The organism is Nocardioides sp. SLBN-35 (assembly GCF_006715725.1).
Classification (GTDB): domain Bacteria; phylum Actinomycetota; class Actinomycetes; order Propionibacteriales; family Nocardioidaceae; genus Nocardioides.
On record NZ_VFNU01000001.1, the window covers coordinates 1,627,096 to 1,853,050 of the forward strand.

General features: G+C 71.9%; 214 protein-coding genes and 1 other RNA gene (1 of these 215 cut by a window edge). 130 read left to right on the forward strand and 85 right to left on the reverse strand.

What is annotated here, in order from left to right:
* Both FBY23_RS07970 and FBY23_RS07975 read right to left on the reverse strand, forming a co-directional pair.
* On the reverse strand, window positions 1-1,299 hold the 5' portion of the coding sequence (locus FBY23_RS07970; protein ID WP_141797655.1) for a fibronectin type III domain-containing protein. 39 nt of this gene lie to the left of the window's left edge; only the first 1,299 of its 1,338 coding nucleotides appear in the window; its start codon is at window positions 1,297-1,299; its stop codon lies off the left edge, out of view.
* Between the two features lie 120 nt (window positions 1,300-1,419).
* A complete protein-coding gene (locus FBY23_RS07975) occupies window positions 1,420-2,460 on the reverse strand; it encodes a hypothetical protein (protein ID WP_141797656.1) in 1,041 nt (346 codons plus the stop codon).
* A gap of 771 nt (window positions 2,461-3,231) precedes the next feature.
* Between FBY23_RS07975 and FBY23_RS07980 the strand changes: the two genes are divergently transcribed.
* Complete coding sequence (locus tag FBY23_RS07980) at window positions 3,232-4,545, forward strand: HNH endonuclease signature motif containing protein (RefSeq protein ID WP_141797657.1); 1,314 nt, start codon at window positions 3,232-3,234, stop codon at window positions 4,543-4,545.
* 73 nt (window positions 4,546-4,618) lie between these two features.
* The gene (locus FBY23_RS07985; RefSeq protein ID WP_141797658.1) at window positions 4,619-4,915 is read left to right on the forward strand and encodes a hypothetical protein; all 297 of its coding nucleotides are present in this window, start codon (window positions 4,619-4,621) and stop codon (window positions 4,913-4,915) included.
* 3 nt (window positions 4,916-4,918) lie between these two features.
* On the opposite strand, the gene FBY23_RS07990 is transcribed toward FBY23_RS07985, so the two are convergent.
* Window positions 4,919-5,902, reverse strand: a complete 984-nt coding sequence (locus FBY23_RS07990) for a hypothetical protein (RefSeq protein ID WP_141797659.1) — start codon at window positions 5,900-5,902, stop codon at window positions 4,919-4,921.
* A gap of 25 nt (window positions 5,903-5,927) precedes the next feature.
* Here FBY23_RS07990 and mshB point away from each other — a divergent pair, with 25 nt between their 5' ends.
* The 6 genes from mshB (at window position 5,928) to FBY23_RS08020 (ending at window position 11,353) form a co-directional block, all read left to right on the forward strand.
* Window positions 5,928-6,851 carry an N-acetyl-1-D-myo-inositol-2-amino-2-deoxy-alpha-D-glucopyranoside deacetylase gene (gene mshB / locus FBY23_RS07995; protein ID WP_141797660.1) on the forward strand — a complete coding sequence of 308 codons (924 nt, stop codon included), beginning with the start codon at window positions 5,928-5,930 and terminating at the stop codon, window positions 6,849-6,851.
* Window positions 6,852-6,855: 4 nt separating this feature from the next.
* On the forward strand, window positions 6,856-7,194 hold the full coding sequence (locus FBY23_RS08000) for a hypothetical protein (RefSeq protein ID WP_141797661.1): 339 nt from the start codon (window positions 6,856-6,858) through the stop codon (window positions 7,192-7,194).
* Between the two features lie 24 nt (window positions 7,195-7,218).
* The gene (locus FBY23_RS08005; RefSeq protein WP_141797662.1) at window positions 7,219-9,012 is read left to right on the forward strand and encodes a VanW family protein; all 1,794 of its coding nucleotides are present in this window, start codon (window positions 7,219-7,221) and stop codon (window positions 9,010-9,012) included.
* 69 nt (window positions 9,013-9,081) lie between these two features.
* Window positions 9,082-9,678 (forward strand): hypothetical protein, encoded by a 597-nt coding sequence (locus FBY23_RS08010; RefSeq protein WP_141797663.1) that lies wholly within the window; start codon window positions 9,082-9,084, stop codon window positions 9,676-9,678.
* A 50-nt stretch (window positions 9,679-9,728) separates the two neighbouring features.
* The gene (locus FBY23_RS08015) at window positions 9,729-10,172 is read left to right on the forward strand and encodes a Zn-ribbon domain-containing OB-fold protein (protein ID WP_141797664.1); all 444 of its coding nucleotides are present in this window, start codon (window positions 9,729-9,731) and stop codon (window positions 10,170-10,172) included.
* On the forward strand, window positions 10,169-11,353 hold the full coding sequence (locus FBY23_RS08020) for a lipid-transfer protein (protein WP_141797665.1): 1,185 nt from the start codon (window positions 10,169-10,171) through the stop codon (window positions 11,351-11,353). The genes FBY23_RS08015 and FBY23_RS08020 overlap by 4 nt, the downstream gene beginning before the upstream one ends.
* A 6-nt stretch (window positions 11,354-11,359) precedes the next feature.
* On the opposite strand, the gene FBY23_RS08025 is transcribed toward FBY23_RS08020, so the two are convergent.
* On the reverse strand, window positions 11,360-12,196 hold the full coding sequence (locus tag FBY23_RS08025; protein WP_141797666.1) for an adenylate/guanylate cyclase domain-containing protein: 837 nt from the start codon (window positions 12,194-12,196) through the stop codon (window positions 11,360-11,362).
* 53 nt (window positions 12,197-12,249) lie between these two features.
* Between FBY23_RS08025 and FBY23_RS08030 the strand changes: the two genes are divergently transcribed.
* The 9 genes from FBY23_RS08030 (at window position 12,250) to FBY23_RS08070 (ending at window position 20,714) form a co-directional block, all read left to right on the forward strand.
* Window positions 12,250-13,674, forward strand: coding sequence for an AAA family ATPase (locus tag FBY23_RS08030; protein ID WP_141797667.1), 1,425 nt, complete (start codon window positions 12,250-12,252; stop codon window positions 13,672-13,674).
* Window positions 13,667-14,062 carry an OsmC family peroxiredoxin gene (locus FBY23_RS08035; protein WP_141797668.1) on the forward strand — a complete coding sequence of 132 codons (396 nt, stop codon included), beginning with the start codon at window positions 13,667-13,669 and terminating at the stop codon, window positions 14,060-14,062. The genes FBY23_RS08030 and FBY23_RS08035 overlap by 8 nt, the downstream gene beginning before the upstream one ends.
* Window positions 14,059-16,083, forward strand: coding sequence for a VWA domain-containing protein (locus tag FBY23_RS08040; protein ID WP_141797669.1), 2,025 nt, complete (start codon window positions 14,059-14,061; stop codon window positions 16,081-16,083). The genes FBY23_RS08035 and FBY23_RS08040 overlap by 4 nt, the downstream gene beginning before the upstream one ends.
* Before the next feature lie 90 nt (window positions 16,084-16,173).
* Entirely contained in the window at window positions 16,174-16,509 is a 336-nt protein-coding gene (locus FBY23_RS08045; protein WP_141797670.1) for a hypothetical protein, read from the forward strand.
* Window positions 16,506-18,293: an alpha/beta hydrolase gene (locus FBY23_RS08050; RefSeq protein ID WP_141797671.1), complete on the forward strand. Its 1,788-nt coding sequence runs from the start codon at window positions 16,506-16,508 to the stop codon at window positions 18,291-18,293. Before FBY23_RS08045 ends, FBY23_RS08050 begins: the two co-directional genes overlap by 4 nt.
* A gap of 2 nt (window positions 18,294-18,295) precedes the next feature.
* Window positions 18,296-18,805, forward strand: a complete 510-nt coding sequence (locus FBY23_RS08055) for a hypothetical protein (protein ID WP_141797672.1) — start codon at window positions 18,296-18,298, stop codon at window positions 18,803-18,805.
* A 10-nt stretch (window positions 18,806-18,815) separates the two neighbouring features.
* Window positions 18,816-19,595 (forward strand): TSUP family transporter, encoded by a 780-nt coding sequence (locus FBY23_RS08060; protein ID WP_141797673.1) that lies wholly within the window; start codon window positions 18,816-18,818, stop codon window positions 19,593-19,595.
* Between the two features lie 16 nt (window positions 19,596-19,611).
* Complete coding sequence (locus FBY23_RS08065; protein WP_141797674.1) at window positions 19,612-19,989, forward strand: pyridoxamine 5'-phosphate oxidase family protein; 378 nt, start codon at window positions 19,612-19,614, stop codon at window positions 19,987-19,989.
* Window positions 19,986-20,714: a VOC family protein gene (locus FBY23_RS08070; protein WP_141797675.1), complete on the forward strand. Its 729-nt coding sequence runs from the start codon at window positions 19,986-19,988 to the stop codon at window positions 20,712-20,714. The genes FBY23_RS08065 and FBY23_RS08070 overlap by 4 nt, the downstream gene beginning before the upstream one ends.
* On the opposite strand, the gene FBY23_RS08075 is transcribed toward FBY23_RS08070, so the two are convergent.
* The 5 genes from FBY23_RS08075 to FBY23_RS08095 form a co-directional block, all read right to left on the reverse strand.
* Window positions 20,711-22,045: an AarF/ABC1/UbiB kinase family protein gene (locus FBY23_RS08075; protein ID WP_141797676.1), complete on the reverse strand. Its 1,335-nt coding sequence runs from the start codon at window positions 22,043-22,045 to the stop codon at window positions 20,711-20,713. The two genes, FBY23_RS08070 and FBY23_RS08075, sit on opposite strands and share 4 nt — an antisense overlap.
* A gap of 31 nt (window positions 22,046-22,076) precedes the next feature.
* Window positions 22,077-22,304, reverse strand: a complete 228-nt coding sequence (locus tag FBY23_RS08080) for a YiaA/YiaB family inner membrane protein (RefSeq protein ID WP_141797677.1) — start codon at window positions 22,302-22,304, stop codon at window positions 22,077-22,079.
* 101 nt (window positions 22,305-22,405) lie between these two features.
* On the reverse strand, window positions 22,406-22,744 hold the full coding sequence (locus FBY23_RS08085) for a cupin domain-containing protein (RefSeq protein ID WP_141797678.1): 339 nt from the start codon (window positions 22,742-22,744) through the stop codon (window positions 22,406-22,408).
* Between the two features lie 48 nt (window positions 22,745-22,792).
* The gene (gene msrA, locus FBY23_RS08090) at window positions 22,793-23,437 is read right to left on the reverse strand and encodes a peptide-methionine (S)-S-oxide reductase MsrA (RefSeq protein WP_141797679.1); all 645 of its coding nucleotides are present in this window, start codon (window positions 23,435-23,437) and stop codon (window positions 22,793-22,795) included.
* Window positions 23,438-23,467: 30 nt separating this feature from the next.
* Window positions 23,468-24,409, reverse strand: coding sequence for a DUF5995 family protein (locus tag FBY23_RS08095; RefSeq protein WP_141797680.1), 942 nt, complete (start codon window positions 24,407-24,409; stop codon window positions 23,468-23,470).
* Window positions 24,410-24,536: 127 nt separating this feature from the next.
* On the opposite strand from FBY23_RS08095, the gene FBY23_RS08100 reads away from it, so the two are divergent.
* Genes FBY23_RS08100 through FBY23_RS08115 form a run of 4 tightly spaced genes read left to right on the forward strand, consistent with a single transcriptional unit; the run spans window position 24,537 to window position 27,649 of the window.
* A complete protein-coding gene (locus tag FBY23_RS08100; RefSeq protein WP_141797681.1) occupies window positions 24,537-24,743 on the forward strand; it encodes a ribbon-helix-helix protein, CopG family in 207 nt (68 codons plus the stop codon).
* Window positions 24,743-25,117, forward strand: coding sequence for a type II toxin-antitoxin system death-on-curing family toxin (locus FBY23_RS08105; protein ID WP_141797682.1), 375 nt, complete (start codon window positions 24,743-24,745; stop codon window positions 25,115-25,117). The genes FBY23_RS08100 and FBY23_RS08105 overlap by 1 nt, the downstream gene beginning before the upstream one ends.
* Before the next feature lie 9 nt (window positions 25,118-25,126).
* Window positions 25,127-26,308 carry a cystathionine gamma-synthase gene (locus FBY23_RS08110; RefSeq protein ID WP_141797683.1) on the forward strand — a complete coding sequence of 394 codons (1,182 nt, stop codon included), beginning with the start codon at window positions 25,127-25,129 and terminating at the stop codon, window positions 26,306-26,308.
* A gap of 9 nt (window positions 26,309-26,317) precedes the next feature.
* Window positions 26,318-27,649 carry an AI-2E family transporter gene (locus FBY23_RS08115; RefSeq protein WP_141797684.1) on the forward strand — a complete coding sequence of 444 codons (1,332 nt, stop codon included), beginning with the start codon at window positions 26,318-26,320 and terminating at the stop codon, window positions 27,647-27,649.
* 5 nt (window positions 27,650-27,654) lie between these two features.
* Here the strand turns inward: FBY23_RS08115 and greA are convergent, their stop codons facing one another.
* Both greA and FBY23_RS08125 read right to left on the reverse strand, forming a co-directional pair.
* A complete protein-coding gene (gene greA, locus FBY23_RS08120) occupies window positions 27,655-28,161 on the reverse strand; it encodes a transcription elongation factor GreA (protein ID WP_141797685.1) in 507 nt (168 codons plus the stop codon).
* Window positions 28,162-28,217: 56 nt separating this feature from the next.
* Window positions 28,218-28,637, reverse strand: coding sequence for a DUF4307 domain-containing protein (locus FBY23_RS08125; protein ID WP_141797686.1), 420 nt, complete (start codon window positions 28,635-28,637; stop codon window positions 28,218-28,220).
* 32 nt (window positions 28,638-28,669) lie between these two features.
* Between FBY23_RS08125 and mca the strand changes: the two genes are divergently transcribed.
* Genes mca through FBY23_RS08140 form a run of 3 tightly spaced genes read left to right on the forward strand, consistent with a single transcriptional unit; the run spans window position 28,670 to window position 30,497 of the window.
* Window positions 28,670-29,578: a mycothiol conjugate amidase Mca gene (gene mca, locus FBY23_RS08130; RefSeq protein WP_222117769.1), complete on the forward strand. Its 909-nt coding sequence runs from the start codon at window positions 28,670-28,672 to the stop codon at window positions 29,576-29,578.
* Window positions 29,579-29,590: 12 nt separating this feature from the next.
* Entirely contained in the window at window positions 29,591-29,845 is a 255-nt protein-coding gene (locus tag FBY23_RS08135) for a hypothetical protein (RefSeq protein WP_141797688.1), read from the forward strand.
* A 4-nt stretch (window positions 29,846-29,849) separates the two neighbouring features.
* The gene (locus FBY23_RS08140) at window positions 29,850-30,497 is read left to right on the forward strand and encodes a LysE family translocator (protein ID WP_141797689.1); all 648 of its coding nucleotides are present in this window, start codon (window positions 29,850-29,852) and stop codon (window positions 30,495-30,497) included.
* Between the two features lie 3 nt (window positions 30,498-30,500).
* Here the strand turns inward: FBY23_RS08140 and FBY23_RS08145 are convergent, their stop codons facing one another.
* Window positions 30,501-31,094: a TetR/AcrR family transcriptional regulator gene (locus FBY23_RS08145; RefSeq protein ID WP_222117770.1), complete on the reverse strand. Its 594-nt coding sequence runs from the start codon at window positions 31,092-31,094 to the stop codon at window positions 30,501-30,503.
* A gap of 17 nt (window positions 31,095-31,111) precedes the next feature.
* Window positions 31,112-32,062 carry a diguanylate cyclase gene (locus FBY23_RS08150; RefSeq protein ID WP_186348223.1) on the reverse strand — a complete coding sequence of 317 codons (951 nt, stop codon included), beginning with the start codon at window positions 32,060-32,062 and terminating at the stop codon, window positions 31,112-31,114.
* Between the two features lie 59 nt (window positions 32,063-32,121).
* Between FBY23_RS08150 and FBY23_RS08155 the strand changes: the two genes are divergently transcribed.
* Window positions 32,122-33,393 (forward strand): oxygenase MpaB family protein, encoded by a 1,272-nt coding sequence (locus FBY23_RS08155; protein ID WP_141797690.1) that lies wholly within the window; start codon window positions 32,122-32,124, stop codon window positions 33,391-33,393.
* A gap of 141 nt (window positions 33,394-33,534) precedes the next feature.
* Window positions 33,535-34,527 (forward strand): hypothetical protein, encoded by a 993-nt coding sequence (locus tag FBY23_RS08160; RefSeq protein ID WP_141797691.1) that lies wholly within the window; start codon window positions 33,535-33,537, stop codon window positions 34,525-34,527.
* Window positions 34,528-34,553: 26 nt separating this feature from the next.
* On the opposite strand, the gene FBY23_RS08165 is transcribed toward FBY23_RS08160, so the two are convergent.
* Together FBY23_RS08165 and FBY23_RS08170 are read right to left on the reverse strand one after the other, a co-directional pair.
* A complete protein-coding gene (locus FBY23_RS08165) occupies window positions 34,554-35,063 on the reverse strand; it encodes a hypothetical protein (protein WP_141797692.1) in 510 nt (169 codons plus the stop codon).
* Complete coding sequence (locus tag FBY23_RS08170; protein WP_141797693.1) at window positions 35,060-35,266, reverse strand: hypothetical protein; 207 nt, start codon at window positions 35,264-35,266, stop codon at window positions 35,060-35,062. Before FBY23_RS08170 ends, FBY23_RS08165 begins: the two co-directional genes overlap by 4 nt.
* Window positions 35,267-35,361: 95 nt before the next feature.
* On the opposite strand from FBY23_RS08170, the gene FBY23_RS08175 reads away from it, so the two are divergent.
* Window positions 35,362-35,745 (forward strand): MmcQ/YjbR family DNA-binding protein, encoded by a 384-nt coding sequence (locus FBY23_RS08175; RefSeq protein WP_141797694.1) that lies wholly within the window; start codon window positions 35,362-35,364, stop codon window positions 35,743-35,745.
* Here FBY23_RS08175 and FBY23_RS08180 read toward each other — a convergent pair.
* Both FBY23_RS08180 and FBY23_RS08185 read right to left on the reverse strand, forming a co-directional pair.
* On the reverse strand, window positions 35,678-36,427 hold the full coding sequence (locus FBY23_RS08180) for a DUF4386 family protein (RefSeq protein ID WP_141797695.1): 750 nt from the start codon (window positions 36,425-36,427) through the stop codon (window positions 35,678-35,680). The genes FBY23_RS08175 and FBY23_RS08180 overlap by 68 nt on opposite strands.
* A 142-nt stretch (window positions 36,428-36,569) precedes the next feature.
* Window positions 36,570-37,241 (reverse strand): PaaI family thioesterase, encoded by a 672-nt coding sequence (locus tag FBY23_RS08185; protein ID WP_222117771.1) that lies wholly within the window; start codon window positions 37,239-37,241, stop codon window positions 36,570-36,572.
* A gap of 16 nt (window positions 37,242-37,257) precedes the next feature.
* Here FBY23_RS08185 and FBY23_RS08190 point away from each other — a divergent pair, with 16 nt between their 5' ends.
* A complete protein-coding gene (locus tag FBY23_RS08190) occupies window positions 37,258-38,034 on the forward strand; it encodes an enoyl-CoA hydratase-related protein (protein ID WP_141797697.1) in 777 nt (258 codons plus the stop codon).
* Here the strand turns inward: FBY23_RS08190 and FBY23_RS08195 are convergent.
* The 5 genes from FBY23_RS08195 to FBY23_RS08215 form a co-directional block, all read right to left on the reverse strand.
* Window positions 38,031-38,924, reverse strand: coding sequence for an alpha/beta hydrolase (locus FBY23_RS08195; RefSeq protein ID WP_141797698.1), 894 nt, complete (start codon window positions 38,922-38,924; stop codon window positions 38,031-38,033). The two genes, FBY23_RS08190 and FBY23_RS08195, sit on opposite strands and share 4 nt — an antisense overlap.
* Window positions 38,925-38,991: 67 nt before the next feature.
* Window positions 38,992-40,635 carry an indolepyruvate oxidoreductase subunit beta family protein gene (locus tag FBY23_RS08200; protein ID WP_141797699.1) on the reverse strand — a complete coding sequence of 548 codons (1,644 nt, stop codon included), beginning with the start codon at window positions 40,633-40,635 and terminating at the stop codon, window positions 38,992-38,994.
* On the reverse strand, window positions 40,635-42,815 hold the full coding sequence (locus tag FBY23_RS08205) for an indolepyruvate ferredoxin oxidoreductase subunit alpha (RefSeq protein WP_141797700.1): 2,181 nt from the start codon (window positions 42,813-42,815) through the stop codon (window positions 40,635-40,637). The genes FBY23_RS08200 and FBY23_RS08205 overlap by 1 nt, the downstream gene beginning before the upstream one ends.
* A 27-nt stretch (window positions 42,816-42,842) precedes the next feature.
* Window positions 42,843-43,613, reverse strand: a complete 771-nt coding sequence (locus tag FBY23_RS08210; protein WP_141797701.1) for a cyclase family protein — start codon at window positions 43,611-43,613, stop codon at window positions 42,843-42,845.
* A gap of 142 nt (window positions 43,614-43,755) precedes the next feature.
* Complete coding sequence (locus tag FBY23_RS08215; RefSeq protein WP_141797702.1) at window positions 43,756-44,724, reverse strand: AraC family transcriptional regulator; 969 nt, start codon at window positions 44,722-44,724, stop codon at window positions 43,756-43,758.
* A 154-nt stretch (window positions 44,725-44,878) separates the two neighbouring features.
* On the opposite strand from FBY23_RS08215, the gene FBY23_RS08220 reads away from it, so the two are divergent.
* Together FBY23_RS08220 and FBY23_RS08225 are read left to right on the forward strand one after the other, a co-directional pair.
* The gene (locus FBY23_RS08220; RefSeq protein WP_160158191.1) at window positions 44,879-45,334 is read left to right on the forward strand and encodes a flavin reductase family protein; all 456 of its coding nucleotides are present in this window, start codon (window positions 44,879-44,881) and stop codon (window positions 45,332-45,334) included.
* Window positions 45,335-45,360: 26 nt separating this feature from the next.
* Window positions 45,361-46,461, forward strand: coding sequence for an LLM class flavin-dependent oxidoreductase (locus FBY23_RS08225; protein ID WP_141797704.1), 1,101 nt, complete (start codon window positions 45,361-45,363; stop codon window positions 46,459-46,461).
* Between the two features lie 34 nt (window positions 46,462-46,495).
* Here the strand turns inward: FBY23_RS08225 and FBY23_RS08230 are convergent, their stop codons facing one another.
* Genes FBY23_RS08230 through FBY23_RS08255 form a run of 6 tightly spaced genes read right to left on the reverse strand, consistent with a single transcriptional unit; the run spans window position 46,496 to window position 53,567 of the window.
* Window positions 46,496-47,311: a PaaX family transcriptional regulator C-terminal domain-containing protein gene (locus FBY23_RS08230; RefSeq protein WP_260805821.1), complete on the reverse strand. Its 816-nt coding sequence runs from the start codon at window positions 47,309-47,311 to the stop codon at window positions 46,496-46,498.
* 16 nt (window positions 47,312-47,327) lie between these two features.
* Window positions 47,328-47,780, reverse strand: a complete 453-nt coding sequence (locus tag FBY23_RS08235; RefSeq protein WP_174245191.1) for a thioesterase family protein — start codon at window positions 47,778-47,780, stop codon at window positions 47,328-47,330.
* A 20-nt stretch (window positions 47,781-47,800) separates the two neighbouring features.
* On the reverse strand, window positions 47,801-50,176 hold the full coding sequence (locus FBY23_RS08240; protein WP_141797706.1) for a bifunctional salicylyl-CoA 5-hydroxylase/oxidoreductase: 2,376 nt from the start codon (window positions 50,174-50,176) through the stop codon (window positions 47,801-47,803).
* A complete protein-coding gene (locus FBY23_RS08245; RefSeq protein WP_174245192.1) occupies window positions 50,173-51,825 on the reverse strand; it encodes an AMP-binding protein in 1,653 nt (550 codons plus the stop codon). The genes FBY23_RS08240 and FBY23_RS08245 overlap by 4 nt, the downstream gene beginning before the upstream one ends.
* Entirely contained in the window at window positions 51,822-52,739 is a 918-nt protein-coding gene (locus FBY23_RS08250; RefSeq protein ID WP_141797707.1) for an acyl-CoA thioesterase II, read from the reverse strand. The genes FBY23_RS08245 and FBY23_RS08250 overlap by 4 nt, the downstream gene beginning before the upstream one ends.
* Before the next feature lie 27 nt (window positions 52,740-52,766).
* Window positions 52,767-53,567, reverse strand: a complete 801-nt coding sequence (locus tag FBY23_RS08255; RefSeq protein WP_260805823.1) for a fumarylacetoacetate hydrolase family protein — start codon at window positions 53,565-53,567, stop codon at window positions 52,767-52,769.
* Between the two features lie 64 nt (window positions 53,568-53,631).
* Here FBY23_RS08255 and FBY23_RS08260 point away from each other — a divergent pair, with 64 nt between their 5' ends.
* The 3 genes from FBY23_RS08260 to FBY23_RS08270 are packed head-to-tail and all read left to right on the forward strand — an operon-like array spanning window position 53,632 to window position 55,091.
* A complete protein-coding gene (locus FBY23_RS08260; RefSeq protein WP_141797709.1) occupies window positions 53,632-54,087 on the forward strand; it encodes a RidA family protein in 456 nt (151 codons plus the stop codon).
* 31 nt (window positions 54,088-54,118) lie between these two features.
* Window positions 54,119-54,520 (forward strand): cupin domain-containing protein, encoded by a 402-nt coding sequence (locus FBY23_RS08265; RefSeq protein ID WP_141797710.1) that lies wholly within the window; start codon window positions 54,119-54,121, stop codon window positions 54,518-54,520.
* A gap of 1 nt (window position 54,521) precedes the next feature.
* A complete protein-coding gene (locus FBY23_RS08270) occupies window positions 54,522-55,091 on the forward strand; it encodes an Rv2993c-like domain-containing protein (RefSeq protein ID WP_141797711.1) in 570 nt (189 codons plus the stop codon).
* Here FBY23_RS08270 and FBY23_RS08275 read toward each other — a convergent pair.
* The 3 genes from FBY23_RS08275 to FBY23_RS08285 are packed head-to-tail and all read right to left on the reverse strand — an operon-like array spanning window position 55,051 to window position 58,912.
* Window positions 55,051-56,646, reverse strand: coding sequence for an NAD(P)/FAD-dependent oxidoreductase (locus tag FBY23_RS08275; RefSeq protein WP_141797712.1), 1,596 nt, complete (start codon window positions 56,644-56,646; stop codon window positions 55,051-55,053). The two genes, FBY23_RS08270 and FBY23_RS08275, sit on opposite strands and share 41 nt — an antisense overlap.
* The gene (locus FBY23_RS08280; RefSeq protein WP_141797713.1) at window positions 56,643-58,115 is read right to left on the reverse strand and encodes an NAD(P)/FAD-dependent oxidoreductase; all 1,473 of its coding nucleotides are present in this window, start codon (window positions 58,113-58,115) and stop codon (window positions 56,643-56,645) included. Before FBY23_RS08280 ends, FBY23_RS08275 begins: the two co-directional genes overlap by 4 nt.
* An 11-nt stretch (window positions 58,116-58,126) precedes the next feature.
* On the reverse strand, window positions 58,127-58,912 hold the full coding sequence (locus FBY23_RS08285; protein ID WP_141797714.1) for an SDR family oxidoreductase: 786 nt from the start codon (window positions 58,910-58,912) through the stop codon (window positions 58,127-58,129).
* 237 nt (window positions 58,913-59,149) lie between these two features.
* On the opposite strand from FBY23_RS08285, the gene FBY23_RS08290 reads away from it, so the two are divergent.
* Window positions 59,150-60,112 carry an AraC family transcriptional regulator gene (locus FBY23_RS08290; RefSeq protein WP_141800931.1) on the forward strand — a complete coding sequence of 321 codons (963 nt, stop codon included), beginning with the start codon at window positions 59,150-59,152 and terminating at the stop codon, window positions 60,110-60,112.
* Window positions 60,113-60,336: 224 nt separating this feature from the next.
* Entirely contained in the window at window positions 60,337-60,849 is a 513-nt protein-coding gene (locus tag FBY23_RS08295; RefSeq protein WP_222117772.1) for a nuclease-related domain-containing protein, read from the forward strand.
* Window positions 60,850-60,995: 146 nt separating this feature from the next.
* On the opposite strand, the gene FBY23_RS08300 is transcribed toward FBY23_RS08295, so the two are convergent.
* The 4 genes from FBY23_RS08300 to FBY23_RS08315 form a co-directional block, all read right to left on the reverse strand.
* Entirely contained in the window at window positions 60,996-62,678 is a 1,683-nt protein-coding gene (locus tag FBY23_RS08300; protein ID WP_141797716.1) for a UvrD-helicase domain-containing protein, read from the reverse strand.
* Between the two features lies 1 nt (window position 62,679).
* Window positions 62,680-64,293, reverse strand: a complete 1,614-nt coding sequence (locus FBY23_RS08305; RefSeq protein ID WP_141797717.1) for an ATP-dependent endonuclease — start codon at window positions 64,291-64,293, stop codon at window positions 62,680-62,682.
* Window positions 64,294-64,777: 484 nt separating this feature from the next.
* Window positions 64,778-65,254, reverse strand: a complete 477-nt coding sequence (locus FBY23_RS08310; RefSeq protein ID WP_141797718.1) for a hypothetical protein — start codon at window positions 65,252-65,254, stop codon at window positions 64,778-64,780.
* 378 nt (window positions 65,255-65,632) lie between these two features.
* Window positions 65,633-66,814: a hypothetical protein gene (locus tag FBY23_RS08315; protein WP_141797719.1), complete on the reverse strand. Its 1,182-nt coding sequence runs from the start codon at window positions 66,812-66,814 to the stop codon at window positions 65,633-65,635.
* A 337-nt stretch (window positions 66,815-67,151) separates the two neighbouring features.
* Between FBY23_RS08315 and FBY23_RS08320 the strand changes: the two genes are divergently transcribed.
* From FBY23_RS08320 to FBY23_RS08355, 8 genes are all read left to right on the forward strand, one after another.
* Window positions 67,152-67,661 (forward strand): hypothetical protein, encoded by a 510-nt coding sequence (locus FBY23_RS08320; RefSeq protein ID WP_141797720.1) that lies wholly within the window; start codon window positions 67,152-67,154, stop codon window positions 67,659-67,661.
* A gap of 253 nt (window positions 67,662-67,914) precedes the next feature.
* A complete protein-coding gene (locus FBY23_RS08325) occupies window positions 67,915-68,472 on the forward strand; it encodes a hypothetical protein (protein WP_141797721.1) in 558 nt (185 codons plus the stop codon).
* Window positions 68,473-68,593: 121 nt separating this feature from the next.
* Window positions 68,594-69,394: a GIY-YIG nuclease family protein gene (locus tag FBY23_RS08330; RefSeq protein WP_141797722.1), complete on the forward strand. Its 801-nt coding sequence runs from the start codon at window positions 68,594-68,596 to the stop codon at window positions 69,392-69,394.
* 476 nt (window positions 69,395-69,870) lie between these two features.
* Window positions 69,871-70,410, forward strand: a complete 540-nt coding sequence (locus FBY23_RS08335; protein WP_141797723.1) for a YaeQ family protein — start codon at window positions 69,871-69,873, stop codon at window positions 70,408-70,410.
* 140 nt (window positions 70,411-70,550) lie between these two features.
* Entirely contained in the window at window positions 70,551-72,536 is a 1,986-nt protein-coding gene (locus tag FBY23_RS08340; protein ID WP_141797724.1) for a thioredoxin domain-containing protein, read from the forward strand.
* Window positions 72,537-72,543: 7 nt separating this feature from the next.
* Window positions 72,544-73,215 (forward strand): matrixin family metalloprotease, encoded by a 672-nt coding sequence (locus FBY23_RS08345; protein ID WP_141797725.1) that lies wholly within the window; start codon window positions 72,544-72,546, stop codon window positions 73,213-73,215.
* The gene (locus FBY23_RS08350; protein ID WP_141797726.1) at window positions 73,206-74,099 is read left to right on the forward strand and encodes a DUF1353 domain-containing protein; all 894 of its coding nucleotides are present in this window, start codon (window positions 73,206-73,208) and stop codon (window positions 74,097-74,099) included. Before FBY23_RS08345 ends, FBY23_RS08350 begins: the two co-directional genes overlap by 10 nt.
* Window positions 74,100-74,119: 20 nt before the next feature.
* Window positions 74,120-75,595: an aldehyde dehydrogenase family protein gene (locus tag FBY23_RS08355; protein WP_141797727.1), complete on the forward strand. Its 1,476-nt coding sequence runs from the start codon at window positions 74,120-74,122 to the stop codon at window positions 75,593-75,595.
* Here FBY23_RS08355 and FBY23_RS08360 read toward each other — a convergent pair.
* Window positions 75,552-76,487: a DMT family transporter gene (locus FBY23_RS08360; RefSeq protein WP_141797728.1), complete on the reverse strand. Its 936-nt coding sequence runs from the start codon at window positions 76,485-76,487 to the stop codon at window positions 75,552-75,554. The genes FBY23_RS08355 and FBY23_RS08360 overlap by 44 nt on opposite strands.
* Between FBY23_RS08360 and FBY23_RS08365 the strand changes: the two genes are divergently transcribed.
* Window positions 76,486-77,898, forward strand: a complete 1,413-nt coding sequence (locus FBY23_RS08365) for a PLP-dependent aminotransferase family protein (protein WP_141797729.1) — start codon at window positions 76,486-76,488, stop codon at window positions 77,896-77,898. The two genes, FBY23_RS08360 and FBY23_RS08365, sit on opposite strands and share 2 nt — an antisense overlap.
* Window positions 77,899-77,916: 18 nt before the next feature.
* On the forward strand, window positions 77,917-78,561 hold the full coding sequence (locus FBY23_RS08370; protein ID WP_141797730.1) for a UdgX family uracil-DNA binding protein: 645 nt from the start codon (window positions 77,917-77,919) through the stop codon (window positions 78,559-78,561).
* Here FBY23_RS08370 and FBY23_RS08375 read toward each other — a convergent pair.
* From FBY23_RS08375 to FBY23_RS08385, 3 genes are read right to left on the reverse strand one after another with little or no spacing between them, the layout of a single operon-like run.
* The gene (locus FBY23_RS08375) at window positions 78,546-79,466 is read right to left on the reverse strand and encodes a pseudouridine-5'-phosphate glycosidase (protein WP_141797731.1); all 921 of its coding nucleotides are present in this window, start codon (window positions 79,464-79,466) and stop codon (window positions 78,546-78,548) included. The two genes, FBY23_RS08370 and FBY23_RS08375, sit on opposite strands and share 16 nt — an antisense overlap.
* Complete coding sequence (locus FBY23_RS08380) at window positions 79,463-80,578, reverse strand: PfkB family carbohydrate kinase (protein WP_141797732.1); 1,116 nt, start codon at window positions 80,576-80,578, stop codon at window positions 79,463-79,465. The genes FBY23_RS08375 and FBY23_RS08380 overlap by 4 nt, the downstream gene beginning before the upstream one ends.
* A 29-nt stretch (window positions 80,579-80,607) precedes the next feature.
* Window positions 80,608-81,339: a hypothetical protein gene (locus tag FBY23_RS08385; RefSeq protein WP_141797733.1), complete on the reverse strand. Its 732-nt coding sequence runs from the start codon at window positions 81,337-81,339 to the stop codon at window positions 80,608-80,610.
* A 65-nt stretch (window positions 81,340-81,404) separates the two neighbouring features.
* On the opposite strand from FBY23_RS08385, the gene FBY23_RS08390 reads away from it, so the two are divergent.
* The 3 genes from FBY23_RS08390 to rlmC are packed head-to-tail and all read left to right on the forward strand — an operon-like array spanning window position 81,405 to window position 83,933.
* The gene (locus FBY23_RS08390) at window positions 81,405-81,752 is read left to right on the forward strand and encodes a PadR family transcriptional regulator (RefSeq protein WP_141797734.1); all 348 of its coding nucleotides are present in this window, start codon (window positions 81,405-81,407) and stop codon (window positions 81,750-81,752) included.
* Window positions 81,745-82,746, forward strand: coding sequence for a hypothetical protein (locus FBY23_RS08395; RefSeq protein ID WP_141797735.1), 1,002 nt, complete (start codon window positions 81,745-81,747; stop codon window positions 82,744-82,746). The genes FBY23_RS08390 and FBY23_RS08395 overlap by 8 nt, the downstream gene beginning before the upstream one ends.
* Before the next feature lie 20 nt (window positions 82,747-82,766).
* Window positions 82,767-83,933, forward strand: coding sequence for a 23S rRNA (uracil(747)-C(5))-methyltransferase RlmC (rlmC, locus tag FBY23_RS08400; RefSeq protein ID WP_141797736.1), 1,167 nt, complete (start codon window positions 82,767-82,769; stop codon window positions 83,931-83,933).
* On the opposite strand, the gene FBY23_RS08405 is transcribed toward rlmC, so the two are convergent.
* Both FBY23_RS08405 and FBY23_RS26630 read right to left on the reverse strand, forming a co-directional pair.
* Window positions 83,918-84,658, reverse strand: coding sequence for a hemolysin III family protein (locus tag FBY23_RS08405; protein ID WP_141797737.1), 741 nt, complete (start codon window positions 84,656-84,658; stop codon window positions 83,918-83,920). The genes rlmC and FBY23_RS08405 overlap by 16 nt on opposite strands.
* Window positions 84,659-84,751: 93 nt before the next feature.
* Entirely contained in the window at window positions 84,752-85,945 is a 1,194-nt protein-coding gene (locus FBY23_RS26630) for an AIM24 family protein (RefSeq protein ID WP_141797738.1), read from the reverse strand.
* 81 nt (window positions 85,946-86,026) lie between these two features.
* Between FBY23_RS26630 and FBY23_RS08415 the strand changes: the two genes are divergently transcribed.
* The 4 genes from FBY23_RS08415 (at window position 86,027) to FBY23_RS08430 (ending at window position 89,012) form a co-directional block, all read left to right on the forward strand.
* Entirely contained in the window at window positions 86,027-86,800 is a 774-nt protein-coding gene (locus FBY23_RS08415; RefSeq protein WP_141797739.1) for an isoprenyl transferase, read from the forward strand.
* A gap of 24 nt (window positions 86,801-86,824) precedes the next feature.
* Window positions 86,825-87,589 carry a siderophore-interacting protein gene (locus tag FBY23_RS08420; protein ID WP_141797740.1) on the forward strand — a complete coding sequence of 255 codons (765 nt, stop codon included), beginning with the start codon at window positions 86,825-86,827 and terminating at the stop codon, window positions 87,587-87,589.
* Window positions 87,586-88,035 carry a DUF3817 domain-containing protein gene (locus FBY23_RS08425; protein ID WP_141797741.1) on the forward strand — a complete coding sequence of 150 codons (450 nt, stop codon included), beginning with the start codon at window positions 87,586-87,588 and terminating at the stop codon, window positions 88,033-88,035. The genes FBY23_RS08420 and FBY23_RS08425 overlap by 4 nt, the downstream gene beginning before the upstream one ends.
* Window positions 88,036-88,130: 95 nt before the next feature.
* Window positions 88,131-89,012: a TIGR03619 family F420-dependent LLM class oxidoreductase gene (locus tag FBY23_RS08430; RefSeq protein ID WP_141797742.1), complete on the forward strand. Its 882-nt coding sequence runs from the start codon at window positions 88,131-88,133 to the stop codon at window positions 89,010-89,012.
* Window positions 89,013-89,085: 73 nt separating this feature from the next.
* Here FBY23_RS08430 and FBY23_RS08435 read toward each other — a convergent pair whose 3' ends face one another.
* From FBY23_RS08435 to FBY23_RS08445, 3 genes are read right to left on the reverse strand one after another with little or no spacing between them, the layout of a single operon-like run.
* A complete protein-coding gene (locus FBY23_RS08435) occupies window positions 89,086-91,797 on the reverse strand; it encodes a branched-chain amino acid ABC transporter permease/ATP-binding protein (RefSeq protein WP_141797743.1) in 2,712 nt (903 codons plus the stop codon).
* Entirely contained in the window at window positions 91,794-92,537 is a 744-nt protein-coding gene (locus FBY23_RS08440; protein ID WP_141797744.1) for an ABC transporter ATP-binding protein, read from the reverse strand. The genes FBY23_RS08435 and FBY23_RS08440 overlap by 4 nt, the downstream gene beginning before the upstream one ends.
* Window positions 92,534-93,775 (reverse strand): ABC transporter substrate-binding protein, encoded by a 1,242-nt coding sequence (locus FBY23_RS08445; RefSeq protein ID WP_141797745.1) that lies wholly within the window; start codon window positions 93,773-93,775, stop codon window positions 92,534-92,536. Before FBY23_RS08445 ends, FBY23_RS08440 begins: the two co-directional genes overlap by 4 nt.
* Before the next feature lie 505 nt (window positions 93,776-94,280).
* On the opposite strand from FBY23_RS08445, the gene pstC reads away from it, so the two are divergent.
* The 11 genes from pstC to FBY23_RS08500 all read left to right on the forward strand — a co-directional run bounded on the left by pstC (window position 94,281) and on the right by FBY23_RS08500 (window position 110,896).
* Window positions 94,281-95,294, forward strand: coding sequence for a phosphate ABC transporter permease subunit PstC (pstC, locus tag FBY23_RS08450; RefSeq protein WP_141797746.1), 1,014 nt, complete (start codon window positions 94,281-94,283; stop codon window positions 95,292-95,294).
* A 1-nt stretch (window position 95,295) separates the two neighbouring features.
* Window positions 95,296-96,471, forward strand: coding sequence for a phosphate ABC transporter permease PstA (gene pstA / locus FBY23_RS08455; RefSeq protein WP_141797747.1), 1,176 nt, complete (start codon window positions 95,296-95,298; stop codon window positions 96,469-96,471).
* Window positions 96,468-98,060 (forward strand): substrate-binding domain-containing protein, encoded by a 1,593-nt coding sequence (locus FBY23_RS08460; RefSeq protein WP_260805826.1) that lies wholly within the window; start codon window positions 96,468-96,470, stop codon window positions 98,058-98,060. The genes pstA and FBY23_RS08460 overlap by 4 nt, the downstream gene beginning before the upstream one ends.
* A complete protein-coding gene (locus FBY23_RS08465; protein WP_141797748.1) occupies window positions 98,057-100,636 on the forward strand; it encodes a hypothetical protein in 2,580 nt (859 codons plus the stop codon). The genes FBY23_RS08460 and FBY23_RS08465 overlap by 4 nt, the downstream gene beginning before the upstream one ends.
* Entirely contained in the window at window positions 100,633-101,598 is a 966-nt protein-coding gene (locus tag FBY23_RS08470) for a sortase (RefSeq protein ID WP_141797749.1), read from the forward strand. Before FBY23_RS08465 ends, FBY23_RS08470 begins: the two co-directional genes overlap by 4 nt.
* Window positions 101,599-101,674: 76 nt before the next feature.
* Complete coding sequence (locus FBY23_RS08475) at window positions 101,675-103,174, forward strand: substrate-binding domain-containing protein (RefSeq protein WP_141797750.1); 1,500 nt, start codon at window positions 101,675-101,677, stop codon at window positions 103,172-103,174.
* Window positions 103,175-103,273: 99 nt separating this feature from the next.
* Window positions 103,274-104,149, forward strand: coding sequence for a phosphate ABC transporter ATP-binding protein (locus tag FBY23_RS08480; RefSeq protein WP_141797751.1), 876 nt, complete (start codon window positions 103,274-103,276; stop codon window positions 104,147-104,149).
* Window positions 104,150-104,250: 101 nt separating this feature from the next.
* Window positions 104,251-107,763, forward strand: coding sequence for a transcription-repair coupling factor (gene mfd / locus FBY23_RS08485; protein ID WP_141797752.1), 3,513 nt, complete (start codon window positions 104,251-104,253; stop codon window positions 107,761-107,763).
* A 2-nt stretch (window positions 107,764-107,765) separates the two neighbouring features.
* A complete protein-coding gene (locus tag FBY23_RS08490) occupies window positions 107,766-108,485 on the forward strand; it encodes a hypothetical protein (RefSeq protein WP_141797753.1) in 720 nt (239 codons plus the stop codon).
* 3 nt (window positions 108,486-108,488) lie between these two features.
* Entirely contained in the window at window positions 108,489-109,088 is a 600-nt protein-coding gene (locus FBY23_RS08495; protein ID WP_260805827.1) for a MazG family protein, read from the forward strand.
* Window positions 109,085-110,896, forward strand: a complete 1,812-nt coding sequence (locus FBY23_RS08500; RefSeq protein WP_260805828.1) for a neutral/alkaline ceramidase — start codon at window positions 109,085-109,087, stop codon at window positions 110,894-110,896. The genes FBY23_RS08495 and FBY23_RS08500 overlap by 4 nt, the downstream gene beginning before the upstream one ends.
* Here the strand turns inward: FBY23_RS08500 and FBY23_RS08505 are convergent.
* The 3 genes from FBY23_RS08505 to FBY23_RS08515 form a co-directional block, all read right to left on the reverse strand.
* Window positions 110,889-111,920: a serine hydrolase domain-containing protein gene (locus FBY23_RS08505; RefSeq protein WP_141797754.1), complete on the reverse strand. Its 1,032-nt coding sequence runs from the start codon at window positions 111,918-111,920 to the stop codon at window positions 110,889-110,891. The two genes, FBY23_RS08500 and FBY23_RS08505, sit on opposite strands and share 8 nt — an antisense overlap.
* A gap of 77 nt (window positions 111,921-111,997) precedes the next feature.
* Window positions 111,998-113,143 (reverse strand): P1 family peptidase, encoded by a 1,146-nt coding sequence (locus FBY23_RS08510; RefSeq protein WP_141797755.1) that lies wholly within the window; start codon window positions 113,141-113,143, stop codon window positions 111,998-112,000.
* Entirely contained in the window at window positions 113,133-113,765 is a 633-nt protein-coding gene (locus tag FBY23_RS08515) for a TetR/AcrR family transcriptional regulator (protein WP_141797756.1), read from the reverse strand. Before FBY23_RS08515 ends, FBY23_RS08510 begins: the two co-directional genes overlap by 11 nt.
* A 116-nt stretch (window positions 113,766-113,881) precedes the next feature.
* On the opposite strand from FBY23_RS08515, the gene FBY23_RS08520 reads away from it, so the two are divergent.
* A complete protein-coding gene (locus tag FBY23_RS08520; RefSeq protein ID WP_141797757.1) occupies window positions 113,882-115,303 on the forward strand; it encodes an APC family permease in 1,422 nt (473 codons plus the stop codon).
* Between the two features lie 90 nt (window positions 115,304-115,393).
* Window positions 115,394-115,609 (forward strand): cold-shock protein, encoded by a 216-nt coding sequence (locus FBY23_RS08525; protein ID WP_141797758.1) that lies wholly within the window; start codon window positions 115,394-115,396, stop codon window positions 115,607-115,609.
* 78 nt (window positions 115,610-115,687) lie between these two features.
* Here FBY23_RS08525 and FBY23_RS08530 read toward each other — a convergent pair whose 3' ends face one another.
* Window positions 115,688-116,122, reverse strand: coding sequence for a hypothetical protein (locus FBY23_RS08530; RefSeq protein ID WP_222117773.1), 435 nt, complete (start codon window positions 116,120-116,122; stop codon window positions 115,688-115,690).
* 92 nt (window positions 116,123-116,214) lie between these two features.
* Between FBY23_RS08530 and FBY23_RS08535 the strand changes: the two genes are divergently transcribed.
* Complete coding sequence (locus FBY23_RS08535; RefSeq protein ID WP_141797760.1) at window positions 116,215-117,627, forward strand: HNH endonuclease signature motif containing protein; 1,413 nt, start codon at window positions 116,215-116,217, stop codon at window positions 117,625-117,627.
* 164 nt (window positions 117,628-117,791) lie between these two features.
* Here FBY23_RS08535 and FBY23_RS08540 read toward each other — a convergent pair whose 3' ends face one another.
* The 8 genes from FBY23_RS08540 to FBY23_RS08575 all read right to left on the reverse strand — a co-directional run bounded on the left by FBY23_RS08540 (window position 117,792) and on the right by FBY23_RS08575 (window position 125,385).
* Window positions 117,792-117,971, reverse strand: a complete 180-nt coding sequence (locus FBY23_RS08540) for a hypothetical protein (protein WP_141797761.1) — start codon at window positions 117,969-117,971, stop codon at window positions 117,792-117,794.
* Window positions 117,961-118,725 (reverse strand): class I SAM-dependent methyltransferase, encoded by a 765-nt coding sequence (locus FBY23_RS08545; protein ID WP_141797762.1) that lies wholly within the window; start codon window positions 118,723-118,725, stop codon window positions 117,961-117,963. The genes FBY23_RS08540 and FBY23_RS08545 overlap by 11 nt, the downstream gene beginning before the upstream one ends.
* Window positions 118,726-118,732: 7 nt before the next feature.
* The gene (locus tag FBY23_RS08550) at window positions 118,733-119,431 is read right to left on the reverse strand and encodes a metalloregulator ArsR/SmtB family transcription factor (protein WP_141797763.1); all 699 of its coding nucleotides are present in this window, start codon (window positions 119,429-119,431) and stop codon (window positions 118,733-118,735) included.
* Between the two features lie 39 nt (window positions 119,432-119,470).
* On the reverse strand, window positions 119,471-120,475 hold the full coding sequence (locus FBY23_RS08555) for an ABC transporter permease (RefSeq protein ID WP_141797764.1): 1,005 nt from the start codon (window positions 120,473-120,475) through the stop codon (window positions 119,471-119,473).
* Window positions 120,472-121,989 (reverse strand): sugar ABC transporter ATP-binding protein, encoded by a 1,518-nt coding sequence (locus FBY23_RS08560; protein ID WP_141797765.1) that lies wholly within the window; start codon window positions 121,987-121,989, stop codon window positions 120,472-120,474. Before FBY23_RS08560 ends, FBY23_RS08555 begins: the two co-directional genes overlap by 4 nt.
* 24 nt (window positions 121,990-122,013) lie before the next feature.
* Window positions 122,014-123,036, reverse strand: a complete 1,023-nt coding sequence (locus FBY23_RS08565; protein WP_141797766.1) for a sugar ABC transporter substrate-binding protein — start codon at window positions 123,034-123,036, stop codon at window positions 122,014-122,016.
* A gap of 26 nt (window positions 123,037-123,062) precedes the next feature.
* Window positions 123,063-124,196 (reverse strand): class II histone deacetylase, encoded by a 1,134-nt coding sequence (locus FBY23_RS08570; protein WP_141797767.1) that lies wholly within the window; start codon window positions 124,194-124,196, stop codon window positions 123,063-123,065.
* Between the two features lie 106 nt (window positions 124,197-124,302).
* The gene (locus FBY23_RS08575) at window positions 124,303-125,385 is read right to left on the reverse strand and encodes a LuxR C-terminal-related transcriptional regulator (protein WP_141797768.1); all 1,083 of its coding nucleotides are present in this window, start codon (window positions 125,383-125,385) and stop codon (window positions 124,303-124,305) included.
* 203 nt (window positions 125,386-125,588) lie between these two features.
* Between FBY23_RS08575 and FBY23_RS08580 the strand changes: the two genes are divergently transcribed.
* Both FBY23_RS08580 and FBY23_RS08585 read left to right on the forward strand, forming a co-directional pair.
* A complete protein-coding gene (locus tag FBY23_RS08580) occupies window positions 125,589-127,214 on the forward strand; it encodes an amidase (protein WP_141797769.1) in 1,626 nt (541 codons plus the stop codon).
* Window positions 127,211-127,942 (forward strand): gamma-glutamyl-gamma-aminobutyrate hydrolase family protein, encoded by a 732-nt coding sequence (locus FBY23_RS08585; RefSeq protein WP_141797770.1) that lies wholly within the window; start codon window positions 127,211-127,213, stop codon window positions 127,940-127,942. Before FBY23_RS08580 ends, FBY23_RS08585 begins: the two co-directional genes overlap by 4 nt.
* On the opposite strand, the gene FBY23_RS08590 is transcribed toward FBY23_RS08585, so the two are convergent.
* Window positions 127,939-128,445 (reverse strand): MarR family winged helix-turn-helix transcriptional regulator, encoded by a 507-nt coding sequence (locus tag FBY23_RS08590; RefSeq protein ID WP_141797771.1) that lies wholly within the window; start codon window positions 128,443-128,445, stop codon window positions 127,939-127,941. The two genes, FBY23_RS08585 and FBY23_RS08590, sit on opposite strands and share 4 nt — an antisense overlap.
* Before the next feature lie 185 nt (window positions 128,446-128,630).
* Here FBY23_RS08590 and FBY23_RS08595 point away from each other — a divergent pair, with 185 nt between their 5' ends.
* From FBY23_RS08595 to FBY23_RS08610, 4 genes are read left to right on the forward strand one after another with little or no spacing between them, the layout of a single operon-like run.
* Window positions 128,631-130,091, forward strand: coding sequence for an APC family permease (locus FBY23_RS08595; RefSeq protein WP_141797772.1), 1,461 nt, complete (start codon window positions 128,631-128,633; stop codon window positions 130,089-130,091).
* A 34-nt stretch (window positions 130,092-130,125) separates the two neighbouring features.
* On the forward strand, window positions 130,126-131,478 hold the full coding sequence (locus tag FBY23_RS08600) for a glutamine synthetase family protein (RefSeq protein ID WP_141797773.1): 1,353 nt from the start codon (window positions 130,126-130,128) through the stop codon (window positions 131,476-131,478).
* A 28-nt stretch (window positions 131,479-131,506) separates the two neighbouring features.
* Entirely contained in the window at window positions 131,507-132,475 is a 969-nt protein-coding gene (locus tag FBY23_RS08605; protein ID WP_222117774.1) for a PDR/VanB family oxidoreductase, read from the forward strand.
* Between the two features lie 12 nt (window positions 132,476-132,487).
* Complete coding sequence (locus FBY23_RS08610) at window positions 132,488-133,507, forward strand: aromatic ring-hydroxylating dioxygenase subunit alpha (protein WP_141797774.1); 1,020 nt, start codon at window positions 132,488-132,490, stop codon at window positions 133,505-133,507.
* A 515-nt stretch (window positions 133,508-134,022) separates the two neighbouring features.
* Here FBY23_RS08610 and FBY23_RS08615 read toward each other — a convergent pair.
* Entirely contained in the window at window positions 134,023-135,291 is a 1,269-nt protein-coding gene (locus FBY23_RS08615; RefSeq protein WP_260805830.1) for a cytochrome P450, read from the reverse strand.
* Window positions 135,292-135,437: 146 nt separating this feature from the next.
* Between FBY23_RS08615 and FBY23_RS08620 the strand changes: the two genes are divergently transcribed.
* The 8 genes from FBY23_RS08620 to FBY23_RS08655 are packed head-to-tail and all read left to right on the forward strand — an operon-like array spanning window position 135,438 to window position 143,476.
* The gene (locus FBY23_RS08620) at window positions 135,438-136,259 is read left to right on the forward strand and encodes an acetoacetate decarboxylase family protein (RefSeq protein ID WP_141797776.1); all 822 of its coding nucleotides are present in this window, start codon (window positions 135,438-135,440) and stop codon (window positions 136,257-136,259) included.
* Window positions 136,256-137,794 carry an aldehyde dehydrogenase gene (locus FBY23_RS08625; RefSeq protein ID WP_141797777.1) on the forward strand — a complete coding sequence of 513 codons (1,539 nt, stop codon included), beginning with the start codon at window positions 136,256-136,258 and terminating at the stop codon, window positions 137,792-137,794. The genes FBY23_RS08620 and FBY23_RS08625 overlap by 4 nt, the downstream gene beginning before the upstream one ends.
* Window positions 137,794-138,753, forward strand: coding sequence for a catechol 1,2-dioxygenase (locus FBY23_RS08630; RefSeq protein WP_141797778.1), 960 nt, complete (start codon window positions 137,794-137,796; stop codon window positions 138,751-138,753). Before FBY23_RS08625 ends, FBY23_RS08630 begins: the two co-directional genes overlap by 1 nt.
* A gap of 22 nt (window positions 138,754-138,775) precedes the next feature.
* Window positions 138,776-139,636, forward strand: coding sequence for a fumarylacetoacetate hydrolase family protein (locus FBY23_RS08635; protein WP_141797779.1), 861 nt, complete (start codon window positions 138,776-138,778; stop codon window positions 139,634-139,636).
* A gap of 27 nt (window positions 139,637-139,663) precedes the next feature.
* Window positions 139,664-140,596 (forward strand): TIGR03619 family F420-dependent LLM class oxidoreductase, encoded by a 933-nt coding sequence (locus FBY23_RS08640; RefSeq protein ID WP_260805831.1) that lies wholly within the window; start codon window positions 139,664-139,666, stop codon window positions 140,594-140,596.
* Window positions 140,593-141,291 (forward strand): type 1 glutamine amidotransferase, encoded by a 699-nt coding sequence (locus FBY23_RS08645; protein WP_141797780.1) that lies wholly within the window; start codon window positions 140,593-140,595, stop codon window positions 141,289-141,291. The genes FBY23_RS08640 and FBY23_RS08645 overlap by 4 nt, the downstream gene beginning before the upstream one ends.
* Entirely contained in the window at window positions 141,291-142,133 is an 843-nt protein-coding gene (locus FBY23_RS08650) for an SDR family NAD(P)-dependent oxidoreductase (RefSeq protein WP_141797781.1), read from the forward strand. The genes FBY23_RS08645 and FBY23_RS08650 overlap by 1 nt, the downstream gene beginning before the upstream one ends.
* On the forward strand, window positions 142,133-143,476 hold the full coding sequence (locus FBY23_RS08655) for an aldehyde dehydrogenase family protein (RefSeq protein WP_141797782.1): 1,344 nt from the start codon (window positions 142,133-142,135) through the stop codon (window positions 143,474-143,476). Before FBY23_RS08650 ends, FBY23_RS08655 begins: the two co-directional genes overlap by 1 nt.
* Before the next feature lie 9 nt (window positions 143,477-143,485).
* On the opposite strand, the gene FBY23_RS08660 is transcribed toward FBY23_RS08655, so the two are convergent.
* Window positions 143,486-144,094 carry a TetR/AcrR family transcriptional regulator gene (locus FBY23_RS08660; protein ID WP_141797783.1) on the reverse strand — a complete coding sequence of 203 codons (609 nt, stop codon included), beginning with the start codon at window positions 144,092-144,094 and terminating at the stop codon, window positions 143,486-143,488.
* A 96-nt stretch (window positions 144,095-144,190) separates the two neighbouring features.
* On the opposite strand from FBY23_RS08660, the gene FBY23_RS08665 reads away from it, so the two are divergent.
* The 3 genes from FBY23_RS08665 to FBY23_RS08675 are packed head-to-tail and all read left to right on the forward strand — an operon-like array spanning window position 144,191 to window position 147,221.
* The gene (locus FBY23_RS08665) at window positions 144,191-144,949 is read left to right on the forward strand and encodes an SDR family oxidoreductase (RefSeq protein WP_141797784.1); all 759 of its coding nucleotides are present in this window, start codon (window positions 144,191-144,193) and stop codon (window positions 144,947-144,949) included.
* Window positions 144,946-145,980, forward strand: coding sequence for a phosphotransferase family protein (locus tag FBY23_RS08670; protein WP_141797785.1), 1,035 nt, complete (start codon window positions 144,946-144,948; stop codon window positions 145,978-145,980). The genes FBY23_RS08665 and FBY23_RS08670 overlap by 4 nt, the downstream gene beginning before the upstream one ends.
* Window positions 145,980-147,221: an acyl-CoA dehydrogenase family protein gene (locus FBY23_RS08675; protein ID WP_141797786.1), complete on the forward strand. Its 1,242-nt coding sequence runs from the start codon at window positions 145,980-145,982 to the stop codon at window positions 147,219-147,221. Before FBY23_RS08670 ends, FBY23_RS08675 begins: the two co-directional genes overlap by 1 nt.
* Here the strand turns inward: FBY23_RS08675 and FBY23_RS08680 are convergent.
* From FBY23_RS08680 to FBY23_RS08695, 4 genes are read right to left on the reverse strand one after another with little or no spacing between them, the layout of a single operon-like run.
* Entirely contained in the window at window positions 147,218-150,502 is a 3,285-nt protein-coding gene (locus tag FBY23_RS08680; protein WP_141797787.1) for a hypothetical protein, read from the reverse strand. The two genes, FBY23_RS08675 and FBY23_RS08680, sit on opposite strands and share 4 nt — an antisense overlap.
* Complete coding sequence (locus FBY23_RS26160; RefSeq protein ID WP_174245193.1) at window positions 150,499-153,741, reverse strand: hypothetical protein; 3,243 nt, start codon at window positions 153,739-153,741, stop codon at window positions 150,499-150,501. Before FBY23_RS26160 ends, FBY23_RS08680 begins: the two co-directional genes overlap by 4 nt.
* Window positions 153,742-153,746: 5 nt before the next feature.
* Window positions 153,747-155,024 carry a hemopexin repeat-containing protein gene (locus FBY23_RS08690; RefSeq protein ID WP_141797788.1) on the reverse strand — a complete coding sequence of 426 codons (1,278 nt, stop codon included), beginning with the start codon at window positions 155,022-155,024 and terminating at the stop codon, window positions 153,747-153,749.
* Window positions 155,025-155,035: 11 nt separating this feature from the next.
* Window positions 155,036-156,433, reverse strand: a complete 1,398-nt coding sequence (locus FBY23_RS08695; protein ID WP_141797789.1) for a hemopexin repeat-containing protein — start codon at window positions 156,431-156,433, stop codon at window positions 155,036-155,038.
* Window positions 156,434-156,674: 241 nt separating this feature from the next.
* Between FBY23_RS08695 and FBY23_RS08700 the strand changes: the two genes are divergently transcribed.
* The 8 genes from FBY23_RS08700 to FBY23_RS08735 all read left to right on the forward strand — a co-directional run bounded on the left by FBY23_RS08700 (window position 156,675) and on the right by FBY23_RS08735 (window position 163,996).
* Window positions 156,675-157,955, forward strand: a complete 1,281-nt coding sequence (locus FBY23_RS08700; protein WP_141797790.1) for a CpaF family protein — start codon at window positions 156,675-156,677, stop codon at window positions 157,953-157,955.
* Between the two features lie 3 nt (window positions 157,956-157,958).
* Window positions 157,959-158,810: a type II secretion system F family protein gene (locus FBY23_RS08705; protein ID WP_141797791.1), complete on the forward strand. Its 852-nt coding sequence runs from the start codon at window positions 157,959-157,961 to the stop codon at window positions 158,808-158,810.
* Window positions 158,807-159,733, forward strand: a complete 927-nt coding sequence (locus tag FBY23_RS08710; RefSeq protein WP_141797792.1) for a type II secretion system F family protein — start codon at window positions 158,807-158,809, stop codon at window positions 159,731-159,733. The genes FBY23_RS08705 and FBY23_RS08710 overlap by 4 nt, the downstream gene beginning before the upstream one ends.
* Before the next feature lie 28 nt (window positions 159,734-159,761).
* Entirely contained in the window at window positions 159,762-159,920 is a 159-nt protein-coding gene (locus tag FBY23_RS08715) for a hypothetical protein (RefSeq protein ID WP_260805832.1), read from the forward strand.
* Window positions 159,917-160,306, forward strand: coding sequence for a TadE family protein (locus tag FBY23_RS08720; protein WP_141797794.1), 390 nt, complete (start codon window positions 159,917-159,919; stop codon window positions 160,304-160,306). The genes FBY23_RS08715 and FBY23_RS08720 overlap by 4 nt, the downstream gene beginning before the upstream one ends.
* Complete coding sequence (locus tag FBY23_RS08725) at window positions 160,303-160,746, forward strand: hypothetical protein (RefSeq protein ID WP_260805833.1); 444 nt, start codon at window positions 160,303-160,305, stop codon at window positions 160,744-160,746. Before FBY23_RS08720 ends, FBY23_RS08725 begins: the two co-directional genes overlap by 4 nt.
* A complete protein-coding gene (locus tag FBY23_RS08730; protein ID WP_141797795.1) occupies window positions 160,743-161,189 on the forward strand; it encodes a pilus assembly protein TadG-related protein in 447 nt (148 codons plus the stop codon). Before FBY23_RS08725 ends, FBY23_RS08730 begins: the two co-directional genes overlap by 4 nt.
* A gap of 107 nt (window positions 161,190-161,296) precedes the next feature.
* Window positions 161,297-163,996, forward strand: a complete 2,700-nt coding sequence (locus FBY23_RS08735; protein WP_141797796.1) for a hypothetical protein — start codon at window positions 161,297-161,299, stop codon at window positions 163,994-163,996.
* Between the two features lie 72 nt (window positions 163,997-164,068).
* Here the strand turns inward: FBY23_RS08735 and FBY23_RS08740 are convergent, their stop codons facing one another.
* Both FBY23_RS08740 and FBY23_RS08745 read right to left on the reverse strand, forming a co-directional pair.
* Window positions 164,069-165,277 carry a hypothetical protein gene (locus FBY23_RS08740; RefSeq protein WP_141797797.1) on the reverse strand — a complete coding sequence of 403 codons (1,209 nt, stop codon included), beginning with the start codon at window positions 165,275-165,277 and terminating at the stop codon, window positions 164,069-164,071.
* On the reverse strand, window positions 165,277-165,720 hold the full coding sequence (locus FBY23_RS08745; RefSeq protein WP_141797798.1) for a hypothetical protein: 444 nt from the start codon (window positions 165,718-165,720) through the stop codon (window positions 165,277-165,279). Before FBY23_RS08745 ends, FBY23_RS08740 begins: the two co-directional genes overlap by 1 nt.
* Window positions 165,721-165,835: 115 nt before the next feature.
* On the opposite strand from FBY23_RS08745, the gene FBY23_RS08750 reads away from it, so the two are divergent.
* On the forward strand, window positions 165,836-166,453 hold the full coding sequence (locus FBY23_RS08750; protein ID WP_141797799.1) for a DUF1795 domain-containing protein: 618 nt from the start codon (window positions 165,836-165,838) through the stop codon (window positions 166,451-166,453).
* A gap of 69 nt (window positions 166,454-166,522) precedes the next feature.
* On the opposite strand, the gene FBY23_RS08755 is transcribed toward FBY23_RS08750, so the two are convergent.
* Both FBY23_RS08755 and FBY23_RS08760 read right to left on the reverse strand, forming a co-directional pair.
* Window positions 166,523-169,885 carry an Ig-like domain-containing protein gene (locus tag FBY23_RS08755; protein ID WP_160158192.1) on the reverse strand — a complete coding sequence of 1,121 codons (3,363 nt, stop codon included), beginning with the start codon at window positions 169,883-169,885 and terminating at the stop codon, window positions 166,523-166,525.
* A 35-nt stretch (window positions 169,886-169,920) separates the two neighbouring features.
* The gene (locus FBY23_RS08760) at window positions 169,921-173,793 is read right to left on the reverse strand and encodes an S-layer family protein (RefSeq protein ID WP_141797801.1); all 3,873 of its coding nucleotides are present in this window, start codon (window positions 173,791-173,793) and stop codon (window positions 169,921-169,923) included.
* Between the two features lie 206 nt (window positions 173,794-173,999).
* On the opposite strand from FBY23_RS08760, the gene prfB reads away from it, so the two are divergent.
* Entirely contained in the window at window positions 174,000-175,112 is a 1,113-nt protein-coding gene (gene prfB / locus FBY23_RS08765) for a peptide chain release factor 2 (RefSeq protein ID WP_141797802.1), read from the forward strand.
* A 383-nt stretch (window positions 175,113-175,495) separates the two neighbouring features.
* Here the strand turns inward: prfB and FBY23_RS08770 are convergent, their stop codons facing one another.
* Together FBY23_RS08770 and FBY23_RS08775 are read right to left on the reverse strand one after the other, a co-directional pair.
* Window positions 175,496-177,274 (reverse strand): zinc-dependent metalloprotease family protein, encoded by a 1,779-nt coding sequence (locus FBY23_RS08770; RefSeq protein WP_141797803.1) that lies wholly within the window; start codon window positions 177,272-177,274, stop codon window positions 175,496-175,498.
* Window positions 177,275-177,359: 85 nt separating this feature from the next.
* A complete protein-coding gene (locus FBY23_RS08775) occupies window positions 177,360-178,025 on the reverse strand; it encodes a hypothetical protein (RefSeq protein WP_141797804.1) in 666 nt (221 codons plus the stop codon).
* A 170-nt stretch (window positions 178,026-178,195) separates the two neighbouring features.
* Here FBY23_RS08775 and FBY23_RS08780 point away from each other — a divergent pair, with 170 nt between their 5' ends.
* From FBY23_RS08780 to FBY23_RS08810, 7 genes are all read left to right on the forward strand, one after another.
* A complete protein-coding gene (locus tag FBY23_RS08780; protein ID WP_160158193.1) occupies window positions 178,196-182,026 on the forward strand; it encodes a carboxypeptidase regulatory-like domain-containing protein in 3,831 nt (1,276 codons plus the stop codon).
* A 64-nt stretch (window positions 182,027-182,090) separates the two neighbouring features.
* Entirely contained in the window at window positions 182,091-182,780 is a 690-nt protein-coding gene (ftsE, locus tag FBY23_RS08785) for a cell division ATP-binding protein FtsE (protein ID WP_141797806.1), read from the forward strand.
* Between the two features lie 38 nt (window positions 182,781-182,818).
* Window positions 182,819-183,754 (forward strand): permease-like cell division protein FtsX, encoded by a 936-nt coding sequence (gene ftsX, locus FBY23_RS08790; protein ID WP_141797807.1) that lies wholly within the window; start codon window positions 182,819-182,821, stop codon window positions 183,752-183,754.
* A gap of 94 nt (window positions 183,755-183,848) precedes the next feature.
* Window positions 183,849-185,120 carry a M23 family metallopeptidase gene (locus FBY23_RS08795; RefSeq protein ID WP_141797808.1) on the forward strand — a complete coding sequence of 424 codons (1,272 nt, stop codon included), beginning with the start codon at window positions 183,849-183,851 and terminating at the stop codon, window positions 185,118-185,120.
* 86 nt (window positions 185,121-185,206) lie between these two features.
* Entirely contained in the window at window positions 185,207-185,710 is a 504-nt protein-coding gene (gene smpB / locus FBY23_RS08800) for an SsrA-binding protein SmpB (RefSeq protein WP_141797809.1), read from the forward strand.
* A complete protein-coding gene (locus tag FBY23_RS08805; RefSeq protein ID WP_222117775.1) occupies window positions 185,703-186,599 on the forward strand; it encodes an amidohydrolase family protein in 897 nt (298 codons plus the stop codon). Before smpB ends, FBY23_RS08805 begins: the two co-directional genes overlap by 8 nt.
* A gap of 72 nt (window positions 186,600-186,671) precedes the next feature.
* Window positions 186,672-187,511, forward strand: coding sequence for a trypsin-like serine protease (locus FBY23_RS08810; protein ID WP_141797810.1), 840 nt, complete (start codon window positions 186,672-186,674; stop codon window positions 187,509-187,511).
* Between the two features lie 76 nt (window positions 187,512-187,587).
* Here the strand turns inward: FBY23_RS08810 and ssrA are convergent.
* Window positions 187,588-187,957: a transfer-messenger RNA gene (gene ssrA / locus FBY23_RS08815) on the reverse strand.
* 170 nt (window positions 187,958-188,127) lie between these two features.
* Between ssrA and FBY23_RS26165 the strand changes: the two genes are divergently transcribed.
* The gene (locus FBY23_RS26165; RefSeq protein WP_174245194.1) at window positions 188,128-188,289 is read left to right on the forward strand and encodes a GPGG-motif small membrane protein; all 162 of its coding nucleotides are present in this window, start codon (window positions 188,128-188,130) and stop codon (window positions 188,287-188,289) included.
* A gap of 28 nt (window positions 188,290-188,317) precedes the next feature.
* Here FBY23_RS26165 and FBY23_RS08820 read toward each other — a convergent pair whose 3' ends face one another.
* Both FBY23_RS08820 and FBY23_RS08825 read right to left on the reverse strand, forming a co-directional pair.
* Window positions 188,318-188,977: an SDR family oxidoreductase gene (locus tag FBY23_RS08820; RefSeq protein ID WP_141797811.1), complete on the reverse strand. Its 660-nt coding sequence runs from the start codon at window positions 188,975-188,977 to the stop codon at window positions 188,318-188,320.
* 10 nt (window positions 188,978-188,987) lie between these two features.
* Window positions 188,988-189,755, reverse strand: a complete 768-nt coding sequence (locus tag FBY23_RS08825) for a thioesterase family protein (protein ID WP_141797812.1) — start codon at window positions 189,753-189,755, stop codon at window positions 188,988-188,990.
* A gap of 64 nt (window positions 189,756-189,819) precedes the next feature.
* Here FBY23_RS08825 and FBY23_RS08830 point away from each other — a divergent pair, with 64 nt between their 5' ends.
* From FBY23_RS08830 to FBY23_RS08845, 4 genes are read left to right on the forward strand one after another with little or no spacing between them, the layout of a single operon-like run.
* Window positions 189,820-190,254, forward strand: a complete 435-nt coding sequence (locus tag FBY23_RS08830) for a hypothetical protein (protein WP_141797813.1) — start codon at window positions 189,820-189,822, stop codon at window positions 190,252-190,254.
* 52 nt (window positions 190,255-190,306) lie between these two features.
* Window positions 190,307-191,452: a glycerophosphodiester phosphodiesterase gene (locus FBY23_RS08835; protein ID WP_260805834.1), complete on the forward strand. Its 1,146-nt coding sequence runs from the start codon at window positions 190,307-190,309 to the stop codon at window positions 191,450-191,452.
* Between the two features lie 30 nt (window positions 191,453-191,482).
* Window positions 191,483-191,896 carry an HIT family protein gene (locus tag FBY23_RS08840; protein WP_141797814.1) on the forward strand — a complete coding sequence of 138 codons (414 nt, stop codon included), beginning with the start codon at window positions 191,483-191,485 and terminating at the stop codon, window positions 191,894-191,896.
* A 40-nt stretch (window positions 191,897-191,936) separates the two neighbouring features.
* Window positions 191,937-192,707 carry an SDR family NAD(P)-dependent oxidoreductase gene (locus tag FBY23_RS08845; RefSeq protein WP_141797815.1) on the forward strand — a complete coding sequence of 257 codons (771 nt, stop codon included), beginning with the start codon at window positions 191,937-191,939 and terminating at the stop codon, window positions 192,705-192,707.
* Window positions 192,708-192,887: 180 nt separating this feature from the next.
* On the opposite strand, the gene FBY23_RS08850 is transcribed toward FBY23_RS08845, so the two are convergent.
* Together FBY23_RS08850 and FBY23_RS08855 are read right to left on the reverse strand one after the other, a co-directional pair.
* Window positions 192,888-193,697 (reverse strand): hypothetical protein, encoded by an 810-nt coding sequence (locus FBY23_RS08850; RefSeq protein ID WP_141797816.1) that lies wholly within the window; start codon window positions 193,695-193,697, stop codon window positions 192,888-192,890.
* Window positions 193,694-194,182, reverse strand: a complete 489-nt coding sequence (locus FBY23_RS08855) for a SigE family RNA polymerase sigma factor (RefSeq protein ID WP_313901092.1) — start codon at window positions 194,180-194,182, stop codon at window positions 193,694-193,696. Before FBY23_RS08855 ends, FBY23_RS08850 begins: the two co-directional genes overlap by 4 nt.
* A 129-nt stretch (window positions 194,183-194,311) precedes the next feature.
* Here FBY23_RS08855 and FBY23_RS08860 point away from each other — a divergent pair, with 129 nt between their 5' ends.
* Entirely contained in the window at window positions 194,312-195,355 is a 1,044-nt protein-coding gene (locus FBY23_RS08860; protein WP_160158194.1) for a DUF3048 domain-containing protein, read from the forward strand.
* 7 nt (window positions 195,356-195,362) lie between these two features.
* On the opposite strand, the gene FBY23_RS08865 is transcribed toward FBY23_RS08860, so the two are convergent.
* A complete protein-coding gene (locus FBY23_RS08865) occupies window positions 195,363-196,079 on the reverse strand; it encodes a TetR/AcrR family transcriptional regulator (protein WP_141797819.1) in 717 nt (238 codons plus the stop codon).
* Between the two features lie 170 nt (window positions 196,080-196,249).
* Here FBY23_RS08865 and FBY23_RS08870 point away from each other — a divergent pair, with 170 nt between their 5' ends.
* The 9 genes from FBY23_RS08870 to FBY23_RS08910 all read left to right on the forward strand — a co-directional run bounded on the left by FBY23_RS08870 (window position 196,250) and on the right by FBY23_RS08910 (window position 205,721).
* Entirely contained in the window at window positions 196,250-196,795 is a 546-nt protein-coding gene (locus FBY23_RS08870) for a hypothetical protein (RefSeq protein WP_141797820.1), read from the forward strand.
* A gap of 111 nt (window positions 196,796-196,906) precedes the next feature.
* Entirely contained in the window at window positions 196,907-197,467 is a 561-nt protein-coding gene (locus FBY23_RS08875) for a YqgE/AlgH family protein (protein WP_141797821.1), read from the forward strand.
* 66 nt (window positions 197,468-197,533) lie between these two features.
* Complete coding sequence (locus FBY23_RS08880) at window positions 197,534-198,094, forward strand: TetR/AcrR family transcriptional regulator (RefSeq protein WP_141797822.1); 561 nt, start codon at window positions 197,534-197,536, stop codon at window positions 198,092-198,094.
* On the forward strand, window positions 198,091-199,575 hold the full coding sequence (locus FBY23_RS08885; RefSeq protein ID WP_141797823.1) for an MFS transporter: 1,485 nt from the start codon (window positions 198,091-198,093) through the stop codon (window positions 199,573-199,575). Before FBY23_RS08880 ends, FBY23_RS08885 begins: the two co-directional genes overlap by 4 nt.
* 28 nt (window positions 199,576-199,603) lie before the next feature.
* Complete coding sequence (locus tag FBY23_RS08890) at window positions 199,604-199,882, forward strand: DUF3039 domain-containing protein (RefSeq protein WP_141800939.1); 279 nt, start codon at window positions 199,604-199,606, stop codon at window positions 199,880-199,882.
* Window positions 199,879-201,657: a DEAD/DEAH box helicase gene (locus tag FBY23_RS08895; RefSeq protein ID WP_141797824.1), complete on the forward strand. Its 1,779-nt coding sequence runs from the start codon at window positions 199,879-199,881 to the stop codon at window positions 201,655-201,657. The genes FBY23_RS08890 and FBY23_RS08895 overlap by 4 nt, the downstream gene beginning before the upstream one ends.
* Before the next feature lie 55 nt (window positions 201,658-201,712).
* A complete protein-coding gene (locus FBY23_RS08900) occupies window positions 201,713-202,513 on the forward strand; it encodes an ABC transporter ATP-binding protein (protein WP_141797825.1) in 801 nt (266 codons plus the stop codon).
* Between the two features lie 34 nt (window positions 202,514-202,547).
* Window positions 202,548-203,576, forward strand: a complete 1,029-nt coding sequence (locus FBY23_RS08905; RefSeq protein WP_141797826.1) for an iron-siderophore ABC transporter substrate-binding protein — start codon at window positions 202,548-202,550, stop codon at window positions 203,574-203,576.
* Window positions 203,577-203,591: 15 nt separating this feature from the next.
* Window positions 203,592-205,721 (forward strand): iron ABC transporter permease, encoded by a 2,130-nt coding sequence (locus tag FBY23_RS08910; RefSeq protein WP_141797827.1) that lies wholly within the window; start codon window positions 203,592-203,594, stop codon window positions 205,719-205,721.
* On the opposite strand, the gene FBY23_RS08915 is transcribed toward FBY23_RS08910, so the two are convergent.
* On the reverse strand, window positions 205,694-206,200 hold the full coding sequence (locus tag FBY23_RS08915) for a helix-turn-helix domain-containing protein (RefSeq protein WP_141797828.1): 507 nt from the start codon (window positions 206,198-206,200) through the stop codon (window positions 205,694-205,696). The two genes, FBY23_RS08910 and FBY23_RS08915, sit on opposite strands and share 28 nt — an antisense overlap.
* Window positions 206,201-206,264: 64 nt before the next feature.
* Between FBY23_RS08915 and FBY23_RS08920 the strand changes: the two genes are divergently transcribed.
* On the forward strand, window positions 206,265-206,729 hold the full coding sequence (locus FBY23_RS08920) for a PaaI family thioesterase (RefSeq protein WP_141797829.1): 465 nt from the start codon (window positions 206,265-206,267) through the stop codon (window positions 206,727-206,729).
* Between the two features lie 138 nt (window positions 206,730-206,867).
* Here the strand turns inward: FBY23_RS08920 and FBY23_RS08925 are convergent, their stop codons facing one another.
* On the reverse strand, window positions 206,868-208,124 hold the full coding sequence (locus FBY23_RS08925) for an MFS transporter (RefSeq protein ID WP_260805835.1): 1,257 nt from the start codon (window positions 208,122-208,124) through the stop codon (window positions 206,868-206,870).
* Window positions 208,121-208,567 carry a MarR family winged helix-turn-helix transcriptional regulator gene (locus FBY23_RS08930; protein WP_141797830.1) on the reverse strand — a complete coding sequence of 149 codons (447 nt, stop codon included), beginning with the start codon at window positions 208,565-208,567 and terminating at the stop codon, window positions 208,121-208,123. Before FBY23_RS08930 ends, FBY23_RS08925 begins: the two co-directional genes overlap by 4 nt.
* 66 nt (window positions 208,568-208,633) lie before the next feature.
* Between FBY23_RS08930 and FBY23_RS08935 the strand changes: the two genes are divergently transcribed.
* The 3 genes from FBY23_RS08935 to FBY23_RS08945 are packed head-to-tail and all read left to right on the forward strand — an operon-like array spanning window position 208,634 to window position 210,107.
* Window positions 208,634-209,176: a DUF1697 domain-containing protein gene (locus FBY23_RS08935; RefSeq protein WP_141797831.1), complete on the forward strand. Its 543-nt coding sequence runs from the start codon at window positions 208,634-208,636 to the stop codon at window positions 209,174-209,176.
* A gap of 31 nt (window positions 209,177-209,207) precedes the next feature.
* Window positions 209,208-209,516, forward strand: coding sequence for an ATP-dependent Clp protease adapter ClpS (gene clpS / locus FBY23_RS08940; protein ID WP_141797832.1), 309 nt, complete (start codon window positions 209,208-209,210; stop codon window positions 209,514-209,516).
* 6 nt (window positions 209,517-209,522) lie between these two features.
* Window positions 209,523-210,107, forward strand: a complete 585-nt coding sequence (locus FBY23_RS08945; RefSeq protein ID WP_141797833.1) for a DUF2017 domain-containing protein — start codon at window positions 209,523-209,525, stop codon at window positions 210,105-210,107.
* A gap of 6 nt (window positions 210,108-210,113) precedes the next feature.
* Here the strand turns inward: FBY23_RS08945 and FBY23_RS08950 are convergent, their stop codons facing one another.
* The 4 genes from FBY23_RS08950 to FBY23_RS08965 are packed head-to-tail and all read right to left on the reverse strand — an operon-like array spanning window position 210,114 to window position 213,503.
* Window positions 210,114-210,506: a universal stress protein gene (locus FBY23_RS08950; protein ID WP_141797834.1), complete on the reverse strand. Its 393-nt coding sequence runs from the start codon at window positions 210,504-210,506 to the stop codon at window positions 210,114-210,116.
* Window positions 210,503-212,011, reverse strand: a complete 1,509-nt coding sequence (locus tag FBY23_RS08955; RefSeq protein ID WP_141797835.1) for a tripartite tricarboxylate transporter permease — start codon at window positions 212,009-212,011, stop codon at window positions 210,503-210,505. Before FBY23_RS08955 ends, FBY23_RS08950 begins: the two co-directional genes overlap by 4 nt.
* Window positions 212,011-212,520: a tripartite tricarboxylate transporter TctB family protein gene (locus tag FBY23_RS08960; RefSeq protein WP_141797836.1), complete on the reverse strand. Its 510-nt coding sequence runs from the start codon at window positions 212,518-212,520 to the stop codon at window positions 212,011-212,013. Before FBY23_RS08960 ends, FBY23_RS08955 begins: the two co-directional genes overlap by 1 nt.
* On the reverse strand, window positions 212,517-213,503 hold the full coding sequence (locus tag FBY23_RS08965; RefSeq protein ID WP_141797837.1) for a tripartite tricarboxylate transporter substrate binding protein: 987 nt from the start codon (window positions 213,501-213,503) through the stop codon (window positions 212,517-212,519). Before FBY23_RS08965 ends, FBY23_RS08960 begins: the two co-directional genes overlap by 4 nt.
* Window positions 213,504-213,625: 122 nt before the next feature.
* On the opposite strand from FBY23_RS08965, the gene FBY23_RS08970 reads away from it, so the two are divergent.
* Genes FBY23_RS08970 through FBY23_RS09000 form a run of 7 tightly spaced genes read left to right on the forward strand, consistent with a single transcriptional unit; the run spans window position 213,626 to window position 219,352 of the window.
* On the forward strand, window positions 213,626-215,305 hold the full coding sequence (locus tag FBY23_RS08970; RefSeq protein ID WP_141797838.1) for an ATP-binding protein: 1,680 nt from the start codon (window positions 213,626-213,628) through the stop codon (window positions 215,303-215,305).
* A complete protein-coding gene (locus FBY23_RS26830) occupies window positions 215,302-216,012 on the forward strand; it encodes a response regulator (protein ID WP_313901093.1) in 711 nt (236 codons plus the stop codon). The genes FBY23_RS08970 and FBY23_RS26830 overlap by 4 nt, the downstream gene beginning before the upstream one ends.
* A 9-nt stretch (window positions 216,013-216,021) precedes the next feature.
* Entirely contained in the window at window positions 216,022-216,963 is a 942-nt protein-coding gene (locus FBY23_RS08980) for a fatty acid desaturase (RefSeq protein ID WP_260805838.1), read from the forward strand.
* Window positions 216,964-217,006: 43 nt separating this feature from the next.
* Window positions 217,007-217,453: a Mov34/MPN/PAD-1 family protein gene (locus tag FBY23_RS08985; RefSeq protein WP_141797839.1), complete on the forward strand. Its 447-nt coding sequence runs from the start codon at window positions 217,007-217,009 to the stop codon at window positions 217,451-217,453.
* A 1-nt stretch (window position 217,454) separates the two neighbouring features.
* Complete coding sequence (locus FBY23_RS08990; RefSeq protein ID WP_141797840.1) at window positions 217,455-217,745, forward strand: MoaD/ThiS family protein; 291 nt, start codon at window positions 217,455-217,457, stop codon at window positions 217,743-217,745.
* Between the two features lie 10 nt (window positions 217,746-217,755).
* Window positions 217,756-218,733: a PLP-dependent cysteine synthase family protein gene (locus FBY23_RS08995; protein WP_222117776.1), complete on the forward strand. Its 978-nt coding sequence runs from the start codon at window positions 217,756-217,758 to the stop codon at window positions 218,731-218,733.
* 16 nt (window positions 218,734-218,749) lie between these two features.
* A complete protein-coding gene (locus FBY23_RS09000; protein WP_141797841.1) occupies window positions 218,750-219,352 on the forward strand; it encodes a DUF3152 domain-containing protein in 603 nt (200 codons plus the stop codon).
* On the opposite strand, the gene FBY23_RS09005 is transcribed toward FBY23_RS09000, so the two are convergent.
* Window positions 219,353-220,378: an alkaline phosphatase family protein gene (locus FBY23_RS09005; protein ID WP_141797842.1), complete on the reverse strand. Its 1,026-nt coding sequence runs from the start codon at window positions 220,376-220,378 to the stop codon at window positions 219,353-219,355. It lies immediately after the preceding gene.
* A 99-nt stretch (window positions 220,379-220,477) separates the two neighbouring features.
* On the opposite strand from FBY23_RS09005, the gene murI reads away from it, so the two are divergent.
* Window positions 220,478-221,308, forward strand: a complete 831-nt coding sequence (gene murI / locus FBY23_RS09010; RefSeq protein WP_260805840.1) for a glutamate racemase — start codon at window positions 220,478-220,480, stop codon at window positions 221,306-221,308.
* Window positions 221,308-222,138 carry an MBL fold metallo-hydrolase gene (locus FBY23_RS09015; protein WP_260805841.1) on the forward strand — a complete coding sequence of 277 codons (831 nt, stop codon included), beginning with the start codon at window positions 221,308-221,310 and terminating at the stop codon, window positions 222,136-222,138. The genes murI and FBY23_RS09015 overlap by 1 nt, the downstream gene beginning before the upstream one ends.
* A 2-nt stretch (window positions 222,139-222,140) precedes the next feature.
* On the opposite strand, the gene FBY23_RS09020 is transcribed toward FBY23_RS09015, so the two are convergent.
* Window positions 222,141-222,851 (reverse strand): response regulator transcription factor, encoded by a 711-nt coding sequence (locus FBY23_RS09020; RefSeq protein WP_141797843.1) that lies wholly within the window; start codon window positions 222,849-222,851, stop codon window positions 222,141-222,143.
* The gene (locus FBY23_RS09025; RefSeq protein ID WP_141797844.1) at window positions 222,803-224,017 is read right to left on the reverse strand and encodes a sensor histidine kinase; all 1,215 of its coding nucleotides are present in this window, start codon (window positions 224,015-224,017) and stop codon (window positions 222,803-222,805) included. The genes FBY23_RS09020 and FBY23_RS09025 overlap by 49 nt, the downstream gene beginning before the upstream one ends.
* Window positions 224,018-224,146: 129 nt before the next feature.
* Here FBY23_RS09025 and FBY23_RS09030 point away from each other — a divergent pair, with 129 nt between their 5' ends.
* Together FBY23_RS09030 and FBY23_RS09035 are read left to right on the forward strand one after the other, a co-directional pair.
* Complete coding sequence (locus FBY23_RS09030) at window positions 224,147-225,085, forward strand: ABC transporter ATP-binding protein (RefSeq protein ID WP_141797845.1); 939 nt, start codon at window positions 224,147-224,149, stop codon at window positions 225,083-225,085.
* Window positions 225,082-225,879, forward strand: a complete 798-nt coding sequence (locus tag FBY23_RS09035; protein WP_141797846.1) for an ABC transporter permease — start codon at window positions 225,082-225,084, stop codon at window positions 225,877-225,879. The genes FBY23_RS09030 and FBY23_RS09035 overlap by 4 nt, the downstream gene beginning before the upstream one ends.
* The last annotated feature ends 76 nt before the right edge of the window (window positions 225,880-225,955 follow it).

Consider the following 225,955-nt stretch of genomic DNA (forward strand, 5'->3'; position numbering starts at 1 on the left):
GGCCAGGGTCGTCGCCGTCGCGGCCGCCACGACGCGGTAGCGGAGCCTGCCGACCTTGCGCTCCTTGAGCCGGAACCGGAAGCCGGACTGGGCGATCGAGGCGCGGAGGGTCGTCCAGGACCCGTGTCGCCAGACCTGGAGGCTGACGGGTACGCCGTTGGTCGCCGGGCTGATCGTGCCGGACAGGGTGACCTTGCGGCCGCGCGTCACCGCGTGCGGCGTCGCGGTCAGGGTGAGTCTGGTGGCGGGCGCCGGGCCGCCCGGTGGGATGCCGGGAGCGGAGCCCGGGACGACGGGAGCCGAGGGGGCGGAGAAGTCACCCACCGCGCCGCCGTTGTCGTGGGCCTGGACCCGGAAGCGGTACGCGACGCCGTTGGCCAGGTTCGTCACGGTGAAGGACGGCGATGCGCTCCCGGTGCTGTCGAGGTGGCCCGGCCAGGTGACGCCGTCGAGCGACCACTCGATGGTGTAGAAGCTGATCTGCGCGCCGCCGCTGGCGGTCGATGCGGTCCAGGTGAGGTGCACCGCCGTGTTGTCGGGGATGCCGACGACGTTGGTCGGTGCCGTCGGCGGCACGATGACCGGCTCCGCCGGCACGAGGACCGGTGCTGAGGCGACCGAGTACGTCCCGACCACGCCGCCGTCGGTCTTCGCCGCCACCCGGAAGAGGTAGGTCGCCCCCTTGGGCAGTTGCGTCACGAGGAAGGCGGCGCCCGCCGAGCCGGTGGGGACGGGCGCGGACCAGCTGCCTCCACCGTTGCTCGACCACTGGACGAGGAAGCTCGCCAGCGTCCGGCCGCTGGGAGCCGGGGAGGGCGTCCAGGTCACGAACACCTCGCCGTCCGGACCAGGCCAGACCGCGCCGGAGACGTCGGTGGGCGGCGCCGGCAGCGGCGACGGGATGAAGGGTGCGGACGCGGCGGACTCGGGTCCGGTGCCGACGGCGTTGACCGCGGCGATGCGCACCAGGTAGCTGACGTTGTTCATGACGCCTGAGGAGTGCGCCGTCGTGCTCGCGTCGCCCGTCGTGCCGATGGTCGCCCAGTGGGCGCCACCGTCGGTCGACACGTCGACCCGGTAGCCCGTGATGGCCGAGCCTCCATCGGAGGCCGGTGCGGTCCACGACAGGTCGACCACGCCGTCCCCGGGGGTGACGACCAAGCCGGTCGGAGCGCCCGGCACCGTCGCGGCCACCGCTGGGCTGGTGACGACGAGGCAGGCGAGCAATGCGGCCCCGAGCGACAGCAGCACCGCGACCAGCCGGCCGCCTCCCGGCCCGTCGAGCGAACGTCCCTGCATGGCGAAACCTCCGGTCGTCCCGTCGGGGCCGCCTGGACGTCGACCCTCGCGAGGAGGATGACGGGCCGGTCTTCGGAAAACCTTCGGATGAGGTTTCGGGCGCCCTGCCGAGCCGCGCGGTCAGGCCGGCAGATCCTCCCGGCGCATCCCGAACACCCACCGCTTGCGCGGGTGCTCGCTGACCGACCACAGGCAGCCGGTCTCCGGCCACCAGACCAGGTCCTCCGGACCCGGCGGGGTCGCCCACCGGTGCTCGCGGAACGCACCGGGCCGGCCGACGTACACCGATCCCGGCTTGCGCCGACCGCGCGACCGGCTCACGTAGTAGGTGCCGTCGATCGCGGCCACGCCCTGCATCCGCGGCACGCCGCGGTCGTCGACCTCGGGGACCGAGCGGCCGTCGACCTCGTGCCGCGGCAGCCCGCTGTCGGGGTCGATCGCGAACCGCGCCACCCGCCGCGTCTGCGCGGCCGAGCCGTACTCGCCGACGACGAGGGCCGGCTCGTCGTGGCTGCGGTCGAGGGTGAGGAACGAGTAGCGCAGCCGCTCCACGCCCTCGTCGTGCCCGCTCTCCTGGGTGAACCGGACGGGGAGCACGTAGCGGTGCCCGAAGGTGTTGTACGACGACCCGGCCGGCACCCGCAGCACGTCGGCCACGTGTGCGCTGTGGATCCCCGCGCCGGTCGCCGCGACGTGGAGGAAGTCGCCGTGCCACACGATGCCGCCGGCATGCACCTTCAGCGGCCGGAAGCCGGCCTTGCCGTCGTCGACAGTGGGGACCACCAGCAGCACGTGGCCGTAGCGGCGGCGCTCGAGGTCGACCACGCTGATCCGCGACCCACCGGCCTTGCGGGCGTACCACGACGTCACCAGCACGTCGTGCCCGTGCGCCTCCCGGAAGCCGGTGTGCACCGAGGTGGTGATGCCCTGCGGGTACCAGTTCGGGTCCCGACGGTCCGCGGCCTCCCAGGTCCACGCGCTGCTCACCTTGAGACCGAGCATCCGGGGGAGCGGAGCGAAGGTCCGGCGCATCCGGTACGGCAGGTCGGGCGCCATCGCCGCGATCCCCACGCGGCCGCCGCCATCGGCGCTCAGGGCCGCGGCGAGCGCGTCGATCTCGTCGCTGTTCTCGGCGGTGCGGGTCAGGTGAAGTCCGGACACGGCCGCCACGGTAGCCGAGCCTTCGTCGTCCGCGGTGGCGCAGCGTTCCGGGTGGTCGAGGAGGTCGCGCAGCGACCCCGGTGGTCGAGGAGGTCGCGCAGGGTCCCCGGTGGTCGAGGAGGTCGCGCAGCGACCGTCACGAGACCCCTGACCGTGCTGCCGGAACTCTGCGCGGGCTTCGGCTCCGTAGCCGGTCTCGTTCCGAATGGGCAGCGACGAGGAAGGCGTCGAGGTGGCTGGGTCTGGCGGTCGGGCTACGGTCCGCATCCCCCGGTGGTCGAGGAGGTCGCGCAGCGTCCCCGGTGGTCGAGGAGGTCGCGCAGCGTCCCCGGTGGTCGAGGAGGTCGCGCAGCGACCGTCACGAGACCCCTGGCCGTGCTGCCGGAACTCTGCTCGGGCTTCGGCTGCGTAGTGGTTGCGTTCTGAGAGGCGCTGGCGAGCAAGGCGTCGAGGTGGCCCGGGTTCGGCGGTCGGGCTACGGTCCGCATCCCCCGGTGGTCGAGGAGGTCGCGCAGCGACCGTCTCGAGACCCCTGACCGTGCTGCCGGAACTGTCCGCGGGCTTCGGCTCCGTAGCCGGTTTCGTTCCGAATGGGCAGCGACGAGGAAGGCGTCGAGGTGGCTGGGTCTGGCGGTCGGGCTACTGTCCGCGACGCCACTTCAGTGGCAGCTGGTGACGTCGGTTCTCCACACCCCACGGATCGAGTTTCCCCTGTCCACAGGCGGGTTTCCGACGCGTGATTGTGTCGCAGGTGGGTGGGAGAATCCAGTCATGGATCTCGGAACCCAGCCCCGCACGACAGCAGCCCTGCTGTCCGGGCTGCGCGCCGAGGTCGAAGGACGCCAGGCCTCCCTGGTCCGCGAATGGACCGCGATCGTGGAGTGGGCGAGCGACCACGTCGTCACCTCACCTGAGGGGGCGGCCACGATCACCGAGGGCTACCTCGACACCGGTGTCCCGATCGCAGGTGCGGGTGCACCCCTGGTCAGCGAGTTCGCGTTGATGGAGCTGGTCGCGGTCCTCGGCAGGTCCCCTGATGGTGGGAGGGCGTATGTCGGGCGCGTCGTCGAGTGTGCCTGGCGGCTGCCCAACGTCTACGCCGCCGTGATCGCGGGCCGGTTGGCGCCGTGGCGGGCCGAGCGGATCGCCGACCTCACCCACGGCTTGTGTGCTGAGGCGGCTGGGTTCGTGGACCGGCAGTTGTGGAACGCCTCCGGAGTCGGCTGGGCCCAGCTCGAACGCCTCGTCACCGAAGCCATGCTCCGGTTCGACCCCGAACGCGTCGAGGCCGAACGGAAGGCCGCCGCCGACCATCGGCATTTCGACATCAGCGAGGTCGACGAGCACGGGATGGTCCACCTCGACGGGCTGCTGGACGCCGCCGATGGCCACGACCTCGACCAGGCCGTCGCCCGACGAGCGGAGGTCCTGGGTCGGCTCGGTGACGACTCGACGCTCGACGTGCGCCGGTCCAAGGCTGCCGCGGAGCTCGCCCGCCAGGACCTGGCCCTGGACTTGTTGATCCCCGACCCGGACACCGGCGAGGTCGTCGCGACTGTCCCGGGCCGCACGGTGATCCTGAACGTGCACGTCACCGACACCAGCCTCCTCGAGGGCAACCCGCTGACGAATCCGGTCGGCCGCTGGGACGAGGGACGCTGCCCGATCACCACCGCGCAGATCCGCGAATGGCTGCGCTCGAAGGGCACCACGATCATCGTGCGGCCGGTGATCGACCTGGCCGACCACGTGCCTGTGACGGCGTACGAGATCCCCGAGCGTCACAAGGCCCGCGTCATGCTGCGGGACCACACCTGCCGGTTTCCCCACTGCTCCCGCCCCGCGACCCGGTGCGACCTCGACCACGCCCGCCCCTACGGCCAGGGTGGTCCGACCTGCCCCTGCAACCTGGTGCCCCTCTGTCGGCGCCATCACCGCGCGAAGACCCACTCACTGTGGCGCTACGAGACACCGATGCCGGCGACCTACCTGTGGACCAGCCCCAGCGGGTTCCGGTTCCGCGTCGACCACCGCGGCACCCACCCCCTCCACGCCACCGGCGACACCGGCCCGCCCGACCAGTAGCCACCCCGCCCCGAACCCCGCGAACCATCGGTCGCGGGGGCACCGGCGTGTCCGGGTCTGGGAGGATGAGCGCATGCGCGGAATCTTCTTCGACGAGGACGACGCCCGGGCGGCCGCTCTGGTGCTGGTCCGTGGCGGCTTCGCCGCCGAGGTCGTCCGCGAGCGTCTCGCCGGCGAGGACGACGACGAGGACCACCCGTGGGCCGTCGTGACCGACGCTCCGGAGATCCAGCTCGAGATGCTGGTGGAGACCTACGACGGCTGGCTGGACCACGACGACGAGGACCCGGGCCCGGTGGAGCCGCCCACCAAGGCGGGGTTCGTCCTGCCGCTCCCGGACGCGCCGAAGCGGATCAAGCGCCCGGAGTAGGCGCTACTTCCCCAGCGGGCAGGCGAAGGGGCCGTCCGCCCGCAACCACGCCTGCGCCATGACCTGCCGGGCTTCGGGACCGGCCGTGGCCAGCACCGCCCGACCGTCGCGAGCCACGTCGAGGTCGGCGTCGAAGCCGGTGGCGTCGGCCTCCTCGTCGAGGTAGGACGTCAGGCCCTCGGCATCCGCCGTCGCGTCCTTCTCGTCCGCGAACAGCCGGACGCCGAAGAGCTGGCCGCCGGTGGCGAACAGCGCCATGCCGGCGTCGGGACGGAGCAGGCCCTCGTACTGCTGGGCGGCCTGCTCGGGGCTGAGCCGCCCGGACCCGCCGCACGACGGCTCGACGGTCAAGGCGGCGTACTCCAGGGCGTCCTGGTCGTCGGCGGTGTCGAGCAGGTCGCCGAAGCTGCCTGCGTCGGCGAGCGAGTCGGCGTCGTCGGTGACGACGTCCAGCAACGCAAGGACGTCGGAGCCCGAGACGATCAGCTCCTCGTCGGGGACGAGCGCGAGCGTCAGCAGCGGGGCCGCCGGATAGCGGCCGCCGATCAGGCCGGTCGCGTCGGCGTCGGCGAGGTCGGCCTCGAACACCGGGCGTTCGGAGGACCCGGACCGCTCGAACCCGGCGTCGGCGAGGTCGGCCGCGACGGCGTCGAAGTCGAGGTCGTCGGACATCTTCCACACCCGGCCGATCCCCTCGCCGTTCGCGACGGCCTCCCACTCGATGTCGGAGTCGTCGAAGGCGGCGTCGTCCATGACCGCGGACCAGCGCGACAGCTCGGTGCCGTACGCCGTCTCCGGCGACCCGTCGCCGACCCGGTCGGCGATCGCAGCGCGGTCGACGAAGGAGACGGTGGTGGCGTCGGCGGGGAGGTACTCCAGTGCCTCCTCGAGCCGCGAGCTCCCGTCGAGCAGGGCGCAGCCGGACAGCGAGGTGCCGGCGAGGGCCGCAGCGACGGCGAGGAGAGCGAGGCGCCGGGGGTTCCGCATGGGCCCCATCATTACGCTCGTCCTCATGACCGCAACTGCCGCCCACCGGCTGCTCCTCGTGCACGCCCACCCCGACGACGAGTCGATCGGCCAGGGCGCCACCATGGCGAAGTACGTCGCGGAGGGCCGCGGCGTCACGCTGGTCACCTGCACCGCGGGCGAGATGGGGGAGATCCTGGTCCCCGAGCTCGAGCACCTCGCTGCCGACAAGGAGGACGGCCTCGGCGAGCACCGCCGCGGCGAGCTGGACGCCGCGATGAAGGCGCTCGGTGTCACCGACCACCGCTTCCTCGGCGGGTTCGGCACCTACCGCGACTCCGGCATGAAGTGGCACGAGGACGGCCACGCCGTCGCGGCCGACGACATCCACGCCAACGCGTTCTGGCACGCCGACCTCACCGAGGCCGCCACCCACCTGGTCGCGGTCATCCGCGAGGTGCGCCCCCAGGTGTTGGTGACCTACGACGAGTTCGGCGGCTACGGCCATCCCGACCACATCCAGGCCCACCGGGTCGCGATGTACGCCGCCCAGCTGGCCGCGGCGCCGTCGTACCGCCGCGACCTGGGGGAGGCCTGGGCGATCACCAAGATCTACTGGGGTGCGATCTCGGAGAGCCGGATCCGCGAGGGCCTGCGCCGCCTGCGCGAGGCCGGCGACACCACGACCTTCGAGGGGATGGACCCCGACGGCGACCTGCCGCCGATGTTCCGCCCCGACGAGGACATCACCTGCGAGGTCGACGCCGGCGACCACGTCGAGCAGAAGCTCGACGCGCTGCGTGCCCACGCCACCCAGATCACGACCGACGGACCGTTCTTCGCGCTCTCCAACAACGTCGGCGCGCAGGCGTTCGGTCGCGAGCAGTTCCGGCTGGTGCAGGGCACCCCCGGGCCGCTCGACGCCGAGACCGGCTGGGAGACCGATCTGTTCGCCGGCATCTCCGAGTAGCCGCGTGCGCGTCCTGGTCGCGCTCGGCTGCCTCGTCCTCGGCGCGGCGGTCGGACTCGGCACCGTCGCGCTGCACGGCTACGGCTGGGGCCTCGGGCTCGGCATCGCCGCGACCGCGGCGAGCCTGGTCGCCCTGCCCGGCGGCTGGTGGCGCCGGCTGCCGTTCGCCCTCGGCTGGACCGCGGCGCTCGGCGTGGCGAGCGTGCCGCGACCCGAAGGCGACTACCTGATCGCCAGTGACGCGTCCGGCTACCTGCTTCTCGCGACCGGTGCAGCGGTCCTCGGGGCGGGCTTCGTGGGCCTGGTCCCGCGTGGTGCGCCGCGCGGCAATGCGGAAGGGTGAGCAAGGCCTCCTTAGGATGTCGCGGTGACCTTCTGGGAGTCCGACACCGATGGCAAGGCCGAGCGCCCCGGCGGCAGGATCGTCGTCGTCGTCATCGTGCTGCTCGTCCTGCTCGCGGGTGGCGGGTACGCCGCCGCGCACGCCGTCGCGGGTGACAAGGTCCCGAGCGGCACGACCATCTCCGGGGTCGAGGTCGGCGGCCTGACGCGCTCCGCGGCCATCGACAAGCTCGAGAGGACCTTCGGCTCGCGTGCCGACACGCCGATCACGGTGAGCGTCGGGCACCAGGGCGCGACCGGCAAGGTCAACGACGCGAAGGTGCAGCCCGGCGACATCGGGCTGGCCATCGACTACGCCGCGTCCGTCGACGCGGCCGGCGCCGGCGACTCCTGGAGCCCGGCGCGCCAGTGGGACTATTTCACCGGCGGCGGCAAGGTCGATGCCGTGGTCGACGTCGACGAGGACCTGCTCGACGACAAGCTGAGCGAGCTCTCCGAGGGGCTCGGCACGCCGCCCGAGGACGGCACGGTCACCTTCTCCGCCGAGGGCGTGCAGTCCACGCAGCCGCAGGCCGGCCAGGCCGTCGACCGCGACCAGGCCCGCACTGCCATCACCGACGCCTTCCTGGCCGGCGAGAAGTCGGTGGAGCTCGAGGTCGCGCCCGCCCAACCCGAGATCGACGCCGCCGACGTCGCCGAGGCGCTCGACTCCTTCGCCAACCCGGCGATGGCCAACGCCGTGACGCTCCAGTTCGGCGAGAACGACGTGAAGCTGACCCCGGCCAAGTTCGCCGGCGTGCTCTCCATGAAGCCCGAGAACGGCAAGCTCGTCCCCGTCGTCGACGACGCTGCGCTGACCGAGCTGGTCAAGGGCGCGACGTCCAACGGCGCCCCGGTCGACGCCACCGTGAAGATCTCGAAGAAGGGCAAGCCGAAGATCGTCCCCGCCAAGCCCGGCGTCACCTTCGACTCCGGCGAGGCCGCCCAGGTCTTCCTCGGCCTGCTCACCGCGCCCGAGGGCTCCCGCAGCGGCCCGGTCACCGCGCAGGTCACCGACGCCGCCTTCACGACCAAGGACGCCGAGAACCTCAAGATCGTCGACAAGGTCTCCGAGTTCTCGACGTACTACCCGCACGCCGACTACCGCAACATCAACATCGGTCGTGCCGCCGAGCTCATCGACGGCACCCTCCTCAAGCCAGGCGAGGAGTTCTCACTCAACGGCATCGTCGGCGAGCGCACCGCCGAGAACGGCTTCACCGAGGGCTACATCATCAGCAACGGCATCCTCAAGAAGGACCTCGGCGGCGGCGTCTCGCAGATGGCGACGACGACCTTCAACGCCATGTTCTTCGCCGGCCTCAAGGACATCCAGCACAAGCCGCACTCGTTCTACATCGACCGCTACCCGGTCGGCCGCGAGGCCACCGTCGCCTGGCCGACGGTCGACCTGCGCTTCCAGAACGACACCGAGTACGGCGTGCTCATCCACGCCTGGGTCGTCCCCAGCACCTGGTCGCGCCAGGGCAAGGTCACCGTCCAGATGTGGTCCACCAAGAAGTGGGACATCGACTCGAAGACGTCGAACCGCTATGCGCAGGTCCCGCCGAAGGTGCGCACCCTCACCACGCCCGACTGCGAGCCGAACAACGGCTGGTCCGGCTTCCAGGTCGACGTCACCCGGATCTTCCACAAGCACGGCGACAGCGCGGTCGACCACACCGAGAAGTTCCACACGGTCTACACGCCCGCCGACACGGTGAGGTGTGAGAAGCCGCCGGCCCCGACGCCCGGCGGCACGCCCGACCCGGGGCAGTAGCCACTTTCCTGCGCGGTTCGCCTCGACCACGCCCCCTGCCCGCCGATGAGGTCCGGCGGAGGGTGCCCCATGATGCTGCGTGCTGCGTTCGTCCCGCCGACCGAGGCGGTGGAGCGGTTGCGCGCGCTCGGCGGCCGGCTGGCCCAGCTGCCGGGCGTGCTCCCGGTCGAGACGAGCCGGGTCGACGTACCGATCGCGGCGCTGGGCAATGTCGTCGAGCACGACGCCGGCCGGTTCGCCGGCGTGCTCGCCGAGTGTCTCTCGGACCTGCCGCCGGTCGTGGTGCGCCCGGTCGGGGTCGAGGTCACGGGCGGTGACGTGACGGTGTTCCTCGACGGCGACCTGGCGACCCTGGCCACCGTGGCCCGTGCGGTCGGGACCGCGGCGGAGCGGGTCCACGTGTACGTCGACCGGCGCGGCTTCCGGCCCGCGGTCGTGATCGCCTCGATCGCCGCGGTGCGGCCCGGCTCGCCGCTGGACCGGATGCTGTCCGGGCCGGACGTGCTCGGCGAGCTCGCGGACGCGGACTGGCCGGTCGCGCAGGTCGACCTGATTCGCACCCGCTGGTTCGGGGGCGAGGCGCGGGCCGAGACGGCGTACCGGATCCCGTTCGGTGCCGAAGCCGGCGCCGACGGTTTCGGTGGCCGGGACTTCCGCACCGGCTGAGGGCCGACTCCCGGTAGAATAGGAACACGTTCTACTTTCAGGGAGCTTCCATGACCGCGACCCCCGTCATCGAGGGCTGGTTCACCACCGGCGACGAGCCCCGGCTCCTCGCCTCGCGCTGCACGACGTGCAGCAACGTCGTCTTCCCGCCGGTCTCCGGCGACGCCGGCGCCGCTGCCTTCTACTGCCGCAACCCCGCGTGCGACGGCACCGAGCACGACACCGTCGAGCTCTCGCGGCGCGGCCGGGTGTGGTCCTACACCGACGCGCAGTACCAGCCCCCCGCGCCGTACGTCGCGCCCACCGACCCGTTCCAGCCGTTCGCGCTGGCCGCGGTCGAGCTCCCCGAGGGGATCGTCGTGCTCGGCCAGGTGGCCGACGGCTTCGGCGTCGGTGACATGAAGGTCGGCACCGAGGTCGACCTGGTCGTCGAGACGCTCAACGTCGACGAGACCGGTGAGCGCACCATCTACCGCTGGAGGCCTGTCGCATGAGCGTCGTGATCGCGGGTGCGGGGATGCACCCCTGGGGCAAGTGGGGCCGCAACTTCACGGAGTACGGCGTGCACGCCGCCCGTGAGGCCCTCAAGGACTCCGGCATCGCGTGGGCCGACGTCGACCTCGTCGTCGGCGGCGAGACCGTGCGCAACGGGTACGCCGGGTACGTCGCCGGCTCGACCTTCGCCCAGGCGCTGGGCTGGAACGGCGCCCGGATCGCGACGTCGTACGCCGCCTGCGCGACCGGCGCCCAGGCCATCGACACCGCCCGGGCCCGGATCCTGGCCGGCATGAGCGAGGTCGCGCTGGTCGTCGGCGCCGACACCACGCCCAAGGGCTTCCTGGCTCCCAACGCAGGTGAGCGCTGGAACGACCCCGACTGGCTGCGCTTCCGGCTGCTCGGCATGACCAACCCGGCGTACTTCGCCCTCTACGCGCGGCGCCGGATGGACCTCTACGGCGCCACCGCCGAGGACTTCGCCCAGGTCAAGGTCAAGAACGCCAAGCACGGACTGGAGAACCCCAACGCCCGCTTCCGCAAGGAGTCGTCGGTCGAGGAGGTCCTCGCCTCGCCGATGGTCTCCGACCCGCTGCACCTGCTCGACATCTGCGCGACCTCCGACGGTGCCGCCGCGGTGGTGCTGACCAGCGCGGAGTACGCCAAGAGGCACGGCATCGCCTCCCCGGTCACCGTCTCCGCCGTCTCGACGGTCACCCCGACCTTCCCGAACACGGTCATCGACATGCCGCTGCTCTCGACCGACTCGTCGGCCCTGACCGGCGTGCCCGAGCGGACGTTCAAGGAGTCGATCGGCCAGGCGGCCTACGAGGAGGCCGGCATCGACCCCTCCGACGTCGACGTGGCCGAGGTCTACGACCTCTCGACGGCGCTCGAGCTGGACTGGATCGAGGACCTCCAGCTGTGCAAGCGCGGCGAGGCCGAGGCGCTGCTCCGCGCGGGCGACACCACCCTGGGCGGCCGGATCCCGGTCAACCCGTCCGGTGGCCTGGCCTGCTTCGGCGAGGCCGTCCCCGCCCAGGCGATCGCGCAGGTCTGCGAGCTCACCTGGCAGCTCCAGGGCCGCGCCGAGGGCCGGCAGGTCGAGGGCGCCAAGGTCGGCATCACCGCCAACCAGGGCCTGTTCGGCCACGGCTCGTCGGTGATCCTCTCGGTCTGAGGGGAATCAGCTCGCCGGCGGGAGGATCTCCCAGACCACGTGCTCGCCGGCGAGCCCCTTGAGCTCCACCGCGTCCCGCTCCACGAGGGTGAGCGCCGCGTCGTCATCGAGCGCGACCCGCACCGCGTCGCTGGCCAGGATCTCGCCACCGTGGGCGAGGTTGGCGACGCGAGCAGCCATGGCGACGTTGCGGCCGAAGTAGTCGCCGTCGCGAGCGACCACCTGGCCGGTGTGGATCCCGATCCGCACCAGGATCGGCCCGTAACGGCGCAGGGTCACGTCGCGGGGCAGGTCGCGCTGGATCCCCAGCGCGGCGCGGCAGGCGGCCTCGCTGTCGCGGAAGGCCACCATGAACCCGTCGCCCGCGGTCTTCACGACCTGGCCGCGGTACTTCTCGATCTGCGTGCGCAGCACCCGGTCGTGCGCGGCCAGCACCTTCACCCAGGTCGCGTCGCCGAGCCGGTCGTTGAGCGGCGTCGACTCCTCGATGTCGGAGAAGAACAGGGTGACCGTGCCGTCGGACGCGGCCATGTTGAGGATGTCGGCGCGCTCGTCGTCGCTGGCCCAGGTCTGCAGGTCCTCGACGGTGCTCTGGATCAGTCCGGTGATGCCGTGGGACCGGACCCTCGAGGCGGTCCGGATCACCCGTCGTACGGCGCGCTCGGCGGAGTTGCTCGGCGGCGGGGGACGCAATGCGGCGTCGAGGTCCGACTCGAGCTGGGCGACGTGCGCCTGGGTGTCGGCGAGCTGGCGCTGCAGCTGCCCGCGGTCGCGGGCGAAGGCCAGGACGAGGCCGAGCAGGCCGACCACCAGCACGCACAGGAGCCCGACGACGATCGCCACGATCGACAGACTAGGGCCAGCAAACCCCTTGCGGGCCGCAGTAGCGTGAGACGGTGACCACTACGGCTCCGACGATCTCCACCCTCGGCGAGCTGCGCGCCTCCGGCCACCAGCACAAGCACCTGAGGGCCGAGCTGCGCGACAACCTGTTGGCCCGGCTGGCCGCGGGGGAGGACCCCTGGCCCGGCCTGCACGGCTTCGAGGACACCGTCGTCCCGCAGCTCGAGCGCGCGATCATCGCCGGCCACGACGTCGTCCTCCTCGGCGAGCGCGGCCAGGGCAAGACCCGCCTGCTGCGCACCCTGGTCGGCCTGCTCGACGAGTGGACCCCGGTGATCTCGGGCTCCGAGCTGGGCGAGCACCCCTACGACCCGGTCACCGTGACGTCGAAGGCCGCCGTGGCGTCGTACGGCGACGACCTGCGGATCTCGTGGCGCCACCGCGAGGAGCGGTACGCCGAGAAGCTGGCCACGCCCGACACCAGCGTCGCCGACCTGATCGGCGACGTCGACCCGATGAAGGTCGCCGAGGGCCGCTCGCTCGGCGACCCGGAGACCATCCACTTCGGCCTGATCCCCCGCTCCCACCGGGGCATCGTCGCGATCAACGAGCTGCCCGACCTCGCCGAGCGGATCCAGGTCGCGATGCTCAACGTGATGGAGGAGCGCGACATCCAGATCCGCGGCTACGTCCTGCGGCTGCCGCTCGACGTGTTCGTCGTCGCCTCCGCCAACCCGGAGGACTACACCAACCGCGGCCGGATCATCACGCCCCTCAAGGACCGCTTCGGTGCCGAGATCCGCACCCACTACCCGAAGGCACTCGACGCCGAGATCGCCGTGATCCGGCAGGAGGCCGACCTGCTCCCCGACCGGGTCGACGTCCCCGACTTCCTGGTCGAGATCCTGGCCCGCTTCACCCGCAACCTGCGTGAGTCCAGCGCCGTCGACCAGCGCTCCGGCGTCTCCGCACGGTTCGCGATCGCCGGTGCCGAGACGATCGCTGCCGCCGCGCTGCGCCGAGCCACGATCCAGGGCGAGGACCGCGCCGTCGCCCGGGTCGTCGACCTCGAGACCGCGGTCGACGTCCTCGGCGGCAAGATCGAGTTCGAGTCCGGCGAGGAGGGCCGGGAGGCCGAGATCCTCTCCCACCTGCTGCGTACGGCGACCGCCGAGACCGTCCGCGAGAAGCTCCGCGGTCTCGACTTCGCCCTGCTCGTCGAGGCCATCGAGGAGGGCGCCACCGTCGTGACCGGCGGGCAGGTCACCGCCCGCGACGTGCTGGCCGGCCTGCCGGTGCTCGGCGAGTCCGACCTCTACGACCAGGTCTGCGAACGGGTGAACGGTGAGGGCGGCGGCCGCACCGACGGCGAGCGCGCCGCGGCGATCGAGCTCGCGCTCGAGGGCCTGTTCCTGGCCCGCAAGATCGGCAAGGACGAGCAGATCGGCGAGGCCGGCGTGGAGACCGTCTATGGCTGATCCTTCTCCGTTCGGCGTCCGGGTCTCCTCCGGCACCCTCCGCGCAGGCGAGGGCGTCGTGCTTCCGCACGCCTGGACCGAGGAGGGCGTGCTCGCCGGGCCGGCGACCAACGGCGCCCAGGTGCTCCACCTCGCCGTGGCGCTGTGCGTGCTCAACGACACCTACCGCGAGGCCCGGCGGCTCGACGTACCTGTCCTCGGGGTCGCGGTCACCGCCGACGGTGGCTTCGACGACGTGTGGACCTCGACCGGGATCGGCTACGACATCGCGCTCGACACCACGGCCCCCTCCGAGACGGTCCAGCTGCTGCTCGAGGTGGTCGACGAGGTGGCCGAGATCCCGCGCGCGCTGCGTGCCGGCGCCGACGTACGAAGGGTGCTGACGTGAGCCGCTACCGCAGGTACGACGGCGGCGACCCGCTCGCCCCGCCGGTCGACATCGCCGAGGCGCTCGACGCCATCGGCCAGGACGTGATGGCCGGCTACAGCCCCGAGCGGGCGATGCGCGAGTTCCTGCGGCGCGGCGGACAGGACCAGTCCGGGCTCGACGACCTCGCCCGCCGGGTGGCCGAGCGGCGTCGCGACCTGCTGCAGCGGCACAACCTCGACGGCACGCTCGAGGAGGTGCGCGAGCTGCTGGACAAGGCGGTCCTCGAGGAGCGCAAGCAGCTGGCCCGCGACGCGATGATGGACGACGGCGACCGCGCGTTCCGCGAGCTGCGGCTGCAGAACCTGCCCGACTCGCCCGCCGCCGCCGTGACCGAGCTCGGCGACTACGACTGGCAGTCCCGCGAGGCCCGCGAGGCCTTCGAGCAGATCAAGGACCTGCTCGGCCGCGAGCTCCTCGACCAGCGCTTCGCGGGCATGAAGCAGGCCCTCGAGAACGCCACCGACGAGGACCGGCAGGCGATCAACGAGATGCTCGGCGACCTCAACGAGCTGCTCGAGAAGCACGCGCGCGGCGAGGACACCCCCGAGGACTTCGACGAGTTCATGGCCAAGCACGGCCAGCACTTCCCCGAGAACCCGCAGGACATCGACGAGCTGCTCGACGCCCTCGCCCAGCGCTCGGCCGCCGCGCAGCGGATGCTCAACTCGATGAGCGCCGAGCAGCGCGCCGAGCTGATGCAGCTCTCCGCCCAGGCGTTCGGGTCGCCGGCGCTGATGGAGCAGCTCGACCGGCTCGATGCGAACCTGATGTCGCTGCGCCCCGGCGAGGACTGGGGCGGCTCCGAGCAGTTCGGCGACGGCGACCCCTCGACAACCGGCCTGGGCCTCGGCGACGGCACCGGCGTCCTGCAGGACCTCGCCGACCTGGACGCGCTGGCCGACCAGCTGTCCCAGGGGTACGGCGGCGCCCGCCTCGACGACGTCGACCTCGACAAGCTGGCCCGACAGCTCGGCTCCGAGGCCGCCGTCGACGCCCGCAAGCTGCAGGAGCTCGAGAAGGCGCTGCGCGAGTCGGGCGCGATGGAGCGCGGCTTCGACGGCGAGCTGCGGCTCACGCCGAAGGCGATGTGCCAGCTCGGCAGGGCGCTGCTGCGCGACGTGGCCCAGCGGATGTCCGGCCGTCAGGGCCAGCGCGACGTACGCCAGGCCGGCGCCGCCGGCGACCTGTCCGGCGCGACCCGCGCGTGGGAGTTCGGCGACACCGAGCCGTGGGACCTGCCCCGCACCATGCTCAACGGCGTCCTGCGCCGCGCCGGCGATCCCGGCGGCCGGCTGCTCTCGATCGACGACGTCGAGGTCGCCGAGACCGAGGCGCGCACCCAGGCCGCGGTCGCGCTCTGCGTCGACACCAGCTTCTCGATGGCGATGGACGGCCGTTGGGTGCCGATGAAGCAGACCGCGCTCGCGCTGCACACCCTGATCGGATCCCGCTTCCGCGGCGACAGCCTGGAGCTGATCGGCTTCGGCCGGCACGCCCAGACCATGCGGATCGAGGAGCTCACCGCCCTCGACGCCCGCTGGGCCAAGGGCACCAACCTCCACCACGCACTCCTGCTGGCCAACCGCCACTTCCGCAAGCACCCCAACGCCCAGCCGGTGCTGCTCATCGTCACCGACGGCGAGCCGACCTCGCACCTGGAGTCGAGCGGCGACGTGTTCTTCTCCTACCCGCCGCACCCGACGACCATCGCGCTCGCCGTACGCGAGCTCGACAACGCCCGGCGGCTCGGCGCGCAGACCACCTTCTTCCGGCTCGGCGACGATCCCGGCCTGGCCCGGTTCATCGAGTCGATGGCCCGCCGCGTCGAGGGCTCCGTGATCGCCCCCGAGTCCGACGACCTGGGCGCCGCGGTCGTCGGCTCCTACCTCGGCTCGCGCCGCGGCGGCGCGGACGGACGCGGCTCCGGCCCGGGGACCTACGGCGACTGGTTCGGTTCGCGCGGCTTCTGGGTCGGCTGATCCGCTCCGTCTGAGCGGGGATCCCGGGGTCCCTGTGGACAACCGGAACCCGTCGTTTCCCGCTCGGACCGGTCGGGCAGCCGGACGTGCATGACGATCACCCTCGATGTCCCGTACGCCGTCCTCAAGGCCGCCCGCGAGCGCTGGGACGAGGCCGCCGACGAGCTCGACGGCGCCTGGCACCGCCTCGCCAAGGTCTCGACCTCCGACCTCTCTGACGTCGTCGCCGGGTCGGTCGCCGCCTTCGCCGACCCCTGGGTCGACGAGGTCAAGGCCGTCGCCCGACGGGCGCAGGGGTACGCCGAGGAGTTCGTCTTCTTCAGACGAATGCTCGTCCTCGTCGACCAGGCCCAGGCCGAACGCCTGCGTGCGCTGCTCCCGTGGGCCGAGCGCGAGGCCGCAGTGAGGGAGGTGAGCTGGCCGTGACCCTCGTCTACCTCCCGGCGCAGGTGCCGCCCTGCCCCCAGTTGACCTCGACGCCGACCGGCGCCCAGGACCTCGCCACCGACCTGCGCGCGGCCGCGATCGCCGTCAAGAACGTCCAGGGCCGGGCCGCCTCCGTCGCAGCGCCGGCGTGGGAGGGTGACACCGCACAGGCCCACGACCACGCCGCGACCCAGGTGGCCGTCCGCCTCGACGGCGTCGAGGCCGCGCTCGACGAGGCGGTCACGGCGGCCGACCGGTTCGCCGCCCGCCTGAGCCGGCTGTTCGTCCGACGTGCCCGGATCAACGCCGACCGGGCAGAGGTCAACGAGCTGATCGGGGCGCTGGTCGCCGAGGTGGCTGCCGCGGCCGACGACAGCCGGCTGGCCGAGTTCCGGCAGCGCGCCGACGTCCTCCACCGCCGGGCGGCCGCGTTGCGGGGCCGGATCGACGCCTGGGTCCTGGCCCGCGCGGAGGCCGAGGTCGACCTCGTCGCCGCCTTCCAGGGGGTCGACAGCGTCGCCGAGGGGGTCGCCGCGGCCGCCGATCCGGCCCGGCACCGCACCGGCGACCTCACCCGCCAGCTGCGCCGTCTCCGCGGCGACCCGGCCGCGCTGGCCGCCTGGTGGCGCGGGTTGCGCCGCGCCGAGCAGCAGGCGCTCACGACCGAGCACCCCGGGTTGGTCGGCAACACCGGCGGGGTGTCGATGGCCGAGCGCGACGAGGCCAACCGCGGGGAGCTCGCCCGCGACCTCGACTACTACCGGGAGCGGGAGAAGGACGACCAGCTCACCAGCAAGGAGGAACGGGTGCTCGACAACGCGAGGTCCGTGGACCGTGCTCTCGACGAGCACGCCGGCCCGACCGACGACGCCGGGGCCCACCTCACCAAGCTGCTCGCCTACGCGCCGGGCCTGCACTCCGGCGACGGCGGGGTGGCGGTGGGCTTCGGCGACCCGGACACCGCCGACCACGTCTCGGTCAACGTGCCCGGCCTGACGACCGACACCTCCAGCATCGGGGGCAGTCTCGACAAGACCTTCGTCCTGCACGAAGCGGCGGTCGGCGAGGAGAGGGGCAGCGTCGCGACCGTCTACTGGGCCGACTACGACGCCCCGAGCGGCAACCCGCTCAACCCGCTGGACCCGCTCGGGCAGGTCGACTTCGACGGCGTCGCCCTCACCGACAAGGCCGAGGCGGGCGGCGAGCGGTTCGGCGACTTCGTCGACGGCGTCCGCGGCTCCGACCAGGGTCCGCCCGCCCACCTGACCGCGATCGGCCACAGCTACGGCTCGACCGCCGTCGGGCACGCCCTGGCCGAGGGACTACCCGTCGACGACGTCGTCCTGCTGGGCAGCCCCGGCGTCCCGGCCGACACCGCCGGCGAGCTCACCGACGCCCAGGTCTGGGTCGGCAGCAAGGACCACGACCCGGTGTCCCTGCTCGGCGATGGCGACCGCGGCGGTGTCGGCGCCCTCGGCCACGACCCGGCTGACACCGCCTTCGGCGGCACCCGGTTCGAGACCGGGGACGGCGACCTGCGGGCCGAGGAGCTGCTCCACAACCACACGTCGTACTTCACCGGGACCTCGCTGGCCAACCTGGCCCACGTCGTGGCCGGTGCCGACGACGAGGTCAGCGAGCAACCGCCACGCGGCGCGCCCGGCGGCGGGCACCTCACCCTGCCCGAGCTCCTGGTCGCCGCCAGCGGCGCGAGTGCCGGAGAGGGACTCGCCGACGGCGGGAGGTGGCTGTGGGAGCACTCGAAGTTCGGTGGGAGGCTGTGAGCATGCGCCTTCTCGGGATCGCAGCGGCACCGCCCCTTGCCCTCCTTCTCGCCGTGGGACTGACCGGCTGCGACGACGACGCGGACCGCACGGCGGTCGACGAGGCCGTCACGTCGGCGGACGACGCCCGCGCCGGTGTCCTGCACGACATCGCGGACGCGCTCGTGCTGAGCGGCGCCGACGGCAGCCGGTCCTTCAGCATCTGCGGCGACGACCTCGCCCCGGGTGGCGTCGTGCTGAACGACTTCGTGCGCTTCGGCTCCTCCGGCGAGCTGACCCAGGAGAAGGCGGTGGCCACCGCGGTAGGCCTGCTCGAGGCCGACGGCTGGACGGTCGAGGATCCGGACAGACGGGCGTCGCTCAGCGCCACCAAGGGCGAGCTGGTGCTGAACCTCCGGATCGATCCCGCCCAGGTCCAGGCGCACCTGCGGGCGGAGTGCGTCAAGACGTCGCGCAAGGTCGCCGAGGAGTACGACGACCGTCCCGAGGCCGGCCTCATCTGGTCCTCGTAGAGTCACGGCCGTGGGGGACCTCAGCCTGACTGTCATCGCCCTGCTCGCGCTGGCGGCGCTCACGGCCGGCTTCGTGGACGCGGTGGTCGGCGGCGGGGGACTGGTCCAGCTCCCCGCGTTGCTGCTCGGGCTGCCGGGAGCGAGCCCGGTGCAGGTCCTCGCCACCAACAAGATCGCCTCGGTGTGCGGCACGGCGGCCAGCTCGCTCACCTACTACCGCCGGATCGGCCCGGACCTGCGCACCGCGCTGCCGCTGATGGCCCTCGCCCTGACCGGCGCGTTCTCCGGCGCCCTGCTGGCCTCGCACATCCCCCGCGACGCGTTCGAGCCGATCGTGCTGGCGGCGCTGGTCGTGGTCGGCGGCTACGTCCTGCTCCGCCCCGAGCTCGGCGAGCAGACGGCGCTCCGCTTCGCCGGACACCGCCACCTGGTCGCCGCGATGGGCGTCGGGTTCGTGATCGGCTTCTACGACGGCATCCTCGGCCCCGGCACGGGCAGCTTCTTCGTGTTCGCCCTCGTCGGCCTGCTCGGCTACGACTTCCTCCAGGCCTCGGCGAAGGCCAAGCTCGCGAACTTCGCGACCAACGTGGGCGCGCTGCTGCTGTTCGTCCCGCACGGCGCCGTGCTGTGGGACGTCGGGCTGATGATGGGCGCCTGCAACCTGGTCGGCGGCTACCTCGGGGCACGGACCGCGGTCGCGCGCGGCTCCCGGTTCGTGCGGCTGTTCTTCATCGCCGTGGTGAGCGCCTTCGTCGTCCGCATCGGCGGCGGTGTGCTCGGTCTGTGGTGAGCCGTAACCTGACGACATGAGCATCCCGGTGGATCCCGCGGACCTGCGCCAGGCACTGGCGGACTTCGACAGCGGCTACCTGCTGACCACCTCCTCCCCGCAGGTGAAGGTCGTCACGGTCGACCCGGTCGCCGGCGACGACGGCACGCTGCGGATCGCGGGGCCGGGCAGGGGCACGCTGCGCAACCTGGCCGAGAACCCCGCGGTGACCGTGGTCTTCCCGCCGCGGGAGCGCCACGGCTACACCCTCCTCGTCGACGGCACGGCCACGACGGAGGGCGAGGACGTCGTCGTCACCGCCACCGCCGCGGTCCTGCACCGGCCCGCCGCCCACGCCGACGGCCCGCTCCCGCCCGACGGCTGCGGCCAGGACTGCGCCCCGGTGGGCGGATGAGCCCGTACTGGATCACCGCCTTCCTCGACAGCGCCCCGGCGCACCACCAGGAGACGGTCGGGTTCTGGCAGGAGGCGAGCGGGTACGCCGTCTCCCCGCCCCGGGGCGCCCACGACGAGTTCGCCTCGCTGCTGCCGCCCGACGGCGACCCCTACCTCAAGGTGCAGCGACGCCACGCCGGCGCCGACCGGATCCACCTCGACCTCCACGTCGCCGACCCGCTCGCCGCGGCCGATGCCGCGCGGGTCGCGGGCGCCTCGATCGTCGCGGACCGCGGGTATGTCGTGATGGCCTCGCCCGCGGGGTTCGTGTTCTGCTTCGTCGACCACGCCGCCTCCGGGGTGCCGGCGGCCACGGTGCACGCCCACGGATCCGCGTCGCGGGTGCGCCAGGTCGCGATCGACGTGCCGCGGGCGTCGTACGACAGGGAGCTGGGGTTCTGGACCGCTGTCACGCACGGGACACCGCGTCAGTCGGTGGTCGCCGAGGAGTTCTACGTGCTCGACGCGCCGCCCGGACAGCCGCTCGGCCTGCTGATCCAGCGCCTCGGCGCCGACGACACCGGCGAGGTCCGTGCCCACCTCGACTGGGGGACCACCGATCGCGCCGCGGAGACCGAGCGCCACCTCGGCCTCGGGGCGCGGGTGCTCGCCCAGCATCAGCACTGGACGGTGCTCACCGACCCGGTGGGCCGGGTCTACTGCCTCACGGACGCCGCACCCTAGGCCGGTGTGAAGCCCGGCAGGAACTCCTGCATGATCGCGCGGAACGGCGCCTCGGCCTCGAGCTGGCTGAGGACGCCGACGCCGCCGAGCCAGGTGCGGTGAATGAGGACGTACGACGGCGGCAGGTTCAGCTTGATGCTCACCGTGTAGGCCGGGTCCTTCGGGTTGTTGATCCGCTGGAACTGCTCGCGCATCCACTCGCGGCTGAACCGGAACCGTTCGACCAGGGTCGGGTCGACGAACGGCGCGAGGTAGTCCATGAGCAGCTCGGGCTCGATCCGGATCCGGTCCTTGAGGAAGCCCTCCGCGCGCAGCTCGGCGATGAGCGCGTCGCCGTCACCGGCCGCGCAGTGGCTGATCAGTCGGCCCATAGGCGCCGGCAGGCCGCGCTGGGGGAGCCGGGCCACGGCGCCGTAGTCGAGCACCCCGATCCGCCCGGGCGTCCCGTCGTCGTCGGGGATGACCCGGAAGTTCCCGGGGTGCGGGTCGGCGTGGAGGAGTCCGGTGCGCGCGGGTCCGGAGAACAGGAAGCGCGTGAAGATCTCGCCGTAGTGGTCGCGCTCCTCCGGCGTGCCGTCGGCGATGATCGACGCCAGCGAGCCCGCGGAGTCGAGCCACTCGGTGACCAGGACGCGGGGGCCGACGGCGACGACGTCGGGGACGACGATGTGCGCGTCGTCGCGGAACGCCTGGGCGAACTCACGCTGCGCCTCGGCCTCGAGGTCGTAGTCGAGCTCCTCGCGGGCCCGGGCCTGGACCTCCTCGACGAGCGGCTTCATGTCGACGCCGGGGATGAGCGGCCCGATCGCCCGCGCCGCGCGGGCCAGGGTGCGCAGGTCGGCCATCAGCGCCTCGCCAGCGTTGGGGTACTGGACCTTCACCGCGACCCGGCGGCCGTCGTACCACCGGCCCTCGTGGACCTGCCCGATGCTCGCGGCCGCGGTCGGCGCCCCGTCGAGCCACACCAGGCGCTCCTTCCAGTCCGCGCCGAGGTCCTCGGCGAGCATGTTGCGCACGGTCTGGGTGGGCATCGGTGGCGCGGAGTCCTGGAGGCGGGTGAGCTGTTCGCGGTACGGCGCCGCCATCTCCTCGGGCAGCGCCGACTCGAGCACGCTGAGCGCCTGACCGAACTTCATCGCGCCACCCTTGAGCTCGCCCAGCGTCTTGAACAGCTGTTCGGCCGTCCGCTGCTGGATCTCGCTCATCACCGCCTCGGCGGGCGCCCCGCCCAGCCGCTTGCCGAAGCCGAGGGCGGTGCGGCCGGCGTACCCGAGGGGGAGCGCCGCGAGCCGCGCGGTGCGCGCCGCGGCCTTCCGGGGAAGGTCAGCCATGCCCCCATTGTCGGGCATGGGGCAACCGGGTTCAGCGGTAGGCGTCGACCCGGATCTCGGCGGCCCGTGCTTCCTGCTGGTCACGCACGCACTTCGCGAGCGCGAACGAGGAGTTCACGAGGAACAGTGCGCCCAGGCAGAGGAAGGCGCGGATCCAGCCGTCGACCGGCAGGAAGTAGATGCCGCCCACCATGAACACGAGCGCGGCGGCGAAGGAGATGGCGGACTGGAGGTAGAAGGCGTACGTCGTCTTGGTCATGTCTTGAGGGTCCCGGCCGGTGAGAGCGCCGGGCGTGAGTACGCCTGCTCAACGGCCATGGCCCGTTGGTGTGCCGGGCCGGGCGAGGTCGGTTCGCGAGGTCAGTCCGCGGGGCCGAGGTTGCCGTCGCCGGTCCCCGCGGCCGGCTCCTTGAGCTCCACGAACAGCACGTGCGTCGGGGTGTCCCCGATGTTCTCCCCGTGGTGCTCCTGCGCCGGCAGCCACCCCACCGTCCCCGCGGTCATCTCCACCTCGCGCTGCTGGTCGCCCGCGACCAGGCGCCGGCGGAACGACGACAGCGTGTACATCACGCTGTCCGGATGGGCGTGCGGCGTGGTCCGCGCGCCCGGCTCGTCGCGATACTCCAGCACCCGCACGCGGTCGTTCTCGAAGACCACCGCGTAGTGGTCCGGGTTGCTCGTCACCGGGTCCTCGGCCATCCACCGACGATCGCACCCGGTGCGCGTCGTGGCCATGGCCCGAACGGGTCAGACGGTCTCCGGGAACGCGATGCCGGTGTTGGCGTGGCACCGATAGCCGTTGGGCACCTTGTGCAGGTACTGCTGGTGGTGCGGCTCGGCGTAGTAGTACGCACCGGCGGGCTCGATCTCGGTGGTGATGTCGCCGTAGCCGCGGCGGGCGATCTCGTCGCCGTACACCTTGGTCAGCTCGCGGGCGGTCTGCTCCTGCTCGGGGGTCGTGTAGTAGATCGCCGAGCGGTACTGGGTGCCGACGTCGTTGCCCTGGCGCATGCCCTGGGTGGGGTCGTGGACGACGAAGAACTGCTTGACCAGGTCGGCGTAGGAGACCTGGTCGGGGTCGAAGACGATCCGCACGGCCTCGGTGTGGCCGGTGCGCCCGCTGCAGACCTCCTCGTACGTCGGGTTCGGGCTGACCCCGCCGGCGTATCCGACCGACGTGGACCAGACGCCGGGGACCTGCCAGTAGATCTCCTCGGCGCCCCAGAAGCAGCCGAGACCGAAGATCGCGACCTCGAGGCCGTCGGGGACCTCGTCGGTGACGAGGGGGGCGTCGAGGACCTCGTGCCGTGCGGGGAGGGGGAACGCCGGGGTGCTGCGGCCGGGCAGTGCCTCGGCGGGGTCGACCAGCTCGGTCTTGCGGCGGGAGAACATGGCTCCATTGTCTCCCGCCGCGCAAGGGGGTCAGGCGGCGCCGTGCGTGGCGCACCACGCGTCCCGCTTCGCCGGCTTCGCGACGAAGAAGGTACGGATCAGCTGCGCCTGGAGCGCGGAGTAGAGCTCGATCTCCTTCTCGACCAGCTTGCGGGCGGCCGGGGTCTTCGCGAGGACCAGGGCCTCGGCGTTGCGCCACACCATCTCCCGCCAGCCGCGCATGATCACGCCCGCGACCGCCTCCTCGGCGGTGCCCGCGTCTATGTCGTCGAAGGTCGGGTCGAAGCGGGCGGCCTCCTCGGCGAAGACCGGGGCGTAGAGGCTGTCGAGGCGGTTGTTGTAGCGGTTGTGGTCCACCTTGTGGCTCCCGTCCGGCCCGCTCAGGCCGACCGCCGCGAGGACGTGGGGGAAGTCGCTGTTGATGTGGGCGTTCATGGCGAGCAGGAAGTTGCCGAGGCCGCTCATCGCCCGGTCGTCCTCGGCCTGCAGCGCGATGCGCCACGCCGCGGGGATGCCGGTCCGGTCGCCGGAGGCCCACCTGCTCGTCGTGTCGAAGTACATCTGCGCGAACACCGCGTCGACCCGGTTCAGCCAGGCCCGGTCGTCGAAGTAGCCGCTGCGCACCGCATCGCGGACGTTCTCGGTCACCCGCAGGTACGCCAGCGAGAAGACCGCGCTGTGCGAGCACCTGCTCGCGAGCCCGCCGAGCCGGGCCTGCATCCGCGCGACCACGTCGTCGATGCAGGCGTCGGCGCCGTCGACGCAGACGTCCCCGGTGTACGGCGTCGCCGGCACCGGGATCGGCGCCAGCAGCCCGACCACGGCGTCCAGCGGTGGCAGGAGCAGGCCACGCAGCGGGTCCGGGTCGTCGTCGTACCCGGCGGCGGAGGCGGGCGCTGGGGCGGCGACGGCGGTGAGGGCGAGCAGGCAGGGCAGGACGACGGCGGCCAGGAGCCGGGTGAGGGCGGTCACACCCGGGAAACGAGCAGTTGCTCGCTTTGGTCACGATCGGTGGCTGTGGAAACTCCTTCGACAGTGTCGGAGGCAGCGCGCATGGTGGTGGTACCACTTCGATACCGAAAGGACTACCATGACGGCTATGGCCTTCACCCTGCGGACCGACGCCGAGCTCGAGGCTGCTCTTGCGGAGCTCGCGGCCACGCAGGGCCTGTCCAAGCAGGAGGTCGTGCGTCGCGCGGTGCTCGACCTCCACCAGCGGACACAGCACAAGAGCCGGGTGGCCGCGGCATCAGCCGCGTCCCGTGAGCGCTGGGGTGAGGTGCTCGACCGACTTGGTTCCGTCTGATGGTCGAGTACCTCGACCTGGAGGACCTTCTCGCGCTCACCGAGGACCTCGGGGCAGGACCGCTGCGCGACGCCGGATTGCTCGAGGCTGCCGTCGCCCGGCCGCGTACGACGGTCTTCGGTGACGATGCCTACCCGACCCTGCTCGACAAGGCTGCCGCGTTGTTGCACTCGATCGGCAGGAACCAGGGACTGGTCGACGGCAACAAGCGCCTGGCCTGGTTGGCCACGGACGTCTTCCTACGGATCAACGGCCTTGTGCTGGTGATGCCCGATGACGCTGCCTTCGATCTCGTGATGGCGGTCGCCGACGGCTCCATCGATGTCCCGGAGATCGCCGCGGCGCTCGACCGAGCCCTCCCGAAGCTTGAGTAGGCTCGAACGGTGAGCGACAACCACATCGACGAGCACCTCGACGGCGCCGGCTTCGAGACCCGGGCCATCCACGCCGGCTACGCACCCGACCCGACGACCGGCGCGGTGATCCCGCCCATCTACGCGACCTCGACCTACGCCCAGGACGGTGTGGGCGGGCTGCGGAGCGGCTACGAGTACAGCCGCTCGGCCAACCCCACGCGCACCGCGCTGGAGTCGACCCTGGCGGCGCTCGAGGGCGGCGCACACGGGTACGCCTTCGCCTCCGGGCTCGCGGCCGAGGACACCCTGATCCGGGCGCTGTGCAAGCCGGGCGACCACGTGGTGCTCCCCAACGACGCGTACGGCGGCACCTTCCGTCTCTTCGACAAGGTCGCCACGGTCTGGGGTGTCGAGCACAGCCCGGCGCCGGTGACCGACGTCGACGCCGTGCGGGCGGCGATCAGGCCGGGCGTGACCCGGATGGTCTGGGTGGAGACGCCGACCAACCCGCTGCTGTCGATCGGCGACATCGAGGCACTGGCCGCGGTGGCCCACGACGCCGGGGCGCTGCTCGTCGTCGACAACACCTTCGCGTCGTCGTACCTCCAGCAGCCGCTGGCCCTCGGCGCCGACGTGGTCGTGCACTCGACGACGAAGTACGCCGGCGGCCACTCCGACGTCGTCGGCGGTGCCCTCGTGGTCGACGACGACGCGCTGGCCGAGCGCATCGGGTTCCACCAGAACTCCATCGGCGGCGTCGCCGGCCCGTTCGACTCGTGGCTGGTGCTGCGCGGCCTCAAGACCCTCGCGCTGCGCATGGAGCGCCACAGCGACAACGCCGAGAAGGTCGCCGACTTCCTGAGCAGGCACCCGGCCGTCAGCCAGGTGATCTACCCCGGCCTCGCGGACCACCCGGGCCACGCCGTCGCGAGCCGGCAGATGAGGCGGTACGGCGGCATGGTCTCCTTCCGCGTCAAGGGCGGCGAGGAACAGGCGCTCGCGATCTGCGCGGCCACCAAGGTCTTCACCCTGGGGGAGTCGCTGGGAGGCGTCGAGTCGCTGATCGAGCACCCGGGCCGGATGACGCACGCCAGCGTCGCGGGCACCGACCTCGAGGTGCCGGCCGACCTGGTCCGGCTCAGCGTCGGCATCGAGACGTCCGAGGACCAGCTCGCCGACCTGGCCCGCGCACTGGAGACCACCGTCTAGCCTGACCGGGTGACCAGCGACGGCGCGACCGAGCCCGAGGACCCGACGACCGCGGAGGCGGAGGAGAACGCGGTCGAGGAGGCGGAGGAGGACGAGCCGCCCCTGGGCCCCGACGAGGGCGAGCGGGAGGAGCGGCTGTTCCGTCGCTTCGCCCACCAGTGGGCGCTGCTGCGCGAGGAGCGGGACGAGCGGCGGCACGAACCGCCGTCGTTCAGCACCGGTCCGTCCAACCTGCGCCGAGCCGAGGTGCCCTACGGCCTGGACCTCGCGGCCGGCTGGGCCTGGCGGCTGCTGCTGATCGCGGGCGCGGGCTACCTGCTGCTGTGGCTGGTCGGCTACTTCGCGGTGGTCACCGTGCCGCTCGCGGTGGCCCTGCTGATCAGCGCGCTGGCGGCGCCGTTCGCGCAAGGGGTGAACCGGGCCGGGCTGCCGCGCGGCCTGTCCGCCCTGCTCGTGGTGATCACCGGGTTCGCCGTGGTCGGCATGCTGCTGACCTTCGCCGGACAGCAGGTGGCCGCCGGTGCCAACGACCTCGCGGACTCCACCGTGCAGGGCCTGCAGGAGATCCGCGACTGGCTGCGCGACGGCCCCCTGCACGCCAGCGACTCGCAGATCAACGACTACATCAAGAGTGCGCAGGACCTGATCACCGAGCGGTCCAAGGACGGCGGGGTCATCACCCAGGTCACCGAGGTCGGTGCGGCGCTCGGCCACGTCGTGGCGGGCTTCTTCATCGCGCTGTTCGCGACCTACTTCTTCCTCGCCGACGGCGACCGGATCTGGTCGTGGGTGGTCCGGATCGCGCCGCGCGCCGCCCGCGAGCGGGTCGACAGCTCGGGCCGGGTGGCCTGGCTGTCGCTGGTGCAGTTCGTCCGCGCCACCGTCGTGGTCGCGCTCGTCGACGCTGTCGGCATCGCGATCGGTGCCGCGATCCTCAAGGTGCCGTTCGTGCTGGCGATCGGCGTGCTGGTCTTCCTCGGCGCCTTCGTGCCGATGATCGGTGCCACCATCGCCGGCAGCGTCGCGATCCTGGTCGCGCTCGTCGACCAGGGCCCGGTCACCGCGCTGCTCATGCTCGCCGTCGTGATCGGCGTGCAGCAGCTCGAGGGCCACGTCCTGCAGCCGTTCCTGCTCGGGCGCTGGGTCTCGCTGCACCCGCTCGGCGTGATCCTCGCGATCGCCTGCGGCGTTCTGGTCGCCGGCATCGCGGGCGCGCTGGTCGCCGTACCGCTGGCCGCGGCCGCGAACGCGGTGGTCCTGCACCTGGCCGAAATGGCCGAACCGCCGGCCTCCGAGGAGGAGACCGGCGGTCCGGAGGAGTCAGCAGGTCAGCCTGCGTAGGCCCATCAACCGGTGAAGGGCCGTGCGTCGAGGATGACCACGGTCTGGGTCTTGCCGTTGACCTCGTAGGACACCGTGTCGCCCTTGCTGCGGCCGTTGATGGCCTGGCCCAGCGGCGACTGCGGCGAGTAGACCGTCAGGCCCTCGGGGTCGATCTCGCGCGCGCCGAGGAGGAAGGACTCCGCCTCGTCGTCGTCATCGCCCTCGAACTTGTAGGTCACGACCATGCCCGGCTCGACGACGCCGTCGTCGGGAGGGGTCTCGCCGACCTCGGCGCGACGGAGCATGTCCTTGAGCTGGATGATGCGGGCCTCGTTCTTGCCCTGCTCCTCGCGGGCGGCGTGGTAGCCGCCGTTCTCCTTCAGGTCACCCTCGTCGCGCGCAGCACTGATCTCGGCAACGATCTCGGCGCGGCGGGGCCCTTGGAGGTGCTCCAGCTCGGCCTGCAGCTTGTCGTAGGCGTCCTGGGTCAGCCAGATCGTGTTCTGGCCGCTCTGGTCGGTCTGCGTCATGGGTGCTCCTGCACATGCTCGTTCGCGTACCCGTCCGGGTACATGAACGATCGAGTCTACCGGTAGCGGGTCTGTCCCGAGGTCTTGCAGCCGATCCACTCGACCGTGGTGGCCCGGCGCTCGGTGCGCACGGTCACCTCCTGCACGGCTTCGTCGTCGCGGCCGGGCGTGAAGCTCTGCTCGCCGACCACCGCCTTGTCGTGGGAGATCGCGCGGGCCACGCAGGTCGCGTCGACCGGGCCGTCGCCGTACGTCACCCGGACCCGGATCGTCGCGGTGTGGTCGTCGACCACCTCGTGCCCGATCTCCTCGGAGGAGACCGCCGGGTTGGCGTGGAAGAGCATCGCCCACAGCAGCCAGCCGAGGAAGACGACCACGACCGCGCCGGCACCCACCACGACCGCCGTGCGACGACCGCGGGACGGAGCGCCGTAGCGCTGGGCCAGGGTGCCGGGATCGTCGGGGGAGGTGCTCACCGATCCATGGTCCCATGAGGGGAATCCCTACGATGGTGCGCATGCCCTCCTCGCACGCGCCTGCCACCGACCGCTCCGGGCTGCGGTTGATGCACGTCCACGCCCACCCCGACGACGAGTCGAGCAAGGGCGCCGCGTCGACCGCGATGTACGCCGCCCAGGGCGCCGACGTCCGGGTCGTCACCTGCACGGGCGGCGAGCGCGGTTCGATCCTCAACCCGAAGATGGACCGCCCCGAGATCCTCGAGAACATCACCGAGGTGCGCCGCCAGGAGATGGAGCGGGCCCGCGACATCCTCGGGATCTCCCAGTCCTGGCTGGGATTCGTCGACTCGGGGTGGCCCGACGGCGACCCGAAGCCGCCGCTGCCCGAGGGCTGCTTCGGCCTGGTGCCGCTCGAGGAGGCGGCCGAGCGGCTGGTCCGGCAGATCCGTGAGTTCCGGCCCCACGTCGTGACGACGTACGACGAGCGCGGCGGCTACCCGCACCCCGACCACATCCGCTGCCACGAGGTGAGCGTCGCGGCCTTCGAGGCGGCCGGCGACCCCGAGCGGTTCCCCGACGCGGGGGAGCCGTGGCAGCCGTCGAAGCTCTACTACCACCACTCGTTCAACCGCCCGCGGATGCAGGCGCTGCACGACGCGATGCTCGCCCACGGGCTGGAGTCACCGTGGGAGGAGCGCCTCAAGGAGTGGAAGCCCGAGCCCGAGTGGGACGCCCGGATCACCACCCGGGTGCCGTGCGCCGACTACTTCGGCGTGCGCGACCAGGCGCTGCTCGCCCACGCCACGCAGATCGACCCCGACGGCTTCTGGTTCGCGATCCCGCGCGAGCTGCAGCAGGACGTCTGGCCGACCGAGGACTTCGAGCTCGTGGTGAGCCACGTCGCGTCGCCGACGCCGGAGGACGACCTCTTCGCAGGCGTCACTGGGGATGCCTGAGACACTGATCCCATGCATGCCGTCGTCGCCACCGTCGTCTCCGCCGTGGCCGCCAAGGACAAGCCGGTCGACCAGGACACCAACATCGTGGCCGGCTGGACGGCGTTCTGGATCTTCCTGCTGCTGATCGCCGCCGTCGTGGTGATCGGCTTCGCGCTGACCCGGAGCCTGCGGACCGCGGCCCGCGCCAAGGACGCCGGCGTCTACGGCGACGAGCCGGTCGTCGACGACTCCGACGACGCCGGCCCGGAGTCCCCGAGGGAGTGAACCGGTGATCGGCCTGGACCAGCTCCTCGGCTTCGGCCTCGCTGCGCTGATCCTGATCGTCATCCCCGGTCCGAGCGTGGTGTTCGTGGTCGGCCGGGCCGTTTCCTACGGCCAGCGGGTCGCCCTGGCCAGCGTCCTCGGCAACACGGTCGGGGTGCTGGTCGTCATGGTGCTGGTGTGCCTGGGGCTGGGCGCGGTGGTGGCCGAGTCCCAGCTGGTCTTCACCGGGATCAAGCTGGCCGGCGCGGCCTTCCTGGTCTGGCTGGGCGTCCAGGCCCTGCGCCATCGCCGCGAGATGCGGATGGGCGCGGACGAGGAGCGGGCGCCGGTGTCGCCGGGCCGAGCGCTGCGCCAGGGCGTCATGGTCGGCGTCAGCAACCCCAAGACCTTCATGATGTTCGCTGCGCTGCTGCCGCCGTTCGTCGACAGGTCGGGCGAGGGGGCGTCGGTGCCGGCGCAGATGCTGCTCCTCGGCTGCTTCGCGGTCGCGATCGGCCTGCTCTGCGACTCGGCCTGGGCCGTGGCCGCCGGCCGGGCCCGCGACTGGTTCGTCGCGTCGGAGAGGCGCGGCCGCGCGCTGGGTGCGATCGGCGGTACGTCGATGATCGGGCTCGGCGTGGGCATGGCGCTCACCGGTCACGGCGACAGGTAGCGCTCACGCCATCAGGTAGCCGCCCACCAGTGCCAGCACCTCGTCGAGCAGCTGCTCGCGGGTGACCGCGTCCGGCTGGTCCAGCACCCAGCGCATGGCGAGGTTCTCGATCGCGAGCACCACGACCCAGGCGGTGACCGCGGGGTTCGGCCGGGTGGTGGTGCCCGGCCGGGCGGCGAGGTACGTCGTGACGAGCTCGCGCACGCGGCGCTCCAGCGCGGCCCGGCGCTCCCTGTTGCGTTGCACGGGCAGCTCCTCGGCCACCACGCGCAGCAGCTCCCGGTCGGCCTCCAGCGCGGTCAGCAGCGCGTCCGCGGTGTCGCGGACCATCGCCGGCCCGAACTCGCCGATCCGGTCGGCCAGCGAGGCGGCGACGCGGTCGGCGACCTCCTCCCAGTACCGGTCGATGACGACCTGCAGGATCGCGGCCTTGTCCGGGAAGTACTGGTAGAGCGAGCCGGGGCTCACGCCCGCGACGGTCGCGACCCGGTTGGTGCTGAAGGCGTCGTACCCGCGCTCGACGAGGACCGTCCGCCCGGCAGCGACGATCCGCTCGACCATCTCCCGGGACCGGGCCTGCTGGGGGGCCTTGCGCACGGGACGAGCGTAGGGCGTCAGGCGCTGCGGCTGGTGAGCAGGCGGCGCTTGGCGGCGTACATCTGGGCGTCGGCCTCCAGCAGCGCGTCCGGCAGCAGCCCGATGTCGGTGACCGCGGCTGTGCCGACGCTGGCGCGGCGACCGACCGCGGCGGCGAGCCGGGCGTGCAGGTCGTCGGGGGAGAGGCCGGGGGCGAGGACGGCGAACTCGTCGCCGCCGAGCCGGGCCACGACGTCGGTCTCGCGCAGGGCGGTGGACAGGGTGTTGGCGAGGCGGCGGATGAGCGCGTCGCCAGCGCTGTGGCCGTCGGAGTCGTTGACGACCTTGAGGCCGTCGAGGTCGACGAAGCCCACGGCGGCCTCGGTGCCGGGTGTCCAGCGGACCCGGGACTGCTCGAAGAAGCCGCGCCGGTTCCACAGCCCGGTGAGCTCGTCGGTGGAGGCGAGGTGGTGGGTGGCCTCGCGCAGGGCGACGGCGGAGGCGAGCTGGTCGTGGACCGCGAGCTTGTCGAGGGCGACGGACGTGGCGTTGGCCAGGCCCTGGAGCAGCGTGATCTCGGTGTCGGTGGCGGTGCGGTCCTCGGCCCAGTAGGCGCCGATCGCGGCGATCGGGTCCAGGGAGCGCACCGGCATCATCACCAGGCTCCGGACGAACGTCGGCCGGTAGGCCTCGTGCGGGATCCGGTCGTCGAGGTAGATGTCGGGGATCACGACGTGCTGCTTGTTGAGCATGGCCCAGCCGCTGATGCAGGCCTCCAGCGGGAACCGGTGGCCCTTCCACAGCGGGGCGATCGCGTCCTCGTCGGCATAGAAGCACTGCCCGCCGTCGCGCAGCACGAAGGTCGCGCCGTCGCAGTCGGCGAGCTCACGGGCGGCGGTCCGCACGACCTGCTGGACCCCCGGCAGGTCGGGGGCCATCGACAGCTCCTGTACGGCGAGCAGCAGGCGGTCCAGCTGGGCGGGCTCCATGGCGTCATCCTTCCATTCGCGAGTTGAATGCGAGCAAACACTCGCGTCAGGATGGAGGCATGAGCACCGACGTGGCCCCGGCGGCCGAGGACTCCCTCCCACAGCCCTTCCCGTCCCGCTTCCGCGCCGGCGGCGAGCGCAACCGGCGCCTGGGCCGCCCGCTCAAGGTGGTCGGGCGGGTGCGCGGGGTGGACGAGGCGCTGCTCGACCGGATCGGCCGGGCCATGTTCGAGCGCGACGAGCTCGGCGCGGCCCTCGCGGACGCGATCCGGTTGCGAGGGGACGCTCCCGGACGGGTGCGGATGGACCAGTTCCGCCGGGCGCTCGAGGGCGGCCTGGCCGCCGTACCCGATGCGCCGCCGGCGCTCGTCGACTTCCTCTCCGAGCTCGAGCGCGACCCGGAGTGGCTCGACCGCGACCTCGTTGAGGAGGGCGCCCGGGTCTTCCGGCGGCTCGGGCAGAACGCCCAGGACGTGCTGCTCCAGCTCTCCCTCGTCGGTGGCTACCGGTTCGGCGGCCCCACCGACCTCCTCGTCGCCACCGGCGGGCTGACCGGCGAGCAGACCCTGCGCCGCCTCGCCGAGACCCAGAAGTGGGGTGCGAGCCTCACCGACCCGCTGTCCCTCCTCCCACCGCGCGACGGGCAGGCGCCCGGCGAGGGCTGGCGGCTGACCGTCCACGTCCGGCTGATGCACGCCCTGGTCAACCACGCCTTCGAGGACAGCTGGGACACCTCGCAGTGGGGGCTCCCGATCAACCAGGCCGACCAGGCCTCGACCCTCGGGCTGTTCGACGGGGTGCTGATCATCGGGTCCCGGGCGCTCGGCGTACCGATCTCGTCGTCGGAGTCCCGGGCGCTGATGCACCTGTGGAAGTACGTCGGCTGGCTGATGGGCGTGCACCCCGACTTCCTCGTCGACGACGAGTGGGAGCGGCACCGGATCGACTACCACGTGCTGCTCGCCCAGGGGCCGCTCACCGAGGCCGGGCCGCAGCTCGCGCAGGCCGTGGTCGAGGCGCAGGTGCTGCGTCGCTATCCCGGGTGGCCGGCGGTGCTGCAGGGCGCGCGTGCCCGCTACGAACGAGAGCGCCTGCTCTCGATGCTGACCGTCTTCCTCGGCCCCGAGAGCATGCGCGAGCTCGGCCTGCCGATGCGGCCGCCGTGGGCGCACGCGTACCTCGTCGCGCTCAACACCGCGCGCTACCGGGTGCTCAAGCGGCTGCCCGGCGGACCGGACCGCCTTGCCCGGTGGGGTGGGCGGCGGGCGCAGTGGCTGCTCGACAGCTACTTCCAGGGGGATGCGGAGGACGTCGGCGAGCTCAGGGCGTGATCGCGGCCGGGTCGCCTCGTCGTCATCCTCGACGTCCGGATTCGCTTGCGCGACCGGCGGTGACGGGCGAGGCTGAGCGGTCTGGGGGTGACATCGGTCGCGGTCCGCCGCGATGCTCCCTCCAACCCTCAGGACGTCCCCATGAAACTCCGCTCCCTGCGGACGGCGGCCGCCGGCCTCGCCGTCCTCGTCGTCTCTGCCCTGCTCGGCGCCGCGCCCGCTACGGCTGCCGGCGAGGGCACACTCGTCGTCAACGTCGTCGACCAGTACGGCCGGCCCACCGTCGGGGTCCTGATGGTCCGCGGCGTCGACGGCGCTCAGTACTACGACGGCCCGGGCGGCAGCGGGTTCGCCGCCACGAGCTCTCACACACTGTCCGTCCCGGCGGGTGACTTCGCGTTCCAGCACGTCGCACCCTGGGCCGGTCTCGACTGTCGGGGGATGTCGCCGTGCTCGCTGCTGACCCCGCCGGTGACCTACGAGGCCGCGACGACCGTCAGTGCGAGTGCGACCACGACCTACACCCTGCACGTCGAGGTCCCGACCGTCGTCGGCACCGGGAACAACGGGGCCACGCTCTCAGTCCAGCCGTCAGAAGGGTTCGCGGCCCTGCAGGCGGCTCTTGCCTACTCGCCCTTCGGGAGCGGTCTCGCGACCTACCAGTGGACACGGGGCGGCGCGGACATCCAGGGAGCGACCGCGTCGTCCTACACGACCGGACCCGCGGACGGGGGTCAATCCGTGGCGGCGCGCCTGATCCCCTCGCAGGGTCAGATCCTGTTGTTGTCCTCGTTGGGCGGACAGGTCGTTCCTCTCCTCACGAACTCCATCGTGGTCGACCGGATCGTGCCCGGTGCCACGACCACGAAGGTCAAGGTGCCGAAGAGGTTCGGTGCCGACGAGAAGGTCAGCCTGAAGGCGGAGGTGCGAGCCGCCGCGGGGGTCCCCGACGGCTACGTCCGGATCAGGATCGGCCGGTTCAAGACCCAGAAGGCGCTGATCGGCGGAAAGGTGCTGGTGACCCTGCCCCGCTTGAAGGCGGGCATCTACCGTCTGCGGGTCACCTACCTGGGGTCGACCTACTTCTCCGGATCCAGGGTGAAGAAGACCAAGGTCGTCGTCCGCCGCTCGTAGTGCGCCAGAGCGGACGGGGCGGTCGGTCAGCCGTTGGCGGCCGGCTCGCCGGTGTCGCGGACCAGGTAGACCCAGGGGAAGGCGCGGCAGCCGACCTGCCAGCCGTCCTTCTCGTAGCGCCCCAGGCCGCCGGTCCACACGACCCGCTTGTGCTCCCACTGCGTCGCGGTGCGGACCATGTGGTGCCGCAGCAGGCCGGCACCGGTGGTGCGCCAGCCGAGGCGGCCGGCGAGCTCGAGCTCCTGCATCTCGTCGAAGGCGGTGACCGGGCCGAGCCAGCGCTCCTCGGGGTCGTCGGCCCCGGGAGCGGCGGGCTCGCGGCCGAAGCGCTGCTGCGCGGCCTGCCGGGTCAGGCCGAGGGTGCCGCCGATGGCCGACCAGCTGTGCCCGCCCGCGCGGGCGGCGTTGACCGCCTGCTGGAGGAGGTCGGCGGTGACCAGGTCCGCGTCCGCCGTACGACGGACCAGGGCGAGCTGGTCCTGCGCGTCGGCGCCGTTCAGGATCGCGTGGCCGATCGCCTCGGCGAGGTCGCTCACCGCTGGTCCTCGTCGCGGCTGGGCAGCCACATGCCGTCGTCGCCCTTCCGCTTGCGCAGGCGCGCGGAGAGCGTGAGGACGCCGAGGAGGATGAGCGCGACGCCGGCTCCCTGGCAGAACCCGCGCGGCAGCCCGTCGAGGGGGAGGGCGGCCATGGTCAGCGCGATGCCGAGCACGATCCGGACGAGAGACTTGTCGGGCATGTGTCAACAATCTCTTGACATCGGTGGAATGTCAACCTTGCGTTGACGTCCGTGGTGGGGTGCCGGGTGTCGGCGCCGTGTGGGAGATTCCTGTCGTGGCTCGCCCGACCCGTCCCGACGTCCCCGGTGCCTACGTCGCCCGGCTCCGTGCGATCTTCGCGCGGCTGCCGCAGTGCCGCGAGGAGGACGCCTGGGTGGGCGTGCGCTGGCGCGTCGAGGGGACCACGGCGACGGTCGCGCACGTGTTCGGCGGGGAGGACCAGCTGTTCCGGGTCATGTTCCGCGCCGAGCCGGAGGAGGTGATGGCCTTCCAGCACCTCGGGGCGCCGTACTTCAAGGCGGACTGGGGCGGCAACGTCGTCGGCCTGCTCGTCGACGACGACACCGACTGGGTCGAGCTCGGCGAGCTGCTCACCGACTCGTTCTGCCTGCAGGCGCCCCAGCGCCTGGTCGACCAGGTCGACCGGCCCGGGGCCTAGCCGTGTCGCGTGTGCGCACCAGCCGCAGGCCGGTCGCGAGCAGCCACACGATCCAGGCGAGATAGCCGGGCATCCCCACGAACAGGAGGGGCGAGCCGTCCGCGATGGCGAGGCTGGCCGACCCGGCGACGAGCAGCAGGCCCCCGCCGGCGATGCCGAGCAGGCGCTGCCACGACGGCGTCAGCCCGCTCGCGTGCGCCGCCAGCGCGGCGCCGAGGAGGGTGGTGCCGAGCGCCGGAAGCGCCAGCGCGAACGCCGCAGCGTGGAGCTGCCAGGCGAGCTCGAACAGCGGGCTCGGCTCGCCGAGCCCGCCCGCGGAGAGCACGACGCCGTTCCACAGGACGGCGTAGAGCGCGAGGACCGCCGTGAGGGTCGCGCCGGCGGCCACGGCGAGGCGCGACCAGTCCGCGCCCGCACCCCCGCGGCGCTGGACGAGCCCGTGGAGCCCGGTCACGAATCCCAACAGCAGTGGCAGGTTCAGCGCCTCCAGGCCGACCGCGAACGCGACCGTGCCCCGGTGCTCCGCGTGGAAGGCGAGGACGTCCTCGATCGGGTCCCCGTAGCCCGGTGCCCCGACCCAGACCAGCACGACGTTCTGGACCACCAACGACGCTGCCAACGCGATCGCTGTCGCGGCGACGACCCGCTCTCGGGGTCCTCCGTGCGGGGTAGGCCTCGTCATCGGTCGCTCCTTCGTCGCGGTCGGATCATCTGCGACTCCACCATCGGTGACGCCGACGCCGGGCGGATCAGCCTCGTGGCCCGCACTCGACCGGCCGAAGGAACGGTCCTCGGCTCGTGCTTTCGGCTGATCGGCGAGCTGTTCAGCCCTCGGCCGAGCGGGACCAGCCCTCCTCGGTCTCGTCGATCGGCGCCCAGCTCGGGATGAGGAACAGGCCGGTGGCCTCGACCGCGGCGTCCTGGCCGGGTACGGCGATCTGTGCCTCGACGGTGATCTTGCGGCCCTCCTCGTGGGCGATCCGGGCCTCCATCCGGACCGGGCCGAGCGGCAGCGGGCGCCGGTAGCGCAGGGTCAGCGTGCCGGTCATCGTGAGCCGCCGGAACCCGCTCGCCGTCTCACCCATGATCTGGTCGAGCATCAGCGCGGACATGCCGCCGTGCACCATCCCCGGAGGCCCCTCGTACGCCGCCCCCAGGGTCATCTCGGCGTGGGCGTTGCCGAAGCCGTCGTGGACGATGTCGACCGGCGGTGCGACCGCGTTGCCGCGCCCGACGACGGCGTTGCCCCAGTTCCAGCTGCGCCCCGCGGAGTTGTAGCGGACCCCCGCGGAGCCGGGCAGCTGCTGGCGGCGCAGGCGGGCGGCGAGGGCCGCGACCTCGGCCTGCACCGCGGCCAGCTCGTCGTCGGCGACGGTGCTGCGGATGGTCGCGTCGACCAGGTCGCGCACCGCGTCGGCGAGACCGGAGACGGCCTTCTCGCGACGGTCGACCTCGTCGGTCGGGATCTCGTCGTGGATGAACATCTCCATGGTCATCCCTAGATTGTCGTGCATGAGTGACCGCGCTCCCGATGCCGCCCCCGCCGTCCAGACCATCCGCGTCGAGCGCACCCTGGTGATCGGGCTCGACCGGCCGGCCAAGCGCAACGCCATCAACGGCGCGGTGACCCGCGGGCTCGACGAGGCGCTGAACCTGCTCGAGGACGACGACGACCTGTGGTGCGGCGTACTCACCGGCGGGCCGTCGGTGTTCTCGGCCGGCGCCGACCTCGCCGAGGGACCCGGCGAGCCGACCGAGCGCGGCGGCATCGCCGGGATCATGTCGCGCACGCGCCCCAAGCCGCTGGTGGCCGCGGTCGAGGGGTACGCGCTCGGCGGCGGCCTCGAGCTGGTGCTGTGCTGCGACCTGGTCGTGGCCTCGCGTACGGCGAGCTTCGGCTTCCCCGAGGTCAAGCGCGGCCTGATGCCCGACTTCGGCGGCGTCTTCCGTGCTCCCCGCGTGCTGCCGGCCAATGTCGCCCGGGAGATGCTGCTGACCGGCGAGCCGATCGGTGCCGAGCGCGCGGAGCGGCTCGGGTTCGTCAACCGCCTGGTCGAGCCCGGTACGACGCTCGACGTCGCCCTCGGTCTCGCCGCCACCATCAGCGGCAACGCCCCGCTCGCCGTCCGCGCCGCCCTGGCGCTGGCGCACGACGAGATCAACGGCGACGAGACGGCCAGCTGGGACGCGAGCCACGCCGCGCACGCCCGGCTGCTGGCGTCCGCGGACGTCGCCGAGGGGATCGGCGCCTTCTTCGAGCGGCGCGAGCCGCGCTGGACCGGGCGTTAGGGAAGCGCGCTCCGCAGCCAGCCGCCCAGCTCGCGGACGACCTCGGTCGCCTCGCGGACCATGCCGGCGTACAGGTGCGTGACGTGCCAGTGCCCCTCGAGCCGGTGGTAGGTGACCTCGGCGCCCGCCGCCCGCGCGGCCGCTACGAACCGCTCGACGTCGTCCACGAACAGTTCGTCGCTCGCGGCCTGCACGAACAGGGGCGGCAGGGCCGCCAGGTCCGCGGGATCCGCGAGGAGGGGCGAGACCTCGGGGTGCTCACGGTGGCGGCCGGCGTACGACCTCGCGCCGAGCTCCAGCCAGTCGCGGGTGAGCAGCGGGTCGTCGATGTGCTCGGCGAGGCCGTCGAGGCGGGCGTCGACCCACGGTGAGATGAGGCCGAGCGCCGCGGGGAGGGGTACGCCGACCGAGCGCGCCCGCAGCGCGAGGGCCAGCGCGAGCCCGCCGCCGGCCGAGTCGCCGGCGACCACGACCCGCTCCGACGGCAGGCCGCGCTCGAGCAGGGCGCAGTAGGCGGCGAGGGCGTCGTCGACGGCCGCCGGGTAGGGGTGCTCGGGCGCGAGCCGGTAGTCGAGGACGTGCGCGACCGCACCGGTGGCGTCGGCCAGGTGGGCGGCCGCGGCGCGGTGGGTGGTCGGGGAGCCGACGACGTACGCGCCGCCGTGCAGGTAGAGCAGCGCGTGGTCGGGGTTGCTCGCCGCGGTCTCGATCCGGTCGGCCGGGACGCCGCCGAGGGTGGTGCGCACGGTCGTCGTACCTGTGGGCAGGAGCGGGAACCTCATCAGGGCGTCGATCACCTGCCGCTGCCGCGCGGGGGCCAGGCGGGTGCCGAGAACCGGACGGACGATGTGGCGGGTGAGCAGCCGGGCGGCTCGGATCGGGACCTGCATGCCCGCATCCAAGCAGCACCTGGTGGCGGCGCCGGGACGACCCCGTGACGGCGCCGCCGCCGCACCGTCACGAGATGGCCGCGACCGGCTCCTGCTCGGCGGTGACTGTGAGGAGAGCCTGCTCCAGAGCGGTGCCGTCCTCGTCGGCCAGCGCCGCCGAGCGGAGCCGGACGAGCGTGGCCGCGGCGTCGGTCCGGCCGACCAGGCCGTCGGCGGCCGCCATCAGGCGGTCGAAGCTCTCGAGGCTGTGGTGGTGCGTCTCGCCGTACCCCTTGAGCACGCGTTGGCACTCGACGATCTCGCAGGCCAGGTCGTAGTCGATCGGCGCGACCGCGAGGGCGCGGTCGAGCCAGGCCTCGATCGCGGCCTGCTCGCGGGCGAAGCGCAGCGAGCGCGGACGGATCGGACGGAGCATGGCCATCGCCCACAGCAGGGTGAAGCCGATGATGCCGGTCGTGTTGACGACCATCCCGTTGCGGGTCAGCCGGCCGACGACGGTGCCGAACCACCTCGAGCGCGCGACCCACCGCCCGAGCCGGGTCGGCAGCGTGTCGGCGATCTCCTCGACCTGCGGGTGGAGGTACTCCCGCACGTTCATCAGCTGCCCCGCAGCGGCCTTGGCCTCCGCGCGGACGCCCTCGATCCGGCGGCGGCGGATCTTCTGCTGCGCGACCTGGATGGTGTCCTGGTAGCACATCCACAGGGCGACGTGGCGTGCTCCCTCGGTCGTCAGGCGGGCGCCGTCGCCGGTCTCCACGTCGGCGAGCCGGGCGACGCGGTCGAGATACCGGTCCGTGTAGGCGGTGTTCTGGAAGACCGCCGTCCGGACGGCGCCGTGCAGGAGCATCGACCGGGCCGGCGCCGGGAACTGGGCGGCGATCCGTTCCGCCTGGGCCTGCAGGCGTGGCCCGACGAGCGAGGCCGGGGCCGCCGCCGCGACCTCCTCGCGGCGCCGTTCGGCCGCGGCGGCCGCCTCCTCCGCGGGGTCGACCGGCCGCTTGCCGATCGTGATCGCGACCGGACCGCTGCCCGCGGGAGCCGCGGTGATCGGCTGCGGCGCCGGGCGCTGCGCGGCCTCCTCCCCGAGCGCGAAGGCGGCCAGCGACGCGTCCACGCCCTTGCCCGCCGCGCGGATGGCGTCCTCGAAGGTCTCGCGGGCGAAGGGCAGTGCGCCCGAGCCGGCCAGCGCGCCGAACAGCGCGGCGCTGATGACGCTGTGCGCGTCCAGCGCGAGCTGCATGAAGTCCGCGCCGATGAACCTCCGGGCCCCTGCGTGTGCGGCCTCGAGCAGGGCGTTGCTGTCGACGCGGCCGTCGCCGAGGGCGAGCTTCTCGTCCATCGAGTAGACGCGGTTGGTGGACGCGATCAGCGTCGTGCGGTCAGGGGTGCAGAACCCGCGCTGGATCGAGCGCCCGGCCTCCATCAGCTCGGAGGCGATGACGACGTCGACCTCTCCGGGGGTGGGGAAGAGGGAGAGCACCGGCTCGCGCCGTACGTCGTCCTCGTGCGGCTCCCCGCCCGGGAACATCTCGACGTAGTAGACCGTCGCCCCGGTGCGCTGCGCGACTCCGGCGACGGAGGTGGTCTGGGCGTGGTAGCCCGACCTCTCGCCGACGTCGACGATCCAGTCGGCGAGCACGCCGCCGCCCTCACCGCCCATGGCCAGGATCGCGATCGTGAGGGGCCTGCGGCCCTCGTTCCAGCTGGACATCAGATCACCTCGAGGACTTCGTAGCGGGCTGCCCGGCGCTCCACTCCGGCGGAGAGGAGGCCGATCCAGCCCTTGCGCAGCAGGGCGAGCGCCCTGTCGCGCCGGTTCGGGTTGTGGACCAGGTCGCTGCGGTAGAAGGACGGGCACAGCGACGCGGCGTGGGCATTGGCGCCGCACACGCCGCAGCCGACGCAGGAGTCGAGGACCGTCGCGACCGGGTCGGTGCGCATCGGGTCGGGGTTCGCCTTGATGCTGAGCGACGGGCAGCCGGAGACCCGGATGCACGCGTGGTCGCCCGTGCACGTGTCCGCATCGACACCGAAGCGCTCCTTGACGACCCGCTTGCCCTCCTTCATCGCCTTCGCGCGCACCGGCTTCTCGCGGCGCTGCTTGTTGAGCATGCACTCGCTCTGCGCGACCACGACCTTCGGCCCGGCGGTCCGGGTGGTCAGCGCTTTGACGAAGAGGTCGCGCAGCTTGCCGATCTGGTAGGTGTCGCTCACCGTGCGTGCCCAGGTGACGCCGACGCCACGCACGGCCTTCTCGATCGGGTGCTTCGTCGAGCGGAGCACGTTGTCGGCCTTCGACGACAAGACGTCCTGGCCGCCGGTCGCCGCACTGTAGGCGTTGTCGACGACCAGCAGCAACTGGTCGCTCTGGTTGAACACCGCGTTGCCGACGCCGCTGGTCAGTCCGTTGTGCCAGAAGCCACCGTCGCCCATGACGGCGACCGTGCGGCGGTCGGCGTCCTTCGAGTTGAGCGCGGCCGCGCCGGCGGACCCGAGGCCGTAGCCCATCGTGGTGGCGCCGAGGTTGAACGGCTCGTTGATGGCGAAGAGGTGACAGCCGATGTCGGCGCTGACGTGGTGCTTCTTCCCCGTCTCCTTCTCCGCGAGCTTGAGTGCGGAGAAGATCGGCCGCTCGGGGCAGCCGGTGCACAGGCCGGGCGGGCGCGTGCGGACCACGGACTTGTCGACCCGCGGGGCGAACGGGCTGCTCGGGTCGGACTCGGGCAGGAGCAGGGACGGGCTGCCCTGGGCGGCGCCCGGCGCGTACCGGCTCAGGAACGCGTGCACCCCCCGGGTGACCGCGGTGGCGGTGTACTCCCCGCCGACCGGCAGCAGGTCCTTGCCGTGCAGTGCCACCGAGGACCCGGCGCGCCGCAGGATCGCGTTGAGGTTCTGCTCGATGTAGTCCGGTTGGCCCTCCTCGACCAGGAGCACGGCCCGCTTGCCCTGGCAGAACTCGAGGATCTCGCTGTCGACGACCGGGTAGGTCACGTTCATGACGTACGTCGGTACCTGCGTGTTGCCGAAGGTGTCCGAGCAGCCGAGCAGCTCCATCGCTCGGTTCAGCGTGTTGTAGACACCGCCCTGCACGATGATGCCGATGTCGTCGTTCGGGCCGCCCTCGCCGAGGACCTCGTTGAGGCCGCGGCTGCGGATGTAGTCGACGGCGGCCGGCCAACGGTCCTCGAGCTTCTCCTTCTCGTGCAGGAAGCTCGCCGGGGGCAGCACGATCCGGTCGAGCTGCCGGGAGGGATTCTCGACGGCGTCCTTGACGGTCATGGGGGGACGGACGTTGTCCTTGGCCGTGAAGCTGCCGTAGAGGTGGCACGAGCGCAGCCGCAGCTGCAGCATCACCGGGGTGTTGCTGGCCTCGGAGAGCTCGAAGCCGGCCTCGACGGCGTTGACGATCGCCTCGATGTTGGGCCGCGGGTCGAGCAGCCACATCTGGGACTTCATGGCGAAGGCGTGCGAGCGCTCCTGCATGATGCTGGAGCCCTCGCCGTAGTCCTCGCCGACGATGATCAGCGCGCCCCCGCGTACGCCGCCGCTGGCCAGGTTGGCCAGCGCGTCGGACGCGACGTTGGTGCCGACGGTGGACTTGAAGGTGATCGCACCGCGCAGGGGGTAGTTGACCGACGCGGCGAGCATCGCGGCGGCGGTGGCCTCGGAGGCGCTGTTCTCGAAGTAGACGTCGAGCTCGTCGAGGATCTCGTGCGCGTCCCCGAGCACGTCCATCAAGTGGGAGATGGGCGCACCCTGGTAGCCGCCGACGTAGGCGACGCCGGACTGGAGGAGGGCCTTGGTCACCGCGAGGATGCCCTCGCCGGAGAACCGGCTGCCCTCTCCCATGCGCAGCTTCTTCACCTCGTGGGCGAACGACCGCTCGGCCATGGTGGTCCTTCCTGCGGGTCGGGATGGTCAGGCGGGGACGATCGCGAGGACGCGGGCCGGCGAGCCGGTGCCTCCGACGATCGGCAACGGCGAGGCGATGATGACGGCGCCGCTCGCCGGCAGCCGGTCGAGGTTCTGCAGCTGGGTGAGCCCGAACTTGTTGGCGCCGAGCAGGAAGTGGTGCACCGGGAACGGCGGCTCCATGCCGCCGGCCTGCCCGGCGTCGACGCCGACGGTCTCGACGGCGAAGCCGGTGATCGCCGATCGAGAGAGCCACTCGGCGGCGGCGGGGGAGACGCCCGGGGTGTGGGGCCCGGTCTCGTCGGCGTTGGCGAAGGCGGCGGCGTCGGTGTTGAACCGGCTCCAGCCGGTGCGGAACACCAACCACGCCCCCTCGGGGATCGGGCCGTTGTTGGCGACGTGCTTCTCCAGGTGCTCGGGCTCGAGCAGGAAGTCGGGGTTCTCGGCCGCCTCGGAGGTGAAGTCGAGGACGACGGCCGGGCCGACCAGGCGGCTCGGCGGGATGGTGTCGACGGAGTAGCCCTCCCGCCCGGTCGCCCAGTGCACCGGAGCGTCGAGATGGGTGCCGGTGTGCTCGCCGGTGTGGATGTTGTTCCAGCCCCAGGCCGGGCCCGCGTCGTCGAAGTCGGAGACGACTTCGAGCGAGAGCGGGATGGTGTTCGCGAAGGGCGCGGGGAGCTCGAGGATCGGGGTGTCGGGCGAGAGCGGGGCGGTGAGGTCGACGATCTCGACCTCGCCCGAGGCGAGGCCGGCGAGCAGGGCGTCAACGGCAGTCATGGCGGCAACCTTTCGGAGGGCGTGAGCGTGATCACACGCGGTTGTCGCAGGACGCTAGGCGCTGGGGGGGCGCGTATCTATCCGCAAAACGCGTAGGTCAGCCGGAAAGCGCTGACATCGGCTCGCAGCGCCCGTGGCGCGGTCAGCGGTTGCGCTGCAGGGTCTCGCTCGGCGTCTCCCCGAACGCCGCGCGGTAGTCGCCGGAGAGTCGCCCGAGGTGGGTGATGCCCCAGCGGGTGGCGGCGGCCGTGACCGACTGCGCCGTGCCGTCGGAGAGGGCCTGACGCACCCGTTCGAGCCGTGCCTGGCGCACGTAGGCCATCGGCGTGGTGTCGAGGTGGAGCTTGAAGCCCGCCTGGAGGGCGCGGATCGAGACGCCGACCGCCTCGGCGATGTCGAGCGTGCCGAGCGGCTCGGCGCAGTGCTCCTCGATGAGTCGGGCCGCCTGCCGGACGATCCGGTCGGGCGTCGCCCGCTCGGCGGCGTCGTCGGGGGCGGCAGCGAGCGAGACGATCAGGCCGTCGACGACCGCCACCTGCAGCGCGGCGGCGGTCAGGGGAGAGGCGGACAGGCCGTCCTCGCGCTCCAGGTCGGTCATCACCATGTCCACCAGCCCGCGCCAGCTCCGGCCGGCGCCACGCGTGAGGTCGAAGCCGGCACCGGACTGCTGGGGGACGACGAGGCCGCCCGCCGCGGCGACGTCCAGCCGCTCGCGCAACAGGTCCGGCGTGATCCGGACCATCAGACGCGGGTTGCCGGCCGAGTAGCGCATCCGCACCGGTTCGTCGGGGCCGGTGATGGCGGCCCGGCGCGGACTGGCGGTGACCGTGCCCGCGCCGGTGACGATGTGGCTCAGGCCGCCGAGCGGGATCTGGATGAGGTGGAAGTCGAGCCGGTCGGCCCGCACCTCCACCTCGGTGCCGTAGTCGATGTAGTGGAAGCTCAGCCGCTGCAGCTCCACGGCGTTGTGGAGTGCCCGGAAGCCCTCGACCTCGCGCAGCGGAGTGAGCACGTGCGGTGCGAGCGACGCGGCGACGGAGGCCCGGGCGTCGTCGACGTTGGTCGTGCGCAGCACGCCGTGCGAGCCGAGAGGGGTTGAGACCCGGGCCATGGCTCCTCCTGCGCCGTCGAATGATGCATTCTAGCAACGAACGTGCGAGATCTGACATGTCTGCGCTGAATGGACAGTCGCCGCCGTCAGTGGATAGCGGGGCCCCGGTGCCCGGACCCACGATTCTGGCATGACTTGTGTGACACCGGCCACAGTGGACGTGACACCCTCCGCGCTGCGGGGCCAGCTCGCCCGGTGGCCCACGGGCGTCGCCGTCGTCACCGCCCTCGGTGCCGAGGGACCGGTGGGCAAGACCGTCAACAGCTTCCACGCCACCTCGCTGGAGCCGGCGCTGGTCGGCTGGTGCATCGACCACCGCTCGAGCCAGCTCGACGAGTGGCTGGCCGCCGACGGCTACGTCGTCCACGTGGCCGCTGCCGACCAGACGGACCTCGTCACCCGCTTCGCGACCTCGGCGTCCGACCGGTTCGCCGGCCTGGACTGGACGCCGGGGCTCGACGGCATGCCGGTCCTCCCGGTCGACGTCCCGCTGCGACTCGAGTGCCGCGTCGCGCACCGGTTCGCGGTGGGTGACCACACCTACCTCATCGGCGAGGTCGTCGCGATGACGGCGGCCGCCGACGCCGTACCCATGACCCTCCAGCGCTGACCCGTCCACCCACCCCAGGAGAAACCATGAGCATCCCGATCCTCGACAACGACCACTTCCGCCTCGGCCTGTTCTCGTCCAACTGCTCCGGCGGCCTCGCCGTGACCACGATCCCCGAGCGGTGGTCGGCGTCGTGGGAGGACAACCTGCGGCTCGCCCGGGTCGCCGACGAGACCGGGATCGACTTCATGCTCCCGATCGCGCGCTGGATCGGCTACGGCGGCGACACCAACTTCCACGAGGGCGTGCTCGAGCCGATCCCGTGGGCCACCGCGATCCTGGCCCACACCGAGCGGCTCAACGTCTTCGCGACGGTCCACACCGCGTTCAACCACCCGGCCGTCGTCGCCAAGCAGCTCGCGACGATCGACCAGATGGCGCCGGGCCGCGTCGGCGTCAACGTCGTCGCGGGATGGAACCAGCCGGAGTACGTCGCGATGGGCGCCGACCTGCCGCAGGACCACGACTCGCGCTACCAGCTGGCGCAGGAGTGGATCGACGTGATGAACACGCTGTGGAGCAGGGACGGCCGGTACGACATCAAGGGCCGCTTCTGGAACCTCGAGGGCATCGAGTCGCTGCCCAAGCCCGCGGCGGGCCGGCTCCCCATCCTCAACGCCGGCTCGTCCGCGCAGGGCAAGGCGTACGCCGCCCGCAACGCCGACTTCGTCTTCACGATCGTCGGCGGTCCCGAGGACGGGGCGGGCGTCGTGACCGAGCTGCAGGCCAACTCCGCGGCCCTCGGGCGCAAGGCCGGTGTCCTCACGCCGACGCACGTCGTGTGCCGCCCGACCCGCAAGGAGGCCGAGGAGTACCTCCACTACTACGCGGTCGAGAACGCCGACTGGGACGCCGTCGACAACCTCATGCGTCTGCAGGGCCTGCACGCGCAGTCGTTCTCGAAGGAGCTCCTCGAGAACTTCCGTGGCCGCTTCGCCGCCGGCCACGGCACCTGCCCGCTGATCGGCTCGCCCGACGACGTCGCCGACGAGATCGAGCGCTTCGCGAAGGCCGGGTTCGGTGGCATCACCATGGCCTTCGTGGACTACGTCGGCGAGCTCGAGTACTTCGCCGAGGAGGTCATGCCGCGCCTGGTCAAGAAGGGCCTGCGGCCCGAGGCCCTCTGACCCGTCGCGAGCCCGCACCGGCCCCAGCCCTGGTTCAGGGCTGGGGCCAGTGCGTCTTCGCGTGCTTGAGCGCCGGCTTCTCCAGCGCGGCGACGAGCTGCTCGAAGAGCCGGGTCGCCTCGGGGGCCGACCATTTCGGGTCGAGCACCTCACTGGGCAGGCCGGGGTCGCGGAAGGGCAGCTTGCGCCAGGTGTCGACGAGGGTGAGGTACGCCGCGAACGCCGCGGCTCCCCGCAGCCCGCGGAGCTCGTCGACCCGCGGCCCGTAGGCGCCGACGAAGTCGCGATAGCCCTGGTCGATCGCGTCGAGGTCCCACGAGCCGTAGAGCAGGTCGGTGAGGTCCTGCGGCCCGTGGTAGCCGCCGACGAAGATCGCCGCGTGCTCGGCGAGGTCCAGCTCGGCGACGGCCCGCTCGGCGGCGTCGCGCATGCGGGCCGGGGCGATCCACAGCGCGGTGCCGGCGTTGCCGAACCCGAGGTGGGCCAGGTGGGCCCTCAGCTGGTGGCGCTGGGCCCGCTTCGACTCCGGCACGCCGAAGTGCACGATGCACCAGCCGTCGGCGAGGTCCGCGGGACGACGGGCGTGCCAGATCACCTCGTCGCCGGCGGCGAGCGTCGCGTCGGCCTCGCTGGTCAGGGAGTAGCCGCGCACGCCGTCCTGGGAGACCGAGTCGAGCCAGCCGTTCTTCTTCAGCCGGAAGACGGCCGTGCGGACGCCGGGCGCGTCGATTCCGACCTCGGCGAGCAGGTCGACGGCTCCCGCGATCGGCATCCACCCACCCAGCGGGCGCACCACTGCGCCGAGGAACGTCACGACGGTGGTGCGGGACTGCGGTGCCTTGCTGCTCACGGACGGCATTCTGCCCTCAGGCACGGAGATCCGTGGTGAGCGCCGCGACCCACTCGGCGGGCCAGGGCAGGCTCCTGCGGGAGCCGTCGTCGGCGGTCGCGGCCACCTGGCCGGTGCCCATGTGCACGGTGACGTAGCGGCCGCGCGCCGCCCGCGTGCGCGGCCGGCCCTCGAACTCCTCGCCCCAGACCTCGAACTCCCAGGTCATCGACGAGCTCCCGATCGCGGCGAGCGACACCGTCGCGGTCGCCTCCTGCCCGAAGAACAGGGGAGCCAGGAAGTCCGCCTCGAAGCGGACCCGTGGCGCGCTGGCGAAGTACCCGCCGAGGCCGCGCTCGCGCATGAGCGTGGCCTCGGCGGCCTCGACGAACCGCGTCACCGTGCTGTTGTGGTAGATCCCGGACGCGTCGGTGTCGATCCACTCGACACGCGTGCGGAAGTGGCCGCAGGCCAGTGATGAGTCGTCCATGGAGGCCATCGTGGTCGATGTCAGGCGGTCACCGCCGAGCTGTCCGGCGTCCAGCGCAGGTGCACGGCGTCGGTCTCGCCCTCCCGGAGCAGCTGCAGTCGCGGCGGGACCTTGTCGGTGCGCGATGTCGGAGGCCGGCGCCGCCCGGCGGCCCACGGCACCGGCCAGTCGGCCGCCGGGCCGGCGTACTCCTGCTCGGCCGCCGCGTGCAGCGTCCAGCTCGGGTCGTAGAGGTGGGTCCGGCCGAGCGCGCAGATGTCGGCACGGCCGGCCAGCAGGATCGAGTTGACGTCGTCGTACGACGAGATGGCACCGACCGCGATCACCTTGACCCCGGCGGGCTCCGCCACCAGGTGACGGATCTTGTCGGCGAAGGGGGTCTGGTAGGACCGGCCGAACGCGGGTCGCTCCTCCTTGCCGACCTGCCCGGACGACACGTCGATCGCGGCCGCTCCGGCGGCGATGAACGCGCGGGCGATCTCGACCGCGTCGTCGTCGGTGTTGCCGTCCGGGATCCAGTCGGTGGCCGAGATGCGCACGGTCACGGGGATCGCTGTCGGAACCGCGGCGCGGACCGCCTCGAACACCTCGATCGGGAAGCGCAGCCGGTTCTCCAGCGAGCCGCCGTACTCGTCGCTGCGGTGGTTGGCGACGGGGGAGAGGAAGGAGGAGAGGAGGTAGCCGTGGGCGGCGTGCACCTCGACGAGGTCGAAGCCGGCGTCGACCGCCCGGCGTGCGGCGGCCACGAAGTCGGCGACCACCTGGTCCAGGTCGTCCCGGGTCGCCTCGCGTGGGACGTGGCAGCCGGGGCCGTAGGGCAGGGCGGAGGGTCCGACGATCTCCCAGTTGCCGTCCTCGAGCGGCTCGTCCATGCCGTCCCACATGAGCTTCGTCGAGCCCTTGCGGCCCGAGTGGCCGAGCTGGGTCCCGATCTTCGCGGTGCTGTTGGCGTGCACGAAGTCGGTGACCCGGCGCCAGGCCGCGGCCTGCTCGTCGGTCCAGATGCCGGGGCAGCCGGGCGTGATCCGGCCCTCGGGGGACACGCAGGTCATCTCGGTCATGATCAGGCCGGCGCCGCCGAGCGCCTTGCTGCCCAGGTGTACGAGGTGGAAGTCCGTGGGGACGCCGTCGACGGCGACGTACTGGTCCATCGGCGAGAGCATGACGCGGTTCTTCAGCTCGAGCTCGCCGATGCGGACCGGCTGGAACATCGCGGGCGCGGTCTCGGTGCCGCCCTGGCTGCGGGCGAACTCGTTCTCCATGAGGTCGGCGAAGACCGCGTCGCGGTCCTTGAGGTTCTCGAAGGTGATCCGGCGCGATCGGGTCAGCAGGTTGAAGACGAACTGCGCCGGGTCCTGGTCGGCGTACATGCCGATGTTCTCGAACCACTCGAGCGAGGCCTGGGCCGCGCGCTGGGTCGACTCCACGACCGGCTTGCGCTCTGTCTGGTAGGCCGCCAGTGCGGCCTCGACGCTCGGGTGCTCGTGCAGGCAGGCGGCCAGCGCGAGGGCGTCCTCCATCGCGAGCTTGGTCCCCGAGCCGATCGAGAAGTGGGCGGTGTGGGCGGCGTCGCCGAGCAGGACGACGTTGTCGTGGTGCCACCGTTCGTTGCGGACGGTGTGGAAGTTGAGCCACTTCGAGTTGTTGGTGAGGATCTGGTGCCCCTGCAGCTCGTCGGCGAAGATCTCGGCGATCCGTTCGACGGCGTACTCGTCGGAGACGCCGGGCGGGAAGATCTCGTGCTCGGTCCGGTCGAGCCCGGCGCGGCGCCACACGTCGTCGTGCATCTCCACGATGAAGGTCGAGCCCTGGTCGGAGTAGGGGTAGCCGTGGATCTGCATGGTGCCGAACTCGGTCTGCTTCACGAAGAACTGGAACGCCTCGAAGACGAGGTCGGTGCCGAACCAGATGTACTTGTTGTTGCGGCGGTCCAGGCTCGGGCCGAAGACGTCGGCGTACTTCGTGCGGACGGCCGAGTTGAGGCCGTCGGCGGCGAGCACGAGGTCGTGCTCGGAGCGCAGCTGGTCGGGGTCGGGCGCCTCGGTGCGGTAGTGCACGGTCACGCCGAGCTCGGCCACCCGCTCCTGCATGATCTGCAGCAGCTCCTTGCGCGACATCGCCGCGAAGCCCTGGCCGCCGACGGTGAAGGCGGTGCCGTTGAACTCCACGTCGATGTCGGTCCACCGCGCGAAGCGGGTCTCCATCCGATCGTGGATGACCTGGTCGGCGCCCTCGATGCTGCCGAGGGTCTCGTCGGAGAACACGACGCCGAAGCCGAAGGTGTCCTCCGGCGCGTTGCGCTCCCAGACGGTGATCTCGTGGGTGGGGTCGAGGGTCTTCATCAGAGTGGCGAAGTAGAGCCCACCGGGCCCGCCGCCAACGATTGCGATCTTCATGCTCGGGTCTCCGATTCGCTGAGCTGTCGCAGCCTGAAGTGCTGCAGCTTTCCACTGGTGTTGCGCGGCAGGGCGTCGATGAAGCGCACCGCCCGCGGGTACTTGTAGGGGGCCAGGCGGTCCTTGACGTGCTGCTGGAGCTCGCTGACCTTCGTGGCGTCGCCGGTGACGCCCTCGCGCAGCACGACGAAGGCGCACACGAGCGCACCGCGGTCCGGGTCGGGTACGCCGACCACGCCGGCCTCGACGACGTCCGGGTGGGTGCCGAGCGCCTCCTCGACCTCGGGGCCGCCGATGTTGTAGCCGGAGGAGACGATCATGTCGTCGGTGCGGGAGCGGTACCAGAAGTAGCCGTCCTCGTCGCGGACGAAGGTGTCGCCGGTGACGTTCCAGCCGTTGACGACGTAGCTGCGCTGCCGCTCGTCGTCGAGATAGCGGCAGCCGACGGGGCCGATGACGGCCAGCCGGCCCTCGACGCCCGCGGCGACCTCGTTGCCGTCGGCGTCCAAGATGGTGGCGCGGTAGCCCGGGACGGGCTTGCCGGTCGCTCCCGGACGGACGTCGTCGCCCGCCGCCGAGATGAAGACGTGCAGCAGCTCGGTGGCCCCGATGCCGTCGATGACCGCCAGGCCCAGCTCGCGGCGCAGCTCGTCCCAGGTCGCCTGCGGCATGTGCTCGCCGGCGGTGACCGCGACGCGCAGGCCCTTGAGCTGGCCGATGCTGCCGGACTTGAGGATCTGCTTGTAGGCGGTCGGCGCGGTCGCGAGGACGGTGACGCCGTGCTCGTCGATCAGGCCGGCGAGCTGGACGGGCGTCGCCGACTCGGTGAGCAGCGCGCAGGCACCTGCCCGGAGCGTGAACACGACGAGCATGCCGAGCCCGAACGTGAACGCGAGCGGCGCGGTGCAGGCGACCAGGTCGGTCGGCTCCAGCCGCAGTGTGCTGCGGCCGAAGGTGTTGTCGATCGACAAGATGTCGCGGTGGAAGTGGGTCGTGAGCTTCGGCAGACCGGTGGTGCCCGAGGTGGGACCGAGTAGTGCGACGTCGTCGGCAGCGGTGTCCACCGCCGTGAACGTGGTCGGCTTGCCGGCCGCCCGCCGGGACAGGTCGTCGTCGGCGTCACCGCCGTAGGCGACCACGACCAGGCCGGGCGCGACCCGGTCGCGGACCTCGTGCACGTCGGCGACGAGGCGGTGGTCGACCAGGGCCACGGCCGGCCGGGTGCGCTCCACGATCGGCGTCAGCTCGGTCGCCCGCAGCGCGGCCATGGTGGTCACGACGATGCCGCCGGCCTTGAGCACGCCCAGCCAGGCCGCGACGGTCCACGGGTTGTTGGGGGAGCGCAGCAGCACCCGGTTGCCGCTGACCATGCCGAGGTCCTCGACCAGGACGTGGGCGACCTGGTTGGCGCGCGCGAGCAGCTCGCCGTAGGTCCACACCGTGCCGTCGGGCGTGCGCAGGGCGGGCCGGTCGGGACCGTGGGCCGCGACCGCTGCGTCGATGAGCTCGACGGCGGCGTTGAGCCGCTCGGGGTACTGCAGCAGCGGCGTGGTGAACTCCAGCGTCGGCCACAGCTCCGCGGGCGGGAGGTGGTCGCGCGCGAAGGTGTCCTCGAGGCCCGAGCGGCTCAGGGCGCCTGTGGCGGTCACGACGATGCCCCGGCAGCGCGGATCATGCCCTCCTGGACGACGGTCGCGACGAGGATGCCGTCGGGGGTGAAGAAGCGGCCGAGCGCCGAGCCGCGGCCGGACTCCACCGACACCGCCTCCTGGACGTAGAGCAGCCAGTCGTCCATCCGGACGGGCCGGTGGAACCACATGGCGTGGTCGAGGCTCGCGGTCACCAGGCCCTCGTCGGCCCACGCCAGCCCGAGGACGCGCAGCACCGGCTCGAGGATCGTGTAGTCGCAGACGTAGGCGAGCGCGGCGACGTCGCGCTGCTCGTCGGTCAGTCCCTCGACGGGGCGCAGCGCGTCGTACGGCTTCACCCAGACGGCCTGGTGCGGCGTCCGCTCGCCATCGATGCTCAGGTAGACCGGACCGGGGGTGTGCCGCATGTCGAAGCTGCGCCCGCCCGACCAGTAGGCCTTCGACGTCTCGGTCATGGTGCCGCCGGTGCGCTCGGCGAGGTACGCCGCCGAGGTCGCCAGGTCCTCCGGGGCCGGGAGGCCGGCGGGGGTCTCGGGCTGGAACGAGCCGCCCGCCTCGCCCGCGGCGAAGCTCGCCATGCACACGTAGACGACCTTGCCGTTCTGGAAGGCGCGCACCTGACGGGTGCTGTAGCCGCGCCCGTCGCGCAGGATCTCGACCTCGTAGCGGACCTCGGCGCCGATGTCGACGGGCCGCATGAAGTAGGAGTGCATCGAGTGCAGCGACTTGGCCTCCGGGCCGGCCGACGGAACGGTCCGGACCGCCGCCGCGACGGCCTGGGCGACCATGTCGCCACCGTAGGCCTTGGGCCACGGGCAGGGCTGCGTCGTCGCGGTGAACGCGACGTCGAACACCTCGGCCTCGCTCTCCTTGAGCGTGATCGCGTCGGTGAAGATCGCGCTGGTGGGTGCCATCGGTTGTCCTTCGGTCGGTGGGGTGGGTCAGGCGATGCGGACGGTGTTGGTGAGCAGCCCGATGCCGGGGATCTCGGTCTCGACGACGTCGCCGTCGCGGAGGTAGGTCGGCGGCTCCATGCCCATGCCGACGCCACCGGGCGTGCCGGTCAGCACGATGTCGCCGGGCCGCAGCACGGTGAAGGTGGAGACGTAGGACAGGAGTGCGGCGCTGTCGAAGACGAGTGTCTTGGTGTTGCCGCGCTGGCGCTCGACGCCGTTGACCCGGCACAGCACCTCGACGCCGGCGCTCGGGTCCAGCTCGTCGGGTGTGACGACGACCGGGCCCAGGGGAGTGGTGGCGTCCCACGCCTTGCCCTGGAACCACTGCAGCGTCCGGCGCTGCCAGTCGCGCACGGAGATGTCGTTGGCGACGGTGTAGCCCGCGATGGCCTGCTCGGCCTCGGCCGGGGTCGCGTTGCGCAGCTCGGTGCCCACGACGACCGCCAGCTCGGCCTCCCAGTCCAGCTGGAGCCCGTCGTGGGCGGGCAGCACGATGTCGGCGCCCGGCGCGAGCAGCGTGTCGGCGTACTTCGCGAAGAGGGTCGGGTACGCCGGCGTCTCGCGGCCGGTCTCGGCGATGTGGTCGCCGTAGTTGAGGCCGCAGCAGATCACCTTGCCGGGGCGGGGCAGCGGCAGCACGGGCTGCGCGCCGGGGAGCTCGTCGCCGGGGACCGGTGCCAGGCCGGACGCCAGCAGCTCGCTCAGGTCGGCGGCCGGGAGGGCGTGCCAGCGCCCGTCGACCTCGACGGCGGCGCGGGTGCCGGTGGGGTGGGTGACCGTGGCCATTCGCATATGTCATTTTTGACACGAACGTTGCGCTGATGTCAATACGCAACCTATGGTGGATCGCATGACCACCGACCTCACCCACGACGTCACGCCGGACCTCACGCCCGTGGCGGTGAACCCCGCGGAGCTGGCCGCGCCGAGCGGCTATTCGCACGGCACGCTGAGCGGCAACACGCTCCACCTCGGCGGCCAGACCGCCCTCGACGCGAACATGCAGATCGTGCCCGGCGGGATCGTCGAGCAGTTCCGCCAAGCCTTCGGCAACGTCCTCACCACGCTGCGTGCAGCGGGCGGCGTGCCCGAGGACCTCGTGTCGATCACGATCTACCTGACCGACATCCCCGACTACCAGGCCCACGGCCGCGAGATTGGTGCCGTCTGGCGCGAGCTCGCCGGTCCCGTCTACCCGGCGATGGCCGGCATCGGCACCACCGGCCTGTGGCAGCCCGAGGCGCTCATCGAGATCGTCGGTGTCGCCGTCATCCCCGACGAGCGCCTCGTCCGCCCCGGCAACTGAAGCGACCGACCAGCACCGAAGGAGAACCGCCATGCCCGCCATGACCCCGCACGCGGACGAGCTCAACGCCCTTCCGCCCCTCGCCTCCCGCTACGTCCAGGTCGACGAGCTCCCCTGGAAGCCGACCGGCTTCCCGGGCATCGACATGAAGGTGCTGCTCCGCGAGCCGGAGACCGGCCTGCTGACCGCGCTGTTCCGCTGGGAGCCGGGCGCCGTCCTGCCGCTGCACGAGCACGTCGAGATCGAGCAGACCTACGTGCTCGAGGGCAGCATCGTCGACGAGGAGGGCGAGACCACGCCCGGGAACTTCTCGTGGCGACCCAAGGGGAACCAGCACCGTGCCCACGCGCCGAACGGCGCGCTGCTCATCGCCTTCTTCCTCAAGCCCAACATCTTCCTCGAGGGCGCCGAGGCCGGCACCACGCTCGAGTGACATGAGGATCACCACCTTCCGACACGCCGGTGGCACCGGCTGGGGGCTCATCGAGGACGACGGCATCGTCGACCTGAGCGAGGACCCATCACTGCCGTACGCCGACGCGTCGGAGGCGCTGCGGAGCGAGACCGTGCTGGACCTCGCCATGTCCGCCTGTGGGCTGACGCCGCAGCACCGCCTCGAGGACGTCACCCTCCTCGCGCCGCTCCCCGCCCCCGGCCGGGTGCTCGTCGTCGACGGCGAGCAGGTCACGCACCTCGCCCGTCCGGACGTCCACGACGCCGGTACGGACCTTCCCGGTGGGCGCAGGATGCTCGCCGTGATCATCGGCAGCCCCACGCGCGAGGTCGCCCGCGAGCGCGCCGTCGAGCACCTGCTCGGTGCCACCGGCGCCGTGCTCCACGACAGCCGGCTCGCGATCGGGCCGTGGGTCGTCAGCCGCGACGAGACCGGGGACCTGGACTCCCTCCACGACGCAGGACGAGGCCTCGCCGACATCGTCAGCGAGGCCTCGCGGCGGTGGTCGCTCAGCTCCGGCGACGTCGTCCTGGTGCCCGCCGCCTGCTGATCAGCTGCTGGGCCACGAGGTGGCCGGAGCCCCCGCCCAGGCCCGGGCCCGGGTGCGTGAACGCCCCGATGTGGAAGACGTTCGGTACGCCGGTGCGGTGGCCGCTTCCCGTGCCGGGGCGCCACAGCAGGGACTGGTCGAGCTCGGCCGCGCCCCCGTAGGGGTCGCCGTGCACCGCGTTGGCGTTGGCGGAGGCCAGCCCGGTCGGGTCGATCACGCGGCGGCCGATCACGCTGCCGGCCAGCCCGGGAGCGAACCGCTCGATGCGGGCGACCACGCGCTCGGCGTACGCCTCGGCGAGGGCGGGCGTCCATCCCTCGGCGGCATCGAGCTCGCCCGCGGCGTCCCCGACGGGGCGCCACGGGAGCTCCTGCAGCTGGATCCACAGCGTCGCCCGGCCCTCGGGAGCCCGGCTCGGGTCCAGCACGCACTGCTGGCCGACGACGACGGTCGGCTCCGCGGGCAGGAGACCCGCCTCGGCCTGGGCGCAGGCGATCGCGGTGCTGTCCGAGCCGTTGCTGACGTGGACGAGCGGGACCTCGTCGAGGCGGCTGTCGGTCCAGCGCAGCGGCGCGTCGAGCGCCAGGTGGATCTGGGCCGCGGCCCGACCGGGGCGGTGCCGGGCGACAGCGCGTCGTCCGTGCTCGCCGACGGCCTCCGGCGGGAGGAGGCCGTCGTACAGGCGGCCGGTCGAGGTCGACGCGAGCACCGTCGCCGCGCGCAGGTGGCCGGCCCCGGTCTCGACGCCCACCGCACGGCCGGACCGCACGGTGATCGACTTCGCGGGCGTCGCGCGGAACACGTCGACGCCGCGCTCCTCGAGCAGCGCCTCGAACGCGGCGACGAAGGCGCTCGCGCCACCCTCGACGACCGGGAGCCCGATCTCGTGCATCGTGAACGCCATCACCGCGAGCATCAGCCCACCGGTGGCCTGGTCGGGCGCGAGGCCCGCGTGCAGCAGCCACGGCGCCCACAGCTGGTCGACCTCGGGGCCGGCGAAGCGCTCGCGGCCCAGGCCGCGCCCGCTCTGCATCGCGACCCGCGCCAGCTCGCTCAGCCCGTCGCGACCCAGCCCACGGGCCGCGCCGAGGCCGAGCCGGGCCAGGTCGCGGGTGCGCAGCTCGGACCCGAGCGCGCCGAACACGTGGGGCGCCCAGCGACCGAGGTCGGCCAGCAGCGACGCGTACGCCGTCCGGTCGGCTTGGTGCGCGAAGCCCTCCGCGGTCCGGGCGGGGTCGCGGTGGGCCACCACGGTGCCGCGCTCGGAGACCGACGCGGTCACGGCCCCGTCGGCGTTGCGGTAGGCGAGGCCGTGGCGGTGGAGGTCGGCCCCGAGGTCGGCGTACGCGCCGCCGGCCTGGAACAGTGGGTGCCAGGAGCTGAACGTGTCGTGGACGAAGCCGGGCACGGTGAGCTCGTCGGAGGCGATGAACCCGCCGAGGCGGTCCCGCTCCTCGACCAGGGCCACCCTCCGGCCCGCCCCGGCGAGCTCGGCGGCGGCCACCAGGCCGTTGATCCCGGCGCCGATCACGACGACGTCGTACTCGTCCTTCATCGCTTGCCGACGCCCAGCCGGCGGGCGAGCCTCGGCGTGATCCGGCGGTAGTCCGCCGGCTTCACCGGCATCAGCCACTGCTTGGCCTTCGTGCGCCGCGGCACGTCGAGGCCGACGTCGGAGAGCACCTCGTCCACGTTGTGCATGGAGAACGGGATGATGTTCGTGCCCCGTGCGTGCATGCCACCCGTGCGCTCGCGCATCCACGCCAGGCGGGCGCGGGTCCTCTCCAGCATCTCCTCGCGCGAGGGCAGCCGGTGGTGCCCGCCGAGGTGGGAGCCGATCCAGATCGCCGACACCTCGGCGGACAGCGGGGAGAAGAACGACGAGTTGTAGCCGGCGAAGCTCAGGTCGGGGACGTTGATCGGGTGGATCTGCCGGTAGAGCAGGAAGTCGCCGTTGTCGTCGAGCAGGTGGTCGAGCACCTCTCGCGGCAGGAAGGGGATGTCCTGGGTCCACCCGGTGGCGGCGATCACCACGTCGGCCCGGAGCACCTGCCCGTTGGCGAGCTCGGCGTGGGGCTTGCCGTCCTTCTCGAGGAAGCGGGTGATCACGGTGTCGCGGTGGACCCGGATCGCGCCGGAGGAGACGCCCTCGAAGAAGCCCTCGGTGGCCAGGGAGACGGTCGACTTCGCGATGTCGGCGAAGGTGCCCTGCGGGACGAGTCCGAGCTTGTCGAGCCGCAGCTGCTTGGTGGTGACGCTCTCGACCGTGCCGAGCATGTTGTTGGCCAGCATCGAGTCGCGGGCGTGGAGCAGGCGTTCCGCGCCGTTGACCGAGCGGTAGCGGAACAGGCCCTCGCCGAGGCGGTTGAGCATCAGGAACTTGTAGTTGACGACGCCGCTGACCTTGCGTGGCATCTTCCAGAGCAGCTCGCGGGCGACGACCGACGTGGCGGCGGCCTCCTTGGCGATCTCGACGGTGATGTCGCAGGCGGACTTGCCGTAGCCGAGGACCACGGTGTGCTTGCCGCGCACCTGGTCCAGGCTGTGGAACTCGCTCGACGGGAGGTACTGCCCACCGGCCTGCTCGAAGTCCTCGAGGCCGTCGACCGGCGGCACGAAGGGACGGGAGAAGATCCCGCTCGCAAGCACGAGGTGGTCGTAGTGCTCGGTGCCGCGGGCGGTGGTGACGTCCCACCCGCCGCCGGGCGTCGGTGCGGCGTGCTCCACCTCGGCGTTGAGCCGGACGTGCGGTGTGACGCCGAACTCGTCGGCGTACGACGCGAGGTAGGCCGCCACTTGCTCGCCGCTCGGCCACTCGGGGTAGTCCCGCGGCATCTTCTTGTCGGAGAGGCAGTAGGTGCCCTTGTTGTTCTGCGTCTTCAGGCCCGGGTAGCGGCGGGTGCGGCTCCACACCCCGCCGATGTCGGGAGTCTTCTCGAGCACGGTCACGTCGTGACCGAGCTGGCGAAGGACCTTGGCGGAGGAGATGCCGGCGAAGCCGGCTCCGACGATCGCGATCTTCATGGCGGGTGACCTCACTCGGAGAGCTGCGGGATGGCGGGGACGGCCTGCTCGGGGCCGAGGGCGGAGTAGCCGCCGTCGGCGGCCCAGTCGGCGCCGGTGACGACGGATGCGGCGTCGGAGGCGAGGAACGCGACGACGGCCCCGATCTCGGCGCCGTCGCCGACGCGGCCGGTCAGGTGGAACGGCGCGGCCACGGCATCGGTCTTCGCGCGGTCGCCGCCGGAGAGGTCGTCCATGATCTTCGACCACGTCCAGCCGGGGCTGACCGAGTTCACCCGGATGCCGTCGCCGGCGAGGTCCATCGCCATTGACCGGGTCAGCGAGACGATCGCTGCCTTCGACGCGGGGTAGACCCAGCGCCCGGTCTGCGCGACCTTGCTGGAGATCGAGGTGAAGTTGACGACGGCGGCGTGCTCGCTGGCCCGCAGGTGCGGGTGCGCGGCGCGGACGACCTCCACCATCGAGACGACGTTGACGTCGAGCGCCTTGAGCCAGTCGGCGCGGGGGGTCGCGAAGCCCTCGTCGAGATAGGTCGCCGCGAGGTTCACGACGATGTCGATCCCGCCGAAGCGGTCGACCGTGCCGGCCACCAGCTCGGCGAGGGAGGCGTCGTCGGTGACGTCGGTGCGCGCGAAGACAACCTCGTCGCCCAGCTTCTCGGCGGCCCGGCCGCCCTCCTCGTCGACATCGGCGACGACGACCCGGGCGCCGGCCGCGGCGAGCGCGCCGACGACCCCGTGGGCCAGCAGCGTCGCGCCTCCGGTGACGATCGCGGTCCGACCGGTCAGATCGGTCATGGGGATACCTCCGCCTCGTATGCTGTGCGATGCAGGTCACATCGCGTTGTCGGGAACGTAGGCATCCGCGACGGCGTGCACTATCCGGAAAACGCAGGTGACGTCCGCCAACCGCGACGAGATCCGCCGCGAGCGCCGGACGAAGCGGGACGTGACGGGTCACCAACGATCGTTCCGCCGTTGACATATGGTGGCGATGGTGCGCCAATGGACGCAGCACGAGTCGAAGGAGCCGGGGTGGCCAGGACACTGCTCGCCGAGCACCGCCAGATCGAGACGGCGGACGTCGACCAGGCGCGCCGCGAGGTGGGCGAGCGGTTCTGCGCCCATCGGCTCGAGCTCACGCGGCGCGACGGCCGGCTCGACATGGTGCACAGCTCGGCGTCCATCGGCGCCGACATCAGCCTCAACTACCTGCGCTACGGCGACGAGGTCCGGATCACGCCCGGCACCTTCGACGACTTCTTCCTCGTCCAGGTCCCGCTCCAGGGCACGGCGCGGGTGCGGGTCGGGGAGCAGGTCGTGGCGTCCTCGCGCAGCCGCGCGTCGGTCGGATCGCCGACCGAGGCCGTCGACATGGTGTGGAGCGACGGCTGCGAGCAGCTGCTGGTCTACCTGCGCCGCCACGCCGTCGAGGAGCTCGCCTCCGACGGCGAGGCCACGGCGCCGGTCGTGTTCAACCCCGCGATGGACCTCGAGACGCCCGCCACCCGCGCCTGGCTGCGACTGGTCCACCTCGCCCTCGACGACATCGAGGCCGGAGGCGCGCTCTTCCGCTCGCCGCTGGCCTCGACCCACTTCGAGCAGACCCTGATCGCCGGGCTGCTGGCCGCCCAGCCCAACAACCGGCAGGTCGTCGCCCCTCCGGAGACCTCCTGCCCCCGCGTCGTACGCGCGGTCGTCGACCTGATCGAGGCCGAGCCCGAGCGTGCGTGGCGGCTCGCCGAGCTGGCTCGCCACGCCGGCGTCTCCGCCCGCACCCTGCAGGAGGCCTTCCAGCGCGAGCTGGGCATGACCCCCCTCGAGCGCCTGCGCAGCGCGCGGATCGCCCGCGCGCGCGCCGACCTGCTCGCGGCGGACCCCGCCACGGTGTCGGTCACCGACATCGCGGCGCAGTGGGGGTTCTTCCACCTGGGGCGGTTCGCCCAGGCCTACCGGGCGGCGTACCAGGAGCTTCCGTCGCAGACCCTGAAGCGCTGACCGTCGGCGGCGGCGTGCTGCTCCGGGTCACCGACGTGTCGGCTGCGTGATCAACGGAGGAGACCGCACTCGCTGAGGTCGCTGCGTCCGATGTCGCCGCCGAATCGCCGCCGGCGTGGGAGGACATCGGCAGCGAGCCCGCAGGCAGTGCCGCCCGCGAGCAGGCGCTCGCCGCGCGCGCGGCGCAAGGCAAGGTCAGGCACTTCCTGGCGCGGGCGTTCGACGTGAAGACGGACGAGCGTGCGTGGCGCATCGGCGCCGACGGTGAGCAAGCGGTCGCGGCACAGCTGGCCAAGCTCGGTCCGGAGTGGCGCGTCCTGCACGCGATCAGGGTCGGCGACCGGGGATCCGACATCGACCACCTGGTGATCGGTCCGGGCGGCGTGCTCACCGTGAACGCCAAGCACCACCCGAAGGCGAGTGTCTGGGTCGGCGGAGACACGTTCATGGTCAACGGTCGCCGCGTGCCGTACATCCGCAACAGCCGACACGAGGCCAAGCGGGCGGCTCGCCTGCTCACTGAGCAGGTCGGCTTCCCCGTGACCGCGCTCGGCGTGATCGCGGTGATGGGCGCCCACCAGGGGCTCAAGATCAAGAAGCAGCCCGAAGACGGAGCCGTCGTCGTCGTTCAGCGTCGCAGGATCAGCCAGTACGTTCGCGCGCTCCCGCCGCGACTCACCGAGCGCGAGGTCGCGGCGATCCACGAGGCGGCCCGTCGTTCGACGACCTGGCGGTAGGGGAGCGGATCGGACGTGCTGGGTCTGAGTGGCGCCTGCGTATTCAGTGCTCGGTAAGGACGAAGTGGGGGAGCGGTCGACCACAGCCATGGGCCAACGCCATTCCACCCAGATTGATGCACGGAGATGGCCAACAACGACCGTCGCTACCTCTTTCGGACCTCATCCCAATTGGCTGCTTTGAACCAGGCCACGGCGGCCGCTGAGTCGACGCACACTGGCTGTAGGTAAGGCCAGAACCGCGACGGTTTCTTCGCGTACGAGACCCCTGAGGTCGCTGCGGGGACACGCTGAGCACACATGATCACGGCACCGTGACGCGCGCGGGAGAGCATGACGGAAACGATCCGCGCCTCCTCCTGAATGGCCGCGGGACTAGTCGCTCGGAAGTCCGGGATGCATCCGTCTTCTGCTCCCACGACCATGACCCAGTCGAACTGTTGACCTTTGCCGACGTGCCCGGTGAGGAGGTGAACCCCGGGCATGCTCAACAGCGTGGACTCATCGCCGACCCGAATCCGTGTCTTGATGCTGCTCGGTGCGACACCCTGCTGCAGCAGGTCGCAGCACCAGTTCAGTGCTGCACCCAAGGCCTCGCGGGTACTCGGATCCTGCACACCGCTGAGGCCGGCCGCCTTCCTCAGGTAGTCAAGCGGGTCGTTCGCGACCTGGAAGTCAGCAACGTTGATGCGCGAGAGCATCGCCCTAATGATGCGAGCGGTGTCTGTATCGAGGATCCCGTCGTCCCACCTGTAGGACGGTAGTTCGCTCGCTTCCACCACGGCATCGGCGAAGCGCCGCCGGCTGGCCGTACGGGCAAGAATGCCGATGCGATGGTTCGGGGCCGAAGACAACAGGAAACGGGCGCATTTGATCACCCAGTCCGCCTCGGCTTCTGGGGTCGGAAAGATGATCTGAGCTGCCAACCCGCCGTGAGGCCAGGAAGCTGGTCTCGCTGATGTGAGGGCGGTTCCACCGGTCAGAGGTGACAGCGCGTTGACCATGCCGAGCACCGCCGGGGATGAACGGTGCGAGTCTGCGAATTCGATGACTGTCGATGTCTCACTTCTGACCTGCCGGTCGATCTCGTCGGGTCGAGCCCCGGCGAAACCGTAGATCCCCTGGGCAAGGTCACCGGCGTAGGTCGTCTTGCCGTGTCCGATCCGATTGACGATGCGTAGCTGTTGTGGGGTGAGATCTTGGAACTCGTCGACGACGACTGCTTCGAAGTGGTGGCGATATAGTTCAGCGACGCCATCGTTAGCGAGGATGAGTTCAGCAAGTCTCGGCAGGTCGTCGTACGTCAGCCGACCGTCCGCCACCCGTTGGCGCTCGATGTCTAGGGCGTCTGGGAGTTTCGACGAGATCAACTGCTCCTCGACCGCGTCGTCGTCGATCCCCTGCTGCTTGGTCTCACGAAGAAGGTCCTGAACGGCGCCTGAGAGCTGGAAGCCGAGGTTTCTACTACGGCATTGTTCTCCCACCCAGTCAGAGTCCGGGATGACCAAGTCGGAACTTAGACCGATGACCGATGCATGCGCGCGGAAGATACGTGCGGAGAGCCCGTGAAAGTTGGCGATGGTGACACGGTCGCGCATCGCGGCGGGGCTTAGGTAAGAGGCCAGACGATCGCGAATGTTGTCTCGAGCTCGGTTCGAGAACGTCGTGATCAGGACGCGTCGTGGCGGCGCTGCCGTCCCTCGCTGAAGCAGACCTTGGACCCGCAGTGCCAGCGCCTCCGTCTTTCCGCAGCCGGCTGGCGCAACGACAAGGAGATCAAGGTGGGGATGCTCGCGGATGTCGAGTTGGGCTTGGGTGGGCTGGACCATTTCAGATGAGCTCGATCTCGGTCAGAAGCTTTTCAATACTCGCGATTGCACGGGCTTCCGCCTCGCCGACGAGTGGCGCGACAACGAGCGCGGCGCGCACCTTGTGCTTCGAAGTCGAGCGGCAGAAAGCGGCGACGTCGTCGGCAGTTCGCGTGCCACCCGCTCCTGTGGCTGTGCAGTTGGCGCGCTCGTTGTCGGTGAATAGCGTTGAATGCTCGATGGCCGTCCACACGGTTCCAGCGCCGAGTGCCGCCACGCACTCAGCCTCGAGGTCGGGGTCTGATACCCACGTCGAACGAAGATGAAGGTCGGCGACGGCAACGCCCAGCTTCGATGCTGTGTAGCCCTTGGCGTCTGCATCGATGAGGAGCGACATCGGAATGTCGAAACCGCTCGGCCCGAAGATCTTGATCACCGGGCCCATATCGCCGGCTCCATTGGTCTCGACGAGTGAGCAGCCTAGGCGATCAAGATTCCGGTCGGTTGCGTCGGCGCAGCGCTCGACGATGATGCGGTCGGAGATCCCTTCCACTGCCACTACACGACGGGCTGTGAGCGGCTCGAGCTTGTCGCGGACCCACCAACGAACGGTCATGCGCTCGTCGGCGCTTAGGAAGTTGGCCTGGGGCTGAACGACCTTGCCGCCTGAACGGACCACCACAATGCACTCCGGCTCGAACGCTCCAACAATGTCGGCCGAGTGCGTGGCGATGAACTTTTGATTGCCCCCCTGCTGCAACAACCGCGCCAGGCTGCGCTGGCTGGTTGGGTGCAAGTGAATCTCTGGCTCATCGATTGCCACCATGTTGGCACCGACGCTCGCCATGTCGTACAGCGCGATGGCGAATAGGGCTCGGGTGCCATCGGACTGTTCGGACAGGCAGCGTTGCTGCCCGCCCTTCTTGATCTGCAATCGGACGTCATGGAGAACATCGTTCTCGGCGCTGGCTCCTGGGACGAACGAAAGGTCATCCTTGGCAACTGCCTCAGGAAGGGTGCGAGAAAGTTGACCAGCGAGATTGGTCCTGAGCGCGTCGAGCATCGTCGAGTTCTTCAACGCGTCTTGAAACTGCGTCGCAAGTGCATCGAAGGTGGCTTGCTCGGGCCCCAAGTCGACCGTCTGAAGAATGTCGTCGAGATGTGAGCGCCGATCGGCGCGTAGATCGCGCGAAAGCCCCATGGCTCCCAGCATCTGCCAGCCGAGCCCGGCGATCTGCTCTCGCGAGAGTTGCCGACCAGTGCCACCATCCGGCGCCGTTCGCTCCACAGTCAGCGTCTGGTTCGCGTCGAACGTGGCGGCCAGCTTGATCGTTAGCGTCTTGTCGCCGGTTACCGGGTCCACAGTGATCTCGTCCGGGAAGAGAGCCTCTTGACCGGGGTCGAACTCTTTCAGGTCCGCTTCGACGATGAGTGGCTGGTCCGGGTCCCGTAGGTCGTCAGACACGACCCACGAGTACAGCTGCGCAGTGCTCGCGCCCAGCAACAGGTTGAGGCAGCGCAGGAGTGACGACTTACCGACGTCGTTCGGACCTACCAGCACGAGGTGCTTGCGCACGTCGATGCTGACGTCAGCGAGCCTGCTGTAGTTCTGAACGCAAAGACGAGTGACCCGCACGCCGCGAGTCTGCCTGAGTCGACCTTCGTATGTCGGTGCAACGCAAAGATCGAACCGGCGTCCTCGACGCTGTCGAGACGGCAGGTCAGTTGCTGACGATCGCGCGGCCTTCCTCGTAGCCGTCGTGCTCTGCGCGATATGAGTGGAGAAATCTCATCCACGGGGTCAGTCCGCAAGACACCGCGGACGACCGCCCAGCGAGAGCGTGCAGTTGACTCGGCCAACCGTGAGATCCGTGAATACAACGCTGGCGTCAAGAAGGCCGGCAACTACTACAACCGTGAGGCGCGCAGGTACAACTCCAATGGCATGCGCACACAACCGGGAGGTCGAAAACCAGCGACGTCGTCTGCGTCAAGAAGTTGGCAGACTGAACTCTAGGACAAACACGACTTCGTTCGCGGCCTATCGGCAATCGCCAACCACTTTCGTCGAATGGGACTGCTGCGCCAACCGGTGTCAGCCCGAACTATCCCATTCGGGCCTACTGCTGCGTGGAGAGCAACTCCTTGGCTCGGATCCACACGCCGCGGCACCAGATGTTCATTTCTGAGCGATGCTCGGAGATCTCGTCGTCGCTCGGGATCGGCACCGGCGTACCACTGCGCGGGTTGACTGTCCGATGATTCTCAATGCCTGTGATCAGACGGATGCCGTTCTCGTCCGGCTCAGTCTCGACGTAGTCGTAGCGCATGACTGAGTGCGCCATGAGATTCCGATAGTCGGCAAAGCGCGCGAGGTCGTTCGCGAGATCGGGATCGATCTCGGTCCGCATGTCCTTGCGGAGCCGCTCGGAATACTTCGCGAGTTCGAGATGCTCATCGTTCTCGGGCAAGCGGCCGTTTCGTGCCGTGAACAGCAGGTAGGCGGCGTGATCCTCGCAGGCCGCGAAGATCGCCGCGATCCGGCCCACGTTTAGGTAGTGGCGGTCCTTCTCTTCATCAGGGAAGACGTCAGTCACTCGGCACCCTCGGACATCTCATACTCGCGCTGCAGTTGACACCTGCTCAACCCTAGTGGCCGACCTCGCGGCCTACGCCGGACCACCCGACGTATCGTTCCACCGTGCGCGACCGCTCGACCTGGCTACGAGTCGCGCCTTTGGGGGCGTGCACGGATCGGCAGTGATGTGCGCGCATACCGCCGCGTCCTGGCGTCGCCGTAGGTCTACCGCCGGGCGGCGTAGTGCCACACCGTGCGTGTGGCGATCCATGATGAGGCTTCGCCTCAATCGCCAGGTACATCGTCATGACAAGTACCTCGCTTCTTCCGTTCCGACCGGACTCCATGACTGCAGCCCAGTCGGAGGCGGTCTCCAGCCGCAGTGCACCGCGTCGACTCAGCGCTCGTCCCGGGGCAGCCAGAACGTATAGTCCTCTCCGGCTCCTTCGATATCAGTAACGAACTGCCGCATGAACGCATCCAATGCGCCAGCCTCCTTCAAACCGATGCCGCCATGCAGGGCCAACGCCGTCCGTGGAAGACGGCGACGCACTGCGAGCGCCTGCTTGAGCGCGTGCCGCCACAGGCCGTCGTAGGCGGCGAATGCGTCGATGACCGCATCCCGTTCGGCGGAGTGTCCTCCGTGAATGAGTCGGCCACGCAACTCGTACAAGTCCGACCAATACGTCTTCACCGGGCCATTGGACTTGGTTTGCCAGTTGCCGCCCAGCTCTTCACCGAGACGAGCGAGTGCAGTCTTGAACGGCTTGTCGACCATCTCCTCCGCACTCTGCCGGTCACAGTCTTGGTCGACCCGGATAAGGAAGTGCAGCGCATGTACCAGCCGTTCGGCGCTGGACTGGAGCACAACGACAGCTACGTCGTGCTCACCACCGTCGAAGAGCCGGTGTGCGCGCAGCTTAAGGCGCCGGACCTGGTCGAGTGGATGGTTGTGAGGCTCGCTTCTCAGCAGTCGCGGAAGCAGTCCAAGCAGGTGGTCGGGGTGCTCTGACTGCATTCCTCGTGGCGGCGCCATGAAGTTCGGCAGTATCAGTTTCCGGTTTGCGCCCAGGCGCCGGCGACGTAGAGCGAGGACAATCTCGGGTCCGAGGTGCTCAATGACTACGGGATGGACGGCGCTGTCCTCCGTCGCAACCATGTAGACAGCCAAGAATCGGTTCAGGGCCCGGAGCGAGTAATTGAACAGGTCGGTCGAAATCTCAGGTGTGATGGGTACCGGCGGAATAGCGGTGATGAGCTCGCCGACGCCGACCCGAGGCGGGGTCGGTGCACACGATCGTGCTTGGAGCGCGGCCAACGCTGGCGCCAGTTCTTTGCGTGCCAGTTCGGGGTGTCGGGAGCCAGCGATCGCCGCCTCACTTGCGGACATGTCGATGACTCCCCGTCGAGACGACCCTTCGTGGAAGCGCACCGTCACCGGCGGGCGCCCGACATCGCTCGTTCCGTCCTTGGGCGGGATGACCAAGTTGCCGTTTGATGCGACCGCAGTCGAGAGTCCGAACGGCAATGGAACATAGGTCGCGCAGAAGCGGTCCTTCAGCCGAAGTCGAGTCAGCACGGGTTCAGGCTAGGGCGACCGGCTGCGTTCAGGAATCGATTCTCGCCATGCACATCGCTCGGCGCGGCACAGGCGCGTCACGGCTCATCGATCGGATCGCCAAACGCCGGAGTACGCCGTGGGTCAGCCTCGCAACATCGAGCGGTCGTGTTGGCGGGGGATCAATGCGAACAGTATTGGGGTCCAAACGCTATCTTCGCCATAGCCGACGAGGGGCAGGAGGCCGACGGCGGTCGACGAGGTGCACCAGCTGGGGGACCCTTAGCACCGGCCGCCTCGCTGGCCGCATCAATCCGCCGCGATGCACCAAATCCGGCGGCGGCTCTAGGCTCGGCGCGTGAGCTGGTCGGACGTGGTCTCGATAGTCGGCGCCTTGGGCGTCGGTTCGTTCATCGGTCAGTACCTGATCGGGAGCCAGCAGCGGCGTCAGGTTCGCAGCGACGTCTTGAAGCATCTTTCGGACGCAGAGACGGCACGGTGGGCTGGAGGGACGACGCCTGCGCCGAACTTCACTGAGAGTATGCGCGAGCTCGAGACGGCTGCGCTGATCGCACGTGTGCCTCGACGCGTAATCGCGCACTACAAAGTCTTCGCATACTGCGCGCGGTGGTTGAGCCAGGCATCCTGGGACGACGATCCCGACCCGGAGTACGGAGGCGGCATCAACGGCGAGTTCGCCGACCTAGTTCGCGCGGCCGCCGGCGAGGTCTCACGGGTGACCTGGGCACCGTGGTGGGGGCGCGTCGGAATGAAGCGACGTTTGGCCAAGCGTCGAACGGAGGCTGGACATATCGAACGGATCGAATCAACGCTGGCAAGGGCTGAAAAATACTTGGCCGACTACTGACGGCGCCGTCAGTGTTGGCCAGGGCCGTTGCTGGACCCGATGCCTTTTACCGCCGCGAGTCGGTCAGATCGCGGAGCTTGACTCAGCTCAAGGGTCGCGGCTGGAACAGGCGCGCGACAGCCTTTGGACTACGCCGCAACCTTGAAGTGACAACGCATACTTGGCCCTGACACCGGACAGAGAGCTTGGGGGCGCTGTCCTGTTTCCGTGCCGAATCTCAAGACCGCAGGGCCGCCCACGGTACGTTCAGCAAATGGAGGCAAGCGATGTAGCGCTGTGGCTCAGCGGAGCAGGCACGACGGTGATCGGGTCGATGCTTGCCTGGCTTGGTCAGTCCCGCATGGCCAGCCGACAACGCCAGTGGTCGATCGAGGACGTCGAACGGTCGCACGCTCACGAAGCCTCCCTCCGTGAGAAGGACATACGAGAAGACCGCTTACAGCGACTCCGGGCTGAGCGCCGAGAGACCTACGGCCGACTTCTCGACTCTGTGGAGGATTTCGTCGAAGCGCTAAGGGATCTGCGCGACTCCGAGCGACCCGCTGGCGTTGAAGTTTCGGCGGTAGCCGAAGTCGAAACAGCCGATCCGATCGCTGCGCGAGCCCTTGGGTGCTTGGCCCGACAAAGGAGAATGGACTCAGACATAGTCTTGATCGCCGACCCGGGTGTGAGAGACAACGTTCTACGGCTCTCTCAACTCCTGCGCGACGCGTTTCGAGAGGCAACGGCAGGTAGGGATGCCCTGCCGCCGGTAACCGCCCATCTGAAGGTCGTCCTACGCGAAATGCGCAAGGAACTTGTGGGCACGTAGCGTGGCCGCATCCCGTCCTGAATCCGTCGGTTCGTGATCGCTATGCACAGCAGCGTGTCCGAATGGCTGCGTCACTCCGCCGCTTGCCGGCGCGCCCACGGGCAGCTCTACGCTTCGGCACATGACACTCACGGCTTCAGCGATCTTCGCCAGCGCAGGGCTAGATCCAACCGATGCCATGGTGATCCGACATGCGTACGTACGGGAGCGCGGAAACCTTCACCCGGACTCAACCGACGCCGAGATCCTTGAGTACACGCGGGTTCAGTCATCTAACCCGCGGATCTTCCCCGCCGCGCCTCCGCCGTACTGGGTTGTGTTCCGCCCCGAGGGAGGCGACCGGGCGAGGCTATGGGCGGTCCTCCGCTACAACGGCGAGGAAGCATGCGCCGATCCCAGCCGGCGTGTCTTCAACCTCGAAGTCATCGACCTTTTGGATGACCTTCGGGATCGACTGGTGATCGGGTGGCGATCTCCGCGCACCTGGTGGATCTGGGGTACTACCGCAGCGGTTTACCCGATCGTTGAAATCGCCGACTCACAGCCCATCCGCTTTCCGGGGTTCGACGCACTCACGCTCGACTACCCGCAACTACAAGCTGTCCTCCGGGAACATCGCTACGCAGCTTGGCGGACTGCACTCTCGTCGGTCATCGGGATCTATCTCATCACCGACACCCGCGACGGCAGGCACTACGTTGGCAAGGCCGATGGCGCCGAGAACCTACTCCAACGGTGGGCGGCCTACGCCACTAACGGCCACGGGGGAAATGTCGAACTACGAAGCCTCGACCCAACGACCTTTCGCCTGTCGGTCCTCAGGGTGTTCGATCCAGCAACTCCGACCCTGGAGATCAACGCGGCCGAGGGCCACTTCAAGCACGCACTCGACTCGCGGCGCCACGGTCTGAATCGCAACTAGCGGCGTAGCCGCGATCGACCGCGATGTGGCGCTAAGCGCCCCGCAGTAGCTCCACTCGTGCCAGTTGCTTGCGGCAAATCGTTGACGGAGCTGACGGTGCATCGTGTGTGGACGCCTACGTCACGTCGCCGCTTCTAACCCAAGCGTCGACTCAACCGCTGAGCGTGCCCGATGTGCCACCCACACGCGCCCGAGGCGAGATGACAGAACGGGCACTTGTAGGCGTGGAACAGAACGCCGCGTCGCTTGGTCATAGCAATCGCAGCGTGGCGGGCGGCATCCTCGGAGTAAGGCGTCTTGTCTCCGCAGGCTCGAGTGCGGCGACGCTTACCTCTGATGCGTCGCGACTTGCCCTGACTCATGGAACGAAGCTAGGCCCGACCTCCGACACAACTGGTCGGGCGCGTCATTTCGCCGCGATCAGGCCGCGTGACGACGGCTCGGGAGGTCCCCGTTCCCGGACTAGGGTGAGCCCCATGGCGGCCGGTGCGACGATGCACACGTTCGAAGTCGAGTTGGCCGACACGGACCGCGGCGTCTACGAGGAGTTCACGCTGCGCGCGGCGCGGCATCCGTCAGAGACCGAGGCGTACCTCGTGACGCGCGTGCTCGCCTACTGCCTCGAGCACGAAGAGGGCATCACCTTCAGCGAGGGCATCTCCGCGACCGACGCCCCGGCAGTGCTGGTGCGCGACCTGAGCGGGAAGCTGCTCGCCTGGATCGAGGTCGGTGCACCGGATGCCGCGCGGCTTCACACGGGCAGCAAGGCAGCCGAGCGCACGACGATCTACACGCACCGCGACCCGGCCAAGGTGCTCGCTCAGTGGTCAGGGGCGAGGATCCACCGCGCCGCCGAGATCGTGCTGCATAGCTTCGATCCCGGGTTCATCGATTCAGCGGTGGACACGATGGAGCGCCGCAACACGATCACGCTCACCGTGACGGAGCGGCAGCTCTACCTGGAGCTGAACGGCGTGCACCTCTCCTCGGCGGTGCACGACCACCCGATCAGTTAGCGGGGGACACGTCCCGTTGCCGATCCGGATGCGCGACTTCCGACGCGCGTCAATGCGCGGCGACGGACGCGCATCCGCGGCGCCCACCCCGCGTCGCGGTTCGCTCCCGCTAGTGACAAGCCCCCGACTAGCGTGGACACGTGCCCAACCGTCTCGCGAACGCAACGAGCCCGTACCTCCTCCAGCACAAGGACAACCCCGTCGACTGGTGGGAGTGGGGGCCGGAGGCGTTCGCGGAGGCGAAGGAGAGGAACGTCCCGATCCTCCTGAGCGTCGGCTACGCGGCATGTCACTGGTGCCACGTCATGGCCCACGAGTCCTTCGAGGACCAGGCGACGGCGGACTACCTCAACGCGCACTTCGTCAGCATCAAGGTCGACCGCGAGGAGCGGCCGGACGTGGATGCGGTCTACATGCAGGCGACCACCGCGATGACGGGGCAGGGCGGGTGGCCGATGACGGTGGTGATGGACCACGAGGGGGCGCCGTTCTTCGCGGGGACCTACCTGCCGGACCAGCCGCGGCACGGGTCGCCGTCGTTCACGCAGGTGCTGCAGGCGCTCAGCGGGGCGTGGGTGGACCGCGGCGATGACGTACGGCGGACCGCGGCCAGCGTGGCCGAGCACCTGCGCAAGGAGGCGAGCCTGCCGTCGTACGCGTTGACGGGGGAGCGGATCGACGGGGCGGTGGCGACCCTGGCGCAGGAGTACGACGCCATGGCGGGCGGGTTCGGGGGTGCGCCGAAGTTCCCGCCGACGATGGTGCTGGAGTTCCTGCGGCGCTACCGCGGCGACTCCGAGCAGCAGGCACGGCACATGCTGGCGCGCACGGTCGCGGCGATGGCGGGCAGCGGGATGTACGACCAGGTGGGCGGCGGCTTCGCACGGTACGCCGTCGACCGCGCCTGGGTGGTGCCGCACTTCGAGAAGATGCTCTACGACAACGCCCAGCTGCTGGGGCTCTACGCCCGCCTCGGCAGCGAGCTCGGCGACCGGATCGCGACCGAGACCGCGGACTTCATGCTCCGCGAGCTGCGTACGACGGAGGGCGGGTTCGCCTCCGCGCTCGACGCGGACAGTCCGGCCGAGCCGGGCGGGCATGCGGAGGAGGGCCTGTTCTACGCGTGGACGCCGGCCCAGCTCGCCGAGGCCCTCGGCCCCACGGACGGCGCCTGGGCCGCGGAGCTGTTCAACGTGACCGAGGACGGCACCTTCGAGCACGGCATGTCGACCCTGCAGCTGCGCCACTACCCCCAGGACCCCGCCGACCGGGACCGCCTGGCCGACGTACGGCGCCGCCTGCTCGCCGCCCGCGAGCAGCGTCCGCGTCCCGCGCGCGACGACAAGGTGGTCGCCGCGTGGAACGGGCTCGCGATCAGTGGACTGGTCGACGCTGGGAGGCGGCTCGGCCGCCCCGACTACATCGAGGCGGCGACCGGGACCGCTGAGCTGCTGGCGCGGCTGCACCTCGAGGACGGGCGGATCCTGCGGGTCTCCCGCGACGGCGTGGCCGGCGCACATGCCGGTGTGCTGGAGGACTACGGCTGCGTGGCGTCCGGCTTCCTCGCGCTCGCGCAGGCGACGGCCGATCCCCGCTGGCTGCGGCTCGCGACCCGGCTCCTCGACACTGCACTGGCCGGCTTCGCCGCTCCGGACGGGGGCTTCTTCGACACCAGCGCCGACGCCGAGGTCCTCGTCGCGCGTCCCCGCGACCCCGGCGACAACGCGAGCCCGAGCGGGTTCAGCAGCCTGGTCCACGCGCTGGTGGAGGCGCACGCGCTGACCGGGGTGGGTCGCTACCGCGACGCGGCGGAGACCGCGCTGGCAACGGTCAGCGTGCTGGCCGACAAGGCGCCGCGGTTCGCCGGCTGGTCGCTCGCGGCCGCGGTGACCATGCTCGACGGGCCGCTGGAGGTCGCCGTCGTCGGTCCCGCCGGGGTGGAGCGCGACGCGCTCGTCGCGAAGGCCCTCACCCTCCCGGGCGCCGTCGTGGTCGCCGCCGACGAGGCGAGTGAGGACATCCCGCTGCTGGCGGGCCGGACCGCGGTGGACGGGCGGCCCGCGGCGTACGTCTGCCGGGGCTTCGTCTGCGAGCGCCCGGTCACCGAGCCGGACGGCATCGGGTGAGCATCGGGTGACGGGTCGCCGGCTGTGGGGTGTCGTGCTCCTGCTGAGCGTGGCCCTCTTCGCCGGCGTCGTGGCGCTGGGAGCGACCGGCTTCGGGCGCGAGGTGCCCGATCCGACGTACGCCTTCTTGAACGAGCAGCCCTACGCCGCCGGCGAGCCCGTCACCTGGCGCCCGTGCGAGCCGATCCGCTATGAGGTCAACCCGCTGCACGCGCGCGGCAGCGACGACGAGGCCGTGGCGCGGGTGCGGGACGCGGTGGCCGAGGTGGCGGCGGTGAGCGGCTTCCGGTTCACCTACGTCGGCACCACCGACCGGCGCCCGGCGAACGCCGCCGAGGAACGCGAGTCGGACCCTCCCGTCCTGATCGCCTGGGCCAGCGCGGACGAGGTCCCCGAGCTGGAGGGGGACGTCGCCGGGATCGGCGGCTCGGCAGCGCGGCAGCGGGGCCGCCGGCTCTGGTACGTCACGGGCCGCGTGGTCCTCGACGTCGCCGCGGTCGAGGACGACGGCGACGAGCGGGCCACGCTGCTCCACGAGCTCGGCCACGTGCTGGGGCTCGACCACGTCGACTCGCGGCGCGAGCTGATGTACGCGCAGAGCGTCGGTCGGGAAGACTTCGGTCCGGGCGACCGGAAGGGGCTCGCCCGACTCGGGAAGGGGACCGGATCATGCAGCTGAGCCCGTGGCGACCGGTGCGGCCGGAGCCGGAGCGCTTCCACGACGAGGGGTCGGCGGACCCGCCGAAGATCGTGCTCGAGCGGGTCGAGGCGGGCGACGTGCACCGCCGCACCGAGCGGTTCCGGATGTTGCACCGGATCGCCTACCGCGACCGTGAGTACGGCGACCTGCTGGTCCCCGCCGACCTCGGCACCTTCGAGACCGACCTGACCTCGGTGCCGACGATCTTCACCTGGCTGGTGCCGCGCACCGGCAGGCACCTGCCGCCGGCGCTGATCCACGACGGGCTGGTGCACGCGCCCGACGAGGCACCGACGTACCTCTCCGTCGAGGGGCACGTGCTCGACCGGGTCGCCGCCGACCGGGTGTTCCGCGCGGCGATGCGCGACACCGACACCGGCCCGGTGCGCAGCTGGCTGGTCTGGTCGGCGATCACGCTCTCCACGATCTGGCACGGGTCCGCGACCTGGAGCCGGGCGACGCACCTGCGCTACAAGGTCGCGGCCGCGGCCACGGTGGCGATCGTCGTCGTGCTCGGCGTGCTGGCGACCCTGGACCTGTTCGACGTCATCGACGAGGTGCCGTGGATGGGCGAGCGGTCGTTCGTGCTGGAGCTGGTCGGCGGCCTGGCCGGGGCGGTCGTCGTACCGCTGCTGCTCGGGCTGACGTGGGGGAGGTTCGCCGTCGCGGGCGTCGTGTCGGGCATCGCGCTCGCGGTGCTGCTCCACGTCACGGTGGCGCTCGCCCTGATCACCCTGGCCTACCAGGCGGCCGAGTGGATCGCCCGGCGGCGGCCGGTCGCGGCGATCGTCATCGCCGGCGTTGTGATCACTGCCCATCTGGCGCTCATCGTGTTGTTCCTGACGCCATTCCGCTCGAACTGACTCGCGAGTAGGTTCGGGGCGTGACCATCGATGCCGCCGCCACCTTCACCTCGCTCGACCCCGCCACCGGCGCGGTCGTCGGCACCCACCCGATCCACACCGCCGACGACGTGCACGCCGCGGTCGCCACGGCCCGCAAGCAGGCCGAGTGGTGGCAGGCGCTCGGCTTCGACGGCCGCAAGAAGGCGCTGGTGCGCTGGCGCAAGGTGATCGCGCGCCGGATGGAGGAGCTCGCCGCCCTGATGGCGCGCGAGACCGGCAAGCCCGCCGGCGACGCCCTGCTCGAGACCGCGCTCGCGATCGACCACCTCGCGTGGGCCGCGAGCCACGCGGAGAAGGTGCTCAAGCGGCGCAGCGTCTCGCCGGGCCTGCTGATGGTCAACCAGGCCGCGAGCGTGGAGTACCGCCCGCTCGGCGTGGTCGGCGTCATCGGCCCGTGGAACTACCCCGTCTTCACCCCGATGGGGTCGATCGCCTACGCCCTCGCGGCCGGCAACGCGGTCGTCTTCAAGCCGTCGGAGTACACCCCCGGCGTCGGGGAGTGGCTCGCCGCGACCTTCCGGGAGGTCGTCGGCCGCCCCGTGCTCCAGGTCGTCACCGGGTACGGCGAGACCGGCGCCGCGCTCACCACGGCAGGTGTCGACAAGGTGGCGTTCACCGGGTCCACCGCCACCGGCAAGCGGGTGATGGCCGCCTGCGCCGAGTCGCTCACGCCGGTCGTGATCGAGGCCGGCGGCAAGGACGCGCTGATCGTCGCGGAGGACGCCGACGTCGCCGAGGCCGCCGAGGCGGCGCTGTGGGGCGCGGCCGCGAACGCCGGCCAGACCTGCGCCGGTGTGGAGCGGGTCTACGTCCACGACCGGGTCTACGACCAGTTCCTCGACGAGCTCGTCGCCCAGGCGAAGAAGCTCGAGGCCCGCCCCGGCGGCCAGGTCGGCCCGATCACCATGCCCTCGCAGGTCGACATCATCCGCCGCCACGTCGACGACGCCCTGGCGCGCGGCGGCCGCGCCCTGGTCGGCGGCCCGGTGCCCGAGGGCGCCCGCTTCGTGCAGCCGACCGTGCTGGTCGACGTACCCGAGGACTCGGCCGCGGTGCAGGAGGAGACCTTCGGCCCGACCGTGACGGTGTCGCGGGTGAAGACCATGGACGAGGCGATCGAGCGCGCCAACGGCACCCGCTACGCGCTGGGCTCCACGGTGTTCTCGAAGAGCCAGGGCATGGAGATCGCGCAGCGCCTGCGCGCCGGCATGACCGCGATCAACGGCGTCATCTCCTTCGCCGGCATCCCGACCCTGCCGTTCGGCGGTGTCGGCGACTCCGGCTTCGGCCGCATCCACGGCCCCGACGGGCTGCGCGAGTTCACCTACCCGCACGCGATCGCCCGCCAGCGGTTCAAGCCGGCGATCGCGCTGACCACCTTCCGGCGTACGGCGAAGGAGGAGCAGCAGCTCACGAAGGTCGTGCGCGGGCTGTACGGGCGCGGGAAGAACTAGCGCCCGCGGCACACGCGACCACGGTCAACCCGCCGGCCAGGGTCAGCCAGGTGATCTGCTCGCCGAGCAGCAGCCCGGCCCAGGCGATGCTCAGCACCGGCTGGGCCAGCTGGACCTGGCTGACCTGCGCCATCGGCCCGATCGCGAGGCCGCGGTACCAGGCGAAGAAGCCGAGGAACATGCTGATGCACGCCAGGTAGGCGAAGCACAGCCACTGGGTCGGGCTGCCCGACGGCGGTTCGGTGACGATGCTGGTCGCCGTCAGCGCCACCATCACCGGCGCGGCGAGCACCAGCGCCCACGAGATGGTCTGCCAGGAGCCGAGCTCGCGGGAGATCACCCCGCCCTCGGCGTACCCGGTCGCGCAGGCCAGCACCGCCAGCACCAGCAGCAGGTCGGCCCGCTGGAGATGGCCGCCGGTGCCGCCCTGCAGCATCGCGAAGCCCACGGCCGCGAGCGCGCCCAGCGCGGCGAACGCCCAGAACGCGCGGACCGGGCTCTCGCCGGTGCGCAGCACCGCGATCACGGCGGTGGCGGCCGGCAGCATCGCGATCACCACGGCGCCGTGGCTGGCCGGCACCTCGGTCAGCGCGTACGACGTCAGCAGCGGGAACCCGGCGACGACCCCGCCGGCGACGATCGCCAGCCGCAGCCACTGGCGGCCGCGGGGGAGCGGCTGCCGGGTGAGGACGAGCGCGCCGGCGGCCAGCGCCGCGGCGACGACCGCGCGGCCCGCGCCGATGAACAGCGGGTCGAGCCCGCCGAGGGCGACCCGGGTGAGCGGCACCGTGAACGAGAAGGCGACGACCCCGGCCAGGCCCCAGGCCAGCCCGGCGGGAACGGTTGATAGCGGATGCGATCGGGAGACGATAGCGCTACTCTGTGCTGACATGAGCAACGATAGCAGTGCGCGGATCGTCGCGGGACTCCGTACCTGGATCCGGGACGCCGCCGCGGGCGCCCAGCTGCCGTCGTCGCGCCACCTCGTCACCGAGTACGGCGCCAGCCCGGTCACCGTGCAGAAGGCGCTGCGCCGGCTGGTGGCCGAGGGGCTCGTCGAGAGCCGTCCCGGTGTCGGCACCTTCGTCCGCGCGGTCCGGCCTGCCCGGGGGCCTGACTTCGGCTGGCAGACCGCGGCGCTCCGCTCGCCGCGTGCCGACCTGGCGAAGGTCGCCGGCCCGCTGCAGACGCCGCCGCCCGACGTGCAGGCGCTGCACGCGGGCTACCCGGGCCCGGACCTGCTGCCCGAGCGGCTGGTCCGCACCGCGCTGACCCGGGCCGCGCGAGGAGCAGCCGCCACCTCGCGCCCGCCGGCGGCGGGAGTGCCCGAGCTGCGCGCGTGGTTCGCCACCGAGCTTGCCGACGCGACGCCCGCCCACCTGAGCGCCGTCACCCCGAACGACGTGGTCGTCGCGCCCGGGTCGCAGAGCGCGCTGGCCTCGATCTTCCGGGCGCTCGTGGCGCCGGGCCAGCCGCTGCTCATCGAGTCGCCGACGTACTGGGGCGCGATCCAGGCCGCCCGCCAGGCCGGCGTCGAGCTTGTCCCGGTGCCGAGCGACGTGCACGGTCCGGACCCGGCGCAGGTGGAGAGGTCGTTCCGCGAGACCGGGGCCCGTGCGTTCTACGTGCAGCCCAGCTTCGCCAACCCGACCGGCGCGCACTGGAGCCTCGAGCGGGGCGAGGAGGTCCTCGACGTCGTACGGCGGCACGGCGCGTTCCTCGTCGAGGACGACTGGGCCCACGACTTCGCCATCGACGGCGAGGTCCGCCCGATCGCCGCCCGCGACGACTCCGGGCGCGTCGTCCACCTGCGCTCGCTGACCAAGAGCGTCTCGCCGTCGGTCCGGGTCGCCGCGGTGTGTGCCCGTGGGCCGGCGCGGGAGCGGATCCTCGGCGACCGCGCGGCCGAGTCGATGTACGTCAGCGGGCTGCTCCAGCAGGCCGCGCTCGAGGTCGTGAGCGACCCCGGCTGGCGCACCCACCTGCGCCGACTGCGCGGCCAGCTCCGTGAGCGCCGCGACCTGCTCGTCACCGCCGTCCGCGAGCAGGCGCCCTCGCTCGCGCTCGACGCGGTCCCGTCCGGCGGGCTGCACCTGTGGGCCCGGCTGCCCGACGGCACCGACGCCGAGCAGGTCGTCCGCGACTGCGCGGCCGACGGGGTGTGGGTCGCCGCGGGCGACGAGTGGTTCCCGGCGGAGCCGGCGGCGCCGTACCTCCGCCTGACGTTCATCGGCCCCGAGCCGGCCGGCTACCCGGCGGCGCTGGATGTTGTCGAGCGGGCGATCCGGCTGCAGCACCGCTGAGCGGGGTACCGCGCGCTCGTGGGAGCCGAGGAGTGGGTGCCGGACCGGCCGACGCTGCCGCGGCTGCGGGCCGCGGTGCAGGAGTGCCGCGGGTGTGAGCTGTACCGCGACGCCACGCAGGGCGTGATGGGGGACGGCTCGCCGGACGCGGACCTGGTGCTACTCGGTGAGCAGCCCGGCGACCAGGAGGACCGCGCGGGCGAGCCCTTCGTCGGACCCGCCGGACAGGTGCTCGACGACGCCCTCGACGACGCCGGTCTCGCGCGGGACCGCGTGTTCCTGACCAACGTCGTCAAGCACTTCCGCTGGTCCGGGACGCGCGGCAAGCGGCGGATCCACCAGTCGCCCAAGCAGCAGCACGTCGCGGCCTGTCGACCGTGGCTCGAGGCCGAGCTCCGGCTGCTCCGCCCGCGCGGCGTCGTGCTGCTGGGCGGTACGGCGGGCAAGGCGCTCTACGGGCCCTCGTTCAAGGTCGGCGAGTGCCGCGGCCGACGGCTCGCCTGGCCCGAGGACCGGCCGGTCGACGTACCGCCGGCCTGGGTGCTGGCGACCACCCACCCGTCGGCGGTGCTGCGGGCCCGCGACCAGCGGCAGGCGACGTACGACGGGCTGGTCGCGGACCTGCGGCTCGCGGTCGAGCTCCTGGGTCAGAGCGCGGAGTAGGCGACCGCGATGGCCGCGCCCAGCCGGGCGTTGTCGCGCACCAGCGCGATGTTGGTCTCCAGTGAGGCGCCGCCGGAGAGCTCGACGATCCGGCCGAGGAGGTACGGCGTGATGTCCTTGCCGCGGATGCCGCGCTCGTCGGCGTCCGCGAGCGCCTGCTGGATGGTGCGCTCGATCTCGGCCTGCGGGATCTCGTCCTCGACGGGCACCGGGTTCGCAACCGACACGGCGCCCTCCAGGCCGAGGTCCCACTTGGCGCGCATCATCGCCGCGACCTGCTCGGGCTCGTCGAGCCGCATCGGGGCGGCGTACCCGCTCGAGCGCGAGAAGAACGACGGGAACTCGTCGGAGCGGTAGGCCACGACCGGGACACCGAGGGTCTCGAGGACCTCGAGGGTGCGGCCGATGTCGAGCAGCGACTTCACGCCGGCGCTGACGATGGCGACGTCGGTGCGGCTCATCTCGGTGAGGTCCGCGGAGATGTCCATCGACGACTCGGCGCCGCGGTGCACGCCGCCGAGGCCCCCGGTGACGAACACCCGGATCCCGGCGAGCGCGGCCAGCCGCATGGTCGCCGCGACGGTGGTCGCTCCGTGCGCGCGGCGGGCGGCGACGTACCCGAGGTCGCGGATGCTGACCTTGGAGACCGACGGGTCGGAGGCGAGGACGTCGAGCTCGGTCGCGGACAGGCCGATCCGCGGCACCCCGTCGAGCACGGCGATCGTGGCGGGCGTGGCGCCGCCGTCGCGGACGATCTGCTCGACCTCGCGGGCCATCTCGACGTTGCGCGGGTACGGCATCCCGTGGCTGATGATCGTCGACTCCAGCGCCACGACCGGGCCGCCGGCCGCCAGCGCCTCCGCGACCTCGGGGGCGACGGACAGGAGCGGGTGGGGGCTGGTCACGGGAGGGTCTCCATTCGGTCGGGGCGGTGGGCGTGGATCGCGGTCGCGAGGTCGGGGCGGACGTTGTCGGGGTGGGCGATGGTGAGCGCGGCGGCGGCGTGGCCGAGCTCGGCGGCCGCGACGGGGGTGGCGCCGTCGGTGCGGGCGGCGACGTACGCCGCGGTCATCGCGTCCCCCGCTCCGGTCACGTCGACCACCTCGGCCGGCGGCGCCTCGAGCACGGTGACCGCGCCCTCGTCGCTGAGCAGGCTGCCGCGCCTGCCCCGGCGTGCCCACACCCGGCGCACCCCGCGCTCGTGCAGCTGCGCCGCCGCGCGGGTGATCGCGGGCCGGGTGTTGGCGACCGCGGATCCGGTCAGTGCGGCCAGCTCGGCGAGGTTGGGAGTCACCGTGTCGACCGGCGAGCCGTCGAGCAGCGGCGCGAGGCGGCCGGCCTTGGCAACGCTGACCGGGTCGAGGAGAAGAGGTACGCCGTGCTGCGCGCACGCGTGGATCGCCCAGCGCGCGACGTCGGCCGGGATGTTGCCGTCGACCACGAGGAAGTCCGCGCGGGGCAGCAGGTCGCGGGCCCGGCCCAGTGCGTCGACGGTGAGCGCGTCGGTGGCGCGCATGTCGGAGGCGCCGATGACCAGCTCGCCGTCGTGGCCGAGGGTGGCCAGGTAGGTGCCGGTGGCGAACGCCCCGCGGACCACGTGGTCGACGTACACGCCCGCGTCGGCGGTGTGGGCCATCAGCTCGCGGCCGAACACGTCGTCACCGACGGCCGCGACCAGGAAGGTACGCCGGCCGAGCCGGGCCAGTCCCTCCGCGATGTTGCGGCCCACGCCGCCGGGGGAGGTGCGGATCGTGGACGGGTTGCTGGTGTGCAGCGCGGCCGGGGCGTCGGTCACCGCCTTGACGTCCATCACCGCGCCGCCGAGCACCACCACCTGCGGCTCGTCGCGCACGATGTAGCCGCGCCCGGCGATCGCCCCCTTGCGGGTCAGCGAGGACAGTGCCATCGCCACCGAGGCCCGGGTGCTGCCGAGGCGCTCGGCGATCGCCTGGGCGTCGAGCAGCGGCTGGACCCGGACCAGCTCCAGGACCTCGCGCTCGCGGGGCGTCAGCGTCATGCTTATGACTCTAAGTGACGCTTAAGTTGCTAAGCAAGCGAGTCGGGTGACTCCCGGTGGTGGTTGAGCACCGCGATCTTCTGCCAGATCTTCCGCTCCAGGGACACCGTCAGGGTCTCGACGGTGCTCACGGTGTCGAGCACCACCGGGTCGCGCGAGGCCTCGGCGCACAGCGCGGCGGTCTTGCCGACCAGGCTGAGCAGCTCGGAGCAGTAGTCGAGATAGTGCTCGAGCTCGTCGGTGTCGAGGTCCATCGGGACGCTCGCGTCGGTCGGCACGAACTCGGTGCGCAGCCGCTCGGGGTCCTTGGTCAGCTGGTGCATGTCGACGATGTGGGCCAGCGAGCGCAGCCGGTGGAGCAGCGCGAGCAGGCTGGCGCGCTGCAGCCGCTCGGGCACGGAGTAGAGGAACCAGATCGCCAGTGCCGCGAACACCAGGTCGTTGACCGAGCTCTCCAGCAGGGGGATCCAGGCCAGCCCGTCGTCGGGAGCGTCGGCGAGTGCCGAGCGGATCGCCAGCACCATCACCGTCCCGGTCACCACCAGCACCGCCACGATCCCGAACCGGGACAGCGGCCGCAGCCACGACCGGCGCCCGCGGGCCGTGGCGGTCGAGGAGTCCACGGTCTCCACCAGGCCGGCCAGCTCGCCGGCCACGCGGTTCAGCCCGCGTCCGGGGAAGCGGGCCGCGATGCGCTGCTCGAGGCGGCGCACGGTCGCGAGGACCGGCGCGGCCTGGACGCGCTCGAGCGGGGAGGGCACGGCGGCAGCCTACGAGGTGTCGCTTCGCGAAGGGCTGAGACTAGGTATGTGGTGTACTTAGATACATGACCGATGCAGCGACCTGGCCCGCCCCATGGGTCCGAGCCGCCCTCGACCTCGCCGTCCTGGCGAGCCTGACCGAACGGGCTCTGCACGGGTACGCCATCGGCCAGGTGCTCGCAGCCCACGGCTTCGGGCTGCTCAAGGGCGGCTCGCTCTACCCGGTGCTCGGCCGGCTCGAGGAGGCCGGTGATGTCGAGGCGGCGTGGGTCGAGGGGCAGGGCGGTCCCGGCCGTCGTGAGTACGCGCTGACTGCCAGGGGGCGGGAGCGGCTCGGGCGCGAACTCGCCTCCTGGCGCGACCTGGGAGACACGTTGACGACGATGGGTGACGGGGTGACGACGCATGGGTGAGGCGACGACGCCGCTGGCCCGGACGATCGACGCGTTCGCCGACGCGAGGGGCGAGGAGTCGGACCGGGCGTGGGCGATGGGGGTCTGCTTCGCCCTGCTGGCCCGGGACGTCCGTCACGACCTGGTCCGCGAGGACCTGGAGCAGGTGCTCGAGGTCGTCCGTGAGGCCGAGGACTCCCCGGAACAGCTCTTCGGACCGGCCCGCGAGCACGCTGCCGAGGTCTCTGCGCGCTGGGACGCCGAGGGGCGCGCGGTGTGGTCGCTCGAGGGAGTGGCCTCCGTTCGCGACGCCGTCGCCACGGGCCTGTACCTATCCGCGATCGCGGCGGCGGGCGTGTGGCTGGTCGGCCTGCTCCGAGGCGAGTCGAGCTGGACCATCGCCCATCTGCTGCTCGCCTGCGTGGGGCTCGCGGGGGCGGCCGGCTACGTGTTCTGGGATCGGATCTCGCGACGCCGGACCACGGCGGTCGCCGTACTCGCGACGGCCGCCGTCGTGCTCGGGTTGTCGGTGGCGCTGGGACCGCTCCTGATGCTGACGCATGACGCGCCGTGGGCGGAGGTACCCGGCGCCTGGCTGCTGCCCGTGGAGGCGGCGGCGCTGTGCGCAGCGGGCCTGGCTCTCGACCGGGCCGCCACCGATCGCGCGGCCGGTGACTCCGCGGGGAGCCCCACCGACGAGGAGTGGGCGCGCCGGCTGGGCGGCCTGCTGCGTGGGCCCGGCTGGAGGTCCGACGCACGGGTGGGCGAGCTCGTGGCCGAGGCGCGATCGCACGCCGCGGAGGGTGGCCGTTCGCTGGTGGAGGAGTTCGGCAGGCCGGAGGATTATGCCGCGCGGCTCGGACCGGACCGCGCCCGCCGGCGCAGGCTGGTCGGGGCGGCCCTCCTGGTCCCCGCCGGCCTCAGCCTGCTGCTGTTCGCGGACGAGCATTCGTGGAACAGTCTCGGGCTCGCCGGGCTACTGGGCTGGATGGCGTGGCGGGAGTACCGCGGCTAGCGCCGCCCTACGATGGATCCATGGGTCCCGCCGTCCTCGACTGTGCCCACTTCACGGCGGGGGAGTGCCGCTCGTGCACCTGGCTCGGGCAGCCGTACGACGACCAGCTGGCCGCGAAGCTCGACGCGACCCGGGCGCTGGTCGACGCGCCCGGTCTGGTGTGGCTGCCGCCGGTGACCAGCCCGGCATCGGGCTTCCGCAACAAGGCCAAGATGGTCGTCGCGGGGACGGCTTCGGCTCCCACCCTCGGGATCTTGGACCCGGACGGTGCGGGCGTGGACCTGCGCGACTGCGCCCTGCACGAGCCGGTCATCGTGGAGGCGCTGCCGGTGCTCGCGGAGCTCGTGCGGCGCGCCGACCTGACGCCGTACGACGTCGGCTCGGCGGCCCCGGTCAGCCAGCGCGGTGAGCTCAAGCACCTGCTCGTGACGGCCTCGCCCGACGGCGAGCTGATGGTGCGGCTGGTGGTGCGCTCGACGGCGGTCGAGGCGCGGGTGCGCAAGCACCTGCCGTGGCTGCTCGGCGTCCTGCCCGGGCTGCGCGTGGTCACGATCAACGTCCAGCCCGAGCACCGCGCGGTGCTCGAGGGGGAGCGCGAGGTGGTGCTGACCGAGGCCGACACCCTGCCGATGCGGCTCGGCGCGGTGACCCTGCACCTGCGTCCGCTCAGCTTCTTCCAGACCAACACCGCCGTCGCCGCGGCGCTGTACGCCGAGGCGGTGGCCTGGGTCGCCGACCTCGCGCCGACCCGGGTGGTCGACCTCTACTGCGGTGTCGGCGGGTTCGCGCTCCACCTCGCCGCGCCCGGCCGGCAGGTCACCGGCATCGAGATCAGCGCCGACGCGATCGCCTCGGCGCAGCGCTCACGCGACGAGGCCGGGCTGGCGGGGCAGGTCGACTTCGCGGTCGGCGACGCGACCGCGCCCGAGCACGCCGCGCTGCTGGCGGGAGCCGACCTGGTCGTGGTCAACCCGCCGCGGCGCGGCCTGGGGCACGACCTGTCCAGGCGGCTCGAGGAGTCGGGGGCGGCGTACGTCCTCTACTCCAGCTGCAACCCCGAGACGCTGGCGCGCGACCTGGCCGACCTGGCGTCCTACCGACCCGTGCGGGGACGCCTGCTCGACATGTTCCCGCAGACTCCGCACGCGGAGGTGCTGGTGCTGCTGGAGCGTCAGCGCAGCGAATAGGTCGCCAGCGAGACGCCGACGTAGTGCGCCACGAACGCGGCGACCGTGAAGCCGTGGAAGATCTCGTGGAAGCCGAACACCCGCGGCGACGGGTTGGGCCACTTGAACCCGTAGACCAGGCCGCCCATCGTGTAGAGCGCGCCGCCCACGGCGATGAGCACGAAGATCGCGATCCCGATGCCGAGCCCCATCGCGGTCGCGCCCTCGAAGAACGCCGGGATGAAGAAGATCGCCGCCCAGCCGAGCGCGATGTAGATCGGCGCCGAGAGCCAGCGTGGGGCGCTGGGCCAGAAGATCTTGAACGCGATGCCGAGCAGCGCACCGGTCCACACGGTCGAGAGCATCACGACGCGGGCGGTGCCGTCGAGCAGGATCAGCGCGAACGGCGTGTAGGAGCCGGCAATGAACAAGAAGATGTTGGAGTGGTCGAACCGGTTGAGCACGGTCCAGACCTTCGGCGACCAGGTGCCGCGGTGGTAGAGCGCGGAGGTCCCGAAGAGCAGCAGGGCGGAGCCGGCGTACAGGGCCGAGCCCGCCTTGGTCGTGGCGGTCGGTGAGAGGCAGACGAGCACGATCCCGGCCGCGAGGACGAGCGGGGTGGACACGAGGTGGAACCAGCCGCGGAGCTTGGGCTTGATGTCCGCGACGGTCTCGCTGATCTGTTCCCCGAGGTCGTCCAGCCGGGCGCGGACCTTCTCGTTCGCGTGGTGGATGGCCTGGTTCATGCAGGAAGGGTACCCGCGACCCGTGGACGCAAAGACGGCCGGACGAACGTGATCTCACGCTCATCCGGCCGTCGTCGGCGTAGCCCGAACGGGTCAGGCGGTGTGGACCGGCGGACCCTCCGAGGGCTGCACGATGACGAAGCCCGGACCCTGGAAGGACACCTGGAACGCCTCGCCCGAGCCGCGGCCGATGAGGGCGCCCGCCGAGACGGTGGAGCGGATCGAGGTCTGCAGGTGCACCGACCAGGCGACCAGCGCGTTCGCGTCGGCGAAGGTCGGCGCCTCGGCCGCGTTGAGCACGACCGGCGCGCCCTCGGTGGTGATCGCGACCCAGCCGGTGCCGCGCAGGGTGGTGTTGAACAGGCCGCCGGCCGCGATGCTGCCGCCCTTGACCCGCTCGACGTTCCAGTCCAGCGAGGCCGAGAAGGCCAGGACGTTCGTGCCGTTGACCGACAGGCCGCTGTTGTTGAGGTGCAGGATGTGGACCTCGTGCGCGAGGTCGGCGAGGAAGACGTCGCCCTGGCCCTCGACCCGCATCAGCTGCAGGCCCTCGCCGGTCAGCGCCTTCTTGAGGAACTTCGCGGCACCCCCGCCCTGGTAGGCGAAGTTGACGTTGCCCTGGTAGGCGACCATCGAGCCCTGCTTGGCCATGAACGGCTCGGTGATCCGCACCCGCAGCAGCTTCTTGTTCTGCAGGATCGCGCCGGCACCGTCGACCTCGCTGAAGCGGCCGTCGATCAGCTCGCCGGAGATGCCGGCGAAGGCGTCGGCCGGCACCTGCTGGGCGCTGTAGCCGCCCGCCGGCTGCTGGCCCATGGGCTGGTACGACGGCTGCTGGGCCTGCTGGTACGGCTGCTGCACCGGGGGCTGGGCCGGGGGCTGCGCGGGCGGCTGGGACTGCTGGGACTGCTGGACCTGCTGGGCCGGCTCGGCCGGCTGGGCGGCGCGCGGGGCGACCGCGGTGACGGCGTCGAAGGAGAACGCGGGCTCGGCCGGCTCGCTCGCACCGCTGTCGGCGGACTCGCTCACCCCGCTCTCGGCGGCCTCCTCGCTGCCGACCCACACGTCGCCGGAGGAGCCGCTGTCCGACGTACCGCCGGAGTCAGTGGCGGTGCCGCTGCCGGTGGCGTCGGTGCCGGTCTCGGCAGCGCCGGCGTCGGCGGACGGGTAGAGCGCGTTGGTCGACTGCACGCCCTGGTCGGACACGTGGTCGGTCCACTGGGAGCCGTCCCAGTAGCGGAGCTCGTGGCGGCCGGTGGGGTCCGGGTGCCAGGCGGCTGCAGTCATGGTCGTCCTATCTGTCGGTTCGCGATTGGTCTCATCGTGTCAGTCGGGTGGGTGGCCGGGAACCCCGGCTAACATCAGGGTGTGGCGGATTGGAAGCGCGGTGCGCGCAGGGTGCTCTACCCGGCGTACGAGGCACGCATGCTTCGCAAGATGCCGAGCAACCTGCCCAAGCACATCGGCGTCATGCTCGACGGCAACCGGCGCTGGGCCAGGGCCGTCGGTCGCGACACCGCCCACGGGCACCGCGCGGGCGCCGCCAACATCGAGCCGCTGCTCGGCTGGTGCGACGAGGTCGGCATCGAGGTGGTCACCTTGTGGCTGCTGTCCACCGACAACCTCAACCGTCCCGCCGAGGAGCTCGAGCCGCTGCTCGAGATCATCGTCGAGGCCGTCGACTCGCTCGCCGACCAGCGGCGCTGGCGGCTGCACCCGGTGGGCGCCCTCGACCTGCTCCCCGACGCGGCCGCCAAGCGGCTCAAGGCCGCCGCCGAGGCGACGGCCGACGTCGACGGGATGATCGTCAACGTCGCGGTCGCGTACGGCGGTCGCCGCGAGATCGCCGACGCCGTCCGCTCCCTGCTCACCGAGCACGCCGCCCTCGGCACGCCGCTCGAGCTGCTCGCCCAGCAGATCGACATCGAGCACATCGAGGAGCACCTCTACACCAAGGGCCAGCCCGACCCCGACCTGGTGATCCGCACCTCGGGGGAGCAGCGCCTCGGCGGCTTCCTGCTGTGGCAGAGCGCGAAGTCGGAGTTCTACTTCTGCGAGGCGTACTGGCCCGACTTCCGCCGGGTCGACTTCCTGCGCGCGATCCGCGCCTACGCGCAGCGCGAGCGCCGGTTCGGGTCCTGACCGGCCCGCCGGTACCGTGGCGGCGTGAGCAAGCCCATCACGCTGCTGACCGTCGAGTCGACGGAGCAGCTCAGCCCGGGGATGACCCGGATCCGCTTCTCGGGCGACCTGGCCGCCTTCGCGCAGAGCACCTTCACCGACCGCTACGTCAAGCTCGTCTTCGGCGACCCCGCCGAGCTCGAGGCCGGCGGGCGCCCGACGCTGCGCACCTACACCGCGCTCGAGCCCGACGTCGCCGCCGGCACGCTCACGATCGACTTCGTCGTGCACGGTGACGAGGGCATCGCCGGCCCCTGGGCCGCGCGGGCGCAGCCCGGCGACACCATCCACGTCCGCGGGCCGGGCGGCGCCTACGCCCCCGACCCCGCCGCCGACTGGCACCTGCTCGCCGGCGACGAGGCCGCGATCCCCGCGATCCGGCAGGCGCTGGCGGCGCTGGCCGAGGACGCGCAGGGGTACGTCGTGCTGCAGGTCGACGGGCCGTCGTACCAGCAGCCGGTCGCGGCTCCCGCCGGCGTCGCGGTGACCTGGCTGCACCGCTCCGACCCGAGCCACCCCGGCCTGGCCGACGCCGTGCGCGCGCTGCCGTGGCGCGAGGGCCGCGTGCACGCGTTCGTGCACGGCGAGGGGCAGGCCGTGATGAAGGAGATCCGGCCCTACCTGTACGGCGAGCGCGGGGTCCCGCGCGCCGACGTCTCGATCTCCGCGTACTGGAAGCAGGGCCGCACCGAGGAGACCTTCCGCGACTGGAAGGCCGAGCTGGCCCGCACCGAGGAAGGCACGTCATGAACACCCCCACCCGCCTGTTCCGCACCGTCGCGATCGCCGAGGCGATCACGTGGACGGGGCTGCTGCTCGGCATGTTCCTCAAGTACGGGCCGGCCGAGAACGAGACCGGTGTGCGGATCTTCGGGATGCTGCACGGCATCGTGTTCGTCGCGTACGTCGTCACGACCGTGGTGGTCTGGGTGGACCGGCGCTGGTCGGCGGGACGTGGCCTGCTCGCGCTGGTCGCCGCCGTACCTCCGCTCGCGACGCTGCCGCTCGAGTGGTTCGCGATCCGCAAGGGCTGGTTGGGCGACGCGTGGCGGCTGCCCGCCGGGGCTTCGTCCTCGCTCCCCGATCGCGTCGTCGCGTGGCTGCTCACCAACCCGCTGCGCGGTCTGGGCGTGGGCCTGGTCGCCGTCGCCGCGCTGACCGGCGTCGCGCTGGTCGTGGGCCCGCCCGGATCCTGACCCCCGGTCGATCCCGGTCGATCCGGTCGATCCGGTCGATCCCGGTCAGCGGGAGACCCCTTCCGGCGACCCGGTGAGCCGGTGAGGCTCGCCGGATGAGCGATCTCAACTGGACCCTGTCCGTGGGGATGGTGCCGACCGGCGACCTCCCCGAGCTGGCCCGCGCGGCCGAGGCCGAGGGCTGGGACGCGATCAGCCTCCCCGACTCGGTGTTCTTCCCCGAGCAGGTCTCGGCCGACTACCCGTACTCCGGCGACGGCAAGCGGATGTGGGCCCCCGACACCGACATGCCCGACCCGCTGGTCACCATCGCCGCGCTGGCCGCGGTCACCGAGCGGATCCGCTTCCGGGTCTCGGTGCTCAAGCTGCCGCTGCGCGACCCGCTGCTGCTCGCCAAGCAGGTGTCCACGCTCGCCGTGCTCACCGGGGAGCGGCTCGAGCTGGGCGTCGGGCTGTCGTGGATGCCCGAGGAGTTCCGCTTCACCGGCACCGAGATGCGCACCCGCGGCGCTCGCACCGACGAGGGGATCGCCGTCCTGCGCGCCGTGTGCCCCGGCGGCGGCCCGCAGTGGGCGGAGTTCCACGGCAGGCACTACGACTTCGACCGGCTGATCATCTCCCCGGCACCGCAGCAGCCGCTGCCGATCCTGGTCGGCGGCCACACCGAGCCCGCCCTGCGTCGCGCCGCGCGCCTCGGCGACGGCTGGATCTCGGCCAACCTCCCGGCCGCCGACCTGCCGCCCGTGATCGCGCGGCTGACCGGGCTGCGCGAGGAGGCGGGGCGGGCCGACGTACCGTTCTCGGTCTGTGTCTCGCCCGTCGGTGTCGCCGACGCGGCCGGCTTCGACGACCTGGCGGCTGCCGGTGCCACGGACGTGTGGCTCAACCCGTGGCGGATGCTCGGTCACGCCCAGGCCGACCGTGAGACCCGGCTGGAGAGCGTGGCGAAGTTCGCCGCGGAGTTCATCCACCGCTGATGCACCGCACCCCATGCGAATCGGTCGCAATCTTCGCGAGATCACGACCAGAACGCATGGGGTGCGGCCGACCTCAGACCGAGACGGGTTCGGCCTCCTCGCCGAGATAGGCCCGCCGTACGGCCGGGTCGGTGCGGATCTCGGCGGGGGTGCCCTCGGCGATGCGGTGGCCGAAGTCGAGGACGACGACCCGGTCGGCGTTCTCGAGGACGAGGGCGACGTCGTGCTCGATGAGCAGGATGCCCATGCCCCACTCGTCGGCCAGCCGGCGGACCAGGCGGCCGAGCTCGGCACTCTCGGTCTCGTCGAGGCCGGCGGCCGGTTCGTCGAGCATCAGCACCGACGGGCTGCTGGCGACGGCGCGGGCGATGGCGACGAGGCGGCGCTGGCCGTAGGAGAGGTCCTCGGCGCGGCTGTCGAGCAGCGGCGCGAGTCCGAGCTCCTCGACGGCGGCGACCACGGTGGCGGGCATCCGAGAGCGACCGGGGAGGACCAGGTCGGTCAGATACGCCAGTCGGTCGCGCCGGTCGGCGGCGGCGAGCAGGTTCTCGCGCACGGTCAGGTCGTCGAACAGCTCGAGCGACTGGAACGAGCGGGAGAGGCCGGCCCGGGCGCGGCGGTACGGCGCCCACCGGGTCACGTCGCGCCCGTCCCAGCTGATCGTGCCGGACGAGACCCGGTTGTTGCCGCTGACGCAGTCGATGAGCGTCGTCTTCCCGGCGCCGTTGGGGCCGAGCAGGCCGACGACCTGGCCGGGGGCGACGATCAGCGAGACGTCGTCGAGGGCGACGAACCCGCCGAAGCGCTGGGTGAGTCCGGCGACCTCCAGGGTGCGCGCCGGGACCGTGGCCCGCTCGGTCGGCGGCAGCGGCTGTGGCCTGCCCGGACGCAGGCCGGGGATCCGTGCCCGCAGCCTGCGGGTGGACGCGTCGATCGACTCGGCGACGCCGTGCTGGCTGGCGATCAGGGTGATGATCAGCAGCAGTGCCGAGGCGAGGGGCAGCCAGGACTGCCAGGTCAGCCCGTCCTGAACCGCAGCGGTGGTGGCCGGACCGTCGGATCCGAGCAGGGTGATCAGGCCGCCGGGCGCGGAGATGGCGCCGATGAACGGACCGGCGAGGTAGCCGGTGCTGCCGATGACCGTCGCGGCGAGCACGGAGATCGAGGCGCCGGGCGCGAACAGCTGCGGGTAGAGGATCGTCGCGTAGCTGAAGCCCAGCAGTGCACCGCCGAGGCCCGCGATGCCGGCCGAGAGCGTGAACGCATACAGCTTGGCCTCGAAGACGTTGACGCCGATCGCGGCGGCCGCCCGCTCGTTGGTGCGTACGGCGAGCAGCCGGCGCCCGCTGCGCCCCCGACGTACGTTCGCGACGACGAGCGCGGCCAGGACCAGCGCCACGAGGCAGACCAGCGCGTAGTTGCGGGCGTGGTCGATCGGCTCGATGTCGATGCCGAGCAGGCGGACCTCGCGCGGGGTGACCTTGGCGGTGTAGTCGCTGTTGCTGAACACCATCTGGTGCACGGCGAAGCCCAGCCCGAAGGTGACGACGGCGAGGTTGACGCCGCGGGTGCGCAGTGCGGGCAGCCCGAACAGCAGGCCGACCAGCATCGCCACGACCACGCCGGCGGCCAGCGCCAGCTCGAAGGGCCAGCCGTGGAAGACCACGAACCGCCCGGCGGCGAACGCGCCGATGCCCGCGAGCGCGAACTGGGCGATGGAGAGCTGCCCGGCGTACCCGGTCAGCAGCACGATGGACAGCCCGATCAGCGCGAACGTGGCGCTGATGATGGTGGGCGCGTACCAGTCGGCCGAGGCGCCGAGGCCGACCCAGAGCAGCGCCGCTCCGGCCAGCACCACGACCAGCCACGGGCGGACCCGTCCGGTGCCGACGCGGGGGAGCCGGTCGGTGATGCTGCCGCGCAGCGGCAGGCCGCGGCCGCGCAGCACGAGCACGACGATGATCGCGAGGAACGGTACGGCGTCCGAGACGCCGGTCTGGTCGGTGAAGTGCCGGGTCGCGGACTGGGCGGCGCCGAGGAACAGCCCGCCCAGCAGGGCGAGCGGGTAGGAGCGGAAGCCGCCGAGCAGGGCCGTGGCGAGCGCGCCGATGATGAGCACGCCGAACGGGGTCGGCGAGATGAAGCCGAAGGTGGTCGACGGGAACAGCCCGCCGGCCAGCGCGGCGAGGCCGCCGCCGATCGCCCAGGTGATGCTGGCGAGCAGGTCCGGCGCCCAGCCCAGCGCAGCGGCGCCGCGCGGGTTCTCGGCCGACGCGGACACGGCGTACCCGATCCGGGTGCGGGTGCCGGCGATGGCGAGCGCCAGCGCGGCGATGGTCGCGATGCCGACCAGCCAGAAGGCGTACTGGCCGACCACGACGTCGCCGGCCACGGTGATCGCCTCGTTGGGCAGCGGTGACTCGGTGCGCAGCTGCTGGGCGCCGTACTTGAGCTGGATGGCCTCGGTCAGCATCGTCAGCAGGCCGAGGGTGGCGATCACCCGGGCCAGTGGGCTGGCGCTGCGCAGCGGGCGCAGCACCAGGTGGTGGGTGAGCACCCCGAGCAGCGCGGTCGCGGCGACCGCCGTGCCGAGGGAGACGCCCAGGCCGAGGCCGTGGACGGTCTGCAGCTCGTAGGTGAGGTACGCCCCGACCAGTGCGAAGCCCGCGTGGGCGAAGTTGATCACGCCCGAGCCGCGGTAGATCACGACCAGTCCGAGGCCTAGCAGGGCATAGATGCCGCCCGTGCCGAGGCCGAGGAGGGCGTACCGGATGAGGTCGGTCATGGTTCGGTGCTCTCGCTCAGGTAGGTGGCGGCGATGCGCTCGGCGTCGTCGCGCAGTTCGGAGGCAGGTCCCGAGAGGACGATGCGGCCGCGCCGCATCACGTGCACGTGGTCGGCGATCGCCAGCGCCTGGCGGACGTGCTGCTCGACGAGCACGACCGCGACGCCGTCGTCCGCGGCCCGTCGTACGGCGGCCAGCAACCGCTCGACGACGAGTGGGGCCAGGCCCAGGGACAGCTCGTCGGCGAGCAGAACCTGCGGCTCGGCGGCCAGGATCCGGCCGAGCGCGAGCATCTGCTGCTGGCCGCCCGAGAGCAGCCCGACCTTCTTGGACAGGTGCGGCTCCAGCTCGGGGAAGTAGGCAAGCGCCTTCTCGGCCGACCCGCGGCCGATCTTCAGGTTCTGCCAGCCGGTGAGCTGCATGAAGACGCAGCGCTCCTCGGTCAGGAAGCCCAGGCCCGCACGGGCCCGTTGGTGCAGGCGCCGCGGCCGGGCGTCGCCGAGGACCGCCACCGATCCGGAGATCGGTGCCAGCTCGCCGGCGAGTGACAGCAGCGTGGTGGTCTTGCCGGCGCCGTTGGCGCCGAGCAGGGCCAGGACCTCGCCGGCCCGGACCCGGAGGTCGACGCCGTGGACGGCCGGGGTCCCGGCGTACCCGGCGGTCAGGCCGGTCGCCTCGACGACGACCTGGCCGGGCCGGACCTGGCCGCCCGGGACGGGCGGCGCCTGCACCGCGGTCACGACGCCGGGGTCAGGGAGGCGCCGAGGTCGACGTAGTCGCCGTCCTGGTGGAGCGCGCCGTCCTCGATGTCGTGGAACATGACCAAGGTGTTGAAGATCCGGTTCATGCCGGGGGCGGGGAACTCCTGGGTGAAGTCCAGCTCCGGCGTGAAGCCCAGGCCGTCGACCGCCGAGGCCGCGTCGAACGCCGCCGTGACGCCGGTCGCGGAGACGTCGTCGCTGTCCTTGAGGACCTCGGCGAGCAGCTGGTAGCCGACCCAGGTGCTCTGGTACGACATGTAGGACCAGCCGCCGTTCTCCTCGCTGGACATGTCGCCCACGATCTTCTTCGCCTCGTCCCACACCGGGTCACCGGCAGGCGGGAACGGCGACATGGTGACGGCGTTGTCGAGGGCGCCGCCGGCCTGGCTGATCGCGGAGTCGGTCAGGGTGCCGGGGAACGCGTAGTACTTCGTCTTGCTGCCGAGGCTCGCGCCGGCGGCCGCGACACCGGTCAACGGACCGGACGGGATCGACATGATCGCGCAGTCGTAGTCGCTGATCTCCTGCGCGATGGAGCTGAAGTCGGTGGTCGTCGGCGGGACGGGTACGACGGTCGCCGGGGCGTGGCCGTCGCTGGCGAGTCCGACGTTGCCGAGCTCCTTGACCGAGCCGCTGGAGGGCAGGTCGTACATCACGTTGGCGACCTTGTCGCAGCCGTCCTGGGCGGCCTTGGCGCCCAGACCGGCCTGGGCGATGACGCCCGGCACGATCGGGTAGCTGAGCTTGCTCGACAGCTCCGCGGCGCTGATCACCGGCGGGGCGATCCACGGGATCCCGGCCTTCTCCAGGATCGGCATGATCGTGTCGCCGTTGGCGCTGAAGCCACCGACGACGGCGGAGACGCCTTCGTCGACGGCCTTGCGGGCGCAGTCGGCGGCCTTGTTGGGGTCGGCGCCCTCGTTGCAGGGCACGACCACGACCTCGTGGCCGTTGATGCCGCCGGCGTTGTTGATGGCGACCTTGGCCCCGTCGGCGACGTCGAGCGCCGCCTTGAAGTTGATGGTGTCGGTGTCGTAGGGCGTGAACGTCATGACCTTGATCGGGTCACCCGAGAAAGTGACGTCGGCGTTCTGCTTCGGCTTGGCGAAGTCGTCCTTGCCGTCGTCCCCGCCACCGCACGCGGTGAGGCCGAGGAGCAGGACGGATGCGGTCGCAAGGCCGCGGACGCGGCGGCGACGGGTGAACTGGTCGGTCATGGCGCGGAACGTAGGTGCGGGAACCTTCGCCGAATGTGACCTGTCCCACTGAGTGCGACAGGTCACATTCCGGGCCCACCCGCCCAGCGCCGACCCGGCGCGAAGTGGCTCTCAGGCTCCGCCGACCCGGCGCGAAGTGGCTCTCAGACTCCGCCGACCCGGCGCGTAGTGGCTCTCAGGCTCTGCCGACCCGGCGCGTAGTGGCTCCCGGAATCGACTCACCCGGCAGAAGCTGTCTCGCTGCCGTTCCTCCGACGGGAAGTTCTGCCGGGTCGGCGTCGATTCCGTGCCACTTTGCGCCGGGTCGGCGTGAAATCCGAGCCAGTCCGAGCCGGGTCGCGCTGGGTTCGGGGCCGCGGATTTCACCAGAGCCAACGGCAGCGTTCCACGCTCGTTCACCGGCGTCACCCTCACTGGTCGCGCACCACCGTCAACGTTCCGGTGGTTGCGCGGTCCCGCGCTGCCGTGACGGCCCTTCTCGGGGTGGCCACGACCAAGGACGACTGTGACCAGCCTGCCCCTCGTCGATCCGAGCGCGCCCGACGTGCAGCCGCGCCGGATCTCCCGCAAGGCCACCGGTGCCGACGCGGTGTTCGTCAACGTGTCCCGGACGATCGGCGCCTCGGTGCTGGTGATCACGGGCGGGGTCGGGCTGTTTCTCGGCTGGCAGGCGTTTCCCACGCTGCACCGCTACGGGTGGCGGTTCTTCACCGAGTCCGACTGGCTGCCCGAGGCCGACGTCCTCGGCATCGCCGCGGTGCTGGCGGGCACAGTGCAGATCGCGCTGGTCGCCATGGTGATCGCGTTCCCGCTGGCGTTGAGCACGGCGCTGTACATCTCGGAGTACGCGCCCGCGTCGATCCGCTCCGTCCTGGTCTCCCTCGTCGACCTGATGGCCGCGATCCCGTCGATCGTCTACGGCCTGTGGGGCTTCTTCCTGGTGATGCCGCACGCCGCCGCGTTCGCGACCTTCCTGCAGCGTCACCTGGGCTGGATCCCGGTCTTCGACGTCAAGGACACCGACCCGGACGCCGCCATCTGGGACGCCAGCCGCTACACCGCGAGCGCGTTCTGCGCCGGCATCGCCGTGGCGATGATGGTGCTGCCGATGGCCTGCGCCGTGATGCGACAGGTGTTCAGCCAGACCCCGCCGGGGGAGAAGGAGGCCGCACTCGCCCTCGGCGCGACCCGCTGGGGCATGGTCCGCACCGTCGTGCTGCCCTTCGGTCGCGGCGGCATCATCGGCGGCACCATGCTCGCCCTCGGCCGGGCGCTCGGGGAGACGATCGCGGTCCTGCTCATCATCTCGCCGTCGTTCGACCTCAAGCTCCGCCCGCTCGAGATCGGCACCAACAGCGTCAGCGCGCTGATCGCGGGCCGCTTCGGCGACGCCAGCGCCAGCCAGCTCTCCGCGCTCCTGGCGGCCGGCTTCGTGCTGTTCGTCATCACCCTCGCGGTCAACACGCTCGCTGCCGTCGTGGTCAGCCGGAGCCGCTCGGGCGCCGGGGCGGAGGCCTGAGATGACCACGGCTCCCACGACCTCGCCGGTCCGGCCGCAGCGTGCGACCGTCCTGCCCAAGTACGACGACGACGCGGCTCCCGCCGTACCTCGCCCCTCCCTCGGCCGGCCCACCGCCGACGAGAGGTTCGTGCGCTGGGGCGCCTGGGCCTCGGCGCTGGGGATGGCCTGGTTGGTCACCCAGCGACTGCTGCCGCTCCCCGGGCCGGCCTGGTTCCTCGTCGTCTGGTTCGTCCTCGGGCTTGCCGTCACCGCGGTCCTCTCGGCACTGACCGTGTCGATGGTCGAGGTGCGCGACCGGCTCGTGGCGTCCGTCGTCACCGGCGGTGCCCTGGTCGTCGGCGCGGCCCTGGTGAGCACGCTGTCGTTCATCGTGCTGCGCGGCTGGCGGCCGCTGCTGCACGCCAACTTCTTCGTCGACGACATGGCCGGCGTCGGCCCCAAGGACCCCTTCGACATGGGAGGCATCGCCCACGCGACCGTCGGCTCGGTCATCGAGATCGGCATCGCGCTGGTCATCGTGCTGCCGCTCGGCATCGGCACCGCGATCTTCATGACCGAGGTCGGGGGCCGGTTCGCCGGCCTGGTACGCACGATCGTCGAGGCGATGACGGCGCTGCCGTCGGTGGTCGCCGGACTGTTCGTCTACACGACGGTGATCGTGGTCGCGGGCTGGCCGCGCTCCGGGTTGGCCGCCGCGCTCGCCCTCGCCGTGATGATGCTGCCGATCGTCGCCCGGGCCGCCGACGTGGTGCTGCGCGTCGTGCCCGGCAACCTGCGCGAGGCCGGGCTCGCCCTCGGTGCCAGCCGGTGGCGGACCGTGTGGCACGTCGTGCTGCCGACGGCCCGGCCGGGCCTCGCGACCGCCGTCATCCTCGGTGTCGCCCGCGGGGTGGGGGAGACCTCGCCCGTGCTGCTGACCTCCGGCGCCGCCGCGTTCATGGTCGTCGGACCCACCGACGGCGTCATGAACTCGCTGCCGCTCTACATCTACACGACCGTCCGCAGCGGCGAGCCGCAGGCGATCACTCGCGCCTTCGCGGCCGCCACCGTCCTGCTCGCGCTCGTGCTGTTCCTCTTCGTCCTCGCGCGGGTCGTGGCCCGCCCGAGGAGGGCGAGGAAGACCACCCGGCCCCGTGCCATCAAGCCCCGTGCCATGAAGGAGACCAGCTCGTGAAGCGCCGAGGACGCGCCCTGGCGGCCACCCTGCTCGCCATGATCTGCGGCATCAGCCTGCCCCTGGCGGCGTGGGGTGCCGTGCCGTACGCCCAGATCGAGGGCACCGGCTCGACCTGGTCGGAGCTCATCGTCCAGCAGTGGATCGCCGACGTGAACGCCAACGGCATGAAGGTCGTCTACACCGGCGGCGGCTCGACCAAGGGCCGCAAGGACTTCGCCAACAACAGCGTCGACTTCGCGATCTCCGAGATCCCGTACCAGGGCACCGACGAGCAGGGCCAGGCCGACACCAGCCAGGGCCGGCAGTACGCCTATCTGCCCATCGTGGCCGGTGGCACCGCCTTCACCTACCAGCTCAAGATCGGCAACGAGCAGGTCAAGAACCTGCGCCTGTCGGGGGAGACGCTGGCCAAGATCTTCACCAACCAGATCACCAACTGGAACGACCCGGCGATCGCCAAGGACAACAACGGCCGCAAGTTCCCGGCCCTGCCGATCATCCCCGTGGTCCGCTCCGACGGATCCGGTACGACGGCACAGTTCACCACCTGGATGGACAAGCAGTACCCCAGCATCTGGCGGGCCTACTTCGGCCGGGCCGGGCTGACGTCGTACTACCCCAAGAAGTCGGGCAGCCGGATGGTCAGCCAGGCCGGCTCCGACCAGGTGATGAACACGATCAAGGGCTTCTCGGGCAACGGGATGATCGGGTACGTCGAGTACTCCTATGCGATCAACGCCCACTACCCGGTGGTGAAGGTGAGGAACGCGGCCGGCTACTACGTCGAGCCCACACAGTTCAACACCGCGGTGGCACTGACGCAGGCCAAGATCAACATGGACACGACGTCACCGCTGTACCTGACGCAGAACCTCGACGGCGTCTACACCCACAACGACCCGCGGTCCTACCCGATCTCGTCGTACTCGTACATGCTGCTGCCCACCGGTGCCGGTGACCAGCGGATGTCGACGGCCAAGCGGCAGACCCTCGCCGACTTCATGTACTACTCGCTGTGCACCGGGCAGACGAAGGCGGGCGCGTACGGCTACTCCTCGCTGCCGCTCAACCTGGTCCAGGCCGGGTTCGACCAGATCGCGAAGCTGAAGGCGGCCGACCCGGCCGTCGAGCTGACCGACCGCGACGTCAAGAGCTGCAACAACCCCACCTTCGACGGCAAGAACCTCGACAAGAACCTGCTGGCGGAGAAGGCGCCCAAGCCGCCGGAGTGCGACAAGGACGGCGCCGGTCCGTGCGGCTACGACACCGGCACCGGCAAGCCCGCCACCGACGAGCAGGCCGCGGCCGCGGGAGGTACGGCGCCCGCCGCCGGCGCCGCACCGCCGGCAGCCGTCGATCCGGTCACCGGCCAGGAGGTACCGGTCGCCACCGACGGCACCACACCGGTGGCCGCCACCAGCCAGCCCGTGACGGCCTCGCCCGACACGCTGTCAGCCGAGCGGGCCGGTGACCGCCGGCCCTTCGGCTGGGTCGTGGTGCTGGAGCTGCTCGCCCTGGTGCTGCTGCCCGGCCTGCTGGCCGCGATGTTCCGGCGCCGGCTGGCCGCCGGGGGGACGTCGCGATGAGGCGGCGCAGCCCCCGGCTCGCCCTCGTCGGGCTCGTCGTCGCCGCCAGCGCCGCGACGGGCGTCACCGCCCCGGCCGCCGCCGACCGGCCCCAGCCCGTGACGCCGCGCGCGGCCGGCGCCGGTGACGCATGGAGCAGCACTCAAGCGATGGAGCGCGAGCTCGTCGCCGCGGACGGCTCGTCGACCGAGATCTCCGACCCGAACACCGGCAAGCCCTGGCAGGTCACCGTCAGCGCCGACCACACGCGCAACCTGCGCGGGCGGGAGCGGGTGGGCATCACCTGGAGCGGTGCCCAGCCCAGTGGCGGGCGGGCCAACGACCCCTTCGGCCCGGGCGGCATGAACCAGGAGTACCCGGTCGTCGTCCTGCAGTGCCGGGGGACCGGCGCCGAGGTGAGGCCGGAGACCTGCTGGACCTCGTCCTTCGGCCAGCGCTCGCAGGTCTCGAAGTCGGCCAGCGACGCGACCTGGACCGAGGACCTCTACGCCCTCGCGTCTGACACCGAGAAGGTGACCAGCAGCAAGGGCGACGTCCCGGGTGCCGACGCGTGCCCGACCATCGACCGCACCGGCCTGCTCTACACGCGGCTGGTGCCGTTCGTGAGCGCCAAGGGGCAGGTCTTCGCGGCGTGCGACGCCAAGACGATGCCGCCCGAGGCGGCGGCGGACGCGGCACTGCCCGCCAACGAGATCGCGGCGTACACCGACGCCGACGGCAAGGGCTCGGTCCAGTTCGAGGTGCGCACCGACGTCGAGAACGAGTCCCTCGGCTGCAGCAAGTCGGTGGCCTGCTCGATCGTCGTCATCCCGATCGTCGGGATCAGCTGCGAGGCCGGCTCCACCGCCGACGAGCGCGACCTGAGCGTCGTCGAGAAGTCCTGCCGGCGCACCGGCCAGTTCGCTCCCGGCTCCAGCAACGTCACCAACGTCGGCGTCGACCAGGCGGTCTCGCCGATGCTGTGGTGGGCCCAGTCCAACTGGCGCAACCGCTTCGTGATCCCGGTGACCTTCGGTGACCCGCCGGACACCTGCGACATCCTCGACCCGCGGGCACCGACCGGCTTCTACGGCTCCGAGCTGCTCGCGCAGGCCGCCCTGCAGTGGGCTCCGGCGTACTGCCTGAACAAGTCGCGGTTCAAGTTCCAGCACAACCAGATGCCCGACCAGGCGGGGTTCTCGCTGATGTCCTCGGGCGGCGGCGCGGCAGCACTGGTCTCCTCCGAGTACGAGACGGAGGGCGATCCCGTCGGCTACGCGCCGACGGCCCTCACCGGCTTCGGCATCGGCTACATCATCGACCGGCCCGGCAACGCGGGTGAGTACGCCGACCTCCGGCTCAACGCCCGGCTGCTCGCCAAGCTGCTCACCCAGTCCTACACGGGATCGAGCTTCGGAGCGGGGCACCCGGGGATGGAGCACAACCCCTGGGCGATCATGAAGGACCCGGAGTTCGTCGCGCTCAACCCCGGCCTGTCGCAGGAGGCCCAGGAGGCCGGAGCCGCGCTGCTGTCGCTGTCCAACTCCTCCGACGTCATCCGCCGGCTCACCGACTACATCGCCAGTGACAAGGCGGCGACGGACTTCGTCAGGGGCAAGCCGGACCCGTGGGGCATGCGGGTCAACCCGTCGTACCGCAAGATCAAGCTGCCCCGCGACGAGTGGCCGCTGCTCGACGGCTACGTCCCCAAGGGCGGCACCGACTGCAAGGCGAACAACCCGTCGACGTACTTCAACGACCTCGCCGCCCCGGTCTCGACGATGCGCAAGATCGCCGAGGCGCTGCTGGACGCGTGGCCGAACGTGCAGACCCGCTGCGACACCGACCTCAGCGTCACGCCGCCGATCTACAAGCTCGGGCGGACCGAGCGGCAGCACTACGGCGACCGCTTCATGCTCGGCATCGTCAGCCTCGGTGACGCCCAGCGCTACGGCCTGCGCACCGCGGGCCTGGAGACCCGGCCGGGCCGGTATGTCATACCGTCGGTCGACTCGTTGACGGCAGCGGTCAAGCTCGCCAGGCCCGAGGGCAGGCGCGGCCCGTTCGAGATGGACATGGCGAAGCTGCGCAAGGCGGGCAACGCCTACCCGGGCACGATGGTCGTCTACACCGCGGCCCGGCTGCGGAACCTCACCCCGGAGGACGCCGGCAAGGTCGCGCAGTTCATCCGGATCGCCACGACGGAGGGCCAGCGGGCCGGGAGCGGCAACGGCGAGCTGCCGGGCGGCTTCGTGCCGATCCGCGACACCGGCGCCACCCGCGCGCTCTACACGCGGGCCCAGCGCGTAGCCCGGGCGATCGAGAGGCAGAAGGTGCCGGCCGCGGCGCCGGCCGAGGCCGGCCCCGCGACCGTGAACCCGGGGACGGCGGCCGCCGCGCCCGCCGGGGAGCCCGTCGCGGCCGCGCCCGCCGCAGGTCCGGCAGCGGCGGCCCCCGGCGCCGTCACCATGCCCCCGACCCACGCGGTGTCCTCCGAGTGGAGTGGCCGGCTGCTGCCGGTGCTGCTCCTGCTGGGCCTGGTGTTCACGGTCGTCAGCGCCGTGTCGCGGGTCGTCCAGGTCCGGAGCCGTCGATGACGACGCTGGAGGAGTCGCCGGTCGCGGCGAGCGAGCAGACCGTGCCGCGGGAGAGCGGGGCGCGCCCCCGGCGCCGCCCGCAGCGGCGCGCCCCGCGCCCGTCCCGGCAGGACGGGCCGCCCAGCCGGGCCGAGACCGCCAGCACGGTCGTCAGTACCTCGGCCACGATGGCCGCACTCGTCACGCTGTGGATGGCGCTGCAGCTGCTCGTCCTCGGCGGGGTCGCCCAGGAGCGCAGCCAGTCACTGCTGTACGACGAGTTCCGGGCCGAGGTCGCCGCCGCGACCGCGAGCGTGGGGCCGGTCACCGAGCCGGGCGCACCGGTCGCGCTGATCCAGGTCCCGCGGCTGGGCCTGCAGCAGGTCGTCGTCGAGGGCACCGCGTCCGGTGACCTCCTCGCCGGGCCCGGCCACCTGCGCAACACCGTGCTGCCCGGCCAGGCCGGCGCCTCCGTGGTGTTCGGCCGCGCCGCGACGTACGGCAGCCCGTTCCGCGACCTCGACCGGCTCGAGCCCGGCGACCGGATCGAGGTGACCGTCGCCCAGGGCCGGGTGGCGTTCACGGTCAGGGCCGTGCGCCGCAGCGGAGACCCGCTGCCCCAGCCGCTCGCGGCCGGCCGGGCGCGACTCACGCTGGTCACCGCCGAGGGCCACGGCCGGCTGCGCGCGATCGCGCCGGGCGAGGCCCTCTACGTCGACGCCGAGGCGGACTCGGCGTTCCCCGCACCGTCCGGCCTGCCGCCGACGGTCCCCGAACCGGAGAAGCCGATGGGCACCGACACAGGGGTGCTGCCCCTGCTGGCCCTCGATCTCGCGCTGCTCCTGGCGTTGACGCTCGGGGTCATCGCCGCCCGTCAGAGATGGTCGCTGGTGCACGTGTGGGTGGTTGCGACCCCCCTCGCGATCGCCCTGGCATGGGTGACGACCGACGGAGTGATGCGGCTCCTGCCCAACCTGACCTGATCGCCGCCGTCGGGCGGTGTCCTCGCTGTGGCTGCACCAGTAGCCGCAGACCACTCACAGAAAGTCGAACAACGCAATGTCCGTACGCAAGACCCTCACGGCCGCCTTCGCGGCCGCGGTGGCCACGTCGGCGGTGACGCTGATCGCCTCTCCGGCCCACGCCGAGTACGTTCCGCAGCCCGAGGACAGCAAGGCCGCTCCCGTGTCGGCCGACCTGATCGGCGTCGGCTCCGACACCACCATGCTCGCGCTGCACAACGCCGCGCTGCTCTGGAACGCCGGCAGCCACGGCTTCGACGTCGCCACGTTCAGCGCGCTGGGTGGCGGCGACGTCAACCTGCCCGCGCCCAACCTCGCTCAGCCCCGGCCGAACGGCTCCAGTGCCGGCAAGGCGGCGCTGCGCAACGCCGCCCAGTACAGCGAGGTCGACTTCGCCCGCTCCTCCGACCGCGTCGGCGGCACGGGCAAGGAGGCCGAGGGTGCCGACCTCGAGGGCATTCCCTTCGCGGTCGACACCGTCGTCGCCGCGGTCTCCAACAGCACCGCGTCGCACGCGCCGGCGTCGCTGACCAAGGCGCAGCTCATCGCCATCTACAGCTGCACGACCACCAACTGGAACCAGGTCGGCGGCACCGCGGGCGTCATCAAGCCGCTGGTCCCGCAGAGCGGCTCGGGCACCGAGAAGTTTTTCAAGGCCCAGCTCGGCGTCGCCAACTACGGCTCCTGCGTCAAGGACTACGTCGACACCAACGGCAACGACGTCAAGGACGCCGGCGAGGCCAGCGTCCAGGAGCACTCCGACGCGCCGGTCAAGAACGACCCCGACGTGATCGTCCCGATCTCCAAGGGCCGCGCCGGGCTGATCCCCGGCAACACCGTGCGCCTGCTCGAGGGCGAGCTCGCCTTCAAGCGCGCGGTCTACAACGTGGTGCGTGCCACCGACATCAACAACGCCTCGGTCCAGGCCTTCTTCGGTGAGAGCGGCTTCCTGTGCTCCTCGGCCGCCAGGGACGCGATCGCCGCGGGTGGCCTGACCCAGCTCGCCACGCCGGCCAACGGCGGCGTCTGCGGCACCGCCGCCGACACGACCAGCGACTTCACCACCAACGAGCCGGTCGCGACCAGCACCACGCTGACTGGGACCAGCACCGGCGCGGGCGTCAGCCTCGTCGCCAAGGTCGGCGGCTCGTCGACCCCGCTCGGCACCGTGACCTTCAAGGAGGGCGACACCGTCCTCAAGGCCAACGTGCCGATCGTCGGCGGCGAGGCCCGGTTCGTCGTACCGGCGCCGAGCGTGGGCGCCCACACCTACAAGGCCGTCTACAACCCGAGCCAGGCCCGCTTCCAGGTCTCAGAGGCCACGGTCACCGTCAGCTACGCGCCGCCGGTCGCCGGCCCGTCCGCCGCGCTCGTCGCCGCACAGGCCCAGCTCGACGCCGCGAAGGCCAAGGTGGTCAAGCTCAAGAAGCAGGCCAAGTCGGCCACGGGCGCCAAGAAGGCCAAGCTCAAGAAGAAGCTGAAGAAGGCCAAGAAGGCGGTCAAGGCGGCCACCGCCGCGGTCGCCGCCGCGTCCTGACCCAGCACGCGCACCACCCCGCAGCACCCGCAGCACCCGCAGCACAGGTGCCGGGCGGCCCTCGTGGCCGCCCGGCACCGACCGATGAGAAGAGAGCCGATGTACCCCAACGCCGACGACACGACCGTCATCCCCGAGGTCCGTGCCGACGTACCCCGCCTCGATCCCGCCACGCCGGTCGACGCCGCCGTACCGACGGGCCTGGCCGCGCTCGAGGCCCGGGAGATCACGGCGTGGTTCGGTGACCACAAGGTCCTCGACCGGGTCTCGCTCACGATGGATCCGGGCCGGATCACCGCCCTGATCGGCCCGTCCGGCTGTGGCAAGTCGACCTTCCTGCGCATCCTCAACCGGATGCACGAGCTGGTCCCCTCGGCCCAGCTGGCCGGTGAGGTGCTGCTCGACGGCGAGGACATCTACGACCCCGGCAAGCGGCTCATCGACGCCCGCCGCGCGATCGGCATGGTGTTCCAGAAGCCGAACCCGTTCCCGGCGATGTCGATCCGGGAGAACGTGCTGGCCGGCCTCAAGCTCACCGGCACCCGGATGAAGAGGGCCGACAAGGACGACCTCGTCGAGTCCTGCCTGGTCAAGGGCGGGCTGTGGAACGAGGTCAAGGACCGTCTCGACGCGCCGGGCGGCGGACTGTCCGGCGGCCAGCAGCAGCGCCTGTGCATCGCCCGCTCGCTGGCGATCCGGCCGCGGGTGCTGCTCATGGACGAGCCCTGCTCGGCCCTCGACCCGACCTCCACCCGGGTGATCGAGGAGACGATGCTCGACCTCGCCCGCGAGGTGACGATCGTGATCGTCACCCACAACATGCAGCAGGCCGCGCGCGTCTCCGACCAGTGCGCGTTCTTCCTCGCCTCGCAGGGCCAGCCCGGCGTGATCGTCGAGCACGGCGCCACCGAGGCGATGTTCCAGAGCCCGCAGGACTCGCGGACCTACGACTACGTCAACGGGCGGTTCGGCTGACCCGACGGGCTGTCGGCGGCGGGTCGTAGGCTGGTGCCCGCACCCCCGGTCGCACGTGGACCGGGGGCGATCGTCGTGTTCCTCGACCAAAGGTGTGCCCCGTGAGTCTCGCCGGCCTCGCCGACGCCGTCCTCGCCGACCCGACCCTGTCCGCCGCGCTGGCCGGCGCCACGAGCGGTGCCCAGCCGACCGGTGAGCTGACCGGTCCGGAGGCGCTGCGGCCCTTCCTGGCCGCCGGCCTGGTCCGGGCCGGTCGGCCGGTGCTCGTGGTCACCGCCACCACCCGCGAGGCCGAGCAGCTGGTCGCCGAGCTGGGCGACCTGATCGACCCGGCGGGCGTGGCCTACTACCCGAGCTGGGAGACGCTGCCCCACGAGCGGCTCAGCCCGCGCAGCGACACCGTCGGGCGCCGCCTCGCGGTGCTGCGCCGCCTGTGCCACCCCGGCACCGACCCCGCGACCGGGCCGGTCCAGGTCGTCGTGGCTCCGGTCCGCAGCGTGCTGCAGCCGCAGGTCAAGGGGCTCGGCGACCTGGTGCCGGTCGAGCTGAGCGTCGGCTCGACCGCGGAGATCGACGACGTCGTGGCCGGGCTGGTCGGTGCGGCGTACTCCCGCGTCGACCTGGTCGAGAAGCGCGGCGAGTTCGCGGTCCGCGGCGGCATCGTCGACGTCTTCCCGCCGACCGAGGAGCACCCGCTGCGCGTGGAGTTCTTCGGCGACGAGGTCGACGAGATCCGCTCGTTCGCGGTCGCCGACCAGCGCACGATCACCAAGGTCGACCGGCTGTGGGCGCCGCCGTGCCGCGAGCTGCTGCTGACCGACGAGGTCCGGGCCCGTGCCGCCGAGCTCGGGCAGTCCCACCCGCAGCTCCTCGAGATCACCGACAAGCTCGCCCAGGGCATCGCCGTGGAGGGCATGGAGGCGCTGATCCCGGCGCTCGTCGACGAGCTCGAGCTGCTCGTCGACCTGATGCCCGAGGACACCCGGATCCTGGTCCTCGACCCCGAGCGGGCCCGCGCCCGCGCGCACGACCTGGTCGCGACCAGCGAGGAGTTCCTCGCCGCGTCCTGGGCCACCGCCGCCAGCGGCGGGCAGGCGCCGATCGACCTGCAGGCGGCGTCGTACCAGTCGCTCGCCGACGTCCGGGCGCATGCTCGCGAGCGCGGGCAGTCGTGGTGGACGTTCAGCCCGTTCGGCCTCGACGAGGAGGTGCCCAGCAGCGCTCAGCCGGCGCCGTCGTACCGCGGGGACGTGGCGAAGGCCTTCGCCGACATCGCCCGCTGGCGCGGCGAGGGCCAGGCGGTCGCGGTCGTCCATGTCGGCCACGGGCCCGCGCAGCGCATGGTCGAGGCGCTGGGGGAGCAGGACGTCCCGGCCCGCCTGGTCGAGGAGATCCCGGCCGGCCACCAGCTCGACCCGGCCGTCGTCACCATCACCTGCGGCAACCTCGGCCACGGCCTGGTCGACACCGGCCGCGGCCTGGTCGTCCTCACCGGCGAGGACATCGTCGGCACCAAGGCGTCGGTGCGCGACAAGGGCGCGATGCCCGTGCGCCGCAAGCGGCAGATCGACCCGCTCGAGCTCAAGGCCGGCGACTACGTCGTCCACGAGCAGCACGGCGTGGGTCGCTTCGTCGAGATGAAGCAGCGCGAGGTGCAGGGCGCGGTGCGCGAGTACCTCGTCCTCGAGTACGGCCCCTCCAAGCGCGGCGGCCCGCCCGACCGACTGTTCGTGCCGGCCGACACCCTCGACCAGGTCACCCGCTACGTCGGCGGAGAGCAGCCCAGCCTCGACCGGCTCGGCGGCGGCGACTGGACCAAGCGCAAGAACAAGGCGCGCAAGGCGGTCCGCGAGATCGCGGCCGAGCTGATCAAGCTGTACGCCGCCCGCCAGGCCACCCAGGGCCACGCCTTCGGCCCCGACACCCCCTGGCAGCGCGAGCTCGAGGACGCCTTCCCGTTCCACGAGACCCCCGACCAGCTGACCACGGTCGACGAGGTCAAGGCCGACATGGAGCGCACGGTCCCGATGGACCGGCTGATCTGCGGCGACGTCGGCTACGGCAAGACCGAGATCGCCGTGCGCGCGGCCTTCAAGGCGGTCCAGGACGGCAAGCAGGTCGCCGTCCTGGTGCCGACGACGTTGCTCGTCAACCAGCACCTCGCGACGTTCTCCGAGCGCATGAGCGGGTTCCCGATCAACCTCAAGCCGCTGAGCCGGTTCCAGACCGACAAGGAGGCCGCCGAGACGATCGCCGGCCTCGCCGACGGCACCGTCGACGTCGTGGTCGGCACCCACCGGCTCTTCAACGCCGACACGAGGTTCAAGGACCTCGGCCTGATCATCGTCGACGAGGAGCAGCGCTTCGGCGTCGAGCACAAGGAGGCGATGAAGCGGCTGCGCACCTCCGTCGACGTCCTCTCCATGTCCGCCACCCCGATCCCGCGCACCCTGGAGATGGCGATCACCGGCATCCGCGAGATGTCGACGATCACCACGCCGCCCGAGGAGCGCCACCCGGTGCTGACGTACGTCGGCGGCTATGAGGACCGCCAGGTGGTGGCCGCCGTACGACGCGAGCTGCTGCGCGACGGTCAGGTGTTCTACATCCACAACCGGGTGAGCTCGATCGAGAAGGCTGCAGCCAAGATCCGCGAGCTGGTGCCCGAGGCCCGGGTCGCGACGGCCCACGGCCAGATGGGCGAGCACCAGCTCGAGCAGGTGATGGTCGACTTCTGGGAGAAGAACTTCGACGTCCTCGTCTGCACGACGATCGTCGAGTCCGGCATCGACGTCTCCAACGCCAACACCATGATCATCGAGCGCTCCGACACGCTCGGCCTCTCGCAGCTCCACCAGCTGCGCGGTCGCGTCGGCCGCTCGCGCGAGCGCGCGTACGCCTACTTCCTCTACCCGACCGAGAAGCCGCTCACCGAGACCGCCCACGAGCGGCTCGCGACCCTGGCGCAGCACTCCGACCTCGGCGGCGGGATGGCGATCGCGATGAAGGACCTCGAGATCCGCGGCGCCGGCAACCTGCTCGGCGGCGAGCAGTCCGGCCACATCGCCGACGTCGGCTTCGACCTCTACGTCCGGCTGGTCGGCGAGGCGGTGCGCGACTTCCGGTCCGACCCAGGCGCGCCGGAGCAGCTCGAGGAGGTCCGCATCGAGCTGCCCGTCGAGGCGCACCTGCCCCACGACTACATCCCCAGCGAGCGGCTCCGGCTCGAGATCTACAAGCGCCTGGCCGAGGTCCGCACCGACGCCGACGTCGACGAGATCATCGGCGAGCTCCAGGACCGGTACGGCGAGCCGCCCGAGCAGGTCACCGCCCTGCTCCTGGTCGCCCGCTTCCGCGCCCGGGTGCGCCAGGCAGGGGTCAAGGAGGTCACCACGGTCGGCAAGAACGTGCGATTCCACCCGGTCGTGCTCCCCGAGTCGCGCACGGTCCGGCTCAACCGGCTCTACCCGAAGTCGATCGTCAAGCACCAGCTCGAGTCGATCCTGGTACCACGCCCCGGCATCCCGGGACGGACGGGAACGCCGCTCGAGGGGGTCGCCCTGCTTGAATGGGCCCGGCTCGTCATCGACTCGGTCATCGACCCCAAGGAGTGAGTGTGCGTCCGATCCAGGCGAAGTTCCGGTCCGCCGCAGTGAGTCTCGCTGCGGTCGCCCTGCTCGCCGCCGGCTGCGGCGTCAGCGACAACGACGTGAAGCCCGGCGTGGCCGCCGAGGTCGAGGGCCAGCAGCTCTCGCTCAGCAAGGTCGACAAGGCGGTCCAGGACTACTGCGCCCTGGCCGCGACCAACCCGCAGGCGCAAGCGGCGCCCGTCGCGCTGGTCCGGGCTCAGTTCGTCGTCGGCTGGACCCAGGCGGTCGCCGTCGACGACCTGGCACCCGAGCACGGGGTGCCGCTGCCGGCCGAGCAGATCGACCGGACGTCCGTCACCGACGAGTGGGGTGCCCTCGGCACGATCGACGACGACAACTACGACACCTTCGAGTTCCTGACCTGGATCAAGCAGCGGCTCACCGACCCGGTCGCCCAGCTCGGTGCCGACGAGTCCGGTGGCCGGGGCGACGATGCCATCGAGGCGGGCATCGCGCTGATCACGAAGTGGCTCGACGACCACGACGTCAGCTTCAACCCCGTCTTCGGGACCTACGACGCGACGACCGGTGTGTTCAGCGGGGACCCGCTCTCGGTGCCGGTGAGCAGCGAGGCCAAGGGCGCCAGCAACACCGCCGCCATGACGCCCGAGCAGGTCGCGAAGCTGCCGGCCGACCAGCGCTGCGGCCCGGCCGCCGCGCCGGCGGCGGTCGTCCCCCAGGGATAGGCGGTGTCCGAGCCGGCGGACGGGGCCGTCGCCGAGTTCGTCGACGTGATGCGGCGGCTGCGGGCGGAGTGTCCGTGGAAGCAGGAGCAGACCCACCGCTCGCTGGTCCGCTACCTGCTCGAGGAGACCTACGAGACCGTCGACGCCATCGACGAGGCCGAGGCGAGCGGCGAGTTCGGCCACCTCGCCGAGGAGCTCGGCGACCTGCTGCTGCAGGTGGTGTTCCATGCCGTGATCGCCGAGGAGCGCGGCGACTTCACGCTCGACGACGTCGCCCGCGGCATCACCGAGAAGATGCGCCGTCGCAACCCGCACGTCTTCGGGAACGAGTCCGGTGATCTCACCGCCGAGCAGGTCGACGAGCGCTGGCAGCGGATCAAGGCCGCCGAGCGCGCGGCTCCTGGCGACCTGCCCGCCGCCCTCCCCGCCCTGCTGTACGCCGACAAGACGCTCGCCCGGCGCGAGCGGGCCGGGCTCCCGGTCGACGTGGCGGCGGACTCGGCGGACCTCGGCGAGCGGCTGCTGGCCCTGGTCGCCGAGGCCCGCGCCGAGGGCGTCGACCCGGAGCAGGCGCTGCGCGACGCCGTCCGGAGGAGGCAGTGACCGCTGCTGGCTGGCTGGTCGGGCGCGGCATCGCGGACGTCACCGGGGAGCCGTGGGGCGTCGGGATGATGGGCTACGGGATGCCCGACCAGCGCACCTGCGGCATCTTGTCGCGCCAGTACGCCCGCGCGTTCGTCCTCGACGACGGCCGGCACCGGACGGCGTACGTCGTCGCCGACATCGGCATGTTCTTCCAGGCCACCGTGGCCGCGATCCACGCGAGCCTCGCCGACCGCTTCGGCACGGCCTACGGCGCGGGCAACGTCGTCCTCACCGCCACCCACACCCACTGCGGGCCGGGTGGGCACGGCCACGACGTGCTCTACAACATCACCACCGGTGGCTTCCGGCCGCGCACCTTCGCGCGGCTGGTCGACGGCGTGGTCGAGGCGATCGCCCGCGCCGATGCCGACCTGGCCCCGACGACACTGCGGCTCACCCGCGGCGAGCTGCACGACGCGAGCGCCAACCGGGCCCGGGCGGCGTTCGAGCGCGACCCGGCCCACGAGCGGGCGCTGTTCCCCGACGGCATCGACCCGCGGATGACCCTGCTGCGCCTGGAGCGCGACGGCGAGCTGGCAGGCGCGATCAGCTGGTTCGGTGTCCACAACACCTCGATGTCCAACAGGAACCTGCTGATCAGCGCCGACAACAAAGGCTGGGCCGCGCACCAGTGGGAGCGGGACGGTGACCTGGTCACCGCGTTCGCGCAGACCAACGCCGGCGACCTGAGCCCCAACCTCGGGCTGCAGCCGGCCACCGGCCCGACGACCGACGAGCGGGAGAACACCCGGATCATCGGCGAGCGGCAGCTGGCGGCCGCGCGCCTGCTGGCCTCGGAGCCGGGCGTGGAGGTGGCGCCACTGGTCGACGTACGGCACCGGTGGGTGCGGCTCGCCGAGCGCGCTGCCGCGCCGGGCCGCACGGGGCGGGCGATCCTGGGCGCGAGCTTCGCGGCCGGCAAGCTCACCGACGGCCCCGGCTCACCGCTGTTCGACGAGGGCCGCCGCAACCCGGTGCCTGCGCGACTCAGCCGGCGGCTCTACCGGCGTCGCCCCGCACTCGCCGCGGCGCACGCGCCCAAGGACCTGCTCCTGCCCGTCGGCAGCCTGCGCTGGGTGCAGGAGACCTACCTGCTCCAGCTGGTCCGGTGGGGCCACCTCCACCTGGTGTGCCTGCCGTTCGAGGTCACCGTCGTGGCCGGGCTGCGGCTGCGGCGCGCCGTCGCCGCCGAGCTCGGCGTCGACGTCGACGACGTCGTGCTACAGGGCTATGCCAACGGCTACGGGCACTACGTCACCACGCCGGAGGAGTACGACGAGCAGTTCTACGAGGCGGGCTCCACGATCTTCGGGCGCCACGAGCTGGCCGTGCTGACCGACGCGGTCGTCGAGCTGGCCGGTGCCCTGCGCACCGGACAGCCCCTCGCGCCGGGGATGCCGCCCGCGCCCCGCCGGCTGCGCTGGACCCTCCCCGTCGGCTCGCCCCGGCTGGCCCGCTCCGGTCCCACGGTGGTGCTGACCTCGCCCGCCACGGCCTCGGTCGGGGAGACGGTCGTCGCGACCTTCCGCACCGACCACCCCAACGCGGTGCTGCGGCCGACGTACCTGCGCGTCGAGCGGCGCGACGGCGACGGCTGGCGCCAGGTCGCCGACGACTCCTCGGCATCGACCACGATCAGGTGGCGGCGCGACCGCGGGCTGCGGTTCACCGCCGAGGTCACCTGGGTGGCCGGCGAGCCGGGGACCTACCGGATCACCTGCGTCGGCAGCAGCGACGCGACCACGCCGCCGGTCGTCGTCAGCTGACCCGTCCGCGGAGTCCCTCGGTCACGACCTGGACCAGGCGCTCGGCGGTGCCGAAGTCGGCAACGAGGCGGTTCTTGGTGAGTGCGAACGACGTCCCGGTGGCGGGATGGGCGAAGGCGCGGCTGCCACCGCCGCCCGGCCAGCCGAGCACTGGCAGCGGGTAGCCCAGCCCGAGGCGGACCCGGTTGCCGAAGACCTGGTCGGTCCCCTCGAAGGCGACCTCCGACAGCCGCGCCAGCCGGTCGGCTGAGATCAACCGGCCGTCGAGGATCGCGGCGTACATGGTGGCCAGGCCGCGTGCGGTGAAGGTGCCGACCGACGGGACGTCCGCCGTGAGCAGGGCCGGGTCGTTGCCGAGCCCGGCCGTCGGCCGCAGCTCCCACGACGCGCTCTCGTCGGGTGGTGCGGCATCCTCGAGGTGGGCCAGCCGGGCCAGATCGGCCGGGGGTACGCCGAACCGCAGCTCGCCGGGCACGCCCAGCGGCGCGGCGACCCACTCGTGCAGCAGCCGCCCCATGGAGTGGCCGGTGAGCCGGCGGGCGATCTCACCGACCAGGAAGCCGAAGGTGTAGGAGTGGTAGCCCGTCCGGGCGCCGGGGCGCCACCGCGGCTCGGCCGCCGCGATCGCCGTGGCGACGCGCTCCGGGTCGCCCAGGTCCGCCGGCCCGAGTCCGTCGGGCATCGCCGGCACCCCGGCGGTGTGGGTCAGGACGTGGCGCAGCGTCGTCGCCTCCTTGCCGTGCACCCCGAACCCCGGCCACACGTCCGCGACCCGGGTGTCGTAGCCGATCAGGCCGCGGGCGACCAGCAGATGGCCGATCAGGGCCGACGCGCCTTTGCCCGTGGAGAAGCTGAAGAACAGGGTGTCCGGCGCCACCGGGCGTCCCGTCCGGCGGTCGGCGACGCCCGCGACGGCCTCGACGACCGGCTGGCCGCGATGGTGGACGGCGACCTGCAGCCCGGTCTCCGCCCCGGAGCCGACGAGCTCGTCGAGCACCGACTGGACCCGGCGCTGGAGGACCATCAGGCCTCGAGCCTGGTGGAGCCGTCGAAGGCGCTGGAAGCGGTCATGCCTCTACTGACCGCGGCGTCCCGCGGAAGTCATCGGCCTCGCGCGGTGAGGGCGGCCGGCAGGTCGGCGAGGGCGGCGTGGGGGAGCGCGGGCGTGCGGTGCCCGTCGCGCCCGACCATCTCCTCGTTGACGACCAGCGCGTTGAGCACCGACTCCTCCACGGCCTCGACGACCGCCGTGTAGAACGGGTCGATCGCACCCCAGGGCAGCACCTGCTGCTCGGCCAGCTCGGTCGGCGGCGGGTACAGCTGGCTGCGCAGTCCGGGCGCCGGCGCGGTCGAGAAGGCCAGGAAGATGTCCCCGGAGAAGTGCCCGCCCGCGGTGCCGGTGCGGGCCAGGCCGAGCGGCACCCGCCGGGCCAGCGCCTTGCACTGGTGGGGGAGCAGGGGCGCGTCGGTGGCGACCACGACGATCACCGACCCGGCGCCACCCGGCAGCGTCCCGGAGGAGGCGGGGGCCGCGAGACCGAGGTCGCGGACGAACCAGCCCGAGTCCTCCATCGGGTTGTCCTCGCCGAGGACCTGGCCGATCGGCGTACCGGCGACGACCAGCTCGCGGCGATCGCCGAAGTTGGCCTGGACCAGCACACCGACGGTGTACGTCGTACCCGCGAAGTCGACCTCGCGCGATGCCGAACCGGTGCCGCCCTTGAACGCGTAGCAGTTCATGCCGGTGCCGCCTCCGACCGAGCCCTCGGGCACCGGTCCGGCGGTCGCGGCGTCGAGCGCTGCGCGGGCGTGCTCGGGGCGGACGTGGCCGCCGTTGATGTCGTTGAGGTAGCCGTCCCAGGTCTCGCCGCACACCGGCAGCAGCCACTGCGCCGCGAGCCGCGGGTGGACCTCGTTGACCCACTCGACGACGCCGGTGTGGCAGGCGCCTACCGCGTGCGTGTTGGACAGCAGGACCGGCATGGTGAGGGCGCCGGACTCCTCGATCCAGGTGGTGCCGGTGAGCTCGCCGTTGCCGTTGAGGGAGTACGACGCCGCGGCGCACGGCTCGCCGACGCCGTCACGCCCCCGGGGCAGGATCGCGGTGACCCCGGTGCGTACGGCGGTCCCGCTGACCAGGGTCTCGAGACCGACGGTGACGCCGGGGACGTCGGTGATCGCGTTGTGCGGGCCGGGCCGCCCGGGAAGGGTGAGCAGGTCGCGGGCGCGGGGCTGGTCAGTGGGCACGGATGACCTCTCGTTCGGGAAGGATGTCGGCGCAGCCGGTGGCGAGGCGGGCGTACCCGCAGATCAGCGCCACGGTGCGGTCATAGTCGAGGGAGCGGATGCCGATGACGATGTGCTCGCCGTACGCGTCCTCGAGCGCGACCAGGTTCTGCGCGATGTCGGTGGCCTCGGAGGTGAGGGCGAAGTGGCCCTGGGCCACGCCGACCTCGAGGATGCCGACGTAGATCGCGACCTGGGTGTCGTAGAGGGCGGCGAACAGGTCGGCATTGTCCTCGCGCAGCCGAAGGTGCCCGTCCAGCTGGTAGAGCGCGCCGACCAGGTCGTCGTCGGGGGAGGAAGGCAGGCCGCCGCGGATGGTGGCGACCAGCTTGTCGCGGGCGTCGGGGTACTGGGTGACCAGCGAGAGCCGATCGTCGTAGAACCGCTTGCGAGCCCGGGCGTGGACCTCGTTGAGCAGGCCCTGCACGTCGTCGAAGTAGTAGTGCACGGTGCCGGTGGAGACGCCTGCGCGCGCCGCGACGTCGCGGATCCTCAGGCCGGCGGCCCCGACCTCGCGCAGCACCTGGAGGGCGGCCGCCACGATCTGGTCGCGCCGCTGCTCCTGGTCCTTGAACCGTGCCACCCCGTGCCTCCTCGCTGCTCTTCCTGACGCTGCGTCAGGAATGCAGAGGTTACAGATTGCCTATTGACAGCGGTATCCAATCAGTTCTTTGATTCAGCGTCAAAGAAAGGGGTGCCATGTCCGAGCTGCACCAGGCCGTCTCCGCCGGCCGCTACGAGCAGGAGCTCGCGCGATCGCTGTCGATGCGCGAGAACATCCTCATCACGCTGTCGTCGGTGACGCCGGCCTCCAGCGTCTTCATCATCGTCCCGGCGATCCTGCTGGGGGTGGGCGGCGCCTCGGTGCTCACGCTCGGGCTCGCGGCGCTGGCCGCGGTGCTCGTCGGCATCTGCTACGCCGAGCTGTCCGCGACGTACCCGGTCACCGGCGGCGAGTACACCTGGGCCGCCCGCCTGCTCGGCCGTCCCCTGGGGTTCGGCACCTTCATGCTCACGATGGTCAACGGGATCCTGATCATCGCCGTGATCGCGCTCGGCACCGGCGACTACCTGAGCGCCGCCTGGTCGGCGCTCGACGGGGTCTGGGTCGGCGCGGTCGTGATCGTCGCGACCACGGTCGTCGCCGCTCTCGACATCCGCACCAACGCCTGGGTGACCGGCGTCTTCCTCGCGACCGAGCTGCTCGCGCTCGTCGTACTCACCGTCCTCGGCTTCCTGCACCCCGAGCGCGGCCCGGGCGCCTTCCTCTCCGCGCAGACCGCGGGCGACCACGGTCTCCAGACCGTCGGCGTCGCCGCGATCATCGCGCTGCTGCCGGTCGCGCTCTTCGCGTTCAACGGGTACGGCGCCGCGGTCTACTACGTCGAGGAGACCAAGGACGCCAACCGCACCATCGGCCGGGTCATCCTGGTCTCGCTGGTCGTGACCGCGCTGGTCGAGATCGTCCCACTCGCCGCCGTCGTGATCGGCGCCCCCAGCATGGAGGCGCTGCTCGGCAGCGACGCCCCGATGAACTACTTCCTGCTCGAGCGCGGTGGCTCGGCCCTCAACACCGCCGTCAGCGTCGGCATCGCGCTCGCCATCGTGAACGCGGTCATCGCCGTGATCATCCAGATCGCCCGACTCGTCTACGCCTCGGCCCGCGACCGCTCCTGGCCCGGCCCCGTCGACGACGTCCTCGGCCGGATCCACCCCCGCTTCCGCTCGCCCGTCAACGCCACCTTCCTCGTCGGCGCCCTCTCCACCCTGACCGCCGTGGTCATCCCGCTGTCGTGGCTGATCACCGCCACCGGCGCCTCGGTCGCCCTGGTCTACCTCGTCGTCGGCGCGTGTGCCCTGCGGCTGCGGAGGCCCGGCGCGGCCTCCTCGCGCGGCTACCGGATGCCCCTGTGGCCGCTCCCGCCCGTGCTGCTCGTCGCGGGGATGGTCTACGTCTGCGTCGAGGTCGGCCGGGACGCGCCGTCCCAGCTGGTCATCGGGCTCGTGACGGTCGCGGTCGGGGTCGCCTACTACTTCGGGTTCATCCACCCGCGGCGTGGGGACCGGTGGACGTTGCCGGACCCGGTGGAGGAGGAGATCGAGGGAGGCGCGGCTTCGTGACGAGGTGGCCGGTTGGGTGACCGGATCTGCCGATATCGGGGCTAGTTCTGGTCATGGGACGCGCGTACACCGGTCGCCTAGGCTCACGCTATGAGAGTCCAGGGAACAGTTCGCCTGTGGCATGACGAGGAGGGCTGGGGCGTCTTTGATTCGCCCGAGACGCCGGGGGGATGCTGGGCTCACTTCAGCGCCGTTGATGTGCCGGGCTTCAAGACCTTGAAGCCCGGCGACCGCGTCGACTTCGACTTCGAGGCGGCCGATCAGGACGGGTTCGCCTTTCTCGCGAACAACGCGCGCCCGATCTGATCCCGCAGCTACTGCTGCTGTCGGGGCGGAGCGCCCGATCATGCCGCGTTTCGCTCAACGCCTATCAGCGGGGTCGGGCTATGCCGTGGGGCGAGGTGCCTCGCCACGCAAGATGGCGAGTCGGTTGGGCGGCGCATCGACGGCGAGGAACTCTGGGATGGTGCGATCGTCGCGGTTCGGTCGGGACAAGAACTCGACCGGCCATTCGGTGACCCGCTCCTGCCTGACGTGCCGGTAGTCCCCGGCTTCAGTTTCGTCGATGTACTCAACTTGTCGCACTAGGGCCAGCGGCTCTTTGGCTCCGACCAACCTCGCGGATGCTGCCTTCGCCTCCTCGTAGGTGCCGAACGCGTAGAAGTAGTCGTCCTCGTCGGCGACGTCTTCGGTGCCCCGGCCCAGATAGCACCAGACGCGGTACTCCAGAACTTCGTCCCACGCGTAGCCGCCGCCCGCATGAGCACGGGCCGGGTACTTGCCAACCATCTCTGGATCGACCGCCGCCGGGAAGGGCACGTCCCAAGGATTCCACGCGATGTCTTGAGACATCACAAGGAGACGGCTCGGGCATCCTTGTGTTCGAACACATGTTCGAGTAGAATGAGCGCATGTCTTCTCCCGGGGCGCTCGACCAGGCCACTGCTGTGGTCGAGCGTGCTGCGGAGCTGGCCGGTTGGAGCTGGGACAGTGTGACGGGCCCGGAGGCGGTGGCGGTGGTGGAGTCGATCGTCGCGGCACGGTCGTTCCTGGACGCCGCCCTGTTGCGGGGGATCGACCGGCTCGAAGCGACCGACGCGCTACATCCGTTGGGGTGGGCGTCGGTCAAGGACTTCCTGACCCACCTGACCGGTGGTCACAAGGGCACCGGTGGTGGGCTGGTCCGGACCGTCGAGCAGCTGCGTGATCTCCCCGAGGTCCAAGCGGCCCTCGAGACCGGACGGGTGACGTTACCCCAGGCTCGGGCGATCGCGGCCAAGGTCCACACCCTGCCCCGGGTGCACGAGTTCCGCACCACTGTCGCCGCACGGATGCTCGACCTGGTCGACACCCATGGCCACGACGCCAGTGATCTGCAGACCGCGTTCGGTGACGTGGTGCGCGACCTCGACCCCGACGCCACGGTCGTGAACAGTGAGAAGGAGAAGGCCAAGGCCGAACGCGGCGCCCACCACGCCCGGCACCTCTCGTTCGCCGAGGACGGCCACGGCGGGGTCAGGGTCAAGGGCTACGGCACGGCGGAGGACGCCGAGAGGATCAAGGCCACCCTCCACCCCCTCGCAGCGCCCGTCACCACCGAGCCCGGTGCGTGTGGCGGCGTGAACCGCCGACCCGGCCAGGCGATGTTCGACGAGGACGGTGTCGCCACCGCGGCGGCCTGCCTGACCCCGGGCTGTGGGCACGACGGTCGCGACCCGAGGGAGGCCGGTGCCCGGTTGTGGGACGCCTTGGTCGACGTGTGTGACCGGCTCGCCGCGACCGACGACCAGCTACCGCGTGACCACGGTGCCAAGCCCCGTGTAGTGGTGCTCATCGACCAAGACTCACTCAAACAGAAGGTCATCGACGCCGGTCTGGCCCACCCCGGGCAGACCCCGACCGGTGCCCGGTTCTCCGCGACCGCCGTACGCCGGATGGCCTGTGACGCCGAGATCATCCCCGGCGTCCTCGGCGCGCACGGTCAGGTGCTCGACGTCGGCCGCGCCCAACGTCTGGTCACCGCGGCGATCTGGACGGCACTGCTCATCCGGGACCGGCACTGCGCGTTCCCCGGCTGCACCCGGATGCCGCTGGCGTGCGATGCCCACCACGTCGTCCACTGGGCCGACGGTGGCCCCACCAGCCTCGACAACCTCGTGATGCTGTGTCGCCACCACCACGTCCTCATCCACCAGACGCCCTGGGTCGTCCACATCGACCCCGACACCGGACACCCCGTCTGGACCCCACCACCCCGACGCACGCTGGACGACCACCGCAAGGCAGGGATCGTCTACCGACCAGCACAACCACGCGCCGCCTGACATCCGGGAGCTGAGGGACCGGCGTAGTCCCGGGTGCCTAGGCTGGCGCGGTGGAGGTCTTCTTGCTCTGGCACGTCCGGCACGCCGGGAACTCGGACGGTTCTCCGACGGAGCACCGCGACGCCGACGGAGAGTTGCTCATCGACGAGGACTGACGACGGACCTCAGCCGTGCGGCACCCCCGTCACCGGTACGACGACCCGCTCCATCTCCTGCCCGCCGTCACACGTCATCAGCGCGATCGTGGCCAGCCCGTCCCGCTCGCTGACCACCTCCCAGTGGCCACCGGACAGGATCCAGCGGTCGAGCGCGGCCCGTCCGGGATCGGAGCCGTCAGCGGACACCGGACCCTGCCCACGCCGTCGCCGACATCGTGAACGGCCCGTCGCCGAGCTCGGTGCGGAGGAGGTCGACCACCCGTTCCTGCTGCTCGGGAGAAAGTGCGTCGAACGCGACCCCGGCAGTCCCGACCCCGAAGGTGTAGGGCTCCCACCACTCGTCGAAGGTGGCGAACGGGACGGTGACGGTCAGTGGCACCTCGGTGACCTCGCGCAGGCCCGCGGCGACCATCAGCGCGGCCAGGTCGCCGGCGTTGGATCCAGGGAGCGCTGCCTCGTCGGTGACGGTGGGGTCGACGGCGAGGACGGCGTGCCAGAATGCCGACAGGGGGCCGGTGCCGCCGCCGTGGTCCCACACGCAGGCGCTGACCCGGCCGCCGGGGCGGGTCACGCGCCGCATCTCGGCAAGGCCGGCAGGAGCGTCCGACATGAAGTGCACGACGAGCTGGGCGAGGGTGGCGTCGAAGGACTCGTCGGGGAAGGGGAGGTCCTCCGCCGACGCCCGGCGTACGTCGGCATCCGGGTGGGCGGCAGCGGCGGCGGCCACGAAGGTGGCGACCGGGTCGACGGCGGCGACCCGGGCGGCGCCCTGTCGTCGTACGAGCTCGGCGGTCAGCATCCCCGGACCGCACCCGACGTCGAGAACGGCCGCGGACGCGCCGACGCCGGCGAGGCCGACGTCGGCGAACAGCGGCGCGAGGGGAGTGGAGAACCTCCCCATGAAGCTGATGTAGGCGTCCGCCACCTCGAACATGGCCATGCCGCGATCATTCTCCGCTGCCGGGTGCTTGTCCATCGGTCCGCACGGTCACGCAGCAGTGCCCGGGGTCGGGCTCGAGGTGGGCGGTGACACCGGTGCAGCCGAGCCCGTCGGCGACGCCCTGGACGAAGGACCGGTTGAGGCCGCAGACGAGGGCGGTGTGCTTCTGGGCGAGCGCGTCGAAGGGGCAGTTCGCCAGGCACACCGCTTCGGGTGAGACGGAGGGCTCGTAGCCCTGGCCGGAGAGCACCGCGGCGAGGTCGGACAGCCCTGGATGAGCGGCCACGCCGGAGGCCTCGCCCGCCACGGACCGCCCCTCGGCGTGCGCGGACGCGGCGAGCGCCGCGTCGAGGTCCTCGCCCGCGCCGGCCCGGGCGACCGCCGCGGCGAGGATGTCGCCGACCAGGTCGTAGCGCCGGGGCGGGAGGGTGACCGCGAACTCGCGGGTCGCGCGCCGGTAGAGCTTGCTCGGCCGTCCGGCCCCCGGCCCGCTGCGCCCGCTGAGCCGGCGGAACTCCACGTCGAGCAGGCCCTCCTCGGCCAGCCGGTCGAGATGGAAGCTCACCGTGTGCTTGGGGATGTCGAGGGCCGCGGCGGTCGCGTCGCGTCCGACGGCGTCGGGCTGCCCGGCGACGTATTCGTAGAGGGCGCGCCGGGTCGGGTCGGCGAGTACGCCGATCGCGACGGCACCGGTCTCGAGGTCCACGCGAAGATTCTAAAACAGACTTCGCTTCGTGGAAGAGGGTCAGGTGGTCGCGGCCTCGGCGAGCGGCCGGCGTGGAGCGGTGGGCCGCACCGCGGCCAACGCCTCGAGCCGCGGCGCGAGGTAGGCCAGGCCGGCCGCGACGACGAGCGCGAGACCCTGGGCGACCTGCTGCCAGAAGGTCGGCACGCCGACCAGGGTCAGCCCGTTCTGCAGGATGCCGAGGAAGGCCACGCCGAGCACCACGCCGAACAGCGTGCCCGAGCCCCCGGTGAGGGCGACGCCGCCGACCAGGACCGCGGTCAGCACGGCGAGCTCGAAGCCGCTGCCCGCCGTACCCGACTGCACGGCGCCGAGCACCGAGGCCTTGATCGCGCCGGCCAGCGCGGCGCTGGCGCCGGTGGCGAGGAAGAGGGCGAAGGGGACGGTGCGGACCCGCACGCCGGAGAGGTACGCCGCCTCGCGGGAGACGCCGATCGCGTAGATGTGCCGCCCGACCGGGGTCAGCGCCAGGATCGCCCCGGCGACGAGCACCACGACCAGCGCGATCACGACCGGCGACGGCAGCCCGGCGACCTTCGCCCCGCCGAGCCACGCGAACGAGTCGCCGAAGCTGGTCAGCGGCAGCGGCGCGAACTGCTGGGCGAGGCCGCGGACGGCGGTGAGCGTGCCGAGGGTGACGATGAACGGCGAGAGCCCGACCACGCAGCACAGGAACCCGTTGACCGCGCCGACCGCCAGCCCGGCGAGCAGCGAGAGCAGCACGCAGGTGAGCAGGCTGCCGCCGTGCTCGGAGGCGAGCCAGCCGGCGGCGACCGCGCCGAGCGCGTAGGTCGAGCCGACCGACAGGTCGAGGTAGCCGCTGATCACCAGCAGCGCCGAGGGCACCGCGACGATCGCGAGGGTCGCGCTGTCGGTGGCGATCCCGAGCAGGTTCTGGCTGCCGACGAAGCTGCCGGTCGCGAGCTCGAAGCCGATCGCCATCGCGACGATGACCGGGATCAGCGGGTAGCGCGCGAGCTGGCGCAGGTTGAGGGAGGCGTTCATGACAGGTGCTCCTGGAGGTCGGTCTGGATCTCGGTGTCGGCCTGGTGGACCGCGTGCAGGAGGGCGTCCTCGTCGAGGGCGTCGCCGGCCAGCTCGCCGATGACCCGGCCGTCCTGCATGACCAGCGCGCGGTCGGCGAGGGCGACGATCTCCTCGGGGTCGGTGGAGGCGAAGACGACCGCCGTACGACGCTCCGAGGCGATCGTGCGCACCACCTTGTAGATCTCGTGGCGGGCCCGTACGTCGACGCCCTGGGTCGGCTCGTCGAGCAGCAGCACGGTGGTGGGCAGGATGCCGTTGATCCAGCGACCGAGCAGCAGCTTCTGCTGGTTGCCGCCGGAGAAGGCGCGGGCCGGCGCGTTCGGGGTCGCGGGGTGCACGGCCAGCGACGCGGCGAGCCGCTCGAAGGCCTCGGCCTCGGCCCGTCGCCGGCGCAGCCCGAACATGGACAGCACCCCCTGCGCCGGGAGCAGCGCGTTGTCGAGCGCGCTCAGCGAGGCGAACAGGCCCTGCCGGCCGCGGTCGCCGGGCACCAGCGCCAGGCCGGCGGCGAGGGCGGCGCGGGGCGTCGCCCGTCGTACCTCCCGGCCGCCGACGGTGATCGAGCCCTGCCGGGCCCGCCGGCCGAAGATCATCTCCAGCGTGCGGGTGCGACCGGAGCCGATCAGCCCGTAGAGACCGACGATCTCGCCGGGCCGGACCTCGAGGTCGACCGGGCCGATGCCCGGGCCGGTGAGGCCGCTGACCCGCAGCTGCGGGGGATCGGCGTCGTGCACGGGGCCGGCCGGCGGCAGGTCCGCGGGCGGCTCGGCGATCGCCTCGATGATGTCGCGGCGGGTCTTGCCCTCCAGCGACGTCGCGACGTGCACCTTCCCCTCGCGCAGCACCGTCATCCGGTCGGCCAGCCGCTCGACCTCGCCGAGCAGGTGGGTGACGTAGCAGATCGCCAGGCCCTGCTCCTGCAGCGAGCGGACCGTGCGCTCCAGGGCGCCGATCTCGTGCGAGGACAGGGCAGCGGTCGGCTCGTCGAGGACGAGAACGACCGGGTCGCGCGAGAGCGCCTTGGCGATCTCGACCAGCTGCTTCTGGCCCATCGGCAGGTCGCCGACCCGGCTGTCGACCGACGACGTCGCCCCGAGCCGGTCGAGCAGGCGGCGCGCCGCCTCCCGCTGGCTGCTGCGGTCGACGAGGCCGAGGCGCCGGTGCTCCTGGCCGAGGAAGATGTTGTCGACGACCGAGAGCGAGTCGACCAGGCTGAGGTGCTGGAAGATGATCGCGATGCCGGCGTCGATCGACTGCCGCGGGGTGAGCCCCGCATGGCTGCGACCGCCCACCTCGATGGTGCCGCCGTCGGGGTGGAACGCCCCGCCCAGCGCCTTGATCAGGGTGGACTTGCCCGCGCCGTTGTGGCCGAGCAGCGCGTGGACCTCACCGGCCTCGATGGTGAGGTCCACGCCCTGCAGCGCGTGCACGCCGCCGAAGGACTTCCGGAGCCCGGTGACCCGCAGTGTCATGACCGACTACCTGTCCCGTCCCGCTCAGCCGTACTGCGCGATGATCTCGTCGAGCAGCGCGTCGCCCTGCTTGACCAGCGTGATCGGTACGTCGGTGCTGGCCTCGGCGTCGCTCTTGCCGTCGGCCACCGCCAGCGGTACGTCGATGACCGCGTTGCCGATGTCGCGCAGCTGCAGCGCGGCCGAGGCCCGGTAGAAGGTGCCCTTCTTGATCAGCTCGAGCGAGCCCAGGTCGCCGTCCTGGCCGCCGACGTAGGTCTTCGCGTCGGTCTCCGAGCGCCCCGACTCGACGAGTGCCTTGTAGCCGCCGAAGGCCGCACCGTCGGTGATGCCGAGGATGACGTTGACGTCGGGGTGCTTGGCGAGGATCGCCTTGGTCTTGGTCAGCGCGGTGTCGGGGTCGATCGCCTGCTCGCGGCCGACGACCTCCATGTCCGGCGCAGCCTTGGTGAAGGCGTCGATCATGCCCTTGGTGCGCTCGATGCCCAGCTGGATGGTGTCGTCGACGAGGAAGGCCACCTTGCCCTTGCCGCCGAGGGCCTGGTTGGCCCAGGCCGCCGCGTCCTCGCCGAGCTTGCGACCGCCCTCCTCGAAGCTGAAGGTGATCGAGGCGCTCTGGTTCTTCAGGGTGCCGCCGTAGGTCACCCAGATGATGCCCGCCGACAGCGCCTTGGCGGCCTGGGTCTCGAGGGCCTCGAAGACCATCGGGAAGGACACGATCGCCGGCACCTTCTTGGCGATCAGCGTGTCCAGGTTGGACGCCTGGACGTCCGGCTTGCCGTTGTCGTTGGTCTGCTCGAGCGAGACGCCCTTCTCCTTGGCCCGCTCCTTGGCGAACCTGGCGACGCCGGCGTAGACGGGCAGGAAGGTGAACGGGTAGTCCCAGGCGACGGTGTCGACGTCCTTGCTGGACTTCGCGACCTTGTCGCCGGAGGCCTTGGTGCTGGACGGTGCGCTGCACGCGGAGGCGAGGACGGCGGCCCCGATGCCGCCGGTCCAGGCGAGGAAGCTGCGACGGTCGACGGACTTCTTCACGACTGCGTTCATGGTGGTGCTCCGATCGGGTGGAGGGGTCACGAACCGGCGCGGACGCCGGCGTGGATGTCGTCGAGGAGGGGCACGACCTGGTCGATGACGGCGGTCTGGTGCGGCTGCAGCTCGAGCCCGGCCATGCCGCCGAAGATCGGCTCGTAGGGGTCGGTGAGCGGCTCGGTCACGCCGGCGAGCGCCTCGATCACGGCCAGGCCACAGAAGGGGACGTAGACCGGGTTGTAGCCGCCTTCGTGACTCATCGCGAGCCGCCCCTCGCAGTGCGTCGCCGCGAGGTCGAGCAGTCGCTCGGTCATCGCGCGATAGCTGCTGCTGGTCAGCGCCTGCCGCGACAGCGGGTCGGTCGCGTTGGCGTCGAAGCCGCTCGCGACCAGGATCAGATCCGGCCGGAACCGGTCGACCGCCGGTGCCACGACCCGGTCGAAGGCGGCGAGGTAGCCGCCGGTGCCGGTGCCCGGCGGGAGCGGCACGTTGACGGCGTACCCGAAGCCCGCGCCCTCGCCGCGCTCGGTGACGAAGCCGGAGTCCGGCGGGAACACCCGGTCCTGGTGCAGCGAGATGGTCAGCGTGTTCGGGTCCTCCCAGAACGTCTTCTGGGTGCCGTTGCCGTGGTGGACGTCCCAGTCGAGGATCGCGATCCGCTCGACGCCGTGGGTACGACGTACCGCCCGGGCCGCGATCGCGAGGTTGCCGAACATGCAGAAGCCCATGCCGGTGGCGGGCTCCGCGTGGTGTCCCGGCGGCCGGATCAGCGCGTACGCGTTGTCGACCCGGCCCTCGACGACCGCCGTGGTCGCCTCGATCATGCCGCCGGCGGCGAGCCGCCCGATCTCGATGCCGCCCGGCCCGAACGGGCTCAGCCCGTCACCCGAGTCGCCCCCCTTGGGCTGCTCGCTCCCGGCCTTGATCCGGGCGAGGTGCTCCTCGGTGTGGACCGCGAGGATCTCCTCGTCGGTGGCCTTGCGCGGCTCGAGCCGGGTGAGGTGGTCGATCGTGCCGGAGACGACGACCAGCTCGTGGATGCGGCGCTTGGTCTCGGCGTTCTCGAAGTGCTGGAACGGCTGGATGCCGGCGCGGTGGTCGGCGGGGAAGAGCCCCGCGTTGGTTCCGGTGTCGTGCCAGCCGAAGAGCTCGTGGTACAGGTAGCCGGTCGCCATCGCGCCTCCCGGGGATACGGCGCCGGTGGTTCCGGCGCGGTCCCGCAATCGTGGGACCGCGGTGTGACGTGGGTCATTGGCAGAAATGCCAGTCTTGGGGCGTCCGTCAGGCGATCGGCTGCTGCAGCACCCGCGCCAGCGATCGGACCGACGCCGGGTCGGCCGACGGGAGCAGCACACCGGCCGCGGTCGCCTTGGCGGCCGCACCCGCGCGCGACGGGCTGCCCAGCCGGGCCAGGATGGCCTCGACGTGGGCGGCGACGGTGCGCTGGGTCAGGCACAGCTCGTCGGCGATCTCGCGGTTGCCGGCGCCGGTCGCGACGGCGGTGAGCACCTCGAGCTGGCGCAGGGTCAGCCCGAGGGTGGACGCGGCGGGGCGGGTGGCGACGGTGCAGGGCTGGCGCATCGCGGCCCGGCCCGACGGGCAGTGCACCCGGACCTCGATCAGCCGGCCCGCCTGCTGGTGCAGGAAGGTCGCGAAGCGGGTGCCGCTGCCGAGGATCGATCGGATGATGCCGAGCAGCTCGTCGTCGAGTGCGGCGTGCAGCGGCGCGCGGCCGACCACGGGCGTGGCCCGGCCGGCGGCGTCGAGCCGGACCACGGCGTACTCCCGGGGCAGCGTCACGTCGGGGGTCGAGCAGGTCGCGACCGTGGTCAGCCGGGCGAAGGCGCGGCCGAGCGGCGGCAGCGCGCCGGTGAGCTCGGGCGCGAAGTCGCGGGTGCTGCGGGCGGACAGGTGCAGCATCCCGACCAGGTGGGTGCTGGAGTCGCGCAGCGCGAGGGAGATGCCGTCGTCGTAGCCCGCCGGGTGGAGGACGTCGAGGTAGTGCGCGGAGCGGCGGAAGTCGTAGGGGTCGTCCTCGTCGATGCGCAGTCCGCCGGTCGCAGCGAGCACACGTCGTCCGTGCGGCGAGGGCGCCAGGTCGGCGCACAGGTGCTGGGAGACCTCGGCGGAGTAGCCCACGCTCGCGACGGTCTGGAAGGAGGGCGCCTGCGGGTCGTCGGCGTCGGTGAGGGCCGTGTCGAGCTGGCAGGCGGCGGCGCCGAGGTCGCCGGCGAGCCGCTCGAGCAGGCGGGGCGCGGCGGTGGTCGCCTCGTCGGGCGTGGCCAGGGCGGCCAGGTCGCCGAGGAGGTCGATCAGGCGGTCCGAGACGGGGTGCGGGGCGCTCGCCCCGATGGGTGCGTCCATGCTCCCCCCCACGGTGACGGACAGGTTGGTTCGGCTCCTCACGGTAGAGACCCCGGGGAGGGCTGGCAAGGGTCCCGGGTGAGTGGTCCGACAGGCGGGAAGGGGCTTGCGGAGGTGATGGTCGCCACCTTACGTTCGGACCCGAACAAAGATCGTTCGTACCAAAACGATCTCTGGTGAAGGGTCGAAAGGACGAACTCTCCATGGCCAACCTCTCCCGCCGCACCGTCGTGACGGGCGCCACCGCCGCCGGCGTCGCGCTCGGCGCCCTCGCCTCGACAGGTGGGCCTGCCGAAGCCGTGCCCGACGTAGCGTGGCCTGCTGTGAAGCGACCCTCCGACCTGAGCCGCATCGTGTGGTGGTCAGCCGCCGAGCTCTCCTCAGCGATCCGGCGCCGCAAGGTCACCTGCGTCGAGGTGATGACCGCCTACCTCGACCACATCGCCGCGGTGAACCCGTCCGTCAACGCGATCGTCGCGCTGCGCCCCCGCGCCGAGCTGCTCGCCGAGGCGGCCGCGAAGGACGCCCTGCTCGCCGAGGGCACCTACCAGGGCTGGATGCACGGCTTCCCCCAGGCCGTGAAGGACCTCGCCAACGTCAAGGGCCTGCCGACCTCGGCCGGCTTCTTCGGCCGGCCCGGCGTCCCCGCCGCGCCGCCGGCCGCCGCCGACTCCCTCTTCGTCGAGCGGGTCCGCGCCGCGGGCGCGATCTTCATCGGCAAGACCAACACCCCCGAGTTCGGTCTCGGCTCGCACACCTACAACAAGGTGTTCGGTACGACGCTCAACGCCTACGACCAGACCCGCTCCGCCGGCGGCTCCAGCGGCGGCGCGGCCGTCGCCGTCGCGCTGCGGATGCTCCCGGTCGCCGACGGCAGCGACTTCTTCGGCTCGCTGCGCAACCCGCCGGGATGGAACAACGTGCTCGGCCTGCGTCCGTCGTACGGACGCGTGCCGGGTGCGGGCAACGAGCAGTTCGTCCAGCAGGGCGGCACCGAGGGCCCGATCGCCCGGGACGCCCGCGACCTCGCGCTGCTGCTCGCCACGATGTCCGGGTACGACGTCCGGGCGCCGCTCGCCATCGAGCAGGACCCCGAGCCGCTGGCGAAGGTGCGCCGCTCGTCCCTGCGCGGCGCGAGGATCGCCTGGCTCGGCGACCTCGGCGGCTACCTGCCGATGGAGCCCGAGGTGCTCGAGGTGACCGGCGCCGCGGTCGAGCGGATGCGCTCGCTGGGTGCCACCGTCGACGAGCTCGACGGCCTCCCGGCCGGCCCCGGCTTCGCCGGCAACGCCGACCTGTGGCCGACCTGGCTGGTGTTCCGGCACTGGATCAGCGGCGGCCTGAACAAGCCCGTCTACGACAACCCCGCCTGGCGGCCCTACCTCAAGCCCGAGGCGGTCTACGAGATCGACGGCCTGCTCAGCGGCGCCGACGGCAACCCCGCGCTCACCGGCCTCGACGTCTGGAACGCCTCGGTCAAGCGCACCGGGCTCTACAACGCCTTCCGGGTGCTGTTCGAGAAGTACGACTACGTGCTGCTCCCGACCGCCCAGGTGATGCCCTTCGACGCCGACCTCGAGTGGCCGGCCGAGGTCAACGGGGTCCCGATGTCCAGCTACCACCGCTGGATGGAGGTCACCGCCATCGGCACGCTCCTCGGCGCCCCGACGCTGGCCATGCCGGCCGGCTTCGGCTCCTCCGGGCTGCCGATCGGCCTGCAGGTCATCGGCCGCAACCACGACGACGCGGGCGTCATCGAGCTCGCCGCCGCCTGGGAGCGCGACACGCGCTTCGTCGAGGACCACCTGCCCGCCCTGGTCGCGCCATGAGCCGCCGCCCGCTGATCGCCGTCCCGGCGCGGTTCTCCGAGTCCGCGTCGGCGCTGCGCTACCGCGCCGACGTGACGGCCCGCGCTCTCGCCGAGGCGGTGTACGCCGCCGGCGGCGAGCCGCTCGTGGTGCACCCGGTCGCCCCGGGCGCGCAGGTCGACGACGCCGAGGTCGCCGCCCGCCTCTGGTACGCCGACGGCGTGCTGCTGCCCGGCGGGGGCGACCTGGCCGCGCGGTGGGCGGGCCAGGAGGCGCACTCGACGGAGTACGACGTCGACGAGGAGCAGGACGCCTTCGACCTCGCCGTCGCCCGCCACGCCCTCGGCACCGGCCTGCCGCTGTTGGCGATCTGCCGCGGCAACCAGGTCGTCAACGTGGCGCTGGGAGGCGACCTGATCCAGGACCTGGGGGAGCGCACGCACCGCCACGTCGTCCACGAGATCGCCGTGGAGCCCGACTCGCTGCTCGCGGGCATCGTCGGGACCTCGCCGAGCATCTCCTGCTACCACCACCAGGGCATCGGACGTCCCGGCGCGGGCCTGCGGGCCGTCGCCGAGTCCGCCGACGGCGTCATCGAGGCCGTGGAGCTGGCCGGCGCCCAGGGCTGGTACCTCGGCATCCAGTGGCACCCCGAGGACACCGCGGCCACCGACCCGGCCCAGGCCGGGCTGTTCCGTGCGCTGGTCGACGCGGCGCGGGACCGGGCGCTGGTCCAGGGGCGGCCCTAGTCCGCGTCCTGGCCCTCGACCGCGTTGACGACCTCGCGCAGGGTCTTGGTGAAGGTGGTGACCTTGCGGTCCGAGAGCTGGCTGATGATCTCCGACTCGACCGCGTTGAACTCGGGGTAGAGCTGCTCCATCAGGCTGATCCCTTCGGGGGTCAGCCGGAGCCGGACCAGGCGACGGTCGTTGTCGTCGCCCTCGCGCGCGATCAGGCCGCGCGCCTCGAGCGTCTTCACGACGCCGGTCAGGGTGGCCTTGGAGATGTCGGCCGACTCGGCCACGTGACGGGTCTCCATGCCGTCCCAGATCCAGACCACCCACAGCACGACGAACCCGGTCCAGGTCATGTCGTGCTGGCGCAGCACCCGGTTGGTCAGCTCGCTGCGCACCGCGTTGGCGGCGCGGAACAGGTTCGACAGGGCGTTCGCGGCGGCGAAGTCCAGGGGGAGTGCGCCCACGTGGTCCTTCATCGCGCGCTCGGTCTCCTCGAGCGTGTGGCGGTCCGGCATGCAGGTCAGCGTAGCCATGACCTCGGTCTGCCGAGATCGTTTGGGGGCAAACATTCTTCGGAAAACCTCCTCCGGGGGTCTGGTGCCGTGGGTCACATTGCGGCTATCGTACGGATCCGAACGATCCGGCGAAAGGGTTGCCGGGCACCGCCGGCCCCGGCCGCGCGTACAGCGAAGGAGTCCCGATGTCGGACACCGTCAACACCACACTCCGCAGGAATGCGCTCGGCGTCGGGGCGATCGTCTTCCTGGTCCTGGCAGCGGTCGCGCCGCTGACCGGCATGGTGGTGGTCGCCTCCCTGGCGATCGCCCTGGGCAACGGAGGGGGTACGCCGTTCGCGTTCCTCGCCGTCGCCGTCGTCCTGCTGCTCTTCGCGATCGGCTACGGCAAGATGTCGAGCGAGCTGGTCAACGCGGGCGGCTTCTACGCCTTCGTCGTCAAGGGCCTCGGCCGTCCGGCCGGCCTCGCCGCAGGCTTCATCGCGATGCTCGGCTACAACTTCTTCGTCGTCGGCACCATCGGCACCAGCGGCTTCTTCATGAAGATCGTGATCGCCGACAAGACCGGCCTCGACATGCCCTGGCTCTTCTGGGGCCTGGCCTCGATCGCGGTCTGCTACCTGATGGCGCTGCGCGGCGTCGACTTCAGCTCGAAGATCCTCGGCGTCTCGCTGGTCCTGGAGACCTCGATCCTGATCGTCTTCGACGTCGCCGTGCTGTTCAAGGACGGCTACTCCTTCTCGGCGTTCTCCTTCGACTCGATCACCTCCGGCTCGCTCTCGATCGGCCTGCTGCTCGCCGCCACCGGCTTCCTCGGCTTCGAGGCGACCTCGCTGTTCAGCGAGGAGGCGAAGAACCCGCTCACCACGGTCCCGCGGGCGACCTACGTCGCGATCACCCTCATCGGCGTCATCCTCGGCGTCACCACCTGGGCCGTCGTCAGCGCCACCGGCGTCGCGCAGGCGCAGGACACCGCGATCGCGCACCTGCCGACCGGCGACCTGGTGTTCAGCCTCGCCGACACCTACATCGGCGGCTTCCTGACCGACGTCATGAACTGGCTGCTGCTGGTCAGCCTCTTCGCCGCGATGCTCGCCTTCCACAACTCCTCGAGCCGCTACATCTTCTCGCTGGGCCGGGCGCGGATCCTGCCGCAGGTGCTCTCGAAGACCGGGCCCAGCGGTGCGCCGTACGTCGCCAGCACGGTGCAGGCCGCCTTCGCGGTCACCGTCGCGGTGATCTTCGCGATCGCCGGCGCCGACCCGATCCTGACCGTCGTCCCGAGCATGCTCGGCTTCGGCACCCTGGCCATCCTGGTCCTGCAGGCGCTCGCCGCGCTGTCGATCGTGGTCCACTTCCGCCGCAAGAACGACCCGCGGATCGGCTCCACCCTGATCGCGCCCGGGCTCGGCTTCCTCGGCCTGTGCTTCGCCGTCGCGCTCGCCTTCAAGCACTTCGAGATCGTCGCCGGATCCGACTCCAGGGCGGTGAACTCGCTGCCGTGGCTGCTGGTCGCGGCGCTCGTCGGCGGCATCGGCTACGCCCTCTACCTGCGCAACTCCCGGTCGTCGGTCTACGACGCCCTGTCGAGCGACCTGGAGCGCTTCGACGACCACCTCGCCACCGACGCCGCCCCCGGCCGATGATGGACCTGATGAGAGAGACGAACGGAGACTGACCGTGGAGCACATCGACGAGAACGCCCTGCGCGTGGCTGCCCAGCAGTTCGCAGAGGACGGGATCGACGTCGTCCGCATCGGCTACAGCGACCTGATCGGCACCGAGCGTGGCCGGGACGTCCTGGCCAACCGGTTCGACCGGACCGTCGGCGACGGGGTCGCCTTCTGCCGCTCGGTCTACGCCACCTCGCCGATGGGCGATGTCATCGACATCGCCGGCGGCCTGTCTGCGGGGCTGCCCGACATCGTCGTGGTCCCCGACCTCGCCACGGCGCGTGCGGTGCCGTGGGAGCCGGGCGTCGCCCACGTCATCGGCGACGTCTACAACCCGGACGGCTCCTCGTCCGAGGAGAGCCCGCGCCAGGTGCTCAAGCGGGTCATCGACCGGTTCGCCGAGCTGGGCATGAACCCCGTGGTCGGCCCGGAGCTCGAGTTCTACGTCCTCGAGGAGGACGAGACCAAGCCCAACGGCTGGCGCCGGTACGGCGACGCCACCGGCAACGTCTACGTGGCCGGCCTCAAGGGCGACCCGGAGAACACCCTGCTCTCCTCGCTGCGCGAGCTGTCGGCGTACGGGCTCGACGTGGTGGCGGCCAACCACGAGTTCTCGGGCGGCCAGTTCGAGATCAACCTGTGGCACTCCGACGCGCTCGACGCCGCCGACCGGGCCTTCCGGTTCAAGACGGCCGTGCAGGAGATCTCGCGGCGCCGCGGCAAGATGGCGACCTTCATGGCCAAGCCGTTCAACGACGAGGGCGGCTCCGGCTTCCACATCCACTTCAGCACCACCGACGCCGAGGGCAAGCCGCTCTTCGACGACCCGGACGGCGACGACGGGCTGTCGGAGATCGGCCGTGCGGCGATCGCCGGCGTGCTCGCCCACGCCCCGGCGCTGGCCGCGCTGCACAACCCGACGGTCAACTCCTACAAGCGGTTCGGGCCCGACACGCTCGCGCCGTGGCTGGTCGACTGGGGGCTCGACAACCGCAGTGCCATGGTCCGCATCCCGCCCGAGCGCGGTCGCGCCTCGCGGATGGAGCTACGTCTCGGCGATGCCTCCGCGAACCCCTACCTCGCCATCGCCAGCCTGCTCGCGGCGGCGTACCTCGGCATCCGCGACAAGCTGACGCCGCCGGCCAAGCTGGAGGGCTACGGCTACGACCCGACCAAGGCCGACCGGCTGCCGTCCGACCTCGCCACCGCGATCGACGCCCTCGAGGAGGACAAGGACCTGGCCGACATCCTCGGCCCGGCGTTCGTCGAGACCTTCGTGGCCTACAAGCGCAACGAGCTGGAGCGGTTCAGCCAGTGGGTGACCGACTGGGAGTTCCGGGAGTACGCCTACCACCTGTGAGGTGGGCGGCGAGAGGGGAGAGAAGCTCGTGACGACGCAACCGATCGTGCGGGAGTTCGAGGCGGACCTGACGGTGGTCGCCGCCGTCGAGGCCGCGACCGACGTGGTGACGCTGACGCTGGCCGCCGAGGACGGCACGGCACTGCCGCCGTGGACGCCCGGGGCCCACATCGACCTGGTGCTGGGGGAGGACCTGGTCCGCCAGTACTCCCTGTGCGGCAGCCCCGCCGACACCCGCTCCTACCGGGTCGGGGTGCTCCGCGCCCCCGACAGCCGGGGCGGCTCCAAGGCCGTGCACGCCGAGCTGCACGAGGGCGCCACCGTCCGGGTGCGCGGCCCGCGCAACCACTTCCCGATGGTCGCCTCCCCGCGCTACCTGTTCATCGCCGGCGGCATCGGGATCACGCCGATGCTGCCGATGATCGCCGAGGCCGAGGCCTCCGGCGCCGACTGGCGCCTGGTCTACGGCGGCCGGTCACGCTCGTCGATGGCGTTCCTCGACGAGCTGGCGGCGTACGGCGACAAGGTGACCCTCCTCCCGCAGGACGAGGCGGGCTTCCCCGACCTCGACGCGCTGCTCGGGGCGCCGGCGCCGGGCACGCTGGTCTACACCTGCGGCCCGACCGGACTGCTCGACGCGGTCGAGGAGCGGTGCGCCGCCTCCTGGCCGGCCGGCAGCCTCCACCTGGAGCGCTTCTCGGCCAAGGCGCCCGCCGCCGACGAGCAGGACTCGGCCTTCGAGCTGGTCCTCCAGCGCTCCGGTCTCACCCTCGAGGTGCCCGCCGACAAGTCGATCTTCGAGGTCTGCCGCGAGGCCGGTGTCAGCGTCGTCGGCTCCTGCCTCGAGGGCGTCTGCGGCACCTGCGAGACCGAGGTGGTCGAGGGCGACGTCGAGCACCGCGACTCCATCCTCAACGAGGAGGAGAAGGAGTCCAACGAGTTCATGATGATCTGCGTCTCCCGCTGCCGCGGCGAGAGCCTGACGCTCGACCTCTGACGGGAGCCTGAGATGAGAGACCGCAGCACCGGTTACCCGCGCAACGCCTGGTACGCCCTCGCCGCGTCCGGCGAGGTCGGCGAGGCGCCCTTCGGGACCCGCGCGCTCGACACGCCCGTCGTCCTGTTCCGGGTGTCCGACGGCAGCGTCGTCGCCCTCGGCGACCGCGACGCCCACCGCCCCTACCCGCTCAGCCTCGGCCACGTCGACGGCGACACGATCGTGTCCGGCTACTCCGGCTTCGCCTACGACCGCACCGGCGCCTGCGTCCGGGTCCCCTCCCAGGCCCAGGTGCCCTACGGCGCCCGGGTGCCGTCGTACCCGGTCGTCGAGGAGGGCGACCTCGTCTGGGTCTGGCTCGGCGAGCCCTCCCTGGCCTCGCTGCGCTCGCCGGTCTCCACGCCGTGGCTCACCGATGCCGCGTGGGAGACCTTCGGCGGCGCGTGGGAGACCGCGGCCGGCGTCGGCCTGCTGCACGACAACTTCGCCGACATCACCCACGTCGCCGTCGTCGACCCGGTCATCTCGCCGCCCGCGCTGACCGGCGTCGCCCCCGCCCTCGAGGTGGAGCTCACCGAGACCACCGTCCACTTCCACCGCGACTGGCCCGCCGCGCCCCTGCCCGAGTGGCAGGCCAAGATCTCCGGCGCGTCCACCACGGCGTCGTACCCGCAGCGCGAGGAGGGAGCCTTCCTCGCCCCCGGCCTGTGGGCCGACCGCTGGGACGTGCTGCTGCCGGCCGAGGAGGGCGGCACCCAGACCTTCCGGTTCACCCACGCCGTCACCCCCGTCGACGAGCGCCACACCCGCCACCTGTGGCGGGTGAGCCGCAACTTCGCACCCGGGGCCGAGGCCTCCGAGATGCTGCGGCCGATCTTCGAGTCGTACTACCTCAAGGTGCGCGAGATCCTCGAGACGATGCAGCAGGTCATCGACCGCGACGGGTACGGCGAGGACGTCAACGTCGCCGCCGACCTGGCCGCCCTGCAGGTGCGCAAGATCCTGCGGCGGTTGGTGGCTGACGAGGGCTGAGGCCCCTTGTAACTAAGTGTTACGTCGCGCATTTCGGTGCGACAGCGCCCGGGTAGTGGCCAGAGCGCCCGGGTAGTCGCGCCGGCGTCCCGCTGGTCCGCTCGGTTCGGCCGTGCCCTTGTGCGCAGGCAACTACCTCGGTGCTGTGGCTACTACCCGGGCGCTGTGGTGGGGCAATTCACGACGTAACACTTAGTTACAAGTGAGGACGGGCGTGGGGCGCTGGCCCCACGGCCGGCGGACCTCACCGGCGTCGATCGGATCAGCCGGCTTCATCCGATCCGCGCCGATCCCGTGTAACACGTTGTTCGCCGGACCACTCGCCACCTCTCAGCAGAATCCGGCTCGAGCGGGCCCGGTTCGCTGACAAACCGACGGGTAGTCGCGTGGACGGCGTGTTACTTGCGCTCGCACGGCCCCACGCTGCCGGAGAGGCACCGAGGCACCGAGGCCCCGCCACCCGGTCGGGGCGGCGGGGCCTCGGTCCGTCTCGCAGGGAGCGGGGGAGCTGGTCGTCAGTCCTTGGTGGTGACCTTGACCGGCAGCGTCTTGATGCCGTTGACGAAGTTGCTGCGCACCCGGCGGACATCGCCGTTCAGCTCGATCGACGCGAGCCGGGGGATCAGCTCCTCGAACATCAGCCGGATCTCCATGCGGGCCAGGTTGTTGCCCATGCACAGGTGGGGGCTGCCCTTGCCGAAGGTGACGTGGTCGATGTTCTTGCGGGTGACGTCGAAGTCGTAGGGGTTCTCGAAGACGTCCTCGTCGCGGTTGCCGGAGGCGAACCACATGACGACCTTGTCGCCCTCCTTGATCTCCTGGCCGCCCAGCTCGACGTCGCGGGTGGCGGTACGACGGAAGTGGTAGACGGGGGAGGCCCAGCGCAGGAACTCCTCGACGGCGTCGGGGATGAGCGACGGGTCGGCCTGCAGCTTGGCGAGCTGCTCGGGGTGCTCGATCAGGGCGAGCATCGAGTGGGTGATCGTGTGGCGGGTGGTCTCGTTGCCGGCGACGACGAGGAGCAGGAAGTACGAGTCGTACTCCGAGGCCGACATGGCCTGGCCGTCCTCGGGGATCTTGTTGACCAGCTGGCTGACCAGGTCGGTCCCTTCTCCACCGCGCCGCCCGGCGGCGAGCTCGCGGCCGTAGTCGAAGACCTCCTGGGAGACGGGGGAGCGGAACGGCAGGTGCTTGTACTGCTCGCTCTCCGCGTCGGAGATCAGGATCTTGGCGTGCTCGGGGTCGGAGAAGCCGATGATCTCGTTGCCCCAGTCGATGAGCTGGCCGGTCTTCTCCTGGGGTACGTCGAGCAGCCGGGCCAGCACCTGGATCGGGAAGTCCGCGCTGACGTCCTCGACGAAGTCGAACTCGCCCTTGGCCAGCGCCGCGTCGACGGTGGCGCGGGTGATGTCGCGCAGCAGGTCCTCGTAGTTGCGCATCAGGTTGGGGCGGCTGAACTCGCGCGAGATGAGCTTGCGCAGGGCGCGGTGCCGCAGGCCGTCCATCTCGAGGATGGAGCGGCGGGCCTCCTGCAGCTCGGGCTCGACCTCCTCGAGGTTCACGAAGTTGGTCGACGTGAACGTCTCCGGGTCCTTGTCGACCTCGCAGATGTCGGCGTGCTTGGTGACGGCCCAGAAGCCGTGGCCACCGTCGGTCTCGCGCTGCCAGAACACCGGGGCCTCCGCGCGGAGGGTGTCGAGCATGCCCCAGGCCTCGGGGCCGGCGAAGCGGTCGAGGTCGACCAGGTCGACCTGGTCCAGCGGGACGTACGGCGGCTTGTCCACGGCGAATCTCCATCCGTTCAGGTAGATCGTTTGGATCCGAACAATATCCTCCGAAAATCTCCCGCGCAAGGGTGGTCTTTCGTCTTCGGGGTGGCTATCGTACGGATCCGAACGACCTGCACATCCTCGACCGGAGCTGAGGCCCGATGAACGACATGAAGGGGTTCTTCTTCCCCCGCACCGCGACCGGCCAGTCATCGCTGATCCCGTCGCCGCCGTGGTACTACTCCGGCGACCTGCTGACGGTGGAGTACCGCACGGACCCGGCCCGCGTCGCCGAGCTGCTGCCGGCTCCGCTCGAGCTCGCCCCGGAGGACCCGGGCGCCGTCGCGCTGATCTGGGCCGACTGGCAGTCCTGCTCCGGCACCCGCGAGGAGCTGCTCGACCCGGTGCGCTCGCAGTACAAGGAGGCGTTCGTCGTCGTCCGCTGCGCCTACGAGGGCGTGACCTACTCCCGCTGCGTCTACATCTGGGTCGACAAGGACTTCGCGATCGCCCGCGGCATGCACCAGGGCTATCCCAAGAAGCTCGGCTCGATGTGGCAGACCCGGCCGCACCCCTTCGCCCACGCCGCCCCACAGGTCGCCCCCGGCGGCGTCTTCGGTGCGACCCTCGCCGCCGGCGACCGCCGCCTCGCGCAGGCCGTGCTGACCCTCACCGACGAGTCGCCCACCAACGGCTTCGTCAACGGCCACCCGATGGCCCACCACCGCGTCTACCCGGGCATCGCCAAGGGCGCCCCGGACGCGTACGCCGAGCTCATCGCCTCGGGCTCCAGCTCCTTCGAGGCCGGCCCGGCGTACTCCGGCGACGTCGAGCTCGAGCTGTTCGAGTCCCCGACCGAGGAGCTGCACCGCCTCGAGGTGCAGGAGGTCATCGGCGGCTACTACCGCCAGGTCGGCGTCGTCTGGGACGGCGGCAGGACCCTGGCCACGAACTCCGACGGCACCTGGGAGGCAGCGCGATGACCGAGACCACCGACTTCCTGGTCGACGTCGACGGCGTCCAGGTCGACACCCGCCACTGGATCGGTGGCGAGCGGGTTGCCTCCGCCTCCACGTTCACCGACATCTCGCCGATCGACGAGCAGCCGATCGCCGAGGTCGCAGCCGGTACGTCGGCCGAGGTCGACGCCGCCGTCGCCGCCGCGCGGGCGGCCTTCCCCGCCTGGGCGGCGCTGCCCGTCGCAGAGCGCAGCGCGATCCTGCGCCGCGTCGCCGAGGGCGTCGAGGCCCGGGTCGAGGACCTGTCCCGGGTCGAGACGCGCGACAACGGCTCGCTGATCCGCAGCCACCGCCGCGGCGTGATGCCGCGCGTGGCCATGAACTTCCGGGCCTTCGCGGACTTCGCGGAGAACGAGCTCGGCCACCCCGACATGGAGGTCCCCGGCCGCGGCCACCGCGAGCGGGTCACCTACGACCCCGCCGGCGTCGTCGCGATCATCACGCCCTGGAACGCGCCGCTGATGCTCGCCACCTGGCGGATCGGCCCCGCGCTGGCCGCGGGCAACACCGTCGTGGTCAAGCCGCCGGAGTGGGCGCCGCTCACCGCGAGCCTGCTGGCCGACATCATGCACGAGGCCGGCGTGCCCGCCGGTGTCTTCAACGTGGTCCAGGGCACCGGCGCCGAGGCCGGCGCGCCGCTGACCGCGCACCCCGGCATCAACCGGCTCGCGTTCACCGGCTCGGTTCCCACCGCCGGCGTGATCGCCAAGGCCGCGGCGACCAACATCGTGCCGCTGTCCTACGAGCTCGGTGGCAAGTCGCCCCTCCTCGTCTTCGAGGACGCCGACCTCGACCTCGCCGTCGAGATCGCGGTCGAGCAGTTCGACAACGCCGGCCAGGTCTGCCTCAAGGCCGCCCGGATGTACGTCCACTCCTCGCTGGCCGAGGAGTTCACCCAGCGGGTCGTCGAGGGTGCCGCCAAGCTCAACCAGGGCGACCCCCGCGACGAGGGCACCGACGTGTCCGCGCTGATCTCGCGCCGACACTTCGAGCAGATCTCCGGCTTCGTCGAGCGGGCCCTCGCCGACGGCGCCGAGCCGCTGCTCGGCGGCGGTCCCAACGACGAGCTCGGCGGCCTCTACTTCCGTCCGACCATTCTGGTCGGCGCGAAGAAGGACTCCGAGATCATGACCGAGGAGGTCTTCGGGCCGGTCGTCACGATCAGCACCTTCGAGACCGAGGAGGAGGCCGTCACGATGGCCAACGACACCCCCTTCGGCCTCGCCGCGACGATCGTCACCGGCGACCGTGACCGCGCGGAGCGGGTCTCCGCGGCCCTCGACGCCGGCACCGTCTGGGTCAACTGCTTCTTCGTGCGCGACCTCAACGCCCCGTTCGGCGGCAACGGCAAGTCGGGCATCGGACGCGAGGGCGGGATCTGGTCGTTCGACTTCTACACCGACATCAAGAACAGCGTCTTCTCGCCGACCGGCTGGACGACTCCGGAGGTCGAGGAGGTTGCGCAGCAACCGTCACGAGACCAGGGAGGGGATTCCTGATGGGTGAGGTCGTCGGCGCGGGACTGATCGCGCACGTCCCCACGATCGTGCTGCCGGAGGCGATCCGGCGCGAGCTCAACAACGGCGAGGACACCACGCTGGTCTCCGGCCTGCAGCAGCTGCGCCGCGAGGTCTTCGACGTCCTCGACTACGACACCGTCGTGGTCCTCGACTCGCACTGGGCGACCACCGTCGAGTGGGTCGTCACCGCCCAGGACCGCCGCAGCGGGCTGTTCACCTCCGAGGAGCTGCCCCGGGGCATGGAGCGGCGCCACTACGACTTCGCCGGCGACCCCGAGCTCGCGCACCTGATCGCGAGCAAGGCTGCCGAGAACTCCACGTGGATCACCGCGATCGACGACCACAGCCTGCCGATCTTCTACGCCACCACCAATGTGTGGGAGTACCTCGGCCAGGGCCTGCCCGAGAAGAAGTGGATCTCGATCGGCGTGTGCCAGACCGCCGACGGCGAGGACGCACTGCGGCTGGGTCGCGCCCTCGGCGCGGCCATCGCCGAGTCCGACCGCAAGGTCCTGCTCATCGCGTCCGGCGCCATGTCCCACACCTTCTGGGGTCTGCGCCAGCTGCGTGACCACGAGGCGTCAGGCGTCGAGCACCTCTTCACGCCGGAGGCCGCGGCCGCCGATGCCGAGCGGATCGACTGGTTCAAGAACGGCGACCACGCCCGCGTGCTCGACACGATGGACGAGTTCTACCGGTTCAAGCCCGAGGCCCGCTTCCAGCACTACCTGATGATGATCGGCGCTCTCGGCGAGGGCGACTGCACCGCGCCCGGTCGCCAGTACGGCGAGTACGAGAACTCCATCGGCACCGGCCAGGTCCACCTCTGGTTCGACCGTCCCGAGGGCGGCTTCCCCGCCGCCCGCACCACTCCCACCGACCCCGACTACGTGCGCCAGATGGGCGGCGCCGGTGCCGACGTACCGGCAGCCGGCTGAGCCGACCGAGAGGAACCCTGAGATGACCACCGAGTACCGCCGGATCCTCCTCGACGGCAACGCCGTCGACGTACGCCGCGACGGCGAGACCCTCGTCGCCGGCGACGGCCGCACCGTCGCCATCGCCGACGCCACCCACCTCCCGCCGGTGACGCCGAGCAAGATCGTCTGCGTCCACCTCAACTACTCCTCGCGCGTGGAGGAGATGATGACCAAGCTGCCGCCCGCGCCGACGTACTTCCACAAGCCGGTCTCCGCGCTCAACGCGCACGAGTCGGCCGTCGTGCGCCCGCAGGGCTGCAAGTGGCTCAACTACGAGGGCGAGATCGCGATCATCATCGGCAAGACCGCGCGCAACATCTCGCCCGAGGAGGCCGGCGACTACATCCGCGGCTACTCCATCGGCAACGACTACGGCCTGCACGACTTCCGCGACACCGACTCCGGCTCGATGCTGCGGGTCAAGGGCGCCGACACGCTGTGCCCGGTCGGCCCCGGCATCGTCGAGGGCTGGGACTTCCACGACAAGCGGATCCGCACGATCGTCAACGGTGAGGTGCGCCAGGACGGCAACACCAACGAGATGAAGTGGGACATGCACTACCTCGTCGCCGACATCGCGCGCACCATCACGCTGCAGCCCGGCGACATCCTGATGTCCGGCACCCCGGCGATCTCGCGCACCGTCTACCCCGGCGACGTCGTCGAGGTCGAGGTCGAGGGCCTCGGCACCCTTCGCAACCACATCGTCGAGGGCCCGACCCCGATCCGCAGCGACGTCGGCGCGCAGCCGACCGAGAGCGAGGAGGTCCTCTCGACCGCCAAGGGTGGCGACTGGGAGTTCCGCGGCATCCGCAAGCCCGACCTCTCGAACACCCACTGAGCCTGCGCCGCTCTGGAAGGACGTGCCGTGCCCGCACCTCGCATGCTGATGATCCTCAGCGAGAACTGGACCCTCACCGACGGTCGCAACCTGAACGACCTGGTCACCTGGTCCCGGATCGCGGAGGACACCGGCTTCGACTCGGTGATGATCTCCGAGCACGTCGTCCTCGGCCGCGACGCCAGCGACAAGGGCGTGATGGGCAACCCGCGTGACTACGCGGCGCCCGGCAACCAGGACCCGATGATGCCCTGGCCCAACTCGCTGATGCTGTTCTCGGCGATCGCCTCGGTCACCGAGCGGATCCGGCTGGTCGGTGCGGCGGTGCTCGCGCCGCTGCGTCACCCGCTGATGCTGGCCCGCGAGCTCGGCACCCTCGACCTGATCTCGGAGGGACGCCTGGTCGTGCAGCCGAGCGTGAGCTGGAGCAAGGACGAGTACGCCGCGCTCGGCGTACCGTTCCGCGAGCGCGGCAGGATCCTCAGCGAGCAGCTCGAGGTGATGAGGCTCGTCTTCGGGCAGTCTCCGGCCACCCACCACGGCGAGTACTTCGACTTCGAGGACATCTACCTCGAGCCGAAGGCGTTCCGGCCCGAGGGGCCGCGGATGTGGTTCGGCGGCCAGAAGGCGCACGGCGCGGTCGTCGAGCGGATCGTGAAGTACGGCCACGGCTTCCACCCGTTCGGCCGCCCCACGGCCGAGGACCTGCAGGTCATCAAGGACGCGATGGCCGAGGCCGGCCGCGACATGGCGGAGCTGGAGATGGTCGGGGGAGTGCGCTACTCCTTCCCCGACGACCGCTCGCGGGCCGACCTCGGCGCGTCGATGGACTCGATCCCCGAGCAGCTCGAGCAGGGCTTCACCACCATCTGCATCAAGCCGTCGATGTACATCGACGACCAGAAGGAGATGGAGGCGTTCTGCAAGGACGTCATGAAGCGGGCCGAGGCACTGGCATGACGCGACGACTGCTGGTCATCGGCCACGACTACCTCGAGACCGCCGGTTCGATCGAGGGACGCTTCGCCGAGCGCGGCTATGCGATCGAGAGCGTCCGCGTCGTGCCGGCCGACCGGATCGACGACCCGGGCGTGGACTTCGACTTCCCCGACCCGCGGGAGTACGACGCCGTCCTGGTGCTCGGCGCACGGTGGAGCTCCTACAGCGACACGGTGGCGTCGTGGGTGAAGCCCGAGACCGAGCTGCTGCGCAGCGCTGACGAGGCCGGCGTCCCGGTGTTCGGGATCTGCTTCGGCGGCCAGATGCTCGCCCAGGCGCACGGCGGGTCGGTCGCGGCCTCCCCGGTCCCCGAGATCGGCCCCAGCGTCGTCGCCGGCGTCCCCGCCGTCGCGGGCGTGTGGACGCAGTGGCACTCCGACCGGTTCACGCCACCGCACGACGCGACGGTGGTCGGCGCCAACGGCGCGGCACCCCAGGCGTTCGTGCTCCGTCGCAACCTCGCTGTCCAGTTCCACCCCGAGGTCGACGCCGACAACGTCCAGGGCTGGCTCGACGACGGCGGTGTCGAGGATGCCCGCAGCCGTGGCTTCGACCCTGACGTCGTGATCGAGCACGTGCGCTCGCTCGACGCCGACATCCCGGCCCGCGCGGCGGCGTTGGTCGACTACTTCCTCGACGAGGTGGCGACGAGCTGATGGTCACCACCGACCGCAGGGTCGTCATCGTCACCGGCGGCGGCACCGGCATCGGCGCCGCCGTCACCCGCCTGCTCGCCGCCGGAGGGGACCAGGTGGTCATCTGCGGGCGCCGCGAGGGCCCGCTGCGCGCGGTCGCCGACGAGACCCGTGCTGATGTCGAGGCCCACGTCGTGGTCGCCGACGTCAGCGAGGCGGAGGGCGTCGCCCGGGTCGTCGACGACACGATCGCCGCCTTCGGCCGGCTCGACGGGCTCGTGATCAACCACGGGATCATCCACGTCGGCCGGGTCGACGAGGTCACCCCCGAGCAGTGGGACGACACCCTCCGGGTCAACCTCACCTCGCCGTTCCTGCTCGTCCGGGCCGCGCTCCCGCACCTGCTCGCCGCGCGCGGCGCGGTCGTCGCCGTCTCCTCGGTCGCCGCGCTGCGCGCCAGCGACGGGATGGCGGCGTACTCCGCCAGCAAGGCTGGCCTGCTCCTGCTCACCCAGTCCCTCGCCGTCGACCACGGCCGCGACGGGCTGCGTGCCAACGCGATCTGCCCCGGCTGGACCGCCACCGAGATGGGCGACATGGAGATGGCCGAGCTGGGTGCCGAGCGGGGGATCTCCCGCGACGACGCCTACCGGCTCGCCACGGCCGTCGTCCCCCAGCGCCGGGCCGCCCACCCCGACGAGATCGCGGCGTCCGTCGGCTGGCTGCTGTCCGACGCGGCGTCGTACGTCAACGGCGTGGTGCTGCCCGTCGACGGTGGCTCCTGCATCGTCGATCCCGGCACCCTCGCCCTCGACCCCCGCGTGTCCGTCGATCTCTCCTCCCCTCGCCACCAGGAGTCCTGATGAGCAAGTACGCCGTCCGCAACCCCGCCACCGGCGAGGTTCTCGAGACCTTCCCGACCGCCACTGACGCGGAGGTCACCGCGGCGGTCGCCGCAGCGGCCGCCGCCCACGAGACCTGGGGCCGGGAGACCTCGGTGGCCGAGCGCGCCGCCGCGATCGCGCGGGTCGCCGAGCTGCACCGCGAGCGCGCCGACGAGCTCGCGGAGGCGATCAACCTCGAGATGGGCAAGGCGCTCGGCGCCGCCAAGGGCGAGGTGCTCTTCTCCGCCGACATCTACCAGTACTACGCCGACCGTGCCGAGACCCTGCTCGCCGACCAGCCGATCGAGCTGCTCAGCGGTGAGGGCCACGCGCTCATCCGCCGCCAGTCGGTCGGTGCGCTGCTCGGGATCATGCCGTGGAACTACCCGGTCTACCAGGTGGCCCGCTTCGCCGCGCCCAACCTTCTGCTCGGCAACACCATCGTCCTCAAGCACGCCGCCCAGTGCCCGCGCTCGGCCGCGCTGCAGGCGCAGATCTTCGTCGACGCCGGGCTGCCCGAGGGTGCCTACGTCAACATCTACGCCACCAGCGACCAGATCGCCGAGGTGATCGCCGACCCGCGCATCCACGGCGTCTCGCTGACCGGCTCCGAGCGCGCCGGCTCGATCATCGGCGAGCTGGCCGGACGGCACCTGAAGAAGTGCGTCCTCGAGCTCGGCGGCGCCGACCCGTTCGTGCTGCTCTCGACCGACGACCTCGAGAGCGCCGTCGACGACGCCCTCTCGGCCCGCACCGGCAACGTCGGCCAGGCCTGCAACGGCGCCAAGCGGTTCGTCGTCGTCGACGAGCTGTACGACGCCTTCGTCGGCCTGCTCAACGACAAGATCGCCACCGCCGGCAACGGCGCCCCGCTCTCCTCGGTCGGTGCCGCCGAGGAGCTCGCCGGCCAGGTCGCGGCGGCGGTCTCGGCGGGCGCGAGCCTGGTCTCGGCGGGCGAGCGCGACGGCGCCTTCCACCCGGTCGGCGTCCTCACCGACGTCGCGCCCGAGAACCCGGCGTACCACCAGGAGTTCTTCGGCCCGGTCGCCATGGTCTTCCGCGCCGCCGACGAGGCGGACGCCGTACGCATCGCCAACGACACGCCCTACGGCCTCGGCTCGTACGTCTACACCACCGACCCCGAGCAGGCCGACCGCGTGGCCAGCGCGCTCGAGGTCGGCATGGTGTTCGTCAACGGCGTGGGCCTGGAGGCCGTCGAGCTGCCCTTCGGTGGCGTGCGGCTCTCCGGCTACGGCCGCGAGCTCGGCACCCTCGGCATCGACGAGTTCGTCAACAAGAAGATGATCCGCGTCGCCCGCTGATCCGCGGGGTCAGGTGCGACCGGACCCCGGGTCCGCACCGACCAGGCGCAGCGACAGGTCGGAGTAGTAGTCGCCGATCTGGTCGGGCGTCCACTCGCCGTCCTCGCGGTACCAGCGGGCGATGTCGACGCTCAGCGACGCCAGCGCGGTCGCGGCCAGTGCCGGGTCGGGCGTGTCGAACACGCCGGCCCGCACCCCCTCGCGGACCAGGTCGCGCAGCTCGCGGTCGATGCCGGTGCGCAGCTCGTCGATGACCGCTCGGTGCTCGTCGCTGAGTGCGGCGAGCTCGTAGTTGAGGATCCGCGCGACCGTGTGGTGGTGGGCGTGGTAGGTAGCGAAGGCCCGTCCCACCGCGGCCACCTGGGCCACCGGGTCAGGCGAGGAGGCGCGCGCCTCGCGCACGACGTCGAGCGCGTGATGGTGGCCTTCGTGCGAGATGAGGAACAGCAGCTCCTCCTTGGACTTGTGGTGCACGTAGACCGCGGCCGGGCTCATCCCGGCCGCGCCCGCGATGTCGCGGGTGGTCGTGCCGTGGAAGCCCTTCTCGGAGAACGCCGTGACGGCCGCCTCGAGCAGCCGGGCGCGGGTGGCCTCGGCGCGGGAGGGAGTGGTGGTCATCTCATTCCTCAGGGGTTTGACGGAGTTCGGCCTTGCCGTGCACAGTTACGCTACACGCTAAGCAAGCGCTTAGTAACTCAATCGGAGCGAGGCAACGTGAGCACCAGGTTCGAGGGCAAGACCGCGATCGTCACCGGAGCGAGCCGGGGGATCGGCCTCGCGATCGCCGAGCGCCTGGTCGCCGAGGGTGCGCGGGTGGTCATCACCGGGCGCGGCAAGGAGGCCCTCGACGAGGCGGTGGTCGCTCTCGGCGGGCCGGCGGTGGCGCTCGGCGTGGCTGGCAAGGCCGACGACGCGGAGCACCGCGCGGACGTCGTACGCCAGGCGATCGAGACGTTCGGCAGCGCCGACCTGCTCGTCAACAACACCGGCATCAACCCGGTCTACGGGCCGATGATCGAGCTCGACCTCGACGCCGCGCGCAAGATCGTCGAGGTCAACTGCCTGGCCACCCTGGCCTGGACCCAGCAGGTGCACGGGGCCTGGATGAAGGAGCACGGTGGGGCCGTCGTGAACATCTCGTCGGTCTCGGGGGTGAAGCCCGCCCCCGGCATCGGGATGTACGGCGCCAGCAAGGCCATGCTCATCTCGATGACCGAGCTGCTGGCCGTCGAGCTCGGTCCGGACGTCCGGGTCAACGCCGTCGCCCCCGCGGTCGTGAAGACGAAGTTCGCGGGCGCCCTCTACGAGGGTCGCGAGGCCGACGTGGCCGCCCAGTACCCGCTCCAGCGGCTCGGCGAGCCCGACGACATCGGCAGCGTCGTCGCCTTCCTGCTCTCCGACGACGCCGCGTGGCTGACCGGCCAGGCGGTGGTCGTCGACGGCGGCCTCACGCTGACCGGAGGTGTCGAGTGAATCCGCCGGGCCTCGACCTCGACGCCCTCGGCGCCTGGCTGACGACCGCTGTCCCCGGCGCCGGCTCGACCCTCACCGCAGAGCTGATCGCGGGCGGCAAGTCCAACCTGACCTTCGTCGTCTCCGACGGCTCCTCGGAGTGGATCGTGCGGCGCCCGCCGCTCGGCCACGTGCTCGCCACCGCCCACGACATGGGCCGCGAGTACCGCGTCATGTCGGCGCTCCAGGGCACCGCCGTGCCCGTCCCGCGCACCGACGCGTTCTGCTCGGACCCCGCGGTCATCGGGGCGGACTTCTACGTGATGGAGCGGTGCACCGGGACGCCGTACCGCCGGGCCGCGGAGCTCAGCGAGCTCGGTGCCGACCGCACCCGCGCGATCTCCGAGAACCTCGTCGACATCCTCGCCGACCTCCACGCGGTGGCGCCGGAGGAGGTCGGGCTGGCCGACTTCGGCCGTCCCGAGGGCTTCCTCGGCCGCCAGGTCGCGCGCTGGCGCAAGCAGCTCGACGCCTCCCGCACCCGTGACCTGCCCGCCGCCGACGAGCTGCACCGCCGGCTCGCCGCGACCGTCCCCACCGAGTCGGCGACCGGCATCGTCCACGGCGACTTCCGGCTCGACAACGTGCTGGTCGACACCACCGACGGGGCGGACCGGGCGACCGCCGTACTCGACTGGGAGATGGCGACCCTCGGCGACCCGCTCACCGACCTGGCGCTGATGCTCACCTACCACCGGCTCGCCGAGTCGATCGGGGAGGCCGTGGCGGACGCCTCGAGCGCTCCCGGCTTCCTGGCCGAGGACGCGATCGTCGCGCGGTACGCCGCCGCCAGCGACCGCGACCTGTCCGGCTTCGGCTGGTACCTCGGCCTTGCGGCCTTCAAGCTCGCTGCCATCCTCGAAGGCATCCACTACCGCTTCCTCGCCGGCCAGACCGTCGGCGAGGGGTTCGACGACATCGGCGCCGCGATCCACCCCCTGCTCGACGCCGGCCTCACCGCACTGCGCTGTAACTACTTGGAGGAGAACTGATGGACTTCGGATTCGACGCCCGCACCGAGGAGCTGCGGGCCACGATGCTCGCCTTCATGGACGAGGTCGTGTACCCCGCTGAGGCGGTCTTCGAGGAGCAGCTCGCCGAGCTCGACGACCCATGGGCCTGGGACTCCACCCCGATCGTCCGGGAGCTGCGCGCCGAGGCCCGCAAGCGGGGCCTGTGGAACCTCTTCCTCCCCGGCGAGCACGCCGGCGTCGAGGGTGCCGGCCTGAGCAACCTGCAGTACGCCGCGCTCGCCGAGATCTCCGGCCGCAGCGGCCACCTCGCCCCGGCCGCCATGAACTGCGCCGCCCCCGACACCGGGAACATGGAGGTGCTGCACCTGTTCGGCACGGAGGCGCAGAAGAAGGAGTGGCTCGAGCCGCTCCTCAACGCGGAGATCCGTTCGGCGTTCGCGATGACCGAGCCTGACGTCGCGTCCTCCGACGCGACCAACATCGGGCTGTCGATCGTCCGCGACGGCGACGAGTACGTCCTCAACGGCCGCAAGTGGTGGATCACCGGCGCGATGAACCCCAACTGCAAGATCTTCATCGTCATGGGCAAGACCGACCCGACCGCGGACCGGCACCGTCAGCAGTCCATGATCCTGGTCCCGCGCGACACCCCGGGGCTCGAGGTCGTGCGCGGCATGCACGTCATGGGCTACGACGACCACGAGCACGGCGGCCACGCCGAGCTGCGGTTCACCGACGTCCGGGTCCCGGCAAGCAACCTGATCGGTGAGGAGGGCGGCGGGTTCGGCATCGCCCAGGCCCGCCTCGGGCCCGGCCGGATCCACCACTGCATGCGCTCGATCGGCATCGCCGAGCGGGCCATCGAGCTGATGTGCGAGCGCGCGGAGTCGCGGGTGGCGTTCGGCCGCCCGATCGCCGACCAGGGCACGGTCCGCACCTGGATCGCCGAGTCGCGGGTCAAGCTCGAGCAGCTGCGCCTGCTGGTGCTGAAGACCGCGTGGCTGATGGACACCGTCGGCAACAAGGGCGCGCACACCGAGATCCAGGCGATCAAGATCGCCACCCCCGAGACCGTCCAGTGGATCCTCGACAAGGCGATCCAGGTCCACGGCGCCGGCGGCCTCTCGCAGGACTTCCCGCTGGCGAACATGTACGCCGGGATCCGCACCCTGCGCTTCGCCGACGGCCCGGACGAGGTGCACAAGAACGCGCTGGCCAAGGCCGAGCTGCGCCGCCAGGCCGCGCAGCGCGGGGCCTAGGGGACGGGGACGAGCTCGGTGTAGACGACCCGCTCGCCGAGCTCGCCCGAGGCGGCGGTGGCGCCGTCGAGGGTCAACGCCTCCTCGACCTCGCGGACCCGCAGCCGGATCCGGTCGCCGGTCGCCCTGGGCACGGTGATAGGCACGCCGAGCCGTCCGGTGACGACATTGCCGACGGCGGTCCAGGCCACCAGGCCCTCGGGGGCCGCGCCGAGCACGCTGACCTCGGCGTCACCGGCGCCGGCGAGCGTCTCCACGACGACGTCGACGCGGTTGGTGACCGGGCCGGCGGGTCCGAGACCCTCCAGCGTGACGACGAGATCGGCGCCGGTGGTGTCGACGGTGAGGGTGCGGTCCGGCAGCAGCTGGACGAGGTCGGTGCGCACCACCGTCGACACGGCGTGCGCGTCGTCGATGCTGGACGGCTGGAAGCGGGTCAGGGCGAGCCGCACGAAGGGCCGGTAGGACGCCGCGGCGGGACCGGGCAGCGCGACGTCGGCGGCCCAGCGGTCGCCGACGAGCGCGGCATCGACCCCGACCACGCTCACCGGTCCGGCCTCGGGGTGCTGGACCGTGACCGGGGTCCCGGCGAGGTCCGAGGCGGAGAGCACCCGGTCCGCGAGCGGGGGCGTGTCCCAGACCGGGTCGCGGCCGATCTCGCACCGCTCCACCACGACACCGAGCTGCTCACCCTCGCCGGAGAGGAACCAGGGGCGGGCCAGCTCGACCCGCAGCAGGCCACCGCGACGGTGACGTCGCAGCAGGCCGCCCTCGTCCTGGCTCGTGTCGGCGAACGCCGGCACGGTGGCGTGGATGACCGGTGGCGCCGGGCGGGCCGTGTTGGGCACGCTCACCGCGGGCAGCTCCGCGACGGTGACGAACTGCGCGGCGTCCTCGTCGGGGCGGTACAGGTGCCGGAACCTGCTGACGGCGGTCAACGTGTAGGCCACCTGCCGGTGCCGGGTGTCGCCGAGCTCGTGGACGAGGACGGCGCGCAGGGCATCGTCCCCGCGGTCGATCAGGACGTCCTGAACCTTCGCCCCGCTCCGTGGGGTGCGGACGTCATCGTCGACCTCGGTCCAGGCCGCCGTGACCTGCAGCTGGACCGTGCTGTTCGCGTGCACGCCCAGCAGCGGGCTGCTGGGAGCCAGGACCGCGGACGTGCCGTCGGGCCGGCGCTGCGGCTGGAGTGCTCCGGACGGAACCGCCAGCGGACGTCGTACGGCGTGCACCAGGGTCAGCTCGTGCGCCGGGGAGGCCATCGGGTGCCGGCCGTTGAGCACCGGATTGCCGTCGTCGGGTGACCCGCTGCGCCAGTGGTGGACGGCGAGATGGCTGTCGAAGCCGTCCTTGAGGAAGGACGACAGGGCGAGGGTGAGCTGCTCGGCGGGGGCGAGCCGCACCCGTACGACGGCGCCGGTGGGGTCGAGCCGGACCGGCTGGTCCGCCGTCACCTCGACCGCCTCGAGCGTGAGTGTCTTGGGTGCCGCGTCGGGCCACTCGCCGGCCCAACCGGGCTGCTCGGTACGGGCGTCCAGGCTGCCCGGCTCCGGGACCGGGAAGAGGGTGATCCCCTCCGCGGCCGGGTCGGGGAGCCCGGTCTCCAGGGCCCGCAGGACGTGGCCGAACGTCGTGCTGTCCGACCCGTCGAGCATGCCGTGCTGCTCGGCGATGTCCAGCGTGGTGAGGGGCGCGGCGAGCACCCGTGCGTGGTTGGCGGGGTAGTCGGGCGCGTCGGAGCGCACCACCAGGTGGTCGACGGACCCGCCCGGACCCAGGTCGGTCGGGTCGTGACCCTCGGCCAGGGTCACGGTGGGCGGCAGCACCGGCTCGTGCCGGACGTAGGTGACCGCCGGCGTGCCGTGGGTGGAGTCCGGGTCCTCCGGCACGACGCCCGTCCCGGCCAGGTCGGCGACCCGGGCGCGCAGGTGGTAGCTGGTCCCGAACCGGAGGGGCAGCAGGGAGCCGCGGGGGACCTCGAAGGTCCAGTCGAAGTCGAACGGCAGCGACGCGCGCTCGGGAGCCGAGCCGCGGCGGTCCGGCCGGGAGGAGGGCGCGGCGAGGCTCCACCCGGTCCAGCGCGCCACGACCTCGTCGGCGCGCAGCACGTCGTCCTCGTGCCGGACGGCGGCGTTGAACTTGATGTGCCCCTCCTCCTCGGGCGGCCCGGGGAGGTCGCGGCCCCCGACCCGGTAGGTCGCCTCGCGGCGGTTCAGCGAGGTCCAGGTCTCCGCTCCGCGTCGTCGTACGTCGAGCCGCAGCCCCAGCATCAGGTCCTCGGCGTGCAGCGGCTCGGCCTCCTCGAGCGAGGGCGCCTCGTTCACCGCGTTCGCCCGCGTCCTGCGGGTCGCGAGGTCGTCGGCGAGCCCGTTGCGCATCAGGACCACCCCGGCCGAGCGCAGCGCGGGAAGGCTCGCCGGTGGTCCGCCGGCCGGAACCTGCGCGGTCACGGTGCGAGCGGCGTCGCGCAGTCGGCCCACGGCGCCGTCCACGTCGAGCGTGGTGGTGGCGAAGGCAGCCGTGTCGCCCAGGTCCAGGACGCCGGCGCGCACCAGCCGGGTGGACGCCGGGAGCAGCCCGCGGTTCTCGTCCACCTCGTAGGCGGCACGCGGCGAGACGACCTCGGGCAGGCCGGCCGGCGGGTTCGGCCACCGGACGAGCAGCGTGCCGGTCCTGCCGAGCTCCGCGGTCAGCGGCAGGTCGAAGACCAGCCCGAGGTTGCGGAGCACCGCGGGGTGCTCGCGCAGCAGGGACAGGACCTGGTGGAAGTCGGCCGGGCCCCGGCCGCCGCGCGGTGTCGCCGGCGCGGGTGCGGGCTCAGCGGTGTCGCCGGGCTCGGCGACCCAGTTGGCCGCGAGCTCGCCGGCCACGGTGCCCTGGAAGGAGTCGGGCGCGGAGCTACCCGCCGTGAGCGAGGCGTTCGCGGCAGCCGCGTAGGTGGCCTCGACCGCGGCCGCCTGGGCCGTGCTCCGGGTGACGGTCGGCGCGGCGCCGATGACCGGGGTGCCCACCGGCAGGACCGGGAGCGCGGCGAAGAACGCCGTCCAGGCCGCCGGGTCGGCCTCGTGCACCGGCTGCACCGGCTGGGCCGGCTGGGCCGTGGGGGTGCCGGCGTCGACCGTCACCTCGAACGACGCGTCGGCGAGCAGCCCGGGCCAGTCGGCGAGCGGGGTCGCGGCGACCGAGTCGGCGGCGTCGAGCTCGGGAACGACCACGACCCGGACCACGGGGGAGCCGGTGGCGGTGGTCCCGGGGACCGGGACCAGGATCAGGCGGCTCATGCCGCACCGTAGGCGTCGCGGTACCTCTGCCAGTCCGGCAGCGTGGGCGGCGGCACGGAGATGGAGGAGGACGGTGGGATCGCCGCGGCCTCCGCTCCGCCGATGAAGGTGTACTCCCCGCTGTCCAGCTCGATGGAGCCCGACCAGAACGTCACGTCGATCTCGATCACGGCGGTGGCCCTGCCGGTGAGACGCGGTGCGTCGTACGTCAGCTCGACGCGGAGCTCCACGGTGACCGAGACGAGACCGAGGACGTCGACACTCCCGCCGATCCGCAGGAACCCGCTGACCTTGACCTCGTCGCCGACCAGGTTGAACCGGACGCCGCCGAGTGCGTGGACCTCGGCCTTCGCGATCCCGACGTTGATCGCGACGGCGGCACCGAAGTCCAGCGACGCCTCGAGGGTCCGGATGCCGCCGTTGTCGATCTCGAACACGAGGTAGCCGCCGCCGCCGAAGACCGAGACGCCGAGGTGGAACGGCTTGTCCCGGCTGGCGAACGCCAGGGTGGTCACGATCGGCCGGCCGTCGAAAGGTACGTCGACGGCGGCACGGACCGCGATGTTCTGCATCAGGAACATCCCGGCGGTGACCTCGGGGACCGCGAGCGTGTAGTCGACGCTCATCCCGTCGGCCGAGGTGCGCACCCGCGGCGCGACGTCGTCGAGCTGCACCGCGCTCTGCAGGGCCTCGAGCAGCCCCAGGTCGCCACCGATGCGCACCTTGAGCCCCTGGACGTCGAGGTCGGGCGGCCGGCCGGGCTCCTGGGTGAACCGCAGGGAGGCGAAGTCCAGCCGGACCAGCTCGACGGGACCGGGTGGCAGGACCAGCGCGAACTCGTCGAGGTGACAGGTGGTCGTGGTCGCGGCCGGAGAGGTGACGACGCTCAGCTCGAGCTTCGTCCGTCCCGGTGTGACCCGCAGCGGGCCGTGGTCCTCGAGGGTGAGGTCGCTCCACGACATCCGGGCGCCGCCACCCGGCTCCGGGACGATGGTCAGGGGCTTGGGCACCGCCTCGCTGAGCGGCGCGAGCAGTGCGCCGAGCGGCATGCCGAGCAGCGTGGTGGCGCCGAAGACGGTCGACAGGTCGGGCTGCTGCGGCAGCAGGCCGACGAGCGCGCCGGCGGGCACCGGGCCGTGCAGCCGGGACAGTACGTCGGCGGTGAACTCGGGGGCGACCAGGCCGCCGGCGCGGTCCGCTGCTGTCCGGAAGCTCACCTCGACCCGGTCGCGCAGCTCGAGCACGGCGTGCTCGGCCTCGCCGCGGAGCCGGTAGGCCTCGCGGTAGGCGACGTTCACGGCACCGTCGGCCCCCGGGACCAGCTCCTGGACGGCGGCGAGCAGCACCTGTGCCTCCTCGACGACCGCGCGGAAGCCGGAGCCGTCGTGCCCTCCACCGAAGCTGAGCCGCTGGACGGGCAGCACGTCGTTGGGCGCCGGCGTAGCGTCGCGGACCAGGTCGACCGGGATGCCCGGCACCGCCGCGTGCCGGCCCTGCTCCTCGCCCCACCGCAGCGCGATCTCGTCACGGACGTCCTGTTCCGACAGCGGTGCGAACGCGTGCCAGTCGGCACTCTCGCCGAGGTCCTCGTCGTGCAGGAACAGCACCGGCATGGTCAGGTGCAGGCCGTCGCACCGGATCGGCAGCCGAAGCGTCGTACCGTCCTGCCCGAGCGGCCAGACGGCCACCGGATGGACCTGCTGCGCCTCCGCCTCGACCGCCTCGATCTCGCTGACGCGACGCGGTACGTCGACCCGCAGCTGGCGCACCCGCGCCACCGCGTCCCCGAGCGCACCGCCGGCGGCGAGGAACGAGTCCTCGTCCACCAGTGCCTCGATCGCCACCCGGGTGCTCTCGTCGATGGCGGCGATCTGCGCCTCCAGCGGCCCGGCCTGCGCCACCAGGCCGTTGAGGAAGTCCTGGTCCCGTTGCCCCCACGGATCGGGGTTCGCATCGCCGGGAACCTCCACCTGCTGGGTCGTCGTCGAGGGCTCGCCGTCGGGGCCGATGAAGGTCACCTCCTCGATCTCGAAGTGCGGCGGATGAGCCGCGTCCCACGCGGCGGAGTCGGCCTGGCGCTGCTGCTGGCGCCCGATCTCGTCGAGGATCGGGGCGAGCTGCGAGGCCGGCCCCGCCTTCTCCGCCTCGCCGCCCGCGGCGATGGCCTGCCTCGTCTCCTCGACCAGGGGCGCGATCGCGGCCTCGGCCTCCTGCAGCTGCTGCTGGAGCCCGACCTTCTCCTCGTGCAGGGCGTCCAGGCTCTGGGGCAGTCGCTGCCGGGAGACGACGGTGCGCTCGCCCGGGACGCCGAGCGGCACCACCCGTTCGAGGACCTCCACCTCGTCGAAGGGCAGCTGCCGGGCCAGCACCGCGTCGGTGGACCTGCCCCGGACCGGGTCCGCCACGATCAGCCAGCTCTCCTCCTGCAGGCCGGCATCGGCGGGTCCACCGCCCGCGGGCAGCAGCTGGCGCTGCGACGTCTTGACCAGCACCGCCCGGTGCCCGAAGGGATACAGCAGCCCGCGGCTCTCGGTGCGCACCGCCATGTCGCGGCCGAGCACCACCTGGTGGTCCCACGAGAACGCCGGCCAGTCACCGCTCGCCGACATCGTGCCGCCCAGCGGGCTCAGGTCGAGGTAGGGAGCCGTCGGTGGCGCGGCGGGCGCGGACGCTTGGGCGAACAGGATGTCGCGGTGTCCCTGGTCCAGCGGGGGGAGGAGGCCCTCGACGTCCGGGTCGGTGCCGATCGGCACCAGGGCGAGCCCTCCGGCGGCCTCGAGGCGGAGGTGCCACAGGCCGCTCACCCCGTTCGGGGCGAGGGGCGAGGTGGCCGAGAGGTCACACCGGAGGACGTCGCCGGCCACCGCGGGTCGCGGGGCGAACCTGATGTGCCACGGCAGCTCCACCGACAGCGGCTCCGCACCGCTCGGCGCGTCGTCGTGCACGACGGGTGCCGTCGCCAGGGCCGAGAGCACGCCGTCGGCCGTCAGCGGTACGACGGTGCCCGCCGCGACCGCGAACGTGAGCCGGCTGGGCCCGCCGACCCTCGCGACCGACAGGACACCGGCGGCCCACGGGGCCTCGGCCGTGGCCTGGGGAGGCAGCGTCACCTCGATCCGCGCCGTCGCCGAGGTGGCGGTGACACCCGCCGGCCCGGCCTCGAAGCCCAGGAACCGCAGGGCGGCGACCGCCAGGTCCGCGGGGCGGACGAGCAGCAGGCGCACGTCGTCGATGGTCATGGCGTTCACCCGATCAGGGCGCGGAGGTCGTCGGGCAGGCCCGGCCCGCCCTCCGGTCCGGCGAGCAAGGTGCCGTCGGGTGCGTAGGTCCAGCCGACGAGGGTGCCCTCGACCTGCTCGATCTTCCGCTGCGCCAGGAGCAGCTGGGCGTCGTCGAGCGCGGAGATCGTGGTCGCCGGCGAGACACGGGCCGCGGCGGCCACGTCGGCGGCGTACTGTTCCGGCTTGTTTCCGTCCTTGGCCGGTGCGTACTTCTCGAACGCCGCGAGCAGGGTGAGGTCGCGGTAGAGGGGGCTGCGCAGCAGCGTCCCGATCGCGGCGAAGCCGGTGTCGCGGCTGGGGAAGACGAGGAAGCCGTGCCAGTTGAACTTCCCGGGGTACTGGCCGTAGTCGGTCCCTCCCGCCGCGCCGGTGATGTTGCCCGGGTTCCGGTTGAGCCAGGCCTGGCTGCCGGGGAATCCCCTCATCTGCGGCTGCCCGGCGAGGATCGTGCCGTCGGCGTGGACGACGTACTGGAAGATCTCCTTGCCGTGGTCCTCGAAGTCGGTGTCGCTCGTGGAGCCGGGGAACCACAGCCAGCGTGGGATCTCCCGGGCGGCCGACATCCGGCCGTCCCACCACCAGACGTGGTCGCCGGGCTCCAACGGCGCGGTCGGGGCGGTGTCCTGCTTGACCCATGCGGCGTCGACGACCGAGCCGAAGGCCTCGAGGCCGTGCCAGATGCCGGCGACCGGTGTCGGCTCGCCGTCGCGCTGGTCGGTCGCGAGGTCGTAGCGGACGTAGCTGTCGCCCTTGAAGAGGTAGACCTTGCCGTTGCCCCAGTTGACCGCGGCGTCGATGGCGTCGGCGAAGCCGACCTCGGCCAGCCCGTGGAAGGAGTCGGCGATCAGCCCGGAGTCGACGGCGGTGTCGTTGGCGATGTCGTACTCCAGGTACTGATCGCCCTTGAGGAAGAAGGCCTGGACGTCGTTCCAGCAGAAGGCCGCGTCGAGACGGTCGCCGAACCCGCGCTCCGCCATGCCCGGCCAGGCGCCGGCGATCGTCGCGCGGGCCTCGACGGTGTTGGTCTCGTTGTCGATGCGCAGGTAGGAGTCGCCACGGAACAGGTAGAGCTTGCCGTGGCCCAGGTCGATCGCGGTGTCGATGCCGTTCTCGAACCCGGTGCCGCCGATGTGGGTGTAGCCGGCCGACAGCCGGCGCGGGTAGCCCGGGTCGACCGCGTCGAGCCCGACGTCGTACCGGGCATAGCTGCCGGCGTGGGTGAAGTAGGCCTTGGCGCTCATGGTTCCCCCGATCAGGCGGTGCCGGTGACACCGATCTGCATGTGCAGGTGGTTGGCATGGGCTTCGCGGCCGTTCTTCGCTCCCGGCGCGGGGTTCGACGTCGGGTGGTCGGGGTTCATGATGAACGTGCCGGAGCCGATGGTGCTCGGCTCGGCCGGGCCGTCGGGGTTGGGGGAGTGGTCCTGCCACTGGCCCGCGATGAACTCGTAGGCCGAGCGGAAGAAGTCGCGGGCGAGCTCCGATCCGGGCGCCTCGTCGAGCCGGAAGTGCACCTGGTTGGTGCCGGTCGGCTGCCAGATGCCTCCGGGAGTCGAGAGCGTCGACACCATTCCCCAGTCCCGCAGGACGCTGAGGGCGTAGGCCGTCCCGTCCTTGGTGCCGACGACCCCGGAGAAGTCGACGGCACGTCCCTGGCCGTGGCAGTCGTCGCGCTGGCCCGGCGCGCTGCCGTCGATCCCGAGGTGGTGCAGCTCGGTGACGCCCCAGGCCTGGCTCAGCCAGCGACAGAAGCGGACGAGCGCGAGCGCGTTGCGCGGGTCGAGGCGGTCCGGCGCGTTGGGGCCCTGCGGCGTCCCGGGGTTGTAGCGGATCACCACGCCGGCCACGTTCCCGTCCTGCTTCTCGCCGCTGAACGGGACCAGCCCGTCGAGGTCCACGCGGCCCGGGATCGCGGAGGGCGCCCAGAGGATCTCCCCGGCGTCCATCGCCGCCTGCAGCTCGGCGCGGGCCTCGTCGACCGACATCGCCCGGGCCGGGGTGCCGTCGACGGGGACCGGTGCCGGGCCGTCGTCCGGAGCGGCGGGGCTGTCCGCGAAGGGCAGCCCGGTCCAGTTCCCGGCGATCTCGGCCGGGTACTCCGGGTAGGGCGCGGCGCTGGCGAAGTCGTAGGACCAGTACTGGGTGTCGGAGAAGAAGTAGACGTCCTCGCTCGCCCACCACCGCACGACATTGGTCACCGGCTCGGGCAGCCCGTTCCACACCGAGGAGATGGGCTGCGGACCGTCGATCACGCCACTGCCGTCGGCCGCGTTCCAGACGACGACCTCGCTGCCGCGGAAGAAGTGCACCATGGCGTCGGAGAGCAGCACCGCGGCGTCGACTCCGTCGGCGAACACGCCCGGCCACATCTCGGCGATCGCGGTCGGGCCCTGGAGGACCGCGTCGTTGGCGACGTCGTACTGGACGCACTGGTCGCCGCGGAAGAAGTACACCGACCCGTCGCTCCACGACAGGCAGGCGTCGATGTCGGAGCCGAACGGCAGGGCCGGCCACTGCTCGGCGATCGGCAGCGGGTAGCCGCTCTCGACACCCTCCGGCAGGTCACCGCCGACGTTGTAGCGGACGTAGTGGCTGCCGAGGAAGAAGTACGCCTTGTCCCCGGCCGGCTTGGCGAATCCCGTCATCTTCATGGTCGTCTGCTCTCCTTCACGGACATCCGAGTCCGACCGTCGTTCGAGTGCTCGCCTCGAACTATTCGCAGTGCGCGAAGGGCCAGCAATGGTCCGAAGTGACGATGTGCGGGCAGGTTCCTCCGCGCATACTCGCGAGGTCTGCGGTTCTCCACAGCCGACGTCCGGGCCCCTACCCAACGGCGGGATCGTGGCCTACGGTGCTGCCAGCCAGTAGCAGTCCTATCTCGGGGGAGTCGCCATGGCCCTGCTCCAGCCACCCGTCGTGGTCGCGCCGGCGTCGGACGACGTGGTGGCGCGCCTCGACGAGGACCTGCGCGCCGCCGTACGCCGTGACGGGATCGACCCGCAGCGCGAGGTGGCCGCCGTACGACGCCTCGCGACCGGACTGGTCCGCGAGCACGACGAGCGCAGCCTGACCGGTGTGGTCGCCCCGGTCGCGGACCCGGACGCGCTGGTGGCCGAGCTGGTCGCCCGGGTCGCGGGCTTCGGGCCGCTGCAGCCGTTCCTCGAGGACCCCACGGTGGAGGAGGTCTGGATCAACAGTCCGGACCGGGTCTTCGTCGCCCGTCAGGGCCGGCACGAGCTGACCAACCTGGTGCTGACCGAGGCGCAGGTCGCCGAGCTGGTGGAGCGGATGCTGAAGTCCACCGGCCGCCGGATCGACCTCAGCCGGCCGTTCGTCGACGCGATGCTCCCGGCCGGGCACCGCCTCCACGTCGTACTGCAGGGCATCTCGCGGGGCTTCTCGGCGGTCAACATCCGCAAGTTCGTGGTCCGGGCGACCCGGCTCGACGAGCTGGTCGCGCTCGGCACCCTGACGCCCCACGCCGCACGCTTCCTCGAGGCCTCGGTCCGCGCCGGTCTCAACATCCTCGTCACCGGCGGCACCCAAGCCGGCAAGACCACCATGCTCAACTGCCTCGCGGCGGCGATCCCCGGTGGGGAGCGGGTGATCTCGGCCGAGGAGGTCTTCGAGATCCGTTTCCCGCATCCCGACTGGGTCGCCCTGCAGACCCGGCAGGAGGGCCTCGAGGGCACCGGTGAGGTCCGGCTCCGCGACCTCGTCAAGGAGTCGCTCCGGATGCGACCCAGTCGCCTCATCGTGGGCGAGGTGCGGGCCGAGGAGTGCCTCGACCTGCTGCTCGCCCTCAACGCCGGCCTGCCCGGGATGTGCACCCTGCACGCCAACAGCGCCCGCGAGGCACTGACCAAGGCGTGCACGCTGCCGCTGCTGGCCGGGGAGAACATCTCCGCGCGCTTCGTCGTGCCCACCGTGGCCGCGTCCGTCGACCTCGTCGTCCACATCGCCCTGGACCCGTACGGCGCCCGCCGGGTCACCGAGATCGTCGCCGTCCCGGGCCGGATGGAGGGCGACGTGATCGAGACCGAGCCGGTGTTCGACTGGCGCGACGGGGCGTTGCGGCGGGGGATCGGGCTGCCGCCCAGGCTCGAGCACTTCGAGCGGCTCGGCATCGACGTCGTGGGCCTGCTCCACGAGGCGGACCGAGAGGCGGGCTGAGACGTGGGTGCGCTGGTCGGGCTGGGGTTCGGGCTCGGCTGCCTGCTGCTGTGGGCCGCGTTCCGCTGGCCGCAGGCCGAGCGCGCGCCCCGTTCCGAAGGCCGGGCCGAGCGGCTGCTCGCCGAGGCCGGGCTGCGCGAGGTCGCGCCCCGCTCGTTGGCCCTGCTGTCGGTCGGCGCAGGCGTCGCGGGCTTCGTCCTCGTCCTCGGCCTCACCCGAACCGTGCCGATCGCCGTGGTCCTGGCCGCGGCGGCGGCGTACCTGCCGTGGGCCGCCGTCGCCGGTCGCGTACGACGCCGCCGGCGCGAGTTCGCGCAGGTCTGGCCGGAGGCGGTCGACGACCTCGCCTCCGCCGTACGTGCGGGGATGTCGCTGCCCGACGCGGTCGCCGCGCTGGCCGTCCGCGGCCCCGACGCGCTGCGACCGGCCTTCGACGCGTTCGCCCTCGACTACCAGGTCTCGGGCCGGTTCGGAGACTGCCTCGACCGGCTCAGGGACCGGTTGGCCGACCCGGTCGGCGACCGCGTCGTCGAGGGCCTGCGGATCGCCCGCGAGGTCGGCGGCGGCGAGCTCGGCCGGCTGCTGCGCAACCTGTCGGGCTACCTGCGTGACGACCTGCGCACCCGCGCCGAGCTCGAGGCCCGCCAGTCCTGGGCGGTCAACGGCGCCCGGGTCGCGGTCGCGGCGCCGTGGGTCGTGCTGCTGGTGATGTCGACCCAGCCGACGGTCATCGAGCGCTACCAGTCCGCGGCCGGCGCGGTCGTCCTCGCCGTGGGCGCGGCGACGTGCGTGGTCGCCTACCGGCTGATGATGCGGCTCGGCCGTCTCCCCGCCGAGCGACGGATCCTCCGTTGAACCCCGCGGTCACCGGCGCACTGCTCGGCCTCGTCGCCGGTCTCGGCCTCGCCCTCGTCGCCACCCGCGCGGTGGCGATCCGCCGCCCGCGGCTCGAGGACCGGGTGCTGCCCTACGTCCGCGACCTCACCCCCGCCCGCCGTACGACGACCCCGGCCGGCGCCCGTTCGACGGCCACCCTCCTGCTCGGCCCCCTGCTGCGCCGCGCCGCCGACGGGGTCGAGCGCGTGGTCGGGGGCGCCCCCTCGGTCCGGCGCCGGCTGGCCCGGTCCGCCTCGTCGCTGAGCCTCCACGAGTTCCGCGTGCAGCAGGTGCAGTGGGGCCTGGTCGGGTTCGCGATCGCCGCGGCGTACGGCGTGCTCCGCACCTGGACCCGTCCCAGCTCACCGCTGCCCCTCCTGCTGGCCTGCGTGGGCGCCTTCGCCTGCGGCGTGCTGCTGCGCGACAACCGGCTGAGTGCGCAGGTGCGCCGGCGGGAGGCCGCGATGCTCGCCGAGTTCCCGACGGTCGCCGAGCTGTTGGCCCTCAGCGTCGCGGCGGGCGAGGGCCCGGTCGGTGCGCTCGACCGGGTGGTTCGGCGCAGCGGGGGCGAGCTGTCCCGCGAGCTCGGCGACGTGCTCGCCCGGGTCCGCACCGGCGAGCCGGTCGCCGACGCCTTCGACCGCCTCGCCGCGACCACGGGACTGTCCGTCGTCGCCCGCTTCGCCCACGGCATCGCCGTCGCAATCGAGCGCGGCACCCCGCTGGCCGACGTCCTCCACGCGCAGGCGGCCGACGTCCGCGAGGCCGGACGTCGCGAGCTGATCGAGCAGGCGTCCCGCAAGGAGATCGCGATGATGGTGCCCGTCGTGTTCCTGGTGATGCCCACGACCGTGCTCTTCGCCTTCTGGCCCGGCCTGATCGGGCTGTCCCTCAGCTACTGAATCCATGCCATCTCGGGAAGGAACCACCGTGCATCGACGACGCAAGCGACTCCACGACCAGCGAGGCGACGTGCCCGGCTGGGTGCTGATCACGATCATGACGATCTCGATCGGCGTGGCCCTGTGGGGCATCGCCCAGCCGCAGCTGGTCGGGATCCTGCAGTCCGCACTCGACTCCGTGCGGTGACCCGCCACGCGAGGACGGATCGAGGCTCGGCGCTGGTCGACTTCACCCTGGTCTCGCTGATCCTCGTGCCGCTCGTGCTCGGCCTGATCCAGGTGGCGCTCGTGCTCCACGTGCGCGCCACGCTCGCCGCCGCCGCGTCCGAGGGCGCGCGGCTGGCGGCGACCGCGGACCGCGAGCCCGGCGACGGGGTGGCGCGGACCCGGGCCCAGATCGCCGATGCCCTGGCGGGGCGCTACGCCGAGGATGTCGAGGTGCACCGGGTCCTGGTCGACGGCGCCCCCGGCATCGAGATCGTGGTGCGCGCCGAGGTGCCCGCGCTCGGCATCGGCGGGCCGGCGGTCGCGATGACCGTGACCGGCCGGGCGATCGAGGAGGATCCGCGGTGAGCACCGGGAGCGAGCGGGGGAGCGGCCTGGTGGAGATGGTGTGGCTCGGCCTGCTGCTCCTGCTGCCGCTGCTGTGGGTGGTGCTGTCGGTGTTCGAGGTGCAGCGCGGCTCCTTCGGGGTCAGCGGCGCGGCCCGGGCGGCGGCCCGCGCCTACGCGCTCGCCCCCGACGACGCGGCCGGTGAGCGGCGGGCCCGTGCCGTCGCGCGGCAGGCGCTCGCCGACCAGGGGCTGCGCGACGTGCCGCTCGAGGTCACGATCACCTGCTCGCCGTACCCCCGCGCCTGTCACACCGGCACCTCCGTCATCACCGTGCGCATCGCGTCGGCCGTCGACCTGCCGCTGCTGCCCGACCTGTTCGGCCTCGGTCGACCGCGGTTCGCCCTCGACGCGGAGGAGACCGTCCCGATCGGTCGCTACCAGGAGGTCACCCGACCATGACCCGGCCTCAGCGCGGCAGCTCGATCCCGCTCGTCCTCGCCTTCGCCGCGATCGTGCTGCTGCTCGTGGCGGTCGTGGTGGACGCGAGTGCGGCCTACCTCGCCCGTCAGCGCCTCGACGCGCTCGCCGACGGCGCCGCGCTGCAGGGCGCCGACCTCGGGGCCCAGGGCTCCGACGCGTACGGCGGCGGGCTGGCCACCGGCGACCTAGCGATCTCGCGTGCCGAGGCGGAGACGGCGGTCCGGTCCTACCTGCGCGACAGCGGTGCCGCGGCCGACCACCCGGGGTTGCGCGCGACGGTCCGTGTCGACGGCGACCGGCTGGTCGTCGAGCTGGTCGCCCCGGTCGACCTGCCGCTCCACCTCCCGGGCGCCCCCACGGACCCGACGGTCCGCGCGGTCGGCTCCGCCGTGGTCGATCCCGAGGCCGACCGAGCCGAGTGACCTCCGCACACCGGTTTCGTTGAACCGCCACCAGAGCGCGGGATCAGTCGGTACTCTGCGCGAATCCTGTGCCCTCGGGCACGAAACGACTTATGGGGAGTCGATTGATGCGTCCGCATTTCCTGGGGGCGGCGCGCAGCCGTCCGGCTGTGCCGGTGTTCCGGCGGTTGCTGTCGATGCTGCTGGCCGCGGCCGTGGCCCTGCTGGGCCTGGTGGCCGTGTCCGCGGCCACCTCGCCGGCCGCGCACGCGGTCGACCCGACGCCGGTGAAGAACGGCGTCCCGCCGGTGATCTTCGATGATCCGGCGGTGCCCGACGACGGCCCGACCGTGGGCCGGCCCGCGTTCGCGCACCCCGGGTTCTGGACCCCGAGCGACGCCACGGTGACGCTGACCTGGTACCGCGAGGGCTCGACCGACCCGCTCGGGACCGGGTCTGTGCTCATGGTCCCGTTCGAGGCACTCGGCGAGAAGCTGCGGGTCTCGGCGACCGCCACCGCGCCAGGCCGTACGCCGACCACCGTGGTCTCGAAGCCGAGCGCACCGGTCCTCGCCGGGACGCCGATCGCCTACGCGAAGCCCGCGATCTTCGGTACGCCGGAGGTCGGCAGCACGCTGGCCGCCTGGGAGGGCTCCTGGTCCGAGACTCCCGACACCTACGCCTACCGCTGGTTCGAGGCCGGCACCGCCGCGCCGATCGGCACGGCCAAGGACCTCGTCGTCCCCGCCTCGGCCGCCGGCAAGGCGATCACCGTCGAGGTGACCGTCTCGAAGGCCGAGTGGAACGACGGGGCCGCGACGTCCGACCCGGTCACCGTGGCCGCCCCGGGCGAGGCACCGCTCACCAATGTCGCGAAGCCGGCGATCAGCGAGCACCCCGCGGTGGGCGCGCTCGCCCTGGCCCACCCGGGTGTGTGGAGCTCGGAGCCCGACTCGATCACCGCGGAGTGGTTCCGCTCCGGGTCGTCCACGCCGTTCCACACCGGCTCCGACCTCGCCGTCCCGGTCCCGCCCGAGGCGCTCGGCGAGACCCTGACGGTGAAGGTCACCGCCCACAAGGCCGGGCGTGATGACGCCACCGCGACCTCTGCCAGCTCCGACGTCGTCGTCAAGGGCACGCTGCACAACGTCGAGGAGCCCGCGATCTTCGGCTCGCCCGTCGTGGGTGGCACCGTCGAGGCGTGGCCCGGCTCCTGGTTCCCGGCGCCCGCCACCACCAGCTATCGCTGGATCGTCGACGGCGCCTCCGTCGGCACGGGCAAGACGCTCGTCGTCCCGGCAGCCGCCGCCGGCAAGGAGTTGACCGTCGAGGTCACCACCACCAAGACGGCGTACGACGACGCGGTCGTCTCCTCCGAGCCGGTGTCGGTCACCGCGCCCGCGAACCCGGTCAAGAACCTCACCGCGCCGTCGATCGAGGGCACCCTCCAGGTCGGCGCGACCGTCACCGTGAACACCGGCACCTGGGATCCGGGCGACGTCACGAAGACGGTCGAGTGGTACCGCTCCGGCTCCGAGACCCCCATTCCCAACGGGACCGGGACCAGCCTGGAGATCCCGGCGGATGCCGAGGGCGAGATGCTGTCGGTCGTCGTCAAGGGCAGCAAGCCGGGGCTCACCGACGCCTACGCGTACTCGGCTCCGCGCGGCCCGGTCCTCGCGGCCGGCGGGACGCAGGTGGTCGAGAACCTCGTCGCGCCGGCGATCACCCCGGACCCCGAGGTCGGCCAGGTGGTCGGCGCCCATCCGGGCGTGTGGAGTGCGCAGCCGGACAGCGTCACGCTGCAGTGGTTCGTCGCCGGGGCGTCGCAGCCGTTCCACACCGGCACGGAGCTGTTCGTCCTCGTCCCGCCGGCGGCCGCCGGGAAGACGCTCACGGTCAGGGCTGTCGCGGCCAAGGACGGCTACACGTCGGGCGAGGCGACCTCCGACCCCAGCGACGTCGTCGCCGAGGGCACCCTGCACGCCGTGTCCGCGCCCGCGGTCTACGGCAAGGCGATCCCGGGCGCGACGGTCGTCGCCTGGGAAGGTGTCTGGCCCGCCGGTCCCGACGACTTCGACTACCGCTGGCTCGTCGAGGGCAGTGCTACCCCCGTCGGCACGGCCAAGGAGCTGGTGGTCCCGGCCGGTACCGCCGGCAAGAAGCTCAGTGTCGAGGTGACCGCGAAGAAGGCGGGCTACACCGACGCTGTCGCCCACTCCGCGGACGTGACGATCGAGACGCCCGGGACGACCGCGGTCCAGAACGTCCGGGCGCCGGAGATCCTGCTCGCCCCCGGGTCGGGCCTGCCGAAGGTCGGCGACCTCATCGGGGCCAGCGTCGGCGCCTGGAACCCGTGGCCCGCCGACGCGTCCGGATACGACGTCGAGTGGTACCGCTCCGGGTCGGCCCAGCCGATCGGGACCGGCGTCTTCCTCGTCGTCCCCTCCTCCGCGGCCGGCCAGCAGCTGACGGTCAAGGTGACCGCGAAGCGGGCGGGCTACCTCGACGGCTCGGCGTTCTCGGCCCCGGTCCTCGTCCTCTCGGCGGCGCAGAGCCCGGGCTGCGGGACGGCCAGCACCGCCCTCGCGGCCGCCACGGTCGCTCAGGCCGACGCGACCGCCGCCCTGGTCCAGGCCAAGGCCAAGGTCACCAAGCTGAAGGCCAAGAAGAAGGCGGCGAAGAAGCTGGGCAAGAAGGCGAAGGTCGCCAAGCTCAAGGCCAAGCTCGCGAAGGCACGGTCGGCGGTGGCCGCGGCCCAGCTCGGTCTCGCCAAGGCCGACGCCGATCTCGCCTCGGCCAAGGCGAAGCACGCGTCGAGCTGCTGAGCGAGGTGTGACGACGAACGACGCCCCGGCCGATGCGGCCGGGGCGTCGTTCGTGTGCTGGGCTGGTGCGGGTCAGTCGAGGACGCCGGGCGTGGCGCCCTCGTCGTCGATCCACTCCTCGCCGTCGTCGAACAGGTCGCGGTCCTGACCGTCCTGCTGGTCGCCACGACGCCGGCCGCGGCCACCGGCCGCGCCCGCCGCACCGGTGCCACGACCACCGGCGCCGCCGCGTCCGCCACGGCCCGTGCCGCCACCGCGGCCCGTGCCGCGCCCGACCGGGCTGCCCGGCGTACCGGCGCCGGCACGACCCAGCGAGCCGGGCGCACCCGCGCGGCTGCTGGAGCCGATCGCGCCGACGCTGCTGCCGCTCAGCCCACGACCGCCGACCAGGCTGCGCAGGCCGCGGGCCAGGCCGGGAGCGCCGAAGACGCCGGCCGCCCCGGCGCCGAGGACCGCAGGTCCGACGCCGCCACCGCCGCCACCCTCCGGCGCGTGCGGCAGGGTCGGGGTGAAGGTGTCGATCGGGGGCGCCGCGGGCGTGTAGCCGGGCTGACCGGGCACGTGGCCGCCCGGGTAGCCGGGGTAGTCCGGATAGTCCGGGTAGTCCGGGTCGCGGGGATCCTTCGGGATGTGCGTGCCGTCGTCGTCCGGGTCGTCGGTGCCGATCCAGGTGCCGACCGGCGTCGAGCGCGGCGGCAGCTGGTAGCGCGGACCACCGGGGCCGGGGTCGCCGCCGCCGTTGTCCTCCGGGACCTTGGGCTGGCCCTCGATCTTCTGCAGCGCGGTGACGGTGGTGGCGTACTCCTTGAGCAGGGTCTCGACCTTCACCCGAGCCTGGCTGTCGGCGGTGTCGACCGCGCCGGTCTGCTTGTCGTACTCCAGCTTCTTGGCCGTCCAGTCGTTCATCTCCTGCGTGGTGGCGTCCTTGCCGGGGGCCGGGCCGGGGTCGGTCGCGGTGACCTTGGGCGCGCCGTCCGCGGCTTCCTCGACGGCGACCATCGCCGGGTAGGCGCCGCCGAGAGCGGTGGCGACGCCCGAGATCTGGACCTGCCGCTGGCCGACCCGCTTGGCTGCCTCCTCGAACGCGATCCTCGCCTTCTCGAGGATCGCCTCGCCGCCGATCTTCTTGTTGGGCATGGCCTTGGCGGCGTCGTCGAGCGCGTCGTGGATCAGGACCAGCGAGTCCGAGGTTGCCAACCAGGAGGACTGGGCGTCGAAGATGTCGTCGCTGTACATGCCATACCGGCGGCGCTTGAGGTCGTTGAGATGCTGCTCGCCCATCAGTAGTTCACCCCGTCGTCGTCGTTGTCGGTGTTCACGCCGAGGTCGAGACCCTGGGTGCGGGCCAGGGCCTTCTGGAGGTCGGTCTCGGCCTGCTCGTCGGTCTCGCCGATCACGGCCTGCGCCGCGAGGATCGCGTCCTGGAAGGCGCCGAGGTCGGCGCGCATCTCGACGAGCGAGTCGACGATGACGCCGTGGGCGCGCTTGTGCTCGGTCGCGAGGACGTACGACTCGTGGCCCTGCCCGTAGGACCCGGCCGGCACGGCACCCTTGTCGGGGAAGTCGAGGTTCTGCAGCGCCGTGATCTGCTCGGTGAGGATCTTGTGGACCGCCGCGACCTCGGTCTGGAGGACGAACAGCACCGCGCTCTCGACGCCGGCGAGGATGGGCGCGGTGAAGATGGGCGCGAAGATCGGAGTTGAAGCAGGTGCGTCGGGAAGCATGGGCATTGTCCTTCGTGGTCCCGAGGATGGTCGACGCCCGGACGGCTACCCAGCCCCGATGCCGCCCAAACGGTGATGTCACACTGAGGACTCCCATCGTGACAGGAGCGCAGTGGTGACGATCTCTCGGGTGCTGCGACTGGTGCCGGCAGCGGTGCTGGTGCTCGGCCTGGCGGCATGCACGGACGACGACCCCGACGCCGGCGGCAGCACGCCCTCGGCGAGCGCGACGGGCGGTGCCGGGAGCACCCCGGATGCCACGTCGTCGGACACGTCGTCCGCGTCGGAGACGCCGTCGGTGGTGCCCGCCACGGGCAAGGAGATCGGCGTCGCCACGGTGAGCATGCGGCTGACCGACTCGCCGGACTGGCGGGTGACCGACACCGCGGTGAACGTGGTCGCCCTCCTTCCCTCGGACACGGGCGCAAACCTGAGCGTGGGCCTGGTGGACGCTCCCAACCTGCCCGGGCGCGACACCGACGACAAGGGGGACTCCTTCGAGCGGACCCTGTCCACGGAGCCGGCGGCGCCGAAGCGGGTCGCGAACCGGGTCCTGGACGGGGTGGAGTGCTTCGTGCTCGACGGTCGCACCGACGACCTCCACCACTACGTCGTCGGTGCGGTGGTCGGTGACCGGGTCTTCCTGCTCCAGTTCAAGGTGCCGGCCGGCCTCGCCGACGGCGACCAGCTGATCGAGCAGATGCTCGCTTCGATCGACGTCAAGGACGCGTAGGCACCCACGGCACACGACGAGGGACGCGCCCGGTGTGGACGCGCCCCTCGCTGCTGGACCTGCTGACGATCAGCGGCCGCCGCCGTGGTCGGTGGTCGGCAGGTAGTCCGCATTGCCACCGAAGGTCGCGGTGAACCCGTCGGTGTTCAGGTACGCCGGGGCTGCCGGCGGCACCTTGCACTGCGCGCGGCCGTTCACGTCCGTGACCGCCCGGCACAGCTCGAGGTAGCCCGCCGAGACGGTCGTGTTCGTCGAGAACACCAGGGTCTGCCCGGCGATCGGCTCGTTGCCCGGCCCGCGCAGGACCGCCGTTACCTGACGGGGTGAGAACAGGTCGGTCGTGATCACCCTGAGGTCGTCGAGGTGGGTGGCCGCCCGCTCCACGACCTGGCTCAGCTCCGGCGAGGTGGCGCCGGCCCGGGTGGCGTCACCCGAGTAGGTGGCCGTCAGCGTGTAGCTGCCCGCGGCCAGGCCGTCGACGTCGAGCGTCGCCCGCTGCTGGCCCTCGACCGTGGCGAGCGGCACCGTGCCGATGACGTTGCCGCCGGACCGGAAGGTCACCGTCCCGGTGGGCGTGCCCGGAGCCGGGGCGCCGTCGGCCACGGTCGCGGTCAGCGTGACCCGGTCGCCGTACGTCGACGGGTTGGCGCTGGACACGATCCCGACGACGGTGACGCCGGCTCCGACCAGCTGCGAGGTGGACTCGGTGGAGCCCTCGAAGGTGACGCTGCCGCCGTACGACGCCCGGATCTCGTGCGCGCCGGGGGCCAGCGTGGCCGTGGCGAAGGTGGCGGTGCTGGTGCTCGCCTCGGAGGCGGGCGCCAGGCTGGTCGCGCCGAGCAGGGTGGTGCCGTCCCAGAACTGCACCACGCCGGTCGGCCTGCCGGTGGCCGGGGCGACCGCGCGGACCGTGGCGGTGAAGGTCACCGTCTGCCCGGCGTCCGCCTCGGCGTCGTCGGAGACCAGCTCGGTCGCCGAGCCGGCCTTGGTGACGGTCTGGCCGTTGCCCTGGTCGAGCAGGCCGGTGCTGGCGACGAACCGCGGCTCACCGCTGTAGACGGCCGAGATCCGGTAGGTGCCGGGCGACAGGTTCGCGAAGTCGGGGCTGGTCGCCGCGCCGTCGACGAGGCCCACCGGTGCCCCGAGCGGAGCCCCGTTGACCTTGAACTGGACCGTGCCGCCGGGGACGCCGGCGCCCGGCGCGATCGGGCTCACGGTCGCGGTGAAGCGGACCGCGGCACCCGGCTGCGACGGGTTGGTCGTCGACGAGACGACGGTCGAGGTCTGGGCGCGCTGGACCTTCTGCGCGACCGACCCGTTGCTCCCGGTGAAGCTGTCGTCGCCGTCGTACGTCGCGACCACGGCGTGCTGGCCGACGGAGAGCGAGTCGATGGTGATCGACGCGATCCCTCCGGTGGCCGAGCTGACCGGGGCCGAGCCGAGGACGGTGTCCCCGTCGGTGAAGGTGACGGTGCCCGACGGCGAGCCGGCGCCCGGCGCGAGCGCGCCGACCGTGGCCGTGAACGTCACCGGCTGCCCGACGACAGAGGTCGCGGCGCTGCTGGTGACGGTGGTCTTCGTCGCCGCCTTGTTGACCGTGTGGCTCACGACCGGCGAGGTGCTGGTGACGAAGTTCGGGTCGGCGCTGAGGTAGGTCGCCTTCACCTGGTGGGTGCCCCGCGTGAGCGAGCTCGTGGTGATCTCGGCGCTGCCGCCCGCGAGGGTGACGAACGCGCCGGGCTGGCCGTCGATGGTGAACTGGACCACGCCGCCGGGCTCGCCGGTGGCCGGCGCGACCGGGGTGACCGTCGCGGTGACGGTGACCGCCTGGCCGAAGACCGACGGGCTGGGGGAGACCTCGACCTCGGTCGAGGTGTGAGCCGCCGCGACCTCCTGGTCGAGCGAGGCGGTGGCGCCGGCGAAGCGGGTGTCGCCCTCGTAGTTCGCGGTGATCACGTGGTCGCCGGCATCCAGCTTCACCGGTGCCGAGACGACGCTGCCGCCGTTGAGCGGGACCGGCGAGCCGATCGGGTCGCCGTCGGCGAAGAACTGGACATTGCCGCTCGGGTCGCCGGCACCGGGCCCGACGACGGCGACGTCGGCGGTGAAGGTGAGGGGCTCGCCCGCGACCGCATCGGCGTTCGAGGTGCTCACGCTCACCGAGGTGTCGGCGCGGTCCACGCCGTGGGTGAGCTCGGCTGAGGTGCTGGTGGCGAGGTCGCCATTGCCGTTGTACGTCGCCTGCACGGTGTGGTTGCCCGGAGCCAGGTTGCTGATGCTGAGCTCCGCGGTGTCGTCGCCGGCCAGCTGGACGGCGGTGCCGTACGGCTCGCCGTCGACGTTGAACTGGACGCCGCCGGCGGGGTCGCCGACGCCGGGGGAGACCACGCCGACCGTGGCGGTGAAGGTGACCGCCTGGCCGCTGACGGTGGGGGACCCGGTGCTGGTGAGCGCGGTGCTGGTCGGCGCCTTGCCCACTGTCAGCTGCTTGGCCGCGGCGTCGCTGGTGACCAGGTTGCCGTCGCCGCTGTAGCGAGCGCCGATGGTGTGCTCGCCGGTGCTCAGCGTGGTGGTCGGCGGCGTGGTGGCGGACCCGCCGGAGACGGTCACCGGGGCGCCGAAGTCGTCCCCGTCGACGGTGAACTGGATCGTGCCGGTCGGCGTGCTCGTGCCGTTGACGGGCGCGACCTGGGCGGTGAAGGACACCGCCTCGCCGTGCACCACCGGTGAGGGCTGGAGGAGCGTCGTCGTGGTCGGGTTCTTCTTCACCTCGAACGACGTCGGGTCCGAGGAGCCCTTGTAGTAGGCCGTCTGCGCGAAGGACGCCGTGACGGTGGCGGACCGCGGCGGGCCCGCCACCGGCAGGCTCGCGGTGGCGACACCGCTGGCGTTGGTCGTCGCGTTGACCGACGTACCGCCGGACAGGGCGAACGTGACGACCCGTCCGGGCAGGACCGAGGCGGCCAGGTTGGGGTCGGTCAGCTTGGCCGACACGCTCACCGAGGTGTTCTGCGCACCCTCTGTGGCGCCGGTGTAGGCGATCTGGGTGATGTTGTCGATCGTCACCGAGCGGTTGGTCGTGTTGGTCGAGTTGGTGCAGTAGAGGAAGCCGGACCGCTTCCGCTCGATCGCCCGGGCGGTGTAGGCGCCGTTGGCGTAGCCGTGGGTGTCCACGACCACGCTCTTGGCGCCGGTGCCGCCCTGGACGCTTTCGAACACGACGGTGCCCCCGCTGTTGATCAGCTGCAGGGTCGTCTGCGGGCTGCTTCCGCTGAGGCAGCCGGTCCCGTCGCTCGCGCCGCTCGCAGCCAGCGTCGCGTTGCCGCGGAGAACGGCGTTCGCCGCCGGCGAGGTGATGTCGGCCGAGGCCGACGAGGTGAGGACGACAGGGATCCCGAGCCCCAGGGTGGTGGCCGCGAGGGCCGCGATCATGCGCCGCACAGAGGTTCCTTTCATCGGAGCGCGCCTCACTTCAGGAGGGCGCCGTGCGCCGTGGAGGAGAGGTGGTTGGCGTCACCCGCGTAGGTCACGTTGTAGCCACCGGCGAGGGTGAGCTGCAGGAGCTGGGGCGCCGCGTTGCACACGGCGAACCCGGACTCGTCGCTCACCGTGGTGCACACGAGCCTGGTGCCCACCCGGAACTCCAGGGGTACGCCGGCCAGGGGGTTGCCGCCCGCGGTGACCGTCGCCCGGAGCTGGCCGAGTGGCAGCAGCAGCGGCGTCAGCGAGACGACTGCGGGCGTGGCCTGGATCGCGGTCGGCTGCTTGGCCACCGTGATGCTGCGGGCACCGGAGGTGCTGGCGCCGAAGCGGTTGGTGCCGGCGTACTCCGCCTTGATCGTGTGGCTGCCCGCCCCGAGCCCGGAGACCGTCGCGGTCGCCACCGCCGTGTCGTTCGCGCCGGGAGCGAGGGTGGCCGTCGCGACGACCTGCCCGTTCTCGGTGAACCGCACGGTGCCCGTCGGCGAGCCGAGCCGGCCCTCGGCCGGGGTCACGGTCGCGGTCAGGGTGACGGCGTCGCCGTAGACCGAGAAGTCGCGGTCGAGGGCGAGCCCGGTGGTGGTCGCGATGACGCCGACGACCTGGGTCAGCTCGGCTGTGCCGGGGCTGTAGCGCAGGTCGCCCGAGTAGAGGACCCCGACGGTGTGGCTTCCGGGCGCCAGGTCGGCGAGGGTCGCGCTGGTCGCGGCCCCGTCCACCAGGCTGACTGCGGCGCCGACCGGGTGGCCGTCGACCGAGAACTGCACGAAGCCGGTCGGGGCGAGTCCGCCGTCCGAGGTGACCTCGGCGGTGAACTGCACGCCCTCGCCGACGCCTGAGGAGGCGGCCGAGGACGCGAGAGCCACGTCCGCGGTCCCGGTCCCGACCGACTGGGTGAGGATGTCGCCGCTGCCGGAGAAGCCCGGTGCCGCCTCGAAGCTGGCGATCACGGTGTGGTCGCCGGGCTCCGCGGAGTCGACCGGCGGGCTCACCGCGACACCGTCCTCGAGAGCCACCGGGGCGCCGAGGTCCTGGCCGTCGAGCGAGAACTGCACGGTGCCGGTCGGGGTGTCGCCCTCGGCGGTCACGCTCGCGCGGAAGGTGACCCCGGCGCCGTACGTCGACGGGTTGGCGCTCGACGTCAGCGTGGTCGTGGTCGCCACCACCGCGGTCCCCGGGATCACCGAGTGGGCCACGGCCTCCGACTCGCTCGCGCGGTAGTCGGCGTCGCCGGCGTAGCGGGCGGTGAGCTGGTGCGTACCTGCCGGCAGGTCGTCGACGTCGAGCGTGGCGACGCTGCCCGAGGCCGAGGCAACGAGCGGGACGGCGCCGAGGGACTCGGTGCCGGCGTAGAAGGTCACCGTGCCGGTGGGCGCGCCTGCGCCGGGGCTGACGGCGGCGACCGAGGCGGTGAGGGTGACGTTCTGGTCCTGCACCGACGGTGACGGGGAGGCCTGCACCACGGTGGTGGTGTCGGCGGCGTCGACGTCCTGCTCGCGCTGGTCGGAGCCGCCGAGGTAGTCGGCGTTGCCGGCGTAGCGGGCCTCGACGGTGTGGGTGCCGGCACCGAGGGAGGTGACCGGGGCGAACACCGCGACGCCGTTGTCGAGCGGGACGGGGCTGCCGACCTCGCTGCCGTCGACGAGGAGCTGGACCTGGCCGGCCGGCGTACCGCCGCCCGGAGCCTCGACCGTGACGGTGGCCGTGTAGCTCAGCGCCTGGCCGCTGACCGAGCTGCCCGACGGGCCGGCCAGCGCCACGGAGACCGCCGCCTTCGCGACGTTCACGGTGCGCTGGGTGGCCGTGCTGCCGGCGTACACGTCGTCGCCGGTGTAGCTCGCGACCACCTGGTTGGAGCCGACCGGGAGGTCGGTGACCACGGTGGAGGCGTTGCCGTCGGTGTCGACGCCGGCGCGGCCGACCTCGGTGCCGCCGACGGTGAACACGACGTCACCCGTGGGGGTGCCGGCGCCCGTGGTCACGCTCGCCGCGAGGGTGACCGGCTGGCCGTGGACCGCCGAGCCGGGAGAGACCGACGCGGAGGTGCTGGTGGCCAGCAGCGGCTCGCGGACCCGGAAGGTGACCGAGCTCGAGGTGCTGCCGGTGTGGTCGGCCGTGCCGCTGTAGGTGGCGATCACGGTGTGGTAGCCGAGGCCGAGCGTCGAGAGCTGGGCGCTGGTCGCCTGGCCGCCGCTGAGCGGGACGGCGGAGCCGAAGTCGGCGCCGTCGACGTTGAACAGGACGGTGCCGCCCGGGTCGCCGCCATGGCTCGGCGCGACGGTCGCGGTGAACCGGACCGGGTCGCCGATGGTCACCACGCCCGGCTGGGCGACGACGGCGGTGGTCGTCGGGATCGTGCCGACGGTGAAGGCCGTCTGCGTCGAGGCGGCCTCGTGGCCGCCGTCGCCGGCGTACGACGCCGTCAGGGTCGCCGTCCGCGGCGGTCCCGCCACGGAGATCTGGGTCTCGGCGACACCGGAGGCGTTGGTCGTGGCGTCGGCCGTCGCTCCGCCGGACAGGCTGAACGTGACGGTGCGCCCGGCCGCGCTCGCGCCGGTGCGGTCGGTCAGCGTGGCCCGGACCGTGGCAGTGCTGCCCTGCGGGGCGGAGGTGTCGCCGCCGTACGCGAGGGTGCTGCAGTTCTTCGGGGTCACGACGAGCGTGGCCACGGTGGTGACGCCACCGGCGGTCACCAGGACGCCCCAGGAGCCGCGGACGCCGCTCTTCTGCAGGCCGTCGGTCTCGCTCGGCGCGGTGAGGGTCGCCGCGTAGTTGCCGCCCGCGGTCGTGGTGGTGGTCGTCGTGCTGCCCTGCCCCGGGGACAGGGGCGACTTGTCGAGACGGACGCTGACCGGTACGCCGGCCGTGCCCGTGCTGAGCCTGCCGGCGACGGTGACGTCCGCGCCGGCGCAGGTCAGCGACGGCGTGATGGTCTCGGTGAGCGTGGTCGACGCGGCGGGGGTGGTCGCGCTGGACAGCTTGCGGTCCAGGGTCAGGGTCGCGCCGTCGAGCGGGAGCTTGAGGTACTCCTGTGCGTCGTTGCGGTGGTTCGGCGACCACCAGTGGGTGCTGACGAGTGAGCCGTCGGAGCTCTGCGAGTGGACCTTGCTGGTCGCGATGTTGCCCGCGGGGACACTCGCGGTCGCGTTCGTGACGTTCGCGGGGGCGTCGAGGGAGAACACGCCGTTGAACGTGTCGGCCCCGCTCCCGTAGCTGCCGGCGTTGTAGCTGAAGCCGCCGTCGTAGTCGACGTCGACGTCGGTCTGCCAGCTCTGCCCGGCCTCGATCGGGAAGTCGATGGCCCGCCAGCCACCGCGGGGCGTCATCACCAGGTCGACCGCTGCGGTGATGTTGGTCGAGATGATCGAGATCGACGCCTTGGCGTTGAGGTTCTGGTGCTGCTGCTCCTGCAGCAGCGCCAGGTCGGAGCGGCGGACGTACCGCGTGCCGCTCACCGACCCGGAGAAGTTGCTGAGGTTCGCGGTCCCGATGCCGTCCACCGCGGCACTGCCTCCGCCGCCGGTGATGGTGCCGGTGATGTTCAGCTTGTAGGCGCTGTGTCCCTGGAACGTCTCCACGCCGGCGACGGTGTAGGTGACGTTCTCGTTGATCGTGACGTCCGCCGTGTCCGCGGTGTAGCGGAAGGTCGTCGCGTAGGTCCACGCCCACCCGGTGTTCCACGCGACGGCGTCGTCGCCGCCGGCCTGCGCGGCGCTCGCGGGCGCGACGCCGGTGGTCGTGACCAGCCCCGCGACGATCGTCGCGAGGACGCTGAGCCAGGCCATCCGTCGCCGGAAGGCTCGGGCCGCGCGTCGGCGGCCACCGGGCAGGAGTGTGTTGTCGATCGGCGCAGGGAGCATGCGTCACCGTCCCGTCAGGAGGGGGGTGCCACCCGAGAGGTACGGACACGGGGACCGTGTGGCGGAGGGAGTGAGCCGGATTCAAGCAGGTTGTGACCGCGTCCACACCGGTTTTGTGAGAAGGGTTCACGTTTTCTTTACCTTCGTGGGTGCCCGTGGTCGCCCCGGCTCGGCGTTTGCGGCGGCGCGCCGTAACCTTGCTCCTTGTGGCAGGCCCCGACTACGACGCCGAGATCAAGCAGCTGACTGCGACGATGCACACCATCGAGCAGGTCCTCGACCTGCCCAGGATGGAGCGTGAGATCGCCGACCTCGGCGAGCAGGTCGCCGCCCCCGACCTGTGGGACGACCAGGCCAACGCCACCCGCGTCACCGGCCGGCTCTCGTCGCTGCAGGGCCAGGTCGAGCGGTTCCGCGGCCTCCAGCAGCGCATCGAGGACCTCGGCGTCCTCGCCGAGCTCGCCGCCGAGGAGAGCGACGCCGACACCCTCGCCGAGGCCGACTCCGAGCTCGCCCGGGTCAAGACGGCCGTGGAGGGACTCGAGGTCCGCACCCTGCTCTCCGGTGAGTACGACGAGCGCGAGGCCATCGTCACGATCCGCTCCGGCGCCGGTGGCGTCGACGCCGCGGACTTCGCCGAGATGCTGATGCGGATGTACACCCGCTGGGCCGAGCGCAACAAGTACCCCGTCGAGGTCTACGACGTCTCCTACGCCGAGGAGGCCGGCATCAAGTCGGCCGAGTTCGCGATCCACGCGCCGTACGCCTACGGCACCCTCTCCGTCGAGGTCGGCACCCACCGCCTGGTCCGGATCAGCCCCTTCGACAACCAGGGCCGCCGCCAGACGTCGTTCGCCGCCGTCGAGGTCGTCCCGCAGCTCGAGCAGACCGACGAGATCGAGGTCGACGAGAACGAGATCCGGGTCGACGTGTTCCGCTCCGGCGGCCCCGGCGGCCAGTCGGTCAACACCACCGACTCCGCGGTCCGCCTCACGCACATCCCCACCGGCATCGTGGTCTCCTGCCAGAACGAGAAGTCGCAGCTGCAGAACAAGGCCGCTGCGATGATCGTCCTCAAGGCCAAGCTCCTCGCCAAGAAGAAGGCCGAGGAGGCCGCGCTCAAGAAGGACCTCAAGGGCGACGTCGCCGCGAGCTGGGGCGACCAGATGCGCAACTACGTCCTCAACCCGTACCAGATCGTCAAGGACCTGCGCACCGGCTACGAGACCGGCAACCCGCAGCCCGTCTTCGACGGCGAGATCGACGGCTTCCTCGAGGCCGGGATCCGCTGGCGGCGTGGGGCAGAGCAGGAAGGCTGACGCTTCAGGGTAGATGCGGCGCGTGAGCGACTCACGGTGTTTGTTTGGCCGTCGCTTCGCTCCGGCATGTCGCGCCGCCTTTGGCGCCGTTTCTTCCTCCCCCGCTCGCTCGTTCCTCGCTCGCTCCTCCGTCCAGAAACGGCGGGCGGCGCGACGAGACTCAGCCGCGCGTGATGCCTCAGCGCATCAGATGCGGCTGAGTGTTTTTCCGTCGGGCGCGCCGCGTTGCCTGGACGGAGCGGAGCGAGCGCCAGCGAGCGCAGCGGAGGAAGGCAACGCGCAAAAGCGCGCCCGACATGCGCGAGCGAAGCGAGCGCCAAACAAACACCGTGAGTTCCCTCGCGCGCCGCGCCAACCCTGCTGGATCTCGCTCCGCCGAGTCCCTACCGCCCCTTCGCGGCCGCCGAGCGCGGGCTGTACGAGCCCCAGCCGAGGTCGTTGCGGGCCCGGATCCGCACGGCCCAGCGGCCCTTGCGGGGCAGTCGGACGGCGGCGGCGCTCGCCTGGCCGGACAGCACGCCCGTCTTGCTGCGCGACAGCACCCGTCCCGACCTGTCGAGCCGGAAGACCTGCAGCACGTAGCCGGTGATCGTGCCGCCGCCGTCGGCCGGCGGGGTCCAGTGCACGTCGACGGTGATCCGGCCGCCCCGGGCGCCCTTCTTCACGGAGGGAGCGTGCGGCGTGCCCGGCCGGGACGTGGGCAGCCCGGGGGGCAGGGGATCGGGGGTGCCGGACGGGTCGAAGGGGATCTCCGTGTCCGGGGGCACGGGCACTCCGGTGCCACCGGCACACCCGGACATCAGGAGCTGGTAGCGGCCGAGGCTGCCGTAGTCGTCGTACCCACCCCCGACGGTGGTCCAGCCGCTGGCGCCTCCCGGGCCCGAGCCGCCCCCGGAGACCGCCAGGTAGTAGGGACCGCCTGCGACGGGGACGTTGAGGGAGGCGCCCATCCCGCTGATCGTGCCGGAGCTCCGGGTCGTCTGGGGAGCGCTGGAGGCCAGCACGTTGCCGGAGGCGTCGCGCAGCTCGAGGATGACGTCGAGGTTGGGCCCGACGCCGGCCGGCGAGGCGGTGGCGGTGAGCATGCCGAGGCAGTCGGTCAGCGCGTACCAGTCGCTGTCCGCCGGGGTCGAGATGATGCCGCCGTCGTCGGGCAGTGTGCTCAGGTCGGCGGCCGTCGCGGGGGTGCTGCCCGCGTCGTCGGTGCGCAGCGGCAGGCCGTGCGCGCCGATCACGGTGAGGTCGTCCTCGTGGTTGTTGGCCCCGGAGTAGTCGCCCCGCGACCACTGGGTGATCGCCGCGCCGTAGGGGCTGCCCATGATCGGGCCCCACAGGGCGGTGCCGGCGTAGTAGCCGCTGCTGCCGGTGCCGTCGTGCGAGAGGCCCAGGGTGTGCCCGGCCTCGTGCGCCGCCGCGTCGGCCATGTTCTTCGCCTTCTGGCCCAGGGAGGCGGGGAAGACCCAGGCCGGGCTGTGCAGCTCGCTCGACGCGATCTCGTCGTAGGTGCCGATCCACGCGATGCCGCCGCACCCGCCGCCGCACAGCTGGGTCTGCACCGAGCCGTCGTTGGTGAACGCCACCCGGGCGCCGTACGACGGGTCGTTGCTCGAGGCCCGGAACAGGCCGCCGTACAAGGGCTCCTGGGTGGTCACGTCCACGTCCCAGGGAGCGAAGTCCTCGGCGACGCGGGCCCACACCTCGCGGATCACGGTCTGCTCGGCGTCGGAGAACAGCAGCGCGAGCCCGTCCAGCGACCAGCCGCCGAACAGCAGGCTGTTGAGGCCGTTGAGGAGCCACGAGTTCGTGGCGAGCAGGCTGCCGCCGTCGAAGTCGAGGTAGATGCTGCGGGCAGCGCCGGGGCGGCTGTGCAGGGAGAAGGTGGGGACGTCCGCGGTGGCCGCGAGGGTCTGGGCGACCGCGGGCGGCGGGGTGTCGGACGACGTCGCGTCGGCCACGTCGGCCGGCGGCTGCCATTCGTCGACGGCGTAGAGCGTGCCGTCCGCGGCCACGTCCAGCGACGGGTCGGAGTCCAGCAGCCGCTGCTCGGCGGCGGTCAGCCCGGGGACGTCGGGCTCGGGCGCCGCGGCAGCGGGCAGCGCGAGCATGCCGACGGCCAGTGCCAGGCCGGCGAGCCCGAGGGTCCCTCTTCGCAGGGCGTGCATGGAGACACGATCGGCTCGGCGGGGGACCACCCTGAAGGGCCGCTGCGCAGGTCAGGACGAAGTCCCGGCAACTGTGCCCGATCGATCAGGTCAGCGGCACCGACGCCGCCTGCGCGACCGCGACGCACCAGCGTCCGGCACGGTCGACGAGCTCGTCCTGGGCGACGTCGGCGGGCAGGGTCAGGCTGCAGGCCAGCCACGCGTCGCCGAACAGGCCGCGGAAGGAGACGGTCTGCACGACGTCGCCCGCGCAGAGCACGCCCGCCGACGGGCTGCCGTACGCCGGCGCCGCGGGCAGCGCCGTGCACGCCTTGGTGACCGACGCCGTCGCCATCGCCTGGGCCGTGTCGGTGGTGATCGGCGGGGCGAACACCCAGCCCCGCGCCTCGACGGGAGCGGCGGTGCCGGTGGGGTCGGTGGTGTCGGTGGTGTCGGTCGTGTCGGAAGGGGAGAAGCGGCAGCCGTACTCGTGGGGGACGTCGCCGACGGGGAAGGCGTCGGACTGCTCGCCGTTGTCGTACGCCGCCAGCGTGGCCTCGGCGCCGAGCGCCTTCTCCACCGCCGCCGCGGGCACCAGGTCGCAGAAGGGCGCGCGCTGCACGACCGCCTTCGAGGTGTCGAACTCGGCCAGGGGAGTGCCCTTGTAGGGGGCCGGCTCGCGCGAGAGCGTGGCGTCGCCGGAGACGGCCACGCCGATGGCGACGGGTACGAGCGTGAGCAGCGCTGAGAGGAGCAGCGCACGCAGGACCATCGGCACACGGTCACCCTAGAGGACGCCCCGAATGACGAGGAACGACCATGCCGGTGGTCCGGATGGGCCATTGCCCTCGGGTGCTCGCGACCGGTTCACTGGCGACGCGGGCGTGGGGCCCGCCGTCATCGCGCCTCTGCTCCGCGGCGCCCTTCTGCTGGGGGACAACCATGCAGCCTTCCCGCGTTCTCGCGCGCCTGCTCGCCCTTCTGCTCGCCCTCGCGGGCCTGGCGGTGGTCGGGACCGCCGTGCCGTCGGCCCATGCCACGACGCCCAAGGCCGACGGCGGAGGCCGTGACAAGCAGGCCGCGCTGGCCGACCTCACCCTGTCCGGGACCGTCACCACCGAGGACGGGGGGCCGCTGGACGCATGGGTGAGCCTCTATCAGTGGCAGTCGGGCGCCGACCTGTTCGAGCCGATTGACGGGGCGCCGGTGGCGGACGAGCCGGGGAGCCCGTCCTACTCGTTCTCGGTCGCGCCCGGGTCCTACTACGTCGCGGTCGAGGACACCACCGGCGGTGCCTACCTGACCGGCTACAGCGGATCTGCCACCGAACCGCCCACTGGGCTCGACAGCAGCGGCGTGGTCACCGTGTCCGACTCCTCCCGGACCGCGGACGTCGTCCTGGCCCTCGCGCCGACGGCGCAGACGGTGAGCGGCTCCGTCGTCGACGGGTCCGGCGACCCGGTCTCCGACGCGTACGTCGAGACCTCCGCGGGCCCGGGCTACGACGACGACACCACGGACGTGGACGGCGCCTTCTCGCTGACCCTGGTGCCCGGGAGCTACCAGCTGTGGGTGCAGGCGCCCGTCGAGTTCGAGGACACCCTCGTGGACATCGTCGTGGACGCGGACGGGGGTGTGCTCGAGCCGATCGTCCTGAACCCGGCCGGCCAGTGGACGGTGTCGGGCAAGGTGCGCGACGCCGACGGCCCGCTTGCCGACGCCGAGGTGCAGGTCGTCCAACTGATCCCGGACGGTGAGGGCGGCTGGTACGACGGCGACTGGGTCGCCGACGCCGTCACCGGCCCGGACGGCACCTTCGCGGCCGAGGGCATCCGGTCCGGGGACGAGTACACGGTCCGCGCCTCCGCGACCGGCCACGGCACCCGGTACGCCGGCAACGTGGCGTCTCTCGACGCCGCCGGCCTCGAACACGTCCATCTGGCCGGTGACCACACCTTCTCCGACATCACGCTGCCGGAGGCCTCGACCCTCGGCGGCACGGTGACCGGACCGAACGGACCCGAGTCCGAGACCCAGGTCGCGCTGTACGCGTGGGACGAGACGGCCGGCGCCTTCGTCCGCCAGGACAGCGCGTTCACCGACGACTCCGGGGTCTACGCCTTCAGCAGCATCGAGGCCGGGACGTACACGCTGCACTTCGAGCCGGCCGAGGCATCCTCGGCAGCCGCGGCCTGGCTCGTGGGCGCCGACATGCCGTCGGGCCCGGCTGCGCCCGGCACCTTCGTGGTGTCCTCGGTGCCGGCCGCGCTGACGAAGGACAAGGTCCTCGCGCAGGCGCAGGTCGCCACCGGTCGGATCACCGACCAGATGCACAACCCGCTGTCCGACGGAGGTGTCGTCGCCTACCGGTGGGACGCCGATGCCGTGGAGTGGCAGCAGGTGGGTACCGCCACCACCGGCGCCCAGGGCACCTACGCGGTCCGGCTGCCGGCTGCCGGCGACACGGTCACCTTCCGGTTCTCGCGCGGCGGGTTCAGCGCGCGCTTCCTCGGTGGCGGCACGTCCCTGCCGGCCGCCCCGAACGGGACCAACAGCCGCGTCGTACCCGCGAGTGGCGACCTGGCGCTGCCGGACGCCGAGCTCCCGCCGTTCGTCAGCCAGCTGGGCAAGGTCGCCGGGCAGGACGACCTGGCCTACTGTCGCGCCAACGTGCTGCCGGCCAACGACGACGGCTCCAGCGACGAGGTGGAGCTCCCGTTCGACGTGAAGTTCTACGGCAACCCGTTCAGCAGCCTCTACGTCAACAACAACGGCAACGTCACCTTCGGGTCGCCGCAGAGCGAGTACACGCCGAGCGCCCTCAACGGGCCCACAGCGGTGCCGATCATCGCGCCGTTCTTCGCCGACGTGGACACCACGGGCACCGGTTCGAACGTCGTCACCTACGGCGCCTCCGCCGACGGCAAGTCGTTCTGCGTCAACTGGGCGGACGTCGGCTACTACGAGTCGCACGACGACAAGCTCAACACCTTCCAGCTCATCCTCACCTCCCGCACGGGCGCCTCCGGCCGCACCGCCGGCGACTTCGACGTCCGGTTCAACTACGACGAGGTGCTCTGGGAGACCGGTGACGCCTCGGACGGCGCGAACGGCCTCGGTGGGACGTCCGCCGCGGCGGGCTTCTCGGCCGGCACGGGAGCGCCCGGGTCCTACGTCCAGCTCGAAGGCTCCCTCGTCAACGGCGCACTCCTGGACGCGGGCCCGCACGCCCTGGTCGCCAGCTCCCAGAACTCGGCCCAGCCGGGCCGCTACAACTTCGAGATCCGCAACGACGGCTTCCAGCCCACCCTGGGCGGACTGACCGGCCACGTCCAGAAGGTCGGGGGAGCCCCGGTCGTCGGGGCGTACGTCGAGGCGTGTCGGACCGGCACGTACCAGTGCTCGTACACCGACACCAACGCGTCCGGCGACTACGCCTTCACCGCGCTCAACGCCGGCAGCTACGCCGTCGAGGTGTGGCCTCCCGACAACACCCTCTTCAGCGGAGGCACGACCGCCTCCGTCACCACCGGCGACACGACGACCGCTCCCGTGGTGATCCTCCAGGCGCCCGTGCCGATGCCGGACAACGTGCAGCTGAACGGCGCCGGCGCCGACGGGAGTGTGCCCTCGGTCTACTACGGTGACCCCGTCCACCTGCGGATCATGGGCTGCGAAGGTGTCAGCACGCCGACGTACACCGTGGCGCTCACGACCGGCCAGGTGCTCCGCAACAGCCTGCCCCTGACCCTGACGGCCCCGGGCGTCTACGAAGCGGACATCGCCCCCTTCAGCCCGGACCACGGCGACGCCGTGATCACCACCAACGTCCCGAAGACCTGCGGTGGTCCGGGCACGTCGTTCAACATCTACATCGACCCGGCCGGCGTGGTCACCGACCAGTGGGGCCGGCCGCTCGACGGTGCGACGGTGACGCTCTACCGCGCGGAGGAGGCCACCGGGCCCTTCGACGTCGTGCCGAACGGCAGCGACATCATGAGCGCAAGCAACCAGTCCAACCCTGACACGACCGGCGCGGACGGCATGTTCCAGTGGGACGTGCAGGCCGGCTTCTACAAGGTCAAGGCGGCCGCCACGGGCTGCACCCAGTTCACGACGGACGCGATGCAGATCGCGCCCGCACGGACCCACCTGGTCCTCAAGCTGCAGTGCTCGGCCGGTGCGCCGACCGCCGCCGGCTCCCCGACGATCACCGGCGTGCCGCAGGTCGGCCGGACCATCACGGCCGTCGACACCTCCTGGCCGGCGCCGCTGACGAGCACGGTCGAGCTGGTGCGCAACGGGCAACCGCTCGGCGCCGCCGCCTACACCCTCAAGGCGGGCGACGAGGGAGCGGTGTTCACCGCGCGCTCGACAGCGCGCCGCCCGAGCGTGCAGAGCGACGACGGACCGGACGCGGGACAGCTGAACCGCACCGTCGCGTTCGAGGTCGTCACTGCGAACAGCGTCACCGGGCTCGCCGCACCGCTGGCCGCGACGACGACGACCCTGACGGGCAAGAAGAAGGCCAAGGTCGGCTCGAGGCCGGTCGTGACGGTGACCGTAGCGGCGCCGGGCGTCGTACCGGCTGGAACGGTGATCGTGCGGATCGGGTCGAAGGTCGTCGGCACCGCTGTCCTCGTCGGCGGCGTCGCCAAGGTCAAGCTCAAGAAGCTCAAGAAGAAGGGAAAGGTCACGCTGGTGGCCACCTACGCCGGCAGCGCCACCACCACGGGGTCGACGTCCGCGCCGTTCAAGGTCAAGGTGCGGTAGGCCACCACGACCCACCGGCGACGGGTCCACCGGTCGGCTTCGGCGGTGGCGTACCGTCAGGTCAGTGATTCGCTTCGAGAAGGTCACCAAGCGCTATCCCGGCCCCGGCCGGCCGGCGCTGGACCAGGTCACCCTCGACATCGACAAGGGCGAGTTCGTCTACCTCGTCGGTACGTCGGGATCCGGCAAGTCCACCGCGCTGCGGCTGGTGCTGCGCGAGCTGCGCCCGACCACCGGTCGCGTGCACGTCGCCGGCAAGGAGATCAACCGGATGGCCGGGTGGAAGGTGCCGCGGCTGCGGCGCCAGATCGGCACCGTGTTCCAGGACTTCCGGCTGCTGCCCAACAAGACGGTCACGGAGAACGTCGCCTTCGCCCAGCAGGTGATCGGCAAGTCGCGCCGCGAGATCGGCAAGGTCGTCCCCGAGACGCTCGAGCTGGTGGGCCTCAAGGACAAGGGCGACCGGATGCCCGACGAGCTGTCCGGCGGTGAGCAGCAGCGGGTGGCGATCGCCCGCGCGTTCGTCAACCGCCCGATGATCCTCATCGCCGACGAGCCGACCGGAAACCTCGACCCGGCCACCTCCGTCGGCATCATGAACCTCCTCGGTGACATCAACGAGACCGGCACCACGGTCGTGATGGCCACCCACGACCACGGCATCGTCGACCAGTTCACCAAGCGGGTGATCGAGCTCGACAGCGGGAAGGTCGTGCGCGACGAGGCGTCCGGAAGCTACGGCTTCCAGCACTGACCCGGATCCGATCCAGCCCGATCCAGAGAGCCTTCCTCATGCAGCTTCGCTACGTCTTCACCGAGCTCCGCACCGGCCTGCGCCGCAACCTGTCGATGCACCTCGCGGTGATCCTCACGCTCTTCGTGTCCCTCTCGCTGGCCGGCATCGGCATCCTTGTCCAGCGCGAGGCCACCGTCGCCCGCGACAGCCTCGGTGACGAGCTGAAGATCCTGGTCAACCTGTGCACCGACGACGACCCCTCGCACAGCCCCAACTGCGCGAGCGGTGAGGTCACCGCCGACCAGCAGCAGCGCATCGAGAAGGAGATCAAGGACAACGACGAGGTCCGCTCCTTCGCCTACCAGTCGAAGGAGGAGGGCTTCGAGAAGGCGAAGGAGACCCTCCCCGAGTCGTCGTACTCCGGGCCCGACCCGATCGTGACCGCCGAGGGCTGGCCCGCGGCGTACTGGGTGACGCTCAAGACCCCGGAGCGCGCCGACGGCATCATCAGCGCGCTGGAGGGCCTCGACGGGGTGTCCGGCATCAAGGACCAGCGCAAGGCGCTGGGCCAGATCTTCGGGATCATGACCGTGTTGAAGTACGGCTCCTGGATCGGCGCCGGCTTCCTGCTGTTCGCGGCGCTGCTGCAGGTCACCAACACGATCCGGCTCGCCGCCCTGGCCCGGCGGCGCGAGATCGCGATCATGCGCCTGGTGGGCGCCTCGACGCTCTACATCGCGCTGCCGTTCCTGCTCGAGTCGCTGGTGGCCGCCATCGTGGGCGTCGCCCTCGCGGCCGGCGTGCTGGCTGCCTTCCAGCACTGGGGCGTGGACCAGGCCCTGTCCGACCACGTCTCGTTCCTGCCGTGGGTCGACTGGGGCGACTACACCCATGCGCTGTTCGGGCTCTTCCCGCCGGGCATCGTGCTGCTCGGCCCGGCGCTGACGCTGATCCCGACACTCCTGCTGACCCGCAAATACGTCAAAGTCTGATCGTCGGCGACTACGGTCGAGGGGTTCACTTCCCCGAACACCGATTGGTCGTACCGTGCGCTTCTTCCCCAGCGCCCCGTGGCTGAGTCGTGCCTTGCCCGATCTGCGCGACAGGCTGCCCGTGTGGGCCCACCCCCAGTGGCTGGTGACCGCTGTCGCCACCCTCGTCGCCGTGGCCGGGCTGGCCGTCCCGCTGGCCCATGCCGACGACCGCGACGACCTCAAGGACAAGCAGAACCACGTCAAGGGCGAGATCGCCAGCGTCAAGGGCGACATCCACGAGGCCAGCCAGCAGGTCGCCAAGATCGCCAAGCGGCTCGAGAAGGCCAAGGCCCGGCTCGGCGGCGCCCGCACCCGGCTCGCCTCGGTCCGCGCCGACCTCGCCGACGCGCAGGCCCAGGCGGCGACCCTGGCCACCCAGCTGGCCGACGCGCAGACCCAGCTGACCACCGCCCGGGCGGCACTGGCCCAGGCCCGCGCCGATGTCGCCACCCAGCGTGACGTGAGCCGGGACACGGTGATCGGCATCGCGACCGCGGGCGACACCCGGCTCGCGCTGCTGGCGGCGTACGCCGACGCGGGCAGCATCGAGGACGTGCTGATGGGGCAGACCGCCAACGACCTCGTGATGGGGCGCCAGCACGACGCGCTGGTCGCGCTCGAGGCCGCCGAGGACGCGATGGAGCAGCAGCGGGTCGCCGTCCGGGCCGCCCGCGACCAGGTCGCCGCCGCCAAGAAGGCCGCCGACGACAACGTCGCGACCGTGCAGGCCCTCGTCGACCGGGCCGCGGCCACCGAGACCGAGGTCGAGAACCTCGTCGCCCGCAACAAGGGGCTGCGCAAGGAGGTCGTCGCCGCGCGGGAGGCCGACCGCAAGGCGCTGCGCCGCCTCGAGAAGCGTGAGGCGAAGATCCGGCAGAAGATCATCGAGCTGTCGAAGAAGCAGGGCGGCAGCTACAACGGCGACACCGCCGGCCTGCTCGCCCGTCCCGGTCCGGGACCGGTCACCTCGCCGTACGGCTACCGGATCCACCCGATCTACGGCTACTGGGGCCTGCACAACGGCACCGACTTCGGCACCGGCTGCGGCGCGGCACTGTGGGCCGGCGAGTCCGGCACCGTGATCGACGAGTATTACGACGAGGTCTACGGCAACCGCCTCTACCTCGCGATCGGCAAGGTGAACGGCGCCGACATCGTGCTGGTCTACAACCACATGAGCAAGTACGCCGTGGGCGAGGGTGCGAAGGTCGCCCGCGGCCAGGTCGTCGGGTACTCCGGCTCCACCGGCTGGTCCACCGGCTGCCACCTGCACTTCATCGTGATGCGCAACGGCGACACCGTCGACCCGATGGGCTACCTCTGAGCGGTACGGACGTCGAGGAGGTCGTGCAGCGACCGTCACGAGACGCCCGCCGCCAAACCGGTTGCCGGCCCTGAGAGAATCGACGCATGGCCAAGAAGTCGGGTGCGAAGCAGGAGGACGCGAGCGGGCGCAAGCTCGTTGCGTCCAACAAGAAGGCGCGCCACGACTACCACATCGAGGACACCTTCGAGGCCGGCATGGTGCTCCAGGGCACCGAGGTGAAGTCGCTGCGGATGGGCCGCGCCAGCCTGGTCGACGGCTTCGTCGACATCGAGGGCGGCGAGGCGTGGCTGCACGGTGTGCACATCCCTGAGTACGCGCAGGGCACCTGGACCAACCACGCCGCGCGTCGCAAGCGCAAGCTGCTGCTCAACCGGGTCGAGATCGACAAGATCGAGCGCAAGGTCAGCGAGAAGGGCCACACCGTCATCCCGCTCTCCCTCTACTTCGTCAAGGGCCGGGCCAAGGTCGAGATCGGCCTCGCCAAGGGCAAGAAGTCCTGGGACAAGCGGCAGGCCATCGCCGAGCGCACGGCCGACCGCGAGAAGCAGGAGGCGATCGGTCGCCGGCTCAAGGGCATGAGTGACTGAGGACCGGTCGGAGGATGCCCGCGCGGTGCGGGCGTTCTGGGAGCCGCTCGGGCTGCCCGGGCTGTTCGACGTGCACACCCACTTCCTGCCGCCCAACATCCAGCGCGCCGTGTGGCGGGTCTTCGACGAGGCCGGCCCGAAGATCGGGCGGCCCTGGCCGATCCGCTACCGGCAGTCGCTGGAGGAGCGGGTGGCGCTGCTGCGGGCCTTCGGGGTCCGGGCGTTCCCGACCCATCCCTACGCGCACAAGTCGGGCGTCGCGTCGTACCTCAACGACTGGTCGCGCGACTTCGCGGCGACCGCGCCCGAGATCCTGCGCTCGGCCACGTTCTACCCCGAGCCCGAGGCGGAGAAGTACGTCGCCGAGCTGGTCGACGACGGCGTCCGGATCTTCAAGATCCACCTGCAGGTGGGCGAGTTCGTCGCCGACGACCCGGTCCTCGACCCGGTCTGGGGGATCCTCGAGGACGCCGGCACGCCCGTGACCGTGCACGCCGGGTCCGGCCCGGTCGGCAACGAGTTCACCGGACCCGACTCGGTGGCCCGCCTGCTGCGCCGCTTCCCGCGGCTGCGGCTGATCATCGCCCACATGGGAGCGCCGGAGTACGACGACTTCCTGGTGCTGGCCGAGCGCCACGCGAACGTGCACCTCGACACCACCATGGTGTTCACCGACTTCTTCGACCGCGACGGCGGCTACCCGACCGGACTGCTGCCGCGGGTGCGGGACCTGCGGCCCAAGGTGCTGCTCGGCTCGGACTTCCCGACCATCCCGTACCCCTACCACCACCAGCTCGAGGGACTCGCGCGCCTCGGCCTCGGCGACGACTGGCTGCGCGACGTGTGCTGGCACAACGGCGCACGGCTCTTCGGCGTCGCCGGTTCTTGAGCCGCGCCTCTTCCCCTGCGGGCCCAGCGGTGCTGGACTGAGGTCCGAGCTCATCCAAGGGGGAAAGAAAATATGCGTGCTCGTCTCCTGACCCTGGTCGTCGCCGCCGTGGCCGGCCTCGGACTCGTCGTACCGACCTCGCCGGCATCAGCCAGCACCGGTGGCACCGTCGACGGTGACACCCATCCGAATGTGGCGATGATCGCCTTCTACGACGCCGACGGCCGGTTCCGCTGCTCGGCCACGCTGATCAGCCCGACGGTCCTGGTGACCGCCGCGCACTGCACCTCCGGCACCCTCGGCAAGACCCTGGTGACCTTCGACAGCGTGGTCGCCGAGGCACCGCCGTCGCCGCTGCCCGTCGCCAGCGACGTGAGCGCCGGCTACACCGACGCCGACATCACCGGCGCCGGCTACCTGTCCGGCACGGCGTACACGCACCCGGACTACAGCGACTTCACCGACCTCGACAACTGGAACGACGTGGGCGTCGTCGTGCTCGACCACGCCGTCGGCATCGCGCCGGCGCCGCTCGCCGGGCTCAACGCCGCCGACGCCGTCAAGCAGCCGCGCAAGACCCTGTTCACCGCCGTCGGCTACGGCACCGAGGTGCGCCAGGCCGACACCGGCTCGCAGAAGCCGACGCCGATGAGCTACCCGATCATCCGCCGGTACGTCGAGATGCCGGGCCAGAAGATCACGCCGCAGATCATCCAGACCAACGGCAACGAGAACGACCCGTTCGGCACCGGTGGCACCTGCTTCGGTGACTCGGGCGGCTCGCTGTGGCTCGACGGCAAGGTCGTCGGCGTGACGTCGTACGGCTACACCCAGAACTGCCGCTACCTCGACGGCTACCAGCGCATCGACATCCCGGGCGTCGCGAGCTGGCTGGCCGGCTTCCTGGACTGAGCGCCGCACCGACACGAACGACCGCCGTGGTCCGCGCGATGCGCGGGCCACGGCGGTCGTCGTGTGTCGTGCTGTGTCGTGGAGCTGCGGGGAATCGAACCCCGGTCCTCGAGCGCCGAGCCAGGTCTTCTCCGGGTGCAGTCCGTGCTGGCGTGTTCTCGGCCCCGACGCTCGCACGAACACGTCGTCGACAGGCCCAGCCGGGTTTGAGTCCCGCGCCACCCTCCCGGCGAGAGCGACGCAGCAAGTCTCCTAGATGACGCCTGGATCCGGGACGGAGACGGATGCCCGGTCAGACGCTTCGATCACTGCTCAGGCAGCGAGAGCGAAGGAACTGCGCTTAGCGTTGGCAGTTATTGGTTTCCAGCGATCGTTTACGAGATGACGCTGGCTTCTCGACCCGCTTCCCCTGGAACAAACGTCCCAAGTCGAAACCGATCAGCCCCTCTTGAGTTGTGTCGACCTCAGTCTACCTACCTCCAACGACGCCGGCCCACCGGATAATCCCGCGCCCCGTCGTCGGCGCTCGGCCCGCATCCGCCTGACGTCTGCCACCCGGGCGCTGGGGTACCTCCCGGAGACCCCACAACCGGTGGGCGAGGGAAAGGAAACAGTCATGGGCATGCTCTTGTGGATCATCGCGGCTGTCCTGGTGATCGCCGGGATCGTCACCCTGCTGCAGGGCGGCATCGTGCTCGGCATCGTGCTGATCGTTCTCGGTCTGCTGGTCGGTCCCGGCGGTGTCTCGATCTTCAACGGCCGCAGTCACACCGTCTGACCACGCGACGGCAACGCGAGAGCCGCGGCTAGGACGCCGCGGCTCTCGCGACCGCCGCGGCGACCGGTAGTTCGCCGCCGACCAGGTTCCACTGGTGGTGCACGCTCTCGGGCCGGTCGATCACCGCCGCGATCACCGAGGCGACGTCGGCCCGGGTCACGTCGCCGCGCGGTACGTCGGCGCCCAGGGCGACCAGGCCGGTCGCCGGGTCGTCGGTGAGCCGGCCGGGACGCAGGATCGTCCAGTCCAGGGCGCCGGCACGCAGGGCGGCGTCGGCGTCGCGCTTGGCGGTGACGTACGCCGCCCACACCTCGCCGGTGTCCGGCGCGACCGGTTGGTCGACGTCGATCGCGGAGACCTGGACGAACCGGCGGATGCCCGCGACCGCCGCGCCGGCCGCGGACTTCAGTGAGCCCTCCAGGTCGACGGTCTGCTTGCGGGTGACGTTGCCGTCGGGGCCGCCGCCGGCGCTGAACACGACGGCGTCGCAGTCCTCGAACGCTCGGGCGAACGCCGCGACGTCGTCGTTCTCGATGTCGAGCAGCCGCACCTCGGCGCCCACCGCCTCGAGGGCGGTCCGCTGCTCCTCGCGGCGTACCAGCGCCACAGGGTGGTGGCCGGCCGCGACCAGCAGGGGGTGCAGCAGGCGGGCGATCTGTCCGTGACCTCCGACGACGGCGACGCGCATGCCGTCCAATCTACGGGCGGACCGTGAGCGTCTGCGCGATCGTGCCGAGCGGGCCGTTCTCGTCGTGCATCTTCGAGCTCGTGACGCCGATCCCGCCGGCGCCGTACGACTGGGTCGTGTCGAGTCCGAGCCAGCCCTCGGCGGGCAGGTGCAGGAAGTGCGCGGTGAGGTCGAGGTTGGGGAAGGCGACCTTCGCCGGGTCGGTGCGCACGGCGATCCCGTTGGTGATGTCGACCAGCCCGGCGACCGCGGCCAGCCGGCTGACCGGCTCATCGGCGACCAGCGCGTGCGGGGTGCGCACCCACACCATCGAGCGGCCCGGGCCGAGCTCCTTGCGGCGCACCTCGACCGAGGCGATGAAGCCGCCGGCCCACAGCCCGGCCATGTCCCACGGCTCCATCTCGTCCGGGCCGGGGATCGACGGGAGGTCGGTGCCGGCGAGGGGTGCGGTGTCGTAGGGCTCGACCAGCCACGCCCGCAGTACGGCGACCGCCCGGCCGGCGTACGACGCCGTGGCCTGCACCAGCTCGATCGTCCGGCCCGGCCGGAGCACCTCCACCGCCACGTCGATCGGCTCGATCGGCACGGTGCCGAGGATGTCGTAGGACAGCCGGCTGACGACCAGCCCGTCGGAGCGGCGGGCGTCGCGGTCGCGCTCGACCTCGTGGGCCAGGACGCCGAGCGCGGGGGCGATGTGCTGGGTCGCGCGGTCCCAAGCGCCACCGACATGCTCGGTGGGGGTGAAGGTGTGCGGTGCGGTCCGGTGCCAGTACGCCACCGGGCCATTCTCACGTGCGGCCCAGCGGCGGCGTACCCCCGAACGGAGGGTGGATGATCAGCACATGCCCGCCTCGCACGCCACCGCCACCGCCGCCACCTTCGTCTGGCTGGGCATGGTGCTGGCGATCTCGTTCATCGAGGCGCCGGTGAAGTTCCGGGCGCCGGGCGTGACGCTGAAGGTCGGGCTGGGCATCGGCCGGCTGGTGTTCCGGGCGCTCAACGCCTGCGAGCTGGTGCTCGCCGTGCTGGTCGTCATCTCGCTCCTCGTCGGCGAGCCCGGTCGCGGCGCCGCGATCGCGCTGGGCGTCGCGGTGGCCGTGCTGCTCGGTCAGATGCTGCTCGTGCGCCCCGCCCTGACCCGGCGCTCCGACGCCGTCCTCGCGGCGCCCGAGGGCGTCGAGGGACCGGGATCCCGTGCCCACCTCTGGTACGTCGGGCTCGAGGTCGTCAAGGTCGTCGCGCTGTTCGCCGGCGGCATCCTCCTGCTCGCCGACTGACGTTCACCCGTGGCTCCCCGGTGGGCCACCTGTGACTGGTCGGGTTGCGGTCATGAACCGGACGACCCTCCTCGGGAGGACCCTCATGGCTGCCATCACCACTGCCGTCGTCGCCCTCGGCGCCGCCGCCGTCCCCGTCCAGGCCGCGCCCGGCAACGGTCACCCCGACCGCCACCCCGGTGCCGAGCCGATCGTGATCGCGCACCGTGGCGCCTCCGGGTACCGGCCCGAGCACACCCTCGCGGCCTACCGCCTCGCCATCGAGATGGGCGCCGACTACGTCGAGCCCGACCTCGTCTCCACCAAGGACGGCGTCCTCGTCGCCCGCCACGAGAACGAGATCAGCGGTACGACGGACGTCGCCACGCACCCGGAGTTCGCCGGCCGGCGCACCACCAGGACGATCGACGGCGTCAGCGTCACCGGTTGGTTCACCGAGGACTTCACCCTCGCCGAGCTGAAGACGCTTCGTGCCAAGGAGCGGCTGCCGCAGGTCCGCCCCGACAACACCCGCTACGACGGCCGGTTCGAGATCCCGACCCTGGAGGAGGTCATCCGGCTCGTCAAGCGCGAGTCCGGCCGCACCGGTCGCACCATCGGCATCGCGCCCGAGACCAAGCACCCGTCGTACTTCGACTCGATCGGCCTCTCCCTCGAGGAGCCGCTGGTGCGCACCCTGCGCCAGGGCGGTCTCGACCGGCCCAACGCCAAGGTCGTCATCCAGTCCTTCGAGACCGCGAACCTTCGCCAGCTCGACACGATGACCCGCGTGCCGCTGGCCCAGCTCGTCGACGGAAGCGGTGCGCCGTACGACCTCAAGGCGGCCGGCTCGACCACCACGTACGCCGACTTGGTGAGGCCCTCCGGCCTGGCCGACATCGCGACGTACGCCGACTGGGTCGCGCCGACCAAGAACCTGGTCATCCCGCGTGACGCCTCGGGTGCGATCGGTGCGCCGAGCTCGCTGGTCGCCGACGCGCACGCCGTCGGGCTGCGCGTGGTGACCTGGACGATGCGGGTCGAGAACCAGTTCCTGCCGACCGACCACCGCATCGGCACCGACCCGAATGCGAAGGGCGACCTCGCCGGCGAGGTCGACGCGTTCCTCGACGCCGGTGTCGACGCGCTGTTCTCCGACAACCCGGACATCGCCGTCGCCACCCGCGACGGCTGGCTGGCGGGCGAGGGCGCGGCCTGACCGTCCCCGGAGGGGACTAGATTCGCCGACATGGCGGACTGCGTCTTCTGCTCCATCCTCGCCGGCGACACCGAGGCCGACGTCGTCCTCGACGAGCCCGACCTGCTCGCGTTCCTCGACCGGCGCCCGGTGTTCAAGGGCCACGTCCTGCTGGTGCCCCGCACCCACGTCGTCACGCTGCCCGACCTCCCGGCCGGGCAGCGTGACGGCTTCCTGGGTGCAGCGCAGCGACTGGCGAGCGCCGTCGTCGCCGGCCTCGGGGCGCAGGGCAGCTTCGTGGCGATGAACAACGTGGTCAGCCAGTCGGTTCCGCACCTGCACCTGCACGTCGTGCCCCGGACCAAGGGCGACGGGCTGCGTGGCTTCTTCTGGCCGCGCACGAAGTACGCCGCGGGGGAGTCCGCGGAGTATGCCGCGCGCCTGCGGACCGCCCTGGCGTCGTAGGCTGCCGCCGATCGTCTACCGAGTTGAGAGGTCAGCACCCATGGGTCGTTTCGACGGGCGAGTCGCCGTCATCACCGGAGCCGCACGAGGGATCGGGTTCGGCACCGCGAGCCGGTACGCCGAGGAGGGCGCATCGGTCGCGATCGTCGACCTCGATGAGGCCGCAGCCGCCGAGGCCGCCGCCAAGCTGCCCCTGGTCGAGGGCGCCAAGGCCATCGGCGTGGGCGCCAACGTCTCCGACGGCGCGTCGGTCGACGCCGCCGTCGAGCGGGTCGTCGCCGACCTCGGCGGCATCCACATCCTGGTCAACAACGCGGGCATCACGCGGGACAACCTGCTCTTCAAGATGACCGAGGAGGACTGGGACCTGGTCATGGGCGTGCACCTCAAGGGCGCCTTCTTGATGACCAAGGCCGCGCAGAAGCACTTCGTGGAGCAGAAGTACGGCAAGGTCGTGAACATCTCCTCGATCTCCGCGCTCGGCAACCGCGGCCAGGCCAACTACTCGGCCGCCAAGATGGGCATCCAGGGCTTCACCCGGACCCTCGGCATCGAGCTCGGTCCGTTCGGCATCAACGTCAACGCCGTCGCGCCGGGCTTCATCGCCACCGAGATGACCGACGCCACCGCGGCGCGGCTCAAGCTCGACGTCGACGAGTTCCGCCGCCTCAACGCCGAGGCCAACCCGGTCAAGCGGGTGGGATTCCCCGAGGACATCGCCGCCGCGGTGACCTTCCTGTCGAGCGACGAGGCGTCCTACATCACCGGTCAGACGCTCTACGTCGACGGCGGCATCTCGCTCGGCACCTGACGCGCCCGGCACGCACGTTGGCGGCGTTGGCGGCGCTTGACGACCGCTTCGCCCCAAGGTCGCCTGCGCGCCGCCGCCTTGCCACCGCACGCGCCTGACGCGTCAGGAACCTGACGGCCACGAGACCACCGAGTCGGGTGGGTGAGGGTGACCCAGGGGTCGCCCTCACCCACCCGACTGTCATCGGAACCAGATGTCGGAGGTCGCCAGCTCGGTCAGCTGGTCGAGGCTGAGGAGCGGCTCGCCGGCGTCGGCCCGGTTGGTCGCGGACACGTCGACCATCCACCCGTCGGGGGCGAACACGCCCGACCAGTTGGCGGTGAAGCCACTCGTGTCCGTGCCGTCGCCGCCGTCACCGGAGCGCGGCCACAGCCACGAGCCGTCGGGGAGCGGGCGGCACTCCGGTGCCCCGCAGGTCTCCTCGGCCGAGTACGTGGTCCGCCGGGCGGTGCACGCTGGCGAGGCCGCGCAGCGCTCGTTCCCGGGCGCCCTGCTCGCGACCTGCCGCCACTGCTCGGGGTCGGGGCTCATGTCGTAGAGCCGCACCTCGACGTCGGCGCCGTCGAGCCGCAGGTTGATCTCCAGACCGTGCTGGCTGACGTGGTCGGGGTCGTCGACCGGGGTCGTCCGCAGGTCGCTGATCCGGCCGCCGGGCAGCTGGCGCAGGAAGCGTTCCAGCACCACGTCGTCCGGCGCGAGGGAGCGCTGGTCGTCCGGCGTCAGCCCCGCGGCCCGTGCGGGGGTCGGTGCGGGTGGCGTCGGCCGGGTCGTCGCCACGTCGCGAGCGGTGGTCGCGCCGAGCGAGGACTGCCACGCCACGGCGCCGACGAGGGCCGCGGTCGCGGCGCCCCCCACGGCGACGACGAGGCCCCGGCGCCGGCGGATCCGCCGGCGCCCCCGCCGGGTCCCGCCGGCCACCAGGGCAGTGACATCGGGGTCCAGGCGCTCGCCTGCTCGGGTCAGGACGGCGGTCAGGTCGTGCTCGTTCATCGCAGTACCTCCTTCCGCATCCGCGCCAGCGCGCGCATGCTGCGGTTGCGGACCGCCCCCGGCGTGAGGCCGAGAGCGCCGGCCACCTCCTCGACCGACAGGTCCTCGAGGTGACGCAGCACGACGACCGCCCGGTCCACCGGCGCCAGTCCGGCGAGCGCCTCGGTGAGCGCGAGCCGGAGGTCGGTCGTCTCGGCGTGGTCGGCGCTCCCCTCCGCGTCGAGACCCGGCAGGTCGGCGTACGGGACCTCGGTGCTGCTGCGGCGCCGGCGCCCGCTGATGTAGGTGCGGGTCAGCACCGTCTGCGCGTACGCCGCGGGGTTCTCCAGCCGCGGCCCGAGCCGGCGGTGCATCCGCACGTAGACCTTCGCCAGCGTCTCCTGCACCAGGTCCTCGGCCTGGGTCCGCTCACCGCACAGCAGCCACGCCGCGCGGTGGAGCCGCGCGGCCTGGGCGCGCGCGAACGCGTCGAAGGAGTCGGGCACGGGCTCGATCATGTCTCTCCCGGGGACGGTGTGCTTTCCCGGTACGACGCTGCCGCGGCCCGCCATGTCACACCCCGACACGCGGGGGCGGCTCCGTCGTCTGGGTGCGGCGTGGGTCAGACTTGCCGCGTGCGTTCCTCGATCCTCCGCCGTGCCCTGCCCGCTTCGCTTGTCGTGCTGAGCCTCGTGCTCGCCGGCTGCGGGGGTGGTGACGACGGCGGGAAGAAGTCCAGCGGCGGCGACGACAACCCGACGGCGGCCAGCGAGACGCCGGCGCCGCCGGCCACCTGGCCGCTGACCGGTGAGCTGACCGATGGTGGCGCGGACCCCGCGCGCAAGCACCCGGCGTACATCGTCAAGATCGACAACTCGATCGACAGCGACCCGCAGATCGGCGTCGGCAAGGCCGACCTGGTGGTCGAGGAGCTGGTCGAGGGCGGGATCACCCGGCTCGCGGTGTTCTTCTACCAGAAGCTGCCCGACAAGGCCGGCCCGGTGCGCTCGATGCGCCTGACCGACATCGGCATCGCCAAGCCGCTGGGTGCGACCATCATCACCTCGGGCGCCGCGCCGGTGACGCTCAACGGCCTGCGCAAGGCCGGGATCAGGTTCCTCGACATGAACAACCCCCACGTGGTGCGCATCAACGACGGCACCCACGACTCGCTGCACAGCGTGATGGCAGACCTGAAGAAGATCGGCGCCTCGGCGCGCGGCACCGCGACCCGCCCTGCCGACTACCTCCCGTTCGGCGACGCCGCGCTCCCGGCCGGTGCGCCGGCGACGACGATGGCCATCAAGCTGTCGCCCGGTCGCACCTCCAACTGGAAGTACGACGGCGCGAAGTACGCCCTGCAGAACGGCTACATGGCCGACGGCGACGTCTTCAAGCCCGACACCGTCATCGCGGCGACCGTGCGCACCAGCCTGGCGCCCTACTCGGACCCCGCCGGAAACCCGGTCCCGGTCTCGCACTTCGAGGGCAAGGGCAAGGCGGTCATCTTCCACGGCGGCCAGGCGATCGACGTGACCTGGGAGAAGGCCGACGAGGGCGCCGAGCTGACCTTCAAGGACGCCGCCGGCAACGAGATCGAGCTCCCGGCCGGCAAGACCTGGCTCGAGCTGGTGCCCGGCAAGGGTGCCGCGTCGCCGGGCTCGGTCACCTACAACTGACGCGGGCTCACTCGGGGTCGGCCGCCCGGCGGTCGGCCCCGAGCGCGCTCGGCATGGCGATGCCCTGCTCGACCAGGCTCTGCACGCCGGCGAGCAGGAACCCGATCGCCCCCTCGACCCGGCGGGCCGCGGCCTCCGGGTCGGCGGCCGTCGCGACGGACTCGCCGGCTGAGGACATCGCGCCGAAGAAGATCCGCGCGAACGTCTGCAGCATGTCCTCGTCGAGGTCCCACGAGCCCGCGTCGAGCGTGGCGCGGACGATCTCGACGATGTTGGCGAAGGTCGAGCGCTCCTCCTGCTCGCGGTAGCGCTCGTAGCCGAGCACGGCCGGCCCGTCCTGGATCACGATCCGGCGGTACGGCGACTCCTGGACCACGTCGAGGAAGGAGCGCAGGCCCTCGGTCGCCTTGCGCCACGGGTCCTTCTGGCCGCGCAGCGACTTCTGGATCCGCTTGGCGGCCTCCTGCTCGACCCGCTCGAAGACGGACTCGAAGAGCGCCTGCTTGCCGGAGAAGTGGTGGTAGAGCGCGCCCTTGGTCACTCGCGCGCCGGACACGATGGCGTCCAGCGAGGTCCCGGCGTACCCCTTCTCGGCGAAGAGCTGCTCGGCGACGTCGACCAGGGCCCGCTTGGTGGAGGCGGAGTACGCGGCCCGGCGAGACGCCCCGGGCACCCCGGGGACGGGGACCTTGGGGACGAGTTTCGACACCGATGCCTTCGCCACCGGTTCAGCATAGGCGCGCCGTGACACCCGTCACTGCGCCGGGTGGGCGGGATCACGGTGTCGTGCCCTTGGGCATACCCGTGGTCGGCTCCATACTCGTAGTACGTACCAGCGGTATGTCGGATACCCCGAGTTCCGGACGACCGCCGATCGATACAGGAGTGCTGACCATGACCTGGACGGCCTTTCACAACCGGGGCGAGACCCTCCGCTCCGTCATCGCAACCTCCGCCGTGCGCCGCGACGGCCTGCTGCCCATGGACGTCGACGGTGTCTCCGTCGCGTTCCGCGACGAGCTCGACCTGCTCGCCGCCCTCACGCTGAAGTGGCACACCCGCCTGTCGGGCCAGATCGAGCGGATGCTCGCGCACCAGCCGATGGACCTCGCCGAGGCCGTCGAGATCGCGTGGAGCAACACCGCCCACGAGCTGCCCGGCGTTCGGATGATCATCGACCACTACCAGGCCCACCCGCTCGACGACGCCATGGCGTCGGCGATGGAGGCCGCCTCCTTCAAGGAGCACCACCTGCTCGCCGTGCTGGCCGGCCGCACGAGCATCGGCGACGAGGCCGCGCACCGGATCGGCGCCGAGATCGAGGAGCGGGCCCGCCTGCTCCACCGCGGCATGCCGGTCGTCACCCCGGACGCGGTGTACGCCGAGCCCGAGGTCCGCGGCTCCCTCCTCGAGCGCCTGCGCGCGGTGGTCGCCGCCTGACCCAGCCCCTCCTGAGTGCGGCCCCGGGCCCGACGCGTCTCCCTCCCAATCTCGCGTCGGGTCCGGGGTTGTGTTGCTTCCGCGCGGCCGGCGAAGGGGGATGATGGAGCCATGTCCAGCGAGCTGTGTGCCGGACGCCTGCTGCTGGCGTCGCCCGACCTGCTCGACCCCAACTTCGTCGACACGGTCGTGCTGCTCCTCGACGTCAACGACGAGGGCGCGCTCGGCGTCGTCCTGAACCGCCCCACCGCGCTCCCGGTGTCCGAGGTGCTGGGGGAGTGGGGCGAGGTGGTCGAGGAGCCCGAGGTGCTCTTCCAGGGCGGGCCGGTCGCGACCGACGGCGCGCTCGCGGTCGCCCTGGCCGCCCCCGGCGGTGAGCACGCCGCCGGCTTCCGGCGACTGTGGGACCGGGTCGGCCTGCTCGACCTCGACACCCCGCGCGAGCTCGTCGACGGCACGGTCGACCGGCTGCGGATCTTCGCGGGGTACGCCGGCTGGGGCGCCGGCCAGCTCCAGGCCGAGATCGCGGAGGGCAGCTGGTACGTCGTGCCGAGCCACGTCGACGACGCCTTCCTCGGCGACACCCGCGACCTGCGCCGCCAGGTGCTGCGCCGCCAGCCCGGCGACCTCGCGTTCCATGCCACCCGCCCGGCCGACCCCGAGCTGAACTGACCTCCTCTGCAGAGTTGAGACATCAATGTCTCATGTGAGACAGTGATGTCTCAGCAAGGAGGAACCATGACCACCCGGGACACGGTGCTGGCCGCAGCTCAGCGCCTGCTCACCACGGATCCGACCGCGTCGATGGCACAGATCGCCACCGCGGCCGGCGTGGGCCGCGCGACCGTCCACCGCCACTTCGCCAGCCGTGAGGACCTGCTCCACGAGATCGGCCGCCGCTCGCTGGACCGCTGGGAGGAGACCCTCGTCGAGGCCCGCGTCGCCGAGGTCGTCGCCTCGGGCGACGCAGCGCGGATCCGGGCCTGCCTCGACGAGATCCTCGGGCAGTTCGTGATCGACGCCGACGAGCTCGGCATCGCGCTGACCGACCCGACGGTCCTCAACGCGCCCGATCTGCGTGAGCGCGCCGCGGCGCTGTTCGCCGACGAGGTCGCGCTCTATGCCGCCGCGCAGGCGGCCGGCGTCCTCCGCTCCGACGTGCCCGCCCGCTGGCTGGGGCACAGCGTCTACGGCCTCCTCGTCGCCGCCCGCGACGCTCTCGTCGCCGGCGACATCGCCCGCAACGACGCCCAGGCCCTGGTCCGCTCCACCTTCCTCGAGGGCGGTGCTGCCCGATGACCACCACGATCGGCCCGCAGTCCGCCGAGGTGCAGGGCCGCCGCCGCTGGGGTGGACTGGCCGTCCTCGCGGCCAGCCTGCTCGTCGTCGTGATGGACATGACCGTCCTCAACGTCGCGCTGCCGGACCTGACCGAGGACCTGCACGCGGGCGCGCTCGCCCAGCTGTGGATCGTCGACGTCTACTCACTCGTCCTCGCCGGCCTGCTCGTCCCGGTCGCGGCGATCGCCGACCGCTGGGGCCGGCGCCGGATGCTGCTCACCGGCTTCACGATCTTCGCCGTCGCCTCGCTTGCCGCGCTGGTCGCGCGCAGTCCTGGCGACGTGATCGCCGTGCGCGCCCTGCTGGGTGTCGGCGGCGCGATGATCATGCCGGCCACGCTGTCGCTGATCCGGGCGCTCTTCCCCGATGCCCGCGAGCGCGCGTTCGCGCTCGGGCTGTGGGCCGCGACCGCCGCCGTGGGTGGCGCCGTCGGCCCGATCGTCGGCGGCGCGCTGCTCAGCGCGTTCAGCTGGCACGCGGCCTTCCTCGTCAACGTGCCGCTCATGGTCGTGGCGCTCGTCGCCGGCCTCCAGCTGCTTCCCGAGAGCCGCTCGGAGAGGCCCGGCCGGGTCGACGCGATCGGCACCGTCCTCTCGGTCGCCGGCATGGTCGCTGCCGTCTACGGCGTCAAGCACCTCGGCAAGGGCGACGTCGACGTCGCGACCCTCCTGGTGCTGGTCGCCGGTGTCGCGATGCTCGCCGGGTTCGTGCTGCGCTGCCTGCGCCAGGACGAGCCGATGCTCGCCGTACGACTCTTCGCGAACCCCGTCTTCCGCTCCGGCGTGGTCACCGCGCTGGTGAGCAGCACCGCGATGATGGCGCTGCTGTTCGTCGGCTCGCAGTGGCTGCAGCTGGTCCAGGGCTGGAGCCCGCTGACGGCTGGCGTCGCGCTGCTGCCGATGGCGTTGGGCGGCTTGGTCGGCCCGCCGCTGGCGCCCGCGGTCGCCGCCCGGTGCGGCGCACGCAACGTGGTCGTCGCGGGCCTGGTCGTGCTCGCTGCCGGCCTGCTGGTGCTGTGGCTGCTGCCCCGCCCGATGCCGTACGCCGGCGTCGCGGTCTCCCTGCTCCTCGTCGGCTTCGGTACGGCGGCCCTGGGCTTGGCGTCCGCGTTGATCATGGGCGCCGCGCCCGCCCACCAGGCCGGGTCGGCGGCCGCGGTCGAGGAGATGTCCTACGAGGTCGGCGGGGTGCTCGGGATCGCGCTGCTCGGCAGCCTCGCCGGTGTCGTCTACCGCCACGGCCTCCCGGTCGGCGCGCCGGACGCTGCTGTGGAGTCGGTCACCGGTGCGCTGGGGACCGCGGTGGAGCCGGCCGCGCTGGCGTCGTACACCGACGCCTTCGGGATCGTCGGCCTCGCCGGCGCCGTGATCACCCTGCTGGTGGCGGTCCTCGTGTGGCGCGGGCTCCCGGAGGACGTCGATGTCTCCGGTGGCCACTGAGGACCACTAGACTGGCCAGGTGACCACGATCGGATTCTCGACAGACACGGACGTCCGTGAGGACCGCCGTACCGTCCCGACCGACGAGGGCGACCACGAGCGCTTCTCCCACTACGTGGAGAAGGACAAGCTGACCGAGGCGATGGTCATGGGCACCCCGGTCGTGGCCCTGTGCGGGAAGGTCTGGGTGCCCAGCCGGGCGCCCGAGAAGTTCCCGGTCTGCCCGGACTGCAAGGAGATCTGGGAGGGTCTGTCCGACGACAAGCCGGGCGGCAACGGCCCGGAAGGGTCCGGTCCCGACGCATGACCTCGCTCGGTCCGGCGTGGCCGGAGCGGGCAGCCTGGGGCACGGCGCCGTCGTTGCGTGCCTGGCAGTCCGCTGCGCTCACCGACTACCTCGCCCGCAACCCGCGTGACTTCCTCGCCGTCGCGACCCCGGGCGCCGGCAAGACCACCTTCGCGCTCACCGTGGCCGCGGAGCTGCTCGGCCGGCGTCTCGTCGACCGGCTGATCATCGTCGCGCCCACCGAGCACCTCAAGCTCCAGTGGGCCGAGGCGGCGGCCCGCGCCGGCATCCCGATCGACCCGACGTACTCCGCGGGCTCGGGCAAGATCGCCAGCGACTACGTCGGCGTCGCGGTCACCTACGCCGGTGTCGGCGTGAACCCCCTCGCCATGCGGATCCGCACCGAGCGGTTCAAGACGCTCGTGATCCTCGACGAGATCCACCACGCCGGCGACTCGCTGAGCTGGGGCGAGGGCGTGCGCGAGGCGTTCGAGCCGGCCGCCCGCCGCCTGGCGCTGACCGGCACGCCGTTCCGCTCCGACATCAACCCGATCCCGTTCGTCACCTACGCCCCCGGGGAGGGCGGCGTACCGACCTCGGTGGCCGACTACACCTACGGCTACTCCGAGGCGCTCGCCGACCACGTCGTGCGGCCCGTGCTGTTCCTGGCCTACTCCGGCCAGATGAGCTGGCGCACCCGGGCCGGCGACGAGGTCGCCGCGTCGCTGGGGGAGCCGCTCACCAAGGACATGACCTCCCAGGCGTTGCGCACCGCGCTCGACCCCAGCGGCTCCTGGATGCCGTCGGTGCTCGAGGCGGCCGACAAGCGCCTCTCGGAGGTGCGCCGCCACGTCCCCGACGCCGGCGGCCTGGTGATCGCGTCCGACCAGGACAGTGCCCGGGCCTACGCCAAGCTGCTCAAGCAGATCAGCGGCGAGTCGGTGACCGTCGTGCTCTCCGACGAGAAGGCGTCATCCAAGAAGATCTCGGCGTTCTCCGAGAGCGACTCGCGCTGGATGGTCGCGGTCCGGATGGTCTCCGAGGGCGTCGACGTCCCGCGGCTGGCGGTCGGCGTGTGGGCGACCACGACGTCGACCCCGCTGTTCTTCGCCCAGGCCGTCGGCCGCTTCGTGCGCGCACGCAAGCGCGGCGAGATCGCCTCGGTCTTCCTCCCGTCGGTGCCCAACCTGCTCTCCTTCGCGGCAGAGCTGGAGGCGCAGCGCGACCACGTGCTCAAGCGCAAGGTCAGCGAGGACGGCGACATCTTCGCCGCCGAGGAAGACCTGATGAACCAGGCCAACGCCTCCGAGTCGGCCTCCGAGGAGCTCGAGCTGGGGCCCTTCGAGGCGCTCGGCTCCGAGGCCCGCTTCGACCACGCGCTGTACGACGGCGCACAGTTCGGCCACGAGGGCGAGGTCCACGTCGGGTCCGACGAGGAGATGGACTTCCTCGGCATCCCCGGCCTGCTCGAGCCCGACCAGGTCAGCGCCCTGCTCCAGCAGCGGCAGGCCGACCGTCGTCGTACGCGACGGCCGGAGGCTGCCGGGCAGTCCGAGCACGAGCGGGCCGCCGACACCCTCGCCGAGGTCACCACCCACGAGCACCTCGGCCTGCTGCGCCGCGAGCTCAACTCGCTCGTCGCCTCCTGGAACCACCGCACCGGTCAGGCCCACGGCATCACCCACGCCGCACTGCGCAAGGAGTGCGGGGGACCGGCGGCCGCCGTCGCCAACGCCGACCAGCTGCAGAAGCGGATCGACCGGATCCGGGAGTGGGCGGTGCGCAAGACGTCCTGACGCCGTGAGGCACCCCATAGGAAAGGCTGGCCTAACTTAGGCTAGGCTGCCTTGCGTGACGACGGTTCTCGAAGGACGCGACCTGGTGCTGGGCTACCAGCGCAGCACGGTGGTGCACGGCGTCTCCGTGCGCCTCGTGCCCGGCGAGGTGACCGCGCTGATCGGGCCCAACGGCAGCGGCAAGTCGACGGTGCTGCGCTCGCTCGCGCGGCTGCACCCGGTGACCGAGGGCCGGATCACCCTCGACGAGGACGACACCGCGCCGCTGAGCGCGAAGGAGTTCGCGCGCCGGGTCACGCTGCTCTCCCAGTCGCGACCGCACCCGTCCGGCCTCGAGGTCCGCGACGTCGTCGCCTTCGGCCGGCACCCGCACCGCGGCCGGTTCGCCGGTGTCACCGATGCCGACCGGGCCGCGATCGACCACGCGATGGCCGTCACCGGCATCGACGCGATGGCCGACCGGCCCGTCGACCAGCTCTCCGGCGGCGAGCTCCAGCGGGTCTGGCTGGCCACCTGCCTCGCCCAGGACACCGCCGTCGTCCTGCTCGACGAGCCCACCAACCACCTCGACCTGCGCTACCAGGTCGAGACGCTCGACCTGGTCCGCGACCTCGCGGACCGGCACGGGACGGCGCTCGGCGTCGTCCTGCACGACCTGAACCATGCCGCCACCGTGGCCGACCAGGTCGTGCTGCTGCACCAGGGCGCGGTCCACGCGGTCGGCACACCCGCCGACGTACTCACGGGGGAGCACCTCTCCGCCGTCTACGGACTGCCCATCCGCTGCTTCGTCGACCCGGACACGGGCGCGGTGCGGGTGGAGGCCCAGGGCAGGCACCACCAACGACGCCGCTGACACCGCGTCCGACCACCCACCAGTGAGGAACCCGATGAAGACCCGACCGATCGCTGCCCTGGCTCCCATGGCGGTGCTGCCGCTCGGCCTGCTGCTGGCCGCCTGCGGCACGACCGACGCCGACGCCGGTGACAAGCCGGCCCCGAAGGCCGCCGACTCGGCCGAGTGCTCCGCCGACGAGACCGCGACCTCGACCGGTCCGGTGAAGCTGACCGACAGCTACGGCCGCACGGTCGAGCTGGACAAGCCGGCCGAGCGGGTCGCCGTCCTGGAGTGGCAGCAGGTCGAGGACGTGCTCTCCCTGTGCGTCGCGCCGGTCGCCGTCGCCGACGCCGAGGGCTACACGACCTGGGACACCGCCGAGAAGCTGCCCGACGGCGTGACCGATGTCGGTACCCGCGGCGAGCCGAACCTCGAGACGCTGTTCGGCACCAACCCCGACCTGGTCATCGTCGAGGCCTACACGCCCGACGACGAGATCCTCAAGCAGCTGGCGAAGTACGACGTCCCGGTGCTCGCCACCAAGGGCGCCGACGCCGCCGACCCGGTCGCCAACATGATCGACACCTTCGAGCTGATCGCCCAGGCGACCGGCCGCGAGGAGCGGGCCAAGGTCGTCGTCGACGACTTCAACGCCCACCTGGCCGAGGCCAAGGAGAAGGTCGCCGCGACCGACGCCGGGAAGTTCGTCTACTTCGACGGCTGGATCCAGGGCGGCAACGTCTCGATCCGCCCGTTCGGCCAGGGCTCGCTGATGGGTGAGCTCGGCGAGGAGCTGGGCCTGGAGAACGCCTGGACCGGCAAGGTCGACCCGGCGTACGGCCTCGGCCAGACCGACATCGAGGGCATGAGCGAGCTCGGCGACGCCACCTTCTTCTACACCGGCACCGTCGACCCCGAGGGCGACGTCAACGCCGCGCTCGCCGAGAACGCCGTGTGGCAGAAGATCCCCGCCGTCGCCGAGGGCCGCGCGCACGCGTTCCCGGCCGGGGTGTGGACCTTCGGCGGCCCGCGCACGGCCGAGCAGGTCATCGACGCGTACGTCGACCTGCTGACCAAGTAGCCGACGGGTAGTGCCATGAGCGTCGAGCAGCAGCAGCAGCGCACCACCGCGCGTCCCGGGACGTCAGGGGCTACGCCACGCCTCGGGCGGGCCGGTGTCACCAGCGCCACCGGCGCGCTGCTGCTGCTCGTCGTCACCCTGCTGGGCGTCTCCGCCTGGCACCTGACGCAGGGCACGTCCGCCGTCGGTGCCGGCGACCTCGTCCGCTGGCTGCTCGGCGGCGGGTCCGGTGCCGGAACCGGAGCCGACGCCGGCGACGTCCTGATCGGCTCGCGCATGCCGCGGCTGGCCGCCGGCATCGCGGTCGGCTTCGCGCTCGGCGTGGCGGGCGCGCTGTTCCAGTCGCTGGCCCGCAACGCGCTCGCCTCGCCCGACACCCTCGCGGTCACCGGCGGTGCCTACCTCGCGGTGACCGTCGTCGCCGCCTTCGGGCTCACCGTGCCGATCTGGGCCTCGGGCCTGACCGCCTTCGCCGGCGGCTCGCTCGCCGCGTTCCTGGTGCTCGGCCTCGCCGGCGGCGCCGGTACGGCGACCACCCGGCTCGTGCTCGCCGGCTCCGCCGTCGCACTGGCCCTGCAGGCCGCCACCTCGACGCTGCTCATCCTGTTCGACGAGGAGACCACCAGCCTGTTCGCCTGGGGGAGCGGCTCGCTCAGCCAGCTCGGGATGCGCGCCTTCCAGCAGGCGGCGCCGGTCGTGGTCGTGTGCACCCTCGCCGCGCTGCTGCTCGCGCGCCGGCTCGACCTGCTCGGCCTCGGCGACGACAGCGCGGCCGTGCTCGGCGTACCTGTCCGCTCGACGCGCGCGGCCGGCACCGTGCTCGCCGTACTGCTGACGGCGGCGTCGGTCACCCTCGCCGGACCGATCGGCTTCGTCGGCCTGTTCGCCCCCGTGATCGTGCGGCTCACGGGTCGCCTCGTGCCGGCGCTGAACCGGCACGCGGTGCTGATCCCCGCCGCCGGCCTGACCGGCGCGGTGGTCGTCGTCCTCGCCGACGCCCTGATCCGCGCGGTCCTCGGCGCGGACGAGGCGATCTCGATCCCGACCGGCATCACCACCACCCTCCTCGGCGCGGTCGTGATGATCGCGCTGGCCCGCCGTAGCCGTGACTCCGGCCCGACCCGGCAGCCGGCCGCCGCGAGGGTGCGGGTCGGCACCCGGCTGCGCTTCGCGGTCGTCCTCGCGGTGGTACTCGCCGCCGCGGTCGCGATCACGCTGGTCGGGCTGCTCGCCGGCGACACCTGGCTCAAGGCCGGCGACATCTCCCTGTGGCTGAACGGTGAGGCGGCGCCACTGATCCAGTTCGCGCTCGACGAGCGGGCGCCGCGCGTCGCTGCGGCCGTGCTCGGCGGGGCCGCGCTCGCGCTCTCGGGCGCTCTCGTCCAGGCGACCTGTCGCAACCCGCTCGCCGAGCCGGGGATCCTCGGCATCACCGGCGGCGCGGGCGTCGGCGCCGTCGTCGTGGTGACCGGCGCCGGCGTCTCCCAGGCCGCGAGCAACGGCACGATCCTGGTCGGCGCCGTCGTGGGCGCCCTGGTCTCCTTCGCCCTCGTCTACGGCCTGTCCTGGCGCCACGGCCTCAACGCCGACCGGCTGCTGCTCATCGGCATCGGTACCTGGTACGGCGCCGCCGCGCTCACCACGTTCCTGCTGGTGCGCTCGAACCCCTGGGACACGCCGCGGATCTACACCTGGATGTCGGGTACGACGTACGGCCGCACCTTCGAGCAGGTCCTGCCCGTCGCCGTGGTGCTCGCCCTCGCCCTGCCGCTGGCCTGGCTGGTGCGTCGCGAGCTCGACCTGCTCGCGCTCGACGAGGACACCCCGCGCCTGGTCGGGGTGCGCCTCGAGACGGTCCGCCTGGTCGTCCTGGTCACCGCCGCCCTGCTGGCGGCGACCAGCGTGGCCGCGGTCGGCGTCGTCGGCTTCGTCGGACTGGTCGCGCCTCACCTGGCCCGGGCGCTGGTCGGTGGCCGCCACGCCCGCTCGGTGCCGGTCGCCGTACTCGTCGGCGCGGTGCTGCTCGGGCTGGCCGACCTCGTCGGCCGGACGGTCATCGCGCCGGCGCAGGTCCCGGCCGGGCTGGTCGTGGCGCTGATCGGTGCGCCGTACTTCGTCTACCTGCTGGCCCGCTCGCGCGCCTGACCCGGTCCCTCGAACGGTCGCACCCCCGGACCGGGCCGCGTGGCCACCCCGCGCGGCTCGACGGTGTGGCCCGCGGTGCAGCGGACCTCGACGTGGACCGGCTGCTCGCAGTCGCGGTGCACGAACACGGTGGGTGGGCCGCCGGGGTCGGCGAGGTGGCGGTCGCCCCAGTGGCTGATCGCGAGCAGGATCGGCTGGAGCTCGAGGCCCTTCTCGGTGAGCCGGTACTCGTGGCGGGTGCGCGCGCCGTCCTCGCGGTAGGGCTCCTTGCGCAGGATGCCCTCCTCGACGAGCGAGGCGAGGCGGTCGGTCAGCACCTGGCGAGGGATGCCGGCGTGCCGGCGGATGTCGTCGAAGCGACGGATCCCGAGGAAGACCTCGCGCAGCACGACCACCGTCCACCGCTCGCCCAGGATCGCCATCGCCCGGCCGAGCGTGCAGTTGTCGACCGACCAGGCCAGCGCCGGCGGGGTGTCCATCGTGCCAGCATAGGCGACCCAGGTCTCATTGACAGACTCAGCCTCGGGTTGGTCTGATGGGGCCATGACTGAGTCCGCGATCCAGACCCAGATCGACCCCGGCGCGCTCGACGGGTTCGAGCAGCTGCACGCGATCCTCGACGGCCACCTCCCGGCAGCGCCGATCGCCGACACCCTCGGGTTCGTGGGCTTCGAGGTGCCCGAGCGGGGGACTGCGATCTTCGAGCTCGACCCCGAGCTGCGCCACTACAACCCGATCGGCAGCGTGCACGGCGGCGTCTTCGCCACCCTGCTCGACTCCGCCTGCGGCTGCGCGGTCCACTCCACGCTCGCCGTCGGCGAGGCCTACACCTCCCTCGACCTCACCGTGAAGTTCCTCAAGCCGGTCACCGTCGACTCCGGCCGGCTGCGTGCCGTCGGCACGGTGCTGCAGCGCGGCCGCCGTACCGCCCTCGCCGAGGCGAAGCTGTACGACGGCCGCGGCAAGCTGGTCGCCTACGCGAGCTCCAGCTGCATGATCTTCAGCTGACCCGGCCCGAAGTAGCTCCGAAACTCCGCCGACCCGGCCCGAAGTAGCTCCGAAACTCCGCCGACCCGGCAGAAAGTGACGGTCACGAGCGACACTTTCTGCCGGGTCGGCGCTGTCTGCGGGCCACTTCGGGCCGGGTCAGCTGAGGTCGCCGAGTGCCTCGGCCTCCGCCTCCTCGGGGGAGTGGGCGGCGGGGGCGCCGTGGAGAGCGGTGTGGATGGTGCGGGCGCCGGCCACGAGGACCACGACCCCGACCGCGACCGCGATCCCGCCGAACCAGAACGGCGCGGCCGAACCCTGGTGCTCGGCGAGCTTGAGGGCGACGTACGGGCCGACGGCGCCGCCGGTGAAGCGGACGAAGGAGTACGCCGCCGAGGCGACCGGCCGCTCGACGGGCGCGGCGCCCATGACGGCCTCGGTGACCAGGGTGTTGATGACGCCGAGGAAGGCGCCGGCGATGACGATGCCCACGATCACGACGGTCGACGTGGAGGCGCCGACGGCCATCAGCAGCAGGTCGAGCGCGAACAGGGTCAGCGCCCCGATCAGCGCGGGCACCGTGCCGACCTTGCGCTGTACCCACGGCGCGAGCGCGACCGACGCGACGGCGAGCAGCACGCCCCAGCCGAAGAAGATCCAGCCGATCTGCATGATCCCGGCCTCGGGCAGCGCGAACGGGCCGGCGGCGAGCAGTGAGAAGAAGCCGAGGTTGTAGCAGACCGCGACCGCGGCCATCACGGCGAGCGCGGGGTAGGCGAGGGCCTTGAACGGGTCCGCGAGTGTCGTACGACGGGCGGCCGGCGGGGTCGCGGGCAGGAAGACCGCGGTCGCCACGAGCGCGATCGTCATCAGCACCGAGACCCCGAAGAACGGGCCGCGCCACGACTGCTCGCCGAGCAGTCCGCCGACGAGCGGGCCGGACGCGATGCCGAGGCCGAGGGCGGCCTCGAAGAGGATGATCGCCTGGGCCAGCGAGCCCTTGGACGCACTGACGATGGTGGACAGCGCGGTCGCGATGAACAGCGCGTTGCCCAGCCCCCAGCCGGCACGGAAGCCGATCACGGCGCCGACCGAGCCGGACATGCCGGCCAGGCCGGCGAACACGATGATCAGGACGAGCCCGGTGAGCAGGGTCAACTTGGCGCCGATCCGGGTCGAGACGACGCCGGTGACCAGCATCGCGACGCCCATCACCGCCATGTAGCTGGTGAACAGCAGCGACACCTGGCTCGGCGTCGCCTCGAGCTTGGCCGCGATCTCCTTGAGGATCGGGTCGACCAGGCCGATGCCCATGAAGGCGATGACGCAGGCGAAGGCGACGGCCCACACTGCGCGCGGCTGGTGGAGGAACGAGCCGGAACCGGTGTCGGTCTCGGCGTGGAGGGCGGTGGTCACGAGTTTCCTTCCGGAGTGGTCGGGGGTGCGGGTTCGAGGACGGCCTGGAGCACGGCCACGGCGGTCGCGAGGTCGTTCGTGGAGAGCTCGGTACGACGGGCGAGGCGCTCGGACACGAGCGCGGCGCTGAGCTGCCGGATCCGGGCCAGCTCGGCCCGGCCGGCGTCGGTGAGGTGGACCAGGCTGCTGCGTGCGTCGGCGGGGTTGGGCTCCTTGGTGGCCCACCCGGCCTCGACCAGCTGGTTGACCTGGCCGGTCATCGTCGGCTGCGAGCAGCGGTCGATCTGGGCGAGTGCGGTGATCGCGAGGGGGCCGGTCTCGTCGAGGATCGAGAGCACCCGGATGCCGGCCGACGGAGCGTGCTCGCGGCGCACCAGCCGGACCAGCCGGGCGGCGTACACCGTGAGGTCGCTGCTGAGGTCGTCGACGTCGGGTGTGCTCACGTCGCTCGAATATACATAGGAAACCTATGCATGTCGAGCGAGGGTGGTGCACGACACAATGAGCGCATGCCGACCTACGTCGCCTTCCTGCGCGCCATCAACCTCGGGCCGAACCGCAAGTTCGCCAAGGCCGACATCGTCACCGCGACCGAGGCCGCCGGCGGCGCCGACGTGCTGACCCACATCAACACCGGCAACGTCCGGCTGACCACGCCGCTGCGCTCGCGCGCCAAGGTGGAGGCCGCGCTGGAGAAGGCCTACCTGGCGCAGGCCGGGTTCGAGGTGCCGACCATCGTCTACACGCCGGCCGAGCTCAGGGCCGTCGCGGCGGATGCGCGGGAGCTGACGGCGTCCCGCCCCGACGTGGAGCGGCACTACGTCTACCTGCTCAAGGGCGAGCCCGCCCCTGCCCGGGTCGCCGAGCTGGAGGCGCGCAGCGACGAGGTCAACGCGGCCGTCGTACGACACCGGGCGGTGCACCTGCTGCTCGGCCCGGGCTACCAGGCAGGCGCGGTGGACCCGTTCAAGTGCGAGAAGGCGCTGCAGGTGCTGGCCACCAACCGGAACTTCAACGTCGTCACGACGCTGGCCGACAAGTGGTGCTCGTGAGCGCGCCGATGCCCTGTGACACCATGGAGCCGTGACGACCGCGAGCCCGGAGAAGGTCGATCCGGGAGTCCAGCAGGACCTCACCCCGGAATCGATCACGCTCGCCGACACCCCCTGGGTGACGGTGGTGTGGAACGACCCCGTGAACCTGATGTCGTACGTCACCTTCGTCTTCCAGAAGCACTTCGGCTACGGCAAGAAGAAGGCCGAGAAGCTGATGATGGAGGTCCACGAGGACGGCAGGTCCGTCGTCAGCAGCGGCACCCGCGAGGAGATGGAGCGCGACGTGCAGGCCATGCACGAGTACGGCCTGTGGGCGACCCTGTCGAAGGCCGAATGAGCTGACGTGACCTCTGGATTCGTCCGGCACCGCCGGAGCAAGCGCGCCATCGCGACCTTCTCGGTGTTCGAGGCCGACCTGCTGCGCTCCCTGGCCGGCCAGCTGGTCGAGCTGCTGCACAACGAGTCGGCCGTCGCCGCCACCGAGCGTGACCCGCTCGAGGCGCTCCTCGACTTCTCCGGCCCCACCACCGAGCCCGAGGACCCGGTGCTGCGCCGGCTCTTCCCCAACGCCTACCAGGGCGACGACGAGGCGGCCGGCGAGTTCCGCCGCTACACCGAGGGCGCGCTGCGCGACGGCAAGGCCCGCGCCGCGGCGTCGGTCATCGACGTCCTCGAGGAGGCCGGGTTGCCGCCCGAGCCCACCGGCGAGGACCTCACCATCGACGTCGAGCTCGACCCCGAGACCGCGCTGGTCTGGATGCGCTCCTTCACCGACCTGCGCCTCGCCCTCGGCACCCGCCTCGAGGTCGAGGAGGGCGACGAGGACTACTGGTACGCCCTGCCCGACGACGACCCGCGCGCCCAGGCGCACCACATCTACGAGTGGCTGGGGTTCCTGCAGGAGACGCTGGTCGCCGCGGTGCGCTGACCGGCGTCAGCCCGCCGGCTTCACCGCCAGCACCGGGCAGTGCGCCTCCAGGATGATCCGCTGCGCCACGCTGCCGAGCAGCAGCTTCCCGACCGGCGTACGGTGCCGGATGCCCACCACGATCAGCGTGGCCTGCTCCTCGTCGGCCGCGGCGACGACCGCCTCGGCGAGGTCGTCCACGACGTCGTGGCGTACGACGACGTCGAGACCGTCCGCGACGAGCCGGTCCCGCAGCGCGGCGATGTCCGCGTCGTGCGCGAAGCGGTTGTCGACCAGGCTGCTGCCGAGCGTCGCGTTGACGACGACCAGGCGGGTGCGGTCCTTGCGGGCGAGGTCGGCGGCGTGCTCGAGGGCAGCTGCGCCGTACCGGTCCGCGCTGTAGGCGACCACGATGCTCATCGCTCGACCAGCTCCTTCTCGTCCTGCGGGTGGGTGGTGTCGGCGGGCTTGCGGAGGCCGGCGACGGTCATGGCGACGAGCAGCAGGGCCATCACCACGTAGACGACGACGGCCACCGGCTCGCTCCACAGGGTGCTGACGTCGCCCTGGGAGATCTTCAGCGCGGTGGTCAGCTGGTCCTCGAGCTTGGGGCCGAGGATGACCCCGATGATCAGCGGGAGCACCGGGATCCCGAAGCGGCGCATGAAGAAGCCGAGCACGCCGATCGCCAGCAGCAGCGCCAGGTCGAACGCCTGGAAGTTCACGCTGTAGGCGCCGAGCGAGGCGAAGAAGAGGATGCCGGCGTACAGGTAGGGCCGGGGGATCCGCAGCAGTCGCGCCCACAGCGGGGCCATCGGCAGGTTGAGGACGAGCAGCAGCGCGTTGGCGACGAACAGGCTGGCGAGCAGGCCCCAGACCAGGTCGGGGTGGTCGTCCATCAGGGTCGGACCGGTCTGGAACCCGTAGCCCTGCAGGGCGACGAGCATGATCGCGGCGGTCGCCGTGGTCGGCAGGCCGAGCGCGAGCAGCGGGACCAGGGTGCCCGCAGCGGAGGCGTTGTTGGCGGCCTCCGGGCCGGCGACGCCCTCGATCGCGCCCTTGCCGAACTCCTCCGGGTGCTTGGTCAGCTTCTTCTCGGTGGCGTACGACAGGAAGGTCGGCAGCTCGGCGCCACCGGCCGGAAGCGCGCCGAACGGGAAGCCGAAGGCGGTGCCGCGCAGCCACGGCTTCCACGACCGTGCCCAGTCGGACCGGCTCATCCACGGCTGGCCGACGGGGATGATCTCCAGCGGCTTGCGGCGCAGGTGGGCGGCGACCCACAGAGCCTCGCCGATCGCGAACAGCGCGACGGCGACCACGACGATGTCGATGCCGTCGGCCAGCAGCGGCTCGCCGAAGGTCAGTCGTGCCTGGCCGGTGCTGGTGCCGACCAGGCCGATCGCCAGGCCGAGGAAGAGCGCGACGAAGCCGCGCAGCTTGGAGGATCCGAGCACCGCGGTGACGGCGAAGAGGGCCAGCACCATCAGGGCGAAGTACGACGGCGAGCCGAGCGTGACGACGATGTCGGCCACCTGCGGGGTCACGATCCACAGCAGCACCGTCGCGATGCTGCCGGCCACGAACGAGCCGATCGCGGCGGTGGCGAGGGCTTGGGCCGCTCGACCCGCCTTGGCCATCTTGTTGCCCTCGATCGCCGTGATCACCGACGAGGACTCGCCGGGGGTGTTGAGCAGGATCGAAGTGGTCGATCCGCCGTACATGCCGCCGTAGTAGATGCCGGCGAACATGATGATCGCGCTGTCGGCGCCGACGCTGTAGGTCACCGGCAGCAGCAGGGCCAGGGTCATCGCCGGGCCGATGCCGGGCAGCACGCCGACGGCGGTGCCGAGCAGCACGCCGAGGGCGGCGAAGAGCAGGTTCTCCGGAGTGAGGGCGGTCTGGAAGCCGTCGAGCAGCAGGTCCATCAGAGCACTCCGTCCAGGATGCCGGCGGGGATCGGGATCCCGAGGCCGACGTAGAAGCCGTACCAGCTGCCGACCGACAGGGCGACGCCGACGGCGAGGTCGCGCACCCAGCTGCGGCTGCCGAGGACGACGGCGGAGCCGGCGAACAGCAGCGCGCCGGTGATGGCCCAGCCAAGGACGTCGATCAGCGCGATGTTGGCCACGAGCACGAGGGCCAGCAGCCCCACCGTGCGCACGTCGGTGCCCTGGGTGAGGTCGATGTCCTCGCCCTCCTCGGCCTCGGGCCGGTCGCCGCGCGCGGTGGCGACGGCGAGCAGGATCCCGAGGATCACCAGCCCGGCGCCGACGACGTACGGCAGCGTGTAGGGCTGGACCGGCTGGTCGGCGAAGCCGTCCTCGAGCCCTGCGGCGTCGAGGAGGACGTAGCCCCCGGCGAGGCTGAGGAAGGCGGCCAGGCCGTACTGGGCCTTGTCGACCAGGCGGGTGGGTTCGTTGGTGGTCGCGCTCATGCGAGTCCCAGCTCCTTCAGGGTGTCGGCGACGCGGTCGTCCTGCTCGGCGAGGAAGTCCTCGAACTCCTTGCCGGTGGCGAAGTTGTCGGTCCAGCCGTTGGCCTCGAGGGCGTCCTTCCACTCGGCCGTGTCGTGCATCTCGGTCAACAGCTCGGTGAGGTAGTCCCGCTGGGCCTCGGAGATCCCGGGCGGAGCGAGCACCCCACGCCAGTTGGTGAACACCAGGTCGACGCCCGACTCGGTGAGGGTCGGCGCGTCGACGCCGTCGAGGCGCTCGGCGCCCGAGACGGCGAGGACACGCAGCTTGCCGTCCTTGATCTGGCCCTCGAACTCGCCGAGGCCGGACATGCCGACATCGATCTTGGCGCCCAGGAGAGCGGTCGTGAGGGGGCCGCCGCCGTCGTAGGAGATGTAGTTGACCTGCTTCGGGTCGACCCCGATCGTGTCGGCCAGCTGCATCGGGAACAGGTGGTCGGGCCCGCCGTTGCTGGAGCCGCCGCCGACGGTGAGGCCGCCCGGGTCCTTCTTCCAGGCCGCCACCAGGTCGTCGACCGTCTTGAACGGCGAGTCGGCGGGCACCAGGATGCCCTCCTGCTCCTCGACGAGCCGGGCGATCGGCGTCATCTTCAGCGGGGTGGCGCTGGACTTGTTGGTGTAGACCGCGCCGACCACGCCGAGCCCCATGATCATCATGAGGTCGTCGGCGCCCTTCTCGTTGACCAGGCGCTGCATCGCGACCGTGCCGCTCGCGCCCTGCACGTTGGTGATCTCGAAGCGGCCGGTGAGGTCGTTGTCCTCCATGGCGCGCGCCGCGGCACGGCCGGTGAGGTCGTAGCCGCCGCCGACGCTGTTGGGGATCATCATCCGCAGCCGCCGGTTGCTCGGGTCGTCCGAGCCGCGGGTGACGCCGCACCCGCTCGCGACGACCGCGAGCGCCAGCGCGACGAGGAGCGCGACGAGCGCACGTCCTGGGCGATGCATGGGGTACCTCCGGGTTGGGTGGTGACCGCCGTCACGGGCGATCCGTGCCAGCATGTCCGTGGCCTGTGGCGGCCGTCACGCTTGCGGACGCAAAGGAGGTTGTGGTCGTTGTGGTCACGCCGATGAACCCGCTGCGCTGGCGTCGCGGAGAGCTGACCCTGGCGGCGAAGGTGCTGCTCCTGCAGCTGCTCGTGATCGTCGTGCTGCTCACGGCCGTCGGCGTGCTGAGCATCCGCCAGTCGAACGCCGACTTCGCCGAGGAGCGCGGTGCGCAGATGCGCTCGCTGGCGGAGTACGTCGCCGTGCAGGACTTCGTCCGCACCGCGCTCGAGGAGGTCCGCGGCGGCACCGAGCTGTGGCAGGTGACGGCCGACCTCACGTCGTACGCCGAGCGCGGGGTGCGCCTGTCCGGTGCGACCGACGTGCTCGTGGTCGGTCCCGACGGCACCGTCCTCGCCGCCACCGACGCGAGCCGGGTCGGGAAGCAGGCCGACCTGGGGCGCGGCGACGTGGCGGCCGGCCGCGGGGGCACCGTCGACGTCGTGGCCGGCGGAGAGCGGCGGGTGGCGGCGTACGCACCCGTCATCGCGGACCTGCCCGGCGACAACGGCGCGGTCGGCGCGATCGTGGCGGAGGCGGCGTACCCCTCCCTGGGTGACCAGCTCGCCGAGGCGGTCCCCGAGCTGGGCCTGTTCCTGGGGCTCGGCGCGCTGCTCGGCCTGGTCGGCACCTGGCTGGTCGCGCGCGTCGTACGGCGCTCGACGCGGGGCCTCGGCACCACCGAGCTGGCCCACCTCGCCGACCACCGCGAGGCGCTGCTGCACGCCATCCGCGAAGGCGTCGTCGGCGTCGGCACCGACGGCCGGGTGACCGCGATGAACGACGCGGCCCGCGCCACGCTCGGGCTGGACGCCGGCCCCGACCCGGTCGGGCGCGGCGTCGACGAACTCGGCCTCGACCCCCACGTCGTCGCCCTGCTGACCGGCGAGGGAGCAGAGGTCCGCGACGCGCTCGCCCTCGTCGGGACCCGCGTGGTCGTGTTCAACCGCGGCGACGCCTCCTCCGGCGGTCGCGGCATCGGCACCGTCACCACGCTGCGCGACCGCACCGAGCTGGTGTCGCTGCAGAGCCAGCTCAGCTCCAACCTGTCGATCACCGACACCCTGCGGGCGCAGACCCACGAGTTCGACAACCGGCTGCACACGATCTCCGGGCTGGTCCAGCTGGGGGAGTACGACGAGGTGGCGACCCTGGTCGGCACCCTCACCCGACACCGCGCCGAGGTCGGCGAGCACGTGGCGAAGCGGCTCGCCGACCCCGCGGTCGCGGCCCTGGTGGTCGCCAAGCACGCGGTCGCCGAGGAGCGCGGGGTCGTCCTCGAGCTCGACCCCGGCTCCCGGCTTCCCGCGCTGGCGCCAGACGAGAGTGCCGACCTGACCACGGTCCTCGGCAACCTGGTCGACAACGCCGTCGACGCGTGTGCCGGCCGGCCGGACCCGCTGGTCGAGGTGTGGGTGCATGCCGAGGCCGGCGCGGTCCACGTGCGGGTCCGCGACAACGGCCCCGGCATCCCCGACGAGCTGCGCGACGCGATCTTCGTGCGCGGCTTCTCCACCAAGGAGGAGGTGCTCGGCGGGCGCGGCATCGGGCTGCCCCTGGTCCGGCTGATCTGTGCCCAGCGCGGCGGCGAGGTCGTCGTCGACGACGCCGATCCCGGGGAGGACGGCGAGCACGACAGCGGCGCCGAGTTCCGCGTGGTGCTCCCCATCGGCGGCGCCATCGGTCAGGATGGGCGACCGTGAACCGGGCGCTGCAGGTCCTCGTCGTCGACGACGACTTCATGGTCGCGCGCATCCACGGCCGGTTCGTCGAGCAGACCGACGGCTTCGAGGTCGTCGGCACCGCCCGCACCGGCGGCGAGGCGCTCGAGCTCGCCGCCGCGCTGCAGCCCGACCTGGTCCTCCTCGACGTGCACCTGCCCGACCTGTCCGGCCTCGAGGTGCTCGAGCGGCTGCGCGGCCAGTCCCGCGAGCAGGGCCGCGACGTCGCGGTCGTCATGGTCACCGCCGAGCGCGGCGCCGCCGCCGTCCGCGCCGCCCTCCACGGCGGCGCCATGCAGTACCTCGTCAAGCCCTTCGAGTACGACGACCTCGCCGACCGCCTGCGCCGGGTCGCATCCACGCTGGCCACCCTGCCCGGCGGTGGTGGAGGCGGGCACGAGGAGGAGGTCGACCAGGCGACGATCGACCGGGCCTTCGGGGCGGGACCGCAGGGCGTCGTACCGCAGGGACTGCCGAAGGGACTGAGCCCCGAGACCGCCGACCTCGTGCTCGAGGCGGCGCGGGCGGCGGGGGAGATCTCGGCGTCGGAGACCGCGGACGCGGTGGGCCTGTCGCGGGTGACCGCGCGGCGCTATCTCGAGCACTTCGTCGACATCGGCACCGCCGAGGTCCGGCTGCAGTACGGCGGCACTGGACGGCCCGAGCGCAGGTACCGGATCCCCACGTAGGCTGGTCGTGTGACCGCGATCGACGAGCGTCCGCAGCCGCCGACCCCCAGGGCCACCATGGGTGGCGACACCCAGGGCTTCTGGGAACGGCTCGCGCTCGGGCTGTTCATCGCCGTCCCGTTCGTCGCCTTCCTGGCCGCCATCCCCGTCGCGTGGGGCGGTTGGCTCGGCTGGAGCGACGTCGTGATCACCTTCGTGATGTACGGCCTGACCCTGCACGGCGTCACGGTCGGCTACCACCGGCTCTTCACGCACAAGTCGTTCAAGCCCAACCGGGCCGTGAAGATCACGCTCGCGGTCCTGGGCTCGATGGCGATCGAGGGGCCCGTGATCCGCTGGGTCGCCGACCACCGCAAGCACCACAAGTACTCCGACAAGGACGGCGACCCGCACTCGCCGTGGCGCTACGGCAACAGCCTGCGCGGTCTCACCAAGGGCTTCGTGTGGGCGCATGTCGGCTGGCTGTTCGACCCCGAGCAGACCCCGATCGACAAGTACGCCCCCGACCTCGCCAAGGACCGCGACCTGCTGCGCATCTCCCGGCTGTTCTGGCTGTGGGTGCTGACCTCGATCCTGCTCCCGCCGGTCCTCGGTGCCCTGCTCACCTGGTCGTGGCAGGGCGCGCTGACCGCCTTCTTCTGGGGCACGGTGGTGCGCATCGGCCTGATCCACCACGTCACGTGGTCGATCAACTCGATCTGCCACACCCTCGGTGAGCGGCCGTTCGCCTCCCGCGACTTCTCCGGCAACGTGTGGTGGCTCGCCATCCCGTCCGGCGGCGAGTCCTGGCACAACCTCCACCACGCCGACCCGACCTCGGCCCGCCACGGCGTGAAGAGGTTCCAGCTCGACACCTCGGCGCGCATCATCTGGGTGCTGGAGAAGCTGGGTTGGGCGCGCGACGTGCGCTGGCCGACGGCCGAGCGGATCCGCGCCAAGTCCGTGGCGTGAGCCCGATTCGGGTGGGCACCGACGAAGCAATACCCTTGACCGCGTGTTGCAGATCGACCAGGCGACGTACGACGCCATCGTGGAGCACGCCAAGCGGGACCACCCGGTCGAGGCGTGCGGGATGGTCGCGGGCCCGATCGGGAGCGACCGGCCGGCGCGGCTGATCGAGATGGTGAACGCGGCGGGCAGCCCGACCTTCTACGAGTACGACTCGACCGACCTGCTCCGCCTCTACCGCGAGCTGGACGACCGCGACGAGGAGCCGGTGGTGATCTACCACTCGCACTCCGCGACCGAGGCGTACCCCAGCGTGACCGACATCAACCTGGCCAGCGAGCCCGGAGCGCACTACGTGCTGGTCAGCACGCGCGAGCACGGGAATAACCCCGGCCCGGTGGAGTTCAGGTCCTACAGAATCGTCGACGGCGTCGTGACCGAGGAAGAGGTCACGGTCGCCAGCAGCACCGAAGCAGCAGAGGAGAGCAGCTGACATGGCCATCGAGGTCCGGATCCCGACCATCCTGCGCACCTACACCGGTGGCGAGAAGGCGGTCAACGCCGACGGCGGCACGCTGAGCGCGCTGATCGACTCCCTCGAGGCCAACCACCCCGGCATCAAGGAGCGACTCCTCGAGATCTCGGGCGACGGTGTTGGGCTGCGCCGGTTCGTCAACATCTACATCAACGACGAGGACGTCCGGTTCATCGGCAGCCTCGAGGCTGAGCTCTCCGACGGCGACCAGGTCGTCATCCTGCCGGCCGTCGCCGGCGGCGCTCGCTGAGCACGAGCAGATGGTGCGCTACGACAGTCTCCTGACCTCCGTCGGCAACACGCCGCTGGTGGGGCTGCCGCGACTGTCGGCGCCGTTCAACACGCCCGGCGCCCCCGACAGCCCGGAGGTGCGGATCTGGGCCAAGCTCGAGGACCGCAACCCCACCGGCTCGATCAAGGACCGCCCGGCCCTGAAGATGATCGAGGAGGCCGAGAAGGACGGGACACTTCGTCCGGGCTGCACGATCCTCGAGCCGACGTCCGGAAACACCGGCATCTCGATCGCGATGGCGGCCAAGCTCAAGGGCTACCGCTGCGTGTTCGTGATGCCGGAGAACACCTCCGAGGAGCGGCGCCAGCTGCTGCGGATGTGGGGCGCCGAGATCGTCTCCTCGCCCGCGGCCGGCGGCTCCAACGAGGCCGTGCGCGTCGCCAAGCAGATCGCGGCCGAGCACCCCGACTGGGTGATGCTCTACCAGTACGGCAACGCCGCCAACGCCCTCGCCCACGAGGAGGGCACCGGCCCCGAGCTGCTCGCCGACCTGCCCTCGATCACCCACTTCGTCGCGGGTCTGGGCACCACCGGCACCCTGATGGGCGTCTCCCGGTTCTTCCGCCGCGCCCAGCCCGACGTGAAGATCGTCGCCGCCGAGCCCCGCTACGGCGAGCTCGTCTACGGCCTGCGCAACCTCGACGAGGGCTTCGTCCCCGAGCTCTACGACGCCGAGCTGATCGACAGCCGCTTCTCGGTCGGCCCGCGCGACGCCGTACGACGCGTTCGCGAGCTGCTCGAGCTCGAGGGCATCTTCGCCGGCATCTCCACCGGAGCGATCCTGCACGCCGCGCTCGGCCAGGCCGCCAAGGCGGTCAAGGCAGGCGAGGCCGCCGACATCGCGTTCGTGGTCGCCGACGGTGGCTGGAAGTACCTCTCCACCGGCGCCTACGAGGGCACCGTCGACGAGGCCGAGGACCGGCTCGAGGGCCAGCTCTGGGCCTAGGGTCCATGATGGCCCCGTGAGGATCCTCCTGGGCCTGCTGCTGGCCCTGTCCACCTGGCTGGTCGCACCCGTCGTCTCCGTCGCCTCCGCCGACGCCGGCGCCCCGCAGGTGCGCGTCGAGCAGCAGGCCGAGCCGCGAGTGATCCGCTACTCGGTGCGGGTGCGCGGCGAGATCGGTCGCAAGACCCGACGGGAGTTCCGGGTCCTCGCGCAGGAGACGTACGACGACCCGCGTGGCTGGTCCGGCAAGCGGCCCGGCCTGCGGTTCAAGCAGGTGAAGCGCGGTGGGGCGTTCACGCTGTGGCTGTCCCGGGCGCGCCTGGTGCCGAGCTTCTCGAGCGCGTGCAGCGCCCAGTGGTCGTGCCGCGTGGGTCGCAACGTGATCATCAACCTCGACCGGTGGCGCGGTGCGTCACCGGCGTGGAAGAAGGCGGACCTGCCGCTGCGCGACTACCAGCACATGGTCGTCAACCACGAGACCGGCCACTGGCTCGGCTACCGCCACGCGTCGTGCCCGCGACCGGGCGCCCTCGCCCCCGTGATGATGCAGCAGTCGAAGGGCACCGGCGGCTGCCGGCTCAACCCGTGGCCGACGAAGGCCGAGCTGCGCCGGCGCTGATCACTTCCAGGTGAGGTCCTGGTCGCGGTCCCACAGGCTGTCCGGCACCGCGCCGAGGCCGAGGATGTCGAGGCTGACGTTGGCGACCTCGCCGTTGCGGATCGGCTGTGGCGAGGCACCGAAGCCGGGCCGGGTCCGGCCGGGCTTCGCGCGTCCGGGGTTGAGCGCGTAGAGGTCGGTGTTCGGCACTCCGGAGCCCCAGAACGCGAACGGCACCCGGTAGTCCTCGCGGTTGGTCTTGACGCCGTGGTTCCGGGTGCCGGGGATGCCGCCGTGGTCGGAGGTGAGCACGATGACCGTGTTGTCGCGCAGCGCCGGCGTCGACCTCACCTGGTCCATGATCGTGCCGACCAGCTTGTCGACCTTGGCGACCGCCTTCAGGTAGGACGGCGTCATCCAGCCGTCGCGGTGCCCGATCTGGTCGGGGCGGCCGAGGTGGACGAAGGAGAACGTCGCCGGGGCGGACGCGAGGTCGCTGCGCAGCTCCTTGACGACGGCGCCGTTCTTCTTGACCCGGATGAACGTGTCGTCGACGGCCTTGGGCCAGGAGTTCTCGAACAGCCAGAACTTCGACTTCGTGGCGTACACCGCGGTCGTGCCACCGCCCTCGTGCACCTGCGTGAACACCGAGGCGACGTCGTGGCCCGCCGCCTGCTGCACGGTCTTGGTCACCTTGTCGTCGTTCCAGGTGACGCCGTGCCCGCCCTTGCTCGCCTTGATCCGGCGCCCGGTCACCATGCTGGTGTGGTTGGGCAGGGTCACCGTCATCTCGAGCTGGGTGCGGGCGTTGACGGTGCCGGCGCCCTCGTCCTTGATGAGGCGGTGCAGGTTCGGCGTACCGGCGCGGCCGAGCCGCTTGAGCGCGCGCGGGTTGAGGCCGTCGACGGAGATCGCGATCACGTGCTTGTCGTTGACGCTCGCGCGGGCCGGTTCGCTGCGGTCCGCGGTGGCGGTGCCGGGCGCGGCCAGGAACGAGGCCGCGAGCGCGGCGGCGAGGACGACGGCAGGTCGGCGCAGGTGAGTCACCTGCCCGACCTTACGTCGCGCGGGTCAGGATGCGGGGACCGACGTGATCTCGGTCCCGGAATGCCGACTGCGGACACCACGACGCCGTAGTCTGACCGGGTGCGGCAGGTGAACCATCGCGGAGGGTCGGATCTCGATGCTCCGATCGGGATCTTCGACTCGGGCTTCGGGGGCCTCACCGTCGCGCGGTCGGTGATCGACCAGCTGCCCCACGAGTCGATCACCTACGTCGGCGACACCGCCCGCCAGCCCTACGGCCCCAAGCCCATCGGCGAGGTGCGCGAGTACGCCCTCGAGTGTCTCGACCACCTCGTCCACCAGGGCGTCAAGGCTCTCGTCATCGCCTGCAACTCCGCGTCGGCCGCGATGCTGCGCGACGCCCGGGAGCGGTACGACGTCCCCGTGGTCGAGGTGATCTACCCGGCCGCCCGGCGCGCCGTCGCCGCCACCCGCAACGGCCGGATCGGCGTCATCTCGACCCGCGCCACGGCCGAGTCGATGGCCTACGACGACGCGTTCGCCGCGGCCCCCCAGATCTCCCTCACCACGCGAGCCTGCCCGCGCTTCGTCGACTTCGTGGAGGCGGGGGTGACCGGCGGCGACGAGCTCATCGCGGTGGCCCACGAGTACCTCGACCCGCTCACCGAGCTCGGCATCGACACCCTGATCCTCGGCTGCACGCACTACCCGCTGCTCACCGGCGTCATCTCCTACGTGATGGGCGACGACGTCACGCTGGTGAGCAGCGCGGAGGAGTGCGCCAAGGACGTCTACCGGATGCTGGCCGACTCCGGCCTCATGCGGCCGACCGGCGACCCGTCGTACACCTTCACGACGACGGGCTCCCCGGCGGAGTTCGAGACGATCGGGCGTCGGTTCCTCGGACCCGAGCTCGTCGCGGCAGGCCAGTTCGCAGGGGGTGTGCGTTGATGGGTGACGAGGAGAGCGCAGCGGTGGTGGCGCCGGCGACGACGGTGCTGCGGGTGCCACCGGCGCCCAACACGGTGAAGGTGACGATCGTCGGCTGCTCCGGCTCCTACCCGGGACCGGACTCGCCCGCGAGCTGCTACCTCGTCCAGGCCGTCGACTCGCTGCGCACCTGGAGCCTGGTGCTCGACATGGGCAACGGCGCGCTCGGCGCGCTGCAGCGCTACGTCGACCCGCTGCAGGTCGACGCCGTGTTCATCAGCCACCTGCACGCCGACCACTGCGTCGACATGACCAGCTACTACGTGCTGCGCAAGTACCACCCCACCGGCACCCAGCCGAAGATCCCCGTCTGGGGGCCCAAGGGCACCGCCAAGCGGCTGGCCAAGGCCTACGACCTGCCCCGCAAGCCCGGCATGCGCGAGGAGTTCTCCTTCCGCGTCTACGCCGACCCGATCGAGATCGGCCCGTTCCTGATCGAGCCCTACGAGGTCGACCACCCCGTCCCGGCGTACGGCCTGCGGCTCTCGGCCTTCGGCAAGGTGCTCGCCTACAGCGGCGACACCGGCCCGACCGCGGCCCTCGGCGACATCGCCGCCGACGCGGACCTGTTCCTGTGCGAGGCGTCCTTCCGCTCCTGCGACGACAACCCGCCCAACCTCCACCTCACCGGGACCGAGGCCGGCGAGGTCGCCGCCAAGGCCGGCGCGAAGCGGCTCGTGGTCACCCACGTCCCGCCGTGGCACGACGCCGCGAGGATGCTGGCCGAGGCGGAGGCGGCGTACGACGGGCCGACGGAGCTGGCGGTGCAGGGGACCGTCTACGAGCTCTGAGCTCACTCCACCGGGTGCCCCGCATCCCTGATCGTCAGCGCGATCTGGACCCGGTTCGTGGTCTCCAGCTTCTCGAACAGCTTGGACACGTGCCCCTTCACCGTCGGCACGGACAGGTGCAGCTCGCGGGCGATCTCGGCGTTCGACAGTCCGCGCCCGACCGCGCCGGCGACCTCGAGCTCGCGCTCGGTCAGCCGGTCGAGGCGGCGCTGGGCGTCGGCGGCGCGGCTGTCGCCGGACGCGGTGCGGACCCGCTCGATGAGGGTGCGGGTGACCGAGGGGGACAGCATCGGGTCGCCGTCGGCCACCTTGCGGAGGGCGGCGACGATCTCGGGGGGAGCGGTGTCCTTGAGCAGGAAGCCGTCGGCGCCGGCGGCGAGGGCGCCCACGACGTAGTCGTCGGCGTCGAAGGTGGTCAGCACGATCACCCGCGGCGGCCGGGGGTCGGAGTGGAGGATCCGGGTGGCGGCCAGGCCGTCGAGGACGGGCATCCGGATGTCCATCAGTACGACGTCGGGGGCCAGCTCGCGGGCCAGGGCTATGCCGGCGCGGCCGTCCGAGGCCTCGCCGACGACCGCGATGTCGGCCTGTCCGCCGAGCATCAGGGTCAGTGCGGAGCGCACCAACGGGTCGTCGTCGACGACGATGACGCGGATCTGGTCGGTCACGGGTGGTCCTCTCCCTGGCCGGGCTCGGCGGCCCACGGTAGCCATGCGTGCAGCACGAAGACCTCGGCGCCGGTCCCGCCCGGGGCGTGCTCGAAGCGGTGCGTGAGCGTCCCGCCGCGCAGCTCGGCCCGCTCGGTGAGCCCGACCAGGCCGAGACCGGCGCCCGGGGTGCGCGTCGGTCCGAAGCCCAGCGCGTTGCGCAGCACGACGTCGACGCCGTCGGCGGGGGAGCCGCTGACCGAGATCCGCAGGGTGGCCGCGGGGGCGTGCTTGCCGGCGTTGGTGATGCCCTCCTGCACGATCCGGTAGACCGTGCGGCCCACGGCGTCGGGAAGGGGCTCGCCACCGGCCAGGCCGTCGTCGTACTCGATCGCGGCGCCGGCGTCGCGGGCGTCGGCGACCAGCGCCTCGAGGTCGCCGTACGTCGGCTGGGGGCCGGTGAGCGGACCGGTGGCGGCAGCGCCGTCGACGTCTCGCAGTACGCCGAGCACCTCGCGCAGGTCGGTGAGCGCCTCGTGGGCCTTGGCCTGGATCACGGCGACACTGCTGCGCATCTCGTCGGCAGAGAGGTCCTCGCGGTAGGTCAACGCGCCGGCGTGCATGGAGATCTGCGAGATCCGGTGGGCGAGCACGTCGTGCATCTCGCGGGCGATGCGGGCGCGCTCGGTGGAGCGGGCCTGCGTGGCGCGCAGGTCGCGCTCGGCCTCGGCCGTCTCGGCGCGCTGCCGCAGGGTCCAGATCAGCTCGCGGCGCGAGCCGATGTACATGCCCCAGGCGGTGATGGCGAGCACGACCGCGACAGTGACCGACAGGTTGACCCACCACGGGTCGACCGACTCGCTGGGCTGGACCGCGTAGTAGACGAGGCTGAACACCACGTTGAGGGCGCCGACGGTGATCACCTGCCACCAGCGCCGCCGGGTCGCCAGCGAGACGGTGGCCAGGGCGGCCGGACCCGCGGAGAGCGAGCTGATCGGTGCCATCAGGATGGTCACCACGGCGATGGTGAACGGCCAGCGCCGGCGGAACCAGACGAGCACGAAGGCCAGCAGGCCGACGACGAGATCGGCCCAGAACAGCAGCGGGTTCTCGTCGACCTGGGCGTCCATCACCGGCCCCCAGACGAGCAGTCCGAGCGCGAGGGCCAGGACGTAGCGCCACAGCTGGTTGTACCAGCGCAGGCGCGGCTGGTAGCCGTCCGGCGTGTCCACGGTCCGACACTAGGGCCTCGGGAACCGCGACAGGCAGCGCCCCGGGACCGGGACGACACCTACTTTGGTCGGGGCGACTCGCGACGCGGGTTCGATGTGGCCGCCCTTCGGTTCGGGCAGGCTGGAGCCATGATCACCGTCGATCGACTCACCAAGACCTACGGCGCGTACACAGCCGTGGACGACGTCAGCTTCGTGTGCCAGCCCGGTCGCGTCACGGGCTTCCTCGGCCCCAACGGCGCGGGCAAGACCACCACCATGCGCGTCATGGTCGGCCTCACCCTGCCGACCCACGGCACCGTCACCATCGGCGGCCTGCGCTACCACGACATCCCCAACCCGGGGCGCCACGTCGGCACCCTGCTCGACGCGTCGGCGCAGCACGTGGGCCGCACCGGCCGCGAGATCCTCTCGATCGCCGCGCAGACCATGGGCCTGCCGAAGACCCGCGTCGACGAGATGCTCGCGCTGGTCGGGCTCAACGACGACGAGGCCGGGCGCCGCCTGCGCAACTACTCGCTCGGCATGAAGCAGCGCCTCGGCATCGCGCACGCGCTGCTCGGCGACCCGTCGGTGCTCATCCTCGACGAGCCGGCCAACGGCCTCGACCCGGCGGGCATCCGCTGGATGCGTGGCCTGCTCAAGGGGTACGCCGACCGGGGCGGCACCGTGCTGCTGTCCAGCCACCTGCTCCACGAGGTCGAGCAGATCGCCGACGAGATGATCCTCATCGGCCGCGGCAAGATCGTCGCCCAGGGTGACCGCGAGACGCTGCTGGCCGGTGCCAACGGCACCCCGGTCACCATGGTCACCTCGCTCGACAACGCCGCTCTCGGCGCGGCGCTGACTCACGCCGGTCACGCGGTCGAGCCCGCCGGCCCCGGCCTCAAGGTGCAGGCGAGCCCGGAGCAGGTCGGTCGCGCCGCCCTGTCGGCCGGTGTCGTCCTCACCGACCTCCGGTCCGGCGGCGCCGGCCTGGAGGACCTGTTCCTCGAGCTGACCTCGGCCGACGCCCGAGAGGCCGTCCCCGGCTTCGGCGCCCCGACCCCCGGAGGTATCCCCGCATGAGCACCACCGCCGTCCCCACCCTGGACATCTCGGGTACGCCGCGCACCCCGCTGAGCCGCTTGGTCGGCGTCGAGCTGCGCAAGGCGATCGACACCCGTGCTGGCTTCTGGTTCGCCACCTCGATCGTCGGCCTGGTCTCGGTCGTGCTGCTGATCTACACCCTCGTCGCCCCGGACGACTCCAAGGACCTCGGCGACATGCTGCCGGTCGCCGGCGGTGTGCTCGGCTACTTCCTGCCGATCCTGATCATCATGCTGGTCACCAGCGAGCAGTCCCAGCGCAACGGTCTGGTCACCTTCACCCTCGAGCCGAAGCGATCGCGGGTCGTGGCCGCGAAGTTCCTCGCCGGCATCAGCCTCGGCGCGGTCGTGATGGTGCTGGCCGGCCTGCTCGCGGTCGTGTTCACCGCGATCGGCGCGCTCACCGGCAGCTCGCCGGAGTGGTCGGTCGACGGCAACCTGCTGTTCAACGGCTTCGTGCTGGCCAACCTGATCGGGATCTTCGTCGGCTTCGCCATCGCGATGCTGCTGATGAACACCCCGGCCGGCATCGTCGCCTACTTCGCCTACAGCCTGATCCTCCCGATCGCCGCCGGCATCCTGAGCGCGCTCAGCTCGGGCTTCGAGAAGGTCGCGCCCTGGATCGAGTTCAACACCGCGCAGACCCCCCTGTTCACCGGCGACTACCAGCCCTCCGGCGAGGAGTGGGCGCAGTTCGCCGTGGCCGGATTCCTGTGGCTCGTGGTCCCGCTGGTCCTCGGCACCATGCGGCTGCTGCGCATCGAGTTCAAGTAGCCCCACCCCTTCATCGAAGGTTGGCGGACACGACACCGTGGCGGGGCCTGCGCGTAGCGGGCTTCGCCACGGTGGT

Bases quoted from the DNA above. Each gene is read 5' to 3' on its own strand.
- FBY23_RS07980 (WP_141797657.1), top strand. From the start codon at position 3,232: ATGGATCTCGGAACCCAGCCCCGCACGACAGCAGCCCTGCTGTCCGGG.
- FBY23_RS07985 (WP_141797658.1), top strand. From the start codon at position 4,619: ATGCGCGGAATCTTCTTCGACGAGGACGACGCCCGGGCGGCCGCTCTG.
- FBY23_RS07990 (WP_141797659.1), bottom strand. From the start codon at position 5,902: ATGCGGAACCCCCGGCGCCTCGCTCTCCTCGCCGTCGCTGCGGCCCTC.
- mshB (WP_141797660.1), top strand. From the start codon at position 5,928: ATGACCGCAACTGCCGCCCACCGGCTGCTCCTCGTGCACGCCCACCCC.
- FBY23_RS08010 (WP_141797663.1), top strand. From the start codon at position 9,082: ATGATGCTGCGTGCTGCGTTCGTCCCGCCGACCGAGGCGGTGGAGCGG.
- FBY23_RS08015 (WP_141797664.1), top strand. From the start codon at position 9,729: ATGACCGCGACCCCCGTCATCGAGGGCTGGTTCACCACCGGCGACGAG.
- FBY23_RS08020 (WP_141797665.1), top strand. From the start codon at position 10,169: ATGAGCGTCGTGATCGCGGGTGCGGGGATGCACCCCTGGGGCAAGTGG.
- FBY23_RS08035 (WP_141797668.1), top strand. From the start codon at position 13,667: ATGGCTGATCCTTCTCCGTTCGGCGTCCGGGTCTCCTCCGGCACCCTC.
- FBY23_RS08045 (WP_141797670.1), top strand. From the start codon at position 16,174: ATGACGATCACCCTCGATGTCCCGTACGCCGTCCTCAAGGCCGCCCGC.
- FBY23_RS08055 (WP_141797672.1), top strand. From the start codon at position 18,296: ATGCGCCTTCTCGGGATCGCAGCGGCACCGCCCCTTGCCCTCCTTCTC.
- FBY23_RS08065 (WP_141797674.1), top strand. From the start codon at position 19,612: ATGAGCATCCCGGTGGATCCCGCGGACCTGCGCCAGGCACTGGCGGAC.
- FBY23_RS08070 (WP_141797675.1), top strand. From the start codon at position 19,986: ATGAGCCCGTACTGGATCACCGCCTTCCTCGACAGCGCCCCGGCGCAC.
- FBY23_RS08075 (WP_141797676.1), bottom strand. From the start codon at position 22,045: ATGGCTGACCTTCCCCGGAAGGCCGCGGCGCGCACCGCGCGGCTCGCG.
- FBY23_RS08080 (WP_141797677.1), bottom strand. From the start codon at position 22,304: ATGACCAAGACGACGTACGCCTTCTACCTCCAGTCCGCCATCTCCTTC.
- FBY23_RS08085 (WP_141797678.1), bottom strand. From the start codon at position 22,744: ATGGCCGAGGACCCGGTGACGAGCAACCCGGACCACTACGCGGTGGTC.
- msrA (WP_141797679.1), bottom strand. From the start codon at position 23,437: ATGTTCTCCCGCCGCAAGACCGAGCTGGTCGACCCCGCCGAGGCACTG.
- FBY23_RS08100 (WP_141797681.1), top strand. From the start codon at position 24,537: ATGGCCTTCACCCTGCGGACCGACGCCGAGCTCGAGGCTGCTCTTGCG.
- FBY23_RS08105 (WP_141797682.1), top strand. From the start codon at position 24,743: ATGGTCGAGTACCTCGACCTGGAGGACCTTCTCGCGCTCACCGAGGAC.
- greA (WP_141797685.1), bottom strand. From the start codon at position 28,161: ATGACGCAGACCGACCAGAGCGGCCAGAACACGATCTGGCTGACCCAG.
- mca (WP_222117769.1), top strand. From the start codon at position 28,670: ATGGTGCGCATGCCCTCCTCGCACGCGCCTGCCACCGACCGCTCCGGG.
- FBY23_RS08135 (WP_141797688.1), top strand. From the start codon at position 29,591: ATGCATGCCGTCGTCGCCACCGTCGTCTCCGCCGTGGCCGCCAAGGAC.
- FBY23_RS08150 (WP_186348223.1), bottom strand. From the start codon at position 32,062: ATGGAGCCCGCCCAGCTGGACCGCCTGCTGCTCGCCGTACAGGAGCTG.
- FBY23_RS08155 (WP_141797690.1), top strand. From the start codon at position 32,122: ATGAGCACCGACGTGGCCCCGGCGGCCGAGGACTCCCTCCCACAGCCC.
- FBY23_RS08160 (WP_141797691.1), top strand. From the start codon at position 33,535: ATGAAACTCCGCTCCCTGCGGACGGCGGCCGCCGGCCTCGCCGTCCTC.
- FBY23_RS08170 (WP_141797693.1), bottom strand. From the start codon at position 35,266: ATGCCCGACAAGTCTCTCGTCCGGATCGTGCTCGGCATCGCGCTGACC.
- FBY23_RS08180 (WP_141797695.1), bottom strand. From the start codon at position 36,427: ATGACGAGGCCTACCCCGCACGGAGGACCCCGAGAGCGGGTCGTCGCC.
- FBY23_RS08185 (WP_222117771.1), bottom strand. From the start codon at position 37,241: ATGACCATGGAGATGTTCATCCACGACGAGATCCCGACCGACGAGGTC.
- FBY23_RS08190 (WP_141797697.1), top strand. From the start codon at position 37,258: ATGAGTGACCGCGCTCCCGATGCCGCCCCCGCCGTCCAGACCATCCGC.
- FBY23_RS08195 (WP_141797698.1), bottom strand. From the start codon at position 38,924: ATGCAGGTCCCGATCCGAGCCGCCCGGCTGCTCACCCGCCACATCGTC.
- FBY23_RS08200 (WP_141797699.1), bottom strand. From the start codon at position 40,635: ATGTCCAGCTGGAACGAGGGCCGCAGGCCCCTCACGATCGCGATCCTG.
- FBY23_RS08205 (WP_141797700.1), bottom strand. From the start codon at position 42,815: ATGGCCGAGCGGTCGTTCGCCCACGAGGTGAAGAAGCTGCGCATGGGA.
- FBY23_RS08210 (WP_141797701.1), bottom strand. From the start codon at position 43,613: ATGACTGCCGTTGACGCCCTGCTCGCCGGCCTCGCCTCGGGCGAGGTC.
- FBY23_RS08215 (WP_141797702.1), bottom strand. From the start codon at position 44,724: ATGGCCCGGGTCTCAACCCCTCTCGGCTCGCACGGCGTGCTGCGCACG.
- FBY23_RS08225 (WP_141797704.1), top strand. From the start codon at position 45,361: ATGAGCATCCCGATCCTCGACAACGACCACTTCCGCCTCGGCCTGTTC.
- FBY23_RS08235 (WP_174245191.1), bottom strand. From the start codon at position 47,780: ATGGACGACTCATCACTGGCCTGCGGCCACTTCCGCACGCGTGTCGAG.
- FBY23_RS08240 (WP_141797706.1), bottom strand. From the start codon at position 50,176: ATGAAGATCGCAATCGTTGGCGGCGGGCCCGGTGGGCTCTACTTCGCC.
- FBY23_RS08250 (WP_141797707.1), bottom strand. From the start codon at position 52,739: ATGGCACCCACCAGCGCGATCTTCACCGACGCGATCACGCTCAAGGAG.
- FBY23_RS08255 (WP_260805823.1), bottom strand. From the start codon at position 53,567: ATGGCCACGGTCACCCACCCCACCGGCACCCGCGCCGCCGTCGAGGTC.
- FBY23_RS08260 (WP_141797709.1), top strand. From the start codon at position 53,632: ATGACCACCGACCTCACCCACGACGTCACGCCGGACCTCACGCCCGTG.
- FBY23_RS08265 (WP_141797710.1), top strand. From the start codon at position 54,119: ATGCCCGCCATGACCCCGCACGCGGACGAGCTCAACGCCCTTCCGCCC.
- FBY23_RS08270 (WP_141797711.1), top strand. From the start codon at position 54,522: ATGAGGATCACCACCTTCCGACACGCCGGTGGCACCGGCTGGGGGCTC.
- FBY23_RS08275 (WP_141797712.1), bottom strand. From the start codon at position 56,646: ATGAAGGACGAGTACGACGTCGTCGTGATCGGCGCCGGGATCAACGGC.
- FBY23_RS08280 (WP_141797713.1), bottom strand. From the start codon at position 58,115: ATGAAGATCGCGATCGTCGGAGCCGGCTTCGCCGGCATCTCCTCCGCC.
- FBY23_RS08285 (WP_141797714.1), bottom strand. From the start codon at position 58,912: ATGACCGATCTGACCGGTCGGACCGCGATCGTCACCGGAGGCGCGACG.
- FBY23_RS08300 (WP_141797716.1), bottom strand. From the start codon at position 62,678: ATGGTCCAGCCCACCCAAGCCCAACTCGACATCCGCGAGCATCCCCAC.
- FBY23_RS08325 (WP_141797721.1), top strand. From the start codon at position 67,915: ATGGAGGCAAGCGATGTAGCGCTGTGGCTCAGCGGAGCAGGCACGACG.
- FBY23_RS08330 (WP_141797722.1), top strand. From the start codon at position 68,594: ATGACACTCACGGCTTCAGCGATCTTCGCCAGCGCAGGGCTAGATCCA.
- FBY23_RS08335 (WP_141797723.1), top strand. From the start codon at position 69,871: ATGGCGGCCGGTGCGACGATGCACACGTTCGAAGTCGAGTTGGCCGAC.
- FBY23_RS08350 (WP_141797726.1), top strand. From the start codon at position 73,206: ATGCAGCTGAGCCCGTGGCGACCGGTGCGGCCGGAGCCGGAGCGCTTC.
- FBY23_RS08365 (WP_141797729.1), top strand. From the start codon at position 76,486: ATGAGCAACGATAGCAGTGCGCGGATCGTCGCGGGACTCCGTACCTGG.
- FBY23_RS08360 (WP_141797728.1), bottom strand. From the start codon at position 76,487: ATGTCAGCACAGAGTAGCGCTATCGTCTCCCGATCGCATCCGCTATCA.
- FBY23_RS08380 (WP_141797732.1), bottom strand. From the start codon at position 80,578: ATGACGCTGACGCCCCGCGAGCGCGAGGTCCTGGAGCTGGTCCGGGTC.
- FBY23_RS08390 (WP_141797734.1), top strand. From the start codon at position 81,405: ATGACCGATGCAGCGACCTGGCCCGCCCCATGGGTCCGAGCCGCCCTC.
- FBY23_RS08395 (WP_141797735.1), top strand. From the start codon at position 81,745: ATGGGTGAGGCGACGACGCCGCTGGCCCGGACGATCGACGCGTTCGCC.
- rlmC (WP_141797736.1), top strand. From the start codon at position 82,767: ATGGGTCCCGCCGTCCTCGACTGTGCCCACTTCACGGCGGGGGAGTGC.
- FBY23_RS08405 (WP_141797737.1), bottom strand. From the start codon at position 84,658: ATGAACCAGGCCATCCACCACGCGAACGAGAAGGTCCGCGCCCGGCTG.
- FBY23_RS26630 (WP_141797738.1), bottom strand. From the start codon at position 85,945: ATGACTGCAGCCGCCTGGCACCCGGACCCCACCGGCCGCCACGAGCTC.
- FBY23_RS08425 (WP_141797741.1), top strand. From the start codon at position 87,586: ATGAACACCCCCACCCGCCTGTTCCGCACCGTCGCGATCGCCGAGGCG.
- FBY23_RS08430 (WP_141797742.1), top strand. From the start codon at position 88,131: ATGAGCGATCTCAACTGGACCCTGTCCGTGGGGATGGTGCCGACCGGC.
- FBY23_RS08435 (WP_141797743.1), bottom strand. From the start codon at position 91,797: ATGACCGACCTCATCCGGTACGCCCTCCTCGGCCTCGGCACGGGCGGC.
- FBY23_RS08445 (WP_141797745.1), bottom strand. From the start codon at position 93,775: ATGACCGACCAGTTCACCCGTCGCCGCCGCGTCCGCGGCCTTGCGACC.
- pstA (WP_141797747.1), top strand. From the start codon at position 95,296: ATGACCACGGCTCCCACGACCTCGCCGGTCCGGCCGCAGCGTGCGACC.
- FBY23_RS08465 (WP_141797748.1), top strand. From the start codon at position 98,057: ATGAGGCGGCGCAGCCCCCGGCTCGCCCTCGTCGGGCTCGTCGTCGCC.
- FBY23_RS08470 (WP_141797749.1), top strand. From the start codon at position 100,633: ATGACGACGCTGGAGGAGTCGCCGGTCGCGGCGAGCGAGCAGACCGTG.
- FBY23_RS08475 (WP_141797750.1), top strand. From the start codon at position 101,675: ATGTCCGTACGCAAGACCCTCACGGCCGCCTTCGCGGCCGCGGTGGCC.
- FBY23_RS08480 (WP_141797751.1), top strand. From the start codon at position 103,274: ATGTACCCCAACGCCGACGACACGACCGTCATCCCCGAGGTCCGTGCC.
- FBY23_RS08505 (WP_141797754.1), bottom strand. From the start codon at position 111,920: ATGGTCCTCCAGCGCCGGGTCCAGTCGGTGCTCGACGAGCTCGTCGGC.
- FBY23_RS08520 (WP_141797757.1), top strand. From the start codon at position 113,882: ATGTCCGAGCTGCACCAGGCCGTCTCCGCCGGCCGCTACGAGCAGGAG.
- FBY23_RS08525 (WP_141797758.1), top strand. From the start codon at position 115,394: ATGAGAGTCCAGGGAACAGTTCGCCTGTGGCATGACGAGGAGGGCTGG.
- FBY23_RS08535 (WP_141797760.1), top strand. From the start codon at position 116,215: ATGTCTTCTCCCGGGGCGCTCGACCAGGCCACTGCTGTGGTCGAGCGT.
- FBY23_RS08545 (WP_141797762.1), bottom strand. From the start codon at position 118,725: ATGGCCATGTTCGAGGTGGCGGACGCCTACATCAGCTTCATGGGGAGG.
- FBY23_RS08555 (WP_141797764.1), bottom strand. From the start codon at position 120,475: ATGAACGCCTCCCTCAACCTGCGCCAGCTCGCGCGCTACCCGCTGATC.
- FBY23_RS08560 (WP_141797765.1), bottom strand. From the start codon at position 121,989: ATGACACTGCGGGTCACCGGGCTCCGGAAGTCCTTCGGCGGCGTGCAC.
- FBY23_RS08565 (WP_141797766.1), bottom strand. From the start codon at position 123,036: ATGAACGCAGTCGTGAAGAAGTCCGTCGACCGTCGCAGCTTCCTCGCC.
- FBY23_RS08570 (WP_141797767.1), bottom strand. From the start codon at position 124,196: ATGGCGACCGGCTACCTGTACCACGAGCTCTTCGGCTGGCACGACACC.
- FBY23_RS08575 (WP_141797768.1), bottom strand. From the start codon at position 125,385: ATGGACGCACCCATCGGGGCGAGCGCCCCGCACCCCGTCTCGGACCGC.
- FBY23_RS08580 (WP_141797769.1), top strand. From the start codon at position 125,589: ATGGCCAACCTCTCCCGCCGCACCGTCGTGACGGGCGCCACCGCCGCC.
- FBY23_RS08585 (WP_141797770.1), top strand. From the start codon at position 127,211: ATGAGCCGCCGCCCGCTGATCGCCGTCCCGGCGCGGTTCTCCGAGTCC.
- FBY23_RS08590 (WP_141797771.1), bottom strand. From the start codon at position 128,445: ATGCCGGACCGCCACACGCTCGAGGAGACCGAGCGCGCGATGAAGGAC.
- FBY23_RS08595 (WP_141797772.1), top strand. From the start codon at position 128,631: ATGTCGGACACCGTCAACACCACACTCCGCAGGAATGCGCTCGGCGTC.
- FBY23_RS08610 (WP_141797774.1), top strand. From the start codon at position 132,488: ATGAGAGACCGCAGCACCGGTTACCCGCGCAACGCCTGGTACGCCCTC.
- FBY23_RS08620 (WP_141797776.1), top strand. From the start codon at position 135,438: ATGAACGACATGAAGGGGTTCTTCTTCCCCCGCACCGCGACCGGCCAG.
- FBY23_RS08625 (WP_141797777.1), top strand. From the start codon at position 136,256: ATGACCGAGACCACCGACTTCCTGGTCGACGTCGACGGCGTCCAGGTC.
- FBY23_RS08630 (WP_141797778.1), top strand. From the start codon at position 137,794: ATGGGTGAGGTCGTCGGCGCGGGACTGATCGCGCACGTCCCCACGATC.
- FBY23_RS08635 (WP_141797779.1), top strand. From the start codon at position 138,776: ATGACCACCGAGTACCGCCGGATCCTCCTCGACGGCAACGCCGTCGAC.
- FBY23_RS08645 (WP_141797780.1), top strand. From the start codon at position 140,593: ATGACGCGACGACTGCTGGTCATCGGCCACGACTACCTCGAGACCGCC.
- FBY23_RS08650 (WP_141797781.1), top strand. From the start codon at position 141,291: ATGGTCACCACCGACCGCAGGGTCGTCATCGTCACCGGCGGCGGCACC.
- FBY23_RS08655 (WP_141797782.1), top strand. From the start codon at position 142,133: ATGAGCAAGTACGCCGTCCGCAACCCCGCCACCGGCGAGGTTCTCGAG.
- FBY23_RS08660 (WP_141797783.1), bottom strand. From the start codon at position 144,094: ATGACCACCACTCCCTCCCGCGCCGAGGCCACCCGCGCCCGGCTGCTC.
- FBY23_RS08675 (WP_141797786.1), top strand. From the start codon at position 145,980: ATGGACTTCGGATTCGACGCCCGCACCGAGGAGCTGCGGGCCACGATG.
- FBY23_RS08680 (WP_141797787.1), bottom strand. From the start codon at position 150,502: ATGAGCCGCCTGATCCTGGTCCCGGTCCCCGGGACCACCGCCACCGGC.
- FBY23_RS26160 (WP_174245193.1), bottom strand. From the start codon at position 153,741: ATGACCATCGACGACGTGCGCCTGCTGCTCGTCCGCCCCGCGGACCTG.
- FBY23_RS08690 (WP_141797788.1), bottom strand. From the start codon at position 155,024: ATGAGCGCCAAGGCCTACTTCACCCACGCCGGCAGCTATGCCCGGTAC.
- FBY23_RS08695 (WP_141797789.1), bottom strand. From the start codon at position 156,433: ATGAAGATGACGGGATTCGCCAAGCCGGCCGGGGACAAGGCGTACTTC.
- FBY23_RS08700 (WP_141797790.1), top strand. From the start codon at position 156,675: ATGGCCCTGCTCCAGCCACCCGTCGTGGTCGCGCCGGCGTCGGACGAC.
- FBY23_RS08730 (WP_141797795.1), top strand. From the start codon at position 160,743: ATGACCCGGCCTCAGCGCGGCAGCTCGATCCCGCTCGTCCTCGCCTTC.
- FBY23_RS08735 (WP_141797796.1), top strand. From the start codon at position 161,297: ATGCGTCCGCATTTCCTGGGGGCGGCGCGCAGCCGTCCGGCTGTGCCG.
- FBY23_RS08740 (WP_141797797.1), bottom strand. From the start codon at position 165,277: ATGGGCGAGCAGCATCTCAACGACCTCAAGCGCCGCCGGTATGGCATG.
- FBY23_RS08745 (WP_141797798.1), bottom strand. From the start codon at position 165,720: ATGCTTCCCGACGCACCTGCTTCAACTCCGATCTTCGCGCCCATCTTC.
- FBY23_RS08755 (WP_160158192.1), bottom strand. From the start codon at position 169,885: ATGATCGCGGCCCTCGCGGCCACCACCCTGGGGCTCGGGATCCCTGTC.
- FBY23_RS08760 (WP_141797801.1), bottom strand. From the start codon at position 173,793: ATGCTCCCTGCGCCGATCGACAACACACTCCTGCCCGGTGGCCGCCGA.
- FBY23_RS08770 (WP_141797803.1), bottom strand. From the start codon at position 177,274: ATGCACGCCCTGCGAAGAGGGACCCTCGGGCTCGCCGGCCTGGCACTG.
- FBY23_RS08775 (WP_141797804.1), bottom strand. From the start codon at position 178,025: ATGGTCCTGCGTGCGCTGCTCCTCTCAGCGCTGCTCACGCTCGTACCC.
- FBY23_RS08780 (WP_160158193.1), top strand. From the start codon at position 178,196: ATGCAGCCTTCCCGCGTTCTCGCGCGCCTGCTCGCCCTTCTGCTCGCC.
- ftsX (WP_141797807.1), top strand. From the start codon at position 182,819: ATGCAGCTTCGCTACGTCTTCACCGAGCTCCGCACCGGCCTGCGCCGC.
- smpB (WP_141797809.1), top strand. From the start codon at position 185,207: ATGGCCAAGAAGTCGGGTGCGAAGCAGGAGGACGCGAGCGGGCGCAAG.
- FBY23_RS08810 (WP_141797810.1), top strand. From the start codon at position 186,672: ATGCGTGCTCGTCTCCTGACCCTGGTCGTCGCCGCCGTGGCCGGCCTC.
- FBY23_RS26165 (WP_174245194.1), top strand. From the start codon at position 188,128: ATGGGCATGCTCTTGTGGATCATCGCGGCTGTCCTGGTGATCGCCGGG.
- FBY23_RS08820 (WP_141797811.1), bottom strand. From the start codon at position 188,977: ATGCGCGTCGCCGTCGTCGGAGGTCACGGACAGATCGCCCGCCTGCTG.
- FBY23_RS08830 (WP_141797813.1), top strand. From the start codon at position 189,820: ATGCCCGCCTCGCACGCCACCGCCACCGCCGCCACCTTCGTCTGGCTG.
- FBY23_RS08835 (WP_260805834.1), top strand. From the start codon at position 190,307: ATGAACCGGACGACCCTCCTCGGGAGGACCCTCATGGCTGCCATCACC.
- FBY23_RS08840 (WP_141797814.1), top strand. From the start codon at position 191,483: ATGGCGGACTGCGTCTTCTGCTCCATCCTCGCCGGCGACACCGAGGCC.
- FBY23_RS08845 (WP_141797815.1), top strand. From the start codon at position 191,937: ATGGGTCGTTTCGACGGGCGAGTCGCCGTCATCACCGGAGCCGCACGA.
- FBY23_RS08850 (WP_141797816.1), bottom strand. From the start codon at position 193,697: ATGAACGAGCACGACCTGACCGCCGTCCTGACCCGAGCAGGCGAGCGC.
- FBY23_RS08870 (WP_141797820.1), top strand. From the start codon at position 196,250: ATGACCTGGACGGCCTTTCACAACCGGGGCGAGACCCTCCGCTCCGTC.
- FBY23_RS08875 (WP_141797821.1), top strand. From the start codon at position 196,907: ATGTCCAGCGAGCTGTGTGCCGGACGCCTGCTGCTGGCGTCGCCCGAC.
- FBY23_RS08880 (WP_141797822.1), top strand. From the start codon at position 197,534: ATGACCACCCGGGACACGGTGCTGGCCGCAGCTCAGCGCCTGCTCACC.
- FBY23_RS08885 (WP_141797823.1), top strand. From the start codon at position 198,091: ATGACCACCACGATCGGCCCGCAGTCCGCCGAGGTGCAGGGCCGCCGC.
- FBY23_RS08895 (WP_141797824.1), top strand. From the start codon at position 199,879: ATGACCTCGCTCGGTCCGGCGTGGCCGGAGCGGGCAGCCTGGGGCACG.
- FBY23_RS08905 (WP_141797826.1), top strand. From the start codon at position 202,548: ATGAAGACCCGACCGATCGCTGCCCTGGCTCCCATGGCGGTGCTGCCG.
- FBY23_RS08910 (WP_141797827.1), top strand. From the start codon at position 203,592: ATGAGCGTCGAGCAGCAGCAGCAGCGCACCACCGCGCGTCCCGGGACG.
- FBY23_RS08915 (WP_141797828.1), bottom strand. From the start codon at position 206,200: ATGGACACCCCGCCGGCGCTGGCCTGGTCGGTCGACAACTGCACGCTC.
- FBY23_RS08920 (WP_141797829.1), top strand. From the start codon at position 206,265: ATGACTGAGTCCGCGATCCAGACCCAGATCGACCCCGGCGCGCTCGAC.
- FBY23_RS08935 (WP_141797831.1), top strand. From the start codon at position 208,634: ATGCCGACCTACGTCGCCTTCCTGCGCGCCATCAACCTCGGGCCGAAC.
- FBY23_RS08950 (WP_141797834.1), bottom strand. From the start codon at position 210,506: ATGAGCATCGTGGTCGCCTACAGCGCGGACCGGTACGGCGCAGCTGCC.
- FBY23_RS08955 (WP_141797835.1), bottom strand. From the start codon at position 212,011: ATGGACCTGCTGCTCGACGGCTTCCAGACCGCCCTCACTCCGGAGAAC.
- FBY23_RS08960 (WP_141797836.1), bottom strand. From the start codon at position 212,520: ATGAGCGCGACCACCAACGAACCCACCCGCCTGGTCGACAAGGCCCAG.
- FBY23_RS08965 (WP_141797837.1), bottom strand. From the start codon at position 213,503: ATGCATCGCCCAGGACGTGCGCTCGTCGCGCTCCTCGTCGCGCTGGCG.
- FBY23_RS08970 (WP_141797838.1), top strand. From the start codon at position 213,626: ATGAACCCGCTGCGCTGGCGTCGCGGAGAGCTGACCCTGGCGGCGAAG.
- FBY23_RS08990 (WP_141797840.1), top strand. From the start codon at position 217,455: ATGGCCATCGAGGTCCGGATCCCGACCATCCTGCGCACCTACACCGGT.
- FBY23_RS08995 (WP_222117776.1), top strand. From the start codon at position 217,756: ATGGTGCGCTACGACAGTCTCCTGACCTCCGTCGGCAACACGCCGCTG.
- FBY23_RS09015 (WP_260805841.1), top strand. From the start codon at position 221,308: ATGGGTGACGAGGAGAGCGCAGCGGTGGTGGCGCCGGCGACGACGGTG.
- FBY23_RS09020 (WP_141797843.1), bottom strand. From the start codon at position 222,851: ATGGCTACCGTGGGCCGCCGAGCCCGGCCAGGGAGAGGACCACCCGTG.
- FBY23_RS09030 (WP_141797845.1), top strand. From the start codon at position 224,147: ATGATCACCGTCGATCGACTCACCAAGACCTACGGCGCGTACACAGCC.
- FBY23_RS09035 (WP_141797846.1), top strand. From the start codon at position 225,082: ATGAGCACCACCGCCGTCCCCACCCTGGACATCTCGGGTACGCCGCGC.